The 225152-nt window shown below is 70.7% G+C and carries 200 protein-coding genes and 7 pseudogenes (1 of these 207 running past the window's edge); 115 read left to right on the top strand and 92 right to left on the bottom strand.

The window, feature by feature from the left end; all coding sequences use genetic code 11:
- Positions 1-346: the 5' portion of a nuclear transport factor 2 family protein gene (locus ACYVO6_RS19790; RefSeq protein WP_461062798.1), read on the bottom strand. Its footprint begins 71 nt before the window's first position; 346 of the gene's 417 nt are visible here — the first part of the coding sequence; it begins with the start codon at positions 344-346; its stop codon lies beyond the left edge, outside the window.
- 293 nt (positions 347-639) lie between these two features.
- Positions 640-840, bottom strand: a pseudogene (locus tag ACYVO6_RS19785) (DNA-binding protein); the annotation flags it as partial.
- A 49-nt stretch (positions 841-889) separates the two neighbouring features.
- Between ACYVO6_RS19785 and ACYVO6_RS19780 the strand changes: the two are divergent.
- On the top strand, positions 890-1096 hold the full coding sequence (locus tag ACYVO6_RS19780; RefSeq protein ID WP_461062796.1) for a hypothetical protein: 207 nt from the start codon (positions 890-892) through the stop codon (positions 1094-1096).
- A 145-nt stretch (positions 1097-1241) separates the two neighbouring features.
- Here ACYVO6_RS19780 and ACYVO6_RS19775 read toward each other — a convergent pair whose 3' ends face one another.
- Complete coding sequence (locus tag ACYVO6_RS19775) at positions 1242-1472, bottom strand: hypothetical protein (RefSeq protein ID WP_461062794.1); 231 nt, start codon at positions 1470-1472, stop codon at positions 1242-1244.
- Positions 1473-2473: 1001 nt separating this feature from the next.
- Between ACYVO6_RS19775 and ACYVO6_RS19770 the strand changes: the two genes are divergently transcribed.
- Complete coding sequence (locus ACYVO6_RS19770; RefSeq protein ID WP_461062999.1) at positions 2474-2779, top strand: DUF2637 domain-containing protein; 306 nt, start codon at positions 2474-2476, stop codon at positions 2777-2779.
- 99 nt (positions 2780-2878) lie between these two features.
- Here the strand turns inward: ACYVO6_RS19770 and ACYVO6_RS19765 are convergent, their stop codons facing one another.
- Entirely contained in the window at positions 2879-3970 is a 1092-nt protein-coding gene (locus ACYVO6_RS19765; protein ID WP_461062792.1) for an ArsR/SmtB family transcription factor, read from the bottom strand.
- 22 nt (positions 3971-3992) lie between these two features.
- A complete protein-coding gene (locus tag ACYVO6_RS19760; RefSeq protein WP_461062790.1) occupies positions 3993-5567 on the bottom strand; it encodes an AbgT family transporter in 1575 nt (524 codons plus the stop codon).
- 262 nt (positions 5568-5829) lie between these two features.
- Between ACYVO6_RS19760 and ACYVO6_RS19755 the strand changes: the two genes are divergently transcribed.
- The gene (locus tag ACYVO6_RS19755) at positions 5830-7755 is read left to right on the top strand and encodes a CocE/NonD family hydrolase (protein WP_461062788.1); all 1926 of its coding nucleotides are present in this window, start codon (positions 5830-5832) and stop codon (positions 7753-7755) included.
- Positions 7756-8595: 840 nt separating this feature from the next.
- On the opposite strand, the pseudogene ACYVO6_RS19750 reads toward ACYVO6_RS19755, so the two are convergent.
- A pseudogene (locus tag ACYVO6_RS19750) lies at positions 8596-8823 on the bottom strand (uracil-DNA glycosylase); the annotation flags it as partial.
- A gap of 147 nt (positions 8824-8970) precedes the next feature.
- Positions 8971-10056 (bottom strand): WD40/YVTN/BNR-like repeat-containing protein, encoded by a 1086-nt coding sequence (locus tag ACYVO6_RS19745; RefSeq protein ID WP_461062786.1) that lies wholly within the window; start codon positions 10054-10056, stop codon positions 8971-8973.
- 211 nt (positions 10057-10267) lie between these two features.
- Here ACYVO6_RS19745 and ACYVO6_RS19740 point away from each other — a divergent pair, with 211 nt between their 5' ends.
- A complete protein-coding gene (locus tag ACYVO6_RS19740) occupies positions 10268-10846 on the top strand; it encodes an Rv1733c family protein (RefSeq protein WP_461062784.1) in 579 nt (192 codons plus the stop codon).
- A gap of 79 nt (positions 10847-10925) precedes the next feature.
- Here the strand turns inward: ACYVO6_RS19740 and ACYVO6_RS19735 are convergent, their stop codons facing one another.
- Positions 10926-12005: an NADH:flavin oxidoreductase/NADH oxidase gene (locus ACYVO6_RS19735; protein ID WP_461062782.1), complete on the bottom strand. Its 1080-nt coding sequence runs from the start codon at positions 12003-12005 to the stop codon at positions 10926-10928.
- A gap of 183 nt (positions 12006-12188) precedes the next feature.
- On the opposite strand from ACYVO6_RS19735, the gene ACYVO6_RS19730 reads away from it, so the two are divergent.
- Positions 12189-12548, top strand: a complete 360-nt coding sequence (locus ACYVO6_RS19730; RefSeq protein ID WP_461062780.1) for an ArsR/SmtB family transcription factor — start codon at positions 12189-12191, stop codon at positions 12546-12548.
- On the opposite strand, the gene ACYVO6_RS19725 is transcribed toward ACYVO6_RS19730, so the two are convergent.
- The 3 genes from ACYVO6_RS19725 to ACYVO6_RS19715 form a co-directional block, all read right to left on the bottom strand.
- A complete protein-coding gene (locus ACYVO6_RS19725) occupies positions 12468-13877 on the bottom strand; it encodes a nucleobase:cation symporter-2 family protein (RefSeq protein ID WP_461062778.1) in 1410 nt (469 codons plus the stop codon). The two genes, ACYVO6_RS19730 and ACYVO6_RS19725, sit on opposite strands and share 81 nt — an antisense overlap.
- A 126-nt stretch (positions 13878-14003) precedes the next feature.
- Entirely contained in the window at positions 14004-15353 is a 1350-nt protein-coding gene (locus tag ACYVO6_RS19720) for an FAD-dependent oxidoreductase (RefSeq protein ID WP_461062776.1), read from the bottom strand.
- 226 nt (positions 15354-15579) lie between these two features.
- On the bottom strand, positions 15580-16230 hold the full coding sequence (locus ACYVO6_RS19715; protein WP_461062774.1) for a DUF305 domain-containing protein: 651 nt from the start codon (positions 16228-16230) through the stop codon (positions 15580-15582).
- A gap of 214 nt (positions 16231-16444) precedes the next feature.
- Between ACYVO6_RS19715 and ACYVO6_RS19710 the strand changes: the two genes are divergently transcribed.
- Positions 16445-17956, top strand: coding sequence for an LVIVD repeat-containing protein (locus ACYVO6_RS19710; protein ID WP_461062772.1), 1512 nt, complete (start codon positions 16445-16447; stop codon positions 17954-17956).
- Here the strand turns inward: ACYVO6_RS19710 and ACYVO6_RS19705 are convergent.
- The 5 genes from ACYVO6_RS19705 to ACYVO6_RS19685 form a co-directional block, all read right to left on the bottom strand.
- On the bottom strand, positions 17935-18645 hold the full coding sequence (locus tag ACYVO6_RS19705) for a TetR/AcrR family transcriptional regulator (protein WP_461062770.1): 711 nt from the start codon (positions 18643-18645) through the stop codon (positions 17935-17937). The two genes, ACYVO6_RS19710 and ACYVO6_RS19705, sit on opposite strands and share 22 nt — an antisense overlap.
- Before the next feature lie 132 nt (positions 18646-18777).
- Positions 18778-19470, bottom strand: a complete 693-nt coding sequence (locus tag ACYVO6_RS19700) for an HAD family hydrolase (protein WP_461062768.1) — start codon at positions 19468-19470, stop codon at positions 18778-18780.
- 10 nt (positions 19471-19480) lie between these two features.
- Positions 19481-20200: a phosphatase PAP2 family protein gene (locus ACYVO6_RS19695; protein ID WP_461062766.1), complete on the bottom strand. Its 720-nt coding sequence runs from the start codon at positions 20198-20200 to the stop codon at positions 19481-19483.
- Between the two features lie 68 nt (positions 20201-20268).
- Entirely contained in the window at positions 20269-21204 is a 936-nt protein-coding gene (locus ACYVO6_RS19690) for a M56 family metallopeptidase (RefSeq protein WP_461062764.1), read from the bottom strand.
- Positions 21205-21288: 84 nt separating this feature from the next.
- Complete coding sequence (locus ACYVO6_RS19685; protein WP_461062762.1) at positions 21289-21822, bottom strand: DUF5134 domain-containing protein; 534 nt, start codon at positions 21820-21822, stop codon at positions 21289-21291.
- Between the two features lie 216 nt (positions 21823-22038).
- On the opposite strand from ACYVO6_RS19685, the gene ACYVO6_RS19680 reads away from it, so the two are divergent.
- From ACYVO6_RS19680 to ACYVO6_RS19660, 5 genes are all read left to right on the top strand, one after another.
- On the top strand, positions 22039-22569 hold the full coding sequence (locus ACYVO6_RS19680) for a MarR family winged helix-turn-helix transcriptional regulator (protein ID WP_461062760.1): 531 nt from the start codon (positions 22039-22041) through the stop codon (positions 22567-22569).
- 145 nt (positions 22570-22714) lie between these two features.
- Positions 22715-23848: a LacI family DNA-binding transcriptional regulator gene (locus ACYVO6_RS19675; RefSeq protein ID WP_461062758.1), complete on the top strand. Its 1134-nt coding sequence runs from the start codon at positions 22715-22717 to the stop codon at positions 23846-23848.
- Between the two features lie 25 nt (positions 23849-23873).
- On the top strand, positions 23874-25118 hold the full coding sequence (locus ACYVO6_RS19670) for a sugar ABC transporter substrate-binding protein (protein WP_461062756.1): 1245 nt from the start codon (positions 23874-23876) through the stop codon (positions 25116-25118).
- A gap of 8 nt (positions 25119-25126) precedes the next feature.
- Positions 25127-26089 carry a carbohydrate ABC transporter permease gene (locus ACYVO6_RS19665; protein ID WP_461062754.1) on the top strand — a complete coding sequence of 321 codons (963 nt, stop codon included), beginning with the start codon at positions 25127-25129 and terminating at the stop codon, positions 26087-26089.
- Positions 26086-26913, top strand: a complete 828-nt coding sequence (locus tag ACYVO6_RS19660; protein ID WP_461062752.1) for a carbohydrate ABC transporter permease — start codon at positions 26086-26088, stop codon at positions 26911-26913. The genes ACYVO6_RS19665 and ACYVO6_RS19660 overlap by 4 nt, the downstream gene beginning before the upstream one ends.
- 300 nt (positions 26914-27213) lie before the next feature.
- Here the strand turns inward: ACYVO6_RS19660 and ACYVO6_RS19655 are convergent, their stop codons facing one another.
- Complete coding sequence (locus tag ACYVO6_RS19655) at positions 27214-27978, bottom strand: VOC family protein (protein ID WP_461062750.1); 765 nt, start codon at positions 27976-27978, stop codon at positions 27214-27216.
- Positions 27979-28145: 167 nt separating this feature from the next.
- Between ACYVO6_RS19655 and ACYVO6_RS19650 the strand changes: the two genes are divergently transcribed.
- Positions 28146-29072, top strand: coding sequence for a GNAT family N-acetyltransferase (locus ACYVO6_RS19650; protein ID WP_461062748.1), 927 nt, complete (start codon positions 28146-28148; stop codon positions 29070-29072).
- A 50-nt stretch (positions 29073-29122) separates the two neighbouring features.
- Here the strand turns inward: ACYVO6_RS19650 and ACYVO6_RS19645 are convergent, their stop codons facing one another.
- The gene (locus ACYVO6_RS19645; RefSeq protein WP_461062746.1) at positions 29123-30172 is read right to left on the bottom strand and encodes a Ppx/GppA family phosphatase; all 1050 of its coding nucleotides are present in this window, start codon (positions 30170-30172) and stop codon (positions 29123-29125) included.
- 121 nt (positions 30173-30293) lie between these two features.
- On the opposite strand from ACYVO6_RS19645, the gene ACYVO6_RS19640 reads away from it, so the two are divergent.
- Together ACYVO6_RS19640 and ACYVO6_RS19635 are read left to right on the top strand one after the other, a co-directional pair.
- Positions 30294-30656, top strand: coding sequence for a DUF6479 family protein (locus ACYVO6_RS19640; protein ID WP_461062744.1), 363 nt, complete (start codon positions 30294-30296; stop codon positions 30654-30656).
- Between the two features lie 128 nt (positions 30657-30784).
- Positions 30785-31273: a flavin reductase family protein gene (locus tag ACYVO6_RS19635; RefSeq protein WP_461062742.1), complete on the top strand. Its 489-nt coding sequence runs from the start codon at positions 30785-30787 to the stop codon at positions 31271-31273.
- A gap of 26 nt (positions 31274-31299) precedes the next feature.
- Here ACYVO6_RS19635 and ACYVO6_RS19630 read toward each other — a convergent pair whose 3' ends face one another.
- On the bottom strand, positions 31300-31542 hold the full coding sequence (locus ACYVO6_RS19630) for a DUF7218 family protein (RefSeq protein WP_461062740.1): 243 nt from the start codon (positions 31540-31542) through the stop codon (positions 31300-31302).
- A 61-nt stretch (positions 31543-31603) separates the two neighbouring features.
- Between ACYVO6_RS19630 and ACYVO6_RS19625 the strand changes: the two genes are divergently transcribed.
- Both ACYVO6_RS19625 and ACYVO6_RS19620 read left to right on the top strand, forming a co-directional pair.
- A complete protein-coding gene (locus ACYVO6_RS19625) occupies positions 31604-32569 on the top strand; it encodes an LLM class F420-dependent oxidoreductase (RefSeq protein WP_461062738.1) in 966 nt (321 codons plus the stop codon).
- A gap of 31 nt (positions 32570-32600) precedes the next feature.
- Positions 32601-32972: a VOC family protein gene (locus tag ACYVO6_RS19620; RefSeq protein ID WP_461062736.1), complete on the top strand. Its 372-nt coding sequence runs from the start codon at positions 32601-32603 to the stop codon at positions 32970-32972.
- Positions 32973-32982: 10 nt separating this feature from the next.
- Here the strand turns inward: ACYVO6_RS19620 and ACYVO6_RS19615 are convergent, their stop codons facing one another.
- On the bottom strand, positions 32983-33369 hold the full coding sequence (locus ACYVO6_RS19615) for a VOC family protein (RefSeq protein ID WP_461062734.1): 387 nt from the start codon (positions 33367-33369) through the stop codon (positions 32983-32985).
- A 72-nt stretch (positions 33370-33441) separates the two neighbouring features.
- Between ACYVO6_RS19615 and ACYVO6_RS19610 the strand changes: the two genes are divergently transcribed.
- Positions 33442-33984 (top strand): GNAT family N-acetyltransferase, encoded by a 543-nt coding sequence (locus tag ACYVO6_RS19610; RefSeq protein WP_461062732.1) that lies wholly within the window; start codon positions 33442-33444, stop codon positions 33982-33984.
- Between the two features lie 6 nt (positions 33985-33990).
- Here the strand turns inward: ACYVO6_RS19610 and ACYVO6_RS19605 are convergent, their stop codons facing one another.
- On the bottom strand, positions 33991-34674 hold the full coding sequence (locus ACYVO6_RS19605) for a glycerophosphodiester phosphodiesterase (RefSeq protein ID WP_461062730.1): 684 nt from the start codon (positions 34672-34674) through the stop codon (positions 33991-33993).
- 413 nt (positions 34675-35087) lie between these two features.
- Between ACYVO6_RS19605 and ACYVO6_RS19600 the strand changes: the two genes are divergently transcribed.
- The 4 genes from ACYVO6_RS19600 (at position 35088) to ACYVO6_RS19585 (ending at position 39005) form a co-directional block, all read left to right on the top strand.
- The gene (locus ACYVO6_RS19600) at positions 35088-36485 is read left to right on the top strand and encodes a DUF6421 family protein (RefSeq protein ID WP_461062728.1); all 1398 of its coding nucleotides are present in this window, start codon (positions 35088-35090) and stop codon (positions 36483-36485) included.
- A 38-nt stretch (positions 36486-36523) separates the two neighbouring features.
- Positions 36524-37270, top strand: a complete 747-nt coding sequence (locus ACYVO6_RS19595) for an SDR family NAD(P)-dependent oxidoreductase (protein ID WP_461062726.1) — start codon at positions 36524-36526, stop codon at positions 37268-37270.
- On the top strand, positions 37267-38337 hold the full coding sequence (locus tag ACYVO6_RS19590) for a threonine aldolase family protein (RefSeq protein ID WP_461062724.1): 1071 nt from the start codon (positions 37267-37269) through the stop codon (positions 38335-38337). The genes ACYVO6_RS19595 and ACYVO6_RS19590 overlap by 4 nt, the downstream gene beginning before the upstream one ends.
- 74 nt (positions 38338-38411) lie before the next feature.
- A complete protein-coding gene (locus ACYVO6_RS19585) occupies positions 38412-39005 on the top strand; it encodes a transglutaminase domain-containing protein (RefSeq protein ID WP_461062722.1) in 594 nt (197 codons plus the stop codon).
- Between the two features lie 27 nt (positions 39006-39032).
- Here ACYVO6_RS19585 and ACYVO6_RS19580 read toward each other — a convergent pair whose 3' ends face one another.
- Entirely contained in the window at positions 39033-39761 is a 729-nt protein-coding gene (locus ACYVO6_RS19580; RefSeq protein WP_461062720.1) for a lysophospholipid acyltransferase family protein, read from the bottom strand.
- Positions 39762-39974: 213 nt separating this feature from the next.
- Between ACYVO6_RS19580 and ACYVO6_RS19575 the strand changes: the two are divergent.
- From ACYVO6_RS19575 to ACYVO6_RS19560, 4 genes and pseudogenes are all read left to right on the top strand, one after another.
- Positions 39975-40372 (top strand): annotated as a pseudogene (locus tag ACYVO6_RS19575) (TlpA family protein disulfide reductase).
- Positions 40373-40591: 219 nt separating this feature from the next.
- A complete protein-coding gene (locus ACYVO6_RS19570; RefSeq protein ID WP_461062718.1) occupies positions 40592-41101 on the top strand; it encodes a flavin reductase family protein in 510 nt (169 codons plus the stop codon).
- A gap of 216 nt (positions 41102-41317) precedes the next feature.
- Positions 41318-42103 carry an electron transfer flavoprotein subunit beta/FixA family protein gene (locus ACYVO6_RS19565; RefSeq protein ID WP_461062716.1) on the top strand — a complete coding sequence of 262 codons (786 nt, stop codon included), beginning with the start codon at positions 41318-41320 and terminating at the stop codon, positions 42101-42103.
- 90 nt (positions 42104-42193) lie between these two features.
- On the top strand, positions 42194-43156 hold the full coding sequence (locus ACYVO6_RS19560) for an electron transfer flavoprotein subunit alpha/FixB family protein (protein ID WP_461062714.1): 963 nt from the start codon (positions 42194-42196) through the stop codon (positions 43154-43156).
- 81 nt (positions 43157-43237) lie between these two features.
- Here ACYVO6_RS19560 and ACYVO6_RS19555 read toward each other — a convergent pair whose 3' ends face one another.
- A complete protein-coding gene (locus tag ACYVO6_RS19555; protein WP_461062712.1) occupies positions 43238-44146 on the bottom strand; it encodes an endonuclease/exonuclease/phosphatase family protein in 909 nt (302 codons plus the stop codon).
- Positions 44147-44357: 211 nt separating this feature from the next.
- Between ACYVO6_RS19555 and ACYVO6_RS19550 the strand changes: the two genes are divergently transcribed.
- Together ACYVO6_RS19550 and ACYVO6_RS19545 are read left to right on the top strand one after the other, a co-directional pair.
- Entirely contained in the window at positions 44358-45662 is a 1305-nt protein-coding gene (locus tag ACYVO6_RS19550; RefSeq protein ID WP_461062710.1) for a DUF6986 family protein, read from the top strand.
- Between the two features lie 119 nt (positions 45663-45781).
- A complete protein-coding gene (locus tag ACYVO6_RS19545) occupies positions 45782-47485 on the top strand; it encodes a serine/threonine-protein kinase (protein ID WP_461062708.1) in 1704 nt (567 codons plus the stop codon).
- Here the strand turns inward: ACYVO6_RS19545 and ACYVO6_RS19540 are convergent.
- Together ACYVO6_RS19540 and ACYVO6_RS19535 are read right to left on the bottom strand one after the other, a co-directional pair.
- The gene (locus tag ACYVO6_RS19540) at positions 47431-48234 is read right to left on the bottom strand and encodes a hypothetical protein (protein ID WP_461062706.1); all 804 of its coding nucleotides are present in this window, start codon (positions 48232-48234) and stop codon (positions 47431-47433) included. The genes ACYVO6_RS19545 and ACYVO6_RS19540 overlap by 55 nt on opposite strands.
- Positions 48235-48237: 3 nt before the next feature.
- On the bottom strand, positions 48238-49302 hold the full coding sequence (locus tag ACYVO6_RS19535; protein ID WP_461062704.1) for a LacI family DNA-binding transcriptional regulator: 1065 nt from the start codon (positions 49300-49302) through the stop codon (positions 48238-48240).
- 272 nt (positions 49303-49574) lie between these two features.
- Between ACYVO6_RS19535 and ACYVO6_RS19530 the strand changes: the two genes are divergently transcribed.
- From ACYVO6_RS19530 to ACYVO6_RS19520, 3 genes are all read left to right on the top strand, one after another.
- Complete coding sequence (locus ACYVO6_RS19530) at positions 49575-50534, top strand: ROK family protein (protein ID WP_461062702.1); 960 nt, start codon at positions 49575-49577, stop codon at positions 50532-50534.
- Positions 50535-50570: 36 nt separating this feature from the next.
- Complete coding sequence (locus ACYVO6_RS19525) at positions 50571-50771, top strand: hypothetical protein (RefSeq protein ID WP_461062700.1); 201 nt, start codon at positions 50571-50573, stop codon at positions 50769-50771.
- A gap of 246 nt (positions 50772-51017) precedes the next feature.
- The gene (locus ACYVO6_RS19520; protein WP_461062698.1) at positions 51018-52058 is read left to right on the top strand and encodes an NUDIX hydrolase; all 1041 of its coding nucleotides are present in this window, start codon (positions 51018-51020) and stop codon (positions 52056-52058) included.
- Positions 52059-52101: 43 nt separating this feature from the next.
- On the opposite strand, the gene ACYVO6_RS19515 is transcribed toward ACYVO6_RS19520, so the two are convergent.
- Positions 52102-53457 (bottom strand): M20/M25/M40 family metallo-hydrolase, encoded by a 1356-nt coding sequence (locus ACYVO6_RS19515; RefSeq protein WP_461062696.1) that lies wholly within the window; start codon positions 53455-53457, stop codon positions 52102-52104.
- Positions 53458-53658: 201 nt separating this feature from the next.
- On the opposite strand from ACYVO6_RS19515, the gene ACYVO6_RS19510 reads away from it, so the two are divergent.
- Entirely contained in the window at positions 53659-54861 is a 1203-nt protein-coding gene (locus ACYVO6_RS19510) for a geranylgeranyl reductase family protein (RefSeq protein ID WP_461062694.1), read from the top strand.
- A gap of 18 nt (positions 54862-54879) precedes the next feature.
- Here ACYVO6_RS19510 and ACYVO6_RS19505 read toward each other — a convergent pair whose 3' ends face one another.
- Positions 54880-55329 (bottom strand): nitroreductase family deazaflavin-dependent oxidoreductase, encoded by a 450-nt coding sequence (locus tag ACYVO6_RS19505; RefSeq protein WP_461062692.1) that lies wholly within the window; start codon positions 55327-55329, stop codon positions 54880-54882.
- 215 nt (positions 55330-55544) lie between these two features.
- Here ACYVO6_RS19505 and ACYVO6_RS19500 point away from each other — a divergent pair, with 215 nt between their 5' ends.
- On the top strand, positions 55545-56288 hold the full coding sequence (locus ACYVO6_RS19500; protein WP_461062690.1) for a TetR/AcrR family transcriptional regulator: 744 nt from the start codon (positions 55545-55547) through the stop codon (positions 56286-56288).
- On the opposite strand, the gene ACYVO6_RS19495 is transcribed toward ACYVO6_RS19500, so the two are convergent.
- Positions 56234-57079 carry an AfsR/SARP family transcriptional regulator gene (locus tag ACYVO6_RS19495; protein WP_461062688.1) on the bottom strand — a complete coding sequence of 282 codons (846 nt, stop codon included), beginning with the start codon at positions 57077-57079 and terminating at the stop codon, positions 56234-56236. The two genes, ACYVO6_RS19500 and ACYVO6_RS19495, sit on opposite strands and share 55 nt — an antisense overlap.
- A 106-nt stretch (positions 57080-57185) precedes the next feature.
- Here ACYVO6_RS19495 and ACYVO6_RS19490 point away from each other — a divergent pair, with 106 nt between their 5' ends.
- Genes ACYVO6_RS19490 through ACYVO6_RS19480 form a run of 3 tightly spaced genes read left to right on the top strand, consistent with a single transcriptional unit; the run spans position 57186 to position 61343 of the window.
- On the top strand, positions 57186-59345 hold the full coding sequence (locus ACYVO6_RS19490) for an MMPL family transporter (protein ID WP_461062686.1): 2160 nt from the start codon (positions 57186-57188) through the stop codon (positions 59343-59345).
- Positions 59346-59397: 52 nt separating this feature from the next.
- Positions 59398-60681: a sensor histidine kinase gene (locus tag ACYVO6_RS19485; RefSeq protein ID WP_461062684.1), complete on the top strand. Its 1284-nt coding sequence runs from the start codon at positions 59398-59400 to the stop codon at positions 60679-60681.
- Complete coding sequence (locus ACYVO6_RS19480) at positions 60678-61343, top strand: response regulator transcription factor (RefSeq protein WP_461062682.1); 666 nt, start codon at positions 60678-60680, stop codon at positions 61341-61343. The genes ACYVO6_RS19485 and ACYVO6_RS19480 overlap by 4 nt, the downstream gene beginning before the upstream one ends.
- On the opposite strand, the gene ACYVO6_RS19475 is transcribed toward ACYVO6_RS19480, so the two are convergent.
- Complete coding sequence (locus ACYVO6_RS19475) at positions 61304-61588, bottom strand: DUF6332 family protein (protein WP_461062680.1); 285 nt, start codon at positions 61586-61588, stop codon at positions 61304-61306. The two genes, ACYVO6_RS19480 and ACYVO6_RS19475, sit on opposite strands and share 40 nt — an antisense overlap.
- Before the next feature lie 73 nt (positions 61589-61661).
- Positions 61662-63146, bottom strand: coding sequence for an MFS transporter (locus ACYVO6_RS19470; RefSeq protein ID WP_461062678.1), 1485 nt, complete (start codon positions 63144-63146; stop codon positions 61662-61664).
- An 87-nt stretch (positions 63147-63233) separates the two neighbouring features.
- Here ACYVO6_RS19470 and ACYVO6_RS19465 point away from each other — a divergent pair, with 87 nt between their 5' ends.
- The gene (locus ACYVO6_RS19465) at positions 63234-63641 is read left to right on the top strand and encodes a MarR family winged helix-turn-helix transcriptional regulator (RefSeq protein WP_461062676.1); all 408 of its coding nucleotides are present in this window, start codon (positions 63234-63236) and stop codon (positions 63639-63641) included.
- A 43-nt stretch (positions 63642-63684) separates the two neighbouring features.
- On the opposite strand, the gene ACYVO6_RS19460 is transcribed toward ACYVO6_RS19465, so the two are convergent.
- Positions 63685-64416, bottom strand: a complete 732-nt coding sequence (locus ACYVO6_RS19460; protein ID WP_461062674.1) for a maleylpyruvate isomerase family mycothiol-dependent enzyme — start codon at positions 64414-64416, stop codon at positions 63685-63687.
- Positions 64417-64601: 185 nt separating this feature from the next.
- Here ACYVO6_RS19460 and ACYVO6_RS19455 point away from each other — a divergent pair, with 185 nt between their 5' ends.
- From ACYVO6_RS19455 to ACYVO6_RS19420, 8 genes are all read left to right on the top strand, one after another.
- Positions 64602-66167 (top strand): ABC transporter substrate-binding protein, encoded by a 1566-nt coding sequence (locus ACYVO6_RS19455; protein WP_461062672.1) that lies wholly within the window; start codon positions 64602-64604, stop codon positions 66165-66167.
- Complete coding sequence (locus ACYVO6_RS19450; RefSeq protein ID WP_461062670.1) at positions 66164-67141, top strand: ABC transporter permease; 978 nt, start codon at positions 66164-66166, stop codon at positions 67139-67141. The genes ACYVO6_RS19455 and ACYVO6_RS19450 overlap by 4 nt, the downstream gene beginning before the upstream one ends.
- Complete coding sequence (locus ACYVO6_RS19445) at positions 67138-69663, top strand: ABC transporter ATP-binding protein/permease (protein ID WP_461062668.1); 2526 nt, start codon at positions 67138-67140, stop codon at positions 69661-69663. The genes ACYVO6_RS19450 and ACYVO6_RS19445 overlap by 4 nt, the downstream gene beginning before the upstream one ends.
- Positions 69664-69678: 15 nt before the next feature.
- Positions 69679-70344 (top strand): TetR/AcrR family transcriptional regulator, encoded by a 666-nt coding sequence (locus ACYVO6_RS19440; RefSeq protein WP_461062665.1) that lies wholly within the window; start codon positions 69679-69681, stop codon positions 70342-70344.
- Positions 70345-70474: 130 nt separating this feature from the next.
- Positions 70475-72073: an MFS transporter gene (locus tag ACYVO6_RS19435; RefSeq protein ID WP_461062663.1), complete on the top strand. Its 1599-nt coding sequence runs from the start codon at positions 70475-70477 to the stop codon at positions 72071-72073.
- The gene (locus ACYVO6_RS19430) at positions 72060-72815 is read left to right on the top strand and encodes a class I SAM-dependent methyltransferase (RefSeq protein WP_461062661.1); all 756 of its coding nucleotides are present in this window, start codon (positions 72060-72062) and stop codon (positions 72813-72815) included. Before ACYVO6_RS19435 ends, ACYVO6_RS19430 begins: the two co-directional genes overlap by 14 nt.
- Before the next feature lie 220 nt (positions 72816-73035).
- The gene (locus ACYVO6_RS19425; RefSeq protein ID WP_461062658.1) at positions 73036-74850 is read left to right on the top strand and encodes an ABC transporter ATP-binding protein; all 1815 of its coding nucleotides are present in this window, start codon (positions 73036-73038) and stop codon (positions 74848-74850) included.
- Positions 74847-76583, top strand: a complete 1737-nt coding sequence (locus tag ACYVO6_RS19420) for an ABC transporter ATP-binding protein (RefSeq protein ID WP_461062656.1) — start codon at positions 74847-74849, stop codon at positions 76581-76583. Before ACYVO6_RS19425 ends, ACYVO6_RS19420 begins: the two co-directional genes overlap by 4 nt.
- A 70-nt stretch (positions 76584-76653) precedes the next feature.
- Here the strand turns inward: ACYVO6_RS19420 and ACYVO6_RS19415 are convergent, their stop codons facing one another.
- The 7 genes from ACYVO6_RS19415 to ACYVO6_RS19385 are packed head-to-tail and all read right to left on the bottom strand — an operon-like array spanning position 76654 to position 96431.
- Positions 76654-77682: a methyltransferase gene (locus tag ACYVO6_RS19415; protein WP_461062654.1), complete on the bottom strand. Its 1029-nt coding sequence runs from the start codon at positions 77680-77682 to the stop codon at positions 76654-76656.
- A 14-nt stretch (positions 77683-77696) separates the two neighbouring features.
- On the bottom strand, positions 77697-78476 hold the full coding sequence (locus tag ACYVO6_RS19410) for a thioesterase II family protein (protein ID WP_461062652.1): 780 nt from the start codon (positions 78474-78476) through the stop codon (positions 77697-77699).
- 7 nt (positions 78477-78483) lie between these two features.
- A complete protein-coding gene (locus ACYVO6_RS19405) occupies positions 78484-79596 on the bottom strand; it encodes a cytochrome P450 (RefSeq protein ID WP_461062650.1) in 1113 nt (370 codons plus the stop codon).
- Positions 79593-80699: a Gfo/Idh/MocA family oxidoreductase gene (locus ACYVO6_RS19400; protein ID WP_461062648.1), complete on the bottom strand. Its 1107-nt coding sequence runs from the start codon at positions 80697-80699 to the stop codon at positions 79593-79595. The genes ACYVO6_RS19405 and ACYVO6_RS19400 overlap by 4 nt, the downstream gene beginning before the upstream one ends.
- Positions 80696-81868 carry a saccharopine dehydrogenase NADP-binding domain-containing protein gene (locus ACYVO6_RS19395; protein WP_461062646.1) on the bottom strand — a complete coding sequence of 391 codons (1173 nt, stop codon included), beginning with the start codon at positions 81866-81868 and terminating at the stop codon, positions 80696-80698. The genes ACYVO6_RS19400 and ACYVO6_RS19395 overlap by 4 nt, the downstream gene beginning before the upstream one ends.
- Positions 81865-87288 carry a non-ribosomal peptide synthetase gene (locus ACYVO6_RS19390; protein WP_461062644.1) on the bottom strand — a complete coding sequence of 1808 codons (5424 nt, stop codon included), beginning with the start codon at positions 87286-87288 and terminating at the stop codon, positions 81865-81867. The genes ACYVO6_RS19395 and ACYVO6_RS19390 overlap by 4 nt, the downstream gene beginning before the upstream one ends.
- On the bottom strand, positions 87285-96431 hold the full coding sequence (locus ACYVO6_RS19385; protein ID WP_461062643.1) for a non-ribosomal peptide synthetase: 9147 nt from the start codon (positions 96429-96431) through the stop codon (positions 87285-87287). The genes ACYVO6_RS19390 and ACYVO6_RS19385 overlap by 4 nt, the downstream gene beginning before the upstream one ends.
- Positions 96432-96603: 172 nt before the next feature.
- Between ACYVO6_RS19385 and ACYVO6_RS19380 the strand changes: the two genes are divergently transcribed.
- The 3 genes from ACYVO6_RS19380 (at position 96604) to ACYVO6_RS19370 (ending at position 101053) form a co-directional block, all read left to right on the top strand.
- Positions 96604-98313, top strand: a complete 1710-nt coding sequence (locus ACYVO6_RS19380) for a (2,3-dihydroxybenzoyl)adenylate synthase (protein WP_461062642.1) — start codon at positions 96604-96606, stop codon at positions 98311-98313.
- Positions 98310-99752 (top strand): salicylate synthase, encoded by a 1443-nt coding sequence (locus ACYVO6_RS19375; RefSeq protein ID WP_461062641.1) that lies wholly within the window; start codon positions 98310-98312, stop codon positions 99750-99752. The genes ACYVO6_RS19380 and ACYVO6_RS19375 overlap by 4 nt, the downstream gene beginning before the upstream one ends.
- A 74-nt stretch (positions 99753-99826) precedes the next feature.
- Complete coding sequence (locus ACYVO6_RS19370) at positions 99827-101053, top strand: cytochrome P450 (protein ID WP_461062640.1); 1227 nt, start codon at positions 99827-99829, stop codon at positions 101051-101053.
- Between the two features lie 21 nt (positions 101054-101074).
- Here ACYVO6_RS19370 and ACYVO6_RS19365 read toward each other — a convergent pair whose 3' ends face one another.
- The 6 genes from ACYVO6_RS19365 to ACYVO6_RS19340 form a co-directional block, all read right to left on the bottom strand.
- Positions 101075-102358: a cytochrome P450 gene (locus ACYVO6_RS19365; protein WP_461062639.1), complete on the bottom strand. Its 1284-nt coding sequence runs from the start codon at positions 102356-102358 to the stop codon at positions 101075-101077.
- Entirely contained in the window at positions 102355-102987 is a 633-nt protein-coding gene (locus tag ACYVO6_RS19360) for a GTP-binding protein (RefSeq protein ID WP_461062638.1), read from the bottom strand. Before ACYVO6_RS19360 ends, ACYVO6_RS19365 begins: the two co-directional genes overlap by 4 nt.
- Complete coding sequence (locus ACYVO6_RS19355) at positions 102968-103324, bottom strand: DUF742 domain-containing protein (protein ID WP_461062637.1); 357 nt, start codon at positions 103322-103324, stop codon at positions 102968-102970. The genes ACYVO6_RS19360 and ACYVO6_RS19355 overlap by 20 nt, the downstream gene beginning before the upstream one ends.
- A 4-nt stretch (positions 103325-103328) precedes the next feature.
- Entirely contained in the window at positions 103329-103739 is a 411-nt protein-coding gene (locus tag ACYVO6_RS19350) for a roadblock/LC7 domain-containing protein (RefSeq protein ID WP_461062636.1), read from the bottom strand.
- A gap of 118 nt (positions 103740-103857) precedes the next feature.
- Positions 103858-105666 carry a sensor histidine kinase gene (locus ACYVO6_RS19345; RefSeq protein ID WP_461062635.1) on the bottom strand — a complete coding sequence of 603 codons (1809 nt, stop codon included), beginning with the start codon at positions 105664-105666 and terminating at the stop codon, positions 103858-103860.
- A 416-nt stretch (positions 105667-106082) separates the two neighbouring features.
- A complete protein-coding gene (locus tag ACYVO6_RS19340; RefSeq protein ID WP_461062634.1) occupies positions 106083-107591 on the bottom strand; it encodes a purple acid phosphatase family protein in 1509 nt (502 codons plus the stop codon).
- A gap of 471 nt (positions 107592-108062) precedes the next feature.
- On the opposite strand from ACYVO6_RS19340, the gene ACYVO6_RS19335 reads away from it, so the two are divergent.
- Positions 108063-108530 (top strand): phospholipase, encoded by a 468-nt coding sequence (locus tag ACYVO6_RS19335; RefSeq protein WP_461062633.1) that lies wholly within the window; start codon positions 108063-108065, stop codon positions 108528-108530.
- Positions 108531-108794: 264 nt separating this feature from the next.
- On the opposite strand, the pseudogene ACYVO6_RS19330 reads toward ACYVO6_RS19335, so the two are convergent.
- Positions 108795-108942 (bottom strand): annotated as a pseudogene (locus ACYVO6_RS19330) (glycerophosphodiester phosphodiesterase); the annotation flags it as partial.
- A 90-nt stretch (positions 108943-109032) separates the two neighbouring features.
- Entirely contained in the window at positions 109033-109929 is an 897-nt protein-coding gene (locus ACYVO6_RS19325) for a helix-turn-helix transcriptional regulator (protein WP_461062632.1), read from the bottom strand.
- 231 nt (positions 109930-110160) lie between these two features.
- Here ACYVO6_RS19325 and ACYVO6_RS19320 point away from each other — a divergent pair, with 231 nt between their 5' ends.
- From ACYVO6_RS19320 to ACYVO6_RS19310, 3 genes are all read left to right on the top strand, one after another.
- Entirely contained in the window at positions 110161-110568 is a 408-nt protein-coding gene (locus ACYVO6_RS19320) for a (R)-mandelonitrile lyase (RefSeq protein ID WP_461062631.1), read from the top strand.
- 184 nt (positions 110569-110752) lie between these two features.
- Positions 110753-111079, top strand: a complete 327-nt coding sequence (locus ACYVO6_RS19315; protein WP_461062630.1) for a carboxymuconolactone decarboxylase family protein — start codon at positions 110753-110755, stop codon at positions 111077-111079.
- A gap of 173 nt (positions 111080-111252) precedes the next feature.
- The gene (locus ACYVO6_RS19310; RefSeq protein WP_461062629.1) at positions 111253-111978 is read left to right on the top strand and encodes an SDR family NAD(P)-dependent oxidoreductase; all 726 of its coding nucleotides are present in this window, start codon (positions 111253-111255) and stop codon (positions 111976-111978) included.
- Between the two features lie 78 nt (positions 111979-112056).
- Here ACYVO6_RS19310 and ACYVO6_RS19305 read toward each other — a convergent pair whose 3' ends face one another.
- Both ACYVO6_RS19305 and ACYVO6_RS19300 read right to left on the bottom strand, forming a co-directional pair.
- A complete protein-coding gene (locus ACYVO6_RS19305) occupies positions 112057-112221 on the bottom strand; it encodes a hypothetical protein (RefSeq protein WP_461062628.1) in 165 nt (54 codons plus the stop codon).
- A gap of 92 nt (positions 112222-112313) precedes the next feature.
- Positions 112314-113534 (bottom strand): acyl-CoA dehydrogenase family protein, encoded by a 1221-nt coding sequence (locus ACYVO6_RS19300; RefSeq protein WP_461062627.1) that lies wholly within the window; start codon positions 113532-113534, stop codon positions 112314-112316.
- A 173-nt stretch (positions 113535-113707) separates the two neighbouring features.
- Between ACYVO6_RS19300 and ACYVO6_RS19295 the strand changes: the two genes are divergently transcribed.
- The 7 genes from ACYVO6_RS19295 to ACYVO6_RS19265 all read left to right on the top strand — a co-directional run bounded on the left by ACYVO6_RS19295 (position 113708) and on the right by ACYVO6_RS19265 (position 121293).
- The gene (locus ACYVO6_RS19295) at positions 113708-114532 is read left to right on the top strand and encodes an enoyl-CoA hydratase/isomerase family protein (protein WP_461062626.1); all 825 of its coding nucleotides are present in this window, start codon (positions 113708-113710) and stop codon (positions 114530-114532) included.
- Between the two features lie 92 nt (positions 114533-114624).
- Complete coding sequence (locus ACYVO6_RS19290) at positions 114625-115257, top strand: hypothetical protein (protein WP_461062625.1); 633 nt, start codon at positions 114625-114627, stop codon at positions 115255-115257.
- Positions 115254-117827, top strand: coding sequence for a putative PEP-binding protein (locus ACYVO6_RS19285; protein ID WP_461062624.1), 2574 nt, complete (start codon positions 115254-115256; stop codon positions 117825-117827). The genes ACYVO6_RS19290 and ACYVO6_RS19285 overlap by 4 nt, the downstream gene beginning before the upstream one ends.
- A complete protein-coding gene (locus ACYVO6_RS19280) occupies positions 117824-118942 on the top strand; it encodes an acyl-CoA dehydrogenase family protein (protein ID WP_461062623.1) in 1119 nt (372 codons plus the stop codon). The genes ACYVO6_RS19285 and ACYVO6_RS19280 overlap by 4 nt, the downstream gene beginning before the upstream one ends.
- A 58-nt stretch (positions 118943-119000) precedes the next feature.
- The gene (locus tag ACYVO6_RS19275; RefSeq protein ID WP_461062622.1) at positions 119001-119420 is read left to right on the top strand and encodes a Zn-ribbon domain-containing OB-fold protein; all 420 of its coding nucleotides are present in this window, start codon (positions 119001-119003) and stop codon (positions 119418-119420) included.
- Positions 119417-120571, top strand: coding sequence for a thiolase family protein (locus ACYVO6_RS19270; protein ID WP_461062621.1), 1155 nt, complete (start codon positions 119417-119419; stop codon positions 120569-120571). The genes ACYVO6_RS19275 and ACYVO6_RS19270 overlap by 4 nt, the downstream gene beginning before the upstream one ends.
- Before the next feature lie 17 nt (positions 120572-120588).
- On the top strand, positions 120589-121293 hold the full coding sequence (locus ACYVO6_RS19265; protein ID WP_461062620.1) for an SDR family NAD(P)-dependent oxidoreductase: 705 nt from the start codon (positions 120589-120591) through the stop codon (positions 121291-121293).
- A gap of 20 nt (positions 121294-121313) precedes the next feature.
- Here ACYVO6_RS19265 and ACYVO6_RS19260 read toward each other — a convergent pair whose 3' ends face one another.
- Positions 121314-121967: a TetR/AcrR family transcriptional regulator gene (locus ACYVO6_RS19260; protein ID WP_461062619.1), complete on the bottom strand. Its 654-nt coding sequence runs from the start codon at positions 121965-121967 to the stop codon at positions 121314-121316.
- A 143-nt stretch (positions 121968-122110) separates the two neighbouring features.
- Between ACYVO6_RS19260 and ACYVO6_RS19255 the strand changes: the two are divergent.
- Positions 122111-122284: pseudogene (locus ACYVO6_RS19255) on the top strand (helix-turn-helix domain-containing protein); the annotation flags it as partial.
- A gap of 470 nt (positions 122285-122754) precedes the next feature.
- On the opposite strand, the gene ACYVO6_RS19250 reads toward ACYVO6_RS19255, so the two are convergent.
- From ACYVO6_RS19250 to ACYVO6_RS19235, 4 genes are all read right to left on the bottom strand, one after another.
- Positions 122755-124251 (bottom strand): 2-oxo acid dehydrogenase subunit E2, encoded by a 1497-nt coding sequence (locus ACYVO6_RS19250; protein WP_461062618.1) that lies wholly within the window; start codon positions 124249-124251, stop codon positions 122755-122757.
- A gap of 4 nt (positions 124252-124255) precedes the next feature.
- Entirely contained in the window at positions 124256-125281 is a 1026-nt protein-coding gene (locus ACYVO6_RS19245) for an alpha-ketoacid dehydrogenase subunit beta (RefSeq protein WP_461062617.1), read from the bottom strand.
- 5 nt (positions 125282-125286) lie between these two features.
- Entirely contained in the window at positions 125287-126297 is a 1011-nt protein-coding gene (locus ACYVO6_RS19240) for a thiamine pyrophosphate-dependent dehydrogenase E1 component subunit alpha (RefSeq protein ID WP_461062616.1), read from the bottom strand.
- A 118-nt stretch (positions 126298-126415) separates the two neighbouring features.
- On the bottom strand, positions 126416-126922 hold the full coding sequence (locus tag ACYVO6_RS19235; protein ID WP_461062615.1) for a VOC family protein: 507 nt from the start codon (positions 126920-126922) through the stop codon (positions 126416-126418).
- A 246-nt stretch (positions 126923-127168) separates the two neighbouring features.
- Here ACYVO6_RS19235 and ACYVO6_RS19230 point away from each other — a divergent pair, with 246 nt between their 5' ends.
- The 4 genes from ACYVO6_RS19230 (at position 127169) to ACYVO6_RS19215 (ending at position 131427) form a co-directional block, all read left to right on the top strand.
- On the top strand, positions 127169-128434 hold the full coding sequence (locus ACYVO6_RS19230) for an aromatic ring-hydroxylating oxygenase subunit alpha (RefSeq protein WP_461062614.1): 1266 nt from the start codon (positions 127169-127171) through the stop codon (positions 128432-128434).
- The gene (locus tag ACYVO6_RS19225; RefSeq protein ID WP_461062613.1) at positions 128431-129255 is read left to right on the top strand and encodes an SDR family NAD(P)-dependent oxidoreductase; all 825 of its coding nucleotides are present in this window, start codon (positions 128431-128433) and stop codon (positions 129253-129255) included. The genes ACYVO6_RS19230 and ACYVO6_RS19225 overlap by 4 nt, the downstream gene beginning before the upstream one ends.
- Entirely contained in the window at positions 129252-131024 is a 1773-nt protein-coding gene (locus ACYVO6_RS19220; RefSeq protein ID WP_461062612.1) for a PEP-utilizing enzyme, read from the top strand. The genes ACYVO6_RS19225 and ACYVO6_RS19220 overlap by 4 nt, the downstream gene beginning before the upstream one ends.
- Positions 131025-131112: 88 nt before the next feature.
- Positions 131113-131427 carry a putative quinol monooxygenase gene (locus tag ACYVO6_RS19215; RefSeq protein ID WP_461062611.1) on the top strand — a complete coding sequence of 105 codons (315 nt, stop codon included), beginning with the start codon at positions 131113-131115 and terminating at the stop codon, positions 131425-131427.
- Positions 131428-131526: 99 nt separating this feature from the next.
- On the opposite strand, the gene ACYVO6_RS19210 is transcribed toward ACYVO6_RS19215, so the two are convergent.
- From ACYVO6_RS19210 to ACYVO6_RS19195, 4 genes are read right to left on the bottom strand one after another with little or no spacing between them, the layout of a single operon-like run.
- Entirely contained in the window at positions 131527-132591 is a 1065-nt protein-coding gene (locus tag ACYVO6_RS19210) for an NADP-dependent oxidoreductase (RefSeq protein ID WP_461062610.1), read from the bottom strand.
- A 4-nt stretch (positions 132592-132595) separates the two neighbouring features.
- The gene (locus ACYVO6_RS19205) at positions 132596-132811 is read right to left on the bottom strand and encodes a transposase (RefSeq protein WP_461062609.1); all 216 of its coding nucleotides are present in this window, start codon (positions 132809-132811) and stop codon (positions 132596-132598) included.
- A 5-nt stretch (positions 132812-132816) separates the two neighbouring features.
- A complete protein-coding gene (locus ACYVO6_RS19200; protein WP_386348497.1) occupies positions 132817-133143 on the bottom strand; it encodes a 2Fe-2S iron-sulfur cluster-binding protein in 327 nt (108 codons plus the stop codon).
- Positions 133128-134537, bottom strand: coding sequence for an aromatic ring-hydroxylating oxygenase subunit alpha (locus ACYVO6_RS19195; protein ID WP_461062608.1), 1410 nt, complete (start codon positions 134535-134537; stop codon positions 133128-133130). Before ACYVO6_RS19195 ends, ACYVO6_RS19200 begins: the two co-directional genes overlap by 16 nt.
- Before the next feature lie 334 nt (positions 134538-134871).
- On the opposite strand from ACYVO6_RS19195, the gene ACYVO6_RS19190 reads away from it, so the two are divergent.
- The 4 genes from ACYVO6_RS19190 to ACYVO6_RS19175 are packed head-to-tail and all read left to right on the top strand — an operon-like array spanning position 134872 to position 139839.
- Positions 134872-136014, top strand: coding sequence for a sugar ABC transporter substrate-binding protein (locus ACYVO6_RS19190; RefSeq protein ID WP_461062607.1), 1143 nt, complete (start codon positions 134872-134874; stop codon positions 136012-136014).
- 60 nt (positions 136015-136074) lie between these two features.
- Positions 136075-137664 carry a sugar ABC transporter ATP-binding protein gene (locus ACYVO6_RS19185; RefSeq protein WP_461062606.1) on the top strand — a complete coding sequence of 530 codons (1590 nt, stop codon included), beginning with the start codon at positions 136075-136077 and terminating at the stop codon, positions 137662-137664.
- Positions 137665-137680: 16 nt separating this feature from the next.
- On the top strand, positions 137681-138793 hold the full coding sequence (locus tag ACYVO6_RS19180; protein WP_461062605.1) for an ABC transporter permease: 1113 nt from the start codon (positions 137681-137683) through the stop codon (positions 138791-138793).
- Between the two features lie 2 nt (positions 138794-138795).
- A complete protein-coding gene (locus tag ACYVO6_RS19175; protein ID WP_461062997.1) occupies positions 138796-139839 on the top strand; it encodes an NAD(P)-dependent alcohol dehydrogenase in 1044 nt (347 codons plus the stop codon).
- On the opposite strand, the gene ACYVO6_RS19170 is transcribed toward ACYVO6_RS19175, so the two are convergent.
- Genes ACYVO6_RS19170 through ACYVO6_RS19160 form a run of 3 tightly spaced genes read right to left on the bottom strand, consistent with a single transcriptional unit; the run spans position 139805 to position 142673 of the window.
- On the bottom strand, positions 139805-140620 hold the full coding sequence (locus ACYVO6_RS19170; RefSeq protein WP_461062604.1) for a ThuA domain-containing protein: 816 nt from the start codon (positions 140618-140620) through the stop codon (positions 139805-139807). The genes ACYVO6_RS19175 and ACYVO6_RS19170 overlap by 35 nt on opposite strands.
- A gap of 3 nt (positions 140621-140623) precedes the next feature.
- On the bottom strand, positions 140624-141388 hold the full coding sequence (locus ACYVO6_RS19165; RefSeq protein ID WP_461062603.1) for an SDR family NAD(P)-dependent oxidoreductase: 765 nt from the start codon (positions 141386-141388) through the stop codon (positions 140624-140626).
- 55 nt (positions 141389-141443) lie between these two features.
- Positions 141444-142673 carry an acyl-CoA dehydrogenase family protein gene (locus tag ACYVO6_RS19160; protein ID WP_461062602.1) on the bottom strand — a complete coding sequence of 410 codons (1230 nt, stop codon included), beginning with the start codon at positions 142671-142673 and terminating at the stop codon, positions 141444-141446.
- Between the two features lie 196 nt (positions 142674-142869).
- Between ACYVO6_RS19160 and ACYVO6_RS19155 the strand changes: the two genes are divergently transcribed.
- From ACYVO6_RS19155 to ACYVO6_RS19135, 5 genes are all read left to right on the top strand, one after another.
- Positions 142870-144408, top strand: a complete 1539-nt coding sequence (locus ACYVO6_RS19155) for an AMP-binding protein (protein ID WP_461062601.1) — start codon at positions 142870-142872, stop codon at positions 144406-144408.
- A gap of 48 nt (positions 144409-144456) precedes the next feature.
- On the top strand, positions 144457-145062 hold the full coding sequence (locus ACYVO6_RS19150) for a histidine phosphatase family protein (protein ID WP_461062600.1): 606 nt from the start codon (positions 144457-144459) through the stop codon (positions 145060-145062).
- Between the two features lie 32 nt (positions 145063-145094).
- A complete protein-coding gene (locus ACYVO6_RS19145) occupies positions 145095-146288 on the top strand; it encodes an acetyl-CoA C-acyltransferase (RefSeq protein WP_461062599.1) in 1194 nt (397 codons plus the stop codon).
- Between the two features lie 58 nt (positions 146289-146346).
- Complete coding sequence (locus tag ACYVO6_RS19140; protein ID WP_461062598.1) at positions 146347-147306, top strand: PDR/VanB family oxidoreductase; 960 nt, start codon at positions 146347-146349, stop codon at positions 147304-147306.
- Between the two features lie 133 nt (positions 147307-147439).
- Positions 147440-148918 carry a glutamate--cysteine ligase gene (locus ACYVO6_RS19135; RefSeq protein WP_461062597.1) on the top strand — a complete coding sequence of 493 codons (1479 nt, stop codon included), beginning with the start codon at positions 147440-147442 and terminating at the stop codon, positions 148916-148918.
- Positions 148919-148930: 12 nt separating this feature from the next.
- Here ACYVO6_RS19135 and ACYVO6_RS19130 read toward each other — a convergent pair whose 3' ends face one another.
- The gene (locus ACYVO6_RS19130; RefSeq protein WP_461062596.1) at positions 148931-150043 is read right to left on the bottom strand and encodes a Gfo/Idh/MocA family protein; all 1113 of its coding nucleotides are present in this window, start codon (positions 150041-150043) and stop codon (positions 148931-148933) included.
- Positions 150013-150723, bottom strand: a complete 711-nt coding sequence (locus ACYVO6_RS19125; RefSeq protein WP_461062595.1) for a ThuA domain-containing protein — start codon at positions 150721-150723, stop codon at positions 150013-150015. The genes ACYVO6_RS19130 and ACYVO6_RS19125 overlap by 31 nt, the downstream gene beginning before the upstream one ends.
- A 260-nt stretch (positions 150724-150983) precedes the next feature.
- On the opposite strand from ACYVO6_RS19125, the gene ACYVO6_RS19120 reads away from it, so the two are divergent.
- From ACYVO6_RS19120 to ACYVO6_RS19110, 3 genes are all read left to right on the top strand, one after another.
- Positions 150984-151898 carry an expansin EXLX1 family cellulose-binding protein gene (locus tag ACYVO6_RS19120; protein WP_461062594.1) on the top strand — a complete coding sequence of 305 codons (915 nt, stop codon included), beginning with the start codon at positions 150984-150986 and terminating at the stop codon, positions 151896-151898.
- Positions 151899-152192: 294 nt separating this feature from the next.
- Positions 152193-153134 carry a pectate lyase family protein gene (locus tag ACYVO6_RS19115; RefSeq protein WP_461062995.1) on the top strand — a complete coding sequence of 314 codons (942 nt, stop codon included), beginning with the start codon at positions 152193-152195 and terminating at the stop codon, positions 153132-153134.
- A gap of 105 nt (positions 153135-153239) precedes the next feature.
- The gene (locus ACYVO6_RS19110) at positions 153240-153902 is read left to right on the top strand and encodes a hypothetical protein (protein WP_461062593.1); all 663 of its coding nucleotides are present in this window, start codon (positions 153240-153242) and stop codon (positions 153900-153902) included.
- 63 nt (positions 153903-153965) lie between these two features.
- Here ACYVO6_RS19110 and ACYVO6_RS19105 read toward each other — a convergent pair whose 3' ends face one another.
- The 4 genes from ACYVO6_RS19105 to ACYVO6_RS19090 form a co-directional block, all read right to left on the bottom strand.
- Positions 153966-154283, bottom strand: a complete 318-nt coding sequence (locus ACYVO6_RS19105; RefSeq protein WP_461062592.1) for an antibiotic biosynthesis monooxygenase family protein — start codon at positions 154281-154283, stop codon at positions 153966-153968.
- A 69-nt stretch (positions 154284-154352) separates the two neighbouring features.
- Positions 154353-155696 (bottom strand): D-arabinono-1,4-lactone oxidase, encoded by a 1344-nt coding sequence (locus tag ACYVO6_RS19100; RefSeq protein WP_461062591.1) that lies wholly within the window; start codon positions 155694-155696, stop codon positions 154353-154355.
- 55 nt (positions 155697-155751) lie between these two features.
- Entirely contained in the window at positions 155752-156984 is a 1233-nt protein-coding gene (locus ACYVO6_RS19095; RefSeq protein WP_461062590.1) for an amino acid deaminase/aldolase, read from the bottom strand.
- A 239-nt stretch (positions 156985-157223) separates the two neighbouring features.
- On the bottom strand, positions 157224-157826 hold the full coding sequence (locus ACYVO6_RS19090; RefSeq protein ID WP_461062589.1) for a TetR/AcrR family transcriptional regulator: 603 nt from the start codon (positions 157824-157826) through the stop codon (positions 157224-157226).
- Between the two features lie 224 nt (positions 157827-158050).
- On the opposite strand from ACYVO6_RS19090, the gene ACYVO6_RS19085 reads away from it, so the two are divergent.
- The 3 genes from ACYVO6_RS19085 to ACYVO6_RS19075 all read left to right on the top strand — a co-directional run bounded on the left by ACYVO6_RS19085 (position 158051) and on the right by ACYVO6_RS19075 (position 160684).
- Positions 158051-158935 carry an SIS domain-containing protein gene (locus tag ACYVO6_RS19085; RefSeq protein WP_461062993.1) on the top strand — a complete coding sequence of 295 codons (885 nt, stop codon included), beginning with the start codon at positions 158051-158053 and terminating at the stop codon, positions 158933-158935.
- Positions 158936-158968: 33 nt separating this feature from the next.
- Complete coding sequence (locus ACYVO6_RS19080) at positions 158969-159820, top strand: class II fructose-bisphosphate aldolase (RefSeq protein WP_461062588.1); 852 nt, start codon at positions 158969-158971, stop codon at positions 159818-159820.
- 72 nt (positions 159821-159892) lie between these two features.
- The gene (locus ACYVO6_RS19075; protein ID WP_461062587.1) at positions 159893-160684 is read left to right on the top strand and encodes a helix-turn-helix domain-containing protein; all 792 of its coding nucleotides are present in this window, start codon (positions 159893-159895) and stop codon (positions 160682-160684) included.
- Here the strand turns inward: ACYVO6_RS19075 and ACYVO6_RS19070 are convergent.
- The gene (locus ACYVO6_RS19070) at positions 160674-161834 is read right to left on the bottom strand and encodes a methyltransferase (RefSeq protein ID WP_461062586.1); all 1161 of its coding nucleotides are present in this window, start codon (positions 161832-161834) and stop codon (positions 160674-160676) included. The two genes, ACYVO6_RS19075 and ACYVO6_RS19070, sit on opposite strands and share 11 nt — an antisense overlap.
- 79 nt (positions 161835-161913) lie before the next feature.
- Between ACYVO6_RS19070 and ACYVO6_RS19065 the strand changes: the two genes are divergently transcribed.
- Positions 161914-162576, top strand: coding sequence for an alpha-ketoglutarate-dependent dioxygenase AlkB family protein (locus ACYVO6_RS19065; protein ID WP_461062585.1), 663 nt, complete (start codon positions 161914-161916; stop codon positions 162574-162576).
- Between the two features lie 66 nt (positions 162577-162642).
- Positions 162643-163884: an ROK family protein gene (locus ACYVO6_RS19060; protein WP_461062584.1), complete on the top strand. Its 1242-nt coding sequence runs from the start codon at positions 162643-162645 to the stop codon at positions 163882-163884.
- On the opposite strand, the gene ilvY is transcribed toward ACYVO6_RS19060, so the two are convergent.
- Positions 163871-164722: an HTH-type transcriptional activator IlvY gene (gene ilvY, locus ACYVO6_RS19055; RefSeq protein WP_461062583.1), complete on the bottom strand. Its 852-nt coding sequence runs from the start codon at positions 164720-164722 to the stop codon at positions 163871-163873. The two genes, ACYVO6_RS19060 and ilvY, sit on opposite strands and share 14 nt — an antisense overlap.
- A gap of 88 nt (positions 164723-164810) precedes the next feature.
- Here ilvY and ACYVO6_RS19050 point away from each other — a divergent pair, with 88 nt between their 5' ends.
- The gene (locus tag ACYVO6_RS19050) at positions 164811-166289 is read left to right on the top strand and encodes a ketol-acid reductoisomerase (RefSeq protein WP_461062582.1); all 1479 of its coding nucleotides are present in this window, start codon (positions 164811-164813) and stop codon (positions 166287-166289) included.
- Here ACYVO6_RS19050 and ACYVO6_RS19045 read toward each other — a convergent pair.
- From ACYVO6_RS19045 to ACYVO6_RS19035, 3 genes are read right to left on the bottom strand one after another with little or no spacing between them, the layout of a single operon-like run.
- On the bottom strand, positions 166286-166699 hold the full coding sequence (locus ACYVO6_RS19045) for a tautomerase family protein (protein ID WP_461062581.1): 414 nt from the start codon (positions 166697-166699) through the stop codon (positions 166286-166288). The genes ACYVO6_RS19050 and ACYVO6_RS19045 overlap by 4 nt on opposite strands.
- A gap of 25 nt (positions 166700-166724) precedes the next feature.
- On the bottom strand, positions 166725-167303 hold the full coding sequence (locus tag ACYVO6_RS19040; RefSeq protein WP_461062580.1) for a DUF4865 family protein: 579 nt from the start codon (positions 167301-167303) through the stop codon (positions 166725-166727).
- Between the two features lie 11 nt (positions 167304-167314).
- Entirely contained in the window at positions 167315-167890 is a 576-nt protein-coding gene (locus tag ACYVO6_RS19035) for a TetR/AcrR family transcriptional regulator (RefSeq protein ID WP_461062579.1), read from the bottom strand.
- A gap of 194 nt (positions 167891-168084) precedes the next feature.
- On the opposite strand from ACYVO6_RS19035, the gene ACYVO6_RS19030 reads away from it, so the two are divergent.
- The 3 genes from ACYVO6_RS19030 to ACYVO6_RS19020 are packed head-to-tail and all read left to right on the top strand — an operon-like array spanning position 168085 to position 171682.
- The gene (locus ACYVO6_RS19030; RefSeq protein WP_033318566.1) at positions 168085-168366 is read left to right on the top strand and encodes an SHOCT domain-containing protein; all 282 of its coding nucleotides are present in this window, start codon (positions 168085-168087) and stop codon (positions 168364-168366) included.
- On the top strand, positions 168363-169124 hold the full coding sequence (locus ACYVO6_RS19025) for an ABC transporter ATP-binding protein (RefSeq protein WP_461062578.1): 762 nt from the start codon (positions 168363-168365) through the stop codon (positions 169122-169124). Before ACYVO6_RS19030 ends, ACYVO6_RS19025 begins: the two co-directional genes overlap by 4 nt.
- Complete coding sequence (locus ACYVO6_RS19020; RefSeq protein WP_461062577.1) at positions 169121-171682, top strand: ABC transporter permease; 2562 nt, start codon at positions 169121-169123, stop codon at positions 171680-171682. The genes ACYVO6_RS19025 and ACYVO6_RS19020 overlap by 4 nt, the downstream gene beginning before the upstream one ends.
- Positions 171683-171708: 26 nt before the next feature.
- On the opposite strand, the gene ACYVO6_RS19015 is transcribed toward ACYVO6_RS19020, so the two are convergent.
- Positions 171709-172251, bottom strand: a complete 543-nt coding sequence (locus ACYVO6_RS19015) for an ATP-binding protein (protein ID WP_461062576.1) — start codon at positions 172249-172251, stop codon at positions 171709-171711.
- A 185-nt stretch (positions 172252-172436) separates the two neighbouring features.
- Positions 172437-172760, bottom strand: coding sequence for a hypothetical protein (locus ACYVO6_RS19010; RefSeq protein WP_461062575.1), 324 nt, complete (start codon positions 172758-172760; stop codon positions 172437-172439).
- 368 nt (positions 172761-173128) lie between these two features.
- On the opposite strand from ACYVO6_RS19010, the gene cds1 reads away from it, so the two are divergent.
- Positions 173129-174226, top strand: a complete 1098-nt coding sequence (cds1, locus tag ACYVO6_RS19005) for an L-cysteine desulfhydrase Cds1 (protein WP_461062991.1) — start codon at positions 173129-173131, stop codon at positions 174224-174226.
- A 45-nt stretch (positions 174227-174271) separates the two neighbouring features.
- Here the strand turns inward: cds1 and ACYVO6_RS19000 are convergent, their stop codons facing one another.
- The gene (locus tag ACYVO6_RS19000) at positions 174272-174751 is read right to left on the bottom strand and encodes an SRPBCC family protein (protein WP_461062574.1); all 480 of its coding nucleotides are present in this window, start codon (positions 174749-174751) and stop codon (positions 174272-174274) included.
- A 97-nt stretch (positions 174752-174848) separates the two neighbouring features.
- On the bottom strand, positions 174849-175679 hold the full coding sequence (locus tag ACYVO6_RS18995; RefSeq protein WP_033318559.1) for a DeoR/GlpR family DNA-binding transcription regulator: 831 nt from the start codon (positions 175677-175679) through the stop codon (positions 174849-174851).
- Between the two features lie 309 nt (positions 175680-175988).
- On the opposite strand from ACYVO6_RS18995, the gene ACYVO6_RS18990 reads away from it, so the two are divergent.
- Positions 175989-178430 carry a hypothetical protein gene (locus tag ACYVO6_RS18990; protein WP_461062573.1) on the top strand — a complete coding sequence of 814 codons (2442 nt, stop codon included), beginning with the start codon at positions 175989-175991 and terminating at the stop codon, positions 178428-178430.
- Here ACYVO6_RS18990 and ACYVO6_RS18985 read toward each other — a convergent pair.
- The 4 genes from ACYVO6_RS18985 to ACYVO6_RS18970 all read right to left on the bottom strand — a co-directional run bounded on the left by ACYVO6_RS18985 (position 178400) and on the right by ACYVO6_RS18970 (position 183149).
- Positions 178400-180844 carry a right-handed parallel beta-helix repeat-containing protein gene (locus ACYVO6_RS18985; protein WP_461062572.1) on the bottom strand — a complete coding sequence of 815 codons (2445 nt, stop codon included), beginning with the start codon at positions 180842-180844 and terminating at the stop codon, positions 178400-178402. The two genes, ACYVO6_RS18990 and ACYVO6_RS18985, sit on opposite strands and share 31 nt — an antisense overlap.
- Positions 180845-181024: 180 nt before the next feature.
- Positions 181025-181630 (bottom strand): Rv1733c family protein, encoded by a 606-nt coding sequence (locus ACYVO6_RS18980; protein WP_461062571.1) that lies wholly within the window; start codon positions 181628-181630, stop codon positions 181025-181027.
- A gap of 161 nt (positions 181631-181791) precedes the next feature.
- Complete coding sequence (locus ACYVO6_RS18975; protein ID WP_461062570.1) at positions 181792-182616, bottom strand: MOSC domain-containing protein; 825 nt, start codon at positions 182614-182616, stop codon at positions 181792-181794.
- Positions 182617-182681: 65 nt separating this feature from the next.
- Entirely contained in the window at positions 182682-183149 is a 468-nt protein-coding gene (locus ACYVO6_RS18970; RefSeq protein ID WP_461062569.1) for a DUF6643 family protein, read from the bottom strand.
- A gap of 299 nt (positions 183150-183448) precedes the next feature.
- Here ACYVO6_RS18970 and ACYVO6_RS18965 point away from each other — a divergent pair, with 299 nt between their 5' ends.
- Entirely contained in the window at positions 183449-184738 is a 1290-nt protein-coding gene (locus ACYVO6_RS18965; RefSeq protein WP_461062568.1) for a TerD family protein, read from the top strand.
- 16 nt (positions 184739-184754) lie between these two features.
- Here ACYVO6_RS18965 and ACYVO6_RS18960 read toward each other — a convergent pair whose 3' ends face one another.
- Positions 184755-185930 (bottom strand): glycosyltransferase, encoded by a 1176-nt coding sequence (locus ACYVO6_RS18960; protein WP_461062567.1) that lies wholly within the window; start codon positions 185928-185930, stop codon positions 184755-184757.
- A gap of 59 nt (positions 185931-185989) precedes the next feature.
- On the opposite strand from ACYVO6_RS18960, the gene ACYVO6_RS18955 reads away from it, so the two are divergent.
- Both ACYVO6_RS18955 and ACYVO6_RS18950 read left to right on the top strand, forming a co-directional pair.
- Positions 185990-186775 carry a glutamate racemase gene (locus ACYVO6_RS18955; protein WP_461062566.1) on the top strand — a complete coding sequence of 262 codons (786 nt, stop codon included), beginning with the start codon at positions 185990-185992 and terminating at the stop codon, positions 186773-186775.
- A gap of 96 nt (positions 186776-186871) precedes the next feature.
- The gene (locus ACYVO6_RS18950) at positions 186872-187426 is read left to right on the top strand and encodes a hypothetical protein (protein ID WP_461062565.1); all 555 of its coding nucleotides are present in this window, start codon (positions 186872-186874) and stop codon (positions 187424-187426) included.
- A 10-nt stretch (positions 187427-187436) separates the two neighbouring features.
- Here the strand turns inward: ACYVO6_RS18950 and ACYVO6_RS18945 are convergent, their stop codons facing one another.
- Entirely contained in the window at positions 187437-188501 is a 1065-nt protein-coding gene (locus ACYVO6_RS18945; RefSeq protein WP_461062989.1) for an O-antigen ligase family protein, read from the bottom strand.
- Between the two features lie 218 nt (positions 188502-188719).
- On the opposite strand from ACYVO6_RS18945, the gene lnt reads away from it, so the two are divergent.
- The 4 genes from lnt to ACYVO6_RS18925 all read left to right on the top strand — a co-directional run bounded on the left by lnt (position 188720) and on the right by ACYVO6_RS18925 (position 193663).
- Entirely contained in the window at positions 188720-190333 is a 1614-nt protein-coding gene (lnt, locus tag ACYVO6_RS18940; protein ID WP_461062564.1) for an apolipoprotein N-acyltransferase, read from the top strand.
- Between the two features lie 67 nt (positions 190334-190400).
- Positions 190401-190874 (top strand): NUDIX hydrolase, encoded by a 474-nt coding sequence (locus ACYVO6_RS18935; RefSeq protein ID WP_461062563.1) that lies wholly within the window; start codon positions 190401-190403, stop codon positions 190872-190874.
- Positions 190875-190984: 110 nt separating this feature from the next.
- A complete protein-coding gene (locus ACYVO6_RS18930) occupies positions 190985-193204 on the top strand; it encodes an NADP-dependent isocitrate dehydrogenase (RefSeq protein ID WP_461062562.1) in 2220 nt (739 codons plus the stop codon).
- Between the two features lie 177 nt (positions 193205-193381).
- Positions 193382-193663 (top strand): metal-sensitive transcriptional regulator, encoded by a 282-nt coding sequence (locus ACYVO6_RS18925; protein ID WP_033318546.1) that lies wholly within the window; start codon positions 193382-193384, stop codon positions 193661-193663.
- A gap of 33 nt (positions 193664-193696) precedes the next feature.
- On the opposite strand, the gene ACYVO6_RS18920 is transcribed toward ACYVO6_RS18925, so the two are convergent.
- Together ACYVO6_RS18920 and ACYVO6_RS18915 are read right to left on the bottom strand one after the other, a co-directional pair.
- Positions 193697-194962 (bottom strand): alpha-L-fucosidase, encoded by a 1266-nt coding sequence (locus tag ACYVO6_RS18920; protein ID WP_461062561.1) that lies wholly within the window; start codon positions 194960-194962, stop codon positions 193697-193699.
- A 161-nt stretch (positions 194963-195123) separates the two neighbouring features.
- Positions 195124-195234, bottom strand: a pseudogene (locus tag ACYVO6_RS18915) (SAM-dependent methyltransferase); the annotation flags it as partial.
- A gap of 183 nt (positions 195235-195417) precedes the next feature.
- Here ACYVO6_RS18915 and ACYVO6_RS18910 point away from each other — a divergent pair.
- Positions 195418-196659 (top strand): acyl-CoA dehydrogenase family protein, encoded by a 1242-nt coding sequence (locus ACYVO6_RS18910; RefSeq protein ID WP_461062560.1) that lies wholly within the window; start codon positions 195418-195420, stop codon positions 196657-196659.
- Between the two features lie 116 nt (positions 196660-196775).
- Entirely contained in the window at positions 196776-197174 is a 399-nt protein-coding gene (locus ACYVO6_RS18905) for an SseB family protein (RefSeq protein ID WP_461062559.1), read from the top strand.
- A 13-nt stretch (positions 197175-197187) separates the two neighbouring features.
- Here ACYVO6_RS18905 and ACYVO6_RS18900 read toward each other — a convergent pair whose 3' ends face one another.
- Both ACYVO6_RS18900 and ACYVO6_RS18895 read right to left on the bottom strand, forming a co-directional pair.
- Positions 197188-197583, bottom strand: a complete 396-nt coding sequence (locus ACYVO6_RS18900; protein WP_461062558.1) for a MarR family winged helix-turn-helix transcriptional regulator — start codon at positions 197581-197583, stop codon at positions 197188-197190.
- A 97-nt stretch (positions 197584-197680) separates the two neighbouring features.
- Entirely contained in the window at positions 197681-198283 is a 603-nt protein-coding gene (locus ACYVO6_RS18895) for a TMEM165/GDT1 family protein (RefSeq protein WP_461062557.1), read from the bottom strand.
- A 367-nt stretch (positions 198284-198650) separates the two neighbouring features.
- Here ACYVO6_RS18895 and ACYVO6_RS18890 point away from each other — a divergent pair, with 367 nt between their 5' ends.
- Both ACYVO6_RS18890 and ACYVO6_RS18885 read left to right on the top strand, forming a co-directional pair.
- Positions 198651-198806: a hypothetical protein gene (locus ACYVO6_RS18890; protein WP_461062556.1), complete on the top strand. Its 156-nt coding sequence runs from the start codon at positions 198651-198653 to the stop codon at positions 198804-198806.
- Positions 198807-198829: 23 nt separating this feature from the next.
- Positions 198830-199021, top strand: coding sequence for an SseB family protein (locus ACYVO6_RS18885; RefSeq protein ID WP_461062555.1), 192 nt, complete (start codon positions 198830-198832; stop codon positions 199019-199021).
- 13 nt (positions 199022-199034) lie between these two features.
- Here ACYVO6_RS18885 and ACYVO6_RS18880 read toward each other — a convergent pair whose 3' ends face one another.
- From ACYVO6_RS18880 to ACYVO6_RS18865, 4 genes are read right to left on the bottom strand one after another with little or no spacing between them, the layout of a single operon-like run.
- Positions 199035-200066, bottom strand: a complete 1032-nt coding sequence (locus ACYVO6_RS18880; protein WP_461062554.1) for a LacI family DNA-binding transcriptional regulator — start codon at positions 200064-200066, stop codon at positions 199035-199037.
- Positions 200063-200968, bottom strand: a complete 906-nt coding sequence (locus ACYVO6_RS18875) for a carbohydrate ABC transporter permease (RefSeq protein ID WP_461062553.1) — start codon at positions 200966-200968, stop codon at positions 200063-200065. The genes ACYVO6_RS18880 and ACYVO6_RS18875 overlap by 4 nt, the downstream gene beginning before the upstream one ends.
- Entirely contained in the window at positions 200965-201891 is a 927-nt protein-coding gene (locus ACYVO6_RS18870) for a carbohydrate ABC transporter permease (protein WP_461062552.1), read from the bottom strand. Before ACYVO6_RS18870 ends, ACYVO6_RS18875 begins: the two co-directional genes overlap by 4 nt.
- Positions 201888-203207, bottom strand: a complete 1320-nt coding sequence (locus ACYVO6_RS18865) for an ABC transporter substrate-binding protein (protein WP_461062551.1) — start codon at positions 203205-203207, stop codon at positions 201888-201890. The genes ACYVO6_RS18870 and ACYVO6_RS18865 overlap by 4 nt, the downstream gene beginning before the upstream one ends.
- 309 nt (positions 203208-203516) lie before the next feature.
- Here ACYVO6_RS18865 and ACYVO6_RS18860 point away from each other — a divergent pair, with 309 nt between their 5' ends.
- The 12 genes from ACYVO6_RS18860 (at position 203517) to ACYVO6_RS18805 (ending at position 217603) form a co-directional block, all read left to right on the top strand.
- Positions 203517-205538 (top strand): beta-galactosidase, encoded by a 2022-nt coding sequence (locus ACYVO6_RS18860; RefSeq protein ID WP_461062550.1) that lies wholly within the window; start codon positions 203517-203519, stop codon positions 205536-205538.
- A gap of 111 nt (positions 205539-205649) precedes the next feature.
- Positions 205650-207212 carry a glycoside hydrolase family 53 protein gene (locus ACYVO6_RS18855; RefSeq protein ID WP_461062549.1) on the top strand — a complete coding sequence of 521 codons (1563 nt, stop codon included), beginning with the start codon at positions 205650-205652 and terminating at the stop codon, positions 207210-207212.
- A 159-nt stretch (positions 207213-207371) separates the two neighbouring features.
- Entirely contained in the window at positions 207372-207845 is a 474-nt protein-coding gene (gene crcB / locus ACYVO6_RS18850; RefSeq protein ID WP_461062548.1) for a fluoride efflux transporter CrcB, read from the top strand.
- Positions 207845-208225 (top strand): DUF190 domain-containing protein, encoded by a 381-nt coding sequence (locus ACYVO6_RS18845; RefSeq protein ID WP_461062987.1) that lies wholly within the window; start codon positions 207845-207847, stop codon positions 208223-208225. Before crcB (ACYVO6_RS18850) ends, ACYVO6_RS18845 begins: the two co-directional genes overlap by 1 nt.
- Positions 208222-208596, top strand: coding sequence for a fluoride efflux transporter CrcB (gene crcB, locus ACYVO6_RS18840; RefSeq protein WP_461062547.1), 375 nt, complete (start codon positions 208222-208224; stop codon positions 208594-208596). Before ACYVO6_RS18845 ends, crcB (ACYVO6_RS18840) begins: the two co-directional genes overlap by 4 nt.
- A 71-nt stretch (positions 208597-208667) precedes the next feature.
- Positions 208668-209429: a FadR/GntR family transcriptional regulator gene (locus tag ACYVO6_RS18835; RefSeq protein WP_461062546.1), complete on the top strand. Its 762-nt coding sequence runs from the start codon at positions 208668-208670 to the stop codon at positions 209427-209429.
- Entirely contained in the window at positions 209426-210868 is a 1443-nt protein-coding gene (locus ACYVO6_RS18830) for an amino acid permease (RefSeq protein WP_461062545.1), read from the top strand. Before ACYVO6_RS18835 ends, ACYVO6_RS18830 begins: the two co-directional genes overlap by 4 nt.
- Positions 210865-211893, top strand: coding sequence for an asparaginase (locus ACYVO6_RS18825; RefSeq protein WP_461062544.1), 1029 nt, complete (start codon positions 210865-210867; stop codon positions 211891-211893). Before ACYVO6_RS18830 ends, ACYVO6_RS18825 begins: the two co-directional genes overlap by 4 nt.
- Positions 211894-211944: 51 nt before the next feature.
- Positions 211945-213342, top strand: a complete 1398-nt coding sequence (gene aspA, locus ACYVO6_RS18820) for an aspartate ammonia-lyase (protein WP_461062543.1) — start codon at positions 211945-211947, stop codon at positions 213340-213342.
- A 424-nt stretch (positions 213343-213766) separates the two neighbouring features.
- Positions 213767-214708, top strand: a complete 942-nt coding sequence (locus ACYVO6_RS18815; protein WP_461062542.1) for a glutaminase — start codon at positions 213767-213769, stop codon at positions 214706-214708.
- A 133-nt stretch (positions 214709-214841) separates the two neighbouring features.
- Entirely contained in the window at positions 214842-216239 is a 1398-nt protein-coding gene (gene mptB, locus ACYVO6_RS18810) for a polyprenol phosphomannose-dependent alpha 1,6 mannosyltransferase MptB (protein WP_461062985.1), read from the top strand.
- Positions 216236-217603 (top strand): glycosyltransferase 87 family protein, encoded by a 1368-nt coding sequence (locus ACYVO6_RS18805; RefSeq protein ID WP_461062541.1) that lies wholly within the window; start codon positions 216236-216238, stop codon positions 217601-217603. The genes mptB and ACYVO6_RS18805 overlap by 4 nt, the downstream gene beginning before the upstream one ends.
- A 38-nt stretch (positions 217604-217641) precedes the next feature.
- Here the strand turns inward: ACYVO6_RS18805 and ACYVO6_RS18800 are convergent.
- The 3 genes and pseudogenes from ACYVO6_RS18800 to ACYVO6_RS18790 form a co-directional block, all read right to left on the bottom strand.
- Positions 217642-218532, bottom strand: a pseudogene (locus ACYVO6_RS18800) (D-alanyl-D-alanine carboxypeptidase family protein); the annotation flags it as partial.
- A 118-nt stretch (positions 218533-218650) separates the two neighbouring features.
- Entirely contained in the window at positions 218651-219823 is a 1173-nt protein-coding gene (rho, locus tag ACYVO6_RS18795; protein ID WP_461062540.1) for a transcription termination factor Rho, read from the bottom strand.
- A 249-nt stretch (positions 219824-220072) separates the two neighbouring features.
- Positions 220073-220903, bottom strand: a complete 831-nt coding sequence (locus ACYVO6_RS18790; RefSeq protein ID WP_461062539.1) for a class I SAM-dependent methyltransferase — start codon at positions 220901-220903, stop codon at positions 220073-220075.
- Positions 220904-221051: 148 nt separating this feature from the next.
- Here ACYVO6_RS18790 and ACYVO6_RS18785 point away from each other — a divergent pair, with 148 nt between their 5' ends.
- The 6 genes from ACYVO6_RS18785 to ACYVO6_RS18760 all read left to right on the top strand — a co-directional run.
- The gene (locus tag ACYVO6_RS18785) at positions 221052-221789 is read left to right on the top strand and encodes an SgcJ/EcaC family oxidoreductase (protein ID WP_461062538.1); all 738 of its coding nucleotides are present in this window, start codon (positions 221052-221054) and stop codon (positions 221787-221789) included.
- Positions 221786-222127 (top strand): YciI family protein, encoded by a 342-nt coding sequence (locus ACYVO6_RS18780; RefSeq protein ID WP_352369364.1) that lies wholly within the window; start codon positions 221786-221788, stop codon positions 222125-222127. The genes ACYVO6_RS18785 and ACYVO6_RS18780 overlap by 4 nt, the downstream gene beginning before the upstream one ends.
- A 1-nt stretch (position 222128) precedes the next feature.
- Positions 222129-223376, top strand: a complete 1248-nt coding sequence (locus tag ACYVO6_RS18775) for an RNA polymerase sigma factor (RefSeq protein ID WP_461062537.1) — start codon at positions 222129-222131, stop codon at positions 223374-223376.
- 50 nt (positions 223377-223426) lie between these two features.
- Positions 223427-223573: a hypothetical protein gene (locus ACYVO6_RS18770; protein ID WP_461062536.1), complete on the top strand. Its 147-nt coding sequence runs from the start codon at positions 223427-223429 to the stop codon at positions 223571-223573.
- An 89-nt stretch (positions 223574-223662) separates the two neighbouring features.
- Positions 223663-224388, top strand: coding sequence for a class I SAM-dependent methyltransferase (locus ACYVO6_RS18765; RefSeq protein WP_461062535.1), 726 nt, complete (start codon positions 223663-223665; stop codon positions 224386-224388).
- A 43-nt stretch (positions 224389-224431) separates the two neighbouring features.
- On the top strand, positions 224432-225152 hold a 721-nt coding region (locus ACYVO6_RS18760; protein WP_461062534.1), incomplete at its 3' end, for a lysostaphin resistance A-like protein.

Here is a 225152-nt window from a genome sequence, read left to right as displayed (position 1 = left end):
CAGTCGTCCACTCGTCCGCGTCGTAGCGCTTGCCCTGGTAGTGGGCGGTGTTCGTCACCCGCCCGGTGAGAACGGCCGTATCGCCGTAGACGCGAACCCTGAGTTGAGTCATGAGGTCCATCGCCGAGTGGGTCAGTTCCCCGGACTCAACGAGGGAAAGGAACTGCTCCTTCGAGGCGATCCCCGACGGGGAGACGATCACCCACTCGTCGGCCATGAAGCCGGCGACACGCACGGGGTCATTGGCGACGAGCGCATCAGCCCAGTCCTTCACGAGGCCGACGAATCGAGCGTCTGCTGCATCTTCGCATGGTGACTGAGGGCTCGAATTCGGTCTTTCATCCACATCCCGACCGTAACCGTGTCAAGCCGGCCTGGCGAGCACGGCCAAGGCAACACCCGCTGGGCACTACCCCAGTGGCAGGCCGATCTCGTGGAGCGGATCGGCGACCTCCTGCACAAACACGCGAACCACATCTTCGTTCCCATGGTTCATGGGCGGGACGCCCAGAGTCCGCCTCCTCGGCCGCCGGAGACATTCGGCGCTGTTCATGGAGAGCCCAGAGGCCACGGCTCTGTCTCTTCGACCCTCCGACGCAGACGGTACCGGCCGCGTCCGGCCAGGCCCTGACGGCCACCTGCGGCGGCGCACCCGGCGATCGGCTCGGTAACCGGTTCAACGACGAGGCGGGAAAGGGTCCACTCCAGCGCCGGGCGACTGATCCGCGGGTGGACCACCTCCACCAGGGTGGCCGCAGACGTGATCACCCGTAAATCATCGGCGCGGGCCAGAGCGAGCCAGGCGGTGACCGCGCGGTCGCGCAGCACGACCTTGGCCATGACGGGTGGCGGCGCCCGGGTTCCAGGCAGCGAGGGAGGCCGTCGCCCTATGGCTGATCTTCTCCTTGTGCCCGGTCGCTCCTGGCCCGGCGCCGAACTCACCTCCGCCGTCGCCGAGGTGACAGGCGGCGAGCTGGACCTGTTCGACCTGTCGCACACCTGCCCCGCATCGGCGTCGGTTCCCACCGAGCCTGGTTATCCACAGGATCTCGCGATTCTATGGATAACGCGTTCCGAGGCCCTTGTTCTGCTATGACGGCGGTCGGAGCACCTGGGCCTTCGCGACGGGCGGGGCAGCAGGCAGCCTCTGCAAGCTGACGCAGCTCGCCGGGGGCAGTGGCGGCGACGGGCCGGGAAACCGGACATTCCGTGAGTGCGAAGTGGCAGTCCGGGGGAGGGGCTCAGCGTCCGCCGTCGATATCGTCTGCGCGCTCGAAGCGCTCCAGCTGGCCCACGTCACTGATCACTGCTGCCAGGTCGGCGCCAGCCAGCCGTGCGCGCGGGATGCCCGTTTCTGCGACGAGCCGGGCCACCGGAACGCGCTCCGGATCGTCGGGTCCGCGGTGCTCGGTCGTCAACTCCGCCTCGTCGCCGATCAGAAGCAGAATCCTGGCCTTGATCTTGTCGCCCAACCGTTTGTTCCCTCCCACCGGGCCGTCGGCGCGGGGATCGGACAGCCGATCAACCAGAACAAGAATCCCGGTCTCTGGAGACGGGCCGGGCCGACAGGAGCGGCGCGCTTGTACAGAACGGTGGTAGGGGGCTGCTGGGCTGGTCGGTTCTCCTCGTCAGCAGGGGGCATAGGCCGGTGACCCGCTGGCGTGCGTGGGCGTGCCCGGCAAACTCTCGCGCCCTCTTTTGTCGTCCTCAGGGTTGCCGCCGACAGGCCGGCGATGCTGGATGGCCAAGCGGGTGACAGGCAGGCAGCGGACGGCGCCGTCAAGGCACCAGCCACCCGATACGGAGACGCCGACCACAAATCCGTGACCGCACCTGCCGCGGGTGTTCTTTCCGCGTGGCGGCACAACCCTCACGAAGGGTCAGCTGTCTTCCCTGCTGACACCAGGTGTCCCAGGGAAAGACGGCAACCTCCCATTCGAGCGCGCTGGACATCGCGAGACCCCGGTTGGCGGTAGCTATGAGCATCTGTTCTGCGAGAAGGCATGTGGGATGGCTATACGTGATGAGGAGTCAGACGGCATCCCAGAGTGCTCGCAGAGGCGCGGGGATGCGGCCGTCGGGAGCCTGCAGTCCGCTGCGGAACGTGTAAGCGTCGTGGGCGAGGTGGTGGAACTGCTGCTGAGCCGAGCCGACCTGGTGTCCCAGCTCCTAGTGATCGGGTACGCGCGTGATCCGCAGGAGCAGGGGGCGTAGTCAGTCACCAGGATCACCTGAGGCCGCGCAGGAGACTGAGAGCGCCTGCGGTGGCATCGGAAACGGTGCCAAAAGACCGTGTGTGTTTTGGCATGCACGCAAAAACCCCCGACCTGTATTTCTGCAGGTCAGGAGCTTTTCCCGGAGTGCCCCCGGCGGGGCCACACGCAGATGGTTGCAGGGCTGACCAGCGGTTTCTTGTGGGGCGGCTGGTGGTGGAGGGGCGGTTCCGTCCTGCGGCGTGGGATGGGTCGGTGTGATGGGCGACTCGGACGTGGGGTCTGTCCCGAGCGAAGGTCCGCGCCGGACGGTCAGGGGCGAGTCGCCTGATCTTGACACCTGGCTGCGATGTGGCTGTGCGCTGGTGGTCGCGGGGATCGCGGCGTATGCCTCGTACGTCCATCAGCGGGATTTCGCCCTGCAGGGAGGTGCGGATGAGGTGAGCGCGTCGTTGTGGCCGCTGTCGGTTGACGGGTTGCTGCTGGCGACGGTCGGTCTGCTGAAGCCGTCCGGGGGTGGTGGCCGCCGGGCACGATACGCCGTGTGGATGGCCTCGGTGACGTAGGGCTCCAGGCCGTACAGATCGAAGAGGCCGGTGCCCAGTACGGTGTGGAATTTCTTGGGGCCGGGGGGCCTTCTGCAGCCCCGAGCTTCCCTCGTCGGTTCACCGTGCCACGGTGGCGAGGACATCGTGGCCCAGCCGCTGGACGACGTCCGTGGCGAGCCGGTGCCGCACCAGCTTGCCGTCTCGGGCGGAGCGCACCAGGCCCGCGTCGCGCAGGGTGCGCAGGGCGCGGGAGACCTGTGGTTCGCTGGAGCCGAGTCGGGCGGCGAGTTCCGAGGTGGTGATGGGCTCGCCCAGCAGATGGCGGCACAGCTCCATCCGGGCGGGCGAGGTCAGCGCCATCAGCCGGTGGTGCAGATCCCGCAGGGTCAGCTGTCCGGCCGGGGCGGTGCCGCGCGCCGCGTACTGCACCACCACGCACGACGGGTGCTCGTTCTTGACCGTCAGATGTGGCCACACCCGGGCGGACGGGACGAGGACGAGGGGGCGCGGGGCCACCTTCACCTCGTCGATCTGCAGCTTGTCCAGCCGTATCCGTTCCCCCGGCCCGACCCGGTCCGCGGTCGGCAGCAGCTCGGTGAGCACCTCTGTGGGCGACCGGGCCGCCAGCCGGCGACGTACCTCCCGGGCGTGCTCCTCCAGGGCCGGCCGCAGGGTGCGCCAGTCCTCGGCGAAGAACGCGGTGTCGGCGGCCCGCAGCACCGCCAGCAGCCGGTCCCGCAGCTCCAGCGGTGCTGCCACCAGCTGTCGCGCCAGCTCACCGCGGGCGTAGGAGCGGCGCAGGCAGCGGCGTGCGTAGTCCTCCGCGGCGGCGGTGCCGGCACGCAGCTCGCGGGCCGGCGGCACCGGCTGCGCGTTGGTGCCGAGGACCCCGGGCGCCACCAGTTCGAGGAAGTCCTGGGCCGACAGCGCCGCGATCGCCGCCAGCTCCTCGTGAAGGCTCGCCGCGAGCGGCAGCGCACGGGGAAAGAACAGGCGGCAGCGGTAGCGGGCCCACAGAGGAGCGAACACGGTCAACTCGTCGTGCAGCTCGGGTCCGGCCGCGGCGGCGCGGGCCGCCCAGCCGGCGGCCTCCGGGTGGTGCTCGGGTTCGGCGAGCACGTGCAGGCTCGCCATCAGTTCCGACAGCGCGGAGGGCCCGGCCGCGAGGTCCGCGGGGCCGAGCCCTCCGAGGTCGAGGACGATGCTCACGCCGTCAGCGTACGGCGGGGGTTCACCGTACGGGCGCGCCCGGGCCGAGCGGGATGCCCAGCAGGTACCAGGCGAAGAACAGCAGCACCCAGACCACCAGCATGATCATGGCGACAGGCAGGGTGAAGGAGACCAGGGTGCCGATGCCGGCCTTGCGGCGGAGGGTCTGCAGGTAGCCGACACAGAGCATGAACGAGGTGCTCATCGGGGTGATGGAGTTCGTACAGGAGTCGGCGATGCGGTAGAGCGCCATGGTGGTGGCCGGGCTGGTGCCGAGCAGCATCAGCATCGGCACCAGTGCCGGGGCGACCAGCGTCCACAGGGCGGAGCCGGAGGTGATGAGGAGGTTCATCAGCGCGACCGCGACGATCAGCAGGGAGAACAGCGCCAGTGTGGGCGCGCCCAACTCCCGTAGGAAGTCCGCGCCTTCGACCGCGACGACCGTGGCGATGTTGGTCCACTTGAACAGGGCGAGGAACTGCGACACGGCGAAGAAGAGCACCAGCAGCGGCGCGATGGAGCGCACTCCCTCCGCCATGAACTCCGGAATCGCGCGGCTCCCCCTGATCCGCCCGGTGAGCCGCCCGTACACGGCGCCGATCAGCAGGAAGAAGACGGTGAGGAAGACGGCGATGGCGTTCATGAAGGTGGACTCCACGATGGCGCCCCCCTCACCGCGGAGCGGCGACGAGGCGGGCAGCATCGCGAGCACGATCAGCGCGGCGTAGCCGAGCACGGCCAGCCCGGTCAGCTTCAGGGCACGCAGCTCGGTCGCGTCGTCGACCTCCGCGGCGACGACCCGCTGTGCCGCGGCGGCCTCCAGGTCCGCGTCCGGGGTCAGGTGGTGCTCGCGCTTGGCGAGGATCTTGTCCACGACCAGGGCGATGGTGCCGGCCAGCACGAAAGCCGAGACCGTGGTGAAGTACATGTTGTCCGTCGCGCGGACCACCGCGTCCTTGTCGACGAGCTGCGCGGCCTCGGTGGCCACGGAGGCGAACAGCGCGTCACCCGGGGCGATCAGCGGGTTGGCGTCACCCGCGGCATTGATGGAGACGAACGCGACGATCATGCCGAGCATCGGCGAGCGGCCCACGGCGCGGAAGGCCACCGCCCCGAGCGGGATGAGCACCACGTACGCGGAGTCGGACAGGAACTTCCCCAGCACACCGCCCAGAGCCACGCCCAGGACGACCGTGCGCGGAGACAGGCCCGACAGCATGCGGCGGGCCAGTGCTTCGAAGAGCCCCGACCGCTCGGCGACCGCGACGCCGAGCATCACCATCAGCACGGTGCCGAGCGGGCCGAAGGTGACGAAGGACTCCTCGGCGCCGGTGACCAGGTCCCGTACGGCGTCCGCCGACACGGCGCTGCGTACGCCGACCTGGTCACCCGAGGAGGGGTCCTCCACCCGCAGCCCGGAGGCGTTCAGCGCCCAACTGACGAGGGCGACGACCCCGCACAGGATCCAGAACAGCCAGAACGGATGCGGCAGCGCGTTTCCCGCGCGCTCGACCAGGTCGAGGAGCCGGGAGCCACGGCCCCCCTCGCCGGGCTCGGTGGCCTGCACCTCCTCGGTGCGGCTGTCGGGTGTGCTCATGGCGGCCTCCTGTGAGGACTGGGAGAGAACGGGGGAGACGGGGGAAAGTGGAAACGAGGGCATGGCGCGGCCGCGCCGCGAGAGTTACGAAACGGGACCCAGAGCCGCGCACGATCACGATCCGTCGCGATGGGGAGCGGGGCGTTCCCGGGTTGCGCCGACAGTAAGACCCGCATCCGGTCCCGTCACCGTCCGGCGGAACAGTTGACCTGATGACGTCAAGTGATCGCCATGATCCGGGCTGTTGCTTAGCGTCACGGGAGTGACCTCGTACGACACCCCCCACAGCTGCCGGCCCGAACCCCTCCAGGGCGGTGCCCTGTGGCGCCGTACCCTTCGCATCCCCATGCGGGACGGCATCCGCCTCGCCGCCGACCTGTACTCCACCTCACCCGAACCGGAGGCGACCGCGCTTCCCGTGCTCCTCGAGCGCACCCCGTACGGCCGGCGCGCGCAGCGCGGTTCGGACCAGGACCGCAGCGACGCGCCGCTCCCGCGGCCCGAGGACATCGCCCGGCACTTCACCGAAGCCCGCTACCACGTCGTACGGCAGGACTGCCGGGGCCGCGGCGACTCCGAGGGGACGTTCGTGAAGTACCTCGGCGAGGGCCCGGACGGGGCGGACACGATCGCCTGGCTCCGGAACCAGCCGTGGTGCGACGGCAGGGTCGTGATGACCGGGGTGTCCTACTCCGCCCACGTCCAGGCAGCCGCAGCCGCCGAAGGGGCGACCGGGCTGGCCGCCATGTTCCAGGACTCGGGCGGTTTCTCCTCCGCGTACGACGCGGGGATGCGGATGGGCGGGGCCTTCGAGTTGAAGCAGGTGACCTGGGCACTGCAGCATGCGGTGCAGAGCCCCGAGGCGGCGGCGGATCCGGTCCTGGCCGAGGAACTGCGGCGAGTGGACCTGACGGGCTGGTTCGGTGCGATGCCGTGGCGACCGGGCTGCACGCCGCTGCGGCACCTGTCGGCGTACGAGGACTTCCTGCTGGAGCAGTGGCGACAGGACACCTTCGGGGACTACTACCGCAACTCGGCGCTCTACGGGCGAGGCTTCTACGAACGCTTCCCGGACGCGCCGAGCCTGCACATGGGCAGCTGGTACGACCCCTACGTCCGCTCCACCATCGAGAACTTCACCGCCCTGCGGGAGCTGAAGTCGGCACCCTCCTACCTGGTCATGGGCCCGTGGACGCACGGACACCGCTGCGAGACGTACGCCGGAGACGTGGACTTCGGTCCACGGGCGACCCTGGACGGCAACCTCGCCCCGTCGTACCTGGAGTTCCGCCGCCGCTGGTTCGACCGGGCGCTGGGCCGGGAGGACGAGGAGAATCACGAAGGGAATCCGGAGGACGGAGACCTCCCCGCCGTCCAGTACTTCCTGATGGGCGGCGGCGACGGCCGACGGAATGCGGCAGGGCGGATGCGGCACGGCGGCGCATGGCGCACAGACACCCGGTGGCCGCCGGCGTCGACGGCCGCCGTCGCCCTCTACCTCACCACCGACGGTGCCCTCACCCTCGCCCCGCCCACCGCAGCCGTCGCGTCGGTGACCTACGACTTCGATCCGCGCCACCCGGTCCCCACCATGGGAGGCCAAGTCACCTCGGGCGAACCAGTGATGACCGGCGGGGCCTACGACCAGAACGCCCCGGACGCCCGGGTGTACGGGGCGCGCGAGCCGTACCTGCCGCTGGACTCCCGCCCCGACGTGATCAGCCTGACCACACCGCCACTCGAGCGGGACGTGGTGCTGGCCGGCCCGGTGTCGGCAAGGCTCCACATCTCCACCACGGCCCCGGACACCGACTTCACCATCAAGCTGATCGACGTCCATCCGCCCAACGCCAACTATCCGCACGGCTTCGCCATGAACCTCACCGACGGCATCGTCCGCTGCCGCTTCCACCGCTCCTACGAGAAGCCGGAGTTGCTCATTCCGGGCGAGGTGTACGAGATCGAGGTCACCGCCCCCGACACGGCAAACCGCTTCGCCGCCGGCCACCGCATCCGGCTTGACATCTCCTCCAGCAACTTCCCCCGCTTCGACGTCAACACCAACACCGGCGAACCGGAGGCCGCCGCCCGCCGCACCGCCATAGCCGTGAACACCGTGCACATGGATGCCGAGCACCCCTCCCACCTGCAAGTGTGGCTGGAAGGAGGAGCGGACGCGCTCGCGTAGCCGGACAGGCGGGCACGGCCTGGCCGCCGTGGCGCTGGCGGCGCTGGCGGCCTTCAGCCTGTACCAGGCGGTCGCCGGCTGACCGCCAGTGCGCGGGGCGGGCGCCGCACCGCCTCCCTCACCGCAGACCTGGACGACCGGGCGTACGCCACGGCTGCCCCGCCGGGTGCGACGCGGCAGCACGCAATCTCGGAAACCACCGGGCGAGCGTCGGGATCTCGGTCATGCCTCTCAGGTCCCCGTCGCCCGGGACGAGCCTGCGCAGCTTGTCCCGTCAGCCGCAACATCCTCACCGAGCCCGAGCCCGGCGGCTTCACTATGCCGCGATCAGAGTTCTCGTCTCCCCAAAAGCCTGACGCAAGCTCGTAGTACGCCCTCTGACAACGTCGTACTACACAATGTGACTGAAGTGTTTGCTATTGGAAGTCCCCCTATGGTTCGAACCTGCGACAGTCGCCCAGCGCGGCTCAGACCACCGTGGTGGCGCCTCCCACCTGCGGCAATGACGTGTGAGGGCATGCTGTGGACGCGTCTGATCGTCCTGCGTGGCCGATTGCGTATGAACCATAGGTAGTCTCGCAGGTAGGATCATTGCTGGCCCTGACCTGCGAAAATACAGAGTGTGACTGGTGCCCCGGCAGGATTCGAATCTGCGCACACGGCTCCGCAGGCTTGCGCTGGCGGTGTTGTTTGGCGGGAGTTCTCCGAGCTGCTGGAGGCCCCGATCATCAATCGCTGTCACGGCTGGTGAGTGCTCGGAAGATGGTCGGTCCTGCGGGCCCCAGGCGTCCGGGCGAGTCGAAGAAGAAGACTCCCGACCCGTATCCGACATCCGATTTCCGCATGTCCCGGTGTCGGATACGGATCCTGGCCGACGATGAGGACCCGGACGTCGTCGAAGGGCTGCTGGAAGGCGCGGAGCACATTCGGTCCGGCCGGGAGATAGGTACGTCCCGCGGCGATCTCCGCGCGCAGGAAGTCACCCATCTCGGCGATCCGTCCGGCCACGGGTTCCAGGGCCTTGGCCCAGCCCGGTTCGACGATTTCATGCAAGGGTCGTGGTGCCACGGCGTCACCCTACTGCCGTGCGGGCATGGGCGATCAACCGGTGGTCGTGGCACGACTGAACGTGATACGTCCGGTGACGGCGAGGGGCGCAGAGGGTCCGCCCGATGCCCAATGCCCGACGACTCATGAACTGACGACTGCTGGGAGTCAATCGATCACCGCCGCGCGTACGCAGAGCACATCCGGCAGATGCGACGCCAACTGCCGCCAGCTGTCCCCGTCGTCGGCCGATGCGAACACCTCTCCATTGCGGTTGCCGAAGTACACGCCCGCCGGGTCTGCGCCGTCCGTGCACATCGCGTCGCGCAGCACCGTGCCGTAGTGGTCCTCCTGCGGCAGTCCCGCCGAGAGCGCCTCCCAGGTCTTGCCCGCGTCCGCCGTGCGGAAGACCCGGCATCGGCGCTCGGCCGGGATCCGGTCCGCGTCGGCGTTGATCGGGAACAGGTACGCCGTGTCCCCGCGGTGCGGGTGGGCGGCCGCGGCGAAGCCGAACGTGGACGGCAGGCCCTCGCCGATGTCCGTCCAGTGCGCGCCCGCGTCGTCGCTTCTGTAGACACCCCAGTGGTTCTGCAGATACAGCCGGTCCGGGGTCGCCGCGTCCTGTGCGATCTTGTGCACGCACTGGCCGAACTCCGGGTTCGGATCGGGCAGGAACACCGCGGAGACACCGGAGTTGGAGGGCGCCCAGCTTTCGCCGCCGTCCTTCGTACGGAAGACACCGGCCGTGGAGACGGCGACCGTCACCGCGCTCGGATCGCGCTCGTCCGTGATGACCGTGTGCAGGCCCTCTCCGCCGCCGCCGGGCACCCACTGCGAGCGCGTCGGGTGCTCCCACAGGGGCCGGACGAGTTCGAAGGTCTCGCCGCGGTCCTCGGAGCGGTACAACGCGGCTGGTTCCGTGCCCGCGTACACCACGTCCGGCTCGGCCGCCGCCGGGTGCAGTTGCCACACCCGCTCCAGCGAAGCACCAGTGTCCTGGGGGAACTTGACCGCGGGCTTGGCCGGTTCGGTCCAGGTGCGGCCCAGGTCGTCGGAGTGGAACACGGACGGGCCCCAGTGCGCGCTGTCCCCGCCGACGAGGAGCCGTGGCACATCACCGCGGGTGTCGATGGCGACCGAGTAGACGGCCTGCGCGTTGAAGTACGGACTGTCGTCGAACTCCCAGGCGCCGCCGCGCCGTCGCCCGATGAACAGGCCTTTCCGCGTGCCTACGGTGAGCAGTACGTCGGCCATGCCGACCACCTCCGGACGTCGTTGTCAGCAGACATGGGTCAGTCTGCACCCGGGCACTGACAATCACCCCTGGACGCGGCATCTGAGCAGGTCAGAGCCCATTTCGGCGTCCGATGGCGATGTGGGGTCCGTCTCCCTGTGAGCACCGGGGCGATCGCTCGCGTATGGGAGGGCGGGGACTGGTGCGTCGGTGAGGAGATTGGGGCGTTCGATGGCGGCATTCCGTGGTCCGAGGGTGTGGCTGTGGCGATGGCGGCGGAACCCGCTGCGGCGCCGCAGCGACGAACTGGAGTCCTGGCTCCTGCTCGCCACCTGGACCCTGATGCTGGTCACCGGGCTGCTCGCCGGACTGGCGACGGCACACGCGGTCGAGAGCAGCCTGGCCAAGCAGCGTGCCGAGTGGCATCCCGTCCTCGCGCTGACCAGTAAGAACACGCCCGTTGCGAGCACGTCCGCGGCCAGCCACGAACGGGTGTGGGCCGAGGTGCGCTGGACCGCGGCGGACGGTTCGCCGCACACCGGCCAGGCCCGTGTCGAGCCCGGCAGCACGGCCGGTACCCCGGTCGTCGTGTGGACGGACCGCGACGGCCGCCTCGTCACCAAGCCCGCCAGCGCGTCCCAGGCAGGACTGCGGGCCGGTCTGTCCGGGGTGCTGGTGGGGGCGAGCGCCGCCGCCGTGCCCCTCGGCGGCGGGCGGCTGTTGCGCAGGCGTCTGGAGCGGCAGCGCATGGAGCAGTGGGACGCGGAGTGGGAGCGGTTCGGCCCTCAGTGGGGGTGGAAGACGGGCTGAGGGGCGGGCCGAGCCGACTCGGTGCCGCCCGGAGCCGTACGGCCGATGGTCGTGCCGCCCGGAGCCCTGCGCCCGGTGGTCAGACGGACCGGTGGTACTGATCCGGTACGTGCACCTCGCCCCCGAGTTCGCGCGCCGCATGCCGGGCCCATGAAGGGTTGCGCAGCAGCTCCCGGCCCAGCAGCACGGCATCCGCCTCACCGTTGGCGAGGATCTTCTCGGCCTGTTCGGCATCGGTGATGAGGCCGACGGCTGCGACGGGCATGGACGTCTCGCTCTTCACCCGGGCCGCGAAGGGGACCTGATAGCCCGGGCCGACGGGGATGCGGACACCGGAGGCGTTACCGCCGCTGGAGACGTCGAGCAGATCGACGCCATGGGTGGTCAGTTCGTCGGCGAAGCGGACCGTGTCGTCGGCCGTCCAGCCGTTCTCCTCCAGCCAGTCGGTGGCCGAGATACGGAAGAACAGGGGCTTGTCGTCCGGCCATACGGCTCGTACAGCGTCGACGACTTCAAGGGCGAGGCGCGTGCGGTTCTCGTACGAGCCGCCGTACGCGTCCGTGCGCCGGTTGGAGTGCGGGGAGAGGAACTCACCGATCAAGTAGCCGTGCGCACCGTGGATTTCGACGATCTCGAAGCCGGCGGCGAGGGCGCGACGCGCGGCGTCGGCGAACTGGCCGACGACCTCCCGGATCCCCTCGACCGTGAGCTCGGCCGGCACCGGGTGGTTCGCGTCGAAGGCGAGCGGGCTGGGTCCGAGCGGCTGCCAGCCGTGGGCGTCGGGACCGACGGGAGCGCCGCCCTTCCAGGGACGATCGGTTGAGGCCTTGCGGCCGGCGTGCGCGAGCTGCACGGCCGGAACGGTGCCCTGTCCCTTGAGGAAGCGGGTGATCCGGCGGAAGGCCTCGGTCTGCGTGCCGTTCCAGATGCCGAGGTCGTACGGCGAGATCCGGCCCTCGGCGCTGACGGCCGTGGCCTCGACGACGATCAGGCCCGTGCCGCCGGTGGCGCGCGCCGCGTAATGGGCGAAGTGCCAGTCGTTCGGGGCGCCCATATCCGGGCCCTCGGGCGCTGCCGAGTACTGGCACATCGGGGGCATCCAGACCCGGTTCGGGATGGTCAGATCGCGCAGGGTGTAGGGCTCGAAGAGCGCGCTCACGGCGGACTCCATTCGTTACGGGGCCGGGTTTCGACTCGTACGATAGGCATCGTAGTACGGGAGATGTCAAACTACGAGAGGTCTCGTACAATGAAATCCTCCGGAGCGATGGAGTCCCCGGAGACTTCGGAGTCCGCCAGAACCTCCGGACCAGAAGGCCCGAGTACAAGGACTGGAGCTGCCGTGACGACCGCCGCCCCCACCAGCAGCAGCCGTGAACTCCCGCACCCCACGCGCGAGGAGATCCGGCTGGAATCCGTGCTGCACGCGCTCTCCGACCCGATGCGGCTCCAGGTCGTACGAGAGCTCGCCGCCGACGGCGACGAGCTCTCCTGTTCGCACTTCGATCTGCCCGTCACCAAGTCCACGACCACGCACCACTTCCGGGTGCTGCGCGAGAGCGGAGTGATCCGGCAGGTCTACCGGGGCACCGCCAAGATGAACGGACTGCGCCGGGACGACCTAGACGATCTCTTCCCGGGACTTCTCGACAGCGTCCTCGCCGCCGCCGCTCGCCAGGCCGTCCGCCTCGGGGGCAGCTGAACCACCCTTTGAACTGCCCTTCGAGGGAAGGTGGTTGAAGAGCAGGTTCAGAACGATCGCGGTCAGGCACCCCGCGCTGATCCCGCTGTTCATCACCGTCTGGAACCAGTCCGGGAACTTCTCGTAGACCGTCGGCACCCCGACCGGCAGCATCCCGACGGCGACCGAGACGGCCACGACCGTCAGGTTGTCGTTGCCCTTGAAATCCACCTGCGCCAGCGTCCGCAGCCCGCTCGCGGCGACCGTCCCGAACATCACCAGACCCGCGCCGCCGAGCACCGGCGCCGGGATCGCCGCGACCACCGCACCCAGCTTGGGCAGCAGGCCGAGCAGGACGAGGATGCCACCGGCCGCCGCCACGACCCAGCGGCTGCGGACCCGCGTCATGCCGACGAGGCCGACGTTCTGCGCGTACGCCGTGTACGGGAAGGTGTTGAAGACGCCGCCGAGGACCGTGGACAGGCCGTCGGCGCGCAGGCCGTCGGCGAGCGGGCGTGGCTCGACCTTGCGTCCGGTCATCTCGCCGACCGCGATGAAGTCACCCGTCGTCTCGGTCATCGTCACCAGCGCCACGACCAGCATCGACGCGATCGCCGACGCCTCGAAGGTGGGGGCGCCGAAGTGGAACGGCGTGCTGATCCCCAGCCAGTCCGCGTCCCCGACCCCGCCGAAGTCCGTGAAGCCGAAGGGCACCGCGACCGCGAGGCCCACGGCGATGCCGATCAGCACCGCGATGCGGCTCAGGAACACCGGGGCGAATCGCTGCACGCCGAGTACCACCGCGAGCACGAAGGCGGCCAGCGCCACGTTCTTCGGCTCGCCGAAGCCCTCCGCGCCCACGCCGCCGGCCGCCCAGTTGCCCGCCACCGGCAGCAGCGAGAGCCCGATGATCAGGATCACCGTGCCGGTGACCAGCGGCGGGAAGAACCGCAGCAGTTTCCCGAAGACCGGCGCCAGCAGAATGATCGCGAGCCCGGCGACGATCACCGACCCGTAGATCGCGGGCAGCCCGCCGCCGCCCGTACCGATCAGCACCATCGGCGACACGGCCGCGAAGGTGCAGCCCTGCATGATCGGCAGCCGCACCCCGAAGCGCCAGAAACCGACGCACTGGATGAGCGTCGCGATACCGCACAGCAGCAGATCGGCCGTGATCAGATACGCCATGTCCGCGGGCGACAGCTTCATCGCACTGCCCACGATCAGCGGGACCGCCACGGCGCCCGCGTACATCGCGAGCACGTGCTGCAGCCCGAAGGCGGCCAACTGGCGGACGGGTGGGACCTCGTCCACGGGGTGCACAGGACGTGCGGGTGTGGTGGTTGCCATGGGCACTCCAGGAGCGGCGGGGGAGCGGAGCGGGGACTGCACGTGACCGTAAGGGGCTTGAACAGTTTGTTGATTTCCGCGTTGTTGCCGTCAGATGTCATGCCCTCCGAGGCCCGCTCGACCCTGCTACGGCCCCGCCGTCCGCGCCGCTTCCATCAGTGACGACCAGTCGGGCAGCTTGACCACGCTCCGCTCGAGCGAGGCCCCGAGCTCCGCCTCGGCCCGCTCGATCGCCAGCCAGCCGGACCACTCGACCGGCCGCAGGCCCTCCGCGTGCAGCACCGCGAGGGGATCGTCCGGCACCTCACGGTGTACGAGTACGGGGGCGTCCTCCAGCAGCGAGGTCACCGTCTCCTTCGCGCAGGGCCGGTTGGTGCCGATGACGCCCGTCGGCCCCCGCTTGATCCACCCCGCCACGTACTCGCCCGGCGACACTGAGCCGTCGCGCAGAACCCGTCCCGCGAGATGCGGCACCGTGCCGTGCTCCGCGTCGAACGGCAGGCCCTCCAGCGGCACCCCGCGATAGCCGACCGAGCGCAGGACCAGCTGCGCCTGGATGTCCTCGTACCGTCCGGTGCCCGTCACACCGCCGTGCCCGTCCGGCGCCGTCCGCTCGAAGCGCACGGCGCCCACGCGTCCTCCGTCGGGGAGCAGCTCGACCGGGCGGAGGAAGAAGCGCAGCCGGATCCGCCGGGAGGCGCCCTGCGGTGGCCGCGTGGCCCAGCCGCGCAGCACCTCCACGTTGCGGCGCCGGGCGGCGGGGAGCGCGGAGGGGTCGGCGTACGCCGGATCGAGCGCCAACTCCTCGGGGTCCACGATCACTTCGGTGTCGGGCAGTGCGCCCAGCTCCCGTAGCTCCTTGGTGGTGAAACGGGCCTGGGAGGGGCCGCGCCGGCCCACCATCTGGATGTCCCGCACCTGGCTGTGGGCCAGCGCGGCGAGTGCTCCCTGCGGCATGTCGGTGGGGCTCAGCTCCGCGGCGCCGCGGGCCAGCATCCGGGTCACGTCCACCGCCACGTTCCCGACGCCGATGACGACGGCCGCCCGCGCGCCGAGGACGAAGCCGTCGGCCGTGGCGTCCGGGTGCGCGCTGTACCAGGACACGAACTCGGTCGCCGACCAGCTGCCCGGCAGCTCCTCGCCGGGCACTCCGAGACGCCGGTCGGTGGCGGCTCCCACGCAGTACACGACCGCGTGGTACAGCTCCCGCAGCCGGGTGGCCGGCAGCCCGTCCGGGCCGACCTGGACGCCGCCAAGGAACCGCACCCGCTCGTGCTCCAGGACCGTACGCAGATTGTTCTGCAGCGACTTGATCTTCTCGTGGTCGGGCGCCACGCCGTACCGCACCAGTCCGTACGGGCACGGCAGCCGGTCCAGGACGTCCACGTGGACCTCCGGCACCTGGCTCTGCTGGACGAGACTCTGCGCGGCGTAGACCCCACTCGGCCCCGAACCGACCACGGCGACGTGCAGCACGGCGGAACTCCTTCCCGTAGGAGAACGAGGAGATCGCTGCTACCTCCACAATCGCACCGAGCCGCCCCTCACGGGAGGGCCACGAACGCGTCACTGCGCCGCCAGAGTGCACCACCGCGCGCCCTGCCCGGCCCACTCCGAAGGCGCGCGCCACCGGCACCCTCCACCCGACGCGCGCCGCCCGCGCCGGGCCGCCCCCCCCCAGAAGCGGCATGCACGCCCCGGGTCAGGGCATGTCCCTCATCTTGTTGATCTCTGTCGTCTGCTGGGCGATCACGTCGTCGGCCATTTCGCCGATCTGGATGTTGTTGCCCTGCGCGAGCACATCCGTGGCCATGGTGATGGCGCCGTCATGATGGGTGATCATCAGCTTGAGGAACAGTTCGTCGAAGGCTTTGCCCTTCGCCGCGCGCAACTTCTTCAGCTGGGCCTCGGTCGCCATGCCCGGCATCGCCTCATGGTCGTGCGCCTGGCCGCCCTTCTTGTCGCCGCCGTGGGCCTGCTGCCAGCCCTTCATGGCGTCGATTTCCGGCCCCTGCGCGGCGGCGATCCGCTCGGCGAGGCGCTTCACCTGGGTCGACTCGGCGCGTTTCGGGGCGAGTTCGGTCATGTCCAGGGCCTGGGTGTGATGCTCGATCATCATCCGCGCGTAGTCGAAGTCCGCCGAGTTGGGGGAGTCGTCAGGCCGCCGCTTCTCGGCGTCCTCGGCGGAGAGCGTCTCGGCCGCCTCGCCTGGCTTCCCCGGAGCGATCACCGAAGGGCCCTTGCCCGACGCGGACTTGGGCTCGTCGTCCGAACCGGTGCAGCCTGCGAGCGCGAGAACGACGACCGTCACGGAGGCGGTGACCACGTGACGGTACGTACGACGAATGAGCACAGCGGCCTCCTGTGGCACACGAAATGGCGGACACCTTGTGGGTGTTGGGAACCGTCCTACCCCGTTGCCGATCGTCAATGACACGTTGCCGTTCGTAAATGATCAGAAGGATTCGTTACGACTGCATTGCGCCCTGTTGTTCTGAGCATGATGAAGACGATACTGCGGTGGTGCCTTAACCGTTCAACTGCGAACGGCTACAAGGGAGGACGCAGTGACCCTGTTGAACAACCACCGAACACGGCGCAGACGACTGGGAGTTGTCGCGACCGCGGTCGGACTCCTGGCCGCGCTGCTCACGGCCGGTCCGGCGGTCGCGACCCCCGACCCCGGGGACACACCGGCCACCCCGGACAAGGTCTCCAAGAGCAAGGCGGCCGAGGTCAGGGAAGCGATCGAGAGCGGCGACATACCCGGCAAGGACGAGATCGTCCACTCGGACAACATCACCCACCTCGCCAACATCCCCAAGGACGCGCTGCCGGGCACCAATTCGGACCTGGCCTTCCAGGGGAAGTACGCGTACTCCGGCAACTACGACGGCTTCCGCGTCTTGGACATCAGCAACCCGAAGGCCCCGAAGACGGTCTCCCAGGTCCTCTGCCCCGGCTCGCAGAACGACATCTCCGTCTCCGGCGACCTGCTCTTCCTCTCCACCGACTCCTCGCGCAGCGACAACTCCTGCAACAGCACCACGCAGCCCGCGACCGAGAAGTCCTCGTGGGAGGGCATGAAGATCTTCGACATCAGCGACAAGCGGAACCCCAAGTACGTCGCCGCCGTCGAGACCGCCTGCGGCTCGCACACCCACACGCTGGTGCCCGAGCGCCGGAACGTCTACGTGTACGTCTCCTCGTACTCGCCCAGCGCCACCTTCCCGGACTGCCAGCCGCCGCACGACGGCATCTCGGTCATCAAGGTGCCCCGCAAGGCGCCCCAGAAGGCGGCGGTCGTCGGCTTCCCGGTGATCTTCCCCGGTGAGGGCCCCGACGGCGGCGGCAACCCCGGCGCGCCGACCAATCCGGGCGTCTCCAAGACCACCGGCTGCCACGACATCACCGTGCTGCCCTCCAAGGACCTCGCGGCGGGCGCCTGTATGGGCGACGGCATCCTGTTCTCCATCGAGGATCCGGAGAACCCGAAGGTCATCGACCAGGTCCAGGACAACGTGAACTTCGCGTTCTGGCACTCGGCGACCTTTAACCAGAAGGCCAACAAGGTCGTCTTCACCGACGAGCTGGGCGGCGGCGGCGCGGCCACCTGCAACGCGGAGATCGGCCCGAACAGGGGCGCCGACGGCATCTACGACATCGTCGGCAAGGGCGACAAGCGCAAGCTCGTCTTCCGCAGCTACTTCAAGATCGACCGCCACCAGGCGCCCACCGAGGTCTGCGTGGCCCACAACGGCTCGCTGATCCCGGTCAAGGGCAGGGACATCATGGTCCAGGCCTGGTACCAGGGCGGCGTCTCCGTCTGGGACTTCACCAACTCCTCGAAGCCCAAGGAGATCGCCTACTTCGAGCGCGGCCCGGTGGACACCGAGCGGCTCACGACCGCCGGCCCGTGGTCGGCGTACTACTACAACGGCTACATCTACTCGAACGACATCGCCAAGGGCTTCGACGTCCTGAAGATCAGCGACCGGCGCACGGACCCGGCGAGGTGGATCCGCATGTCCGAGCTGAACGTGCAGACCCAGCCGGACTACTTCGACTGGCGAGGCTGACCGGCGCGTCCGGCCCGGCCTGCCGCGTCGGCTTCGGGGTCCTGGGGCGAGAAGAACCGTGACAGGTCCCCGCCATTGGTCCCGCCGGGCGCCTCGGCGTCCGGCGGGACACCCAGCTCCCAGTCGAGCCGGTAGCGCTTGAACAGCTCGGCCCGCAGGGTCGGCAGCGGCATCGGGACGCCCGGCACCAGGGCCGCGTACACCGCGCCCATCAGCAGCGCCCGCAGCATCGGATAGTCGACGGCGGCGTCCCGCGTTCCGTACCGGGCGACGGTGTCCCTGAGCAGTTCCGCCAGGCGCTGCTGCTCCGCGCACTGCACGAACCCCTCGGCCTGCAGGATGCCCGCCATGTGCTGGCGCATCAGCACGGGATGGTCCCGGGCCAGGCCCAGGATCGCGTCGATGGCGCGCGCCATGCGCTCCCGGCCGTCCTCGGTGCGCGGCTCGCGCTCCAGCGCCTCCTGGAGCGTGCAGTGCATCAGCCGGTGGACAGCCGACTGCACGAGCTGCCGCTTGCCCGGGAAGTAATACGAGACGAGTCCGCGCGCGGAGCCCGCACGGTCCGCGATGTCGCCAAGTGTTGTCGCCTCGTAACCATGCTCGCTGACCAGCTCAAGGGCCGCCTGCAGCAGCTTTTCCCGGGATCGCCGCCGCAACTCTTCATTGACCGAGCGGCTGCGGGGGGACATCCTGTAACTCCTGTGTTGACTGGCTGCCAGCCAACTATACTCAGCGGGTCCATGGCGGCCCCTTCCCCGGGGTCCCCTTCGGGCTGCCGTCCGCCTGGGCGACGCGGGGGATCGTCCAGGCGGACGCGAAGCTCAGCCGATCAGGTCCAAGACCGGGCGGAGCCCGTCCGGACGCTGGGTCACCGGCAGATGGTCGACGAAGTGCACCGCGCAGCCCAGGGTCGCCGCGCCGCCGTCCGCGCGGCGGTCGTCGCCCACCATCAGCGCGTCCCGCGGATCGACACCGAGCGCGTCGCAGGCGGTCGCGAACAGGCGTGGGTCCGGCTTCTGGATGCCGTGTTCGTACGACAGGACGTACGCGTCGACGTACGGGTCGAGGCCGTGCTCGCGGAAGACGGGCCGCAGATCCCAGCCGATGTTGCTGACCACACCGACCGCCACACCGCGCTCACGCAGCGCGCCCAGCACCTCGGCCGTGTCGGGGTACGGGCGCCACGCGGCCGGTGTCATATGGCGGTCGTACAGCGCGTCGTGCAGGGCGGGATCAGGCAGCGGCACCTGACGGGAGACGCCGGTGTACGCGGCCCGGTGCAGCTCGGCGCTCTTGTCGCGGATCTCCCACACGGGGGCGAGCTCATCGGGGACCCGCCCCGACGGGACGGCCCCGCCCGGCAGCGCGCCCACCATGTCCAGGTCCCGGGCCGCCCGGAGCAACTCCGGCTCGGGGAGTGAGACTTCGGCCTCGGCCAGCACCGCGCGCAGCCAGCACTCGGCGGATTCGATACGGAAGAGCGTTCCGGAGAAGTCGAATAAGACAGCAGCCACGCGCTGGACCTTACCGGTGTTCCTGTTCGGCGAGTGGCCGCTGTGGCGCATCGGCCGAAGGCGCCGGCCACCGCTCGTACGCCACCACCGTGAGCGCGACGGTCAGCGCGCCGAGCAGCCAGCCGCCGAGCACGTCCGTCGGCCAGTGCACGCCTGTCCAGACCCGGGTGAGGCCCACGCCGACGACGGAGAGCGCCGCGAGGGTCACGGCGATACGCCACAGGACGCGTCCGGCGCCGTACAGGTGCAGGAGCCAGAGCAGCAGGCCGCAGACCACCGCCGCCGTCATGGCGTGGCCGGACGGGAAGGCCGCGTAATGGGCCGAGTCCACGGGGTCGGGCCACACGGGGCGCTCCCGGCCGACCGCGGCCTTCATGCCCTGCTGAAGCAGAGTGCCGAGGAGCGTGACGGCTCCCAACCAGAGGGCGGGCCGCCAGGCCGAGCGGCGGATGATCAGCCAGAGCACGGTCGCGGTGGCCAGGGCACGCATGGTCCAGGGGTCCCACACCCAGTCCGTCAGGATGCGGGCCGTCTGCGTGACATCGGGCTCGTCCACCGCCCACTCGTGCGTCGTACGCGCGATATCGCCGTCCAGGTCCATCAGCGGGTCCCAGGACAGGGCGACCAGCGCGAGCAGCAGCACGGAGGGAACGGCGAGGGCCACCGCGGCCCGGACGGCGGCTGTGGGGGCCGGTGTGCGGGGCGGCGAGTCGACGGTGGGGGAGTGCATGAAACGATTCTCGCGGACCGCTGGGGCCGAAGGCCAACTCCGGGGCGTACGTCGACTTGTGCGCTTGGTTACCCCAGCGCCCGCAGCCCCGGCACGAACGCCACCAGCAGCGGAACCACCGGCACCAGCGCCGCGGACGCCGTGAGCCGCAGCCGACGGGCGGGCGGCAGGCGGTCCGGGGGAGTGAGCAGACGGTTCACGCGCTGCGGGACATGGGCCTGCGGGGTGGGGCAGGGGCCGAACACGCCCCGGTCCTCGTTGAGTTCCACCAACGCGAGAGCGGTCGTCAGTCGGCCGAAGCGGCGGGACGCCATGTCGTCGGCGGCGAGCTCGACCAGACGGTGCATCTCGTCGCGGAACGCCGCGAACACGGGGACCTGTGGAAAGCCGTTGGCCAGCGCCGCCGAGGAGTGCAGCAGCCAGTCGTGCCGGGCCCGCGCGTGCCCCTGCTCATGGGCGAGCACGGCGTCCAGCTGGCTCCCCTTGAGGCGGCGCAACGCGGCGGTGGTGATGACCAGTTGGGGCGCCGCTCCGGGCAGCCACCAGGCGTCCGGACGCTCGCCCTCCAGGACGACGAGCCGGTCGCTTCCCGGCTCCTCGCCGGGCAACAGCGGGGCACGCACGCGGAGTTCGGCCCGCTCGCGGCGGCGTCGCGCACGGGCTCGTACGATCTCGCGGACCAGCATCGCCGCGCTCCACACGCCGCCGCAGGCGAGCGTCACCGCGGTCGCCGCGGCCCACGGGCCCGCTCCGGCGAGCGCGTAGGCGTCCACGACGGAGTGCGGCGCGGGAGCGAACACATGGCCGCGCACCGCCTGCCAGGCGGCGGCCGCGCTGAGCGTCATCGACAGCACGCAGCACAGCAGAACGGCCACCACCACGCACTGCCACACCCACAGGGCGACCACCGGTTCGCGGTCCGGCCAGTCCGTTCGGGCGAGCAGCCGCGGAGCGAGAACGGCGGCCAGGGCGCCGAGCAGCAGCAGTGCCGCGGGGACCATCATGAGGGCAGCCTATGAGCGGGGCGGCGCCAGGGGATACGGGCTGCCGCGGCAAAGTGACGCAGACCACGGTTTCGTACAGTCGGGTCACAGTGTGAGAAGCATCGCGAGCATCCCGATGCCCATCGAGAACCGGGATGCCAGCGCCAGCTCCGGACGGTCCCCCCAGCCGACCGTGCGGGTGCCCCCTTCGGGTGCGTCGACGACGGCCGGCACCAGGCGCGTCCCGGTCCACAGCACGTATCCGGTGAAGTACGCGAAGAGTGCCCCGGTGAGCACGGGCAGCCCTGAGTGTGTCCCGCCTGCCATCACCACCGCCATGTAGAACATCGCGGCCGCGCCCACCAGATGGTGCAGATGATGGCGGCAGGTCCGCGCCGCCCACAGGGCGCGCAGCGCGGCCGCGCCGAACACTGCCGCGCAGACGAGCCAGGCCCATCTCGGCGGCGTCAGCACCGCGGCGGGCACGGCCATCGCGGCCATACCGAATCCCATGAGTGCCTCATCACCCGCCGTGCGGCGCTGTTCCTCGACGGAACTGCGCATGCGCACGACGCAGTAGGCCCCGGTCGTCGTGCACAGCGCGACGAGCAGCCAGTCCGACGGCGCCGGTCCGTGCACCGCGCACCTCCCCGATCGACGGTGATTCGGACAGTCCGGTCGAAAAGATGCCCTGGCCTGCCGGAGGACACACGAGCGCAGGGGTGTACGCGGGGAGCGCGCAGGGGTGCACCTGCCTCGGGAGCGGGTGCTGCGCGCCGGGCAGGCCGGACGCCGTACGCTCGCTCGTGGCGACGGTACGACGACAGGGACTGCACGCACTCGGGGGCGCACAGCATGACGACAGCGAACGGGCGGGCGACTGCGGGGGACACCGTCGGGGCGGTGGTACGGCAGTGGCGGACGGTCCACCCCGACCTCGACACCGGACCCATCGAGATCATCGGCCGCATCAACCGCTGCGCCGCCCTGCTTCAGCAGGCCGAGGACGCCCCGCTGCGTCATGCCGGGCTCACCCGTCCCGAGTTCGAGCTGCTGGCCGCTCTGCGCCGCACCGGCCGTGAGCTGACCCCCGGTGAGCTGGCCCGGGAGACCTTCTCCTCCGGCGCCGCCGTCACCAAGCGGCTCAAGCAGTTGACCGCGCGCGGCCTCGTCGAGCGCCGCGGTGACAGCCGTGACCGGCGCGTCGCCCATCTGCGTCTCACGGACGCCGGACGCGAGCTCGTCGACGAAATCGTCCCCGAGCAACTCGCGTACGAGACGGCCGTCCTGTCCGGGCTCGGCACCGCGACGCAGGGCGAACTCAGTTCTCTTCTCGGGGAGTTGCTGGTCCAGCTGGAAGCACGGCTGGGCGTGCAGCGGGCCTGAGCGGCTTCCCTCACGTCGGAAACTTTTTGGTTACCGACCGTTGACATGAGACCTGCGTCACTCCTAGGTTCGGCACGCCGGTTCGACAAACCGGCTGACGTGCGAAATGTCGAACGACTGTGAGTGTGGGGGAGGTGTGTCCGCGATGTCGAACCGGTTCGACGAGATGGCCGAAAGTAGCCGCGCCCCCGTGCAAGGCGACCGCACCCCCGCGATCAAAGGCAGCCGCATTCCCGTGAACAGCGGCAGCCCCACCCCCGTCAACATCGGCGAGATCGCCCGGCTCGCCGGTGTCTCGCGCAGCACGGTCTCGTACGCCCTGAGTGGCAAGCGGCCGATCTCGGAGCGGACCCGGCTGCGCATCCAGCAGGTCATCGACGAGCACGGCTTCCAGCCCAACGCCAGCGCCCGCGCCCTGGCCCACGGCCGCACCCAGACCATCGGCGTGGTGTTCCCGCCGGCCGGCAGGCGCTACACCGACATGCAGCTCGACTTCCTCAGCGCGGTGATCGACGCCGCCGCCGTGCACGACCACGACGTACTGCTGTCCCGCAGCGGTGAGGGCTCGGACGAGGCATTCGACCGGCTGGTGGGCCAACGCCGCGTCGACGGCGCGATCCTGATGGAGATACGCGTCCAGGACTCGCGGGTGGACCGGCTCCTCGGCACCGGGTTCCCCTTCGTCACCATGGGGCGGACCGCGGACCCCGACGCCCTGTCCTGGGTCGACATGGACTGGACGGAGCTCACCGCACGCTGCGTACGGCATCTCGCCGAGCTCGGTCACCGGCGGCTCGCCCTGGTGAACCGGCCGCGGAAGCTGTTCGCCGTGGGGTACGAGGCCGCGCACCGAGCCGTCGACGGCTTCCGGACGGCCGTCGCCGAACTGGGGCTGACCGGCGAGATCCACCACTGCGGGGACGACGCGGCCTCCGGCGAGGCGGTCGTCCAAGAACTCCTCGACCACGACCCGCTGACAACCGGGATCGTGGTCCTCAACGAGGCGGCGCTCGTGGGCCTGTACCGCGGGCTCGACCGGGCGGGCCTTTCCGTGCCCGGCGATGTCTCGGTGACCGGCGTCGTCGGCGCCCGCTGGGCCGAGACGGTCACCCCGATGATGACCGGCTTCGACAACTCGTCGGACGTCATGGGCCGGCTCGCCGTGGACCTGCTGCTGGAACGGCTGGCGGGCTCCTCGACGGCAAGGCCCCGGCAGCACCTGCTCACCCCCGAACTCACGGTCCGCGCGAGCACTGGCCCCGCGCAGACGCGCAGTTGATCCACGCACCCCCTGGGAGACGCACATGTCGAACCGGTTCGACCGCCGCTCGTTCATGCGGATATCGGGCTCCGGAGTTCTCGCCGCGGGCCTGGCGGGCCCGCTCACCGCCTGCGGCGGCTCGGAGAGCGGCTCGTCCGGCTCCAACGAGCTCGTCTGGTGGGACTACCTCGTCGAGGAGGCCCGCCAGCCCGGGATGAAGGCCCTCATCGCCGACATCGAGAAGCAGGTCGGTGTGAAGATCACCCGGCGGACCTTCCCCTTCGCCGAGCTGGAGCCCGCGATCATCAAGGGCGCCGCCTCCGGGGACCTGCCGGACATCGCGATCGTCGACAACACCTCGATGAACTCCTTCGTCCCGCAGGGACTCCTCACCGATCTCACCGACCGCGTGAAGGAGTGGGGCCAGTCGAAGGCGTACTACGAGGGCCCGTGGAACAGCGGCGTCATCGACGGCAAGACGTACTCCGTGCCGAACAACTCCAACTGCCTCTGCCTGTACTACAACACCGAGATGCTCGAGGCCGCGGGCGTCGAGCCCCCGAAGACCTGGGACGAGCTCGCGGAGGCGGCGAAGAAGCTCACCAAGGGCGACACGTTCGGTTTCGCCATGAGCGCGATCAAGACCGAGGAGGGCGTCTTCCAGTTCGAGCCCTTCCTGTGGTCCACCGGCGGCGACCTGGACACCTTCGGCACCGACGGCGCCAAGGCGCTCGGGTTCCTCAAGGAGATGGTGGACGCGGGTTCGCTGTCGAAGCAGTGCGTCGGCTGGACGCAGCAGGACGCCAACAACCAGTTCGTGTCGGGCCGTGCGGCCATGCAGATCAACGGGCCCTGGCAACTGCCCGCCCTGCAGGAGCAGACGAAGGTCAAGTGGGGCGTCGTCCCGATTCCGGTCGACAAGGAGCCGGCGAGCTGCCTTGGCGGTGAGAACTGGGTGATCCTCAAGACCAGCGGCAAGGCCGACCAGTGCTGGGAGGCCATCGTGCGCAGCCAGGAGAAGACGGTCCTGGCCAAGTACCTCGACGGGCTCGGCCTGTTGCCCGCCCGCTCCGACATGGCCGACGCGGGCAAGTGGGCCACCGACCCCACCCTGAAGGTCTTCGTGCAGGAATTCGCCAACGCCCGCCCCCGCTCCTACGGCCCGAACTACCCGCAGTTGTCGCAGGCGATGGCCGAGGCCCTCCAGGCGTCCCTCACGGGCAGCTCCAGCCCGCAGGCCGCCGCACGGAAGGCCGCGTCCGCGATCACGCCCAAGCTGCAGAAGTAAGGCAGGGAATGAGCCTTCAGGTGAAAGCCCGCGAGCCGCTGAAGGCGGTGGAGAAGACCCAGACCGTGCGGCGTGGCCGTTCCCTCGCGGTGCGCCGCACGCGGGCCGGGTACGTCATGTCGGCGCCGGCCCTGCTGTTCCTCGGCGCGACCATGCTCTTCCCGCTCGCCTACAACTTCTGGACATCCGTCCACGACGTCGCCATCGGTGATCTCCTCACCGGGGATTGGCAGTTCAGCGGCGTCGACAACTACGACAGCGTCGTCTCCGAAGGCGCCTTCTGGCACGCGATGCGCATCTCGCTGGTGTTCACGGCCGGCTCGCTGTTCTTCCAGTTCACCATCGGCTTCGCGCTGGCGCTGCTGTTCGCGAAGACGTTCCCGCTCGCGGGCCTGTTCCGCTCGCTGATGCTGGTGGCCTGGCTGCTGCCGCCGATCGTCAGCGGCACCCTGTTCCGCTGGATGCTCGACGCCGACGCGGGCGCGTACAACGAACTCCTGCGCCTCATCGGCCTCGACTCCCTCGCCCACAACTGGCTGACCGACCCCAGCACCGCCCTGCCCGGCGTCATCGCCGCCAACATCTGGGTGGGCGTGCCCTTCAACATGCTGCTGCTCCTGGTCGGCCTGCAGTCCATCGACCCGACGCTCTACGAGGCGGCCGAAATCGACGGCGCCGGACCCTGGCAGCGGTTGCGGCACATCACCGTCCCGATGATGAAGCCGGTCTCGGCGGCCGTGCTGCTGCTCGGCCTGATCTACACCTTCAAGGTCTTCGACCTGGTCTTCGTCCTGACCGGCGGCGGGCCCGTCGACAGCACGAGAGTCCTGCCGCTGTACGTGTACGAGGTCGCGTTCAAGCTCTTCCAGCTCGGCCGGGGCGCGGCGGCGGGCGCGCTCCTGCTGGTCATCCCGCTGATCGTCGCGATCGTTTACGTACGACGCCTGCGCAAGGAAGGAGCCGCCTCATGACTCGTACCAAACGGCCCTGGCTGCTCACGCTCGTCGCGGGCGTCATCACGGCCTTCTTCCTGCTGCCGTTGTACTGGATGATCGCCACCTCGCTGAAGAAGCCCGACCAGGTGCTCGTCTCGCCACCGCAGTGGATCCCCTCGCCGTTCACCGGCGAAAGCTATTCGCGGGCCCTCGACAAGCCGATGCTCGGCCAGGCGCTGCTCAACAGCGTCGTCATCTCGCTCGGCGTCGTGGCGCTGACGCTGCTGCTCGCGGTGCCCCTGACGTACGCGGTCGCCCGGATCCGGATGCGGGGCTCCGGCGCGATGGTCCTGTCGCTGCTGGTGGCGCAGTTGCTGCCGAGCATCGTGCTGGCCGCGCCGCTGTTCATCGTGCTGCGGCAGGTGGAGCTGACCAACACCCTCATCGGCCTCGTGATCGCCGATACGACGCTGACGTTGCCCTTCGCGGTCATCGTGCTGCGGCCACTGGTGCGGGCCATGCCCGTGGAGGTGGAGGAGGCGGCGCTGGTGGACGGCTGTGGTCTGCCGGGGGTGCTGTGGCGGGTCGTGCTGCCCGTGATGCGGCCGGGACTGATCGCGATCGGTGGCTTCTCGTTCCTGCTCGGCTGGGGCGAGTTCGTCTTCGGGATCACGCTGAACAGCGATCCGAAGGTGCAGCCGGTGACCGTCCTGCTCAACACCTTCGTCGGCCAGACAGGTACCGACTGGGGGCCGCTCATGGCGGTCGCCACGCTCGTCAGCATCCCCGTGGTATGCGTCTTCGCGATGCTCCAGCGCTACATCGTGGGCGGGCTGACCGCCGGAAGCGTCAAGTCCTGAGACCCAACGCGACTTCCGCAGCAACTGCGTAACTCCGTTTGTACGCAAGGAGGTGCATGCCCGTCTTCACCACTCTGGGAGCCGATCTGTCCCTCAAAGAGAGCGAGTGATTCCCCGGTAGAGGGGCCTAAGCGGACTTGCTGAAGTCCGATGCGGTACCGCGCCCCTCCAGGGGCGCGGGGCTGTGTCAATGTGCGGCTCCGCCGCGATGGGGGTCCCCCCGCTCGAGCGAAGCCGAGAGTGGGGAAGCGACCAACCACGACGGACCCGCAGCTTCGAACCGCACTTCCAGCGGAGCGCTTAGCCTTCTTCGCCCGCGGTGTAGAGACCGAACATCGCCCCTTGCGGATCCCGCGGTACGGCGATGCGCCAGCCGTCCGAGATCGAGGTGGGTTCCATGAGGAGGGTGCCGCCGGCGTCGGTGCAGTCCTGCGCGGTCCTGTCGACGTTCTCGACGGCGAAGTAGGGCAGCCAGTGGGACGGCACCTCGTGCGGGAACTTGTCGCCCATCTCCACCATGCCGCCGAAGTCGGATCCCTCGATGCCCCATTGCGTGTACGACTCCGAGGCGTTGACCGTCCAGCCGAACACCGTCGTGTAGAAGGCGGTCACCGCCACGGGGTCGCGCGTCATCAACTCGACCCAGCCGAGCGAACCCGGCGCGTTGAACACCCCCGCGCCGGGGAAGGACCGTGCCTGCCACAGCTGGAAGGCCGCGCCGCCCGGATCGGTCACCACGGCGAAGCGGCCCAGCTCGAACACGTCCATCGGCTCCAGGAGGACTTCACCGCCCGCGGCCCGTACCGCCGCCACGGACGCGTCCGCGTCGGGCACCGCGAACGCCACGTTCCAGGCGACCGGCTGCGACTCCTGGAACAGCGGGGTCAACGCCGCGACCGGCGATTCGCCGAGGCGCTCGAGGGTGTAGCCGTCGGCCTCCTGACGCGGGTCCGTCTCCGGGCGCCAGCCGAAGACGTACGTGTAGAACCGCTTGGCCGCGTCCAGATCACTGGTCCCCAGCTCGGTCCAGCAGGGCCCGCCGGGCACCGGCTTGTCCAACTTCATGGTCGTCCCTTCGCCGGAAGCGCTCCTCCCAGCACGCTAAACCCGGCCTCCGGGTCCCGGCCATCCGTCGAAAACTCCATGGCGCGACCACCCCGAGCGGCGTACCCTCGGCCCCATACCGCACCTCATGGCGGCCTCCTCACGCTCATCGACCCGGAGGTCCCCGCATGTCCGCGCTCAAGGTGCGCCCCTTCCACCGCGACGACCGCGACCAGCTCACCGAGCTTGTGAACACACATGTGGCCGCCGTCGTCCCCGGTGTCTCCGTCTCCGTGAACACCGTGCTCAGCGAACTCCAGCGCCAGCCCGACGAGTTCATCACCGACCCCTGGGTGGCCGAACGGGTCACCCTCGTCGCAGAGCAGCGCCAGTACGTGGTGGCTGGCGCGCATCTGCTGCGCTACCGCGGCGACGCCGAGGTCGGCGAGGACTACCGGGACGCGGGCGAGATCAACTGGTTCGTCTGCCATCCGACCGCCTCATTCTGGCCGGACTCCGGGGACGCCGCCGATCTGCTGATGACGGCATGCCTGGCACAGCTCGCCCGCTGGAACGTCCGCGTCCGGTACGCCGACGGCGCGCTCCCGGCGCCCGCCGTGTACGGCCTGCCCCGACCCTGGCCGCACATCCGGACAGCGTACGAACGGGCCGGCTTCCGGCACAGGGGCCACACGGAGATCATTCTGATCGCCGAGGTGGCCGATCTGCCGTCGCCGGCGCCGCTGCCCGGTGTCTGTGTCGACCGCACCCTCGGCGAGTGCGGCACCCGCTTCACGGCACGGGCCGACGGGCTGGTCCTCGGCTTCATCGAGATCGACACCGCCCTGGGCCGCCCCGAGCGGCATGCCCGCAGCGGTGGTCTCGCCGACATCGGCAACTTCCACATCGCGCGCCCGATGGAAGGCCTGGACAACTGGCTCCTCGCCCAGGCCGCCCACTGGCTGCGCCTCTGTGGAGTGAAGCGTCTCCTCGCGTACGAGACCTCCGAGGACACGGAAGCGATCAGCTCCCTGACCGCCGCGGGCTTCCACGAGCTGACGCGCACGGACCGTGGCTGGGTGCACCGGCCCGAAGGGGCCTGCACCGTGCAGTGACGCGCGTGGGTCGGCGGCACCGTCCGCCGACCCACGTTCTGTACGGGCAACTACCCGGCCCCGCCCGGCAGTTGAGCGCCCGTCGCCGCGGCGTCGTCCCCGCTCACGGGGTGCAGCACCTGTGGCTGCGCGGCCTCGTGTCCGCGAAGGGAGGGGGCCGTGCCGTCCCACCAGTCGGCGTTGCCGTCCTCGATGCAGCGGAGCAGGACTCCTTCGCGCAGCGCCCAGGGGCAGATGGTGACCTCGTCGATGCCCATCAGCTTCATGGTGGTGTGCGCGACGATCGCCCCGGCGAGGGACTGTCCGGCACGGGCGGCGGAGATGCCCGGCAGGGCGGCGCGTTCCGCGGCCGGCAGCTCGGCGAGCCGACGTGTGGCCCGGCGGAGGTCGGCGCGGGTCATGCCGCGCGGCGTGAAGGGCCCCGACCGGCCGGGCGGCGCCCCGCACAGCCGGCCGAGCTGCTGGAACGTACGCGAGGTGGCGACGGTCGTACGTGGCGCCTCCCAGCGTATGCGGGCCGCGACATCGCGCAGCTGGTGGCGGACATGGCGGCGCAGCGCCCTGACCCTGCGCTCCGAGGGCGGGTCCTGGCCGCGGAAGTGCTCGCGGGTCAGACGGTTGGCGCCCAGCGGCAGCGAGATGGCGAAGTCGGGCAGCTTGCTGCGGCCGAAGGCCACTTCCAGCGAACCGCCCCCGATGTCCAGCATGGCCAGCGGCCCCGCACGCCACCCCATCCACCGCCGCGCGGCCAGGAACGTCAGCTCGGCCTCGACCTCACCGGGCAGGATGTGCAGCGGCACCCCGGTCTCCGTGGCGACCTTCCGCAGGATCTCCGTGCGGTTCGGGGCGTCCCGCACGATCGCCGTGGCGAAGGCGAAGGGCGCCGTCACACCCCAGCGCATGCCCTCGTCCCGGGCGGCCGTGACGGCATCGACAAGCCGGGCCACCTGCTCATCCGGCAGGCGGCCGCCCCGCTCGACGTACTCCGACAGTCTCAGCCGCCGTTTCGCGGTGTGCACGGGCAGTGGAACAGCGCCGTCCGTCTCGGCGATGACCAGCCGTACCGTGTTCGAGCCGACATCAAGCACTCCCATACGCATCCCTTCCCAGTACCCGAGGCGGTGTCCGCCATGCGGTGGCCCGGCGCGCGCCCGCGTGCGCGCCCCCCAGAAGGGCCCGCGGGGCACCGTTTCAGCTGGTACTCCGGGGTACACGAAGGGTATGGACACCAGAGGTTTGGCCATCCCTCACGAGATCGCGGCAGGGGCCATCCCCTTCGCGATGGGGGTGGTGATCGCGTCGATACTGATCCTCGCGGTGTGGTGGGGCATGCGCGTGCGTGACCGGGAACCCGGGCCGCCGGACCCCGAGGACCAGCCCCATCTCCCCGAATCCGGCCCCGTCCACGAGATCCGCGAGATGCGCGAGCCCGACGAGGTGCCGCACGACGGAGGGGTGCTCCTCCCGCACGAGCTGCGGGGCTTCGGCAACATCCGCTCGCACACCGCGAAGGACCAGACACCGCCGGTCTGGAGTCCGAACAGCAGCGGCGGTTTCGGCAGCGGCTCGCCCGGACACCACTGAGGGTCGCCGGCCGGTCTCCGAAGGGGCGGGGCTTGTGACGGAGCCCCGTCCCGTCGAGGGCTGCCCGTGTGACCGGACAGGTCCGGGCTGCGGCGCCGGCCGGGGCTCGGGGTCAGGGAGGAGCGGCCGTGAGCGCCATGCAGCCGTTCGTCGACCGGCTCGACCACCCCGTGTACGTGGTGACCGTCGCCGCCGACGGAGAACGAGCCGGCTGCCTGGTGACCTTCGCCTCGCCGTGCTCGATCAAGCCCGCCCGTTTCATGGTCTGGCTGTCGACGCTGAACCGGACCTACCGGGTGGCACGGTCCGCCGAACAGCTCGCGGTGCATCTGCTCGGCCGCGACCAGCACGCGCTCGCGGAACTGTTCGGCGGCGAGACCGGCGACCGCGCGGACAAGTTCGCCCGCACTGCCTGGACACCGGGCCCCGGCGGCGTTCCCGTGCTGGACGACACGCTCGCCTGGTTCGTCGGCCGGGTCGAAGAGCACGTCGACACGGGCGATCACATCGGCTTCCTCCTCAGCCCTGTCGCGGGCGAGGCACAGGAACGAACACGGCGGGAGCCGCTGTGCCTGAGCGATGTCGTCGACATCACCGCTGGGCACCCCGTCAGCTGAACCTGGGCAGTTGCACACGCTCGACGTCAGCGGTTCCGCAGCGCCTTGATCAGCTCCTCCTTCGACATCGAGGAACGGCCCTTGATGCCGACCTTCTTCGCTTCCTCGTAGACGTCCGACTTCGACTGTTCCTCGTACTTGCCGCGCTTGCCGCCCTTGCGGGAGGAGGACGTCGGGCTGTTGGCGATCCGCGCCGCCTTCTCCTTGCCCGCGCCCTCACGGCGCATCGACTGATACGTCTTCTCGTCCTTGATCTGCGGCCTGGGCATGGAGATCCCTTCCTTCCTCGAAGGCAGGTTTCGGGTACCCCCGACCGGCCACCCGGAACACATGGTGCGAATCGGATACACGATGATGACCGAGCAGGCCGGTCCACGTGAGCTCGTACGGCACGTGGTGGCCGCGGAGCAGGCCGGATTCGACTTCTCCGTCACCTCGGACCACTACTTCCCGTGGCTCGAGGAACAGGGCCACGCCCCCTACGCGTGGAGCGTGCTCGGCGCCGCGGCGCAGGCCACCTCCACGATTCCCCTCATGACGTACGTGACCTGCCCGACGACCCGCTATCACCCGGCGGTCGTCGCGCAGAAGGCCGCCACGACGCAGCTGCTCGCCGAAGGCCGCTTCCGGCTCGGGCTCGGCTCCGGCGAGAACCTCAACGAACATGTGGTGGGCGGCGGTTGGCCCGCCGCGCACATCCGCCTCGACATGCTGGAAGAGGCCGTGGAGATTATCCGGGTGCTGTTCGCCGGCAAGAACGTGAACCACCACGGCGCTCATTACGACGTGGAGAACGCCCGGCTGTACGACCTCCCCGACGAGCCGCCCCCGATCGGCATCGCCGTCTCGGGCGAGCACTCCTGCAGGGTCGCCGGCCGGCTGGCCGACCTGTTGATCGCCACGGAGCCCAGTTCCGAACTGCTGGACTCCTTCGACCGCCACGGCGGAACCGGCAAGCCCAGGGTGGGCCAACTCCCCGTCTGCTACGACCCCGACAAGGACGCCGCCGTCGCGCGGGCCCACGAGCAGTTCCGCTGGGCACTCGGCGGCTGGCCGGTCAACGCCGAACTCCCGGGCCCCGTGAACTTCGACGCGGCCACGCAGCACGTACGCCCCGAGGACGTCGCACAGACCATCCCGTGCGGCGACGACGTCGACACCTTCGTCGAGGCCATACGCCCCTACGTCACCGCGGGCTTCACCGAGATAGCCCTCGTCCAGGTCGGCGGCGACCACCAACTCCCGTTCCTGGACTGGGCGGAGAAGAAGCTGCTACCGGCACTGAAGGACCTGTGAACGAGACCCGAGCGAAAGGACTTTCCGCACCATGGCCATCGCCCAGTACCGCCTGGTAGCCCTGGACTGCCCGGATCCCCCGGCGCTCGCCACCTTCTACGCGGGCGTACTCGGCGGTGACATCAAGCAGTACAACGACGACTGGTACGACCTCTACGTGCCCGGCGGCCACCACATCGCCTTCCAGCGCGCTCCCGGTTACCGCCCGCCCGACTGGCCGCGCGCCGACGACAACTCCCAGCAGATGCATCTGGACTTCACCGTCCCGGACATCGACACCGCCGAGACCCAGGTACTGGCCCTCGGCGCCACCCCACTCGACCTGGACGACGAGAACGGCCGCCGCAGGTTTCGCGTGTACGCGGATCCGGTGGGCCATCCGTTCTGCCTGTGCTGGGAGTGACGGGGGAGCCTCACGGCCTATAGCGCAGCGGATGGTCCGCGGGTACCTCCACCACCGCGATCTCGGTTCCGTCCGGATCGGTGAGCCACATTTCGATCAGGCCCCACGGCTCCTTGACCGGGGGCCGCAGGATCTCGACGCCCCGAGCCGTCAGCTCCTCGTACGCGGCTGTCGCGTCCGCCACCTGGAGCCACAGCTTGAGCGCGGGGGAGGGGGATTCGGCGGAGCGTCCGGCGACTTCCAGGAAGCCGCCGCCGAGGAAGTAGACGGTGCCGCGTTCGGGGCCAGTGCCGAACTCGCGGTAGACGGCGAGGCCCAGTTGCTCGCCGTAGAAGGCGCGGGAGCGCTCGGGGTCGGTCGGGCGGAGCAAGGTCCGGCTGCTCAGTACATGCACCATGGAGCCGCACCTTAGTGGGAGGGTTACGCTCGTCGGTGCCCGAGCCGCGCCGAGATCGGAGACTCGTTCCCCATGGACACCGCCGCCACCGGCCTGACCTTCCAAGACGCCACCGAAACCGACGTCGACGCCCTTGTCGCGCTGATCGAGTCGGCCTACCGCGGGGACTCCAGCCGGACCGGCTGGACCACCGAGGCGGACATCCTGGAGGGGCAGCGGACGGACCCGGAGGGCGTGCTCGAGGTCATCAAGTCGCCCGACAGCCGACTGCGTACCGTCGAGCGCGACGGCACCCTGATCGCCTGCTGCCAGCTCGAACACCGCGGTGACCACGCCTACTTCGGCATGTTCGCGGTCAGCCCGGCGCACCAGGGCGGGGGCCTCGGCAAGGTGATCCTCGCCGAGGCCGAGCGGTACGCACACGAGATCTGGGGCGTCGCGGAGATGCACATGACCGTGATCTCCGTACGAGAAGACCTCATCGCCTGGTACGAGCGGCGCGGCTACCGCCGTACGGGAAAGATGACACCCTTCCCGTACGGCGACGAGCGGTTCGGCATCCCGCAGCGCGACGACCTGCAGTTCGAGCTGCTGGTGAAGCCGCTCACTGCGTGAACCGGCCTATGCCGTGAAGCGCCCGGTGCGCTTGATCTCCGGGTAGTCGGTGGTCGCGCCGTCCAGCTCCAGGGCGCGTACCAGCCGCAGATGGTCCTGCGTGTTCACCACCCAGCCGATGATCCGCAGGTCCGCCTTGCGCGCGCACTCGACGATCTCGAGGGTGAGCCGCCGGATGTTCAGTACGACACTGGTGGCGCCGACCGCGGTGGCGCGCTCGACGACATCGGTGCCGTACCGACTGGCGACCAGCCCGGTGCGTACGCCCGGGACGAGCCGCGCGATCTCGGCGATCGCCTCGTCGTGGAACGACAGCACCTCGACCCGGCCGGCCAGATCCCGCCGGTGAATGACCTCGGCGAGCGCCTGAGCCGCCGCGACGTCCTTGATCTCGGCCTGGAGCGGCGCCGTGACGGCGTCCAGGACCTCTTCGAAGACCGGGATGCGCTCACCGCGGCCCGCGTCCAGCGCGCGCAGCTCGGCGAGGGTCTGCTCGGCGATCGGCCCCGAACCGTCGGTCGTCCGGTCCACCTCGGCGTCGTGCATGACGACGAGCGCGCCGTCCTTGCTCAGATGCAGATCGAGTTCGATCACGTCGAGGCCGGCCTGCTCGGCGGCGACGAAGGAACGGAGGGTGTTCTCGGGTTCGACACCCATGATTCCGCGATGACCGATGGTGAGGAAGTTCAAGGCTGACTCCGCTTCCGTCGACGGCGGCTCCTGCCGCGCGCAACGGTCCCGTGCCCACGCGGCCAGCCCGCAGCCTAATCGCCCGGCTCGGCGATGAACCCGGTCCGACCGCGAGGAATCACACCTTCCAGCTGCCTGTCAGTCGCCGCCCAGCCGCCCGGACGCAGCCTGCCGCGGCGCCCCGGCTCACCCCTGGGTGGGCGAGTCCCCGGGCGGGTTGACCGACCACACGTCGACCGCCCGTACCGCTACCCGGGTGGTGGTGAAAGTAATCGCCGAAACGGTATCTGGCAGGAAAAAGAGCGGTGAAGGTAGGGGTAATGCAGGACGATTTCCCGAACCTCCACTTGTGGGGGAGAACCTCGCATGCATACGGTGTGTGTACGCGAGGTTCTCCCGTGGAGGATGGGGTCATGACGGAAATTCTTGTGCAGGTGGGTGCGGAGGAGCAGGTTCCTCCCAGTGGCAGGGTGGTGGAGCACCCGGCTTGGCCCGTGCTCAAGGATGCCGTGGAGCGGATCCGGCCATGGCAGTCCAAGGACGGCTCGATCGACTTCGAAGCCGAGGGCGCCCCCGATCCCGGCGACGCCGAACTCGCCGTACGCCGTGTCGTGGACGCCGTCGAGGCGCTCGCCCCCCTGCTGCCGCACGACGCCGCGTACCACAAGGCGCTGGTCGACGATCTGCGCCGGTGGGCCGACGACGGCTTCAAGGTGCCCGACTTCCTCGACTCGCTGCTGGCCTTCCAGCCCGCCGCCAACCGCCGGGACGGCCTCCAGCACCTGGTCGTCTTCCCGATGTACACGCAGAACGGCAATCCGAACCGCAACCTCGAAGCTCTCGTGCTGCGCATGGTCTGGCCGGACTGGCTCGCCGAGCTGGAGCGCACCCGCTACGACAACCCGCTGTTCTGCGGCATCACCTTCGAGGACTTCACCTCGGGCTACGACACCAACTCGGCCGTCCTCTTCCCGGAGACCATCGCCGTGCGCGAGGCCCCCGAGCGGTTCAGCTGGGGCGGCATCTTCTGTGACCGTGAGGCCGCCCGGTTCCGCCGGGTCACCGAGGCCGCCGTCGACATCCTCGGGCTCGAACTTCCCGATGACGTCCGCGAGATGGTCGCCGACCAGGACCGCTGTCAGCAGGCCTTCGTTCTGTGGGACATGGTCCACGACCGCACCCACAGCCATGGCGACCTGCCCTTCGACCCGTTCATGATCAAGCAGCGCCAGCCCTTCTGGATGTACGGCCTGGAGGAGCTGCGCTGCGACCTCACTGCCTTCAAGGAGGCCGTGAAGCTGGCGGACGACGGTGTCCCGCAGGGCCGTGACGTCCAGTACGCGGTGCTGTTCGACCGGATGTTCCGCTTCCCGGTCACCGGAGAGCGCGTCCGCAACTACGACGGCCTCGGTGGCCAGCTGCTCTTTGCGTACCTGCACAAGCACGATGTCGTCCGCTGGACTGACAACAAGCTGTCCATCGACTGGCGGCGCGCCCCGCAGGTCACCAACGAGCTGTGCGCCGAGATCGAGAAGCTGTACCGCGAGGGCATCGACCGCCCGAAGCTGGTCCACTGGTTCGCCGGATACGAACTGGTCTCCACCTACCTCGCCCCGCACCCGGGATCCAAGTGGGCCAAGGGCCCGGACGCCCTGGATCTGAGCCAGCCGCCGCGAAAACTCGTCGATGACGTGCTTCCGGACGAGTTTCCGCTGAGCATGTTCTATGAAGCACTCTCCAAGAAGCTCAAGAACGTGATCGCCTCCACCAAGGGGATCGTCGCGGAGAGCGCCGAGCGGGTCGCCGCGTGAGCGACCTCGCTACGAACACTGCTCAGGAGGCGAGGACCATGGGGAACGGGGCGCTCAACGGCGCGGTGATCGCGGTGGCCGGTGCGGGTGGTCCCGCCGGCCGGGCCGCGTTGCTGCGGCTCGCCGAGGCGGGAGCTGTCGTCATCGGCTCGGACAACGATCCGGAGCGGCTGGCCGAGGCCGTGGACGCGGCGAGCTACGCACACGGCGGCGCCACCGTCGTCGGCGACACGGTCGACCTGCTCGACCGGCAGTCGGCCCAGGAGTGGGCCACCCGCATCGAGAAGGACTTCGGCCGCGTCGACGGCCTGGTCCACCTCGTCGGCGGCTGGCGCGGCAGCGAGACCTTCACCAGGACGAGCCTCGACGACTGGGACTTCCTCGAGATGCTGCTCATCCGTACCGTGGCGCACACCTCCCTCGCCTTCCACGAGGCTTTGCAGCGCAGCGATCGCGGCCGCTACGTCCTGATCAGTGCCGCGGGGGCGAGCAAGCCCACCGCGGGCAACGCCGCCTACGCCGCCGCGAAGGCCGCGGCCGAGGCCTGGACGCTGGCCCTGGCCGACTACTTCCGCAAGGCCGGGGGCGAGTCCGGGCCCACGTCGGCGGCTGCGATCCTGGTCGTGAAGGCGTTGGTGCACGACGCGATGCGCGCCGAGCGCCCCAACGCGAAGTTCGCGGGCTTCACGGACGTCAAGGACCTGGCCGAGGTCATCGCCGATGTCTGGGAGCGGCCCGCCACCGAAGTGAACGGAAAGCGCCTGTGGCTGACCGAGAAGCCGTGAACCCTCCGAAGACCGACGCGCGGCGTCATCACGACCCGGAGATCCGTGGCTTCGCCAGCGACAACTACGCGGGAGCCCATCCCGAGGTGCTCGCCGCCCTGGCCCTGGCCAACGGCGGTCACCAGATCTCGTACGGCGAGGACGCGTACACCGACCACCTCCAGCAGGTGATGCGCAGTCACTTCGGTGCGACGGCCGAGGCGTTCCCCGTCTTCAACGGGACGGGCGCCAACGTCGTGGCACTCCAGGCGCTCACGGACCGCTGGGGCGCGGTGATCTGCGCGGAGGGCGCGCACATCAACGTCGACGAGGGCGGCGCCCCCGAGCGCATGGGCGGCCTCAAGCTGCTGACGGTGCCCACCCCCGACGGCAAGCTCACCCCCGAGCTGATCGACCGGCAGGCGTACGGCTGGGAGGACGAACACCGCGCGATGCCGCAGGTCGTCTCGATCACCCAGAACACCGAACTCGGCACCGTCTACACGCCCGAGGAGATCCGCGCGATCTGCGAGCACGCCCACGCCCGCGGCATGAAGGTGCACCTCGATGGCGCCCGGATCGCCAACGCCGCCGCCTCGCTGAACGTGCCGATGCGGGCGTTCACCAACGCGGTCGGCGTGGACGTCCTGTCCTTCGGCGGCACCAAGAACGGCGCACTGTTCGGCGAGGCCGTCGTCGTCCTCAACCAGGACGCCGTCAGCCACATGAAGCACCTGCGCAAGCTGTCGATGCAGCTCGCCTCCAAGATGCGCTTCGTCTCCGTGCAGTTGGAGGCCCTGCTCGCCAAGGACCTGTGGCTGCGCAACGCCCGCCACTCCAATGAGATGGCCCAGCGCCTCGCCGAGGGCGTGCGCGCGGTGCACGGCGTCGAGATCCTCCACCCGGTGCAGGCCAACGCGGTCTTCGCCCGGCTGCCCCGCGACGTGAGCGAACGCCTCCAGAAGCGCTACCGCTTCTACTTCTGGGACGAGGCGGCAGGGGACGTCCGCTGGATGTGCTCCTTCGACACGACGGAGGACGACGTGGACGGCTTCGTGGCGGCGCTCAAGGAGGAGATGGCGCGCTAGCGCAATCTGCATAAGTATGCGAATGAAAGAAAAATCATTGACTCTAGGTCTGTCGCGTTCCTATGCTCTGCGGCATGGAGTTGATCCAGGAAAACCCTGACTTGTCTGCCTACTTGGCCGCCGACGAGGTCATCGACCATCATCATCCGCTCGTACGGGAGACGGCGGCGCGTCTCGCTTCGACGGCCGCCGACTCGTATGCCTATGCGCGAGCGGCGTACGAATTCGTCAGGGACGCCATCCCGCACTCGGCCGACAGCGGCGACATGCGCGTCACCTGGCGTGCCTCGGATGTCCTGGAGCAGCGCACGGGCATCTGTCACGCCAAGGCTCACGCGCTGGCCGCACTGCTGCGGGCCGAGGACATCCCCACGGCGCTGTGTTACCAGTCGCTGATGCACGACGACGGCAGCGCGCTCTGCGTGCACGGTCTGGTCGCCGTGCGGTTCAACGGAGCATGGCACCGCCAGGACTGCCGCGGCAACAAACCGGGTGTCGACGCGCAGTTCTCGCTCGAGGGCGAACGCCTGGCCTGGACAGCCGACCTGAAGTCCCATGAGGTGGACTATCCGGGTCTGTATGCCCAACCTCACCCGGCCGTGCTGCACGTCCTCAAAACCGCCCCCGACCGTGAGTACCTGTGGAAGGCGCTCCCCACCGCACTCTGAGCTGTGCCCGCCCCGGGGTGACTTGTGTCAGCGCGCTTCGGCTGCCTTCACTTCTTCGGGTGTCGGGGCCGTGCCGCCGAGATGGGCCGGCATCCACCAGGTGTCGTTCGGGTCCTTGGGGCGTACGGGGTAGGCGCGCTGGGCTGCTTCCAGGAGTTCCTGGACTCGCTCGCGGAGTTGGCGGGTGATCGCGCCCGCGTACTTGTCGCGGGAGGCCTCGATCGCCTCGCCCACGCGGATGGTGATCGGGATGTGGCTGCGCTTGAAGTTCTTCGGATGGCCCTTCGTCCACAGTCGCTGCGTACCCCACAGGGCCATCGGGATCAGCGGGACGCCGGCTTCCTGGGCCATGCGCGCGGCGCCCGACTTGAAGCTCTTCAGCGTGAACGACTGGGAGATCGTGGCCTCGGGGAAAACCCCGACGATTTCACCGGAACGCAGCGAGTCCAGCGCGTGCGCGTACGCAGCCTCACCGTTCTTGCGGTCCACGGGGATGTGCTTCATGTTGCGCATCAGCGGGCCGGAGATCTTGTGCCGGAACACCGACTCCTTCGCCATGAAACGGACCAGGCGCTTCTGCGGCAGGGCGGCGAGACCGTCGAAGATGAAGTCGAGGTAGCTGATGTGATTGCTCACCAGCACCGCACCGCCCGAGCGCGGGATGTTCTCCGATCCCTTGCAGTCGATCTTCAGGTCCCAGGCCTTGAACAGCGTGCGGGCGAGACCGATGGCGGGACGGTAGGCAAGCTCAGCCATGAACGGAGTGGACCCTTCTCTCTGCCTGGGAAGGGGGCTCCCGGCGGGAAAGTTACGCAGCCGTAGGTTTACGGCATTGCGCAGATCGTGCCCGAAGAACGGACGAGTAGCCAGTCCTGGTTCCTTCGAACGGCGAGATTCTCGTCACTTCGGGGGACGGCCTTGCTCCTATGGAACCGGGAATCTTCGGATCCTCATATGTGCTGAAGCAGCATGGTGCTCGCGGTGGCGAGCGACTACGAAGTGCCGCATCGGCAGCGGAGCAGGAGGTGAACGTGCGCGAGCGCGACGGCGAAAGGCGGCTCGGTACGGCCGAGTTGGGCGAGAACCTCGGTGAACGGGCCACATTGGTCCAGTTTTCCAGCGTCTTCTGCGCGCCCTGCCGCGCGACCCGCAGGGTGCTTGCCGAAGTGGCCGGAATGGTCCCGGGCGTGACGCACATCGAGATCGACGCCGAGGACCACCTGAATCTCGTACGCGAACTCGACATCCTCAAGACCCCCACCGTACTTGTGCTCGACGCGAACGGATCCGTTGTGCGCCGCGCAACCGGGCAGCCGCGCAAGGCGGACGTGATTGCCGCGCTCGGCGACGCTGTTGGAAGGTCCTGACGGCAGGGGCATGTGCCCCGTGCCGCTGCCGGTGACGCATCTCCCAGATGTCGGAACGCGCTTGACTGTGCGCACCACCTATCGTCAGCCTGGCCGTGTGCCCCCGGAACTCCTTCTCTACGAGCGCGTCTACGTGGACCTCGCCCGCAATGCGAGCGCGCGCTGTCCGGTCTGTTGAGCAGTCCAGGACCTCGTCGCCTCCCGCAGAAGGACAACTCCATGACGGCCCTGCCCGGCCTCAGCACCCCCCAACTCGCCTCTCCCGACCTGCTCCGCTCCGTCTTCCGGCGGCACGCGGCCGGAGTCGCCGTGATCACCGCCCAGCGCGGCGGCAGCCCGGTCGGCTTCACCGCCACCTCGCTCACCTCCGTCTCCACCGAGCCGCCGATGATCTCCTTCGGCATCGGCACGCGCGCCTCGAGCTGGCCGGTGATCTCCGAGACGGAGCACGTCGGCGTCCACATACTCGGCGAGCACCAGCGGGAGCTGGCCGCCACCTTCGCCCGCAGCGGCGCCGACCGCTTCGGCGCGCCCACCGGCTGGCGCGAGGGTCCGGAGGGTGTGCCCGTACTCGACGACGTCCTGGCCTGGCTCGTGTGCCGGATCGTCGCGCGCGTACCCGCGGGGGACCATCGCGTCGTGCTCGCCGAGGTCGTCCTCGGGGATCCAGCCGGCGCCGGGCGCCCGCTGCTCTACCACCAGGGGCGCTTCCATGGTCTGCGCGACTGAGAGGCCCCGGCCTGTGCATGAGCGTCGGGTTCCGATTACGCTGCGTTGCAAAGGTCACAGTTCAAAGCGCTTGCTTAGCGGGCAAGAACTGGGTGTACTGGCGAGTAATATTTGGTTCGGAGCGCAGGCCGCCCCAACCGGGACGGGCCGCTTGAGGCGCCTATGCTGCCTGAAACAAGGCAGCTCGGAAATGACGATTGCAGTAGGAGAGCCGGCGTGAGCTTGAGGATCGTTGTCACTGTGAAGTACGTGCCCGACGCCACTGGCGACCGGCACTTCGCCGATGACCTGACCGTCGACCGGGACGACGTGGACGGCCTGCTCTCGGAGCTCGACGAGTACGCGGTCGAGCAGGCACTGCAGATCGCCGAGGACGCCGACGACGCCGAGATCACGGTGCTGACCGTCGGCCCGGAGGACGCCAAGGACGCGCTCCGCAAGGCCCTGTCCATGGGCGCCGACAAGGCCATCCACGTCGAGGACGACGACCTGCACGGCACCGACGCCATCGGCACCTCGCTGGTGCTGGCCAAGGCGATCGAGAAGGCCGGCTACGACCTGGTGATCTCCGGCATGGCGTCCACCGACGGCACCATGGGCGTCGTCCCCGCGCTGCTGGCCGAGCGCCTGGGCGTCCCGCAGGTCACCCTGCTCTCCGAGGTCTCCGTCGAGGACGGCACGGTCACCGGCCGCCGTGACGGCGACTCCGCCTCCGAGCAGCTGGAGGCCTCCCTTCCGGCGGTCGTGTCGGTCACCGACCAGTCGGGCGAGGCGCGCTACCCGTCCTTCAAGGGCATCATGGCCGCCAAGAAGAAGCCGGTGACCTCCTGGGACCTGTCCGACCTCGACATCGAGGCCGAGGAGGTCGGTCTGGAGGGCGCCTACACGGTCGTCGACTCCGCCACGGAGCGCCCGGCGCGCACGGCCGGCACGATCGTCAAGGACGAGGGCGAGGGCGGCAAGCAGCTCGCTGAGTTCCTCGCGGGCCAGAAGTTCATTTAGCGGCTGGGGGTTACCCCCGGGCAGACACAGCATCTGAGCCCAACCCGCTTACCGCCCCTCATCTTTCGCAAGCAGGAGAGAAGAAGTCCCATGGCTGAAGTCCTCGTCTACGTCGACCACGTGGACGGCGCCGTCCGCAAGCCCACCCTGGAGCTGCTGACGCTGGCCCGCCGCATCGGCGAGCCGGTCGCCGTCGCCCTCGGCGCGGGCGCCGCCGACACCGCCGCCGCACTCGCCGAGCACGGCGCGACCCGCGTCCTGACCGCCGACGCCCCCGAGTTCGCCGACTACCTGGTCGTACCGAAGGTGGACGCCCTCCAGGCCGCGTACGAGCAGGTCTCCCCGGCCGCCGTCCTCGTTCCCTCCTCGGCCGAGGGCAAGGAGATCGCCGCGCGTCTCGCGGTCCGCATCGGCTCGGGCATCATCACCGACGCCGTCGATCTCGAGGGCGGCGACGAGGGCCCGGTGGCCACGCAGTCGGTGTTCGCCGCCGCGTTCTCCACCAAGTCCCGCATCTCCAAGGGCACTCCGGTCATCACGGTCAAGCCGAACAGCGCGGCCGTGGAGCCCGCTCCGGCCGCGGGCGCGGTCGAGGCCCTGTCCGTCACCTTCTCGGACAAGGCGACCGGCACCAAGATCACGTCCCGTACGCCGCGTGAGTCGACCGGCCGCCCGGAGCTGACCGAGGCCGCGATCGTGGTGTCCGGCGGCCGTGGCGTCAACGGCGCGGAGAACTTCGCGATCATCGAGGCGCTCGCCGACTCCCTCGGCGCGGCCGTCGGCGCCTCGCGCGCCGCGGTGGACGCGGGCTGGTACCCGCACTCCAACCAGGTCGGCCAGACCGGCAAGTCCGTCTCCCCGCAGCTGTACATCGCCTCCGGCATCTCCGGCGCGATCCAGCACCGGGCCGGCATGCAGACCTCGAAGACCATCGTGGCGATCAACAAGGACGCCGAGGCCCCGATCTTCGACCTGGTCGACTACGGCGTGGTCGGCGACCTCTTCGAGGTCGTCCCGCAGCTCACCGAGGAGATCAACACCCGCAAGGGCTGAGCGTCTCTGAGCGTTACGAGGCCCCTGTGACCGTCGGCACGGTCACAGGGGCCTCGCCTCATCCCGGGCTCATGCCAGGACTCATCCCAGAGTCAGCGACGCCTGTACGGGCAGATGGTCGCTCGGGAACTGGCCGTTCGCGGAGAAGGTGTTGATCGAGGCCCGGTGCGCGGTCACGCCGGGAGTGGTGAGGACCCAGTCGATACGGTCGCCGTCCGGGATCAGCGGCCGGTAACCGTGGAAGGTCGCGTACAGCTTGCTCCGCTCGGCCGCCGTGTCCCAGGTGTCGACGAGACCGGCGCCCAGCATCGTGTCGTAGACGGGGTTCTTGTGCGCGGCGACGTTGAAGTCGCCGGTCACGACGAGCGGCAGTGACCGGTCGAGGCCCGCGATGCGCTGGGCGATCAGCTGGGCGGCACGCGCGCGTGCGTTCTGGCTCGCGTTGTCGAGGTGGGTGTTGAGGACGTAGAACTCCCGCTCCCCGTCGCGCAGATCGCGGAACCGCACCCAGGTCACCATGCGGATGGAGCCGCCGCCCCAGGTGTTCGAGCCGATCACGTCGGGCGTGTCGGAGAGCCAGAAGTGGTCGTACTCCACGGGGGCGAGCCGGCGGGTGTCGTAGAAGATCGCCATGAACTCGTCGCGGCTGCCGCCTGCGCGGCCCGTGCCGATCCAGTCGTAGTGCCCGCCGAGGTCGGCCTCGATGTCGCGCACCTGCTGGTAGAGGCCCTCCTGGGTGCCGATGACGTGGAGGCTTTCGCGGCGCAGCAGTTCGCGGGTCACGGGGCGGCGGGCGGCCCAGCTGTTGGGTTCGGCGGTGCTCGCGTACCGCAGGTTGAACGACATGACTTCCAGGCGGCGGCTGGATCTGTCCGGCGCCGCGGCGGTCGCGGTGAGGGGTGCTGTACTGGACAGAGGCAGGGCGACCGCGGCGGCGATGGCGGTCTTCAGGCCCAGACGACGCGTGACTCGGCTGTGCTTGATGGGCACGGGAGGGCTCCTTCGGTGGCGGATGCCGGGCGAGTCGTGCGCATCGCAGTGTCGGAGTTGGGCGTGAACATGTCGAGATCCCGCGATGACCACAGAAGGAAGTCCCGGGTGGACCTGGGCGGAGGAGGGTGTTGACCAGCGGGAAGGTCCGCGGATAACTTCGCTCTACGGATTGTTGATTCCGGTCAGCGGAAATCAGAGGGGTGTCGGGATGGGCCAGGGCGCACAGGAGAAGGTGGCGACGAGCCTCGCGGGCGCCGTCAGTGAGGAGATCAGCGCCTCCCTCGTCCCGGTCGACGCCGAACTGGAGCGCCGCTACCCCGGAGACCCCGGCACCCGCCAGCCCGTCCACACCGTCTACGTACCCGGGGACGTGTTCGCCGCCGACACCATCCGCTCCTGGGGCGACCAGGCCCTCGCCGCCCTCGACGAACACGCCCCGGACGCCGCCTCGTTCGCCGCTGTCCTCGGCCTCGCCGACGAACTCGCGGAGCCCGTCCACACCCGCGTACGCGCCAAACTGGAGCGCGAGCCCATCGAGGACCTGCGCGTCGACTTCGAGGACGGCTACGGCCCGCGCCCCGACGCCGAGGAGGACGAGGCCGCCGCTTGTGCGGCACGGCTGGTGTCGGAGGCGTACGAGAAGGGCACGGCAGCCCCGTACATGGGCATCCGTATGAAGTGCATGGAGGCGCCGGTACGCGACCGGGGCATCCGGACCCTCGACATCTTCCTGACCGGGCTGATGGCAGCGGGCGGACTGCCCGACGGGCTCGTCCTGACGCTGCCGAAAGTGACGTACGCCGAGCAGGTCACCGCGATGGTGCGGCTGCTGGAGGCCTTCGAGAAGGCGCACGGGCTGGAGCCCGGGCGCATCGGCTTCGAGATCCAGATCGAGACCAGCCAGGCCATCCTCGCCACCGACGGCACCGCAACCGTCGCGCGGATGATCCAGGCCGCCGAGGGCCGCGCCACCGGGCTGCACTACGGCACCTTCGACTACAGCGCCTGCCTCGGCGTCAGCGCCGCCCATCAGGCCAGCGACCACCCGGCAGCCGACCATGCGAAGGCGATCATGCAGGTCGCGGCGGCGGGCACCGGCGTACGGGTCTCGGACGGCTCCACCAACGTCCTTCCCGTCGGCCCGACTTCGAAGGTCCACGACGCCTGGCGACTGCACTACGGCCTCACCCGCCGTGCTCTGGCCCGCGCCTACTACCAGGGCTGGGACATGCACCCGGGCCACATCCCGACCCGGTACGCGGCCGTGTTCGCGTTCTACCGCGAGGGCTTCGAGCAGGCCGCGGCGCGCCTCGCCCGGTACGTCAACCGCGCGGGCGGCGATGTGATGGACGAGCCCGCGACCGCCAAGGCGCTCAGCGGCTACCTGCTGCGGGGCCTGGACTGCGGGGCCCTCGACATCGCGGAGGTGGCGCGTGTGACGGGTCTGACCCGCGCGGACCTGGAGAGTTACGCGGCGCCCAGGCGGGGCGATCTGACGGTTTCCGCCAAGTGACCGAGAACGTCCTCGTCAAGTAGCGGGCCTGTCACAGGAGTTGCCACTGGCGCGCGCTGTCACCCCTGGCCCCTAGGCTGTACGGGAGTTGATGGGTGTGTCACAGGAACGGGGCAGCGGTGTCTTCGGGGGAGAACGAACACACGGACGGGATCGGCCGGCTGCTCGCCGGGCGCTATCGGGTCGTGGCCCAGCTCGGACGCGGCGGTATGGGCGTCGTCTGGCGGGCCCTTGACGAGGTCCTGGGCCGTGAGGTCGCGGTCAAGGAACTACGGACGTACACCGACGCCGCCGCGCCCGAACTGGCCGACCTGGGGCGCAGGATGCAGCGCGAGGCGCGCGCGGCGGCCCGCGTGCGCCACCCCGGAGTCATCGCCGTGCACGACGTGGCTGAGGTCGACGGGCGTCCGCTGATCGTCATGGAGCTGGTCGACGGACCCTCCCTGGACGACGTCCTACGTGAACAGGGCCCCCGCGAACCGCGCGAGGCCGCCGAGATCGGCGCGAAGGTCATGGACGCGCTGGCCGCGGCCCACCGCGCCGGAGTCCTGCACCGCGATGTGAAGCCCGGCAACATCCTGCTCGACCGCTCCGGCCGCGTGGTCCTCACCGACTTCGGCATCGCGACGATGGAGGATCCGGGTGACGGGTCCACCACGCATCTCACCCGCAGCGGTGAACTGGTCGGCTCCCTGGACTACTTGGCGCCCGAGCGCGCCCAGGGCCACGACCCCGGGCCCGCCTCCGACGTATGGGCCCTGGGCGCCACGCTGTACGCGGCCGTCGAGGGCACCTCACCGTTCCGCCGTACGTCGACATGGTCCACGCTCACCGCGATCGTGGCCGACCCGCTGCCGGAGCCACGGGCCTCCGGTTCGCTGAGCCCCGTACTGCAGGAACTGATGCAGAAGCAGCCGCAGGACCGGCCGGACGCCGACCGGGCGCGCGAGCTGCTGGAAGAGGTGGCGCAGGCGGCCGGCCAGGACGCCGCGACCACCAACCTGCGCGGATCCACACCGAAGCAACGCGAGGCCACCGAGCGGAGCGTCGCGGCGGTACCGCCCGGTTTCGGGGCTCCGGGCTCGGCCGGACCGGGCCTCGGAGCGCCGCAGCCCGAGGACCGGGCGACCGCCTCCGACGGCGGCCCCCGGCGTCGTAAGGCCCGAGTCCTTCTCGCCGCCGCTGCTGTCACCGTCGTCCTGGCCGCGACCGGCGTCTCCGTGGCCCTGTTGACCGACTCCGACGACTCCAAGACGAGCGGGCAGCCTTCGGCCTCCCGGGAAGCCGGCGAATCCCCGTCCTCGGCGGGCCCCAGTCGTGGCACGGTGGACACGTCGGACGAACCCGAGTCCGACCCCACCCAGCAGGGCGACAAGCAGTCCTCGCCCACGCCCGCGCCCGGGAAGTCGGAGCGCCCGGAGGCCGCCGAGTCGACGACGAAGGGCCCCGCCCCCTCGCCGGGCCCCACCGACGGCGGCGGTGCCACAAGCGGCGGCAACTCAGGCGGCACGAGCGGCGGCGGAGGCGGCTCCAGCCCCGCTCCCGTCTGCAATCCCATCGGCGGCGGCAAGTACAACTGCGAGGTCTGGCGCGCCGCCGCGTCCTACACCGCGGACGGAGCCGAGGTCGGCACCCTCAAGGCGGGCACCAACTACTTCTACTGCCAGCAGAATCTGGGCCGCCGCGAGACCTACGGCGAGTGGACGAACATCTGGTGGGCGAAGACGGACGACGACAACGGCAACACGAACGTCTTCATCAGCGACGTCTACATCAAGGGTGGCGACAACGACGCACCGGTGCCGGGACTGCCGGTCTGCTGAGCGCGTACGTACTTCTCCAGGCCGGAGGCCGTCGTCCACCCCTCCTCGGCGAACAGCCGGGTGCCGCGCATGCACAGTGCCTGGTCGCCGCGCGCCCGGGTGCAGAACTCCTCGGGTGTGGAGCCGAACAGCTCCCTCAACCGCGGTGACTCGGCGAGGAGTTCGGTGAGCAGCGCATGCTCGCCGGGATGCCTGCGCGGGGTACCGGAACCGTTGTGGAGGACGCCGCGGCGGTTGACGTAGAGATGGGCGCCGTCGAGCAGCTCGCCCGACTCCAGCTCGACCGGAACGTCGCGAGCGGGCAGCAGGACACGGTCGTACGCACCGGACGGCGCGGTGACTCCCTCGCTCCTGTCGATCGCGTCGAGCTGCGCCGGGTTCAGCCAGGTGAGGAACAGCTTCCGGGTGAGTCCGGGAGCGCGGAAGGGGGAGGCGGACACGTAACCGAGCCCGGTGATATGCGCGGAGACGCCGATCTCGATGCCCGTGACCTTCGCCTTCACCAGGGGGATGGGGGCGGTGACTCCGTACTCCCGCATCTTGTGCCGGAGTTGGGCGGGGCAGGCGTTGGAGCCGATCGCCAGGACCGGGACGCGATCCTCGAAGGTGAGGCGGGTCAGCGGCAACAGCCGGTCGCCGTCCAGGAGTCCGGACTCCTCGGGCCAGGCGCCCGGATAGGTCAAGGGGTGGTCGCGCGGGGCTTCGGCGAGGCCGAGTGCCGCGAGGGTGCGGTGATCCGGGTGCGTCATGAGTCAGCTCACCGGCGGCAGCTCGCCGGAGCCGCGGGTGATCAGCCTGGTGGGGAGTTCGATGCGCTCCGGGAGGGCGAGCGTGCCGTCGAGCTGGCGGAAAAGACGGTCGGCCGCGGTGCGGCCGAGCTGGGCGGAGTCCTGGGCGACGACGGTGACGCCGGGCTGGAGGAGATCGGCGAGTTCGATGTCGTCGAAACCGACGAGGGCGACGGGCCGGGAGCGTTCGGCGAGGACGCGTACGACGGTGACCGTCACGCGGTTGTTGCCCGTGAAGATCGCGGTGACGGGCGAGGGCCCCGACAGCATGGCCTCGGCGGCCCGGCGGACCCGCTGCGGATCGGTGACGCCCAGGGACGTCCAGGCCTCCTCGACCGGGACGCCCGCGGCCTCCATGGCGGTGCGATAGCCGCGCAGCCGCTCGGCGGCGGTGTGGATGCGGGGCATGTCGCCGATGAAGCCGATACGGCGATGCCCGTGGGCGATGAGATGGGCGACGCCGTCGCGCGCACCGCCGAAGTTGTCGGACAGGACGACGTCCGCGTCGATCTGACCGGCCGGGCGGTCCACGAAGACCGTGGCGACGCCCGCCTTTATCTCCGGTTCCAGATAGCGGTGGTCGTCACCGGCCGGGATGACGACGAGCCCGTCCACGCGGCGCGCGCACAGCGCCAGTACCAGCTCCTGCTCGCGGTCCGGGTCCTCGGCGCTGGAGCCGTTGATCAGCAGGGCGCCGTGCGCGCGGGCCACTTCCTCGACCGCGCGGCTGAGCGGGCCGTAGAAGGGGTCGGAGAGATCCTCCAGGACCAGGCCGATGCTCGCGGTGCGCCCCTTGCGCAGCACCCGCGCGCTGTCATTGCGGCGAAAGCCCAGCGCGTCGATCGCCTCCTGCACCCGGCGCTCGGTGTCCGGGGTGACCCCCGGCTCACCGTTGACTACGCGCGACACCGTCTTGAGACCGACTCCGGCACGCGCCGCGACGTCTTTCATGGTCGGACGGTTGCCGTAGCGGTTGTCGGTTCGGCGGGCGGTCTCGGCCACGATGCGTTGTCCTGTCCTGTAGTCCACGGCGACACGTCGTTCCTGCTTTGTACGTGACGTGCTCAGTACGTGCTCAATGGGGATGTGGCGTCGAGCATAGAGCCTGGACAACGTTGTCAGATGCGGGGGACACTATCCCTCGTATTCTCCGGCCTGCCCCGCTCTGGGACCAGTCGTGCTGCCTGACTTCGAGGCAAGTCGTGCTGCCTGTGCGTCCGGCCGGGGGTCCGGGGGCATCCCTGGTAAGACCTCGGGGGCCGCCCCTGGGGAAGACACCGCACCGGGAGATTCAGACACAGATGCACACCGACCTCGTGGCCGCGCTCGACATCGGCGGCACCAAGATCGCCGGGGCGCTGGTGGACGGCCATGGCCGGATCCTCCTGCGTACGCAGCGCGCGACGCCCGCGCAGGAGGACGGCGACACCATCATGCGGGCCGTCGAGGCCGTGCTCGGCGAGCTGACCGGTTCGCCGCTGTGGAGCCGCGCCACGGCCCTCGGTATCGGCAGCGCGGGCCCGGTGGATGCCTCTACGGGCACGGTGAGCCCCGTGAACATCCCGGGCTGGCGCGACTACCCGCTGGTCGAGCGGGTCCGCGCCGCCACCGAAGGGCTGCCCGTGGAGCTGATCGGCGACGGCGTGGCGATCACGGCGGCCGAGCACTGGCAGGGTGCGGCCCGCGGGCACGACAACGCGCTGTGCATGGTCGTCTCCACGGGCGTCGGCGGCGGCCTGGTCCTGGGCGGCCGACTGCATCCCGGACCCACGGGCAACGCCGGCCACATCGGTCACATCAGCGTGGACCTCGACGGCGACCTCTGCCCGTGCGGGTCTCGCGGCTGCGTCGAGCGCATCGCGAGCGGTCCGAATATCGCGCGCCGCGCCATCGAGGGCGGCTGGCAGCCCGGCCCCGACGGCGACGCTTCGGCCGCCGCGGTGGCCGCCGCCGCCCGCGCGGGCGACTCCGTCGCTCTGGCGTCCTTCGAGCGCGCCGCCCAGGCCCTGGCCGCGGGCATCGCGGCGACCGCGACCCTGGTGGAGATCGACATCGCGGTGATCGGCGGGGGAGTGGGCAAGGCCGGCGACCTCCTGTTCACGCCCCTGCGTGCCGCCCTGCGCGACTACGCGACGCTGTCGTTCGTCCAGCGCCTCACTGTGGCGCCCGCCCAGATGGGGACGGACGCGGGGCTGGTCGGCGCGGCGGCGGCAGCGCTCAGCCAGCAGCCGAGCGCGACGGCGGCGGGGGTGGGGGGCTGACCGTGACTCATGCCGGGTTTTGCAGTTGAGTCGGGCATGAAGAAGCGAAGCATGCTCGCCGTCGCGTCCCTCGCCGCCGGATTCGTGGTGGCGGCGGTCACCCCGTCCCACTCACTCGAAGGCGACGCCTTCGGCAAGCCCGACGTACAGGACACGCTCGGCACGCTGGACAAGACGGTCAGCGATGGCAAGGCGGCCGTCAATCCCGTGGTCGAGAACACGCAGCGGAAGGGCTGACCGAACTCCGGCCCCGCGGGGCTGTATCTCGACATCTCGATATACCCACGTCTCGACGTCCCGACAAGAAGCCCGGCCCGCCCACGGCCGGGCTTCCGCATGTGTCCGACTCTGTGTCCAATCTTGTGCCCGGCCCTGTGTCCGGCCGCTGTCTCCAGGGCGGCGGAAGGCGGCCTAATCAGGACCTGGTTTCCGTGGCAGGGTGGAGGGGGCAAGCCTCAGGGGGCCAACAGAAGAGGGGGAACCGTGATCGTCTGGATCAACGGTGCGTTCGGTGCGGGGAAGACCACCACCGCACGGGAACTGATCGACCTGATCCCGAACAGCACACTCTTCGACCCCGAGCTCATCGGAGCCGAGCTGACGCATCTGCTGCCGCCCAAGCACCTCGCCGAGGTCGGTGACTATCAGGACCTGCCCATCTGGCGCCGGCTCGTGGTCGACACCGCGGCCGCGCTGCTCGCCGAACTCGGCGGCGTCTTGGTGATCCCCATGACCCTGCTCCGCCAGGACTACCGCGACGAGATCTTCGGCGGGCTCGCCTCCCGAAGGATTCCGGTACGGCATGTGCTCCTCGCCCCGGCGGAAACGATCCTGCGGGAACGAATAGCCGGCCGCGAGGTGCCACCCGACCTGCCCGACGGGGAGATACGGGTGCGCCAGTGGTCGTACGACCACATCGAGCCCTACCGCGCCGCCCTCGCCGGCTGGCTCACCGCCGACGCCCACCTCGTGGACACCGGCGCGCTCACCCCGTACGAGTCCGCGGAGCGCATCGCCGACGCAGTGCGCACCGGTGCCGTCCCCGTCTGTGACATCGTGCAGACTCCGGAGCCCACCGCGGAGACCGTTGCCGCCGGGGTGCTCCTCTTCGACGAGCAGAACCGTGTACTCCTCGTCGACCCCACATACAAGGCCGGCTGGGAGTTCCCCGGCGGTGTCGTCGAACGCGGCGAGGCACCCGCGCGCGCGGGCATGCGCGAGGTCGCCGAGGAGACCGGCATCCAACTCGACGATGTACCAAGCCTGTTGGTCGTCGACTGGGAACCGCCCGCGCCCCCCGGCTACGGCGGACTGCGCCTCCTCTTCGACGGCGGACAACTCGACGGCGCCGAGGCCCGGCGGATGCTGCTGCCGGGCCCCGAACTGCGCGACTGGTGCTTCGCCAGCGAAGAGGAGGCCGCCACCCTGCTGCCACCGGTCCGCTACGAGCGGCTGCGCTGGGCACTGCGGGCGCGGGAGCGGGGAGCGGCGCTGTATCTGGAGGCCGGCGTACCCGTGGGATAGGCGCCCCGGCCTCACCCGTCCGTCGGGGGCTGCCCGAACTCGCTCAGCCCACCGCGTAGTTGCGCAGGAACAGCGCCTCGGCGACCGACAGGCGTTCCAACTCCTCAGGAGACACGCTCTCGTTCACCGCGTGGATCTGCGCCTCCGGCTCGCTCAGGCCGATCAGGAGGATCTCCGCGCTCGGGTAGAGGGACGCGAGGGTGTTGCACAGCGGGATGGAGCCACCCTGCCCGGCGTACTGCATCTCCTCCCCGTCGTACGCGACGCGCATCGCCTCGGCCATCGCGGCGTACGCCGGGCTGGAGGTGTCGGCGCGGAACGCCTGGCCCTGGCCGATCTGTTCGGTGCTCACCCGCGCGCCCCACGGCGTGTGCGCCTCGAGGTGGGCCTGGAGCAGCTTGGTCGCCTCGGCCGCGTCCACGCCCGGCGGCACGCGCAGGCTGACCAGGGCGCGGGCGCCCGCCTGTACGGACGGGGTGGCGCCGACCACCGGCGGACAGTCGATGCCGAGCACGGTCACGGCAGGACGCGCCCAGATACGGTCGGCGACCGTGCCGGAGCCGATCAGCTCCACACCGTCGAGCACCTTGGCGTCCTCGCGGAACTGGCCCTCCTCGTACTGCAGTCCGTCCCAGCGCGCTTCGCCAGTCAGCCCGTCGACCGTCGTCGAACCGTCCTCGGCGCGCAGCGAGTCCAGTACCCGGATCAACGCGGCCAGCGCGTCGGGCGCCGCACCGCCGAACTGCCCCGAGTGCAGGTTGCCGCCGAGGGTGTCGATCCGGACGCGTACGAGGGTCATGCCGCGCAGCGCCGTGGTGACCGTCGGTACACCGACCCGGAAGTTGCCGGCGTCACCGATGACGATCGTGTCGGCGGTGAGGAGCTCCGGGTGGTCCTCGGCGTACCGCTCCAGACCGCCTGTGCCCTGCTCCTCCGAACCCTCCGCGATCACCTTGACGTTGACCGGGACGCCGCCGTTCGCCTTGAGCGCGTGCAGCGCGAGGAGGTGCATGATGACGCCGCCCTTGCAGTCGGCGGCGCCCCGCCCGTACCAGCGGCCGTCGCGCTCCGTCAGCGCGAACGGCGGTGTCACCCATGCCGTTTCGTCGAGCGGCGGCTGTACGTCGTAGTGCGCATACAGCAGCACCGTCTTCGCGCCCTCGGGGCCGGGCAGGAAGCCGTACACCGACTGCGTGCCGTCCGGGGTGTCCAGCAGCGCCACGTCCTGGAAGCCCTCGGTGCGCAGCGCCTCGGCCACCCAGTTCGCGGCGCCCTCGCTCTCGCTGCGGGGGAACTGGCCGAAGTCCGCCACCGACTTGAAGGCCACCAGCTCGGTGAGCTCCGCCTTCGCCCTGGGCATCAACGAGGCGACGGTCTCGGCGACCGGGTTCGACGACATGGGCACGCTCCTCGTAGGTGCGACGTTGTACGGATGGGTACGTGTGGGATGCACGCGCGTACGGGTGCGCGGCGTGCATACGCTGCCGATACTCCCACAGTGGTCTTCGGCCAGGGGGTGATCCAAACGACACCCCCTGGGCCCACCGTAGGATGCGGGAGGCAGGAGCGGCAGGCGGCTGGATCGGAGCAGCAGACCATCGTGAGCAGCGAGAACTCTTCGGGCGACGCACAGCGGGTATGGGACGTCGTCGTGGTCGGTGCGGGGCCCGCGGGTGCCTCGGCGGCCTATGCGGCAGCGGTCGCGGGGCGTCGCGTCCTGGTGCTGGAGAAAGCGGAGCTGCCCCGCTACAAGACGTGCGGCGGCGGCATCATCGGCCCCTCGCGCGACGCTCTGCCGCCCGGCTTCGAGCTCCCGCTGCGGGACCGGGTGCACGCGGTCACGTTCTCGCTCGACGGCAGGTTCACGCGTACCCGGCGCTCCAAGCAGATGCTTTTCGGGCTCATCAACCGGCCCGAGTTCGACCAGCGGCTCGTCGAGCACGCACAGAAGGCGGGTGCCGAACTGCGCACCGGCGTCACGGTCGTGCGCGTGGAACAGCACGGCTCGGCCGTACCGGACCGGCGCACCGTGGCCGTCGTACTGCAGGACGGCGAGACCGTGTTGGCGCGGGCCGTGGTCGGCGCGGACGGCAGCGCCAGCCGGATAGGAGCGCACGTCGGGGTGAAGCTCGACCAGGTCGACCTCGGCCTGGAGGCGGAGATCCCCGTTCCGGAGACCGTCGCCGAGGACTGGAAGGGGCGCGTCCTCATCGACTGGGGCCCCATGCCCGGCAGTTACGGGTGGGTCTTCCCCAAGGGCGACACCCTCACCGTCGGTGTGATCTCGGCGCGCGGTGAAGGAGCCGCCACCAAGCGGTACTTGGAGGACTTCATCGCCCGGCTCGGGCTCGCCGGCTTCGAACCGAGCATCTCGTCGGGGCATCTGACGCGCTGCCGTGCCGACGACTCGCCGCTCTCGCGTGGGCGGGTGCTGGTGTGCGGGGACGCGGCGGGGCTGCTCGAGCCGTGGACCCGCGAGGGCATCTCGTTCGCGCTGCGGTCGGGGCGGCTCGCGGGGGAGTGGGCGGTACGGATCGCCGAGGCGCACGACGCCGTGGACACCCGGCGCCAGGCCCTGAACTACGCCTTCGCCATCAAGGCGGGCCTGGGCGTCGAGATGAGCGTGGGCAAGCGCCTGTTCCTGGTCTTCGCACGCCGGCCCGGTATGTTCCACGCGGCGCTCACCGGCTTCCGGCCCGCCTGGAAGGCGTTCACGGGGATCACCCGCGGGGCGACCTCCCTGGGCGAGATCGTCCGTACGCATCCCCTGGCCGGGCGCGCCCTGACCGCGCTCGACCGCTGACACACAGGGGGGCGTGGTTCAGCCCTTGACGGTGATCCGGAAGACGGGGTGGTTGTGCGCGGCGGCGAGCAGCTCCTCGTCGCTGGATTTGGCCGTGACGTCACCGAAGAAACGGCCGACCTCCCAGCCCCACTTCTTGAGGTAGGTGCGCAGGACGACGGGCTTCTCCTCGTCGGGCAGCTCCACCGCCGTGAACTCCTGTGTCTTACGGCCCACTTGGAGCCGCCCGCCGCCGGCCGCCCGCAGATTGCGCACCCACTCGGAGTGGCCGCGCGCCGAGACGAGGTACGGGCCGCCTTCGTAGGGGAGCGGGTTGACCGGCACGCGCCGCCACTCGCCGCTCTTGCGGCCGCGGATGGAGAGCTCGGCGTTGCCGACGAGGCTGAGGCCGCGGCGGGCGAGCCAGCCGATGAAGCGGTTCATGCCGGCCTCGAAGCCGCCGGGCTTGATGTAGCGCTGCTGTGCCATCGCGGGACCCCCACTGGTGATGTCGGTTGCGAGAGCATTGCTCTCGCTTGAGAGCAGTGTGCACGAGATCGGCGATCCAAAGCAAGAGCAGTGCTCTCGAATGTGTGCACCGCTCTCTAGTGTGAGCGTTACGATGATGCGAGAGCGTCGATCCAACTTCAGAGCACCGCTCACGTTTGTGTGCAGTGCTCCGATTTCATGGGACACTGCCTGGCATGAGTACCGCCCGAGGAGCCCGCGCCCGAGCCAGGACCGAAGTCACCGCGGCCATCAAGGACGAGGCGCGCAGACAGCTCGCGAAGGAAGGCGCCGCCAAGCTCTCGTTGCGGGCCGTGGCCCGCGAACTCGGCATGGTCTCCTCCGCGTTGTACCGCTACTTCCCCAGCCGCGACGACCTGCTGACCGCCCTCATCATCGACGCCTACGACTCGCTTGGCGAGAGTGCGGAGGCCGCGCACGAGAAGGTCGCCGACGCCGGCCCGATCCGGCGCTGGGCCGTGGTGTGCGAGGCGGTGCGCGGCTGGGCGCTCGCGCATCCGCACGAGTACGCGCTGATCTACGGTTCGCCGGTGCCTGGATACGCCGCCCCCGACTCGACCGTGCCGGCGGCGTCCCGGGTCGGGCTGCTACTCATCGGCATCGTCCGCGACGCACACCGGGGCGTGGGCGTCGCCCTGCCACGCCTGCCCGCCGAACTCAAGCCGGAGGCGTGGCGGTTGGGCCAGGACCTCGCACCCGATCTGCCGCCGGAGGTGGTGACGGCGCTTGTCGCGGCATGGGCGCAGCTGTTCGGGCTGATCGGCTTCGAGCTGTTCGGCCAGTTCAACCGCGTGGTTGAGGACCGTGAGGCGTTCTTCCGGCACGCGGCCGCCCAACTCGGCCATGGCGTGGGGCTGGTGTTCCCTCAGGACACCGGCACGGGAGGAACGGGAGACAGCGGCAGCAGGTCGGGGTCCTGACGCAGGATCCGCGTGTGCAGTGACCGCAGCGGCGGCCCCGGATCCGCGCCCATCGCCTCCGCCAGCCGCTGCCGCGCCGCTTCGTAGGCGGCCAGCGCGTCCGAGGAGCGGCCCGTCCGGTACAGGGCGAGCATCAGCAGCTCGACGAGCCGCTCCCGCAAGGGGTACGCGGCGACGAGCCGGACGAGCTCGTGGACGTACTCGAAGGACCGGCCGAGTTCGATCTCACCGGCCAGCCGCGCCTCCAGCACGGTGAGCCGTTTCTCGGCCCAGCGCAGCCGCTCCGCCGCCAAGTAGGGCGCCTGCAGGCCCTCCGCGAAGTCGCCGCGCCAGAACTCCTCGGCGCGCGTGGCCAGTTCACCCGCGCGTCGCAGGTCACCCGTGTCCCGCGCGGCGAGCGCCTCGTCGATCAACTTCCGCCGCTCGCGCAGGTCGTCGATGTCCGCGCCGGTGAGCCGGTATCCGCTGCCCGTCCACAACAGCTCCGCGGCGTCACCCAGGGCCCGGCGCAGCCCGGAGACGTACTTCTGCACGAGGTTGCGTACATGCAGAGGCGGGGTGCCGCCCCACACCGCCTCGACCAGAGCCTCGTACGAGAGGGAGCGGCCTTCCTGGAGGAGCAGTACGGCGAGTACGGCGCGCTGCTTCGGCGGGCCCAGCGGCACCTCGGCGCCGTCGCGCAACGCCCTGAGCGGACCGAGCAGTTCGAAGCGCAGACCGCCGCTGTCTGCGGCCTCGCGCGACCCGCCCGGCGTCCCCTCGCCCAAGCCCTTCCGCGTCCCCTCACCCATGCGTCGAGGGTAGCCCGACCCCCGCGTTCCAGTGGATCTTCCAGCGGACGGTCAGCGACCGGAGCGACCGTGTCGGGCACGGATCCCCGGCGAAAGGCCCACCAAGATGCTCACCCGGCTCGGCCGCCTGGCGGTGCGGCGCAGCCGCGCCGTCCTGATCGGCGTACTCCTCGCGTTTCTCGGCCTCGGCGCGTACGGCGCGGGCGCCCAGAGCGACCTGGACCTCTCGCGCTGGAGCGCGCCCGACACCGAGTCGGTGCGCGCGGGCGACGTGCTCCGTGAGGAGTTCGGCACCGGCAACCCCAACCTCGCGCTCCTCGTCACTGCACGCGACGGCGACGTGGACAGCGAACGTACGGAGAGGGCGGCCCGTGCGTTCGCCAGAGAGGTCGAGAGGCTGCCTCTGGTCACAGACGTCACGTCGTACTGGGACGCGGAGAGCCCGGCCCTGCGCAGCACCAATGGCGATCGCGCCCTCGTGCTGGCCCGCCTCGAAGCTGGCGCCACAGAGGCACGCGAGGAACTCGCCACGCTCTCCCCACAGTTGACGCGTACCACCCCCGAACTCACCGTTCAGGTGGGCGGACAGGAGGAGATCTCACGGCAGGTCGGCGAGCAGGCCCGCACGGACTTCCTCCGCGCGGAGCTCTTCGCGCTGCCCGCCGTCGTACTCCTGCTGATCCTCGTCTACCGGCGCACCACGGCCGCCCTGCTGACCGTCGGGGTCGGTCTGCTGTCCGTGCTCGGGACGCTCGCCGGGCTGCGGGCGATCGCGCAGTTCACCGAGGTGTCGACGTTCGCGGCCAACCTCGCGCTCGTCCTGGGCCTCGGACTCGGCGTCGACTACAGCCTGTTCGTGATCAGCCGCTATCGCGAGGAGCGCGCCGCCGGGCATGCCCAGCCCGACGCCGTGGTGCGGGCGACGGCGGTCGCCGGGCGCACGGTGGTCTTCAGCGCGGTGACGGTGGCGGTGTCGCTGTGCGCGTTGCTGGTGTTCCCGTTCTTCTTCCTCAGCTCGTTCGCGTACGCGGGTGTGCTGGTCGTGGTGACCGCGGTGACCGGAGCGGTGCTCTTCCTGCCGGCGGCCCTGGCCCGCTGGGGCCACCGCGTCGAACGCGACACCGCTCCCGCGTCCGGCTTCTGGCACCGCACGGCCCTCACGGCGATGCGTCGCCCTCTGATCGCAGGCGCCGGAGTCCTCACGGTCCTGCTGCTCGCCGCCTCACCCCTTCTGGGGCTGCGCTTCGGCCTGCCCGACGAGCGGACGCTCCCCGAAGGCACCTCCTCGCGCACCACGTCCGAGATCGTGCACAGGGAGTTTCCCGCCGAGCCCACGGACACCATCCAGGTCGTCCTCGCGGAAAGGGCCGACACGCGCGCGTACGCCGCCCAACTCTCCCGTATCCCGGGCGTGTTCCAGGTCGACGCACCCTCCGGTGCCTACCGTGAGGGCGAGCGGGCGGGAGCGGCGGGGCAGGACCGGCTCACGGCGCCCGACGGCCGCGTACGACTGGCTCTCGTCCCGACGCAGCAGGCGATGTACGGTGACGTACCCGCGCTGGTCGAGCGCGTCAGGGAGACTCCCGCGCCTGCCCCGGTGCTCGTCGGCGGTTACCCCGGAGAGACCACCGACTTCCGGTCCACGCTCCTCGACCGGCTCCCGCTCGCCGCCGGGATCGTGCTTGTGGCGACGTACCTGATCCTCTTCCTCATGACCGGCAGTGTGCTGCTGCCCGCCAAGGCGACCGTGCTGAACCTGCTCAGCCTCTCGGTGATGTTCGGCTGCCTCGTGTGGGTGTTCCAGGACGGGCATCTGTCCGGGCTGCTCGGGTTCACGCCGACCGGCTCGATCGAGCCGAGCATTCCGGTGCTGATGTTCTGTGTGGCGTACGGCCTGTCGATGGACTACGAGGTGTTCCTGCTGTCGCGCATCAAGGAGGAGCACGACCGGACCGGCGACACCGAGCGCGCGGTCGGCGAGGGGATTCGGCGGAGCGCGCCGCTGATCACCGCGGCGGCCGGGATCCTCGCGCTGTCCTTCCTGTCGTACGTCACGGGCGGCGTCGTCTTCCTCAAGGAGCTCGGTCTCGGCACGGCCCTGACGATCCTCGTCGACGCGACCCTGATCCGGGTGGTGCTGCTGCCCGTGACGATGCGGCTCGCGGGGCGCGCGAACTGGTGGGCGCCGAAACTCCTGCGCCGCTTCCGCATCAGGGAGGGGGAGCAGCCGCGAACAGAGGCGGTACTTCCCCGGGAGTACGTGTGATCACCACGCTCGGCGGACGCCCGGTGCGGCCGTGGCGTCTAGCGTGGTTGGCATGGAAGAGCAGCGCACACGCCTGAGCGGTGGTCCGCCCTGGGCGCGGGGCGGACCACCGTGGCGATGGCGGCACGGGCCGCCGTGGTGGAACCAGGGCGACGACGAGGCAGAGGAGAGCCGGCCGCGCCTGCCCTGGCGTTCGACGCTGCTGCTCACCGTGTTCGTGCAGGTCGGCAGTAACTTCGCCGCACAGGCCCAGGAGGGTGCCCGCGAGTCCCTGGGCCTTTTCGCCCGGGCCCTGCTGCTCGTGGGCACCCTCCTGCTTCTGTGGCGGCATCGGTATCCGGTGTTCGTGGTGTTCGGCGTCGTGGCGTCGGCGCTGGTCTACTTCGGTGCCGGATATCCGTACGGCCCGATCTTCCTGACCATCGCCCTCGCCTGCTTCAGCGCCGTCGTCGCCGGGCACAGGCGGGCGGCCTGGGCGGCGCTCGGCATGCTGTGGGTGGCCCATCTGCTGGAGGGGCACTGGCTCTACCAGTGGCTGCCGCCGAACGACGACACGGTGGGCGACTGGGGCGAGGACATCTCAGTGGCCACCTGGATGGTGGCCATCGCCGCGGTCTCCGAACTCGTCCGCGTACGCCGTGAGCAGTGGGACCGGGACCGGGCGGAGCGCCGGCAGGCGGCCCAGCGGCGGGCCGACGAGGAGCGGCTGCGGATCGCCCGCGAGCTGCACGACGTCCTGGCGCACAGCATCTCGGTCATCAACGTCCAGGCGGGCGTGGGCCTCGCGCTGCTCGACTCCGACCCGGATCAAGCACGTACCGCGCTCACCACCATCAAGGCGGCGAGCAAGGAGGCCCTCGGGGAGGTCCGCCAGGTGCTCGACACGTTGCGTACGCCTGGCGACGCGCCGCGCGCGCCAGCGCCCGGCCTCGACCGGCTGCCCGAGCTCGTCGAGCAGGCGGCGAGCGCCGGACTGACCGTCGGCGTCGAGACCCAGGGGAAGCGCAGAGCCCTGCCGCCGGGCGCCGATCTCGCCGCCTTCCGCATCGTCCAGGAGGCCCTGACCAACGTCGTACGGCACTCCGGTTCGCGGCACGCGCGCGTGCTGGTCGATTACGAGGACGACGCCCTGAAGCTCCGTATCGACGACGACGGCCCGGCGACCGGCGCGGACGCGGGCGGCAGCGGCAACGGACTGGCCGGAATGCGGGAGCGCGCTGCGGCCCTGGGTGGCACGATCGAGGCCGGGCCGCGCGAGGACGGCGGTTTCCGGGTACTGGCCGTACTGCCGCTCGAGCACAAGGCCAAGCCCGCCGAGCTCAAGGAGGACCGGTGATCCGCGTACTGCTCGCCGACGACCAGTCACTGGTCCGCGCAGGCTTCAAGGCGCTCCTCGACGCACAGAAGGACATCGAGGTGGTCGGAGAGGCCGCCGACGGCGAGGAGGCGCTGCGCAAGGTGCGCGAACTGCGCCCCGACGTCGTCCTGATGGACATCCGTATGCCCCGGCTCGACGGTCTCGAAGCGACCCGCCGCATCACGGAGGACGCCGGCCTGCAGGACGTCAAGGTGGTCATGCTCACCACCTTCGAGCTCGACGAGTACGTCTTCGAGGCCATCCGTTCCGGGGCCTCCGGCTTCCTCGTCAAGGACACCGAACCGGACGAACTGCTGCGCGCGGTCAGGGCCGTGGTCGAAGGCGACGCGCTGCTTTCGCCCGGCGTGACGCGGCGGCTGATCGCCGAGTTCGCTGCCCGGTCCAAGGAGCCGGCCGTCGCTCAGTCGCTCGTCGAGCTCACGGAGCGGGAGCGGGAGGTGATGGCCCTGGTCGGCATCGGGCTGTCCAACGACGAGATCGCCCGCCGTCTGGTCGTCAGCCCGCTCACGGCGAAGACGCATGTGAGCCGCACGATGGTGAAGCTGGGCGCGCGTGACCGGGCCCAACTGGTCGTACTGGCCTATGAGTCGGGGTTGGTACGGCCGGGCTGGCTGGGCTGAGGCCCGCGCTGGAAACGGACCAGCACACTGACGACACGTACGAAGAAGAGGATGACCGCGAGCCCGCTCCCGGCCATGAGCAGCAGGTCCTCGGCGCCGGGCGCCAGATCGAAGAGCAGCGCCGGACCGGACACGGCCCCGAACACGAGGGCGGCCAAGGCCGCCGCACTGGCCAGCGCGTAGCCGATCTCGACGGTCATCGCGTCCCGCTCGGCCTGAGTCCGCCGTCCCCCACTGTTCCCCATACGCCGAAGTCTCACAGCAGGGCGCCCGGCGGGCAAGAACAGCCCGCCGGGCGCACGTAGTTGCGTAGAGGGATCAGTCGCGGACCGGTACCCGCTCGTCCTGTACGGGCTCGGACTTGGCGACCAGGACTGTCCGCCCAGGCCCCTGCGTACGCTGCTTGCGCAGACCCGTGGCCGTGATGAGCAGCCCCGCCACCGCGATCGCCGTCACCACGATCAGCCCCGTGCGGTAGCTGTCGAGAACGGCCTGCGGAGAGGCGTCGTCGGAGGCGTTCGCGGTCACGACGGCCGTCACGACCGCCAGGAAGATCGCGCCGCCCACCTGCACCGAGGTGTTGAGCAGGCCCGAGACCATGCCCTGCTCGTGGTCGTCCACGCCGTTGGTGGCCTGGATGTTGAGCGAGGGGAAGACCAGCGCGCAGGCGGCACCGATGAACAGCATCGTCGGCAGGATCACCGCCGCGTACACGGGCTCGAGGTCGATGCGCAGGAACAGCACGTATCCGAGGGCCATCAGGGCGAAGCCGACCGGGATCAGCCGCCGGGTGCCGAACCGGTCGACGACGGCTCCCATCTTCGTGGCGGACAGCGCCACCAGCGCGCCCGCGGGCAGGAAGGCCAGCGCCGTCTCCAGGGCAGACCAGCCGAGCAGCGTCTGCAGGTAGAGGGTGGCCAGGAACTGGTAGCCGATGTACGAGCCGAAGAACGTCATCGCGCCGAGCTGGGCCCGGATCTGGTTGCCGGAGCGCAGCACCCCGAGCCGGATCAGCGGACCCGCCGAGCGCTGCTCGATCCGGACGAAGACCGTGAGCAGGACGGCGACCGCGAGGAACGAGAGCAGCGTACGGGCCGAGGCCCAGCCGACCTCCGGGGCCTGGACGACGGTGTAGACGAGCAGCAGCATCGAGGCCGTGCCGATGATGGCACCGGGGATGTCGTAGCCGTTGTGGTCCTTCTCCCGCTCGCTGCGCGGGAGCAGCTTGAGGCCGGCGATCAGGGCGATGATCGCGATGGGCGCGGGCAGCAGCATGGTCAGGCGCCAGCTTGCCTCGGTGAGCAGCCCGGACAGGACGAGGCCCATGGAGAAGCCGGTGGCGGCGCAGGTGGTGTAGATCGAGAGGGCGCGGTTGCGCAGCGGGCCCTCGGCGAAGGTCGTGGTGATGATCGACAGGCCCGCGGGCGCGGTGAAGGCCGCACTCAGGCCTTTGATGAAGCGGCTGGCGATCAGCAGCGGGCCGGAGTCGACGAGTCCGCCGAGCAGCGAGGCGAGCGCGAAGACGGCCAGGGCGACCAGGAAGACCTGGCGGCGGCCCAGCAGGTCGGCGGTCCGTCCGCCGAGGAGCAACAGGCCGCCGTAGCCCAGGATGTAGCCGCTGACGACCCATTGCAGGGCCGAGGTGGAGAGGTCGAGTTCGGATCCGATGGACGGCAGGGCGACGCCGACCATCGACACGTCCAACGCGTCCAGGAACATCGCGGCGCAGAGCACCAGGAGGGTGCCCCACAGGCGAGGTGTCCAGCGTTCCTGAGCCGCGGAGTTGGTGAGCGGAGAGGTCATGCGCCTCACAGTACATGCGCATGCATTGGATGCAAGCGCATTTAATTCGGATGCAACAAAGCCGGTTCTTTGCTACGGTGCGGCCTCATGGCGGCTGTGGAGAACGCCGAGCAGGGGCTCGTCGACCAGTGGCGCGACATCCTCGCGGTGCATGCGCGCACCGTGTCCGAGCTCGACCGCGCACTGCATCAACACGGCTTGTGCGCCAGCGATTTCGAGGTGCTCGACGTGCTGGCAGGATGCGCCGCGTCCGACGGCGCCGGTGCGTATCGCGTCCAGGAGATCGCCGATCGGGTCCATCTCAGTCAGAGCGCACTGTCCCGGCTGATCAGCCGGCTCGAGAAGGACGGCCTCGTGGAGCGCTGCATGTGCCCGCAGGACCGGCGGGGCGTACGTGTCTCCCTCACGTCGAAGGGGCGCGCGCTGCACGGCGACGTACTGCCGGTGCAGCGCGCGGTGCTGGGGCGGATGCTGGCGGACGGTTCGGCCGACTGACGGGGCTTGCCGCCTGGTCCCGCCGAGCAGTCAGGACTCAGTTTCAGGTGACCGCCGACGTCTCGCGCCACAGCGTCGCGATGGAGGAGTCTCCGGTCACCCTCGGGAACGGCCGACGGTTCCACAGCGACAGGTAGAGCTCGGTCGCCGGGCCCGTCAACTCGCAGTCGGCGTCGGCCAGTTCGCCCCGCTCGCTGACCAGCGGCTCGGCTGACAGCCGTACGGTCCACACCGCGTCGGTGTCCTCGGCCCGCACCCTCAGCACGCGCGGCACCTCCGTGCGCACCCTGCTCTTCTTGCGTGCGTGGAAGCCGAGGAGCAGCTCGTCGACGCCGTCGACCGCGAAGTCGACGGCGATCGGGCTCGGGGTTCCGCCGAGCGCGGACTCCGCATCGTACCGGTGCACCGTCGTCTCGTGCGCCTGTCTCCGTGCCCAGAAGGCGAGCGGCGAGGGTGCGGGCAGGAAGCTCCAACAGTCCACGTCGGCAGGGGCACCCGCGAGCGTGTCGACCAGCCGGCGGTGGCCCTCGCGGAACCAGGCCAGCAATTCCGTACCGTCCAGATCCGGCAGGCCCTCATCGGGGTGGTACGAGGTGTGTCTCTCGGCGACGAACGCCGTGGCCCAGCGGTGCACCATGCCCGTGTGCCGCACCAGGTCCCGCACCTGCCAGCCGGGGCAGGTGGGCACCTTGGCGTCGGTCCCGGCCTCTTCGGCGGCCGTCGCCAGCAACTGGCCCTCGGTATCCAGGGTTTCGATGAACTGCGCAGTCTCCATGCGGTGAGTCTGCCGGATGGAGTGCGGTCGAGGGGAAGGAATGTTCCCTGGTCGAGGCGGTGTCCGGACTGCCGCTGGCTATTGAAAACGATTGTCGATACGAGTACTGTCGTATACCGCGTATACCTCGGGTCGTCCTGGTCCGGGGAACTCTGGCGTGACCACAGGAAGATGAGGGCCACGGAGTGATAACTCGGCGTGCCGTGCTGCGCGGTGTTTCGGGAGGGGCGGCGACAGTTGTCGTCGGCGGGGCGCTCGCGGCCTGCGGGGACGGGAGCGAGGAGCCCGCCGGTGCGGAGGCGTCCGTCGCGCCGCGCAAGGGCGGGAAGCTGCGGGCGGCGTTCATCGGCGCGAGTGCGGAGTCCACCGACCCCACACTCGCCGCGGGCGTCGGCATCGATTACGTACGGGCCCGGGTCGTCTGGGACACCCTCGGTGAACTGGACGGCGGCAAGCCCGTGTGGCGGCTCGCGGAAACCGTCGAACCCAACGCCGACGCGACGCAGTGGACCGTACGCGTCAGGAAGGGCGTCACCTTCAGCGACGGGCGTCAACTCACCGCGGACGACGTGCTGTTCAGCCTGCGCACGCTGGTGGAGAAGCGGAGCCCGCAGGGCGGGTTCGTCGCCCACCTCGACCTCAAGAAGGCCCGCGCTCGCGATGCGCGGACCGTCGAGTTGCCGCTGACCATGGCCGACGGATTCTTCGATCTGGCCCTCGCGCACTCCATGTTCGTCTTTCCCGACGGCACCAAGAACCTCGCCAAGGCCCTGGGCAGCGGCCCGTATGTGCTGAAGAAGTGGCAGGCGGGGCGCAGCAGTGTGCTCGCACCGCGCGAGGACTACTGGGACGCCGACAACGGCGGCCCCTACCTCGACGAGCTGGAGCTGCTCTCCGTCACCGACGCGGCGGCCCGGCTCAGCGGGCTCAAGTCCGGCCAGTTCGACTACGCCGGCGGCCTCTCCCTCACCGCCGTGCGCACCGAACGCGGCAACAGCGCGCTGCGCATCGAGACACCGCCCAAGGACCTGTGGGTCGACCTCAACCTCCCCATGAACCTCGGCCTGAAGCCGTTCACGGACGCCCGCGTGATCCGCGCCGTGAAGCTCGCGCTCGACCGCGAGTCCCTGGTACGCACCGTGACCCTCGGCCAGGGCGAGACCGGCAACGACCTCGTGGGTGCGCACCAGCCGTACTACGACACCGGCATCGCACAGACCGAGCACGACCCCGAGCAGGCCCGCAAGCTCCTCAAGGAGGCCGGGCAGGAGGGGCTCGCGGTGCGGATCCGCACCTCCGACTACGACTACGGCACCGAGGAGAGTGCCACCGCGATGGTGCCGATGCTCGCGAAGGCCGGGATCAGGGCGAGCCTCGACAAGGTCCCCGCCGCGGACTACTACAGCGACTTCAAGACGATCCTCAGTACGCCGCTCCAGACCGCCGCCTACCACCCCAATCCGCTGCCTCTGATGATCCGGACGTACTACGGTTCGACGGCGTCCTTTCCGCTCACCGGAACCAAGGGCGCGGCCGAGCTCGATCCGCTGATCGCCGCCATGAACCGCGCCACGCGGGAGGAGCAACGCCGCTCGCGCGTGGCGGACGTACAGCGGCATCTGCACGAGCACGGCGGTGACGCGTTGTTCGCACGGGTGCCCACGGTGGCCGGGGCGGCGGCGAAGGCGCACGGAGTCAAGTCGCTCGGCTACGCCGACTATCCGAGTCTGCGGGACGCGTTCGTCGCATGAGGCGCCTGAGGTCGTCGCGGTCGCGGCTCTCGCGCTGGTGGCCGGCACGGGTGGCGGGGGCTGTGCTCGTGCTCCTGGCCGTGTCGGTGCTCGTGTTCGCCGCCACCGAGGCTGCCCCCGGCGACGCGGCCACGGCCCGGCTGGGCCCGCAGGCGTCGGCCGGTGCCGTTGACGCCCTGCGCGCGGAGCTGGGCCTGGACCGGCCCGCGCCGGTGCGTTACCTCGACTGGCTGGGGCACGTCGTGCGCGGTGACTTCGGCGCCAGTTACGCCAATGGGCGGCCGGTGGCCGAGCTGGTCGCCGACCGGTTCGGCAACTCCCTCGTGCTGGGGCTCGCCGCGACGGCCGTGCTGGTGCCGCTCGCCATCGGTCTCGGCCTGTGGGCGGGGCTGCGGGCCGGGCGGCGCGGCGACCGGATCGTCTCCGGTGGGGCGCTGGGGCTGGCCGCGGTCCCGGAGTTCGTCACCGGCGCTGTGCTGATGGCGGTATTCGCGGCCGGACTCGGCTGGCTGCCGGCGGTGTCGCTGCTCGGGGCCGGGCAGAGCCCGCTCGACGAGCCGGCCGTTCTCGTCCTGCCGGTGCTCACCCTGGTCTCGGTGTGTCTGGCGCAGAACCTGCGGCTGGTACGCACCGGGGTCGCCGAGGCCGCCCGGTCACCGGCGGTGGAGGCCGCGCGGCTGAACGGGGTGCCCGAGCGCCGGGTCGCCCTGCGATACGTCCTGCCCGCCGGGGTCGGCCCCGCCATTCCGATGTTCGCCCGGTCCATCACCTACCTGCTGGGCGGGGCACTGGTCGCGGAATCCCTGTTCGGCTACCCCGGGCTCGCCGCGCTCTTGGTGGACGCCACGGCCGCCCGGGACGCCCCGGTGGTGCAGGCGGTGGCGCTGCTCGGCGCGGCCGTCGCGGTGGCCGCGAACCTCGCCGCCGACCTGGCCGTACCGCTCCTCGAACCCGTGCAGAGGCACCAGCGATGACCGTCACTCCCGTACGTCTGCCGTCCGGCACCGCCGCCCCGGACGCCGGACGCCCCGCGGCCAACCCGGCCTGGCGACGGTGGCGCGGGCGCGTCGCCCTCGCCGTGTTGCTGCTGGTAGGTGCGGTCGCGCTGCTCGGGCCGCTGTTCGCGCCGCACGCCGTGACGGAGCCCGTGGACATCCCGTACGCGCCGGGCAGCGGCCAAGCCCCGCTGGGGACCGACCGGTTGGGCTCCGACGTACTCAGCCGGGTGCTGTCCGGCGGCCGTTCGCTGCTGCTGACCGGGCTCGCGGTCACGGCCGCGGTCTGCGTCCTGGGCGCGGTGGCGGGCATGGTCGCCGCCTACCGCAAGGGGTGGACCGACACGCTGGTCCTCCGCCTCGCCGACGTCTTGCTGGGGCTGCCCGCCTTCCTGCTGCTGAGCGTGGTGGTCGTGGCCACCGGGCGCGGCACGGCGGGCGTCGCGCTCGCGGCGGGGCTCGTACTTCTGCCCGAGAGCATCCGCGTGGTCAGGGCGGCGACGCTGCGCATCCTCGCCCAGGACTATGTGGAGGTCGCCGTCGCGCGGGGAGAGCGCACGGCGAGCGTGCTGGGGCGCGAGGTGCTGCCCAATCTCGCGCCGGTGCTGGCCGCCGACGCGGGGGTCCGGTTCCTCGGTGCGGTCACTGTCGTCGCCACCGCCGCCTTCCTCGGATACGGCGCCCAACCCCCCACCGCCGACTGGGGGTTGATGGTCCTGGAGAACCGCGACGGTCTGACCTTGCAACCGCTCGCTGTTCTTGCTCCGGCGGCTCTGCTGCTCGTACTCCTGCTCTCTACGAACCTGTTGCTCGACGTGGCCTTTCCTGGCTCTGATGCAAGGGCCGTCGGCCGTCGGCGCAATCCTGCGAAGAGCGTCGATGTGTCGGCGGGGACGCCCGGTGCTCTGCTTTCCGTGCGTGGGCTGAGCGTCGAGACCGACGACGGGCATGCGGTGCTGGAGGGCGTGGACCTCGACCTCGCTCCCGGTGAACTCCTCGCCGTGGTGGGAGAGTCGGGGAGCGGCAAGACCACCCTCGTGCTCGCAGGCCTGGGATATGTGGCGCCGGGGCTGCGGCATGCGGGCGGCGAGGTGCGGCTCGACGGTCACAGTCCGCTGGGGCTGGACGAGCGGCGGCTGAGGCGGCTGCGCGCGTCCGTGTGCGGATACGTCGCCCAGGATCCGCGTACCGCGCTGGCGTCACATCTTCGCGTCGGCGCCCAGATCTCCGAAGTACTGCGGGCACGGCAGACACCGAAGGACGAGTGGCCGGAGCGGATCGAGCGGGCGCTGCTGCTCGCGGGACTGGATCGGCCGGACGAGGTCGTGGACCGTCGGCCGCACCAGTTGTCGGGCGGGCAGCGTCAGCGGGTCGCGCTGGCGGTCGCCCTGTCCGCCGAACCGCGGCTGCTGGTTCTGGACGAGCCGACCAGCGCGCTCGACACCGTCACCGCCGCCGCCTTCCTCGCCGATCTGACCCGGCTGCGGCGTGAGACGGGCACGGCCGTCCTGCTCGTCTCGCACGACCTCGCCTCGGTCGCCTCCGTAGCTGACCGGGTGGCGGTCATGGACGCCGGGCGCATCGTCGAACAAGGGCCTGCCGAAGCCGTGTTGACCGAGCCGGCCAGTGTGCGGGGTCGGGCGCTGGTGGCTGCCGCCCGGCCCGCGGCCCTCGCGGCAGCGGACTCGGTGCAAGGGGCAGGCCCAGGGGCGCTGCTCCGCGCGTCGGACATCTCCCTCGTACGCGGAGTACGGGGAGTACACGGGCAACCGGTACTTGACGGGGTGTCCCTGGATCTCGAACCCGGCGACTGCCTGTCCGTCGTCGGCCCCTCGGGCAGCGGCAAGACGACCCTACTGCGCTGCCTCGCAGGTCTGGACACTCCGACGAGCGGCGAGATCCGCCTGCACGGGGCGGAACTGGCCCCCGCAGTGCGCGACCGCGACCCCCGGCAGCTCCGCAGGATGCAGCTCGTACCCCAGGATCCCTACGCGTCGCTCAACCCGCGGCACACGGTGGCCGCGATCGTCGGCCGTCCGCTCACGTTCCGGCAGGACATCCCGGCGGGACGTCAACCGGCCGAGGTGGAGCGGCTGTTGGCGCACGTCGGCCTGGACCCGGGGCTCGCCGAACGGCACCCGGGCGCGCTGTCGGGCGGCCAGCGGCAGCGAGTCGCGCTGGCGCGTGCGCTGGCCGCGGGCCCCGAGGTCCTGCTCTGCGACGAGGTGACCAGCGCGCTGGATCCGTCGGTGGCGGCCTCAGTCACCGATCTGATCGCCCGCCTGCGGGCGGAGTTGGGGCTCGCCGTCGTCATGGTCACCCACGATCTGTCGGTCGCCGCTCGTCTCGGCGGCCGGGTGGCGGTGCTCCACGACGGCCGGATCCGTGAGGCGGGCCCGGCGTCCCGGGTGCTGACCCGGCCCGAACACGACGTGACACGCGCCTTGGTGGCGGCCATGCCCCGCCCGGCGCGGGCCCATGGAGAGGACGTGACACGGTGACTTTAGGGTGGCGGTATGCCGAGCACGACGACCGACAGCAACGCGGGACGGCCCGGACCTGGGAAGCGGCGCACCCCGCTGAGCAAGGCGGCCGTCGTGGCCATCGGGCGGCGGGTGGCCCGCGAAGAGGGGCTGCCCGCGGTCACACTGCGCCGCGTGGCGGCCGAACTCGGCGTGACGGCCATGGCGTTGTACCGGCACGTGGGCGACAAACGCGAACTGCTGGTCGCGATGCTGGACGACGTGGCCGAGCAACTGGTGCTCCCGGACGGCGGCGGTTCGCCCTCGCGCCGCCTGGTCCTCGCTTTCAAGGCACTGCACGACCATCTGACGGCCGAGCCGTGGGTGGCCGAAGTACTCAAGGCCGGCGAGCTGTTCGGCCCGCGCGCCTCGCGGTTCGTCGAGCATGTGCTCACCCTGCTGGAGGAGGCCGGGCTCAGCGACGAGCAGGCGACCGACGCCTACTGGGCGCTGTGGTGGTACACCTTCGGGCACCTGTCGTATCTGCCCGCGCTGCGGCCCGAGGGCCGCCCCGCCCGTCATGAGCTGATGTCCCGGGTCCGGATGGACGAGCTTCCCCGGCTGGCCCGCATGGTGGCTCGGCCACCGCGCGCGGACGCTGAGGGGGACGCGTTCGGCCACGGCCTCGAGGCCCTCCTGCGGGGCCTTCTGACGGACTGACCCCGAGACCGGCTCAGGGGCGGAGTCTTCCGGATCGCACGCGGCACGTAGCTGTCGTCCGACCATGCGTATACGTTGTATACCCACTACCCACCAGTGCCAACTCCCAGATGTGCAAGGGGTTTTGCTCATGACCCAGGATGTAGGCCAAGAGCGGCAGGACGAGTCCGGTCCGGAGCCGGCGCCCGGCAACGGCTGGCTGCTCGCCACGACGTCACTGGCCGCCGTGCTGATGACACTCGACATCACCGTCGTCAATGTCGCCCTGCCCGAACTAGCCGCGGATCTCGACGCCGGACTGACCGGACTCCAGTGGGTGGTGAACGCCTACACCCTGGTCTTCGCCGCGCTCCTGCTGCCCGCCGGTTCGCTGTCCGACCGCATAGGCCGCCGCACCATGTTCCTCACCGGCGTCGCCGTCTTCACCGCCGCGTCGGCGGGCTGCGGCGCCGCACCCGGCGTCGGCACGCTGATCGCCTGCCGCGCCTTGCAGGGCCTCGGCGGCGCCATGGTGATGTCCACGGCCCTGGCCCTGATCGCCGGGGCCTACGAGGGCCGGCGCCGCCAGTCGGCCATCGGGATGTTCTCGGCCGCGGGCGGCGCCGCGGCGGCCCTCGGTCCCCTGGTCGGCGGCGCGGTCGTGGAAGGCCTCGACTGGCGCTGGATCTTCTACATCAACCTGCCCGTCGGCGCGCTGATCCTGATCGGCACCGCGCTGCGCGTGCCTCGGGACTCTGCGAGCGAACTGCCGCGTCCCGAGGGCCGGTTCGACTTCGCCGGGCTGCTGCTCGCCGCCGGGGCGCTGCTCGGCCTCAACTACGGCCTGGTGACCGGGCCGGAGGACGGCTGGACGTCGGCGTCCGCCCTGGTGCCGCTCGTCGGTGGGGTCGTGCTCGTCGCCGGGTTCGTGGCGTGGGAGACGCGGCGCAGGGACGCGGCGATGTTCGACGTACGGCTGTTGCGGGTGCCGTCGTTCAGCGGTGCGATCGTGCTCAGCTTCGTCTGCCGGGTCGTCAGTTTCGGCATACTGCCGTATCTGATCCTGTGGTTGTCGGGAATGCTCGGCTACAGCCCACTCGGCACGGGGCTGCGGCTGCTGGCGATGACGGCCTTCATCATGCTGGTCGCGCCGTTCAGCGGGCTGCTGCTCAAGGTGCTGCCGACGCGCGGTGTCATGGCGCTCGGCACCGCGGTCATCGCGGTGGGACTGCTCACCATGGTGCGGGTCGGCCCCGACGACTCCTGGCTGGTGATGCTGCCAGGCCTGGTACTCCTCGGCATCGGCGGGGCGATCGCCTTCCCGCCCCTGATGGGCATCGCTGTCGGGGTCGTGCCTCCTGAGCGGGCCGGGATGGCGTCCGGGATGACCAACACCTTCTTCCCGCTCGGTACGGCGGCCGGAGTCGCCGCCTTCGGCGCGGTGTTCAGCACCCGGATCGACAGCGACCTGGACGACGCACGGCTCGCCGCGCTCCAGGTTCCCGAGGGGATGCGGCAGCAGGTGCGGGACGCCGTCGCCGCCGGGCAGTTCGGCCAGCTCGAACGCGCCCTGCCCGCCGCCGCACGCGAACCGGTCATGGACGCCGCCCGTTCCGCGCTCACCGGCGGCCTCGCGACGATCTGCGCGGCGGCGGCCGTCGCCAGCCTGCTCGCCGCCCTCGCCTCGTGGACGCTCATACGTGACAGGGACCAGCTGACCGCGAAGGAGCCGGCCGATGTCCCTGCCTGACACCACCCACGATGTCTACGGCACGCACGACGTCTATGGTGCCGCCGCCGAGTTCTACGACCTCTTCGCCGGACCCGCCTGGGCACGGCTCGGCCCGCTCCTGCGCCGCGCCCTCGCCGGCGTCGACCCGGCCGACGGACCGCTGCTCGACCTCGGCGCCGGTACGGGCCTGTCCAGCGAGGCCGCGGCAGTGGCCGTACCCGGCGCGCAGGTACTGGCGGTGGAGCCGTCCGCCGGGATGCGTATCGCACTGGCCACCCGGCTCGCCTGCCGTCCAGGACTCGCCGAACACGTCACGGTCATCGCGGGCACCCTGGCTGACGTACCACTCCCGCCACGCCTGTGCGCGGCCGTCGCACTCGGAGTCGTCGGCCACCTCGAACCCGGCGAACGCGCCGCGCTCTGGCGGCTGTTGAGCGAGCGGCTGGCACCCGGCGCCCCCGCCGTCGTCGACGTCCTCGACCGCACCGCGCCCCCGACCCGGGCCCCGCTGCGGCTGTCGACCCGTCGCGTCGGCGCCCTGGACGCCGACTCGTGGAGCGAGGGCGCCGACGACGGCTGGACCCTCACCTACCGCGTACGCGACGGCGAGACGGTCGTACGGGAACACACCGTGCCGCTGCCCTGGTCCGGCATCGGCATCGAGGTCCTTGCCGAGGAGGCGGGGGCGGCGGGTTTCGTCTGCACGCCGCTCGCCCCCGACATCGCCGTATTCCGTCCCACCCGAGAGGAACACTCTTGACTTCTCCCCCCGTCGAAGCAGGGGGTTTCGACCCTCGCGGGTCGAAATTTCTGCTTCTCAGACAGCAGCTGCCCCGAACGAACGGCAAGGGACGTTGGTACGCCCAGCAGTCTTACGCCAGCTCCACAGACCTGACATCCCGCCAGCCCGGCGGTAGGTCCGGCCTGCTTGGTTGCCGCCGACCGGACGACGCACAAGCTACCACTTGGGAGGTACCCCGATGACCGGCGCGGCCCTCGCGGACACGCGAGAGGGCACCCCCGACACCGTCCCGGCACCCGAGGATCCCGGGAAGCCGCCGGGCCTCGGCGACCTGCTCGCACCCGTACGCGGGCGCCTGATCGCCGCCATCGTGGCCCAGGCCGCCGCCGCGGTCTGCTCGATGATCCCGTTCATCGCCGTCGCCGAACTGGCCGGTGCCCTGCTGGCATCCGGCGGCCCGGACGAGGGCCGCGCCTGGACCGCGGCCTGGATCGCCGTGGCCGCCCTGGTCGCGCGACTCGTGCTGTACGCGACCGCCGGCGTCCTCACCCACCACGCCGACGCCGACCTCCAGCTCGGGCTCCGGCGCCGACTGGCCCGGCACCTGGGACGGCTGCCGCTCGGCTGGTTCACCGAGAACAGCTCGGGCGAGGTGAAGAAGGCGGCGGGCGACGACATCTCCACGCTGCACCACCTCGTGGCGCACACCGCGCTGGAGGTCACCGCGGCGATCGTGGCCCCGCTGACCGCACTGGTGTATCTGTTCGCGGTGGACTGGCGGCTCGCCCTCGTCGCCCTGCTGCCGCTGCTGCTCGGCGGCTACTTCTTCAAGCAGGCCATGTCCGGCGGGGACGAGGTGACGGCACGGTTCTTCGGCTCGATGGGCCGCGTCAACGCCGCTGTCGTCGAGCTCGTGCACGGCATCACGGTGATCAAGGCGTACGGCCGTACCTCCCGCGCCCACCGCGCCTACGACGACGCTGCCGACGACTTCGCCGTGTTCTTCCGCGACTGGATCATGAGCACCACACGCGCCAGCACCTCTGCCGCGCTCGCCCTCTCCGGCCCGGCCGCCCTGCTCGTCGCGACCGCTGCCGGAACCCTCTTCGTCACCCAGGGGTGGACCGACGCGGTCGACCTCGTGCCGTTCGTCCTGCTGGGCCCGGCCCTCACCGGGTCCGTGATGGGGCTCGCCCAGTCCGGGCACGCCGTACAGGGCGGCCTGCAGAGCGCCCGTCAGATCCACGCGCTGCTGGCCACGCCCACCCTGCCCGAGGCGTCCGCGCCGAACCCGCCGGGACCGGACGGCCGGGTCGAGCTGACCGGCGTGAGCTTCAGCTACGACGGTGACACGGACGTCCTCAGCGGCATCGACCTCACCCTGCGACCCGGCACCGTCACCGCGCTGGTTGGCGCCTCCGGCTCGGGCAAGTCGACCCTCGCCCGCCTCGTGCCCCGCTTCTGGGACATCACGGCCGGCACGGTGAGTATCGGCGGCACGGACGTCCGGGAGCTCGCACCGGCCGATCTGTACCGCCAGGTGTCCTTCGTCTTCCAGGAACCCCATCTGCTGCGCACCAGCGTCCGCGACAACATCCGGCTCGGCCGGCCGGACGCCGACGACACGGCCGTCGAGCGCGCCGCCCGTGCCGCGCACATCCACGAGCGGATCACCGCACTGCCACGCGGCTACGACGCGGTGATCGGCGAGGACGCCATGCTCTCCGGCGGCGAGGCCCAACGCCTCTCCGTGGCACGGGCGTTGCTCGCCGACGCACCCGTCCTCGTCCTCGACGAGGCGACCTCCTTCGCCGACCCCGAGTCCGAGGACGCCGTCCAGCGAGCCCTGTCCGCGCTCGCCGCCGGCCGCACCCTGCTGGTCATCGCCCACCGGCTCGCGACCGTCCGGGACGCCGACCACATCGTCGTCCTGGACGGCGGACGCATCGCCGAACAGGGCACGCACGACCAACTGCTGGCGCTGGACGGCCCGTACGCACGCATGTGGGCCCTTCAGACGTCGGCCCAGCACGAGAGGGGAGAGGCGCGATGACGGCGCTGCTGATACGGATCCTGGGCCGAGAGCAGACGGGGGGACTGCGCCGCGTGGTCCTCTGGGCGGCGCTCGCGGCGGCGCTCCAGGGTGTGGCGTACGCGCTCCTGGTGCCGCTGCTAACCCGGCTCCTCGGTGACGATCCGAAGGAGGCCTGGCCGTGGGTCGCCGCCCTTGCCGCGGCCACAGTCGCCTACGGGGCCGTCGCGTTCACCGCCGCCGTACGCGGCAACCGCTTCTGCGCGGAACTCGGGCGCGCGCTGCACCGCCGCATCGGTGACCATGTCGTCGCGCTGCCCCTCGGCTGGTTCGGCGGCGAACGCACCGGCGCGCTGGGCCAGTTGGCGGGCCAGGGCGTGGTGGGGGTGATGAACGCTGCCGCCAACCTGGTGCGCCCGCTGTGCACCGCCTTCGTCGCCCCCGCTGTCGTCGTCCTGGCCACCTTCGCCTTCGACTGGCGGCTCGCCCTGGCCATGCTGGTGGGAGCGCCGGTCGCGGCTGCCGCGTACCGCTGGTCCGGGCGGCTGATGGCCCACGTCGACCGGCAGACCCATGCCGCGTCCGTCGAAACCGCGGACCGGCTGGTGGAGTTCGCCCGCCACCAGCCCGCGCTCCGTGCCTTCGGACGGACGGCCGAGGATCACGAACTCCTCGACGCCGCCCTGCGGGAGCAGCACGCGAAGTCCCGTGCCGCCGTACGCATCGGGGTGCCTGGTATCGCGGGATTCGCGCTCGCCGTGCAGCTCTGCTTCACCTGCGTCCTGCTGCTCGGTACGGTCCTGGCGGTCGACGGTTCGGTCCCCGCGGGCGAGCTGATCGCGGTGCTCGTGCTCGCCGTGCGGTTCGTCGAACCCATGGGCGCCGCCGCCGAGTTGGGCGGATCCCTGCGGCTCACTCGCGGCACGTTGGAGCGCCTGGACGAGGTGCTCGCCGCCACCCCGCTGACGCAGCCTGAGACTCCGGCGCCGCTCCCGGACACGTACGGCATCGAACTCGACGGCGTCTCCTTCGGCTACGGCGACGACCGGACCGTCCTCGACGGACTCGACCTGCGCGTCCCGTCCGGGCAGACCATGGCGCTGGTCGGGCCCTCCGGCTCCGGCAAGACCACCGTGACGCGGCTCATCGCCCGCTTCTGGGACGTGACCGCGGGCACGGTCCGCGTCGGCGGCACGGACGTCCGCGACCTGACGACCGAGCAGCTGATGTCCAGGCTCGCCATGGTCTTCCAGGACGTGTACCTCTTCGCCGGCTCCATCGAGGACAACATCCGTGCGGGACGGGAGGACGCCACGGACGAGGAGGTGCGGGCCGCCGGGCGGCAAGCCCGCGTCGACGAGATCACCGAGCGGCTGCCGGACGGCTGGGCCGCCCGCGTCGGCGAGGGCGGCACGGCCCTGTCCGGCGGCGAGCGCCAGCGGATCTCCCTCGCCCGCGCCCTGCTCAAGCAGGCCCCGGTCGTCCTGCTCGACGAGGCGACCTCGGCGCTCGACGCCGAGAACGAGGCCGCGGTCCAGCAGGCCCTGGCCGCGCTCACCGCGGACCGTACAGTGCTGGTCGTGGCCCACCGCCTCGACACCATCCGCGGCGCCGACCTGATCGCGTTCCTGGACGGCGGACGGATCGTGGAGCAAGGCACGCACGAGGAGTTGCTGGCGCTCGGCGGTCGCTACGCGGACTTCTGGGGCGAGCGGGAACGGGCGCGGGGGTGGCGCCTGGCGGCGCGTTCCTGAACACCGGGACGGAGCGCACGGAACACACAGACGGGCGGCACGGTGATGACCCGTGCCGCCCGTCCGCGTGTCAACTGGCGGGCGCGCAGGTCACCAGATGGATGCCGGTGCCGGTGACGCGGCGGCCGGTCGCGCGCAGTCCGGCGCGGGACATCAGGTCGTCCAGCTGCCGGGGCGTACGTTCACGGCCGCCGAACAGCACCAGAAGCCTCAGGTCCATGGCGGCGGCCACGTCGGCGCGGCGCCCGTCGGTGACCAGGTTCTCGACGATCAGGATCTCGCCGCTTCCGTCGGCCGTCGCTTCGGCGCAGCGGCGCAGGATGCGTACCGCGTCGTCGTCGTTCCAGTCGTGCAGCACCCAGGTGAGCAGATAGAGGTCGGCGCCCGTCGGCAGCGGGTCGAAGAAGCTGCCGGGGTGCACGGACGCGCGCTCCCCGAGCCCGGCCGCCGCCAGCGCGCTCCGGGCTTCCTCCGCCGCCTCCGGCAGGTCGAGCAGCGTGCCGCGCAGCCCCGGGCGGGCTTTCAGCAGCCGCATGAGGAGGGACCCCGAGCCACCGCCGACGTCGACCACATGCCCGTGCTCCGGCCACGGATGGGCCGTGACGACCTCCGGAGCCGCGAACGTGGTGTGCGCGGCCATCAACTCGGCGTAGGAACGGGCGAGTTCAGGGTCCTCAATGGTGTCCTGCCACAGCGACCGCCCGTGCACGAGGGGATACGCGGGCTGTCCGGTGCGCACAGTGTCCAGCAGGCCCCCGAAGGCCTGGTCCATACGCCCACCCATGCCCTCCAGATCGAACCAGGCGCGCAGCCCGAACGCCCCGTCTCCCTTGAGGAGTTCCGCCGCGGGCGTCAGGGCGTACGTGTCCTCCCGCGGTTCGGCGAAGACGCCGCGGCCGGTGAGCACGCGCAGCATGCGGCGCAGCGCGTCCGCGTCGGCGCCCGCGGCCCGGGCGAGGTCGGTCAGTTCCGTGTGGCCCGCGGCGATGTGGTCGGCAAGACGCAGGGTCGCCGCGACCCTGATCGCCCAGGGCGTGATGAGGTCGGCGAGGGCGTTCAGGTCGACGCGAGCGGGGGCGGTGTCCGGGACGGTGGTCATGGTGCTCCTGGGGTTCAGGGGAGGACGGGGTGGTGAGCCACGGACTGTGTGGGACCGCAGGTTTCGAGGACGGCGGTGACGACCTGCTGCGCCTGCGCGACGAGGTAGAAGTGGCCGCCGGGCAGCACCCGGCTGCTGAAACCGGCCTCGGTGGCCGCACTCCACACCGCCGCGTCCACCTCCGAGGCCTCCTCGTCACGGTCGCCGGTCAGGGCGCTCAGCGGGCAGCGCACCCGGGCCGCGGTGTCCGGGCGGTAGGTCTCGATGAGCCGGTAGTCGGCCCGTACCGCGGGCAGCAGCAGCGCGCGTATCTCGGGGTCGTCGAGAAGGTCGGCGTGGGTGCCGCCGAGGCGGCGCAGCTCGGCCGCGAGTCCGTCGTCGTCGCGCAGGTGGACCTCGCCGGGGCGCTGGCGGCGCGGCCCCGGGCGCCCGGAGACGAAGAGGTGCCGGGGTGCACGGCCGGGGCCGGCCTCCAGCCGGAGCGCGACTTCCCAGGCGACCGAAGCGCCCATGCTGTGCCCGAACAGCACCAGCTCACGGTCCGTACGGTCGGCTCGCAGCGCCTCGGCGACCGCCCCCGCGAGCTCGTCCATGTCCTCGGCGGCGGGCTCGGCGAGCCGGTCTTGTCGGCCCGGGTACTGCACGGCGACGAGTTCCACGTGGGGCGGCAGCAACCGGGCCCACGCGCTGTAGAACGCGGCGCTGCCGCCTGCGTGCGGAAAGCACACCAGCGACAACCGTGCCGCCGGGCGGGGCAGCGGGCGACGCAGCCAGAGAGAAGCGGTACTGGTCACAGGGGGATCACTCCACTTGGACGGGAAGCGCGGCAGGACCGCGGCTCATGAAGTCGCCGGCTCGGCGGAAACGGAAGCCGGGGGCGAGCCGCAGCCCCGGCCGCCGCTCGATCAACACCTCGGCGGCGACGCGCAGTTGAAGCCGGGTGAGCGAGGCGCCGAGGCAGGCGTGCGGGCCCTTGCCGAAGGCCAGATGGGCGCGCAGGCCCGGCCTGCCGGGCCGGAAGGTGTCGGCGTCCTCGCCCCAGCGCGCCGGGTCACGGTTGGCGGAGGCGACGACGGCGATCACTCGTTCCCCGGCCCGGACCGGGGTGTCTGCGAGGGTGTCGTCGCGGGTGGCGGTGCGCATCTGCCACAGCGCGGGCGGGTCGAGGCGCAGCGACTCCTCGACCGCCTCCGGCAGGCCCTCGGTCCGCCAGTGGTCCTCGCGCAGCAGCCGCAGCACCAGATTCCCCAGCGCATGGCGGAGGTTGGGCACCCCGGCCACGATCAGGAAGTGCAGGAAGGTCACGGCCTCGGCGGGGTCCAGGCGTCCCAGCACGCCTCCCAGGGCGGGGCCCTCGGCGGCCCGTAGCGCCCATCGTTCGAAGGCGGGCCATTCGGGACGGGCCCGATGCCCCAGCAGATCCGTGAACCCGGCGGCCCACCGGTCGTACTCCGCCGCGTCGGCGTCGGCCACCCCGCAGAAGGCCGCCAGGACGGTGCGCGGCAGCGGCGCGGTGAACGCGGCGACGAGATCTGTCTCCTCGCCCTTCCGCACGTGCTCTGCCAGCGCCTCGGCCCGCTCCCGTACGACGGGCTCGAGTGCAGCCACCACGGTCCGCGCGAAGGCGGGGGAGAGGAGGCGGCGCAGCCGTGTGTGGGCAGGCGGGTCGAGCTGGGACAGGGCCAACTCCCGCTCCGCCTCCGGAGATTCGGGTACGGAGGTGTTGTTGCGGCGGCTCGACCACGCCACCGGATCCGCCAGCACCGTCCGTACGTCGGTGTCGCGGACGACCACGTGCCAGCCGGGCAGCGGAGTGGACACCGGCCGGTCGCGGCGCAGCGCGGCCAGCCGCGGATACGGGTCGTCGGTATGGCTCAGGTCGAGCGGGTTGAAGGACGCCACCGCGCTGGTCACAGGCCCTCCTGCTGCCGCACGGCGGCGACGAGGTCGGGCGCGGTGACCGGGTGGGGCGCGGGACGGCGTACGAGCTCCGGGTAGCCGAGCCGGGTCGTCAGGTCCTGCCAGATCTGGCTGAGCGTGAGGTGGTACTGGCCCGCGCGCATCGGGTCCTCGCCCGTCTCGGCCGCGTTCACCATCGCCCACAGCGCGCGCCGTACGCCGTCCGGCCACACCTCGGAGTACACCTCCCGGTGGGTCGGGGCTTCGGCAGGCCCTACCGGCTGGACGCTCGGCAGGTGCACCAGGCGGTGGGCCTCGGCGTCGAAGTCCAGTTCGCCGTCGTCGCCGCGGGGTGCGGGCAGTGCTGGGCTCCACAGCACCGGGCCGTGTGTGCCGGCCAGGATCAGTGTGCCGCCGGTGAAGCCGAGCGCCGCACGGTGCAGCAGGTGTGTGTGGTTGTCCGGGTCCTCCGGGTCGAGCTGGTTCAGGACGCGCAGGGTCACGGGGACTCCGGCGAGGCGCCCCTCCAGCGTGCGGAACGGTCCGCCGCCGGGCGCGGGGTCGGCCAGCTGCCAGGGGCGCAGCCCGCCGAGCGCCTGGCCGAGGATGTCGATGAGGTCGTACGAGACATGGATGGCGCACGCGCCCTCCGCGTACAGCAGTTCCTGCTGCTCGGCCAGGTGACGGGCCGCGGCGAGGAAACGGCGCACCGGGGTCAGTTGAGGATAGAAGGTGTTGAGCCGGTACTGGACGCCGTGCCGGCGTGCGGTGCGCAGGCAGGCGGCCAGCTCCACCTGGTGGATCGGATGCTCGTGCAGCACATGCACTCCGTGTTCCATCAGGCGCCGGGCGAGGGCGGCGCCGTCCCCGCCGCCGACGCCGTTGGGCACCACCACGCAGGCCAGATCGGCGAGTTCGGGCACGTCGTCGGGATCGGTGAGCAGCGGGACGCCGTAGCGCTCGGCACACGCCTTGGAACGCGGGCTGCCCCGGCCGAGGACTCCGGTCAGCCGGAGCGGCGTCTCGGGTCCGGTGCCCGGATCCAGAGATGAGCGCTCCCGGAAGGCACTGAGGTACACGCGGCCGAAACCGGTACCGCAGACGACGACTCGGGTCACAGGATTCCTTCTTCCACGGGGAGATCGGCCAATGGACCGTCCAGCAGACGCAGTTCGCCCACGGCCGGGGCTTCGGCGATACGGTCGGCCAGGCGGCCGGGGTCGGGGAGTTCGGCGAAGTGGAGCTGACCGGGCGGGAGTTCACGGTTCAGCACGGCGAGCGCCGCGTGGGCGGCGGCGGTTCCGGTCAGGGCCGAGGAGTCGGTGCCGGTGAGCACGAGGCTGTGCCCGTCCAGCTCGCACGTCATGATCTGGTGTGCCGCGCGCCCGGCGAGGTCGGTGAGCGTGGCCCGCGACAACTCGGCCGCCGCGTCCGCCACGGCCCGGCCCGGCGCGATCCCCGCCCGGTACCGGTCGAGAACCGCGCGGGTGCGCTCACCGCCGAACACCGTGTACCAGCGCACTTCCACGAGCTCGTACCGTCGGGCGACGGCCACGGCCTCCTCGGTCAGATACGGAATCGCCGTCACGGTTCCGGGAAAGTACGGAAGCCTGACGCCACGCTCCACCGCCAGCGCCCCCGGCACCCGGCGCCCACCACGCCAGACGGCCGTCACCTCACCGCCCGGCCGCGCAAGCCGGTCCATGAAGTCTCGGGCGGCGGCGGGCGGGAAGTGGGGGAGACCGCCGACACGTACGGTCAGCGCCCCGCGAACAACTTCGCTGCGGCCCTCGGAGACGCCAGGCGCGGGACGCCCGCCGCCGGTCACGGAATCCGCGGCGCTCCGTGCCCGCACCAGCAATCCCGGCAGCAGCCCCGCAAGCCCTGGCATCAGCCCCGCCCCGATCACCATCGTCCGCCACCGCAACAGCCGGGCGTACGGCGGCGGTTCGGGCAGCTCGGTCGTGTCGTTGACGTCGATGCAGTCCGCGCCCGCCGCGAGGGCGGCGGCTGCCACCCGGTGGCCGACGGCCCGGACGGGCCCGGTGGTGTTGACGACGACACGGCACTCGGCGCAGAAGGCGGCCAGGGCGCGCGCGTCGGTCACGTCGACCGGGTCGGGCCACAGCCGTACAGCCGCCGGCAAGGGCCGGTCGGGCGGGTGGCGGACCGCCGCCCGCAGCGGGCCGACCCCGAGTCGCAGCAACTCGTCGAGCACGGCCCGGCCCACCTCCCCGCCCGCGCCGACCACGCCCACCGCGACCGGGGCCGTACGCCCGCGGGTCACGGCGTGCCTCCGGTCGCGGCGGCAGCCACCTGCTGCACGTGCGGCGCGCGCAGGCAGCTGAAGTGGTCGCCGTCGACGTCGACCACCGTCAGGTCGCCGAGGCACACCTCGCGCCACAGCTCGTCCGCCTCCTGCCCGAACCCGGCCAGGAACCGCAGCCGCCCCCGCGGCTGTACGAGCGTGATGTCCCCCGCGTACGGCTGGGTCGTGTGCAGGGAGGCGGCGGCGAACGCGTGCCGGAACACCTGGTACAGGCCCGGCACATGGGCCGCCTCGCCCTCTGAACCGAGGGTGCGGGCGATCGCCGCCAGCCGTTCCCGCTGCGGGAGTTCGGCAAGCGACCGCATCCGTCGGGCCACCGCCTCCAGGCGCGCCTCACCGCACAGGGCGGCGAAGGCACCGGCCGGGACCAGGCCCGGCGTGGCGTCGAGTACGGCCCGCAGCGCGGCCCCCAACTCCTCCTCGTCGTCCGGGTATCCGGCCGCCGCGGGGTCCGCGCCGAGCACCCGGGCGAAGGCATGCTCGATCAGCAGCTCGTCCTCGCACGCGAACGCCGGCGGGCTGCTGCTGACCACCGTCAGCTGCTCGACGTGCGCACCGCCCTCGGTGAGCTGCCGGGCCACCTCGGTGGCGAGCTGCCCACCCAGGCAGTACCCCGTGAGCCGGAACCGGTCGGCTCCGGTCGCCGCCAGTCGCCGTACGTGCTCGGCCGCCAGCAGCTCCACGAACCGCTCCGCCGGAATGTCCGCGCACGCCTCGACGTCGCCGACGGCCAGCCCGACGAGGGGCCCGTACGCGGAGAGCTGCGTGGCGAGTTCGCGGTACGGAGCCATGGTGCCGATGCCCTCGTGCACCAGCACCTGCAGCACTCCGCCGTCCGGCGCGTCACCGAGAGTCAGCAGTGCGCTCGCCGCCCCGGTCGCGGAGTCACCGGCCTCCTCCGTACCGCGCAGATGGCGTGCCAGGTCGGCCACCGTCGGCCGGTTCAGCAACTCCCGCAGCAGCGTGTCGAACTGCTGGTCCGCCGCCTCCGGAACCTCCTCGATCAACCGCGCCGCCACCTGCGCGAGGATCAGCGAGTCCGCACCCAGGTCGAACAGGCTGCGCTCCCTGGGAACAGCCGCCGCTCCGAGTGCCCGGGCGACCACCTCGGCGAGCCGCTGCTCCAACTCGTCGGCGGGTTCGGCCACTTGATCCGCACGGGCTGTCTCCTGCCCTTCGTCCTCTACGGCGGTCGCCCAGGCGGCCAGGGCCTTGCGATCCACCTTGCCGTTGGACGTCAGCGGCAGTTCGTCGACGACGTGCAGCGCGGCGGGCAGCATGTAGACCGGCAGCCGGGCCGCGAGGTGATCGCCGACATCGGCCGGATCGACGGGAGAGCGGTCGGTCTTGAAACGTACGGCGAAGACGTGCTGGCCCAACGGCTCCAGCGGATGCCCCTGCTGCGGAAGGCACAGCTCGTTGCGCCCGCCCGCCTCCGCGAAGAGCCGCAGCCACTGTTCACGCGTGACGAAGGTGGAGTCCCTGGTGTCCGTGCGCCGCAGGTCCTGCGCCTCGGTCATCATGAACGCCTGCGAGATCAGGATCTCGTAGTGCTCCCGGGTCGGTTCGGTGACCAGCAGCAGACCGCCGGGGGCGAGCAGCGAACGCAGGGCGGTGAGTGAGGCCGCGGCGTCCCGGGCGTTGTTCAGGACGCCCGCGCACACCACCACGTCGAAGGAGTTGAGGGTCAGCCCCTGCTCGATCGGGTCGCCGTCCACGTCGTACAGCCCGAAACGCAGCCTCGGATCGGGCCCGAACCGCTCCCGCGCCTTGTCCAGGAAGAAGGGGCTGACATCGGTGAACAGCCAGTCCACGGGGAGGCCTTCGAGCGCGGCCAGCGCGCCCGCCGTGCTCGCCCCGGTCCCGGCGCCCACCTCCAGCACGCGCAGCGGCCGGCCGGGAGCCTGTGCCTCGGCCGTCGTGCGCAGGGCCTCGGCGAGTACACGGTTGAGGTAGGCGGACATGACGTTCTCGCGGTAGGCCGCGTCGGCGGTCTCCATGCGGGCCGCGGGGAAGAGCAGGTCGACGGCGGCGACCCGGTCGTCCATCAGCTCGCCCAACTGGTCGGCGTGGGCCCGCAGATAGGCCAGCAGCTCGGTCGGGCCGAGCGCGTCGCTCCATACGGCGGCGACCCGGTCCCACGCCGACGCCGCCGACGGAGACTCGCCGGCGAGCCGATAGCGGCCGGTGACCAGATCGCGGTCCAGGAGGCCTTCGTCGTGCAGCACGGACAGCCAGCGCCGGATCACGCGGTGGTGGCGCGGTACGGCTGCCGCGGCCGTCACCTCGTCCGCCGTGTGGGCGGCATCGGGCCGGGCGAACAGGCCGCGGGCGCGCAGCGCATCGAGCATCGACGCCAACGACGCCTCGTCCAGGAGCCGGGCGAACTCGGCGATCCGCTCCGGCTCACTGACCTCGATCGCGTCGGCCGTCTCCCGGGCCCGCCGCACCAGGGCGTCGTCCGACTCGCCGGCGCGGGCGTCCGCGACCCGCGCAGATTCCGCGAACGCGACCAGCCGACGCTGCAGCGGATCGTCGCCGACGGCGAGGACGGCAGCCGCGCCCACCGCCTGGTGGTCCGCCAACACGGCCTCGATCTCCGCGAGTTCGATGCGATGCCCGCGTATCTTGACCTGCCCGTCCTCGCGCCCCAGGAACTCGATGTCCCCGCTCGGCAGCCACCGTCCCAGGTCGCCGGTGCGATACAGCCGCTCCTCGGTGACGGGGTGGGTGACGAAACGCCGGGCCGTGGTCTCCGGATCGCCGTGGTAGCCGAGCGCCAGACCGCTGCCGCCGATGCACAGCTCGCCCGGCACCCAGTCCGGGCGGGGCCGCAGCGTGTCGTCCAGGACGTGGAAGGTCTGGTTGGCGAGCGGCCTGCCGTACAGGATGCTCGGCCGGTCCGGGGCTACGGGCTCCTCGATGGGGTGGTGGATGGACCAGACCGCCGCCTCCGTGGCACCACCGAGACTGATCAGCCGCAGTCCCGGCAGCAGCGCCCGTACCCGGTCCGGCAGCCGTACGGGGATCCAGTCGCCGGACAGCAGCCCGAGCCGCAGTCCCGCCAGCCCCGCCACGTCCACCGCACCGGCGCCGGAGGCCAGGTAGTCGTACAGCATCTGCAACTGCGCCGGCACCGAGTTCCACAGCGTCACCCGGTGGCGGGCCGCCAGCCGCGCCCAGTGCGAGGGATCGCCGCGGCGCTCCGCGTCCGGCAGCACCAGCGCGCCGCCATGGGCCAGTGGGCCGAACAGGTCGTAGACGGACAGGTCGAAGCCGAGCTGGGCGAGTCCGAGGACGCGGTCGTCCGGGCCCACGCCGAAGCGGTCGTCGATGTCGGCCACCGTGTTGAGCGCGGCCCGGTGGGAGACCTCGACACCCTTGGGCTCACCGGTCGACCCGGAGGTGTAGATGATGTACGCCGCCTCACCGGGGTCGACGCGACGGGGCTCGACCGCGTCCGACGGCTCCAGTGTGTCGACGGCGACCGACGGCAGCTCGTACGAGTACGAGTCGTCGAGACGCGCCTGCGTGAGGACGGCGGTCGCCCCGCTGGAGGCCAGGACCTTCGCCCGGCGCGCCGGCGGGTGGACGGTGTCGACCGGCACGTACACGCAGCCCGCGTGCAACACGCCGAGCACAGCCGGGACTTGTTCCCAGCCCTTGTCCATCACGATCGCGACCCGGTCGCCCGGCGCGACCCCCGCCTTCCGCAGCTCCACGGCCACCGCATGGGCATACCCGACGAGTTCGGCGTACGTGAGCGTGCGATCGGGCGCGATGACGGCCGTCCGGTCGGCGTGTGCGGCGGCAGCGGCGAACACCCGGTCGTGCAGCAGCCCTTCGGGCAACGGCCGCTCGGTGGCGTTGACTTCCTCGTGCCGCGTGGCCTGCGCCTCGGGCAGCCGCACCGGATCGGCGCTGTCCCACGGAGCGTCGGAGACGGCCAACTCCCGTACCAGAGCGGCGAACGCGGCGAACGCGTCGTCCGCCAGCCCCTCCGGCAGAACGCCCTCTCGAACGTCCCATCCCAGCAGCACCTCGCCACCGGACTCCATCACCTGACAGTCGATCCACACCTGCGGTGTCTGCGTCACGCCGTACACGACCCGCCCCGCGCCGGTCCGGGGTGCCTCCGTGCCCTGAAGCGTGCTGGTGAACACCACCGGCATCAGCGCGGGCCGCGAGCGGCGGGCTGCCTCGCGGAGCACCTCGACGCCCGAGTAGAGCCCGTGGTCGAGGTCCTCGAAGAGCCGGCCGCCGAGCGCGCGGGCACGCTCCGTGAAGGCCTCCCGCGCGTCGGGTTCGACCGCCAGGAGGGTCACGGACGTGAAGTCGCCGACCACCCGGCCGATGTCGGGATGCACCGGGCGTTTGGCGAATACGGGCAGGTTGAGCGTGAAGCGCGGCTTGGAGCTCCACCGGCCGATCACCTCGGCGTAGGCGCCGAGCAGCACCGTGGACACGGTCAGATCGCGTGCGGCTGCTCGCTGTCGCAGGGCCGCCGACTCGTCCGCCGTCAGCCGGTCGGCCAGCCGCCGGAACCGCACATCCTGCCCCGAATCCTCGGCCAGGACGGGGAGTTCGGGCGCGGGCGGCAGCGTGTCGAGACGGTCCAGCCAGTAGGCACGGTCGCGGGCCCAGCGGGCGCTGTCGCGCAACCGCCGCTCGGCGAGCACGTGATCGCGGAAGGAGACGGGCACAGGTGCGAGCGGCCGGTCCGGCTCGACACACAACTGCTCCAGCTCGCCCAGCAGTTGCTGCACGCCGGAGAAGTCGGTGACGAGCAGGTCCACGGAGAGGTGCACGAGCAGCCGCTCGGGGGAGCGCGTGAGCCGTACGTCGAACAGTGGCCACACGGCCGGGTCGTACGTACGCTGCGCCAGCTCGCCGCGGATCCGCTCCGCCTGCTCGGCCTCGGCCACCTCTACGGCCACGGGAATCTCGTACGGCGGCAGGTCCTTGAGTACCTGCTGCCCGTCCGGGTGGTACACCGTGCGCAGCGCCTCATGCCGCTCGACGAGTGCCCGCCAGGCCTCCGCGGCCCGCTCGGGAGCGACGGTGCCCGGCAGTTCGTACTCCAGGTAGGCGTGGCAGCCGATCCCGCCGTAGGAGAAGGCGTCCGTGCGGCCCAGCAGATACGAGGACTGCACTTCGGTCAGCGGGAACGGCAGGTGCCGCCCGTCCGGGTCGGGCACGAGGGGCTCGGCGAACGGGTCGCGCAGATACGCGAGTACGGCGTCCCGGTCGGCCCCCAGCCGCTCACGCAGGTCCTCGGTGAGGGCGCCCTGCGGCGCCCGGAAGCGGATACGGCCGTCCTCCTCCCACAACTCGACTCCAGCGGCTGCCAGTTCGGACACCAGCTCGGCGGCGCTCACAGTTCCCCCTCTTCCCAGTTCTCATCGGTGCTGCGGTTGATGGTGTGGTCGTTGATGTCGTCGACGGCTGCGGCAACCGCGGCCACGGTCGGGGACGCGAAGAAAGCCCGCAGCGGGACCTCGACGCCGGTGCGCTCCCGCAGCCGCGCGATGAGACGCGTGGCCAGGAGACTGTCGCCGCCTGCCGCGAAGAAGCCCTGCTCACGGCCTGCGGGCGGCGCGTCGGGCAGCAGCTCGGACCAGAGAGCGGCGACGATTTCCTCGGTGGCGCCGCGCGGCGGGCCACCCACGTCGGTCGTTGCGGTGGCCGTGGTCACCACGGACCGGTCTCCGTCCTCTGAGGCCTTCAAGCCCGTGGCGAGGATCATCGCGTCCCAGTCGTCAGCCGTGGACAGCTCGTCCAGCAGGGCGAGTTGGCGATCCCTCAGGGCTTCGGGCAACTCATCGGGTAGCAGCCCGGTCACCGCGTCCCAGGTGAGCCGGAGCCCTTCGGCGTCCTCCAACACCTGGTGGTCCAGCCAGACCTGCGGTGTCTGGGACACGGACCAGTACGGCGGGGTCAGCAGCCGGCCCCGGTCGTCGTCGATGCCGAGCGCGCTGGTGAACACCACCGGCATGGCCGCCTGCTCGGGACCGCGCTGCTCGGCGAGCTCCCGCATCACCCGGACCGCCGACACGCCACGATGGTCCAGGTCGGTCCACAGCCGTGCCTGCAAGCCGCGCAGCCGCGCGAGCCAGGACTCGCCCGACCGCGGATGATGGGCGGCGAGCAGTAGCGAGGTGAAGTCGCCGGCGATCCGGTTGATGTGCGGATGGATCTCCTGGCGGTCGAACAGGGTGAGATTGACGGTGAGTTCTGGGCTGGCCGCTTGCTCGCCCAGTGCCTCGGCGTAGACACCGAGCAGCAGCACGGACGGGGTGATGCCGTAGACCCGGGCCCGTTCCCGCAGCCGTTCCCAGGTGTCCTGCGGCAGATGGGTGGCGTGGCGGGCGAAGCGCGGGCGCTCGACCGTCGACGGCTCGCGCAGAATCGGCAGTCGAGGTGCCGGGGGCAGCCCGGGCAGCCGCTCGCGCCAGTACTTCTGGTCGTCGGCCACCGTCTCGGGTGCGGGCCGGACCGAGGCGAGATAGTCGCGGAACGTCGGCTCCACGGGCGGGAGTTCGACGTCCGGAGCGTCCCGCAGCTGCCGCAGCTCGGTGAAGACGATCATCATGCTGAGGCCGTCGAGGATCAGGTTGTCGAGGCTGACCCCGATCCGGGTACGGCGCTCGCCGTCCGATGTCGTGTAGTGCACGGCGCGTACGTCGAACAGCGGCCAGCGGGAGGGATCGAGGACCTGGTGGGACATCTCCTCACGCAGGACCGCCAGGTGTTCCTCGCCTTCCGCGACCGGGATGGTGAACTCAGGTACGTCGGCGAGGACTTGCTGTCGTCCGTCCTCATCGAAGACGGCCCGCAGCATCGGATGCCGCTCGATCAGCCGCCGCCAGGCCCGCTCCAGCGCCCCGGCGTCGGCGTACTCCTCGTCCGTCTCGCTGTAGTAGTGCGAGCCGACTCCGCCCAGATCGAGCTGGGTGGTCCGCCCGATCCAGTACGCCCGCTGCACATCGGTCGCCGGGAACGGCTCATGCGCGTGCTCCGGGTCCGCGACCAGCACAGGTGCGGTGGGTCGCTCGGAGTCCAGGGCGAGCGTGGCGGCGTAGTCCTTCAGGACGGGACGGGTGAACAGTCCGGCGATACGCGCACCGCGCACCCCCGCCTCGCGCAGCCGCGCCACCACCCGCGTGGCGAGCAGGCTGTCCCCGCCGAGGGCGAAGAAGTCGTCGTCCCTGCCGATTTGTTCCGACCTCAGCAGATCCCGCCAGGCGGCTGCGACCAGCTCTTCCACCGGGCCCTTCGGCTCCTGAGCACCACCGGACGGTGCGCCGAGATCCGCCGCCCGCTGCGCGAGCGCGGCCCGGTCCACCTTGCCGTTGGCGGTCAGCGGCAGCCCGCCGGGCAGCGGGACGAGCGCGGAGGGCACGGCGTGCGCGGGCAGATGGTCCACGAGCCGTCGCTCCACCTCGGCCGGATCCAGCGAGGCCTCGGGAACCACGAACGCGGTCAGCCGTTGCTGCTCGCGCGGTCCGGTCGCGACGGTGACCGCCCGGGAGATCCCCGGCTGCGCGAGCAGCGCCGCGTCGACTTCGCCCAACTCGGTGCGATGCCCGCGGATCTTCAGCTGGTGGTCGCGCCGCCCCAGGAACTCCAGCAGCCCGTCGGGGCGGTAGCGGCCCAGGTCGCCGGTGCGGTACCAGCGCTCGCCACCGGCCGTCACGAACCGGTCGGCCGTGCGCTCCGGGTCGCCCCGGTAGCCGGTGGCGACTCCGGCTCCGCCGATCCACAGCTCGCCGGCCACCCAGTCGGGACAGTCCGCGCCGAGCGGACCCACGACCCGGAACCGCTGGCCGCGCAGCGGTGTCCCGTACGGCACCGAGGGCCAGCCCTCCGGTGCGCCACCCGTCGTGTCGTACGCGTTGGACCAGATCGCCGCCTCGGTGGCGCCGCCCATGGCGATCAGCCGGCAACCACCTTGTGACGCCTCGGCCAGGCGCGCGGGCAGGTCGAGTGGCACCCAGTCGCCGGAGACCAGGGCGAGCCGGAGACTCGGCGGCACCTGCCCCGCGGAGGCGGTGACCAGCATGTCCAGCAGCATCGGCACGGAGTTCCAGACGGTGACGCCGTGCCATGCGGCCAGGTCGCGCCACCGCTGGGCGTCCCGGCGCTCGTCCTCATGCACCAGCACGAGGGCGCCGCCCGCGCCGAGCAGCCCGAAGATGTCGTACACGGACAGGTCGAAGTCGAGCGCGGAGACCGCCAGCACCCGGTCGTCGGGGCCGATCCCGTGCCGCTCGTTGATGTCCTCGACGGTGTTGGCCGCCGCCCGGTGGGTCAGCTCGACACCCTTGGGCTCACCGGTCGAACCCGACGTGAAGATCACATACGCGCAGGAGTCCGGATCGGCGGCCACGGGCGCCTCCAGCGGGGCGGGCAGCGGTCCGGCGAGGAACTCCGCGTCGAGCACGCAGCGGGCCCGCGAGGCCCGGAGCATCCTCTCGCGCCGCACGGGCGGCTGGTCGGCGCCGACGGGCACGTACGCGGCCCCGGTGGCGGCCACCCCGAGCACGGCGGCGATCTGCTCCGGCCCCTTGGGCAGTGAGACGGCGACCGTGTCGCCGGGCACGACTCCGCGCGTCCGCAGCGCGGCGGCGATACGCAGTGCACGCTCGCGCAGCTCGCCCCGGGACATGCCTCCGTCCTCGCCCCACAGCAGGGCCGGGGAAGCGGGATCGGCGGCGGCCCGCTCGAAGAACGGTGTGTGCAGGGCGAGTTCACCCCCCGGCCGTCCCGTCGCGTTGACCCGCTCACGCACCGCGCGCTGTCCCTCGGGCAGCAGCGCGGGCCGGGGCAACTTCCAGTCGCCGTCGCACAGTTGGTGCAGCAGCCGATCGAAGGCGGCGGACATCGTCTCCACCAGGCCGTCGGGGAACAGCTCCCGCACCGCGTCCCACTGGTGGCGCAACGCCCCGTCCCGGCCCTCGTAGACCTGGAGGTCCAGCCACACCTGCGGGGTCTGGCTGACACCCCACACCCGCGGCGGGAACCCGTCGGGCGCGTCCATCGACACGCCGTCGTCGACGCCGAGCGCGCTGGTGAACACCACCGGCACAGCCGCATCCCGCTCCCCGCGGGCCCGGGCCAGTTCGCGCATCACCCACACCGCCGAGACCGAACGGTGATCGAGATCGCGCCACAGTTGCTCCTGCAGTCCGCGCACCCGGGTCAGCCAGTCCTCCCCGGGCCGCGGACGATGCGCGGCGAGCAGCAGGGAGGTGAAGTCGCCCAGGACCCGGTTGATGTCCGGATGGATCTCCTGACGGTCGAACAGGGTGAGGTTCACGGTCAGTTCGGGACTCTCGCTCCACGTGCCGAGCACCTCCCCGTACGCGGCCAGCAGCAGCGTGGACGGGGTGACGCCGTGTTCACGTGCACGCTCCTTGAGCCGCCGCCACCGGTCGGCGGCGAGCTCCCCGGACGTGCGCACGAAGCGGGGGTGTCCCAGCGTGGCGGGGTCGCGCAGGAGCGGCAGCCGGGGAGCCGGGGGCAGTTCCGGCAGGCGGTCGCGCCAGTACGTCTCGTCGGCCGCCACCGTCTCGGGCGCTGGTCGTACCGAGGTGAGGTAGTCCCGGAACGTCAGCTCCACAGGCGGGAGTTGGGCGTCCGGATCGGCGTACAGTGCACCCAGCTCGGTGAAGACGGTCATCATGCTCAGACCGTCGAGGACGAGATTGTCGAGGCTGACTCCGATCCGCGTCCGCCCGTCGCCGTATCGCACGGCGCGCACGTCGAACAGCGGCCAGCGGGACGGATCGAGGACCTGATGAGACATCTCCTCGCGCAGCGCCGCGAGGTGTTCCTCGCCCTTCGCGACCGGAATGGCGAACTCCGGTACGTCGGCGAGGACTTGCTGTCGTCCGTCATCGTCGAAGACGGCCCGCAGCATCGGATGCCGCTCGATCAGCCGGCGCCAGGCTCCTTCCAGACGAGGCAGGTCGACCGAGACGCCGTCGAACTCGGAGTAGTAGTGCGCCCCGACCCCGCCGAGCCGCATGTCCTCCGCCCGGCCCAGCCAGTAGGCCCGCTGCACATCGGTCACCGGGAACGGCTCGTGCGCGTGCTCCGGGGCCAACACCAGTTCAGGCGAGGCGAGTTGCTCGGCGTCGAGGCTGAGCGTGGCGGCGTAGTCCTTGAGTACGGGAGCGGTGAACAGCCCGGCGATCCGGGCCCCGCGCACCCCGCGCTCGCCGAGCCGGTGCAGCATCCGGGTGGCCAGCAGGCTGTCGCCGCCGAGCGCGAAGAAGTCGTCCTCCCGGTGGACCGCGCGGGCCCCGAGCAGTTCCCCCCACACCTCGGCGACCAGCTCCTCGGCACCGGGACGGGGCGGCGTGCCGTGGCCCGACCGCTCCTGCGCGGATGAGCTGTGCCGGTCGAGGAGTTCGCGTACCGCGCGCCGGTCGATCTTGCCGTTCGCGGTGAGCGGCATGACCGGCAGCAGGACCAGCCGGTCGGGGACCATGTACGAGGGCAACTGGCCGGTGGCGGACGCGCGGACGGTGTCCGTGTCGTACGGCAGGGCCTCCGGGTCGCGCACCGCGCGGATGAGCAGCGCGGGTTCCTGACCGCGCACCGCCGTCTCGACGCGGGTGAAACCGTGGGCGCGCAGCACCTGCTCCCACGCGGAGGGCGGCAGCAGGGGGCTGCCAGCCGCGCGACGCGACGGATCCGCGTTCGCGAACCCGCGGGTGGGCAGTGCGGCGCAGATCAGCCCGAGCGGCGGCAGACTGCCCTGCTCCAGCGCGAGCAGTACGCCACCGGGGGCCAGCAGAGCCGCGGCCTGAGCAACCCCTGCCGCCGGGTCGTCGAAGGCGTGCAGCGCACCGAGGGCGAGCACGGCGTCGAACGTGCCCGGCAGCCCGTCGAGCAGCACACCGTCCGGCAGCGCCTGATACCGCACGTCGTGCGGCAACGCGGCACACCGCTCGCGAGCCCGGCCCAGAAGCCCGGCGGAGGCATCGAGAAGCGTCAACTGCACGGAATCCGGCGGCAGTTGCTCCGCCACACGCAGTACGCCGAGTCCACCCCGCGCACCGACGACCGCGACCCGCAGCATGCGGCCGCCCGACTCCGCGGCGAGCGCGCGCAACGCGTCGGCGCAGTCCGCGGCGGCAGCCCCGCTGGCGGGCAGCGCGTCGAGCGCCGCCTCGGGAGCGAGGACGGGATCGTCGAGAAGCTCCAGGGGATCGCGTTCGCCCGTGACCATGGCACGCAGTTCCGGCAGTCGCTCGGTGAGGCGGGCGTGTACGGGTTCGAGACGGGTTCCGGCGACGCGCCGAGCCAGACGCTCGCCGGCGACCGGCATTGCCTGGCGGTGCAACCAGTCCCGCCACAGGTGCACGAGTCCGCGCATGTCCTCGGCCGGGCGCTGCCCGCCGTCCAGGATGCGGCCGAGGACGTACGCGACGACCTCGGTCTCCAGCGGATCGGGCCGTGCGGCCATGACCCGCGGACTGACCCCGTCGTTCCGGTCCGCTCCAGGATGAGGCGTGGGCGTGTACGCCGCGACGAGCGAGCGGGACGCGCCGTCCGCGCCCCCGGTGACCGCCGCGACCGCGCGCCCGACCCCCGGCGCCCGCTCCAGGGCCGCCTCCACCTCGCCCAGCTCGACCCGGTGTCCGCGCAGCTTGACCTGGGAGTCGGCGCGGCCGAGGAACTCGACGGTGCCGCCCGGCCGGTAGCGTGCGAGGTCGCCCGTGCGGTACCAGCGCACGCCGTCGTGCCGCACGAACCGGTCGGCGGTGCGTTCCGGATCGCCGAGGTAGCCGTCGGCGACCCCGGCCCCGCCGATCCACAGCTCGCCCGGCACCCAGTCCGGGCAGTCCCGGCCGCGAGGATCGACGACCCGGCACCGCACATTGCGCAGCGGAGTGCCGTACGGAATCGCCGCCCAGTCCTCCGGCACCGGCCCGCCGACCTCGCACACCGTGGAATGGATCGCGGTCTCCGTGGTGCCGCCGAGGGCCACGAACCGGCAGTCGGGCGAGCGTTCCGTCAGCCGTCCGGGCAGGTCGACGCCCACCCAGTCGCCGCCGAGCAGCACCAGCCGCAGCCCGGCGGGACCGTCCCCGGCGGTGCTCAGCAGCATGTCCAGCACAGAGGGCACACAGTTGAGGACGGTGACACCGTGCCGGGCCATCAACGTGTGCCAGCCCGCCGCGTCCCGCCGGTCCTCCTCCCGGACGAGCACCACCGCGCCGCCCACCGTGAGCGGCCCGAACAGGTCGTACACCGACAGGTCGAAGTCGAGGGCGGACAACGCCAGCGTCCGGTCCTCGCCGCCCACGCCGAACCGCTCGTCCAGGTCGTCGACCGTGTTCCGTGCCGCGCGGTGCGGCACGACGACACCCTTGGGCTCACCGGTGGAGCCGGAGGTGAACAGGATGTACGCCGGATCCCCGTCCGGCACCGCCACCGGCTCCTTGACCGGTGCGTGCGCCACCGCGTCCGGCACGGTCAACGCCACCACGCCCTCGGGCAGCGGCACGCCCGGCACCTCGGTGACGAAGGTCGCCCGCGCGCCCGCACGGGCCAGGATGCGATCGCGGCGGGCCGGCGGATGATCACGCCCGACGGGCACATAGGCCGCACCCGCGGTCAGGATGCCGAGCACGGCCGCGATCTGGTCGGGCCCCTTGGGCAGACAGACGGCGACCCGGTCACCGGGACCGACGGCGTGCGCGGCGAGCGCGGCGGCTATCCGCCGCGCCCGGTCGGCGAGTTCGCCGTACGTGAGGACTCCGCCCGTCTCGTCGTCGGTGCCCCACAGCAGGGCGGGCCGGTCCGGTGCGCGCTCCGCGCGGCGCAGGAAGTCCTCGTGCAGCAGCAGCCCACTGGGCGGCCCGTCGGTGGAGTTGGCACGCGCACGTGCCTCCCGCTGCGCCTCGGGCAGCAGGTCCGGTACAGGTGCACGCCAAGGGGCGTCGGATCCGGCGAGTTGGTCCACCAGCGTGCGGTACGCGGCGAACATGGCGTCCAGCATCCCGTCGGGGAACGCCTGCTCCAGCGCGTCCCAGTTGACCAGCAGCCCGCCGTCGAGCTCGGTGACCTGGGCGTCCAGCCACACCTGCGGCCCCTGCGAAATGATCCACACGGGCTGCCCGAAGCAGGTGCGTACGTCCTCGGAGAACAGCTCGCCCAGATTGAGCGCGCTGGTGAACACCACCGGCGCGAGCACCCGCCCGCCGCCCCGCTGGGCACGGTTGAGATCGCGCAGCACCTCGACACCGGAGTACGAGGCATGCGCGGCGTCTTCGAGAAAGCGCTCCTGCACGGCCTGCGCCCGCTCCTGGAAGGCATCCGCGCCGGACATGTCGGCGGTGAGCAGCACGGACCCGGTGAAGTCACCCACAAGCAGGGGCACATCGGGATGCAGCGGCTCCCGGTCGAACAGCGGCACGTTCAGCAGAAAACGATGCTCGGCACTCCAGGCGGCGAGCACCTCGCAGTACGCGGTCGCCAGGGCCATCGCCGGGGTGACGCCATGCCGGTGCGCGCGGGCGAACAGGGCGTCGCGCGCCTCGGGCGGCAGCCAGTGGTGACGTCGCGTCACCCGCGGCCGTACCGCTCCCTGGGCCACGGGCAGCGCGGGTGCGCCGGGCAATTCCGGCAGCCGCCCAGCCCACCAGGCCGCGTCCCTCGCGCGGTCGCGCTCCCGCTCGGCCGAGGCGGCACGGTCGGCGAGATAGCGGCGGTAGCTGTAGCCGATGGAAGGCAGTTGCTCCGCACCTCGGTAGAGAGCCGCCAGGTCGGCGAGGAGGACGCGCAGACTGAGCGCGTCGGCGGCCAGCATGTCGAGGTTGAGGTGCGTACGGGTACGGCCGCCCGGCAGCAGCGACAGCTGTACGTCGAAGACCTCGCCCGCACCCACCCGCAGCATGCGGTGCGACAGCTCGTCCCGCAGCTCCTCCAGACGGTGCTCCGCCTCGTCCTCGGGCAGGGCGCGCAGATCGTGCACGCGCAGTCCCGGCCAGGCGGAGGTGGCAGGAGTGTGCTGGCGGCCGTCGTCGCCGAACACGGCGCGCAGCTGCGCGTGCCGGGCGAGCAGGGTGCGTACGGCACGCTCCAGGCGCTGCGGGTCGACGTCCTCGCCGTCGAACTCGTTGTAGAAGTGCGCGGCCACACCGCCGAGTTCGTGTTCCTTGCCGCGGCCGATCCAGTAGGCGTGCTGCATCAGGGCGAGGTCGAAAGGGGAGGCCTCGTCGCCGGTCTCGCCGGGTTCTCCGGGGGAGCCGGTGACGGGCGGGGCGGCCTCAGGACATCGCTCGGCCGCCAGAGCGGCCCAGGCGTGCAGGGTTGGCGTGCGGGCGAGATCAGCGAAGGTCAGACGTATGCCGTCACGGCGCAGCGCCGCGGACACGGCCATCAGGCGGATGGAGTCCAGGCCCTGCTCGATGAGGTTGTCGTGGGGACCGACCCGGTCCGTGTCGGGGCCGAGCCAGTCCGCCAGCAGGGGACGGATCGTCCGCAGGAAATCGGGTTCTGACACTACGTCACCAACCTTGCTCTGTGGGGTCTTCGGAAGCGCTGGCAGGGATGCGGGGGGAGCCGGATGCGACGTGATGGCATCGAGTTATTGAAAATGGTATTCATTTCCTACAGTATTACCGGCGGGCTGGACAAGCCCCTGCCGAGCAGGACACGAACAGAGGGGGAGCCACATGCTCGACGGCTGCACGCCCTGGCCCGAGGAACTCGCCACGCACTACGGGGAGTCCGGCTACTGGCGAGGTGAAACGTTCGACCGACTGCTGCGGACCTGGACCCGCGTCCACCCGCACCGCACCGCCCTCGTGCACGGCGAACGACGCCTGGACCGGGCGGAGTTGGAGAGAGGGGCCGAGCGTGTCGCGCGCCGACTGGCCGGGCTCGGCGTCCGGGCGGGGGACCGGGTGGTGCTCCAGCTCCCGAACATCCCCGAGTTCTTCACCGTCTTCTTCGGACTCCAGCGGCTCGGCGCGATCCCTGTCCTCGCCCTGCCGCTGCACCGCCGCAGCGAGATCGTCCACCTGTGCCGGCTCTCCCAAGCGGTGGCGTACGTCGTCCCGGACGCCCACCAGGGCTTCGACCACCGCGACCTGGCAGCCGAGGTCCTCAAAGAGAGCCCCGCGCTCCGGCACGTCCTGGTGGTCGGTGACCCAGGCGCGCACACCCCGCTCGAAGGCCCCGGCACCGACGACCTGCCCCCTGCCCCCGACGACGCCTCCGAGGTGGCGCTGCTCCTGGTTTCCGGGGGCACCACCGGGCTGCCCAAGCTGATCCCGCGCACCCACGACGACTACGCGTACAACGTGCGGGCCAGTGCCGATCTGTGCGGCTTCGGACCCGACACCGTCTATCTCGCTGCCCTGCCCGTCGCCCACAACTTCGCCCTCGGCTGCCCGGGCGTGCTCGGCGCCCTGCACGCGGGCGGCACGGCGGTGCTCACCGACGAACCCGACCCGGACGCCGCCTTCGCCCTCATCGAGCGTGAGCGCGTCACCGCGACCGCGCTGGTGCCGCCCACCGCCCGTATGTGGACGGCGGCGACCGCCTGGAACGGGGCCGACCTGACGTCGCTGCGGCTGCTCCAGGTCGGCGGAGCCCGGCTGCTGCCCGAGCACGCCGCCGACGTACGGGACGCCTTCGGGCCTGTACTGCAACAGGTCTTCGGGATGGCGGAGGGCCTGCTCAACTACACCGAGCCGGACGCCCCCGAGGACGTCGTCCTGCACACGCAGGGACGGCCGCTGTCACCCGACGACGAGATCCGCATCGTCGACGAGGACGACCGCGACGTCCCGCCCGGCGCCACCGGGCGCCTGCTCACCCGCGGCCCGTACACCCTGCGCGGCTACTACCGGGCCGCCGACCACAACGCCACCGCCTTCACCGCCGACGGCTACTACCGCACCGGCGACCTCGTCCGGCGTACCCCGACCGGCCATCTGGTCGTGGAGGGCCGGGTGAAGGAGCAGATCAACCGGGGCGGGGACAAGGTGGCCGCCGCCGAGGTCGAGGAGCAGCTCGTCCACCATCCCGGGGTCCTGGACACGGCCGTCGTACCCGTCCCGGACGACCTGCTCGGCGAGCGCACCTGCGCCTTCGTCGTCCCCACGCCCGGCGCCCGCGCCCCCAGCCGGAACGAGGTGGCCGCCTTCCTCCGGGAACGCGGGCTTGCCCCGTACAAGATCCCCGACCGCGTCGAGACCCTCGACACCCTCCCGGTGACGGCCGTCGGCAAGACCGACAAGAAGGCGCTGACGGCGTTGGCCGGGCGGCTGGTGGTCGGGGGTTCGAAGCGGGCGGGCGGTACGGGGGCCGACGGACTCGCGGGCCCTGACCACACCGGACATCCGGCTGACGGCCGGGAAGGGAACCCTCGTTCATGACCACCACTCGACAGGCCATCCCGACCACCGGGACCACCCGGGCCACCTGGACCTCTTGGGCTGATGCTCTGCCTGTCCCAGGCACCGCGCAGCTCGTCGAGTCGTCCGAGGATCCGGCTGAGGCGGCGGTCCGGCTCGCCCGCGCGGGTCTCGGCGGGGAGTACGTCGTCTACGAGCGCGCCGGGACCTGGGTGTACGCCGCCGGGCTCGCCGCGACCGTCACCCTGGACGCCGACGGGATCACCGCGCGCTGCGGGAGCCGGTCGGTGACCCAACCCCTGGATACCAAGGCGCCTTTGGAGCAGGTCGCCGCGGCTCTCGCGCACCTGCCGCACCGCCACTGGCGGGTGTACGGCTGGGCCGCCTTCGAGCTGGCCCACCTGCTGCACGCGGACCCGGCGGACATGGGACCCGAGCCGGTGCTCCACCTCATGCTGCCGACCACCGAGATCGAACTCACCCCGGGCAAGGCACGCATACGGACGGCCGACGCCGCACACGTGCCCCTCGTCGCCAAGGCCCTGTCCTGTCCCGCGGAACAGGTGGGCGACGGCCCCGCCGACGCGGAGGAGCTGCTGCGGTCCGGATCCGGCCCGTACCAACACGCCGTCGCCCACACCGTGGCCGACATCCGGGCGGGACGCCTGCAAAAGGCCGTGCTCTCCCGCCCGTTGCCGCTGCCCGCGCACCTGGCTCCCGACCTGGCCGCCACCTTCCTGGCGGGCCGACGGGCCAACACCCCTGCCCGGTCCTTTCTGTTGGACCTGGGCGGCTGGCGGGCGGCGGGCTTCAGCCCCGAAACCGTCGTCGAGGTCGAGGCGGGCACCCGACGCGTCTCCACCCAGCCGCTCGCCGGCACCCGCGCCCTCGGTACGGGGCCGGGGGAGACCGAGCAACTGCGTGCCGACCTGCTCAGCGACTCCAAGGAGATCCACGAGCACGCCATCTCCGTACGCCTCGCCGTCGACGAACTGACCGAAGTCTGCCACCCCGGCACGGTCGCGGTCGCGGAGTTCATGGCGGTCCGGGAACGCGGTTCCGTGCAGCACCTCGCCTCGCGCGTCGCGGGACGTCTGGCCGAGGGCCACGGTCCCTGGGACGCCTTCGCGGCCCTCTTCCCCGCGATCACCGCCACCGGCTGCCCGAAACCGGGGGCATTGCGCGCCATCAGCCAGTACGAGAGCGAGCCGCGAGGCCTGTACGCGGGCGCCGTGTTCACCGCCGACGCCGACGGCGGGCTCGACGCGGCGCTCGTGCTGCGCACGGTCTTCCAGCGGGACGGGCGCAGTTGGCTGCGCGCGGGCGCCGGAATCATGGGGCAGTCGACACCGGAACGCGAATGGGAGGAGACCTGCGAGAAGCTCCGCAGCGTGGCCCCGCATCTGCGCCTCGCCCCGGCGGCCGGAGTGGCCCAAGTGGCAGGCGGGGTCGGCCAGTAATCGGCTGTGCCCGGCCTCACATGATCAATAGCCTTGAACGGTCTGCCGGTTGACGCTTCAAGGAGTCCCCCCACGTGACCACCGCACCGGACCTGCCCGACATCCTGTCGACCGAGTTCGCCGAGGATCCCTATCCCGCCTACCGGGTCATGCGCGAGCGCGCCCCGCTGATCTGGCACGAGGCCACCCAGAGCTACATCGTGTCGCGCTACGAAGACGTCGAACGGATCTTCAAGGACCGCGACGGACAGTTCACCACCGACAACTACGTATGGCAGATCGAGCCGGTGCACGGCCGGACGATCCTGACGCTCAGCGGGCGCGAGCACGCGGTGCGCCGGGCCCTCGTGGCCCCGGCCTTCCGCGGCCGTGACCTGCAGGAGAAGTTCCTGCCGGTCATCGAGGCCAACGCCCGGGCGCTCATCGACCGTTTCCGTCACTCGGGAAGCGCCGACCTCGTCGCGGATTTCGCGACGCGTTTTCCCGTCAACGTCATCGCCGACATGCTGGGCCTGGACAAGGCCGACCATGACCGCTTCCACCGCTGGTACACATCGGTGATCGCCTTCCTCGGCAATCTCGCGGGCGATCCGGAGGTCGCCGCGGCCGGTGAGCGCACCCGCGTGGAGTTCGCCGAGTACATGATCCCGATCATCCGGCACCGCCGCGACCACCTGGGCGACGACCTGCTGTCCACGCTGTGCGCCGCCGAAGTGGAAGGTGTGCGCATGAGCGACGAGGACATCAAGGCGTTCTGCAGTCTGCTGCTCGCGGCGGGCGGGGAGACCACGGACAAGGCACTCGCGAGCATCTTCGCCAACCTGCTGGCGCATCCCGAACAGCTCCAGGCCGTACGGGAGGACCGCTCACTGATCGACCGGGCCTTCGCGGAGACCCTGCGGTACACCCCGCCGGTCCACATGATCATGCGTCAGTCGGCTGTGGAGGTGGAGCTGAGCGGCGGCACCGTTCCGGCGGGGGCCACGGTGACCTGCCTGATCGGGGCGGCGAACCGGGACCCCGCCCGCTACCGGGAGCCGGACCGCTTCGACATCTTCCGCGACGATCTGACGACCACGACCGCCTTCTCCGCCGCGGCCGACCATCTGGCGTTCGCCCTGGGCCGCCACTTCTGCGTGGGCGCCCTGCTGGCCCGCGCCGAGGTCGAGATCGGCGTCGGCCAACTCCTCGACGCCATGCCCGACATACGGCTCGCCGATGGTTTCCGGCCAGCCGAGCAGGGCGTGTTCACGCGGGGACCGCAGGCGCTGCCGGTGCGCTTCACACCGGCCGGTCTCTGACGGCGTTGCCCGGGGCGGGCCTCACCGCAGTGTGGGCGTGAACTCCACCGGCAGTGAGGTCAGCCCCCGCATCCAGATGGACGGCCGCCACACGAGCTCCTCCGGATCGACCGACAGGACGACGTCGGGCAGACGCTCCAGCAGCGTCTCGACAGCCGTACGCGCGATGACGTCGGCGAGCAGCGGAGCCGGATAGGGGCAGCGGTGCTCGCCGTTGCTGAAGGACAGGTGGGCGCCGTTGCCCTCGGCGCCGACATGGCCCTCGGGCCAGATCTGCGGGTCGGTGTTGGCCGCCGCGAGCCCGAGGACCAGGCAGTCGCCCGCCTTGATCCGGCGTCCGCCGAGCAGGGTGTCGCGCACCGCCCAGCGGCCGATGAAGTTCTGGGTGGGCGTGTCCAGCCACAGCACCTCGGTGAGGGCCTCGCCGACGCTGACCCGGCCGCCGGAGACGTTGAGCGCGAAGCGGTCGTCGGTGAGCAGCAGCCGCAGCGTGTTGCAGATCCAGTTGGCGGTGGGCTGCTGGGCCGCCGCGACGACCGAGATCAGGTCCTGGACGATCGCGTCGTCGCTCAGCCCTTCGGGGTGGGCCAGCATGCGGGAGACCACGTCCGCGCCGGGCTCCGCGCGCTTGTCCTTCACCAGTTGCTGAATGCGTTCCTGTACGCGGACGTAGGCGGCGACCGGATCCTCGCCCTCGCCCGTGTCCAGGGAGATCCGCAGGTCCCGTACAAGGTCGTCGGTGTCGGTGCTGTGGGCCGCCATGCCGCACATCTCCACCGCGGCCCGCATGGCCAGGGGGTGTGCGTACGTGCTCATCAGTTCGGTCTCGCCGCTGCCCGCGAAGGCGTCGATGAGCTGGTCGGCGATCCGCGCGCAGTTGACGCCGAGCTCGAACTGGTCGACGCCCTCCAGGGCCTCGGTGATGACCCCGGCCCGCCGCTGGTGCTCGGCGCCCTCGGTGAACAGCACCGAGGGCTGATAGCCGACGAAGGGGAGCAGCGGCCAGTCCGCGGGGATGTTCTCCCACTGGTTCCAGCGCCGCGAGTCGCGCGCGAAGAGTTCGTCGTGGGCGGTGACGAACGAGACCTCCGGGTAGCCGAGGACCAGCCAGGCAGGTACGTCCCCGTCCAGCAGTACGGGCGCCACGGAGCCGTGGGAGCGGCGCAGTTCCTGGTACAGCGCGGCGGGAGTCTGCTGGTACTCCAGGCCGCTCAGCGGAACCGCGTCCGCGTGCACCGGGCAGCCCGAGGTGCTCTGCTTCGGGTCGGCGGGGCGCGGGTCGGGGCCGGTCGCGTCGTCGTTCATGGGGTCATCTCCCGGGCCATGGCCAGTTCGTAGAGGTGGTCGACAAGAGTGATCAGGACGTTCTTGCCGGACGAGCGGACCCGCGCGTCGCAGTCGATCAGCGGTACGTGCTCGGGCAGCGCGAGCGCCTGGCGGATCTCGCTCAGGGAGAAGGCGTTGGTGTCGTGCTCGAACCGGTTGACCGCGACGACAAAGGGCGTCTTGTGGTGCTCCAGGCGGTCGATGGCGTACCAGCAGTCGCTCATCCGCCGGGTGTCCACCAGCACGACGGCGCCCAGGGTCCCCGCGAAGAGCCGGTCCCACAGGAACCAGAAGCGCTCCTGGCCCGGAGCTCCGAACAGATACAGGACCGTGCGCTCCGTCAGGCTGATCCGGCCGAAGTCGAAGGCGACGGTCGTCGTGGACTTGTCGGCCAGACCCGCCGTCCGGTCGATGCCTACACCGGCCTCGGTCATGACCTCCTCGGTGTTCAGGGGCCGGATCTCGCTGACCGAGCGGACCAGAGTGGTCTTGCCGACACCGAAGCCGCCCACCACGACGATCTTGAGTCCGGTCTCGGCCGTGGCGCTGAGCGGCGTACGGGCGGAGTGCTCAGAGCTTGTGGAGGGCTCAAAGCTTACGGAGTCCATCGAGAACCTCCAGCAGGAGAGCGGATTCGGGCAGGGCGGCCACCGCCGGGGCGGACCGGGGATGGCGAGCGGTGACCTTCGCCATCGCCAGCAGGTCGCCCACCAGGATCCGGACGACCGTCACCGGGAGCCGCAGTTCGGCGGCGATCTCGACCACGGCGGCCGGGCGACGGCACAGCTCCAGGATCCGGACGTGCTCGGACTGCATGCCACGAGCGGGCTCGCACTCGCTGACGATCAGTGAGACGAGGTCGAGATCGTCGGGGGCCTCGCTACGGCCCCCGGTGATGGTGTACAGCCGGTCCGGGTCCCCGGTGTCGACCGGACGTCGGCTCATGGGATCAGCTCTCCTCTATCGGGGCGCGGGCCTCGGCACGCAGGTGCTCGCCGATCCGCTCCACCAGGTCGGTCATGTGGTGCCCCACCACACCCGGGTCGGCGCCGTCGTCCGCGACGACCGCGAGGTGCGTGCCCTGACCGGCCTCGACGATGAACAGGAGGCCGCCGTAGAACTCCGTCATCGAGTGCCGTACGCCGCCGCTGCCGTCGCCGAACTCGACCGAGGCGCCCTGTGCCAGGGCCTGCATCCCGGAGGCGATGGCCGAGAGCTGGTCCGCCTGGTCGACGCCCAACCGCTCGGTCCAGCACAGTTTCAGCCCGTCGCGGGAGAGCACGAGGGCGTGCCGGGTACCGGGGGCGCGCTCGAGAAGACCTTCCAGGAGCCAGGTCAGTGTGGTGTCAGTGGTCTGCATGGGTGGGTGAAGAGCTGGTGATCCGTTCAAGCCCGGCCACCGGCCCTTTCCTCCAATCTCCGGTCTGTGGCGGGTCGGGGCGCCCGGTCGAGGCGTCCCGCGAGAAGAAGGGCCGGGCTCAGTCGGCGTCGTGCGGGTCGGCCGGTTCGGCGGCCTCCGCGGCTGCTGCGGCCTCGCCGGCCGCCGCGGCGAGGCGCGCGCGGTGGAAGGCGCCGAAGCTCTTCCCGGCGTCACGGGCGGGGGGCCTGTCGTCCGTGGGTCGCTCGGCAGGGGTACGTACGCGGTCGGCGGCGGCCATGGTGCGGCCCGGGGGACGTACCGGCAGGCCGTTGGCGGTCACCGAACCGCTGTCGCCGGTCGGGGCGGAAGCGGCCCGCGAGGAGACGGCGGGTGCGGGGGCCGGTGTGTCCGGCATCCGCGAACCGGCGGTCGGGGCGTCGGGCATCCGCGAACCGTCCGGCGTTCGCGAACGGGCGGCCGGTGCCGCCTGCCTCCTGTCAGCCACCTGCGCCTCGGTGCGCTCGGCGGCGGCCACCGCACGCTCGCGCGGTCGCGCCGACGGGTCGTGCAGCGAGGGCTGAGCAAGTGCCGTGCGCTGCTGGGCGAGGAGTTGGGCCGGCAGGTGTACGACGACGCCGGTGCCGCCCCGGGAGGAGGGGCGGTAGCTGACGGAGATGCCGTACTTGACGGCGAGCCGTCCGACGACCGCGAGACCCAGCCGGGTCCCCTGGAGGGAGGCGAGGTCGCTCATCGCGCCCGACACCGCCTCCTCGGCGCGTCGCAGGGCGGCGTCGGCCATCTTCAGACCGCTGTCCTCGATGGTGACGACGATGCCGGCGGAGCGTTCCTCCACATAGACGTGGACCTGGTCGATCGGCGCGGAGAAGCTGGTCGCGTTGTCCATCAGTTCGGCCAGGAGGTGCATCACGCCCTCCGCCGCGAACCCGGCCACCGCCGTCTTGCTGGCACAGTTGAGGCTGACCCTGCGGTACGCGGCGATCCGCCCCACGGCGCCGCGCAGGATGCTCTCCATCGGGATCGGCTTGTTCCAGGACCGGCTCGCGCGCCCGCCCATGAGCAGCGCCAACCGGTCGGTGAGAAGGCCGAGTTGGGAGGTGCTGTGGTCCAGCTCGAGCAGATCGCCGAGGACCGCCTCGCCGTGCCGGTCCTGCATCTCCCGCAGATCCGCCAGGATGCCCACGGCCTGGGCCTGCACCCGGCTCAGCGCCTTCGCGCTGGCGGCCCGGGCAGCCGCGGAACGCCGCTCGCTGACCGCGAGTTCGCGTATGCCGGCCTCCACCAGGTCGCGCACAACGGCGTTGGAGAACTCGGACAGCCGTAACTCCGCTCGGACCGTGTCCAGCGAGGCCCCCTCGCCCAGTCTCCGTACCGCCGTGGGCAGGATCTGCGCCCTCGCCTTCAGCAGATCGTCGGTGATGCCCTCCAGGGCCCGCACCGCCTGCTCGCGTTCGCCGTCCGCGGTGGCCACGCGCCGCTGCGCCGTGCTCAGTGTCTCCTCCACCGCGCGCTGCACAGCCCTGAGTTGAGGCTCCGTCGGATGCCAGGCACCGGCCGGTCCCGTCGCGGCGGATACGGGATCTCTCACGGGGGCGTCCTTCATCGCCGCGGTCAGCTCCGGGAGCACCGTGCCGGCGAGATACGACGCCTCCGAGCGATGCCGTGCCGACTCCGCCACGGACCTGTCCACCTGAGTGGTGAGCCTGCGGTGCAGCCGTACGGTCGCCGAGGCGAGCAGGACGAGGCAGCTCCCCGCCCCCGCGACCGTGCCCGCGACCCAGTCGCGTGCGGCGTCCGGTGCGGCGAGCACGAGGGGAGTGCCGACAGCCGCGGTCACCACCAGTGAGGCGACCGGCAGAAGCCGCCATGCCGACCTCTGGCGTGGGCTGGACGCGTCGGGATGTGCCATGCCGCGATCCTCGATGCTTGTCGGGGGTGGTGTGCTTGCCGCGCACGTGTGGGACGCCAAGTCGCCTATGTGCAACGGCGGTTGATGTGTGAACCATGCTAACCACGCATTCCTGGCCGGAACCCGGAACTCCACATCGCCCACACATGCCAAAAACAGGTCGACGCATACTCAGCCACGGCGGCCGTACCTGTGATACGCCCCAACCGATGCCGCATCGCCTTCGAATCACGCCGAACACCCCCCAGCCAGGGGCGGAGCAGACGTTTTCGGCATTCATCGATACACGCGACCATTACGCGGAATTCCCGGCGGAAGAATGCCTCCCGAGGGTGCCGAATTCACGCGACGACAATCGAAGTTCAGCCATTTCGGCCGACTGGGACAGTGGGTGACATAGGCGGGGCAAGGGCATGTCAGAGGCCCGCCGGCCTTGTGGCCGCAAGCCGAACAGGGCTGATGCCGGACAGGTCGTGGGCCGTCATGCTGTTGCGGTCGGTGACCGAGCGGCCGAGGGCGTGGTGCGGCCACAGACCTCCGGCCACCCGGCGGCTGCGCTCGCCCCATTCGCGGGCCGCGGCGCTGCTGGTCTTGTAATGGTTGAGGGCGTAGCCGCCGGAGTGGATCCGGAGCAGACAGAAGCCGCCGGGATAGTCCTTGACGGCGCTGACCTCCTGCAGGGTGACGTGCGGGGCCTGTGGCAGGACGGTGCGCTTGTTGCGGTGGGTGTGGCCCGCGTGGTGGAGGAAGACGCCGGGCGCGGCGGCATAGGCCTCGAGGATGGAGCGGGCCTGGCGGCGGCCCAGGCGCTGCCCCCGGGACACGGGGAAGAGGGAGTCCCGTACGGTCAGCGGATGGTGGCCGAACACGATGGTGGGCTGCTCCCTGTGCTCCTTCAACCGGGCCCGGAACCAGGAAAGTTGCTCGGCACCGAGCCCACCCGCGTCTGCGCCGTTGCCGTCCTTCTCGTATGTGTCGAGCCCGATGATCCGCAGCCCGCCGAGGTCACGGGCGAAGTAAGCGGGCCCCTCGCCGCCGAGGAACCCGTCACGGAAGGCGTCATCATCGCCGCGGCGACGGGGCCGGTCGTGGTTCCCGCGTACGACGAAGTAGTCCTGCCCGTGGGGGCCGAAGCCGTCCAGGATGCGCTTGGCCTCGGCCAGGTCCCGCGGCGCACCACCGGCCGAGATGTCCCCCGCCGCCAGCAGCAGGTCCGCTCCGCGCCGCCGGGCCTCCTCCACCAGGGCCCGGCTCATGAGCTCCGGATACGGCGCGAGCCCCGGCTCCTGCGTCACCCCGCGCAGCAGGGGTACGCCGGCCATGAGACCGGCGGTGGTCTCCCCGACGTGGAGGTCGTTGCAGAGCGCGATCGACAGCAGATGCCGTCCCGGCGGGGGCTGCGGTGTGGTGAAGGAGTACGGACCCCCGCTCGAGCCGAGCCCGTAGAGGTTGGTGCCGACGGCGTTGCCGCGGATGAGGTGCAGCGGTGTGGGCGTGGCGGCCCTGCCCCGTGAGCGGGCCTGGTAGTAGTACGTCTGCCCCGGCTCCAGGCCCGTGAGCTCCACCTGGTGGTGCGCGGTGGGCCGGTCTTCGGCCGCGCTGCGGTCCAGCCGGGCGGGGTGAGTGCCGTAGACGACCTCGCCCTCCGTGACGGCGGGGAGCATGTGGCCCAGCCCGTCGTCGGTGCCGGGTACCCCCGTGTACCAGGTGATGACGGCTCTGTCCTCGGTCAGGGTGACCAGTTCCAGGTGGACGGCGGCCAGGGTGTCGGGATGACGGTGGTGGCTTTTGCGTGCGGGGCTGTGCAGGGCGGCGGCAGCGGCCCGCAGCAGAGTGGGGGCGAGGAGGGCGCCGGACCGTACGACCTCGCAGGGCGAGGGCAGGGCCGACAGGGCCGCGAGGGGGGCGGAGAAGCAGCAGCGCATGCCTGAGTATGTGCCCGCGTGCAGTGAACGCCGGCGATGGTGTCGGCGGCGGTGCCGGGTACGGGATGCGACATCTCCGCCCTGTTGCCGACTTTTCGATCTTTCTCCGTGCTTCGCGCTCTCGTCCACGCAGGCTCAACAGCGTTGTACCGCAAGGGGTTTGGCGGGGCCTTGAGGGAGCGTCCCGCACGCTGCATTGGAGCGGCACACCGGCAAGTCGGCCGCGCCTCTCACCCCGACGTGTTTTTCGCCACCCTCTTCACGCGGTTGCTCTGGGCCATAGCTGGGTTGAGCGCGACGAGACGTTTCCATGTCCGGATCTCCCGTCCGGTTCATGCTCCGCTCGCCTTTTATGTCCGAGAGTTAACAGGCCATTAGGGCACATGAGGCGTGAAGCACTCTTTTGGTGCCGAGCATCTTGTCATGAACCTGCGATCCGATGGGCGGATCGCAGCCTCATGGAGGTGTGGGATGCACCGCAGACTCGCTACCGGTCTTGCCGCTTCAACCCTGGCCCTCATCACCGTCGTCGGCACCGCCACAGCCGCCGACGCCGCTCCCGCCGACAAGCCCCAGGTCCTCGCGAGCTGGACCCAGACCAGCGCGTCGAGCTACCGCCTCTGGGCCGCCGCCCGCGCGAACCAGACGGCCTGGGCCGCGTACGGGTTCAACTGGTCCACCGACTACTGCTCCTCCTCGCCGGACAACCCGTTCGGCTTCCCCTTCGCCGTCTCCTGCGCCCGACACGACTTCGGCTACCGCAACTACAAGGCCGCGGGCACCTTCAACGCCAACAAGTCGCGCCTCGACAGCGCCTTCTACGAAGACCTCAAGCGCGTCTGCGCCAACTACAGCGGCGGGACGAAGACCGCCTGCAACAGCACGGCGTGGACCTACTACCAGGCCGTCAAGGCCTTTGGCGTCAGGGCCTTCGGCTGAGAGGCCGTCGACCGAGTCGGGTGTACGGCGCCGCTCGTGCGGCGTCGTACACCGGGTGCCCCGGGACGGCGCGCGGCCGTTCCGGGGTGCGCCGGAGTCACGTGCCGGGAGACGGCCGTGCTGAGTGAGGCGGGCTCACTGCCTCGATACGGCTGAGCAACCTCGTACTGCCTGCGCGGACTCACGCCTCTCGGCGTCGGCCTGCTCGCGAAGATCCATGGGTCGAGCGCCTGCCCCGCAGGCCTCGCGCCTTGGGAAAATCAGCGGCTGGTAGGCCTTGGGCAGGCGCTTGCCTTGGTCGGCCATGATCTGCCGGACGCGGGTGGGGTAGTTGATGATGTCGCCGCCCCATGTCCATGAGGGCATCCACCGTGGCCGGGTCGTCGCAGGTCCAAGGGACGACCTTCAGCCCCGGTTATGGGCAGAGTTGATGTCCGTTGTCCGGGACGGATGGTCCTGTCGTAGGACGACCGGGCCGGTTCGTGGTGGAGGCAGGCACGGGTTAGCTGTCCGGCGTGGTCTCGCGGGTGCTGTGGTCGGCGGGCAGGGGCTGGTCGAGGGTGGCGGCCCAGGAGGCGAGGAGTTGCAGGGCGTCGTGCTCGGGTGTGCCGGGAGCGGCGCTGTAGGCGGTGAGGGTCAGGCCGGGCTGGGCGGGCAGTTCCATGGCGTCGAAGTCGAGGGTGAGGACGCCGACGGCGGGGTGGTGGAAGGATTTACGGCCGGTGTGGTGCAGGCGCACGTTGTGCCTGGCCCAGGCGGTACGGAACTCCTCGCTGCGGGTGACGAGTTCACCGATGAGTCCGGTCAGCCCGCTGTCGTGCGGGGCGCGTCCTGCCTCGGTGCGCAGCAGCGAGACGGTGGTGTTCACGGACTCCTCCCAGTTGGGGAAGAAGTCGCGGCCGCGCGGGTTGAGGAACTGGAAGCGGGCGATGTTGACCGTCTTCGTGGCGTGGTCGGGGAAAAGGGGCGAGTACAGGGCGCGGCCGAGGCGGTTGGCGGCCAGGATGTCCAGGCGGCCGTTGCGTATGAAGGCGGGGGAGTCGGTCATGGACTCCAGGACGCGCAGGACGCTGTCGGGCAGAGGGCCGCGGCGTTTGGCCCGGCGGGCGGGACGTTTGGCGGCGGCGCGCGCCAGGTCGTAGAGGTGGGCGCGTTCGGCGTCGTCGAGCTGGAGGGCGTTCGCCACCGCGTCGAGGACTTCCTCTGAGGCTCCGGCGAGGTGTCCGCGCTCCAGGCGGACGTAGTAGTCGATGCTGACGCCGGCGAGGAGGGCGACTTCTTCGCGGCGCAGGCCTGGCACGCGCCGGTTGCCGCCGTAGGCGGGCAGGCCGGCCTGCTGGGGTGTGATCTTGGCGCGGCGGGAGGCCAGGAACTCGCGGATGTCGCCCTCGGTACTCACGCATTCAAGGCTAGATCGGGCGGCGTACGCGTGGGGGGTTCTGTCAGTACCGGTAACGGCAGACCCTTCTCCAGCTCGTTGGCCTGCGTTTTCCTCGATAACGAAGCGGTCGAGGCCGAGGCCGAGGACCTCCTCGCCCAGGTCGACGCCTCCCGCGCGCTGGGCTCGGGCCTCGCCCACACCGACGCCGCCTGATCCATCCCCCAACCCCGCCCATCTGAGAGAGACATCATGGAATTCGTCGAGCAGCAGGCCACTGTCAAGGCTCCCGCGGACTGGTTCACCGGCGACGTCTGGTTCGACGTGATCTACGCGGGCCAGGAGCCGTCCCGGATGCGCGCCAACATGGTCCGCTTCTCCCCGGGCGCCCGTACCAACTGGCACTCGCACGTGCTGGGCCAGACCCTGCACGTCGTCTCCGGCATCGCCCTGATCGGCACCCGTGACGGCACCGTCTTCGAAGCCCATCCCGGCCAGACCGTCACCTGCCCCCCGAACGAGGAGCACTGGCACGGCGCCACCCCCGACCGCTTCATGGAGCACATCGCCATGTGGGAGGGCAAGGGCGACGGCAGCGAGGAAACCACCTGGAACGAGCCGGTCACCGACGAGCAGTACAACCGCCCCCGCAGCCGCTGACCGGCCCGCGCCGGGAGGCGGCGGACCGGCTCCCGCTCTGTCACCCGGCCGACGTACGAGCCGGCGGCCCGAGCATCTGCGGCAGCCGGGGCGGCGCCACGCCACCGACGAGGAAAGCAACGGTCCGTACGTGAGCACGGGCTCCCTGGGCCTGTGACCTGCGGATCAGACGAGAGGAACTTCGATGACCGACCAACAGAAGCAGATCGGCGGCGGACGCCGCACGATCGGTGATTTCGCTCCGAAGCTCGCCGAGCTCACCGACGACGTCCTGTTCGAGGACGTGTGGAATCGCACCGAGCTGGCCGCCCGCGACCGCAGCCTGATCACCGTGGCCGTCCTCGTCGCGGGCGGCGACGCCGACCAGCTCCGCTTCCACCTCGGACGAGCCAAGGAGAACGGCGTCACCGAGACCGAACTCATCGAGGCCATCATCCACCTCGCCTTCTACGCCGGCTGGCCCAAGGCCATGACGGCGATCACGACCGCGAAGCAGGTCTTCTCAGCCTGAACGCCAGGGTAGGAGCTGCCAGGGCGCCTCCCCGGAGGCGAGCCCGTACAGCGGCTTGGAACGGAAGGAGGCGCTCCCATGCGAGGAGCAGGCATGCACGTTGCCGGTGAGGCTCTCGGGATCCCAGTGGCGGAGCCAGGCCGGACCTCTCGGGTGCGAGGGGCGGTGCGATCGTGAGTCGGATCCTGGTGACCGGTTCCGCTGACGGCCTGGGACGTGCCGCGGCGGATTCGCTGCTGTCCGCGGGACACGACGTGGTGGTGCACGCCCGGAACCGGGAGCGCGCGGCGGGCCTCGACGCGCTGGTCGACCGTGGGGCGCACATCGTGGTGGGCGACTTCATAGAGCGTGACGCCGTGCGGGGAGTCGCCGCCGAGCTGAACGACGCCGGGCCGCTCGACGCGGTCATCCACAACGCCGGTGTGTGGAGCGGGCCGGCGGTCATGCCGGTCAACATCGTCGCACCGTACCTGCTCACGGCCCTGCTCCGCGCCCCGCGCCGGCTGGTGTACCTGAGCAGCGGCTCGCATTTCGGTGGGCGTCCCTCGCTCGACGGCGTGGACTGGCGGGGCGAGAGCGCGGGCTCGTACTCCGACAGCAAGCTGTTCGTCACGACGCTCGCCGCTGCGGTGGCTCGTCTGCGCCCCGGGGTGCTGAGCAACGCCGTGGATCCGGGCTGGGTGCCGACGAAGATGGGCGGACCGGGCGCACCGGACGATCTGGAACTTGGCCATCGCACGCAGGAGTGGCTCGCCGCCAGCGACGAACCCGAGGCCCTGACGACCGGCGGGTACTGGTACCACCGCCAGCGGCAGCAGCCGCACCGCGCAGTAAACGACGAGACGTTCCAGGACCGCCTCCTGGAGGCGTTGGCCGAGGAGACGGGCGCCGCACTTTAAGCGATCACCGCCGACAGCGTTGAGGGGCTCCACGTCGGCGACGTGGAGCCCCTCGGTGCAGAGCGAACCCTTGGAGGTTCAGTCGCGCAGCAACTCGCGCTGCCATTCGACCTCGCCCGCGCCGGCCAGCAGCCCGCCCCGTCCCGCTCCCGCCGTACCCCGCCCGCGGCGATCGCCCCGCAACTCCAGACGGTCCTCGACGCCCTCCTCGGCAGTGCGACGAGGCCCGCTGCTGCCGAGCAATTCGGCGGGCCTCGTGGCGTGTAGTTCATGCCGTGCACGTGGCCTCGGTGGTGCCGGCACGTCGAACCTGGCAGGCGCCGAGGCGGACCCGGTTACGAGCCGGCAGCGGCCTCTGGGCGTGGTTGCCGGTAGGGCTTCACCGCGCGGCGTGCGATGGCGAAGCGGTGCGTCTCCGACGGGCCGTCGTAGATCCGGAACGGCCGAACCTCCCTGAGCAGGCGCGCCAGTGGGGCGTCGGCGGCCGAGATGCCGAGTGCTCCGCAGATCTGCACCGCCCGGTCGACGACCCGGTTCACCGCCTCCGCCACGAAGGTCTTCGACACCGACGTGAGTTGCGAGGCGGCGGCCGACCCAGTGTCCAACTCCCAGGCGGTGCGCAGGATCAGGGCGCGGCTCGCCTCGATGTCGATCTCGGAGTCGGCCAGCATCTGCTGCACCATGCCGAGGTCGCCCAGTACGGAGCCGAACGCCGTCCGGCTGCCCGCCCGCTCCAGTGCGACGTCCTGGGCGCGACGGGCGGCTCCCAGCCAGCGCATGCAGTGGGTCATACGGGCGGGGCCGAGCCGGACCTGGGCGTTCTCGAAGCCGCGGTCCACGGCTCCGAGCACCCGGTCCTCGCCCACCACGCACTCCTCGAAGACGAGTTCGCTGTGCCCCGCGAAGATGCTCTCGTCCAGGGTCTCGATGTTCCGGACGACGCGCATGCCCGGGGTGTCGGCGTCGACCAGGAACATGGTGGCGCCGCCCGGGTCGCCGGGACTGCCGGAGGTGCGGGCCATGACGATCGCGAAGCCGGCGCCATGGGCCCCGCTGATGAACCACTTGCGGCCGTCGATGCGCCACCCGCCCGCGACCCGGGTCGCGGTGGTCCGCAGGGAACGGGGGTCGGCGCCCGCCCCCGGAGCCGGTTCGGTCATCGCGAAGCAGGACCGCACCTCGCCCGAGGCGAGTGGCCGCAGGAAGCGGGCCTTCTGCTCCTCCGTGGCCACCTTCTCCAGCAGATGCATATTGCCCTCGTCCGGAGCCGCGCAGTTCAGCGCCAGGGGGCCCAGCAGCGAGTACCCGGCGGCTTCGAACACCACCGCCTGTCCGCGCAGGTCGAGCCCGTGCCCGCCCCACCGCGTCGGCACATGCGGCGCGAACACGCCTGCCTCGCGGGCACCTTTCTGCAGGGTGTCGCGCAGGGCCTCCGGAGCGTCGTGCACCGACCCGCCGCACTCGCGTTCCGCCGGGATCACCACCTCGCGTACGAACTCCGCGGTGGCCGCGGCGAGTCGGGCGACAGGTGGATCGACATCGAACTGGATGGGCACGGTTCCTCCCGCCGGCGGGCCACGGGCATCTGTGCCCGTCGCGTCCTAGAAACTGTACAGCGTCTTCAGTATCTTGCTGCGTGGCGCTCGACGTGAGGAGCGTTGGATCTGAGGAGCGCTTGATCTGGGGAGCACTCGGCCCGGCGGTCCTCGACGACGGAAGAAGACCCCCTATGAGCACCCAGCCGGTCCGTGTCGTCCGTCAGCCCGACGGAGTCGTCGAGCTGAGGCTGGAGGATCCCGGAAGAGGCAACGCCCTGGACCTCCCGACGGCCGAGGCGCTGCGGGACGCGACCGCCGAAGTGGCCGCCGATCCGGGCGGCGCGGTTCTGCTGCGGGCGGCCGGCGCCGCCTTCTGCGTGGGCGGTGACCTGCGAGCCTTCGCCGGCCGGGGCGAAGACACGGGCGCCTATGTGCACGCCGTGGCGACCGCCGCACACGCGGCGGTGCGGACTCTGTACGAGCTGCCCGTGCCCGTGGTGACCGCCGTGCGCGGCGCCGCCGCGGGTGGCGGGATCGGCCTCGCCCTGGTCGGCGACATCGTCCTGGTCGCACGGTCGGCACGTTTCCGGCTGGCGTACACGGCGATGGGGCTCACCCCGGACTGCGGGGCCACCTGGCTCCTGCCGCGCCTGGTGGGCCCCCGTCTGGCGACTGATCTGGTCCTCACCAACCGGGTTCTCGCAGGCGACGAGGCCGAGCGGCTCGGTCTGGTCTCCCGGGTCGTCGAGGACGACGAAGTGGACGAGGTCGCGTACCGGACCGCCGCCGAACTGGCAGGTGGGGCGGGTGAGGCGCTGCGTGCCGCGAAGCGGCTGCTGCGTGACGGTGCCGAGGGCGGGCTGAGCCGTCACCTCGACGAGGAGGCGCGGCTGATCGCCGGCCTGGCCGGGAGCGACGAGGCGCAGGCGCGGATGACGTCGTTCCTGGCCCTGCGGGTTCGTGCACGGGTGGGCAGTGGCCAGTCCGCGCCAAGCAGTCCGGAAAGTGTTTCTTGATTACCTCTTCACTAACACCTCCGCCGGAGCGTAACCTCCGGGCAACACAGAACTGAGGAACCGGGCGACAGCACCGGGGAAATGGTGTGGCGATGCAATCTGCTGCCGTGGGCCGGACGGACGCTCTCGACGAGAACCTCACCGAAGCCGTTGTCGATCTCGTTCTGCGTGGGATGTGGCGCGGCAGGCCCGAGTCGGACCATCGCCCTCTGGTCGACGCCGGGCTGGCCATGGTGAAGGGCCCGATGGTGCTGCCGACCGAGCCCGCCAGGGCAGCCGCGGCGGGGATCCTGCGGGTTTCCGCCGGTTCCGAACTGGAACAGCAGATCACCACCGCCTACGAGGCCTTCCTGCCTGTCAACAGGAAACTGCGCGAGGTGTGCACGGCCTGGCAGTGCCGGCCCGACGGCACGGTCAACGACCACAGCGACAGTGTCTACGACGCCGGGGTGCGCGAGTCACTGGAAGACGTGCACGAGGCCATCCAGCCCGTACTGCGCAGGCTGGACGGGTTGCCGTCGGGCAGCGGGCGGTATGTCACGGCCCTGGAGGAAGCCCTCGACCGTTTCGACGACGGCGCGGTGGAGTGGCTGGCCTCGCCCCTGTGCGACTCGTACCACACCGTGTGGATGCGGCTGCACCAGGAGCTGCTGCTGGTCCTGGGGATCAGCCGGGCGCAGGACGAGGCGCTCGAAGAGGAACTGGTCACCAGGAGCCGGGGTTGAGCATCACCGACCGCCACTCCGACACACTGGCACAGACGCACACCCCCAGCCACGCCCTGGTGCCCTACGGCCAGGGACGGATCCGAGGGCTGGACGCCGGTGAACTGGGCACGCACGGCATCGCCATGGACCGGCTGGTGGCTCTCGGGCTCCCAGTGGTGCCCGGACTGACGGTGCCGGCGGGCTCGGCCGCGTCGCTGTGCGAGCCGGGTACCGCCCGCGCCGCCCTGGACCTTGTGGAGCAACTGTCGGGACGGCGGATCGGCGACAGGAGCAGGCCGCTGCTGCTACGTCTGTCGGCGAGCGCGTCGACCGAGGTCGCCGGGCTGCCGCCGGAACTCGCCTGCATCGGTATCACCCCGGCCGACGCCGATGGCATCCGTGCCGTCATCGGCCGCGACGATGTGCTGTACGAGGTATGGGCGGCCACCGTCCGGATGATCGCAGAGTACGCCCTTGACGTGCCCGCACCGGAGCTCGACGACGCATCGCTCGACGCACCTGATCCCAGGGCCCGCGTCGACGCACTGCTCTCGACGGTCGCCCGGCATGCCGAGCGGCAGTACCCCGACGACCCGGCCGAGCAGCTCGCGCTGGCCGCTCGGGCGGTGCTGGGGCGGTGGGCCTCACCCCGGGCCAGGCGATCCCGCAAAGCCCAGCGGCTCCCCGCGGAGCTGGGCATCGCACTGCATGTCCAGGCCGTGCGCATCGGGCCATGGGACCACTCCGGCTTCGGCACGGCGGTCAGCCGGCACCCCGACAGCGGCCGCTTCTCGCCGCAGGGCTCCTTCTTCCGGGGCGTACGCCGCAGCGCGCCGCCCCCGCGCACGGGCGAGCCGCTGGAGAAGCTGGGCGGGAGTTCCGCGCTGCTTGAGCACTCGCTGCTCACCCTCGAACGTCATCTGCACGCCCCGGTCACGGTCGACTTCGAGGTGCGTGACGGCGAGATCTCGCTGCTGGCCGCCTCGGCGCAGAGCCGCCCGCCGCTACGTGCGGCGGTGTGCCTCGCCGCGGACCTGGCCGGGGACGGAGCACTCGACCGGGAAGAAGCCGTACGCCGGATCAGCCCCGCGCAGGTGCAGGAACTGCTGCATCCCCAGCTCCGGCTGACCGGCGGCGAGCAGCTCCTGGTGAAGGGACTGCCCGCCTCCCCGGGGGCGGCGACCGGCGCGATCGTCCTGTCCAGCGAACGTGCCCTCGAACTGGCCGCGGACGGCACGCAGGTCGTGCTCGTGGCGCATGAGACGACTCCGGCCGACGTCCCCGGCATGCTGGCCGCCGTCGCCGTACTCACCGGCAGCGGCGGCATCGCCTCGCACGCCGCCGTGGTGGCGCGAGGTGCGGGCAAACCCGCCGTGTGCGGCGCCGAGGGACTGCGCGCCGACCGGGCCGCCGGCACCGTACGGATCGGCGACCGGGTACTGCGCGAGGGCGACGCCGTCTCGCTGGACGGCCGTACCGGAGCCGTCTACGAGGGGACGCTGAGCGTCAGTGTCGCCGGACCGCCGCCCGAACTGTCCACCCTGCTGGAGTGGGCGGACGGCATGCGTCGGCTGGGCGTACGGGCCAACGCCGACACCGCCGCGGAGGTGAGCACCGCCGTCGCCCTGGGCGCGGAGGGTGTGGGGCTGTGCCGTACGGAGCACCAGTTCCTCGGCGACCGGCTGCCGCTGATCCGCCGGGTGATCCTGGCCGCCGACGCCGAGGCCCGCGACGAGGCGCTGTCGGCACTGGAACAGGCCCAGCACGAGGACTTCAAGGCCCTGCTGGCCGCGGTGGGGGACCGGCCGGTGACCGTACGCCTGCTGGACGCTCCGCTGCACGAGTTCCTGCCCGCCGCCGGAGAGGCCCAGGACGCCGCCGAGGAGCAGCGGGCCGCCGCACTGCGCGAGGCGAATCCGATGCTCGGGCTGCGCGGCGTACGCCTGGCGCTGCTGCACGAGAGGCTCTACCCGGCACAGGCCGAGGCGCTTTTCACCGCCTGGGCCGATGTCGCCGCCACCGGCGTCCGGCCCGAGCTGGAGGTGATGATCCCGCTCGTCAGCCTGCCGGAGGAACTGGCCGCCGCGGCCGCGTACGTGCGGGGCGCCGCCGAGGCGGTCGCCGCCCGCACCGGCGTGGAGGTCCCGTACCGGCTCGGCACGATGATCGAGACACCGCGGGCCGCGCTGCTGGCCGGCGAACTCGCCGAACACGCCGAGTTCTTCTCCTTCGGCACCAACGACCTCACCCAGCTCACCTACGGATTCTCCCGGGACGACGTCGAGCGCCAGGTGCTCGCCTCGTACCAGGAACGCGGGTTCCTGACGGCCAGCCCGTTCGCCCGGCTCGACCCGCACGGGGTGGGCGCGCTGATCGCCCTGGCGGTGGAGCGGGCACGGAGCGTACGCCCCGACATCAAGCTGGGCGTGTGCGGTGAGCACGGCGGAGACCCGGAGTCCATCGCCTTCTGCGACGAGCTGGGCCTCGACTACGTCTCCTGCTCCGCGCACCGCGTGCCGGTCGCCCGGATGGCGGCCGCGCACAGTGCCCTGAGCGAGCGGCGTGACGACAGCGGGAGCGCACGATGACGAGCACTGCGACCGACAGCACGGCGCTGTCCGACGCCGAACTGGACGACCTCCGCGAGACTGTACGGTCGGTGTGCGCCGATGCCGGCGGCACCGCCGCGGTGCGCCGGCTGTCCGAGCAATCTCCGGGTATCGACGCCAAGTTGTGGGACACCCTCGGCCGGCAGGTCGGCCTCGCGGCCCTCGGTCTGCCAGAGGCGGCCGGAGGCATCGGCGGCCTCGCCGAGATCGCCGCGGTCTGCGAGGAGTTGGGCCGGACACTGGCGCCGGTGCCTCTGCTGTCGTCCACCGTGCTGGCCGGGCAGGTCCTGGCAGGCTGCGGCACGGCCGACCGGGCACTGGCGGAGCTGGCCGAGGGCAAGGTGCACGCCCTGGCGGTGGCGGCGCCCGACGGGGTGTGGCGGCCGGATGCCGTGCCGGTGGCCGTCACCTGGCGGGGCGGCGTCCCGCTCCTCGACGGCACCGCTCCCTTCGTACTGGACGGTGCCGACGCCGAACGTCTGGTGGTCGCCGCCGACGGCGCCGACGGCCTGGACCTCTTCCTCGCCGACCCGAGCGGACCCGGGGTGACGGTCCGCCGGGTGCCCACCCTGGACCTCAGCCGCGGACAGGCGGTGGTCTCCTTCTCCGGCGCCCGTGCCCGGCCCCTGACCGCCGGGGGCGAGGGAGCGGACATCGTGAGCCGCGCCCTGGACGTGGCCCTGGTGGCCCTGGCCGCCGAGCAACTCGGCGGCGCGCAGGCCGCGTTGGACATGACGGTGGCCCATGTACGCGACCGCACCCAGTTCGGCAGGGCCATCGGCGGCTTCCAGGCGATCAAGCACACCTGTGCCGACATGCTGCTCCAGGTCGAAGCCGCGCGGTCCGCGGTGGTGCGCGCCGTCCGGGCGGCCGACTCGCCCGAGGCGCTGGCCGAAGCGGCGGCGGTGGCGCAGGCATGGTGCGGCGAGGCGTTCGTGTTCGTCGCCGCCGAGTGCGTCCAACTGCACGGCGGCATGGGCTTCACCTGGGAGCACGACGCGCACCTGTACTTCCGGCGCGCACAGTCCGACGCCGTCCTGCTGGGCGGCGCCGCACACCATCGGGAACGGCTGGCCGGACTGCTGGGCTGGTGACTTCACCCGCGGTCACAGCACCACCGCACGACGACCGTGCAGAAAAGGGCAGGACGGCATGATCAGCAGACTCATCGACGAGGGACTGTTCGGGAGCGCGAATCCACCGCGCCTCACGGGCGCGCGCTGCTCCGGCTGCGCCACCGTGGTCTTCCCCCGGCAGAACTCGTGCCCCAAGTGCTCGGACGGAGCCATGTCCGCGCATGTGCTGCCGGTGAGCGGGCGGGTGTGGTCGTGGACGCTGCAGGCGTTCCAGCCCAAGCCGCCGTATCGGCCGCCGACCGGGGGCTACCGGCCGTATCACGTGGGCTATGTCGACCTCGGCGAGGTGCTGGTCGAGGCGCGGCTGGAGGTTCCCCGCGCCGAGATACGGATCGGGCTGCCGGTCCGGCTCACCACGGTGACCGCCTACCACGACGAGGACGGGACCGAGGTGCTGACCTTCGCGTTCCGCACAGACGGGGATGGGGAGCGATGAGCCGGAGCGACGAGGTCTATGTCGTCGGCTGCGGCATGCATCCCTTCGGCCGCGACGAGACCGTCACCGGGATGGACATGGCGGAGCGTGCGGTACGCGAGGCCCTGGCCGACGCCGGGACAGCATGGGACGACATCGGTTACGCGGCGGGCGGCTCCGACGTGTCCGGCAAGCCCGACACCCTGGTCGGCCGTCTGGGCCTGACCGGTGTGCCGTTCGCCAACGTGCAGAACGGCTGCGCCACCGGTGCCTCGACGGTGCTCGCCGTGGCCAACGCACTGCGCGCCGGCGAGGCCTCGCTCGGACTGGCCGTGGGCTTCGACAAGCACGAGCGGGGCGCCTTCAACGTCTCCGCGGCACGCTACGGACTGCCCGACTGGTACGCCGAGACCGGCATGATGCTGACCACCCAGTTCTTCGCCCTCAAGACCCAGCGGTACCTGCACGAGCACGGGATCTCGGAGCGGACGCTGGCGAGAGTGGCCGCGCGGGCCTTCCGCAACGGCTCCCAGCATCCCCTGGCCTGGCGGCGCAAGGAGCTGACGGAGGAGGAGATCCTCAACTCCGCCGAGGTCAGTCCGCCCCTCACCCAGTACATGTTCTGCTCGCCGGGGCAGGGCGCGGCGGCTCTGGTGCTGGCGCTCGGCGACCGTGCCTTCGATTTGTGCGAACGCCCCGTAAAACTGGCGTCGTTGGCCTTCAGGACCAGACGGTTCGGCTCGTTCGAGGTGTTCTCGCCCTGGCTGCCGCCCGGACCGCACCGCAGCCCGAGCGTCGACGCCGCGGAGGCTGCCTTCCGCACCGCGGGGCTACGGCCCGCGGACGTACAGGTCGCCCAGTTGCAGGACACCGACAGCGGATCGGAACTGATCCACCTGGCCGAGACCGGACTGTGCGGCCACGGCGAGCAGCAGGAACTCCTCGCCGGCGGGGACACCGATCCCACGGGCCGGATCCCGGTCAACACCGACGGCGGCTGCCTGGCCGGTGGCGAGCCCGTCGGCGCCTCCGGGCTGCGCCAGTTCCACGAGGTCGTACGGCAGTTGCAGGGCCGGGCGCCGGGTGTGCAGGTGCCGGGCGCTCCCCGGGTGGGCTTCACCCATGTGTACGGCGCGCCCGGGATCAGCGCCTGCTCGGTACTGACGGTCTGAAAGGCGGCAAGCACACCATGTGGCACGGCGACAGAACCGCACTGGTCACCGGCGGAGCGCGCGGCATCGGCCTGGAGATATGCCGGCAGCTCGCGGACCGGGGGCTACGGGTCCTGGTCGGGGCGCGAAGATGGGAGGCGGCCGAGGAGGCGTGCCACGTCATCGGTCCGGCGGCACTCCCGCTGGCCCTGGACGTGGCTTCGGCGAAGAGCGTCGCCGAAGCGGTCCGGGAAGCCGGGGAGTTGACTGGCGGGATCGACGTCCTGGTGAACAATGCGGGAGTGTCCCTGGACGGAGATCTACGGCCCCCGTACCTCGACGAGGAGATTCTGCGCACGACCCTGGACACGAACCTCACGGGTGCCTGGCGCCTGGCGGAAGCCGTCGTGCCAGGCATGGTGGAGGTCGGCTACGGACGGGTCGTCAATGTCACCAGCTCGTACGGCTCGCTGGCGCTGATGGACTCCGGCCGCCACCCGGCCTACCGGATCTCCAAGACCGCCCTCAACGCCCTGACCCGTATGCTCGCGGCCGAACTGGCGGGCACAGGCGTCCTGGTCAACGCCGCCGACCCCGGCTGGACCCGCAGCGGCATGGGCGGTTCCGCTGCCCCGCGCGGTCCGGAGGAGGGCGCGGACACCCCGGTCTGGCTGGCCACCCTCCCCGACGGCGACGGGACGACGGGCGGGCTGTTCGCCGAACGTAAGCCCCTGCCCTGGTGAACTGGCCCTGGTGAACCGCCTCAGGCGGATGCGGAGGCCGGCTTCTGCTCGGCGGTGACGATCCGCAGCGCCAGCGACCTGACCGCCTCCTGTACGGAACGGGAGGGCAGCTGGGACAACGGCCCGCCTTCCGCTCGCAGCGCGGTGACCAGCATGGTCGTACTGATCAGCGTGCGGACTGCGAGTGCCTGCGCCGCGTGCCGTGACTTGGCCGCCCGGGGACTGCGCGTGGTGCCCTCCGGCAGATAGTCGTACGCCCGCTGGATGTGCCGCTGCTCGAACTCGTCCCGCAGCACCTTGACGTTGCCGTTGGCGGAGGCGATCTGCACCTGGTACAGCCGGGCCTCCTCGGGGTTCTGCTCCACCCAGTCCCACACCGCGTCGATGACTCGCAGCAGCCCCTCCGCACTCCCCGGCTCGGACTCCGGGCGGGCCGCCTCCACCACCGCGTTCAGCTGGTCGAAGACCCGCCGCATGGCGAGTTCGAGCAGCTCCTCCTTGCCGTCGAAGTGGTAGTAGACGGCCGTGGGCACCACCTGGGCCTCGTCCGCGATGTCCTGGATGCTGGTCTCCGCGACTCCGTTACGCCCGAATACCCGTACGGCGGCGGTGATGATGTGCTGTCGTCGCGAGGGTCGGTGGGCGGGCTGCTTGCCGTTCTGCGTGGTGGCCATCATGCTCCCTGGCGGCTGCCGCGAACCCGCGTCTGTGGGCCCTGTTCACTGACCATGCTATCCAGTAACTCTGCCAGGTCGATGGCGTAATTCCTGCTACGCGTGTGCCGTCGGAGTACGAAGATCGCGGCATACTTGACACCATGACGATATCCGGAGCCCGCGCCGCGCACCGTCCTTCGCGCAAGCAGTGGGTGATCGAAGCGGCCACGGAGCTGTTCGCCACCCAGTCGCCGGACGAGGTGACGGTGGCCGACATCGCCGCTCGTGCGGAGATGACCTCGGCAGCGGTCTACTACCACTTTTCCTCCAAGGACAAGGTCCTGGTGGAGGGGATGCGGGTGTTCGCCACCGCGCTGCGCGAAGAGCTGCATGCGCTTGCGGAGGCCCACATGCCCGGTTCGCCCGTCGGCCCTGCCCTCACCGCGCTGGTGGCCTGGCTGGGCGAACACCGGTCCGCCGCCACCGTGTTCTTCACGTCCTCGGCCGGCATGAGCCAGGAGGCGGAGGCGCTGCGCCACGAGAGCCGTACGCAGTTGCTGGAGGAACTGGTACGGCTGACCCGCAAGGCCCGTGAGTCGGTCTCCGACGCCGAGGCCGCCGTCATCGCCCTGGGCCTGCTGTCGCTGCTGGAGACCTCGGCGATCTCGCAGGTCCGCGGGGACGACGTCTACCGCTCGCTCGGACACCGCTCCTTCGTCCGCGAGGTCGGCCGCCTCGCCGAGCGGATCGCCGACCCGGCGGCGGCCGAATAGCCCTCGGACCAGGAGCGGATCTCCGCCCAGGATCAGACCAGCAGCCGGAGCGGCTTTCGCAGCAACTCACCGACCGTGCGCAGATACTCGGCTGCCGGTGCCCCGTCGACGGCACGGTGGTCGAAGGTGAGGCTCAGGGTGAGTACCTGCGTCCGCAGTGGCCGGTCGTCCACCCACTCGACACCGTCCCTGAGCCTGCCCACGCCGAGGATGGCGACATTGCCGGGGTTGATCACGGGGGTGAAGAAGTCGACGCCGTATCCGCCCAGCGAGGTGACGGTGAATGTGGCGCCTTCCAGCTGGGCTGGAGAGATCCGTCCCTCGCGTGCGGCCTCGGCCAGGGCCTTCGACCGGCGGGCGATCTCGGGCAGCGGCATCAGCACCGCGTCCTCGATCACGGGGACCATCAGGCCGCCCGGAACGGCCACCGCGAAGCCGAGGTGGATGTCGCCGAGCAGATGGATGCCGTCCTCCCGCACCGTCGCGTTGAGCAGCGAGTGCTCGTGCAGGGCCAGTGCGGCGGCCTTGAGCAGGAAGTCGTTGAGGCTGGGGACGGGCAAGTCGCTGTCGGCCCATTCCTCCTTGAGCCGGGCCCGCAACGACACGACGGCGTCCATCCGCACTTCGTAACCGTGCGTCAGCTGTGCCATCTCCTGGAGGCTGGCGTGCATCCGGCGGGCGATGGTGCCGCGCATTCCGGTCAGGGGGAGGACGTCTCCCGGCTGGGGTACGGCACTGCGGCGGACGGCCGCTGTCGCGGGCGCCGGTTCGGTCGCCGTGGTGACGGCGTCGAGGTCGGACCTGCGGATCCGGCCGCCGGGACCGGTGCCGTTCACCCCGGAGAGATCGATGCCCCGCTCCTTCGCCAGCTTGCGGACCAGCGGCGAGACGGATGTGCCGGGCGAGACCGGAGTGACGGGGGTGGCGGACTGGGCGGCGAGAAAGTCCTCCACGTCCTCGGAGACGATCCGGCCGCCGGGTCCTGTGCCGCGTAGGGCGGTGAGGTCGACGTCGGTCTCGGCCGCCACCCGTCGGGCGTTCGGCGAGGCGAGGAGTCGGCCCCCGTGACCGACGGAGGCCGCGCTGCCGTTGAGGGAGGGCGTCGCGGAGCCGTTGCCGCCGTGACCGGACGGTGCCGTGCCGTTGCCAATGGGTGCCGGGGCCGCGGAAGTCCCGCCGGCATCGAATGCCGACGCCGCGGAGACAGCGCCCACGGCCACGGGCTGCGCAGCCGTACCGCTGGCCCCGGGTCCTGAAGCCATCGGCGTACCCCCCGGCTCCGGCGGCTGCTCGCCCTCGGCCAGCAGCCAGCCGATGAGAGCCCCTGCCGGGACCGTGGTCCCGGCAGGAACCACGGGGTGGAACAGTCCACCGGCCTCCGCCTCGACGTCCACGTCGACCTTGTCGGTGGCCAGCCGCAGCAGGGCGTCGCCCTCCGAGACAGCGGTGCCGGTGGGCACGAGCCACTCGTCGATCGTGCCTTCCTGCATGGTCAGGCCGATCTTCGGCAGCAGAACCTCGACCGCCACTTCGTCACGACCTTTCGAGGAGACGGCGGCACCCCTGGGCGATGCGGGCGCGATCGGGTACGTATGCCTTCTCCAGCACTGGGGAGAACGGCACGGGGGAGAAGGGAGCGCCGATGCGCAGGATCGGCGCGTCCAGATAATCGAAGGCCGCGTCCTGGATCTGGGCGGCGATCTCCGCGCCGAGTCCGCCGAAGGTGACGGCCTCGTGGACCACGAGGGCCCGGTTGGTGCGGCGGACAGAGGCGATCATGGTCTCGGTGTCCAAGGGCTGGACGGTCCGGGGGTCGATCACCTCGATCTCGATGCCCTCGGCGGCGAGTTCGTCGGCTGCCGCGAGTGCCTCGCCCACCATGCGGCCCAGTGCGATGACGGTGACGTCGGAGCCCTGACGCGCAGTGTGGGCCTGCCCGAGCGGGATCCCGTAGATCGGTTCGGGTACTTCGCCCTTGCTGCCGAGCAGGACCTTGTTGAGCATGACGACGACCGGGTTGTCGTCCCGGATCGCCGAGACCGTCAGGCCCTTGGCGGTGTACACGTCGGACGGCATGACGACCTTGAGGCCGGGCACGTGGGCGAGCCAGGCCTCCAGGCTCTGGCTGTGCTGGGCGGCGGCGCCTAGGCCGGCGCCGGAGGCGGTGGTGATGGTGAGCGGCACGGAGAGGCCGCCGCCGAACATGTACTTCATCTTGGCGGCCTGGTTGACGATCTGGTCCAGGCAGACGCCGATGAAGTCCATGAACATCAGGTCGACGACGGGGCGCAGACCCCGGGCGGCGGCGCCCACGCCCAGGCCGACCAGCGCGGCCTCGGAGATCGGCGTGTCGATCATGCGGCGCGGGCCGAACTCGTCGAGCAGGTTGTCGAACATGCGGAAGACGCCGCCGTATCCGGCCACGTCCTCGCCGGCGACGAAGACGTTCTCGTCCTCGCGCATGGCCTGCGCCAGTCCTTCGTTGAAGGCCTTGACGTAGGTCAGTTTGCGGTCCGTGGCGTCCGGGGCGGCGGTGGGTGTTTCGGTGATGGTGGTCATGGCGGTCACCCCGAGTAGACGTTGAGCAGCAGGTCGGCGGTGTCGGGCAGCGGGCTGGCCTCGGCGTACGCGATGGCCTCGGCGATCGCGTCGCGGGTGCGCTGCCAGGTGTCGTCCAGCTCCGCCCGGGTGGCGGTGCCGTCGGCGAGGGCGCGGGCCTCCAGCAGGTCGATCGCGTCGCGGGCCTTCCACTCGTCGACCTCCTCCTGGGAGCGGTAAGGGTGACGCAGTCCCTTGACGCCCTGGTGGTCGTAATAGCGGTAGGTCTTGGCCTCGATCATCATGGGGCCCTCACCCGCCCGGGCCCGTTCGACCGCCTCGGCGGCCGCGCGGTGAACGGCGACAGCATCCATGCCGTCGACGATCACACTGGGCATGCCGTAGGCCGCGGCGCGGTCGGCGACATCGGTGATCAGCATGTGCTTCGACTGAGGCGTGAACTCGGCGTAGCCGTTGTTTTCGCAGATGAACAGCACCGGCAGGCGCAGGATGGCGGCCATGTTGGCGGCCTCGTGGAAGCTGCCGATGTTCGTGGCGCCGTCGCCGAAGAAGGTGACGGCGACGCTGTCCTCGCCCTTGTACTGGGCGGCGAAGGCGGCGCCGACGGCGATCGGGATGCCGGCGCCGACGATGCCGTTCGCGCCGAGCATGCCGAGGCTGAGGTCGTTGATGTGCATGCTTCCGCCACGGCCCAGGCAGGCTCCGGTGACCCGGCCGTACAGCTCGGCGTACATGTGCCGGAAGCTGACGCCCTTGGCCACGGCGTGTCCGTGTCCGCGGTGGGTGGAGGTGATCTGGTCGTCGTCGCGCAGTGCCGCCATCACTCCCGCGGCCACGGCTTCCTGGCCGACGTACAGGTGCAGGAAGCCGGGCAGTTTGCCGGCCTCCATGAGCTTGCCCGCCTCGGTCTCGAACAGCCGGATGCGCACCATGCGCTCGTGCAGGTCCCTGACGACCTGCGCGGATGCCTGGTGTGTGGTCTTCGCGGCCGACTTCCGCGGTGCCTTTTGAACCATCGTCCGCCCCTTCGCCCCGTTGCGAGGTTTCCAACCGATCGGACTTTCTATTGCTGGTCTACAGTAACCAGCAGGGCGCACCTTACTGAAGAGGTTCTCTAATTACTATGGGCCGGGCTCAACCGGTCTCGTGGTCACCGCCGCGCTGGTCCACCAGTTCGAGGGCATTGCCTTCCGGATCCGCCCAGAAGCTGATTCGCCGGTCCCGTGCCACTACGACGGTCGGGGACGACAGCGGCCGGGCGCCGGCGGCCGGCAGTGCGGCGACGACCGGCACTATGTCGTCGAAGTGGAAGGTGACATAGGACAAGCCGCGGCGTGCGGCCAGCGGTACGGCCGACGGCCTCGCAGCCGCGCCCGCATCCGTATCCGCCTGAAGCCGTATCAGCTTGATCCGGCCCCCGGACGGCACCTGAAGCCAGACGACCAACAGGGGCCCGCCCAATCCGGCCGGGCCGCCGATCGCGTGTGGGATGTGCGAGTGGTGCACCGGGACGCAGCCGAGCGCCTCGCGATAGAAGTGCTCCAACGCCTCCAGGTCGCGCACCACGACACCGACTTCGAAGGGCTGGGTCATCGCCACCCCTCGGGACACCTGAGCCGGCTCGGCCATCTCGTCGGCCACTGGACTCCCTTCCGTCTACTTGCTACCCGCACCCGTTCCCTCAGCTGGAGCCGATCCCTAGAAAGATCGAGTCGAGCCAGGGTTACTCTCGCAGCAGAAAGCGAAGGTGACCTGGGGAATGTCGCACAACCAACTTCGGTACTTTCTATTGACACGCAACACTAACTCCTGTTGTTGTGGCGGTCGCAGCGGAGCTGTAGCACAGGAAACCTTCACCAGCTCGCGGCTGGGAGGATTGAGGACATCGTGGTCCAGATCTCACCGGAGACCCGAGCGGCAGGCGACGAGCGCCCCATGCCGCCCCCCGCCCCGGAATACCACTCATGGATCGGCCAGGACCGCTCCAGCGATGCCGCGGGCGTGGCGATGCGGCAGGATGCTGCCGACCTCGCCGAGCGTGTCATCGAGCACTACCGCAACAACACGACACACGAGGCCGAGGAGCAGTGGACGGAACCCGTCGACAACTACCTCGACGCCGACCGCTGGCTGCGGGAGATGGACGCCGTCCACCGGAGCGTCCCGCTGCCACTCGCCATGTCGTCCGAGCTCCCCAAGCCCGGGACCTACAAGGCACTGGACGTGCTCGGCGTCCCCATCCTGATCACCCGGGACCGCCAAGGCGCGGTCCACGCGATGATCAACGCCTGCCGGCACCGTGGCGCCGAGCTCGTCGAGCCGGGCTGCGGCGTGGCGAAGCGGATCACCTGCCCGTACCACGCCTGGTCCTACGACCTGTCGGGGGAACTGCGCGGCGTGTACGCCGAGAAGACCTTCGGCGACGTACCTCGCGAGAAGCGCAGCCTGATCCAGCTCCCCGTCGGTGAGCGCGCCGGCATCGTCTTCGTATCGCTCGATCCGAACGCCGAGCACGACCTGGACGCCTGGCTGGGAGATCTACAGCCACTGCTGGAGGGGCTCCGCTTCGCGGACTGCCACCACTACGCGACCCGAGAGCTGACCAGCCCGAACTGGAAGGTCACCCTCGACGGGTATCTGGAGACGTACCACTTCGCCTCGCTGCACACGAAGACGGTCTTCGAGACGAACTTCTCCAACATGATGGCCCACGACACGTGGGGCCCCCACCAGCGCCTCGGGGCGGCACTGCGGCCCGTCGTCGACGTGGTGGACCTGCCGCCGGACAAGCGTGACCCGGGCGACGTGGTCGGCGCCATCTACTGGCTCTTCCCCGGCCTGGCCATCGCCGGTACGTGGCGCAACAAGATCGCCGTCTCCATCGTCATCCCCCGGACGGCCACCGAATCCGTGACCCAGCAGATCATCCTGCTGCGCGAGCCGGCCGTCACCGAGGAGGAGCGGCACGCCGCCGACCAGTTCGGCGAGTGGTTCTACGAGGTGGTCCGCGACGAGGACTACGCGACCACCTACGGAGTGCAGCGGGGCCTGAAGGCCCTCGCCGGGACCGACTTCGTCTTCGGACGCAACGAACCCGGACTGCAGCACTTCCACCGCACCATCCACCGCCTCCTGGACGAAGCGTCCAGATGACGAACCCTCAGAAACCGCAGGAGAACAACATGGTGGCTACGGGCAGCCTCGACGGACGTGTCGCGGTGATCACGGGCAGTACGCGCAGTATCGGCCGCGCCATCGCCGAGGCTTTCCTGGCCGACGGAGCCACGGTCGTGCTCAGCGGCCGCTCCGAGATCAAGGGCAAGCAGGCCCTGGAAGAACTCCAGGCCGGCGACAAGGCCGTCTTCCACACCTGTGACTCGAGCCGCCAGTCGGACATCGAGGCACTGGTCGACTGGACGGTCGAGCGCTTCGGCCGACTGGACGTCATGGTCAACAACGTCGGAGGCACCGAGGGCTTCGCGCCGGTCCACCAGCTGAGCGACGAGGCGTGGCACAAAGCGCTCGACCTCAACCTCAACGCCTACTTCTACGGCACCCGCCGTGCGCTGAAGCCCATGCTGGACGGTGGCTGGGGTCGGGTCATCAACATCTCCTCGGTCGAGGGCAAGCAGGCCAACAAGCCCGCGATCAGCCACTACATCACCAACAAGCACGCCATCCACGGTCTGACCAAGGCGACCGCCTTCGAGTACGGCACCATGGGCATCACCTGCAACGCGATCTGCCCCGGCGCCGTCGACACCGACCTGATGCGGGCCGCCGGGCCGGCCGCGGCCGAGGCCGAGGGCATCTCGTACGAGGAGTGGCTGGGCCGGTTCGCCGAGCACGCCGCCACCAAGAAGATCACCACCGTGGAGCAGATCGCGAGCGTCGCCTCGCTGCTCGCGAGCGACGTCGGCGCCGGCATCACGGGCACGATGATCAGCGTCGACGGCGGAACGTCCCAGTGGTGAGCGGAGGAACGGACGGCGGGAGCCCCATCGCCATGAAGCACTGGATCACCGACTGGCAGCGCAGCGAGCGCCTGCCCCACTACACCCGGGCCAACGCGGGCGAAACCCTGCCGGAGCCGGCCAGCCCGCTGGGCTGGAGCCTGGTCTGGGGGCGCGGCCTGCAGGGCTGGCGCCGCGGTTTCGTCGAGTTCGGCATCTACCGCGGGGACGAGATCAGCGGCCCCCGCCCTCCGTTCGTCGGAATCTTCGGCGGTTACTTCTACCTCAACCTGTCGCACCTGCGACTGTTCGGCATCCGCATGGGGCAGACCGCGGACCAGATCGACACCGCCTTCGTGGGCCAGCGCTCCGACACGCCGGTGTACGTGCCGCACCCCGACGACCAGGATGCGGAACTGACGGCCAAGGCCACAGCGACGCTGCAGGGGATGCTCGGCCAGGCCGGCTACCCGGAAGGCGATGCCGACCATGAGCGGCTGCGCCGGATCAGGCGCGAGCGGCCCGACCTGGCGCCCCTGTCCGACATCGAGTTGGTGGCGTACGCCCGCTCGCTGCTGGACGACGTGGAGACGACCTTCCAACGGCATGTCGAGTCCTCGCTGCCCGCGTCCGTCGGACCGGCGATCCTCGGACCGCTGTGCGCGAGCGTCGACCGTCCCGGCGCGATGCTCGACCTCATCGGCGGGCTGGGAGACGTCGACTCTGCCTCTCCGTCAACCGGCCTGTGGACGCTGTCCCGCCAGGTGGCGGCCTCGGCGGAGCTGACGGCTCTGTTCGACCGGGGACCGGCCGCGGTGCAGCAGGCCCTCGAAGGGGCGACCGGCGACGTCAAGGCGTTCCGTGACTCCTTCGACGAGTTCCTGGCCGAGTCCGGCGACCGCGGCCCCAACGAATGGGACATCCACGCGCTGTCCTGGGAGGCGGCGCCGGTCCAGGCGCTGGCCCTGGTCGACCGGATCCGGCACAGCTCCGACGACAACTCCCCGGCCGCGCGTCACCGCAGGCTGACCGAGCGCCGCGAACAACTCGCGACGGAGATCCGAGCGGCCCTCCCCGAGGACACGCGGCCGATGTTTGACGCCGGCATGCACGCTTCCCAGGTGTGGATCCCGGCACGTGAGCGGACCAAGGCCAACTGTGTGACCGTCATCAACGAAGTCCGCATGACGGTAAGGGAGTTGGGTCGTCGCGGGGTCGAGGCGGGACGCTTCGCCGAGCCCGAGGACGTGATGATGCTGCTGGACACGGAGCTCGACGACTATGTCGCCGACCCGGGCGGCTTCGGGCCCGTCATCGCCCAGCGGCTTAAGGAGTACGCCGGGCTGCGCGAGCTGGAACCGCCGTTCTTCGTCGCTCAGGACGCGCAGACCGAGATCGACGGCTGGCCGCGGCGCAGCGATGAGGGCGTCGCGACCGCCGGCGAGGGCGATGTGCTGACGGGCGTCGGCGGAAGCCACGGCACGTACACCGGCAGGGTGCGGGTGGTCACCGACCCGGCCTCGTGCGAGGCGCTGGAGCCGGGCGAGGTGCTGGTGGCGCCGATCACGGACGCGGCCTGGACCCCGCTGTTCCTCGTGGCAGGAGCAGCTGTCGTGGACGTGGGCGCGCTCAACAGCCACGCCGTCGTGGTCTGTCGCGAACTCGGCATCCCGGCCGTCATCTCCGTCGAGGGCGGTACGCGGCGGCTGCGGGACGGCATGGTGATCACGGTCGACGGCGAGAAGGGCACGGTCACCGTGGACGGCGTCCCGGCGGCACTCGGCATCTGAGCAACCATGGGCCCGTCGCTCCTTCCTGACAGAGGGGCGGCGGGCCCACGGTCATGAGCTCATGACCGTGGAAGTGGAAAGGACCACCGTGTCAGAGGAAATCATCGTCGCCGGCTGGATGGACTACGAGCCCGCGGATCGCGACACGATGCTCGGGCACCTCGTCGAAGTCGGGAAGCGCACCCGTGAGGAAGAGCCCGGCTGCCTGGACTACGCCATCACCGCGGACCCCACGGACGGCCGCAGAATCCGGGTGTTCGAGCGGTGGGTGTCCCAGCAGGCCCTCGACGAACACTTCACCACCGCGCACATCAAGGACTTCCGGGCGGCGGTGACCGGGTTGACCCGGTTGGGGGTCTCCATGGAGATCTTCAGCATCGGGGCGTCACGTTCCATGCGATAGGCGTACGCGTACGGGAGAGGGGCGTCAGCCGCGGATGTCGCGGCCGGCGCCCCTTGAACCACGTACGCGTCGAACTCCGTACGAGCCGTACGCGTCGAACTACGCGCGGCCGTACGGATCATCGCCCAGCCGTACCAGCATCTTGCCGGTGTTGCCGCCGCCCAGCAGGGACAGCAGGGCACCCGCGGCGTTGTCCAGGCCGTCCACCACCGTCTCGTGGGCGGTGATCCGGCCCGAACGGAGCCAGTCGGCCACACGATGCTCGAACTCCGGCCGCAGGTCCTCGTGGTCGCGGACGATGAAACCGCGCAGGGTCAGCCGCTTGAGGACCGCCTGGATCAACTGGTTGATGTCGGCCGACCGCTGGTTGGTGTCGGCGGCCCGCCGCTCCCCGCCGAACTGCGACATCATGCCGCACAGGGCGACCCGGCCACCGGTCCGCAACGCGTGCAGGGCGGCGGCCAGTTGCTCCCCGCCCACGTTGTCGAAGTAGACGTCGACGCCGTCGGGCGCCATCCGGGCCAGCGCCTCGCGCACCGGCTCGGCGCGGTAGTCCGCGGCGTCGTCGTAGCCGAACTCCTTCACCAGCAGGGCGCACTTGTCCGGCCCGCCGGCGGTCCCGACGACCCGCTCCGCACCCAGCAGCCGGGCGAACTGCCCGGCGGCACTGCCCACGGCCCCGGCCGCCGCCGACACGAAGACGGTGTCTCCGGGGCGTATCTCGGCGATCCGTGCCAGCCCGACGTACGCGGTGAAGCCGGTCTGCCCGAGCAGCCCCAACCAGGTGGGCAGCGGCGCGAGTTCAGGGTCGATACGACCGGCACCGTCGGTGTCCGCGGCGTCGAGCACGGCCCACTCCCGCCAGCCCAGCTGGTGACGTACATACGCTCCCGCCAGCACGTCGGCGCAGCGGCTCTCCTCCACGACGCCCAGCGCCCGGCCGTCGAGCGGCGATCCGGGCGTGAAGTTGTGCGTGTAGTGCTTCTCGGTGCTCTCCAGCCGCCCGCGCATGGACGGGTCGACGCTCATGTAGAGGTTGCGGACGAGCAGTTGACCCTCATCGAGGGAGGGGAGCGGGCGTTCCTCGACGGCGAAGTCACCAGGGACCGGTTCTCCGTCGGGTCGGCGCAAGAGACAGACCACGCGGGTCGTACGGGGCGTCACGGGGTCACTCCTCCGGCTGCTCGGCGACGCGCCGTCGGGCGAGGCGGCCCACCCAGCCGGCCATCTGGAGGTCGGCGTGGCGCAGCTCGCCCGACTGCCAACGGGCCTGGAAGTCGAAGATGCCCCATGCTCCGGACTTCGGGTCGGTCACCTCGACCAGACCGTCCTCGGTGAGCCGGTACACATGCCCGGTCAGCGGATGGATCACTTGCTTGGACATGGGGCTCACTCCTGCACTCGGCGGCGCACGCCGCGCTTGGTCACGGTCACCGGGCCCTCGACCCGGAGCCGGCAGGCGAGCCGGGTCAGGCCGTCCACGGGTTTGCGCAGGGCCTCGATGCCCTCGCGTTCCAGCGGGTCCACGGGTGAACAGTTCTCGGTGCCCTCCTCGACCGCCACGAAGCAGGTACGGCAGGTGCCCTTGCCACCGCAGACGGTGGGCCAGCGGTATCCGAGCCGCTGGGCGGCGCTGAACAGGTCTTCGCCGTCGAGCACCTCGAGTTCGACGCCGGAGGGCCGGACCGCCACGCGGTGGGTCACGTGTTCATCCACCGGTCGAGCGTCTGGTTGAAGTGGCGGATGCGGCTCTCCTGGTAGTTGGCCAGGGTGATGCCCGGCTTGCGCATCGCCTTCAGGCCCTGCTGGACGTAGGGAAGGTTCTCGCAGTCCTGGTCGAAGACGGGCCCGAGGACACCGAGTTCGGGGATGTCCGCGAAGAGCATGTCCTCCGGCACCCAGCGGATCTTGGCCGGGGGCGGCATCTCGCCGGGCTTCTTCGGGGCCGACATGAAGATGATCTCGGCGGTGCAGGAGTCGGGGTCGAGGCCGTTGGGCCGGAACCGGTAGATGATGTTGGACTTGGCGCCGCCCCAGGGGTTGAAGTTGGGGAACAGCAAGTAGTTGATGGCGTCCAGCAGTTCGGTGTCGGCGGTCTGCGAGAAGTCCTGGGTCGAGGTGGCCGCCAGTTGTGCGCGCATCCGCTCGGCGAGGACCTGGCGGGCGGTGCCGCCGGCCGGGATCGCCGGCATTTCGTCCCCCTCCTGCATCACCAGGTCACGGCCCTGGGCCGCCGCGTAGAACGCACGCGAGTCGTAGAACGTCTCCAGTACGTCCTCCTCCGTGACGGAGTCCGCCACGTGGGGGCTGGGGGCGCCCTGGATGTTGATCATCCGGTTCCAGTTGGGCTGGTCCGCCATGACGTCGTACTGGGAGTTGGCGTCCGCCAGCCACGGCAGCATCTGCGGGTGGGTGGCGATCACATGGAAGGACTCGATGAACGCGTCCTGGGCCACCTTCCAGTTGCAGGGCAGCACCTTGGCGATGTGCAGCGACTTGTAGCGGTCCTCCAGCGGCCAGATGTAGTACTCGTCGAAGGTGCCGCGGTAGCTCTCGAAGGACTCCGCGTACGGGTCCATGTTGATGAAGACGAAGCCGCGCCAGGTCGCCACCTGGGCCTCGGGGAGCGCGAACTTCTCCGGCGTGACATGCGGGAAGTCCCAGGAGCAGGGCGGGGTCTGCATGGTGCCGTCGAGATTCCAGGCGAAACCGTGGAACGAGCAGCGGAACTCGCCGACGTTGCCGCCACTGGTCCGCAGTTTGCGGCCGCGGTGCAGGCAGACGTTGACGTATGCGCGGATCTCGTCGGGGGCCGTCCGTACGACGATCAGCGAGTCGTCGCCGATCTCGTAGACCTCGTGGTCGCCGACCTCCGGAATCTCGCTCTCCAGGCAGGCGAACTGCCACACCCGCCGCCACACCTGCCGCATCTCGCGCTCCGCCCATTCGCGGGAGACGAAGCGCGCGGAGTCGATGTCCTCGCTGCCGATGTAGTCGTTCCTGTCGTGCCTCAGGGCGGCGGGAACGGGGCGGCTGTCCTGGTCGAGGTAGTCCTGGACGCTGGGTCCGGGGCACCGCGCGGTGGCCGACTCCGACGTTTCGTCCATCATCTCTCCTCTGGCAGAAACTTTAGAGTGAGTGTAGTTAGCAGGCGCGGCCGGGAGCAACACTCGCGACGGTGTCCGGATCTCGGATCGGCCGAGGTTGTCGAGGGAAAGTGGTGTCAGGGTGCGAATTTATGGTGACGAACCTCTCCCCAAGCCTGCCGGGGCGTGTCACACTCCGACGCACTTGAGGCTGTAGTGCCTCATAAGTTTCTTGGCCTGGGCGGAGTTTCGCCGCCCAGGCCGCAGTGCCGCGCGGTCACCCCGGCGGCCCGCGCCGTACCCCACGACGGCGGTTCACGCAGCCCTCTCGACCCTCCATGCGTGGGAGTACTCAACGATGAGTTCCAGACCCCGTAGCGCGGTCCGCCGCGCCCTCACCGCGATCGTCCCCGTCACCGCTCTGCTGACGCTCTCCGCGTGCGGCGGCGGTGCCACTCCGGCCGCCGAATCGAAGCCGGAGGCGGCGTCCGACTCCCCCGGCCTGGCCGCAGCCTCGAAGGCCATGGAGCAGTACACCCAGCGCCCGGCCAAGATCCCCGTCACCGAGCCGGTGGGCAAGAAGATCCCCAAGGGCAAGAAGATCGATTTCATCCTGTGCGGCGTCCAGTCCTGCAAGGACCTGGCCGACCACTTCACCGCCGGAGCGAAGGAGCTCGGCTGGGAGGTCAAGCAGATTGCCACCCAGGGCACTCCGGAGTCCGTGCAGGCCGCCTACGAGCAGGCGGTGCGTGACAAGCCGGACGCCGTCGTCGCCTCCGGGTTCCCGCGCGCGGTGTACGCCAAGCAGCTGGCGCAACTGAAGAAGGCCGGCATTCCCGTCTTCCAGTCGAATGCCGACGACGTGGTGGGCGACGGCATCTCCCTGCTGAAGAACGGGCCGGCGGACGTCGACGTCCAGGGCACGATGATCGCCTCGTGGGTCGTGTCGAACAGCGGCGCGAAGGCCGACACCGTCTACTTCGACCTGCCCGCGTACACGATCCTCAAGCCCGTCAGGGACGGGTTCGAGACGAAGTACCGCGAGTGGTGCGAGGGCTGCGGGCTGGACACCGTCGATGTGCCGATCACCGCGATCGGCAAGGACATGCCGGACCGGGTGGTGTCGTACCTCCGCTCGCACCCGAAGGTGACCCACGTCGTCTTCTCACTGGGCCTGCTCAACGTGGGCGTCCCGGCCGCGCTGAAGACAGCCGGCATCAACGGCAAGCGCATCATCGTCAACGTCGGCGACGCACAGAGCTACCAGTACATCGAGGGCGGGCTCACCGACGCCGCCATGGCCCTGAACCAGTACGAGACCGCCTGGATCCAGGTCGACGCGCTGGCCCGCCACTTCACCGGCCAGTCCATGAAGGTGGACCAGAACGCGGATCTGCCCAACATGCTGGTCACCAAGGAGAACCTGCCGTCCGCCGACGGCGACTTCCCGCTCGTCGAGGACTACGAGCAGCAGTTCAAGGCGCTCTGGGGCCTGAGTTGACCGGCACGGCCCGCCGCCGGCTCCGTGCCGGCGGCGGCGCCATCCACGGATGGAGGAGCGGTGCACGCTGACACCTCGACGCAGACGTCGCACGGGCGGCACGCCGGGACGGCGGAGGTGGACCGCCCGGTACTACGGGTGGAGGGGCTGTCGAAGCGATTCGGCGGAACCCAGGCGCTGAAGGACGTGAACCTCGAGATCGCCCACGGCGAGATCCACGCGCTGATCGGGCCCAACGGTTCCGGCAAGTCCACCCTCATCAAGATCCTCGCCGGATATCACCACGCCGAGCCCGGAGCGGTCGCCGAACTCGACGGCGAGCCGTTCGACCTGGGCCATGTCACCGGTTCGCGGCACGACCGGCTCCGCTTCGTCCACCAGGAACTGGGACTGGTGGAGGAGCTGAGCGCCACGGACAATCTCGCGCTCAGCCGCGGCTTCGCCCGTACGGCGTTCGGCAACATCCGCTGGCCGGAGATGGAACGGCGAACGACCGCACTGGTCGAGCGATTCGGCCTCGGCATCGACGTACGCCGGCCGCTGTCCACGGCCACCCCCGTCCAGCGCGCGGTGGTGGCCATCGCCGCCGCGCTGCAGGGCTGGGAGGGCCGGCGCGGCGTGCTGGTGCTCGACGAGCCGACCGCCGTGCTGCCGCCGGGCGAGGTGGCCCGCCTCTTCCAGATCGTGCGGGAGATCCGCGACGCGGGTGCCGGCGTGCTGTACGTCTCGCACCGCATGGACGAGATCTTCGCGCTCGCCGACCGGGTCACCGTGATCCGTGGCGGACGCCGGATCGCCACCCGCCGGGTCGCTGAGCTCACTCCCCGGTCACTGGCGGAGCTGATGGCAGGTCAGGAGGTGGAGACTGCCCACCGGCCGCAGCCGCCCTCCGGCGCTGTCGGCAGGGTCGGCGAGACGGGCGAGGCCGCGCTGGAGGTCAGAGATCTATGGGTCGGCCCGCTGCGCGGCGTCGGCTTCGACCTGGCCAGGGGCGAGCGGCTGGGCATCACGGGCCTGGTCGGCTCCGGCCACGAGGCAGTGCCGTACGCGGTGTGCGGGGCCTGGACCGGACCGGTGCGCGGCCGGGTGCGGATACCGGAACGCTCCCCACGGTGGGTCGACGCGCGGGACGCTGGCGGACTCGGCATCCCTTTGGTGCCCGCCGACCGGGCGACCGAGGGGGTGGTCGGCGACTTCTCGGTCGCGGAGAACCTGACCCTCCCCCTGCTCGACCGGCTCCGCGCCCGCTTGGGCCGACTGCACCGGGGGCGGGAGGGCGCCCTCGTCGAGGAGTGGATCCGGCGCGTGGAAGTGCGTACGGCCGGACGCGGGGCCCCGATCACCACGCTCAGCGGCGGCAACCAGCAGAAGGTCGTCATGGCCCGCTGCCTGGCCCAGCGGCCGCCGGTGCTGGTGCTGTGCGAACCGACGGCGGGCGTCGACGTCGCGACCCGGCAGCAGCTGTACGAGCTGATCGAACGTCAGGCGGGCGACGGCATGGGGGTGATCGTGTCCTCGTCCGACACGGAGGACCTGCTCACGCTGTGCACCCGCGTCCTGGTGGTACGGGACGGCCGGATCGTGCGGGAGATCAGCGGCCGGGACGTCACCGAGCCCGCGCTCGTCCACGCCATGGAAGGAACCGAGTGAGAAGGAACCGAGTGACATGACATCCACCCCGACCCGGCCGGCGGAACACCGGCCGGTCACCGACCCGGACGCCCCCGCGGTGTTCACCGCGGGGACGCCCGTCGCGCTGGGCCGGCGGGCGGCGGCCGCCCTGTCGTTCCGGAACATCGGCGCCGTCTACGTGTGGCTGCTCATCGCCGTGATCTTCTCCGTGTGGGCGCCGGAGACGTTCCCGACCGCCACCACGGTCAAGCAGGTACTGAACGGCAACGCCGTGGCCGGTCTGGTGGCGCTCAGCGTTGTCGCTCCGCTGGCCGCACGCGTCTTCGACCTCTCCGTCGCCTTCACCATGTCGCTGACCAGCGTGCTGACCGCCCGCTTCCTGGTCTCCGCGGGCCTCGGCCCCGGCACCGCGATCACCCTGGCGATGACGGCCGCCCTGCTGGTCGGGGTGATCAACGGAATTGTGGTGGTGGTGCTGCGGGTCGACTCGTTCATCGCCACGCTCGCCACCGGCGCGCTGATCCAGTCCCTGATCACCATGGTGACCAACGACAGCTCGATCACCGGCCTCCAACTGCTGGCCAAGCCGTTCTCGAGCATCGCCCAGCTGGACGCCGGCGGCATCACGCTGCCCGTGCTGTATCTGCTCCTCGCCGCGATGGCCATCTGGTTCATGCTGGAACACACCGCCACCGGCCGCCGGCTGTACGCGACCGGCTTCAACGAGAACGCCGCACGTCTGCAAGGAGTACGCACCGGCCGACTGCGCTTTATGACCCTGGTGACGTCCGCGCTGCTCTCCGGTTTCGCCGGGGTCGTGTTCGCGTCCTCCGTCGGATCCGGATCGCCGACCGCCGGCACGCCGTACCTGCTGTCGGCCTACGCGGCGGCCTTCGTCGGAGCGACCCAGCTGCGTGCGGGGCGCTTCAACGCCTGGGGCACAGTGATCGCCGTACTCCTGCTCGGCACCGGAATCACCGGGCTCGGCCTCGCCACCAGCGCGCAGTGGGCCACGAGCCTGTTCACCGGCTCGGTCCTCATCGTCGCGCTGGTCCTCACGGGTGGGCGGATCACGCTACCGGCGGTTCTGCGCCGCCGGAAGTCGCCGCCCGCCGAGCCTGTCACCACCCCTGACAAGGAGATCTGATGATGAAAGCGGTTCAGTACCGGACGGTGGGTGCCGGGCCCGAGGTGGTCGAGGTTCCGGTGCCCGAACCGGGCCCGGGCCAGGTGCTGCTGAAGGTGACGGCCGCCGGGCTGTGCCACTCCGACCTGGCCGTTATGAGCTGGCCCGCGGAACAGTTCCCCTACCCGCTACCGATGACGCTCGGCCACGAGGGTGTCGGCACCGTCGCGGCTCTGGGCAGCGGTGTCACCGAGGTCGCGGAGGGCGACGAAGTGGCGGTGTACGGCCCGTGGGGCTGCGGCCGCTGCCGCACCTGCGCCGAGGGCAGGGAGAACTACTGCCCGCACGCCGCCGGGCTCGGCATCATGCCGCCCGGCCTTGGCTCTCCCGGCGCCCTCGCCGAGTACATGGTCGTGGACTCCCCCCGCCACCTGGTGCCGTTGGGCGGACTGGACCCGGTGCAGGCGGCACCGCTCACCGACGCCGGGCTGACGCCGTATCACGCGATCATGACGTCCCTGCCGAAGCTGGTGCCCGGCAGTACGGCGGTGGTGATCGGTGTCGGCGGCCTTGGGCATCTCGCCGTACAGCTGCTGCGTGCGCTGACGTCGGCCCGGGTGGTCGCTCTCGATGTGAGCAAGGAGAAGCTGGAGCTGGCGCGCGCGGTGGGCGCCCATGAGACGCTGCTCTCCGACGGCGAGGCGGCGGCACGGGTACGGGAGCTGACCGGCGGCGCCGGGGCGGAGGTCGTGCTGGACTTCGTGGGGGCCGAGGCGACGTTGGCGGTGGCCGCCGCGGCGGTGGCGGTGGCGGGTGATGTGACCGTCGTCGGTATCGGCGGCGGGACTCTGGCGGTCGGCTTCGGCGGCGGTCTGCCGTTCGGGGTGTCCGCGTCGGCGCCCTACTGGGGCAGCCGCGTGGAACTCATCGACGTCGTCGGGCTCGCGCGGCAGGGGCTCGTCTCCTCCCACGTGGAGACGTTCTCGATCGAGGACGCCCCGTCGGCGTACGAGCGCCTGCATGCCGGGGAGATCAACGGCCGAGCGGTGGTGCTGCCGCACGGGTGAGGTGGGGCGGGCGTGGGGGCGAAACCACCCTCTCCACACACCGCCCCAACACCGTCACGAACTCCGGCGTCTCCCACGGTCCCCGGTCCACCCGCCCGGTGTCATCCACACCGAGGTCCTGCACGTCGTAGCGCCCCCGGCAGTGCCCGAGGGTGAAGCAGCACACCTCCCCGTAGCCGTGCCGCTTCAGATACAGCACCGGCCGCGGCGCGTCGTCGAGCGCCGCCGTGTCGCCCTCGGCGAAACCGCGGCACGGCCCCGTGTACTCGGCGTGCAGCAGCACCTCCAGCTCCCCGTGCAGCTCACAGACGTACAACTCGTCGGTGACCGTGAACGGCTCGATCCCGGCGACCAGCGGATGGCCGGGCCGGGTGACCTGGACCTCGTACGGCTCGATCGGCGGATGGGCGACAAACTGGCTGCCGAGCACCTCGGCGAGCTCCCCGAGGAGCCGCGGAGTGGTGAACACCCGCGGTCCACCGGGGGCCGGCGCCTCGATCACCGCGTTGGTGCCGTGCAGGGCGAGCCAGCGCCCGCCCCGCTCGACGAACCGCGCCAGCGCGGCCCGCTCGGCCGGGCGGGGCCGGACGTCACAGGTGTAGGTGACCAGCAGGTCGGCCTGCTCCAGCGCGGCGATGCAGTCGTAGTCCTGGTGGACGGTGGTGCGCACCCGCGGGTGATCACCGAGCAGTTCCAGCAGCCGGAGCCGCGCATAGTCGAAGTCGTGCCATTTGCCGCCGCAGACCAGCACGGCGTCCAGGCGGCCGGCCGGGCCCGCCACGGCTCAGTACTGGACGCGGGTCAACAGCCCGCCGTCCACCACGAGGTTGACGCCGACGCAGAAGGAGCCGGTCCGCCCGAGCAGGAACGCCACCGCCGCGGCCACGTCCTCGGCGGTGCCATAGCGGCCGATGGGCAGCTTGGCGAGGACCTCCTCGTAGACCTCCGGGCGGCTGGTGCGGATGGTCTCCCAGGCGCCACCGGGGAAGTCGATCGGGCCGGGGGAGACCGTGTTGACGCGGATGCCCTTCGGAGCGAGGGCGTGCGCCAGAGCCGAAGCGTGCTGGACGACCGCGGCCTTCATGGCGGAGTACGAGTTGGCTCCGGCCGGGCGGGCGGTGTCGGAGGCGTTGGTGGTGCCGATGGCGACCACGGCGGCCCGGTCGGAGGCCTCCAGGTAGGGCATGGCCGTCTCGACGAGTCCGGCGAACGGGACCAGGTCGCCGCGCAGGCTGGCCTCCCACGACTCGGGGCCCTTGACGTTGCCCGCCGAGACGTTGGACACCAGCAGGTCCAGGCCGCCGAGTTCGCCGGCCGCCCGCTCCACGAAGCCCGCGAGTGCGGCCGGGTCGGTGACATCGACCGGCTCGGCGAACACCGTCGCCCCTTCGCCGCGCAACTCGGCGGCGGCCTTCGCGAGGGCCTCCTCGCCCCGGGCGCACAGCGCCAGCGCGCAGCCCTCCGCGGCCAGGGTTCCCGCGATCGCCCGCCCGATGCCGCGGCTCGCACCGGTCACCAGTGCCTTCGCACCCGTCAGTCCCAGATCCATTGAGGTCACTCCTTTGTGATGACGTGATGACGTGATGGCCGTAGCGGCCGGTGTGTCAGTTGCCGGGGAGCTGTGAGAACGGCACCCGGTCCACCCGCGGTTCCGGCGGCAGTTTCAGTACGCGCTCGCCGATGAGGTTGCGCTGGATCTGGTCGGTGCCACCGGCCAGCCGGTAGCCGGGGGCGCCGAGCAGGTGCTGGGTCCAGGCGAACGTGCCCGGTTCCCCGGTGTCGGCGCTGATCCGGGCGCCCATCAGCTCGGCGGCGACCTGCCCGGTGCGGCTCAGCAGGTCGGAGGCCATGAGTTTTGTCAGGGACGCCTCGGGGCCTGGTCGGCCGCCGGTGGCGCTCGTCCTGGCGACGCGGTCCACGGTGGCGGCACGGAGCGCGGTACGTACGTACAAGTCGGCGAGGCGCTGGCGGACCAGCGGGTCCCCCGTGCGGTCGAGCGAGCGCGCGAGGGCGAGAAGGTCTTCGAAAGTGCCGCCCTTGCGCCGGTTGCCGCTGCCGGAGGCGGTCCGTTCGAAGGCGAGGGTGGTGGTGGCGACCTCCCAGCCCTGTCCCGGGCGCCCGATCCGCAGCCGGTCCGGAACTCGTACGCCGCTGAGGAAGACCTCGTTGAACGAGGCACCGCCGCTCATCTGGCGGATGGGGCACACCTCCACGCCGGACGCGTCCATCGGGACCAGGAACGCGGTGATTCCTGCCTGCTTCACGACGTCCGGATCGGTGCGGGCGAGCAGCAGACCGTAGTCGGCGAACTGGGCTCCCGAGGTCCACACCTTCTGACCGTCGATCACCCACTCGTCGCCCTCCTGCCGGGCGCGCGTACGCACCGCGGCGAGGTCGGATCCGGCGCCGGGCTCACTGAAGAGCTGGCAGGCCAGCAGGTCCGTACGCAGAAACGCCCGTGCGTACTCGTCGCGTTGCTCGGCCGTCCCGAACAGGGAGACCGACATCCCGACCAGGCGCACGGTGACGCTGATCAACTCGGTGGAGGACGGCACCTCGAAGGCCGACTCCTCCTGGGCGAAGGCCGCCACATGGGCGGCGGTCAGGCCCGCGCCGCCCTTGTCCCCGGGGAGGGCCAGGGCCTGGTACCCGGCGTCGAAGCGGGCGCGCTGGTAGACGCGGCAGCGTTCCAGCAGCAGGCGTTCCTCGTCCTCGGGGAGGTTGTGGAAGACGGCGAGGTCACCGGTGGCCTCGGTTTCCCGGGCGGGTTCGAGCACGGTGGCCAGCCACTGCCGGACCTGTGTGCGCCATGCGTCCAGATCGGGCTGGGACATGGCTCCTCCTCAAGAGCAGTTACCAGATGGTGGGTTCAGTAACAGGGAGGGTACGTGCGACCCCTTGCCCGCCAGAGCCGTGGGCGGATGCTTCCGGCTCGGGTCAGAGTGTTCCGTACTTTCTTGATAAACGCTACAGTCTCGGCATCGACTCTCCCACGCACCGGGAGGGGCCCGAGGAGCCGCCGGAGGAGCCATGTCTCTGCTACCACTCGACCGTCGCGCCCAGGAGACACCCCACGAGCCCGCTCTCGTCGACGATCAGGACGTGCTGACCTGGTCGGAGCTCGCCGACCAGGTCGCGCGGGCGGCGGCACGGCTGCTGGAGATCGCACCCGGCCCCGACGACCGGGTCGCCGTCCTCGGCGACAACGCGATCCCCACCCCGGTGGCCCATCTGGCGGGCTTGCGCGCCGGAGTGGGAACCGTCGCCACCTCCCGGCATCTGATGGTGGGCGAACTCGTCGACCAGATCACCGACGCGGGCGCGACCGGGATCATCTCCGGACCCGCCGGTGCGGTCGCCGCCCTGGAAGCGGCCCGCGAACTGGGCCTGCCGCTCGTGACGCACGGAACCCCGGCCATCGGGCACGCCTTCGAGTGGGACCTGTGGCTGGCAGCGGCGCCCCCCGGGCAGACCTACCCCATGGGCCGCGCCGCCCGGCCGCCCCTCGTCTACACGTCCGGAACCACCGGCCGGGCGCGCGGCACCGAGGTGCGCTGGGTGAGCGGTCCGGTCGCCGACAGCTCCGCGTACCTGGCCGCGATGGCGGCCCGGCCCGGATTCCCGCCGGGACCGCACCTCGTGTGCGGCCCGCTGCAGCACAACGCGCCGCTGACGTCCCTGCGGCACCTGGCGGCCGGTCAGCAGGTGGTCGTACTCGGCGGATATGACGCGGAGGCGTTCCTGCGCCGCGTCGAGGAGTGGAAGGTCACCTCCACGGTCATGGTGCCCACCCACTTCCAACGCCTGCTCGCCCTGCCGGAAGAGGTGCGCAGCCGGTACGACGTCTCCAGCCTCCTCCAGGTCTCCCACACCGGATCTGCCTGCCCGCCGGACGTGAAGCGGGCCATGATCGAGTGGTTCGGTCCGGTGCTGACCGAGTCGTACGGCGCCAGCGAGGCGGGCACCGTGGCCCGCATCAGCAGCACCGAGTGGCTGGAGCATCCCGGTTCGGTCGGGCGCGTCCAGCCCCCGTACGAAGTCCTGGTGACCGACGACGACGGCCATCCGCTGCCGCCCGGCGAACTCGGACTACTGGCGTTCCAGGCGCCCGAGGGCAGGGGAGTGCGCTATCACGCGGACCCGGACAAGACCAAGGCCGCCTATCTCGCGCCGGGCGTCTTCACACTCGGCGACATCGGCTACGTCGACGCGAGCGGCTACATCTTCATTACCGACCGGGCCGCCGACGTCGTGGTCTCCGGCGGGGTCAATCTGTACCCGGCCGAGAGCGAGGCGGTGCTGCGCCGACACCCCGCGGTCGCCGAAGTCGCGGTCATCGGCGTACCCCACCCCGACTTCGGCGAGTCACTGCGCGCGCTGATCGTGGCCGCCGCGGACGAGCCGTCCGCCGAGGAACTGGACCGGTTCTGCCGCGACCGGCTGGCCGCCTACAAGTGCCCCAAGTCGTACGAGTTCGTACCGCGACTCCTGCGCAACGCGATGGGCAAGCTCGACAAACGCGCGATGCGCCGCCCCTACTGGCGCTCCGAGCGGACCATCGCCGGCTGAGCCACGACAAGCACCTGTGCCCGCCCCACGTACGTACGAAGGATCCCCATGACTGAACTCCTCCTCATCCGGCACGGCCTTCCCGTGGCGGGCGTCTACGACCCGGGACTGTCGCCGGAGGGCACAGCCCAGGCCGAGCGCCTCGCGGCCTGGCTCGTGCACGAGGACGTCGACGCCCTCTACACCAGCCCCTTCCAGCGGGCCCGCGAAACGGTGGCCCCGCTCGAGCGGCTCACCGGCATGACCGCCACCGTCCTCGACGACCTGCGCGAGTGGGACACCGACGTCTCGCACCCCTACACGCCGCCCGAGCAGATCCGCGCCGACGACCCCCGGTCGGTGGCGCTCTCCGAGGGACGGTACGAGGACTTCGTGCCCGACCTGGACTGGGACGCCTTCCGGGAGCGGGCGGCGCGGGCCATGGGCACCATCCTGGACGCCCACCCCGGCGGGCGGGTCGCGGTCGTGTGCCACGGCGGCATCACCAACACCTATCTGGCGACGGTGCTCGGACTTTCCCGCATGTTCTGGTTCCACCCCGGCTACACCTCGGTCAGCCGGGTGCGACGGCTGCCGGGCGGACGCATCGTTCTGCACTCGGTGAACGAGACGGCCCACATGGTCGCCGAGCGCGCCGTCGACGCCGTCGCCTGACCTGTCCGCATCCCCTTCAGGAGGTCCCGGCCGTGCCCGGATCCGTCATCGTCGCCGGCGCCAGAACACCCATCGGCAAACTGATGGGCGCCCTGAGCCCGCTGTCCGCCGCCGACCTCGGCGCACACGCCATCAGCGCCGCCCTGGCCGCCGTACACCTGGACCCGGCCGCGGTGGAAGCCGTCGTCATGGGCCATGTCGTCCAGGCCGGAGCCGGTCCCAATCCCGCACGGCAGGCCGCCGTCAGCGCCGGCATTCCGTTCGCCGTACCGGCGAGCACCGTCAACAAGCTCTGCCTGTCGGGTCTGCATGCCATCGCCCTGGCCGACCTCATGATCGCCTCCGGCCGCCACGAGGTGGTCGTCGCGGGCGGGATGGAGTCCATGTCGGGGGCGCCGCACCTGCTGCGCGGAGCCCGTACCGGCTGGAAGTACGGCCCTGCCGCGGTCGAGGACGCCCTCGACCGGGATGCCCTCATCTGCGCCTTCGACGGGGTCTCCATGGGTGCGGCCACCGAGCGGTACCAGCAGCCGTTCGGCTTCACCCGCGAGGAGCAGGACGAATACAGCGCACGGTCGCACCAACTCGCCCTGCGCGCCAGGGAGTCCGGAGCGCTGGACGCGGAGATCGCCCCGGTCACGGTGGCCGGGCGCCGGGGCGAGGAGACAGTGGTGGCGGCCGACGAGGGGATACGGCCGGGGAGCACCGCGGAGAGCCTGGGGCGCCTGAAACCCGCCTTCTCCACCGGGGGCACGGTCACCGCGGGCAACTCCTCACAGCTCTCCGACGGCGGTGCGGCCGTCGTCGTGATGAGCGCGGAACGCGCCCGCCGGGACGGACTGACCCCGCTCGCGGAGATCGGCGCCTACGGCACCGTCGCGGGCCCCGACCCCTCCCTGCTGGTCCAGCCGGCCGGCGCGGTCCGTGACGCCCTGTCCCGGGACGGCCAGTTGAAGGCCGCAGACCTCGACCTGTTCGAGATCAACGAGGCGTTCGCCGGTGTGGCCCTGGCCTCCGTACGGGAGCTGGACATTCCGCTGGACAAGGTGAACGTCAACGGCGGCGCGATCGCCCTGGGACACCCGGTCGGCATGACCGGCACCCGGCTGGTGCTGACCCTCGCGACAGAACTGGGGCGGCGCGGAGGCGGTACCGGAGCGGCGGCCCTGTGCGGGGGCGGCGGCCAGGGCGACGCGCTGCTGCTGCACGTACCACCGCGAGCCTGACCCCGCACCTCCCGCCCGCGTCCATCCCCACATCCGTACGAGACCAGGTTGACCCACCATGACCGACCAGCTGCCCCTGGACGAGGAGACCCTCGTCGTGGCGACCCGTACCCACGTCGCCGACGGCGTCGTCTCCCTCACCCTGTGCCGCCCGGACGGCCGGCCGCTCCCGTCCTGGACGCCGGGAGCGCACATCGATCTGCTTCTGGACGGCGGCCTGATCCGCCAGTACTCGCTGTGCGGAGATCCCGCCGAACCGGACGCGTGGCGCATCGCCGTCCTGCGTGAGCCGCAGGGCCGCGGCGGCTCCGCGTACGTCCACGACCACCTGCCGGAAGGCACCGCCGTGCGCGTCCGCGGGCCGCGGAACAACTTCCCGCTGCGGCCGACCCCGCGCCATCTGTTCATCGCCGGCGGCGTCGGCATCACACCGATCCTGCCGATGGTCGAGGCCGCCGAGGCGGCCGAGGCCGACTGGCGTCTGATGTACGGCGGCCGCACCCGCACCTCCATGGCGTTCCTGGACCGACTCACGCCCTACGGGGACCGTGTGCTCGTCCGCCCACAGGACGAGTACGGCCTGCTGGACCTCGGGGCCTTCCTCGGCTCACCCGAGGAGGGCACCCTGGTGCACGCCTGCGGCCCCGAACCCCTGCTGCGCGCGGTGCAGGAGCAGTGCGCCGACTGGCCGGCCGGCACGCTGGGCATCGAGCGGTTCGCCCCGGCGCAGGCAGCCGAAGCCCGCCCCGCCGCGGCTTTCGAGGTGGTGCTCGCCCGCGCCGGGCTCACTCTCACCGTGCCGCCCGACCGCTCGGTGCTCGAATCCCTCGAGGAGGCAGGCGTCGACGTGGACTTCTCCTGCCGCGAAGGCACCTGCGGCACCTGCGAGACCGACGTCCTCGATGGCACGCCCGACCACCGGGACTCCCTGCTCAGTGAGGACGAGCGGGCCACCGGCGACACCATGCTCATCTGCGTCTCCCGCTCATGCGGGCCTCGCCTCGTCCTCGACCTGTGACCGGCCCGACACGGCACTGCCTGCACACTCCGTACTACGGAACCGCGACTGTGCACTGACTGTCCGGATTCCGCCCGAAGTGCCACGCTGGGGGCACGAGAGGTATCCGCCGAGGGAACTCGGGAGGGCCACGATGGGACGTGACGTGCCGGCCCTGGTGTTCACGCGGGAGGACCGCCGTCGGTACCGGGACAAGATGCACACCTGCCTCGATGTGCTGGCGCAGATGTTGCGCGAGTCGGCTTTCGAGAGCGAGCGCCCCCAGGTCGGGCTGGAGATCGAGCTCAATCTGGTGGACGCCGACGGGCTGCCGGTGATGCGGAACACCGAGGTTCTCCAGGCGATCGCCGACCCCGCCTGGGCGAGCGAACTGGGCCGCTTCAACCTGGAGATCAATATCCCGCCCCGGCAGCTCACCGCCGGGGGGCCAGGCGACTGGGAGCAGACGATCCGCGATGCGCTCAACCACGCCGAGGAACGCGCCTCGGCCGTGGGCGCACACCTGATCATGGTCGGCATTCTGCCGACCCTGGGGGAGGCGGACGTGGGGGAGACCGCCCTGTCCGGCGATCCGCGCTACCGGCTGCTCAACGAGCAGATCTTCGCGGCGCGGGGTGAGGACCTGCGGATCAGAGTGGACGGCGTGGAGCGCCTGTCGATGTACGCCGACGCCATCACGCCCGAGGCCGCCTGCACCAGCACCCAGTTCCATCTGCAGGTCGATCCGAAGCAGTTCGCGGACTACTGGAACGCGGCCCAGGCCATCGCGGGCGTACAGATCGCCCTGGCGGCGAACTCGCCCTTCCTCTTCGGCAGGGAGCTGTGGCGCGAGACCCGCATCCCCCTGTTCGAGCAGGCCACCGACACCCGCCCCGAGGAGATCAAGGCCCAGGGCGTACGACCCCGGGTGTGGTTCGGAGAGCGGTGGATCACCAGCGTCTTCGACCTCTTCGAGGAGAACGTACGGTACTACCCGGCACTGCTGCCCCTGTGCGACGACGAGGACCCGCAACAGGCGCTCGACCAAGGCAGCGTTCCGCAACTGGGGGAACTGACGCTGCACAACGGCACCATCTACCGGTGGAACCGCCCCGTCTACGCCGTCACCGACGGCCGACCACATCTGCGCATCGAGAACCGGGTCCTGCCCGCCGGCCCCACCGTGGCCGACATCATCGCCAACGGAGCCTTCTACTACGGCCTGACCCGTGCCCTCGTCGACGAGGACCGGCCGGTGTGGACACGGATGTCCTTCGCGGTCGCCGAGGAGAATCTGCACACCGCGGCCCGCGACGGCATCGACGCCCGCCTCTACTGGCCCGGCACGGGCGAAGTACCCGTCACGGAACTGGTGTTGCGCCGCCTGCTGCCCCTGGCCCACCGCGGCCTTGAGCTGACCGGCATGGACGCGGAGTGGCGCGAACCCCTGCTGGGGATCATCGAGCAGCGCTGCGTCACCGCCCGCAACGGCGCCCTGTGGCAGGCGGAGACGGTCCACCACCTCGAGAAAGCCGACACCTCCGACCGGTGGGAGGCGCTCAGGCAGATGACCACGACGTACATGGACTACATGCACATGAACGCACCCGCGCACACGTGGCCCGTGGACTGACACCCGTCGGCTTCACCAGGCGGCGTCTCCTCGCCACTCCTCGGCAGCCGTCAGCGGAACCGGAACGGGTGGCTCTGCCGACGTCGTCAGCTCGATCCGTCGCCCCTCGGCCGACGAGCGGAGGAGGACGCTCATCGTCTCCAGCACGTGCAGGGCGAGATCGCCGTTCGCGCGAGGCGCCCGCTGCCCGTCGGCGGCGATGAAGTCGAGCAGTCCGACGCCCCGTGCGCCTCCGGCGTAGCCCGCCGACGTCGGAAGCGTGCGCCACTGCGTGTCGCCGAGTTCGAAGAGCCGCACCTCGCCGTCGAAACCGTTCGGATCCGGAACCGTGAGGGTCCCCGTCTCGCCGTGGACCTCGATCGGCGCGGCCGTGGTGGCCACGCCGTCGAAGCTCGTCGTGATCGTCGTCAGAGTCCCGCCCACGTGCTCGAGCACACCGGAGACATGGCTGTCCACCTCGACCGGTATCCGCTCGCCCGCGCGCGGACCGGAGCCGATGACGCGCTCGCCGCGGAGCCGGCCGGCCGCCCCGATCACGGCACGCACCGGACCCAGCAGATGGACGAGCGATGCCAGGTAGTACGGGCCCATGTCCAGCAGGGGGCCACCCCCGGCGGTGTAGTAGAAGTCGGGGTGGGGGTGCCAGCGCTCGTGTCCCGGGGTGACCATGACGGCCGAGGCGAACAGAGGGCGTCCGATGCTTCCCGCCGTCACGGCCGCCCGTGCCGTCTGGATTCCGGTGCCCAGGACGGTGTCCGGCGCGCACCCCACACCGACGCCCGCCTTCGCGGCGGCCTCCATGACGGCGTGGGCGTCGGGGAGGGTCGCGGCCAGCGGCTTCTCTCCGTAGACGTTCTTGCCGTGGCCGATGGCGCCGAGGGCGATCTGGGCATGGGCCGCGGGAACGGTGAGGTTCAGCACCGTGTCCACGTCCGGGCTGCTCAGCAACTCCTCGACGGTCAGCGCCTCGACGCCGGGCAGTTCGGCGGCGACCGCCGCAGACCGGGAGGCGTCGAGGTCGGCGACCGCGGTGACGCGAACGGCGGGATGGCCGCGGAGCGTGTCCAGGTACGCGCGGGAGATGACTCCGAGACCTACGACGCCGATGCGGTGCGCGTCGCCCACAGCATGCCCCTCTCGATGATGGTGCGGATGTTGGGGTTCTCCAGCACGTCGAGGCTGTGCCCCGGTGTCGTCACCACGATGCGCCCGGCGCCCCACCGGCGGGTCCAGACCGCAGGCGAGCAGGCCGGTCGGTGCCAGGGCTGCCACGGCCGGGTGGGATGGGTGGTGGTGGCCAGCACATCGATCAAGTCGTCGTGAAGCACCCAGTACTGCTCGGTGTCCAGCTCGAAATCCTCGATGCCCGCGGTGATGGGGTGGTCGCGGCCGGGCTCGGTGATGTTGATGCTGTGCGGCAGGTAGTTGTCCTCCGCCTCACCCCGGCGCTCGCACGGTTCCTTGCCCGGGTGGGTCGCGAACTGGCCTCCCACCAGGTGGAGATAGTCGGAGGAGGCGCGGAACGAGTCGGCGATGCCGCCGTGCCAGCCAGTGAAGCCGGTGCCGGCCACGACCGCCGCGCTCAGTCCCGCCAGTTGCTCGGGGGCGATCTCCGACATGGTGATGCACTGCACGACCAGGTCGGTGGCGGCCATCTCGGCGGTGTCGGCGTAGACGTCGGTCGACTCCTCGACCCGCACGGTGTATCCGTTGCTCTGAAGGAAGGGCAGGAACAGCTTCGTGGCCTCGATCGGCTGGTGCCCCTCCCATCCGCCTCTGACCACCAGCGCTTTCTTCGGCGTCATCTTGTCCCTTCATGGGGCCCGTAGAACAGCGCCATCACTATGCGTCAGCCGCCCGCGCCCCCGAAAGGGGTGCCGGACATCGCGAAAGTTTCGCGAACCGGACGGACCGACAGAGTCCACCCGCCCGATCACGCGGCGCGAGTGACCGCTCTGCGTCCCAACTGCGCGCCGAGTTCGGGCTTGTCGCCGTACTCCCGGGTCTGGCACGATCGCTGCTCCCTGTCGCGAACGGCAACAGGTGGAGCCGTCCAGGAGGTCCGGTGCGTAGACGCTGGCTGTTGATATCGGCGGCCGCGGCACTCATCGTCGTCTCCTTGACCGTGGCGCTCCTCCCCGACAACAAGGCCGACGACGGACGAGCCGCGGCCAAGCCTTCGGCCCGTACTCAAGCGAACGTCCCGCCCGCGACGGGCTCCCCGACCGCGTCCCCCCGCGCCACCGCCGCGTCGCCGAAGCCGTCGGCCAAACGCACCCCGCCGAAAAAGTCCCCCCGCCCGACCGCCACGCCGACGAAGCCCCCGGCCGCGGACACCCCCCAAACGCCGTCCGGCGCCGCGCCGTTGGCGGGACGCATACGGCCAGGCGCCACCTACCGAGGCATCGCCACCTTCTACGACACGGACGGCACGGGCGCCTGCCTGTACGACGCGAGCGACGATGTCATGACCGCCGCGATGAACACCACGGACTACGAGACGGCGAAGGCGTGCGGCGCGTACGTACTCGTGCGGGCAGCCAACGGGACCTCCGTCACCGTCCGCATCACCAACGAATGCCCGGGGGCGTGCGCACCCGGCCAAATCGACCTCAGCGCCCAGGCCTTCGCCAAACTCGCCGACCCCACGCTCGGCCAGATCCCGATCACCTGGAAGCTGCTCAGCCCCAGCGCCGCCGACACGCTCTCGATCCGATACAAGACCGGGTCCACCCAATACTGGTGCGGCATCCAGGTCATCGGCCACCGTAATCCGGTAGCCCGGCTCGAGGTCCGCACGAGCAGTGGCTGGACTCGACTGCCGCGCACCGAATTCAACTACTTCATCTCCGACAACGGCACCGGGTGCGGCGGCGCGCTCAGGATCACCGACATCTACGGAGAGCAACTCACGGTCAACGGGACCACGATCCAGCCGGACGCCGTGCAGCCGACCCGGGTCCAGTTCGCCAAGCACTGACCCCGCTGGCGGCCGCGTGCCTGTTGCGGGGTTCCGCACTCCGATCCGTTGACATGCTCAAAACACCTGATTAGCATTCAGGAAATCTTGGAAAGCGCTTTCTCTCTGCTCGTGCCTCTGCATTCACACCTTCGTGCATCCGACGCGCGGGGGTGCATCTCCTGACGGGAGAGTGCCGACATGCACTCGAGGAACCGCAAGACGGCGTCGTTCCCGAAGACGTCCGCAAGGAAGCGTCCATTACGCACCGCACGCGGCGTTCCCGCTCTCGCGCTCGCCCTGCTGCTCGGCACGATGGTGGTGCCGGCAGGCAGCGGCAGTGCCACCGCGCAGACGTCTACGCCACAGGCCGAGACCTCGCCCACCGGCTTCGCCGCGGTCAACGCGCTCGGCCAGAACGGCACCACCGGTGGCGTCGGCGGCCCGACCGTCACCGCCACCAACACCGAGCAGTTCCTGGAGTACATCGACACGACCGGTCCGCTGGTCATCCAGGTTCAGGGCACCATCGACATCACCAGCAAGCAGGGCGTGCGCCCGAACAAGACCATCGTCGGAGTCGGTTCCTCGGCCGTCATCAACGGCGGCGGCCTGGACTTCTACCGCTCGTACAACGTCATCGTGCGGAACATCAAGTTCACCAATGCCGAGGACGACGCGGTCAACGTCGGCCAGGAGTCGCACCACATCTGGATCGACCACAACGAGTTCGTCGGGGCCGTCGACGGGGCGATCGACATCGTCCGCGGCTCCGAGTACGTCACCGTGTCCTGGAACTGGTTCAACAAGACCGACAAGAGCATGCTGCTCGGCCACTCCGACAGCAACAGCGGCCAGGACACCGGCAAGTTGAAGGTCTCCATCCACCACAACTTCTTCGACGGCTCACGGCAGCGGCATCCGCGCGTACGGTTCGGCGAACCGGTGCACGTCTACAACAACTACTACAAGGGGAACGCCCTTTACGGCGTCGCGTCGACCATGAACGCAGGTGTGCTCGTCGAGGGCAACCACTTCGAAGGCGTTGAGTACCCCTGCTACTCCGCCTCCGGGTACGACGAGTCGGGGCCGGGCCGACTGGTGCAGCGGGGCAACGTCTTCACCGGGTCCGGTACGTGCGAGACCAACGGCACCGTGACCGAGCCGCGCACCTACTACTCGTACACGCTGGACCCGGCTGCCGACGTGCCCTCGCTCGTACGGGCCGGGGCGGGCGTCGGAAAGATCGGCGGCTGAGCGCCTCCGGGCCAGGCCCACGACTTCCGTCCGCAGCACGACGGACGGACTGATCTGCCGTCGCCCCACACCCGACGGCCTCTACCCCCACAGGAGGACCCTCCCATGAGCCGACGACGACGGACGCCCGTGCCCACCGAGCGACCATCCATACCCTGGCGCAACAAGGCGGCCGTGGCCGTGGCCGTGCTCGCAGCCGCCGCGCTGGCCGGGCCTGGCGTTGCGCAGGCCACCCCGCAAGCCGCCCCGCACGTCGCCGCAGCATCGCAGGAACGGGTGGCGGCGGCCACCATCACCTGGAACCTCGAGCGCGCGAGCAACCCCACCTCGGACCAACAGGACGCCTACAACCGCATCACGGCGGCCATGAACGCCGCGGTGGCCCGCTACAACAACCTCAGCGACCTGGGCAAGTCCATCACCGTCCGCTACGACCCGGGCGTGCCCACCGCCGACGGCAACATCAACGGAACCATCCGCTTCGGCAGCAACCGCAGCTACATGACCGAGCGGACCGCACTGCACGAGATCGCCCACACCATCGGCGTGGGGACGAGCTCGGGCTGGTCCCGCCTCGGCGGCAGCGGCACCTGGACCGGCGCGCAGGCCACGGCACTGGTCAGGCAGTTCGACGGTTCGGGTGCCAAACTGTCCACGGGCGGTGGCCACTTCTGGCCGTACGGACTGAACTACGAGAACGAGTTCTCGAACGCGGCGGCCGATCGTCATGTCCAGATCGTCGCCGCCATGGTGCGCGACGGTATGTGACCCAAGGGGCCGGCCGGTGCTGGGGAGCGGCCGGCGCTCCCCAGTACGTCGGCGGGAGAACGGTCAGTCGGTCTTCGGTTCCGCCTGCTGCAGGACCTCCATGGTCCACACGGTCGACCCGGACGCAGCCGGCTTGGGGCGGTCGCTCCCGCCCTGGTGTGCTTCCTTCATCGAACCCTCCATCCAGGCCTGGAACGACTCCTCGTCACGCCACCGGGTGTAGACGAGGTAGTTGTCCGTGCCGTCGACCGGGCGGAGGAGTTCGAACCACTCGAAGCCGTCGGCACTCTCGACGAGTCCGGCTCGCGAGGCGAAGCGCTTCTCCAGCGTCTCGCGCTGCTCGGCCGGCACGGTGAGGATGTTGATCTTGACGATGCTCATGGGTTCATCCTGCCGCACAGAACGTCAGCGGTGGCGGGCGACCCCGCCCCGTCGACCCGTGTCACCGGATCAGTCGCCCAGCACCCGGCGCAGGTACGCGTTGCCGAAGCGCCGGTCGGGATCGAGGCGGTCGCGCAGAGCGGTGAACTCGGCGAAACGCGGATACGCCTTGGCGAAGTCGTCAGCGCCTCGCGTATGCAGCTTGCCCCAGTGTGGGCGGCCGTCGTGGGCGGTGAAGATGCGTTCCGCGGCCGAGAAGTACTGGTGGTACGGCGTGCCCCGGTACACGTGGACGGCGATGTAGGCGCTCTCGCGGGCCGACGCCGTGGAGAGCGTGATGTCGTCCGCGGGCGCGGTGCGCACCTCCACGGGGAAGCTGATCCGCAGCGGGGAGCGGTCGATCATGGCCTTCAGTTCGCGCAGCGTGTCGACGAGGGCCGCGCGTGGGACGGCGTACTCCATCTCTGTGAAGCGCACCCGGCGCGGGGAAGTGAAGACCTTGTAGGGAATGTCCGTGTAGGCGCGGGCGGAAAGGGCCCGGCTGGAGATCTTCGCGATCGTCGGGATGGTCGCGGGCACGGCACGGCCCAGTGAATTGGCTGCCTGGAAGAGGCCGTTGGAAAGGAACTCGTCCTCGAAGAGGCCACTGATTCTGCCGACCGGCTTCTCCGGGCCCGCGCTGCGGTTGTTGCGTTTGGTGTTGCAGTTGTCGGTGTGCGGGAACCAGTAGAACTCGAAGTGCTCGTTCTCCGCGTGGAGTTCGTCGAAAGTGCTGGTGACCTCGTCGAAGGTCATCGGCTCCTCGCGGGCCGTGAGCAGAAAAAGGGGCTCTACGGAGAAGGTGATCGCGGTGACGACACCCAGGGCGCCGAGTCCGATGCGGGCCGCCGCGAAGACATCCGGGTTCTCCTTCTCCGAGCAGGTGAGCAAGGAGCCGTCCGCCGTCACCAGTTCAAGGCCGCGGACCTGTGCCGCGATCGACGCCGACTCGCGGCCGGTGCCATGGGTGCCCGTACTGATCGCGCCCGAGACCGTCTGCTCCATGATGTCGCCCATGTTCGTGAGCGACAGGCCTTCCCGGGCCAGGACCAGGTTCAGGGTCCTGAGCCGCGTGCCCGCCTCCACGGTCACGGTCCTGGCCTCGCGGTCGATGGCGCGGATGCCGGTGAGGCGGTCGGGCCGTATCAGGATGCCGTCGGTCGCGGCGGCCGGTGTGAAGGAGTGGCCGCTGCCCACGGGCTTCACCGTCAGGTTGTCCTCGGCTGCCTGTCGCACGATGGCGCGGAGTTCCTCGACCGAGGCGGGAGTGACGTCGCGTGCCGGGTGGGCGGTGACGTTCCCGTCCCAGTTCCGCCACACGCTCCTGTGCTCGGACGCCTTGTCTCGGGGCGTACGGTAGCGGGTTGTCTCCACGACCTTCCTTCCTGCTCGTTGCGGAACTGGCTGCGAAACTTGATGAGTTGGCGGGTCAGAGGAAGGCGTGTCCCTCGCCGCGATACGTCGGGACCTGGTCGACGACCTCTCCGCCCGCCACCAGATGGAGTGTGTTCACGCGCTCGCACAGCTCGCCCGCCTTGGCGTGCCGGAACCACACGTGGTCACCGAGCCGCAGTCCATGCGCCGCCCTGCCGAGTACGGGTGTCTGGACTTCGCCCGCGCCCTCCATGGGGTTCATCCGCAGGCCCTGGGGCCAACTCAGGGTGGGCAGCCGGTCCTTGCCGTGCGGGCCGGAGGCGACCCAGCCGCCGCCGAGGACGGTGGCGATCCGGTCGGACGGGCGGCGTACGACCGACATGACGAAGTAGGCGGCGGGCCGCGGGCGGAAGTGCCGGTAGAAGTCGAACAGTCCCGGCCCGTAGAGCCCTGATCCCGCACCGACCTCGGTGATCACGTGCTCCGACGCGGTCTGCTCGATGGAGCCGGTGCCGCCGCCGTTGACGAACTCCAATGGCTGCACGGCCTCGACGGCGGCGATGGCCGCGGCGCGCCGTTCGGCCAGCTCCCGGGCGGAGAAGCGCTGCATGGCGCGGAGCGCGGCACGCTTGAGGGGAGACCCCGGCTGGTTGTCACCGAGGCCGGCGATCTGGCCCTCGTACGACATGACCCCGGCGAGGTGGAAACCGGGTCGGCCCACGATCGTCCTGGCGAGTTCCGCGGCCTGCCCCGGAGTGTGCACGGGAGAGCGGTACGGGCCCAGGTGGAGGCGTCCACCGGCCAGTTCCAGCGAGGCGTCCAGGTCGATGCAGAGGCGGAGGTCCGGTCGGCCCCCGCCCAACACGTCGTCCATGAAGTCGAGTTGGCCGATGGAGTCGACCATGAGCGTGATACGTGACGCCGCGCGCTCGTCCTTCGCCAGTTGCCGCAACGCGGTGCGGTCCGTGGTCGGATAGCCGATGACCACGTCTTCGTGCTCCTGAGCCAGCCACAGGGCTTCGGGCAGGGTGAAGGCGAGAATGCCGCGGTAGCCCTCCCGCTGGACCGCGCGCCGGATCAGATGGCGGCTGCGGACCGACTTGCTGGCCAGCCGGATGGTGGCGCGTGAGCCGGTCCGGTGTGCCAGATCGGCGGCGTTGGCGTCGAAGGCGTCCAGGTCCACCACGGCGAACGGCGGATCCAAGTGCTCGGTGGCCCGGTCGAGTTGAGCCATCCGGACCTCGCTGAGACCGACGAGGACGGAAGTGGCCGATGCCGTCTGTTGCATTCCAGAGGCTCCCTGCTGACGCGGGGCTTACGTTGCCCGGGCTGAGTTGGTCACTCGTACAAGACGCTTGACCCGTACGGATGACCGTCTCATTCCGAATGAACAGAAGTCAACGTTCTGGAGGCACGGAGACAGGAAGCCGCGGAGACAGGGAGGCACGGAGACGGGGAGGCACGGAGACGGGGAAGTGGGCATGGCGAAGCTCTTCGCCTCCGAAGCGGAGTATGAGCAGGGGAGTGTCAGTCGTCCTCGCCGACGAGGGTCATGAGGTGCTCGCCCGCCAGGCGGAGGACCTCACGGCTGTGCTCGCTGTTGCGGTCGGCCAGCCAGCACAGCGTCACGCCGTCCAGCACCGCGTTGAGGTAGCGGGCCAGGACGGGAAGGGGCACGGTCCACCGGATTCCCGCGCTTTCGGCGGCTTTCACGAGGAACTCCTGGTGGACTTCCAGGTAGTGGTCGTACTGCCGGCGAGCCAGTTCCTCGAATCCGGCCTGGCGCAGGGCGTAGTGGGTGAGTTCGTAGCCCACCTGGTGCTCTCCCGGGCTGAGTTCCACACCCTCCCAGAAGGTGAACAGGGTCTTGGTGACGCGCGCGCCGAGGTCGTCGCCCTCTGCCGCGAACACGTCCCTGGCCTTGGCGACGCTGCTGTCCGTGAGGCGGGTGATGACCTCTTGCAGAAGCTCCTCGCGCGAGTTGAAGCAGTAGTGGAAGACGCCGAGCGGCATGTTCGCCTCGCCCACGATGGCGCGTGTCGTGGCCTTGGTGACGCCGTCGCGGACCATGACGCGGATCGCCGCGGCGATCAGTTGTTCCCGTCGATCCTTCGCTGCCATGCGAGCCATCCGGCCGCCGCTCCTTCGAGAGTGAATGCGCAAGACTGATTGCGCACGAGCATGCTATCGCGGTGTCTTGGACGCTCGACCAACATAACGGCGCCGGCGCGCTCGCACAGCAGCCGGTCGACCGCGGTCTCTCTCGCAAGAACACTCAGCCAGCCCTTCCCCGAGCAGTGCGCGACGATGGAGCCATGTCAGCCATCCAGTCGGCCATCCGGGGAGAGCACGGCGTGAGCCATGTCGAGAACGAGCTGAACAGTCAGCCCGAGTGCTGGATCCGGGCGGCAGAGCAGGCCGCGGAGCACACGGCCGTGCTGCCCGCTGCGGGGGAGCGGGTCGCGATCGTGGGGTGCGGTACGTCGTGGTTCATGGCGCAGGCTGCCGCCGCGCTGCGCGAACAGGCGGGCCAGGGCGAGACGGACGCCTTCGCCGCCTCCGAGTTCCCGTACGGGCGGACGTACGACCGCGTCCTTGCCCTCACCCGCTCCGGCACCACCACCGAGGTGCTCGACCTCCTCGGCCGGCTGAAGGGCCGTACACGCACGGTCGCGATCACCGCGGATCCGCGAACTCCCGTGATGCAGGCGGCGGATGACGTGATCGTGCTCGACTTCGCCGACGAACGGTCCGTGGTGCAGACCCGGTTCGCGACCACCGCGCTCACGCTGCTGCGGGCCCACTTCGGCCTGCACACCGAGGCTGTCGTCGCCGATGCCCGCACCGCGCTGTCGGTGCCGCTGCCCGAAGGGCTGGTCGACTGCACGCAGTTCACGTTCCTGGGCCGCGGCTGGAGCGTGGGGCTCGGATACGAAGCCGGGCTCAAGATGCGCGAGGCCTCGCTGGCCTGGGCCGAGGCCTATCCGGCGATGGAGTACCGGCACGGCCCCATAAGCGTCACCTCCGCCGGAACCGCGACCTGGATGCTCGGCGAGGCGCCGGACGGTCTGGCCGGACAGGTGCGGGCCACGGGCGGGTTGTGGGTCGAGGGCAGGCTCGACCCGCTCGCCGAACTCGTCCGCGCCCAGCGACTCGCCGTGGCCGTAGCCGCGGCCCGTGGCCTCGACCCCGACCGGCCGCGCCACCTCACCCGCTCGGTCATCCTCACCGCACCCTGACCGGCGATCCCCGTCACGCCGAAAGGAGAGGCTGTGCCCCTCGCAGCAACCGGTGAGCTGGTCACCCGGGCGGCCACGGAACGCACCGCTGTCGTCGCGTTCAACATCATCACGCTGGAGCACATCGAAGCCGTCGTCGCCGGTGCCGAATCCGTGGACGCCCCCGTCATCCTCCAAGTCAGCGAGAACGCCGTGAAGTTCCGCCGCGGACGGCTGCTCCCGCTGGCCCGCGCCGCGACCGCGGCGGCGGAACAGGCCTCCGTGCCCGTCGCGTTGCACCTCGACCACGTGCAGAGCGATGGCCTGCTGCGACAGGCACCCGACGCCGGATTCAGCTCCGTGATGTACGACGCCTCGCGGCTGCCGTACGCCGAGAACCTCACCGCCACGCGGACCGCCGTCCACTGGGCTCATGACCAAGGGCTATGGATCGAGGCCGAGTTGGGGGAGGTCGGCGGCAAGAACGGTCGGCCACCGCTGGACGCCCACGCCCCCGCCGCTCGGACGGATCCCGCCGAGGCACGCGCCTTCGTCGCCGACTCCGGCGTGGACGCCCTCGCCGTGGCGATCGGCAGCGCCCACGCGATGACCACCCGCACCGCCGTCCTCGACCACGACCTCCTCAAACGACTCGCCGCCCTCGACGTACCGCTCGTCCTGCACGGCTCCTCCGGCCTCCCCGACACCGAGCTGACGGCGGCCGTCACCGGCGGCATCACCAAGGTCAACTTCGGAACAGCCCTGAACCTCGCGATGACCGGGGCGATCCGCGACTTCCTCACCGCACACCCCGACGCGGTCGACTCACGCGCGTACCTGACAGTGGCGCGCGAGGCGATGACGGAGGCGGTGGCGCGGATCATGAGGGTGGTACGAGCCCGCTGAGCTTCGCACAGAAGCACCACGAAGGCCCATCGAGTAGCTGGTAGTGCTCGGTGTCGCTGGTAGTTTTTCACTATGCGGGAGACGGAGGTCCACCTCGGGGAGCCGCCCGTCGTGGTGAACGCCGGAGTGGGCGTGCACGGCGTCGCGAGCCGTACCGATGTGTTCCGGCTGCCCGAGCTGTGGCAGCTGCACCTGTACCAGTACGACGCCGAGCTGATCGTCGACGGCACGTCGCACGCCGTCCGCCCCGGCCGGGTCAGTCTCATACCGCCCGGCACGACGGTCCGTTTCCGCTACCAGGGCCGCTCCGAACACCTCTACGCGCATCTGCGTATCGCCCCTGTCGGACCGCCGCGCACTCTCCCCGTCATGCAGGACGCAGGACCCGAACTCCCCACACTCACCGGCCTGTTGCTCCAGGCGATCGCCTCCGTGCCCGGCGCGCCCGAACACACCCGGGCCGAGATCTGGACGGCTCTGTGGCGCATCGCCCACCTCACACCGGACCCGGAGCGCCCCGGTCCGCACCCGGCCGTCACCGCCGCGATCGCGTACATCGAGGCGAACCTGGCCGCCCCGCTCACCGTGCCCGCCGTCGCCCGCGCCGCGGGCGTCTCGCACAACCACCTCACCCGGCTCTTCCGCACCACGACGGGCGGCACGGTCGTCGCCTACATCCGCCGCCGCAGACTGGACCGCGCCCACCACCTGCTGCGCGCCTCGACCCTCTCCATCCCGGCCGTCGCCGCGTCCGTCGGCATCCCCGACCTGCAGGCCTTCAACAAGGCGTGCCGACGCGAACTGGGAGCCTCGCCACGTGCCCTGCGCGGCGAGACCGGCCCGCTGTCTGGTGCTACTTCCTGACGGCCTTCAGGATCACGAACTTCGCATCGCTGGCGACGACTTGGCTGTTGCCGAAGAGGCGGCGCAGCTTCACGTGGTAGCCGAGGTGCCGGTTGCCGACCACCCATAGCTCGCCGCCCGGTCGCAGTGCCCGGCGCGCTCCGGTGAACATCCGCCAGGCCGTGGCGTCGGTCGTCGCCTGGTGCGAGTGGAAGGGCGGGTTGGTGAGCACGAGGTCGACGCTCGCGGGCGGGACGCCGGTCAGCCCGTCGCCGACGAGGAACTCCGCCTTGCCGACGGTCCCATCGGAGTTAGCGCGGTACGTCGCCTCCGCCGAGGCCACCGCCTGGTACGACTCGTCCACGAACAGCACGTCGGCTTCCGGGTCGGCCAGCGCCATCGCCGTACCGACCACGCCGTTGCCGCAGCCCAGGTCCACCACGCGCCCGGCCCCGGGCCCGTACGGCAGATGCTGGAGGAAGAACCGTGTGCCGATGTCGAGGCGCTCGGCGCAGAAGACGCCCGCGTGGTTGACGACGGTGCGGCCGGAGACGGGACCGATGCCGTCGGGCAGTGTGTAGGTGTGCGGCCAGGGGTTCTTCGGCCGGGTGAGCGCGGGGTCCGGTTCGCAGAAGATCAGCCGGGCCTTCTTCTCGGCCAGGGAGGTCCTGGTCGGGCCGAGGATCCGCTCGAACAGCCGCAGTGTCGAGGTGTGGATCTCCTTGACCATGCCGGTACCGACGACGACCGTCCCCTCGTGCACGCCGGGCGCCAGCCGCAGCAGCTGGTCCTCCAGGAGCGCGAGGCTCTTGGGTACGCGGATCAGGAGCACGTCGATGCGTACGGGCGGCGGGTCCTGGGTGGTGAGCAGGCGCACCGAGTCCGCGTCGACGCCGTTGCGTGCGAGGTTCGCGCGGGTCGCCTCCTGGGCGAGGAACGAGTCCGTGATCTGCACCGGCCGCAGCGAGTGAAGGGCGGTGACGAGAGCGCCCCAGCGGTCGCCCACCACGACGACGGTTCCGTCGAGCGGCTGTCCTCGCTCCGCGAGTTCCGCGAGATGACTCAGCAGATACGCGTCGGAGGCGTCCCAGGCGCGCAGCCGGTCACGGGGGTCTTCGGGGAAGCGGGCAAGCTCGGGCTCGCCCCATGGTGTCGTCATACGGTCGGTCATCGTGGGCCCCAGGCTAGCCGAGCCGCAGCTCATGGGGATTTCGGCGTGACATCCGGGGGCCCTGCGCGACGATGGAGCCATGGACAGCGAGCTGTTTCCCCGGAGCCGTACGGAGGTCGCGCCAGGCGCGGTGCACGTGCCGGACTGGGCCGATGCCGGGCGCCAGCGTGAACTGCTGGAAGCCTGCCGCGACTGGTCGCGCCCGCCCGCCGGCCTGCGCACGGTCCACACACCAGGCGGTGGCACGATGACGTCCCGGCAGGTCTGCCTCGGCTGGCACTGGTATCCGTACGGGTACGCGCGCACGGTCGTCGACGGCGACGGCGCACCCGTGAAGCCGTTCCCGGAATGGCTGGGCGAACTCGGCCGTCGCGCGGTGGCCGATGCCCTCGGGGGCGACGATGCCTTTGCGGGCGAGCCGACAGCCCCGTACGACATCGCCCTGATCAACTTCTACGACGCCGACGCCCGCATGGGCATGCACCGCGACAGCGACGAGAAGTCCGACGCCCCGGTGGTGTCGCTGAGTCTCGGCGACACGTGCGTCTTCCGCTTCGGCAACACGGAGTCGCGTACACGCCCGTACACGGACGTGGAGCTGCGCAGCGGCGACCTCTTCGTCTTCGGCGGCCCCGCCCGGCTCGCCTATCACGGCGTACCGCGCGTGCACCCGGGCACCGCGCCCCCGGAACTTGGCCTCACGGGCAGACTCAACATCACGCTGCGGGCCAGCGGCTTCTAGGCCACTTCCAGGCCCCGTACTTCCAGCCGGATCCCCATCAGAGCGGATCATGGGAGACTCCCCCTCATGAACGGCAAGCCGACCCCCCGAGCAGCGGGAGAAGGAACCACAAGGACCCGGCTGGACCGCGGACGCGGCGCGCTCGGGCCCGCGTTGGAGCTCGTGCACACGGGACGCGCGCCGACGCGGGCCGTGCTCACCGCCGAACTGGGGGTCACGCGGGCGACGGCGGGCGCGGTGGCCGCGGAGCTCGAAGCGCTCGGGCTGATCCGGGTCGACGCCCGCCCCGGCGCCGCCGCCGGCTCGCAGGGCCGACCCTCGCACCGGCTCCGACTCGCCGAGGACGGGCCCGTCGCCCTCGCCGCCCAGGTGCACGCCGACGGCTTCCGCGCGGCGCTGGTCGGGCTCGGCGGCCGTATCGTCGCGACCGCGCCCGGCTGCGAGATCGTCGACGCCGACCCGGCGAAGGTGCTCGGCTCGGTCGTCGACGCGGGCGCCCAGCTCCTCCAGCAGACGGGACGCCACTGCGTGGGCGCCGGACTCGCCGTGCCGTCCGCCGTCGCCGAACCCGAGGGCACGGCCCTCAACCCGCTCCATCTGGCCTGGCCGGCCGGCGCACCCGTACGGGAGATCTTCGCGGAGCGGATCCACGCGGCCGGGATCACCGGCCCCGCGTTCGCCGCCAACGACGTCAACCTCGCCGCACTCGCCGAGCACCGTCACGGCGCGGGCCGCGGCGCCCGCGACCTGCTGTGCGTGGCCACAGGACACCGCGGCGTCGGCGGCGCGCTCGTGCTCGACGGCCGACTGCACACGGGCAGTTCGGGCCTGGCACTCGAAGTCGGCCACCTCACGGTCAACCCCGAGGGCCGCCCCTGCCACTGCGGCAGCCGCGGCTGCCTGGACGTCGAGGCGGACCCGCTCGCCTTCCTCACCGCGGCGGGCCGCGACCCCGGCCCTGAGGTCTCGCTCCTCCAAGAGGCAGGCGACCTGATCCGCAACCAGTACGCCGACCCGGCCGTCCGCACCGCCGCCGAAGCACTGATCGACCGGCTCGGCCTCGGACTGGCGGGACTGGTCAACATCCTCAACCCGGACCGCATCATCCTCGGTGGACTCCACCGCACCCTCCTCGATGCCGACCCGGAACGTCTGCGCGCCGTCGTCGCCGATCGCAGCCTGTGGGGTCAGAGCGGCGGCGTACCGATCCTCGCCTGCACGCTCGACCACAACAGCCTGGTGGGAGCGGCCGAGTTGGCGTGGCAGCCGGTGCTCGACGATCCGCTCGCCGCGCTCACGGCCCGGTAAGGCTCCAGAGCGCCGACACCAACGGCCGCCGCAGATCGGCGCGTCGTACGCACAGGCCGATCGGGAACGGCTCCGGCCCCGGAGTGGCGGGCAGCACGGTCAGACGGTCGCGCACCGCGCTGTGCTCGAGCACGAGACGGGGTACGACGCCGGTGCCGCAGCCGAGCGCGACCAGCGTCAACAGCCCTTCGTGGCCGTCGGGTTCGGCCGCCACCTCGGGCGTGACGCCCCGCGCGCGGAACCATCGGTCGGCCGCCTCGCGCACCAGTCCGCGGTGCGGCAGCACGAACGGCCCGTCGAGCCCGTCGTCCGCGCGGTCGCGGGCCGTCACAATGACCAGCTCGGTCACCGCCACCGTCCGGCTGACCAACGGCCCCGGCAGCCTCGCCGGAATGCCCGCGACCGCCGCGTCGACCTCGCCCTCGTCGAGGCGGGCGAGCGCGGCTGCCGCGTCGCCGGTGCGCAGGTCGAGGCGTACCTGCGGATGGGCGGCGCGAAAGGGTGCGAGGAGGTCGGGCAGCAGCGCCTGACAGGCCGTCACTGTCGCGAACACGGCCAGCCTGCCGGTGAGTTCGGCCGGGTCCGGGTGCTCCTCGCGGTACGTGCGCCACAACTCCAGCGCCTCCATCGCGTACGCGCGGAAGCGGTGCCCCTCCGCCGTCAGCGACACCCCGCGCGGGCCACGGTCGAAGAGCCGGTGGCCGAGCCCCGCCTCAAGGCGCTGCACGGTGCGGGTGAGTGTCGCGGGGCTGACATGACAGTCCAGACTCGTCCGGCCGAAGTTCAGCGTCTGCGCCAGATGAAGAAACAGCCGCAGCTCGCGATAGTCATTGAGCATGCCTTCACCTGCATCTTTCATCTACCGCAACACTCCGCTGCACAAGTTGCGCTTGCCGCAACACACGGGCGGAGCCTACAACTCGACCATGGCCCCGACCGTGACTTCGACGTATGCCTCCACCGTCTTCCCCCTCGAAACCATGACCGTCCCCGGCGGCACCGAGACGATCCTGCGCGGTGGCCGCCACCTCTTCCCCCTGCTACCGAAGGCCTTCGCGGGCGTCCACCGCATCGGCGTCATCGGCTGGGGTCCTCAAGGCCGCGCCCAGGCAGGCAACTTGAGGGACTCCCTCGCCGGTACGGACATCCGCGTCGCCGTCGGACTGCGCCCCGGTTCCGCCTCGGCCGCCGACGCCCGCGCGCACGGGTTCACCGAGGCGGACGGCACGCTCGGCGACTGGCTCGCCGTCACCGCCGAGAGCGATCTGCTGATCCTGCTGATCGCGGACGCCGCGCTCGCCACCCACCACCGGGAGCTCTTCGCGGCGCTGAAGCCCGGGGCCACGATCGGCCTGTCGCACGGCTTTCTGCTCGGTCATCTCCGGGAAACCGGCGGCGAGTTCCCCGCCGGACACGGGGTGATCGCCGTCTGTCCCAAGGGCATGGGCGACTCGGTGCGACGGCTGTACCGGCAGGGCGCGGAGATCAACGGCGCCGGAATCAACAGCAGTTTCGCCGTGCACGCCGACCCCGACGGGCGCGCCGTCGACCGTGCGCTGGGCTGGTCGGTCGCGCTCGGCTCCCCGTACACTTTCCGCACCACACTGGACAGCGAGTACCGCTCCGACATCGTCGGCGAGCGCGCCATCCTGCTCGGCGCCGTCCACGGCATCGTCGAGAGCCTGTACGCGCGCTTCCGCCTCGCAGGAGACGACCCGGTGACCGCGTACGAACGGTCCTGCGAGAACGTCACCGGCCCGATCGCCCGCACCATCTCCCGCTCCGGCCTGCGGGCGGTACGCGAGAACCTCGACCCGGCGGGGCGGGACACCTTCGACCGCGCGTACGCGGCGACATACGGGCCCGCCCGCGATCTCGTCGCCGAGATCTACGACGAAGTCGCCGACGGCACCGAACTGCGCAGCGTGATCCTCGCCGAACAGCGCCTCGGCACCCGCCCGATGACCGAGATCGGCGGCTCGCCCATGTGGGCGGCAGGCGACGAGGCACGCGTCCGGCGAGCCGAACGCGCCCTGCCCGTCGACCCGTTCACGGCCGGAGTGTTCATCGCCACCATGACAGCCCAGATCGACGAGTTCGCCGAGCGCGGCCACCCCTGGTCAGAAATCGTCAACGAGTCGGTCATCGAAGCCGTCGACTCACTGCTGCCGTACATGCACGCCCGCGACGTCGCGTACATGGTCGACAACTGCTCCCGCACGGCCCGCCTGGGCGCCCGCCGCTGGGGCCCGCGCTTCCAGGCGGCCTATGAGCAGATCGCCTTCCCGGCCTCCGAAAACCCGGCGGACCAGGCCCTGTTGAACGCCTTCACCACGAACCCGGCGCACGAGGCGCTGGCTGCGGCGGCCAAACTCCGGCCGTCCGTGGACATCGCCGTGGTCTAGGACGAAGGTCCGGTCGCGGCGGAGGAAACGGCGTACTGTGCCACCCCTTCGCCGAACGACCAGTCGATCGGCTCGTTCTCGATCAGGTTGATGAACACGTTCCGCGGCTCGGTCCCCGCGTAGGCCCGGGCGAGTTCGGCGATCCGCTGGTACAGCGCCTGCTTCTGCGTGGGGGTCCGCCCGGAGCGCAGGGTGATCGTGACATACACGAGGCCGTCGTCCCGGTGGATGCCGAGGTAACCGTCGTCGTAGCGCAATGTGCTGCGGCTGCCGTCATGGCCGACCAGGACCTGGAACCGGTCGTCGGGCGGGATCCCGATGGCCTCCACCAGGGCGTCGTGCACGGCACGACCTAGGGCATCGAGCCGATCGGGGTCGACTCCGAGGGCGTCTATGCGGACGAAGGGCATGGCTCTCCTTGTCGAAAAGGGTGACTTACAGGGCTTGCGGCAGCCGGTCCCGTCCCGGCGCCGACATGTGCAGCACCTCGTACACGTCGCCGTCGGCCTTGGGCGTGTCGTGCTCCCAGAGGGAGAAGCGGACGAGCTCCCAGCGGCTGGTGTCCACGGCCGCCGCCGCGAGCAGCGCGCCGTCCTCGCCGGCCAGCCGACCGGTCTCGCGTACGGCCTCCTCCGCGATCTCGGTCAACGGCACGCCGTCCGTCAGATGTTGGCGCCGCAGCACCGCGACGCGTGCGGGGGAGTGGACGGCGCCACCCTCCTCGTACGCCAGGCCGGTCCACTGCCGGACCGACGGCCGCCCGAAGTCGTCGACGATGCCCTGGAAGGGGCCTCCCCAGAGGAAGGAGTTCATGCCGGCCGCGGTGTTCCACAGGTAGAACGGCGCGTACTGGTTGACCGGCGACCCGCGCACGTCGCGCTCGCGTATCAGGTACGTCTTGAAGCCGAGGCCCTCCCAGCCGTCGAGCAGGTGCCCCTTGCGTGCGACCCGGTCGCGGATGATGGCCATGTCGTAGTCGGCGGGCAGGGTGAGCGCGTACTGCATGGCGTGCAACGAATGCCTCCTCAGGGACGGTCTTCCGGGTTGGCGGGAGCGAGCAGGGACAGCAGCCCCCGTGCACCCGCGTCGAAGGCCGAGGATGAACCGGACGCACGGGCCAGGACATAACCGCCCTGGACGGTCGCGACGACGGCAGCCGCGATCTCCTCACCGTCCAGCGAGGGCGCGAACTCGCCCTGTTCCTGGCCCTCTTCAACGATCCCGGCGAGCCGTTCCCGCAGCCAGTCGAGCGTCTCGTCGACCGGCGCGCGCAGCTCGTCGCTGGCGATCACGTCGGGGTCCATCGTGAGCCGCCCTATCGGGCAGCCGCGCAGCACGTCGCGCTCGCGCCGTAGATACGCCTCGATGCGCTCGTGCGGCGTGCCCGGCCCGTCGAGTACTCCCGCGGCGGTAGCCCGCATCTCCTCGGCTGTCCGCCGGATCGCGGCCAGGGCGAGGTCCGGCTTCCCCTTGAAGTGGTGGTACATGCTGCCCTGCCCGGCACCCGCGCGCTCCAGGATGGCCTTGGGGCTGGTGCCCACATAACCGCGCTCCCACAGCAGCTCCCGGGTGGACTCGATCAAACGCTCCGACGTGCTCATACACGTACTGTACATACTAGTAGTTACAGAAGTCGAACCCCGTAAGGAGCAACGGTGAGCAGCCCGCGTACTCCCGCGGAGGTACGCGCACTGCCGCTGGCCGTACGACGACCCGGGACCCCCTGCGGGACGACTCTCGGAAGCGACACGCAAGGACATCGCACAGCACATCGCTACCGAGGAGTTGACCGATCATGCAGACTCTCGCGCACTTCGGCGACGGCGGGCCCGGCCCGTGGATCCTGTTCTTCCCGGTGATCTGGGCACTGGTCATCGGCGGCGGCATCGCACTGCTGCGCCGCACGGTGTGGCGCGGACGCCGCGGCCCCTGGCGACCGGCCGCCGAGGACAACTCGCCCATCACCGTGCTCGGCCACCGCTTCGCCTCCGGCGAGATCGACGAGGACGAGTACTGGCGCCGGTTGTCCGTCCTGGACGAGCAGTTCGGCCGGACCGGCAAGGGCGGTGCGACATGACCACGACGACCACCACCACGCGCACCGCCGCCCGCGTAGTCGACGCCGTGAAGGTGTACGGCAGCGGCGACACCAGCGTGAGGGCCCTGGACGGGGTGAGCGTCGACTTTCCGGCCGGCCGCTTCACCGCGATCATGGGGCCCTCGGGCTCCGGCAAGTCGACCCTGATGCACTGCGCGGCCGGACTCGACACGCTCACCTCGGGCACCGCCCACATCGGCGACACCGAGCTGAGCACCCTCGACGACCGCCGCCTCACCCTGCTGCGCCGCGACCGCGTCGGCTTCGTGTTCCAGGCGTACAACCTGGTGCCTACGCTGACCGTCGCGGAGAACATCACGCTGCCGCTGGACCTTGCGGGCGGCAAGGGCGACATCCGCGACAAGGAATGGATCGACGCGCTGATCGACGTCGTCGGCCTGCGCGGCCGGCTGCACCACCGGCCCTCCGAGCTCTCCGGCGGCCAGCAGCAACGCGTTGCCGTGGCCCGGGCGTTCGCCGGCCGGCCGGACGTCGTCTTCGCCGACGAGCCGACCGGCAACCTGGACTCCCGCTCCGGCGAGGAGGTCCTCGGCCTCCTCGGCCGCACGGTGCGTCAGACGGCCCGCACGGTCGTCATGGTCACCCACGACCCCGTGGCCGCCGCCCACGCCGACGAGGTCGTGTTTCTCGCGGACGGGCGCCTGGTCGACCGTATGACCTCCCCGACCGCCGACAAGGTCCTGGATCGCATGAAAGCCTTCGAGGTGCCGTCATGAACGCGTCCGTGCGCATCAGCGTGTCGTCCCTGCGCGCCCACAAACGGCGCTTCGCCGGTACGTTCCTGGCGGTGCTCCTCGGAGTCGCCTTCCTGGCCGGCACCCTCGTCATGGGCGACACCCTGCGCGCCAGCTTCGACACGATGTTCGGCAACGCGACGAGCGGCACCGACGCCGTCGTCCGCAGCGCCGACACCATCACCACGCCGGGCGAGAGCCAGGGCGTACGACAGCCCGTCGACACCGGCCTGGTGCAGAGGATCGAGGACACGCCCGGCGTCGCCGCCGCCGTGCCCAACATCGAGGGCGCGGGCCAGCTCATCGGCGCCGACGGCGACCCCATCGGCGGCGCAGGCCCGCCCACGCTCGCCGGCAACTGGATCGACGACCCGAAGCTCAACCCGTACCAACTCGCCGAAGGACGCACCCCGTCGAAGTCCGGCGAGGTCGTCGTCAACCGCGGCACCGCCGAGCGGGGCGACCTGAAGATCGGCGACACCACGACCTTGCGTACGCCCGACCCGGTCAAGGTGACGATCGTCGGTCTCGCGACCTTCGGCGGCGAGGACGGCATGGCTCAGGTGACCTTCACCGGTATGACGCAGGCCGACGCCGAGAAGTACCTCACCGCGAAGCCCGGCGAAGCCGCGACCATCCAGGTGCGGGCCGGTCCCGGCACCAGTCAGCAGGAGCTGGTGGACGCTCTGACTCCCGTACTGCCCAAGGGAATTGAGGCGATCACCGGTCAGGAGTCGGCCGCGGAGAACACGGACATGATCTCCGGCCAGTTCCTGAGCCTGTTCACCACCTTCCTGCTGGTGTTCTCGGGCGTGGCGCTGCTGGTCGCGACCTTCTCCATCCACAACACCTTCGCGATCGTCGTGGCCCAGCGCACCCGGGAAAACGCCCTGTTGCGTGCACTTGGCGCCTCGCGCAGGCAGGTCACCGTCTCGACACTCGTCGAGGCGAGTGCCGTCGCCGTGGTGGCGTCCGCGGCGGGGCTCGTGGGCGGTATCGGTATCGCGGCCGGGCTGCAGGCGCTGTTCCCGGCGATCGGATTCCCGTTCCCGGACGGCGACTTGGTGATCAGCGGCCTGTCGATGCTGCTGCCGCTGGTGGTCGGCATCGTGGTCTGCCTCGGCTCCGCGCTGCTGCCCGCCGTCCGCGCCGGACGCACCGCACCGCTCGCCGCACTGCGGGAGACGGCCGTCGACCAGTCCGGCGCGTCCCGCCCCCGCGCCGTCGTGGGCGGCGGACTCGGCGCGCTGGCCGTCGCGGTCGCGCTGACCGGGGTGTTCGTGAGCCCGTCCCTGTGGCTCGCGGGCTCCGGTGCCCTCCTGGCGCTCGCCGCCTTCGTGGTACTCGGTCCGGTCGCCTCCACCACGGCCGTACGTGTCCTCGGCAGCCCGCTCGACCGGCTGCGCGGTGTCACCGGCGGGCTGGCCCGGCGCAACGCCCTGCGCAGCCCGAAGCGGACCGCCGCCACCGCGAGCGCGCTGATGATCGGCGTGGCCGTCGTCTCGCTGTTCACGGTGTTCGGAGCCTCGCTGAAGGCCACCATGGACCAGACGGTGTCGCGGTCCTTCGCGGGCGATGTCGCCGTCAGTACCCCGTCGTTCGGTGCGGGCGGCAGCGGACTGAGCCCACGGCTCGCGGACGCCATAGGGGAGCGGCCCGAGGTGGACACGGCGGTCGGTCTGGGCCGCGGCGTGGCTGAAGTCGACGGCAAGGGGCGCGCGTTGACGGTCACCGACCCGGCCGCGCTGGAGCGAACCTTCGACCTCGGCACGGTCCAGGGCTCGATGCGGAACCTCGGCACGGACGGTATCGCCATCACCGAAAACGAGGCAGACGAGCAGGGCCTCAAGACCGGCGACACGGCCCAACTCGCCTTCACCGACGGCAATAAGGAGACCTTCACGGTCCGCGCGCTCTACGGTCAGTCGGAACTCGCGGGCGACTACGTCATCACCCGCGAGGCCTGGGCCCCACACCGCACCCAGGACTCCGACACCCTCGTCGCCGTCTCCTTCAAGGACGGCGTGAGCGCGGCCGACGGTAAGGCGGCGGTCGAGCAGGTCGCGGCGGCGTACGGCAACCCCGAGGTGCAGACCCGCGACGAGTACGCACAGTCCTCGGCCGGAGGCATCGACATGATGCTCACCCTGGTCTACGCACTGCTCGCGCTCGCGGTGCTGATCGCGCTGCTCGGCATCGCCAACACGCTGACCCTCGCGATCCACGAACGCACCCGCGAACTGGGCCTGTTGAGGGCGGTCGGGCAGACCCGGGCGCAGCTGCGCGCCATGGTCCGCTGGGAATCGGTCCTGGTCGCCGCGTTCGGCACAGTGGGCGGACTCGTCCTCGGCGGCTTCCTCGGCTGGGTACTCGTCAAGGCGTCCGACGGCGCCAGCGACAGTGCCTTCGCCTTCTCCCTGCCGCCCACCCAGCTCGCCCTGGTGGCGCTCGTGGGCCTCGCAGCCGGAGCCCTCGCGGGCCTGCGCCCGGCCCGGCGGGCCGCACGCCTGGATGTGCTGCGTGCCATCGCGACCGAATGAGGAGTGACGTCCTGGTCACCGCCCGGTCAGCCGGCAACGGCCGACCGGGCGGGAGCGTGCCCGGACCTGACCCCGCCCTCCGCGTGCTCCACCTCCGCGAAGCTGCGGGACACAGCAGACGCAGTCTCCGCGGCTGCCCGGTGCGACGGACAGGCGGGCAGTTCCACCGCGGGGCAGGGCGCCGCGAGCGTGAACCACACGACCTTGCCCGACTCGCCGTCCGGCCGAACCCCCCAGCTCTCGCTCAACGCGGCGACCATCGCGAGGCCGCGACCGCAGGTGGCGGTGACGTCGGCGTCCCGTACCTCGGGAAGTCGGGGATCGTGGTCACGCACCGAGACCGTGAGCCGGTCGAGCAGCAGCTCGATCTCCACGGTGCACAGCTTGTCGGGCTCGGCGTGCCGGTGAACGTTGGTCAACAGCTCGGTCACACCGAGCGCGGCCCGGTCTATCAAGGGGTCGAGATGCCAGTAGCGCAATTGCGCCGAGACGATCCTGCGGACCTGGCCGATCCGCGACGGCAGGGCTTGGAGCTCCACCGTGCAGTGCCTGCTTGGCTGACTGATCACGGCTGCGACTCCCCGAATTGAGGTCCGGAAGAAGACGAGTACGGATCCAGCAGGGTGCCTGCGTGCAACGGCCGCCTGCTGTTCATGACCGGCGCACGCTGCTTCACAGTGTTATCACCGGTAAACCCAGAGTGATGTGGGATCAGCGTGACTCAGGGGATGGGGTCCTGCAACTCGTGGCACTCTCAGTGACCGCGCCCCGCCGCACTGCGCACCGCCTCGATGAACCGGCGGGCGGCGGGCGCTCCGGGCTCCCCGGGAGCGGGGTCGTGTTCGCCCAGGGTGAGCGTGTAGCGGGTGCCGTTGACGTCCGCCAGTGCGCGGTCGTCATGGGCGAACCACGGCTTCGACGCGCGGACCGCCTGCACCGGCGCGCTGTCGATCTCGCTGCCGTAACTGGTGAGCAACTCCAGCCTGCCGTCGCTGATCCGGACCTGTCCGGCCCGGGTGAGCGAACGCAGCCTCTTCCCGATCCGCACGCCCGTGGCCGTGAACTCCGGCTCCGCCATGATGCTCCGCCCCCTTGTGCGCTACGGCTGTGCTCCGGTCCTGATCCAGTGTGCGTCGCGCTCGGGATCGCCGTCTCGTGCTCATGCGTCGGGTTCGCCGTCCCGTGCGGTGCAGTCTGCACGTCCCCCGCGTCGAGCACCAGTGCGCACGCGGGCGTCAGGCGCACGGTCCGGCGCACTCGGGCGGATGCGCCCCCACCGCTGTTGTGCCAGTGATTCCTTTGAGGTGCTCAAAGGTATGTTTATGCAGATGGGAAGCGTGCGGAAGCTGTCTATGATCGAGGCGTCCGACCCGCCGAACCGGCGTCGGCCCACCCTTAAGGAGCCCGGCCGTGATAACCCCACAGCAGGCCCGCACCCACGAGCCGATGGCCACACTCGACGTCGACCACAGCGACACGGAGTACCGGCGCTGGCTCAAGGAAGCCGTACGCAAGGTTCAGGCCGACGCCAACCGCTCCGCCGACACCCACCTGCTGCGCTTCCCGCTGCCCGAGGCGTGGGGCATCGACCTGTACCTCAAGGACGAGTCCACCCACATCACGGGCAGCCTCAAGCACCGCCTGGCCCGCTCGCTGTTCCTGTACGGCCTGTGCAATGGCTGGATCCGGCGCGGCCGACCCGTCATCGAGGCGTCCAGCGGCTCCACGGCTGTCTCCGAGGCGTACTTCGCGAAGCTGATCGGGGTCCCCTTCATCGCGGTCATGCCACGCACGACCAGCGCCGAGAAGTGCCGACTGATCGAATTCCACGGTGGGCAGTGCCACTTCGTGGACGACCCACGCAAGATGTACGAGGAGTCCGCCGCCCTCGCGGCCGAGACCGGCGGCCACTACATGGACCAGTTCACCTACGCGGAACGGGCCACGGACTGGCGCGGCAACAACAACATCGCCGAATCGATCTTCCGTCAGCTGAAGTTGGAGCGCTACCCCGAGCCCGCGTGGATCGTCGCCACGGCCGGCACCGGCGGTACGTCGGCGACCCTCGCGCGCTATGTGCACTACATGCAGTACGACACCCGTATCTGCGTGGCCGATCCGGAGAACTCCTGCTTCTTCGAGGGCTGGACGACGGGCAACGCGGACGTCACCACCGACTGCGGTTCACGCATCGAGGGCATCGGCCGGCCGCGCATGGAGCCGAGCTTCGTACCGGGCGCCGTCGACCGGATGATGAAGGTACCGGACGCGGCGACCGTGGCCGCCGTACGCGCACTGGAACAGTCCATCGGACGTAAGGCAGGCGGCTCGACCGGCACCGGTCTGTGGGGCGCCCTGAAGATCGTCGCCGAGATGGCGGCCACGGGCCGCACGGGAAGCGTCGTCACGCTGCTGTGCGACCCCGGGGACCGCTACCTGGACAAGTACTACTCGGACGAGTGGCTGGCCGGGCAGGGCCTGGACATCGCGCCGTACGCGAAGGCGATCGAGTCATTGCTGGCTACGGGGGTGTGGCCGGACTAGGGGCTGTCCAGGCGCTTTTCGGGGTGCACGCGCGCGTACGCCCCCTCATGCAGACGTTGAGGCAAGCCGCCGGTCCAGCTTCGCCACCGCGTTCCGGAACGCGCGCCCCAGGCCCGGCCGCCCCAGCTTCATGGCGAAGCGGAACGCCGCGGTCCCGTCGGCGGCCCAGGTCCACTGCACCCGCGTACCCGTCCCGTTCGGGGTCAGCCGCCACTCCTCGACGAGGGCACGGACCCCGGGGGCGTTCGTCTCGTCGACGCGGTACGTGTACACCTCGGCGGGTTCGGCCGCGAGCACCGTCTCCTGGAAGCGCGTACCGCCCTTGAGCCGGATCTGCCGCCCGGCGCCGCCCTCGGTCGACCGGGCCAGCGTCACCGCCGAGAACCACTCCGGCCAGCCCGCCACGTCCTCGGCCAGCGCGCGGAACACCGCCTCCGGAGGCGCACTCACCGCTCTCGCGAACACCAGACGCACAGGAGCGGCCTGGACGAAGTCGAGCCCCACCGGGCGCAGTTGGCGAGCCACGTACGAAAACCCCCTCGCGGGAACGGAATCCGGACAGTGTCAAACCCGAGGTGAAATGGTGGAACACGGGCGCACGGTCACGATAACTGGCGGCCCGTCAGATGTCTGTACCCTCCTCGGGCTCGCCCGCCACCACCAGGCGCCGCAGATGCTCGGAGACCTCCGCGCGTGCCTCGGCGGGCAGCCCGGCGTCCGTGACCAGCGTGTCGACTTGCTCCAGCGCGGCGAACGAACTCAGCCCCACCGTGCCCCACTTGGTGTGGTCCGCGACCACGACGACACGCCGCGCGGACTGCACGAGCCGCCGGTTCGTCTCGGCCTCCGCCAGGTTCGGCGTCGACAGGCCCGCCTCGACCGAGATGCCGTGCACACCCAGGAACAGCACATCGAAGTGCAGCGCCCCGATCGCCTGGTCGGCGACCGGTCCCACGAGCGAGTCCGAGGGCGTACGCACACCACCCGTCAGTACGACCGTGGCCGCACCCTGCCGCTGCCCGGAGGTGCGCTGCGCCGCGTGGAAGACGTCGGCCACGCGTACCGAGTTGGTCACCACGGTCAGGTCCGGCACATCGAGGAGCTGATGGGCGAGCGCGTACGTCGTCGTGCCGCCCGACAGGGCGATCGCCGTGCCCGGCGCGACCAGGCTCGCAGCGGCCCGCGCGATGTCCTCCTTGGCGGTCAGCTCCAGTCCCGACTTGGCCTCGAAGCCCGGCTCGTGGGTGCTCGCCTCGACCACCGGGACCGCGCCGCCGTGCACCTTCTCCACCACGCCCTGCCGGGACAGCGCGTCCAGATCGCGGCGGACCGTCATGTCGGAGACGCCGAGCTTCCTGGTGAGTTCGTTGACGCGGACGCCGCCGCGCCGCCGGACCTCGTCGAGGATCAGAGCGCGGCGCTGCTCCGCGAGGAGGTTCTGATTCTCACTCACGCCCGCTCCGGTCCCTTCGCCTCGTCCTGCCCGACACTGTCTCGAACCCCCTCCGGCCCCACCGACCCCCTCCGACGAGGACATTCTCCCCGCCTGAGGCCCCAAGGACGTCTCATCCTCGCATGGGTGACCACCGCCTGCGCCACTGCCTGTACCCACGCGCACACGTCACGCGGGCAACGCAGGGCCGTCACTGTCACACGGATCGGGGAGATTCGGTGACCAGGGGTGCGTACCGGCCCCGGAGCCGGGATTCTTGTACCTGCACATGACACATGCCCACAAGGCATCACGGGGGAAGCGAAGACAGTGGAGCGTTCACAGGAGCGTGCCTCGACGGGACCGGCGACCAGCCCCGAGCGGCGGCCCGAAACGGCCGACACCGCACTTGAACTTCTGGTCCACGGCGTGGGCGGCACCACGCCCGAGGAGATGCTGAACGATCCGCGCACCGTGCGGATCACCGGCGACGAGACGGCCGCCGTCTTTCGCCGTATCGACGACGCCGACGCGGAGAAGCGGCCGGACGACTACCGCGGCAAACCGGTGCCCGAGGCGTACGTATGGTGCAACCTCACCTCCGGAAACGGCGCCCGTGCTTTGTGGCTGCTGCTCCTTCCGTTCATGGTGGTCAATCTCGCCCACTGGATGCGGCCCACGGTGAGCGACAACCGGACGCGGACGGTACGCCTCTACGGCCTGCTCGTCCGGCTGGTGAGCCTCACCCTCACGGTGCTGCTGGTCGCCGCCGCCTGCGAGGTGGCCCTCGACCTGGCCGCCTGGCAGTGCGCGGGCACGCGCGCGTGCGCCGCGGACCACTCCTGGCTGGGCTTCCTGGCGCCCGTCGAGTCCGGCGACGGCTGGTGGAGCCAGCCCGGCCGCCGCCTCGCCCTCGCCTCCCTGGTGCCGGCCGCCCTCACCGGCCTGTTGTGGTACCTCTCCCACCGCACCTGGAGCGCGTACGAGTCCCAGCAGCCGATGACCGACGGGGCCGACCTGGACGAAGACACCAGCCGCCTGGGCCTGGGCCGTCCCGGCTTCTGGTACGGGCGCCGCCTGGTGGCCCGGCTGCGCGCCGCCCACACCGCCGCGGGCCTGCTGACGGTCACCGCCGGCGTCGGCACCTCCGCCGCCCGTCACGACCGCGGGGACGGCGGGCCGGTCGTCCTGGAGGCGCTGGGCTGGCTCCTGAACGCAACCCTCATGGTGGGTGCGGTCGTTGTGGTGTGGGTCGTCTGCCGCAGGGGCCGCAGCGAGCGCCGACTCGACCGGCAGCTCGACGAGGCCCTGGTGCGTTGGCTGCCCATCGGCTCGCTGCTCCTGCTCGCCCTCACCGTCGTGTACGCGGGCTGGTCGCGTCCTCAGTGGCGATCGGTCGAGCGGCTGCCGGGCGACGCAACCTTCGGCGGCATCGTCCTCGTCCAGGGCCTGCTCGTGATCGCGATCGGCGTGGTCGCCCACCTCCTCTACCGCGCCCACCCCGACACCCGCACCGCGATGCGCGGACTGGCCGGGCCCGCCGTCGCCATGCTGGCCTGCGCGCTCGGCGGCGTGTTCTCCGGTGGCGTGGCTCAGCGCGTCGCCGACTGGCTCGACGGCACCGGAGGCTCGATCAAGGGCCCGCCGGTGTTCCTGACCTGGCAGGCGTCCGTCATCCCGCCCCTCCTCGTCGTCCTCCTGGTGCTCTTCGCCTGGCTGGCCCGGCGCACGGTGCAACTGCGCCGCGCCGCGATGAGCGAGGTGGAACAGGACTACGCCTCGGAACCCAAGGACACCGAGCGCACCCGGCGCATCGCGCGCACACGCGCGATGGCCTCGCTCACCGACCGGGCCCCCCGCATCATCGGCATCACCTCCACGGTGACGCTCCTGTTGGGCATCGTGGCCCTCGTGGGCGCCATGACGGCCGACGAAGTACCGGGCGAGGCCGCGCAAGGGACGTACGCCTTCGTGGAGGGCGCGGCCGAGACCGCGCAGGCGCTCGGCTCCTGGCTGATCGGCGTCGGCTTCATACTGTTCGTCACCTGGGGCCGCCGTGCCTACAAGGACCCCTCGGCCCGGCGCACCATCGGCATCCTGTGGGACGTCGGTACCTTCTGGCCGCGCGCGGCGCATCCCTTCGCACCCCCTTGCTACGCCGAGCGCGCCGTGCCCGACCTGACCTGGCGCATGGCCACCTGGACGCGCACCACTGGCGGACGGCTCGTCATCTCCGGGCACTCCCAGGGCAGCGTCCTCGCCGCCGCCGCGGCCTGGCAGCTCACCCCGTCGGTCCGCAAGCGAGTCGCGCTGCTGACCTACGGCTCACCCCTGGAGCGGCTCTACGGGCGCTGGTTCCCGGCCCACTTCGGTCCCGACGCGCTCAGCGGCCTGCACCGCGAGATCGACTGCTGGCGCAATCTCCACCGGGCCACCGACCCCATCGGCGGCCCCGTCCGGCTGCCCGGCGACTGCGGCCCGAAGGTCGACCGCGAGCCGCTCAAGGACCCCCTCGCATACGGCCGCACCGCGGAGCACCCGCTGCCCGCGCCCATCCTCGGGCACTCCGACTACCAGGCGGACCCGGCGTTCGCCGAGGAGCGGCAGCGGCTGCTCACGCGGCTCAGGCCGGATGTGCCGGGACCGCGCCCGGAAGGCGGGTCCCCAGGACCTCATAAGCCTGATCCGGACACGCCGCCCGGCGACGAGCCGCAGCCCGGTCAGGGCGCGGACGGTGCGCCTCAGGGCAACTCGGGCAGGTCCTCGGCGTAAAGCAGGGTGAGGTCGTCCGTGCTCGGCTCGGCGAACTGGGCGACCCGCCCCGCATGCCGCTCCACCATCGCCTCGAACGTCTGCCGCGCGGTGCGGCCGTTGCCGAACGCGGGCCCCTTCGGGATCGCCGTGAAGTACTTCAGCAGCGCCTCGCCCGCGCCCGGCGCCAACCGGTACTCGTGCTCCTCGGCCTGCTGCTCCACGATCCGCAGCAGCTCCTCGGGAACATAGTCACTGAAGGTGATCGTCCGTGAAAAGCGGGATGCCACCCCGGGATTGACGCGAAGGAAGCGCTCCATCTCGGCCGTGTATCCCGCGACGATCACCACCACCGCCTCCCGGTGGTCCTCCATCAGCTTCACGAGCGTGTCAATGGCCTCGCGCCCGAAGTCGCGTCCCGAGTCCTCCGGCGACAGCGCGTACGCCTCGTCGATGAACAGCACGCCGCCGCGCGCCTTGTCGAAGGCCTCCTGCGTACGGATGGCCGTGGAGCCGATGTGCTCGCCGACCAGATCGACCCGGGACACCTCGACGAGATGGCCCTTCTCCAGGACGCCGAGCGAGGCCAGGATCTCGCCGTACAGCCGGGCGACGGTCGTCTTGCCCGTGCCGGGGGAGCCGGTGAAGACCAGATGGCGCCGCACGGAGGCCGCCTTGAGGCCCGCCTGCTGACGGCGGCGGCCCACCTCGATCATGTCGGTGAGGGCCCGCACCTCACGCTTGACGCTGTCGAGGCCCACCAGCGCGTCGAGTTCACCGAGCACGGCCTTCGACGTGCGTGCGGGCTGTTCGGGCTGCGCGGGCGTCTGGGCGGTGACGAGCGGCTCCTGCTCGGTCGTGCGCTGGCCCGGGATGGCGCCCAGCAGACCGGGGGACTGGCTCGTCGTCGCTACGGCCGTCTCCGCTGCCGGAGGCCGCACCCCGGCGCTCTCGTCGCTCGTGCAGTCCTCGACGATGGGCCCGCTGCCGGACGCCTGGTCGCCACCCGCGTCCGCGAACTCGTAACCCCCGCGCGCGCAGCGCTCCGTACGGCACTTCCTGAGCGTCGTACGGCAGCCGTCGATCACATGGAAGCCGTAACCCCCGCTGCCCGTGACCCGGCAGCCGTGGAAGCTGCCGCGGCCCCCGGCCGACACATAGAAACCGGCCTCCGCGGGCGAGTCGACCGTGCAGCGCTCGACGGTGGGGTCGGCGCCCTTGGTCACGATCACACCCGTCTGCGCACCGTCGATGGTGCAGCCCGACAACGTGCCGCCGCTGCCGTGGTCCCGGAACCAGGCGCCCGTCGCGGCGTCCCGGATCCGGCAGTCGTCGAGCTGTGCGGTGGCGCCGTCGCTCACCGACACCGCGGTGTTGCGCACCTGCCACAGATCGCTGTCGACGACATCGGCACGCGAGCCGCGGTCGAGCACGAAGAGGGCGTCCGGCACGTCGTGTACCCGGCACGAGTCGAGCACGACGGTCGCGCCGTCGCTGACCCAGACCGCGGGGTAGTCGCCCGTACTGTCATGGATCTCGCACTGGTTGGCGTCCACGCGGGTGCCGGGGTCCCACACCGAAAGGCCGTTGCGCCCGAACTGCCGCACCGTGGAACGGGTCATCGTGAGGACCGAGCGGGAGCGCAGATCGACCGCGTTCTCCGGGATGTCGTGGATCCGGCAGTCGGCGAGCGTCAGCACGGCGTCCGTGTCGAGCGTGACACCGTCCGCCGTGGTCCGGTGCACCACGCAGTCGGTGAGATGCGCCGTCGCCCGCGCGGTGACCTGGACGCCGCTGCCCCTGACCTCGTACACCTCGCAGCCGACGGCCTCCAGCGCGGAATGCTCACCGGTCACCGACAGGCCCGCCCCCGAGGCGTGGTGCACCCGGCAGCGCTCCAGGCGCGGGTGGGCGGCGCCGCGTACGGCGATGCCGGACTGGCCGGCCGCCACGACCTCGCAGTCCTCGAACACCCCGCCCCCGCCGTCCAGTACGGCGATGCCGACACCCGCCGGATTGTCGACCGTGCAGCGCCGTACGGTCGGACGCGCACCGCCGCGCACCTCGATCCCGGCCGCGGAACGTGTGACGATCCGGATGTCCGTGAGCTCCGGCGCGCCCTCCTCGACGAGCAGCGCGGGCGCCGCCGCGTCCTGGCCTTCCACGAGCAGGTCCTGGACGACGGCGGACGCGCGTACCGTGAGCGGCACACCGTCGACGGGCGCGATGCGCACGGAACCGGGGGAGCCCTCCGGGCCACGCAGGGTCACCGTCCGTTGGACGACGAGGTTCTCCCGGTACGTACCGGGCGCGACGGTGAGCACATCACCGTCGCCCGCGGCCTCCAGGGCGGCGGCGAGCGATGCGTACTCACCCGTGCGGCGTCGCCACCGAGACGTGCCGGTGTGCGTCACCTGGACCGTGCCCTGTGCCATGGCGCTGTTGTGCCCCCACCTCGTCGTACGCGGGTCCTGAGAGGCTCCTCGTCACTCCCCGTCGCCCCCGTCCGGTCAGCTCACGGGGGTTCGGGAACAGCCTCTCACGACGTGCCGAACAGTTCGGCCGGTCCACCGTAGCGTGCGCGGGGAGGGGGAGTTGACCGGAGCGGAAGGCTGTCAGCTGCCCGTGCCGGTCCTGCCCCAGTCCGGTCCGGCCTGCGACCACGCCCGGTCCAGGCGGGCGTACCGGCGCCGCACCATGCGCCACAGGACCAGCCTCCGGGAGCCCTCGACGAGTCCGGCGCAGACGGCTGTCGCGCCGAATCCGGCGAGGACGGCGTGCGTCGTCGCGGTGGCGGTGTCCAGGGGGCGGCCCACTATTCGGCCGTGCTCGTCGGTCCACAGCGTGAACCGGTCGCCGGCTTGCGGGGACTTGAGGGCGGCCATGACCGTGCCCTGCTGCTCGGTGCCGTCCGGGCCCTTCCAGTTGGCGAGCACACGGTTGTGGGAGTCGCGCGCCGAGGACGTCTCGGGGTCGGGGTCCAGCGGGGAGCTGTCCGCCTTCTTGACGACGGTCGCCTCCACCAGGTGACGGTCCAGCCGCTGCTGCCGTACGGACTCCCGCAGGGAGTCCTGGGCGACCGAGCCGACCCAGGCACCGACCACGGGCGCGGCGACGAGGATGAGCAGCAGAGCAGCCATGGCCACCCAGGCCTCGACGAGATCGGTCGTACGGCGCAGCGGATTGCGCCGCCAGCGCCAGAGTCCCCTGATGGCCCGCAATGCCCGCACCCCCTTCCGCGTCCGTGATAACCCTCGGCGGAGCCGTCCACGCATCAGGCCGGGGAAGAGAGAGCGAAAACACCTCTCGCACCGGCCCTTTCATGAACTTCTCACAAGGCCTCAACGGGCGTGCCCGGCGCTGTGGTTCCCCACGCGAGGGTCTATTCGAGGATTCTGACCGGATCTCCGACGCGCACGGTGCCGAGGGACTCCGGCACGAGGTTCTGCCCGAAGACCAGCTTGCCGCCGAAGCGGCGGTGGCGGCCGAGCGTGCGCAGAGGTTCCCCGCCGCGCTCGGCGGTTTCCTGGTCGGTGGTGGTCACGACGCAGCGCGCGCACGGCTTGGCGATCCGGAAGGTGGCCTCGCCGATGGCGATTCTCGCCCAGCCGTCCTCGGCCCAGGTGTTGGTGCCGTCGACGACCACGTTCGGCCGGAAGCGGTTCATGGGGAGCGGGCCCTCGTCGGGCCGGTCGCCCCGCGCTATCAGGGAGTTGAGGGCGTCGAGGGAGGCGAGGGTGGTGAGGAGGAGGGGATAGGCGTCGGCGAAGCTGACGGTCTCGCCCGGACGCGCGTACTCCGGATCGATGGGCCGGCGGGTGGCCGGGTCGTCGAGATGCACGAGACGCACGTCGAGTCCGAGATACTCGCTGAACCAGGCGTGCGCCGCGGCGCCGGCGGGAACCCCCTCCACCTTGTCGCGCGCCATCTCGACCGTCGTCGTGCCGATCGGCTCGGGCACGGGAACGGCCAGCGATTCACGACCGGGCCCGGACAGCAGAACACCGCCGCCGGGCTGTGGCTCGGCGGCGGCCAACGCCATGCGCGGATGCGCACGTTGGGTGATGACCTTACCCGTCTCGTCGATCAGCACCCAACGCCGGTCGCCCGCCAGGCCCCATGGCTCCACGACGGCCTCGCGCGGGGCATGACCCCTGGCCGCCTTGAGCGGATAGACGTGGATCGAGCGCAACACCACCATCGACATGAGGTCATCCTGCCAGCCGGCACTGACAACCTCCGCCGAGGGAGCTGGCAGATCGGAGCGAGACCTCAGTATCCGCCGCGGTATTGCTGCTGCTGTCCGTTGTACGGATCCTGATACGGCGCCGGAGCCGGACGGGGAGCCGCGGGGCGCATCGCCTCGTAGCCCGTACCGCCCGCCATGGGGCGCTGCGGCTGTACCGGACGCTGCGGCTGCTGGCCCTGGGCGCCCGGGTAGCCGCGCGGCCCGGCTGCCTGCTGCTGCGGGATGTACGGCGCGGCGGCCTGCTGCAGCGGCTGGGGTTGCTGGGCCTGCGGATAGCCGTATGTCGGCGTCTGCGGAGAAGGAGCGGCCGGCAGGGCGGGCAGCGCTGCCGGAAGCGCGGGCAGGTGGCTGCCCGTGTCATACGCCGAGGGGACCCGGATCGGCGCGATCTGCGGGGTACCCCGCTCTGCGACGAGCGAGTCGTAGATCGGAGTGTCCGGGAAGGAGGCGGAGTAGTAACCGCCGCCATAGGTGGAGCGGGGGGAGGTCATGGCACATAAGTTAAGCCCACGATGAGCTGGTTGGGGAGACCGATAAGAGGGTTGTTTTTCGTGTCGGCAGTGACAGGCCATCCCCAATGTGAACGAACTTGTCAAAAAGGGGCGGCGGTTGATGTTGAGATCCGGTAAAGGCCGAGTTCCGGGAGGGTTACCGGCGGGTCGGACGACGTTCCCGCGAACCGGGTCATGGGCGTTCGCCGTTCGCTGGAATAGGTTGGCGAAGAACGACTTCATGTACTGAACTGAAGCGCGGTCCGGCGCGGAGACACCCGATGGGGGCGGACATGTCAATGCCTAAAGGTTCGAATGTTCCGGTGCCGACGGCCGGACTTCGCGTCGAATTGGGGTGGGGTTCCGGCCCCGGCGTCCCCGACGCGGATGCCTCGGCGCTGTTGCTGGTCTCCGGAAAGGTCCGGTCGGACGACGACTTCGTCTTCTACAACCAGCCCGCGCACGCCTCCGGAGCTGTACGGCACGAGGGCAAGCGGGACGCCGGCGGGCAGGTGAGTGACACACTGGTCGTCGACCTCGCGCGCGTGGAGCCCGCAGTCGAGACCGTGGTGCTCGTCGCCTCCTCGGACGGCGGCACGTTCGGGCAGGTGCCCGGCCTGTACATCCGGGTCCTCGACGCACAACAGGGCACGGAGGTCGCCCGCTTCGACAGCGAGGGGGCGAGTGTCGAGACGGCCTTCGTGCTCGGGGAGTTCTACCGCCGTCAGGGCGCCTGGAAGTTCCGTGCCGTCGGCCAGGGCTACAGCAGCGGGCTGGAGGGGCTGGCCACGGACTTCGGGATCACGGTGGACGAACCGCAGCAGGCGGCGCCGCCCGCGTCCACGACGCCATCGCCCGTGCCCTCGACGCCACCGCCACCCGCGCCCGCCGCCCCGCCGGTCACGGCCGCGCCCCCGGTGACGCCGCCGCCCGCCCAGCCTGCCGCCCCGGTACGCCTGACCAAGGTCACGCTCACCAAGGAAGCCCCGTCGGTCTCGCTCACCAAGCAGGGCGGCACCTCCGGTGCCATGCGCGTGAACCTCAACTGGCAGGTGCGCAAGCAGTTCTCGGGGTGGCGCAGCAAGCTGGGCCAGGCCGTCGCCATGCACGCGGACCTCGACCTCGACCTGTGCGCCCTGTACGAGCTCTCCGACGGCAACAAGGGCGTCGTCCAGGCGCTGGGCAACGCCTTCGGAGCGCTGCACCAGCCGCCGTTCATCCATCTCGACGGCGACGACCGCACCGGGGCCTCGGCGAGTGGCGAGAACATGAGCATCAACCTCGACCACCAGCAGTACTTCCGCCGCATCCTCATCTTCGTCACCATCTACGAAGGAGCGCGATCCTTCGCCGACCTGGACGCCACGGTGACCCTCCAGCCGCTGCACGGCGCGCCCATCGACTTCTCGCTCGGCGAGTGCACCGTTCCCTCGACGGTGTGCGCGCTGGCTCTCATCACCAACACGGGCAGCGATCTCGTCGTCCAGCGCGAGGCCCGCTTCCTGGTTCCCGAGCGCGGCGTGAGCCCGCAGCGCACCGTCGACTACGCCTACGGGTGGGGCATGAACTGGACCCCAGGCAGGAAGTGACCCCGGAAGTGGCCCCTCACCGCTGCTCGGGCGCCGCATCGGGACGGGTGTAGGTGCGCCCTTTCCATGCGGCGCCGCGCCCCCTGTAGTGCTGCACCGCGGAATCCACCGTCATGAGGAGGTACAAAAACGCGGTGACCGGCAACAACAAGGCGAGCGAGAGCGGCTGTCGGTAGTAGCGGAGCATCGGCAGATACGTCGCTGTCATCAGCAGCCACGCGAGCCCGCCTGCCGTCGCCGCCCCGGCGCTCCCCGCGGTGAGACCCACGCAGAGCGCCACGGGCGGCACCAGGTACACCACCGTGAGGCCCACGACCGTGCCGATCAGCAGCAGCGGGCTGTGCCGCAGTTGGGCGTACGCGCTGCGCGAGACCATCCGCCACAGGTCGTGCAGTCGCGGATAGGGGCGCACGCTGTCGACCTTTTCTGCGAGCCCCAGCCAGATGTGGCCGCCGGAGCCCTTGACCGCCTTCGCGAGCGCCACGTCGTCGATGACGGCGTGCCGGATGGTGTCCGGAATCCGGGCCCGCTCGGCGGCGTCCGCGCGCAACAGGACGCAGCCGCCCGCGGCGGCGGCTGTCCGCGACCCCTTCACGGCGATCCGGCGGAACGGATACAGCTGCGCGAAGAAGTACACGAAGGCGGGCACCACGAGCCGCTCCCAGAGGCTCTCGACCCGCAGCCGCGCCATCTGCGAGACGAGATCGAAGCCTCCGGTGCGGGCCGCGGACACCAACTCCCGCAGGCTGTCCGGGGCGTGGGCGATGTCCGCGTCCGTCAGCAGCAGATATTCGGGTGCACGCGCGCGTGCCAGGCCGATTCCGTGCCGTACGGCCCAGAGCTTGCCCGTCCAGCCCGCGGGCGGCTCCCCGGGCGAGCCGACGGTCAGCGGCAGCCCGCCGTGCCGCTTGGCCAGTTCACGGGCCAGTTCACCGGTGCCGTCCGAACTCCCGTCGTCGACCAGGAACACCTCGGCCCGCCCCGGATAGTCCTGCGCGAGGAGCGACGGCAGGCTGCGCGGAAGTACGGCGGCCTCGTCCCGCGCCGGAACGACGACGCAGACGTACGGCCAGTCCTCCGGCTCCCGGCGCGGCGGCAACCGCAGATCCGTACGCCAGAAGAAGCCCTGACCCAGCAGCAGCCACAACCATGCGGCGAGCGATCCGGCGGCGGTCCACACAAGGGCGTTCACGGGCCGCAGTCTGCCCCACCCACGGGGGCCCGTTGGGGCGGATCGTCTATGGTGACCGGGTGAAGATCGCGCTCATGGACTCCGGAATCGGACTGCTTCCCGCTGCTGCCGCGGTACGCCAGCTGCGGCCCGACGCGGATCTCGTGCTCTCCTGGGACCCTGACGGGATGCCCTGGGGACCGCGCACTCCGGAGGACATCACGGCGCGCTCGCTGGCCGTTGCCGAGGCCGCCGCCAGGCATCGTCCCGATGTCCTGATTGTCGCCTGCAACACCGCATCGGTGCATTCTCTGCTGGCGCTGCGTGCCCGTTTCGAGCCGGACCTGCCGATCATCGGCACCGTTCCGGCGATCAAGCCGGCCGCCGCGGGTGGCGGACCCGTCGCGATCTGGGCGACGCCCGCCACCACCGGCAGCCCCTACCAGCGCGGTCTCATCCAGGAGTTCGCCGACGGTGTGGCCGTCACCGAGGTGCCGTGCCCCGGCCTCGCCGACGCCGTGCACCATGCGGACGAGTCGGCCATCGATGCCGCGATTGCCGCGGCTGCCGCGCTCACCCCTGACGACGTAACGACCGTTGTCCTGGGCTGCACCAATTACGAGCTGGTCGCCCAGCGCATCCGCGCGGCCGTGCAGAAGCCAGGCCTCCCGCCGCTCGTCCTGCACGGTTCCGCTGGTGCCGTCGCCGCCCAGGCGCTGCGCCGGATCGGCGAGCGCCCGGCTGCCGAGGCTGCCGCCGACCCTGCCCTCACGGTGATCCTCAGCGGACGCGAGGGCGCTCTGCCCGCGCCGGCTCTGACGTACGCGGAAGGCCTCCTCCTCCACGCCGTCAGCCCCGCGCGCTGAACGTCTCGCCACGAACCGGACACCTGACGTCCACCCGGACCAGTAACTGTCCGCAACCCGATGCCCGCGCTGCGGAATCTGAGTAGTCTCAAAGTCATGAGGTACCCCCACGGCGAGAAGGACGCTGACGACGTCCCGCCTCCCGAGGTCTGGCACGGCCGCGCGGCCAACCGCGTGCAGTGGCTGCTCGCGCTGGGCGGCGCCGGCTGCATGGCCCTGGGTATCGAGCTGGCCGTCGACTCGGCCTGGACGTCGGGCATCGTGCCGCTCCTCATGTCCGTGGTCGGCTGCATCGCCGGGGGACTCCTGGTCCTCTTCGGCACGCTCGCGTTCGTGCACGTCGCCGTGAAGGTCGACAAGGAGTGCTTCGAAGTGCGCTGCGGACACATGGGCCTGCCGCGCCGCCGGATCCCCCTCTCCCACATCATCGGCGCGGACTTCCTGCCCCGGGTCACCCCGCGCCAGTGGGGCGGCTGGGGCTACCGCTGGCGGCCCGAGAAGGGGACCGCTGTAGTCGTACGGCGCGGTGAGGGCCTGGTGCTGCGGCTCGGCGACGGCCATTCGTTCACGGTCACGGTGGACAACGCGGAGGCGGCCGTACGGGTCATCCGGGCCCGTCTCGCGGCGATGACTCGGGGCACCGCGCTCTGACGCCGCCCGGTCACGGGCCTGATCGGCCGCTGCGGGTGTGCCCGACCTCGTCCACCGCGCTCTGCGGCACCTCGGGCAGGGGACGGGCCGTGGCGAGCCCCGCGAGCAGTCCCGCGCCAGCCGTCACCGTGGGGAAGCTCAGTGCGTTGCCGATCGCGGCGATCGCGGCCAGCGCCGTGAGCGCGGCGCCTGCGGTGAGCGCGACCGACGTGGGGCGAGGCGTGCGCCACAGCGCGTACAGGACCCAGCAGAACACCGCCGCGAGCAGAACCACACCGATGAGCCCCTGCTCGGCCGCTTGCTGAAACGGCGCGGAGTACGGCTTGCCGTCCGTCGGCGGCGACTGCGTGACCGTCGGACTCAGCTCCGGGAACCGTCCCGGGCCGACGCCAAGGCCTGGCTCCTGGTGGGCCATGTCGAGCGCGTCGCGCCACAGCTGGACCCGCTGCTGCGTGAGCTGTCCTTCCAAGGCGGAGGTCAGGCCGTCCGGCAGCACGTTCTCGGCGACGGCCCAGGTCGCGCCGGTCACCAGGCCCGCGGCGAGGGCGAGGCCCGCGAGTCCCAGCGTGCGGCGCATGCGGTCGGCGGCGAGGGAGCACAGCAGTACGCCCGCACAGGCGATACAGCCCGCCGTCGAGCCCAGGACGGCCGAGGCCACTGCGATCCCGGCGGCCAGCAGCCGCAGCCCGAGCCGCAGTGCCGGCGGGCGTGCCGCCCAGGCCGCACAGCACGCGGCCCCCGCGGAGAGGGTCAGCAGAGCCGCGGTGGAGCCGGTCTGCCCGAGCGGCGAGATGACCTGCGGCCCTGGTGCCGTGTTCGGGGCGGCGATCGCGAGGCCAAGACCGGCAAGCGCACCCGCGCCAGGAGCGGCGACCGGCAGGTACGAACCACACATCCGCCCCGAGGCATAACCGGCGGCCACGGCGAGCACCGCGAGCAGCACCCCCTCGGGCCGGCCACCGTGCACCGAGGCGGTGATCACGGACCAGGTCGCGCAGGCCCCGAGCACGATCACGCCCGCCACGTCCGAAACGGTGCGTCTGCCGTGCGCCGGCACCGGCTCGGCCGACGCCATCCCCGTGGACCCCACCCGCCGCCCCCCGACCCATGACGGACCCCGACCGAATGGCCGGATACGGCCGTACGTGAGGGGCTTCGGCACACCGTAACGGGTGGTGCGCCGCTTTGTGGACGAGTTGCGCAGAAACGATGCAGCTGTCGGGTGGAGCCGCCTGGCCAGGGGCGGATGGGCCGCGCTGTCGGTGGCCAGGTCACGCGCCGTACACTCCCCGAGTGACCGCCACAGCAACATCCGTAGACCAGCCGGAACAGCTCGGACCGCAGGACCGGCCCGCATCGCGCGGGGCACGGCTGGTCCAGCGGTTCGGTCCGGCCGTCGTCGCGGCGCTCTCCGGAGTGCTCCTCTACGTCAGCTTTCCGCCGCGCACCCTGTGGTGGCTCGCCCTCCCCGCCTTCGCGGTCTTCGGCTGGTGCCTGCGCGGCCGCACCTGGAAGGCGGGCCTACGGCTCGGCTACTTCTTCGGTCTCGGCTTCCTGCTGCCCCTGCTCGTATGGACCGGGGTGGAAGTCGGGCCCGGGCCGTGGCTGGCCCTCGTCGTCATCGAGGCGGTGTTCGTCGCGCTCGTCGGCGCCGGCATCGCGGCGGTGTCGAAACTGCCCGGCTGGCCCGTGTGGGCGGCTGCCCTGTGGACCCTCGGCGAGGCGGCACGCGCGCGCGTGCCGTTCAGCGGCTTCCCCTGGGGCAAGATCGCCTTCGGCCAGGCGGACGGGATCTTTCTGCCGCTCGCGGCGGTCGGCGGCACTCCGGTGCTCGGCTTCGCGGTCGTCCTGTGCGGCTTCGGGCTGTACGAGATCGTCCGCCAGGTCATCGAAGTGCGGCGCACCCATGTCGTACGACGCGGGGCCGCCGCCGCGGCACTGCTCAGCTTCGTACTCCCCATAGGGGGCGCTTTCGCCGCACGCCCCCTGGTCAGCGACACGGCGGAGGACGGCACCGCGACCGTCGCCGTCATCCAGGGCAACGTCCCGCGCGCGGGCCTCGGCTTCAACGCCCAGCGGCGCGCCGTGCTCGACTACCACGCCCGGGAGACCGAGCGCCTGGCCGCGCAGGTCAAGGCAGGCGAGGTCCCCCAGCCGGACTTCGTACTGTGGCCGGAGAACTCCTCCGACATCGACCCGTTCAGCAACCCCGACGCGCACGACGTGATCGAAGCGGCCGTCAAGGCGATCGGCGCGCCCATCTCGGTCGGCGGCGTCGTCGAGAAGAACGGCAAGCTCTACAACGAGCAGATCCTGTGGAACCCCGACAAGGGGCCCGGCGACACCTACGACAAGCGGCAGATCCAGCCGTTCGGTGAGTACCTCCCGCTGCGCTCGCTCGTCGGCGCCATCAACGAGGACTGGACGTCCATGGTGCGCCAGAACTTCAGCCGGGGCAGCGAGCCGGGCGTGTTCACCATGGCGGGCACCAAGGTCGGGCTCGCGACCTGCTACGAGGCCGCCTTCGACTGGGCCGTGCGCGACACGGTCACCGACGGCGCCCAGATGATCTCCGTACCGAGCAACAACGCCACGTTCGGCCGCAGCGAGATGACCTACCAGCAGCTCGCCATGTCCCGGGTCCGCGCCGTCGAGCACAGCCGCACCGTCACCGTCCCGGTCACCAGCGGCGTCAGCGCCGTGATCATGCCCGACGGGAAGATCACGCAGCGGACCGGCATGTTCGTGGCGGACTCGCTGGTCCAGGAGGTGCCGCTGCGCTCTTCGCAGACTCCGGCCACGCGTCTCGGCGTACTCCCGGAGGCGTTGCTCGTGCTGGTCGCCGCCGGCGGCCTCGGCTGGGCGGTGACGGCGGGAGTCCGCGCCCGACGCGCCGGTGACGTGTAGCCGTACGCCGGTCGTACGCGCCCTGCACCTCGCCGGAGTGACGGAGCCAGGCCGTTAGGGTCGCTCCATGGCTACTCCTGACTTCATCACCGCCATCCGGGCCGCCGCCGGCCAGCAACTGCTCTGGCTCCCCGGAGTCACCGCCATCGTCCTCGACGACGAGGAGAGAGTGCTGCTGGGGCGTCGCTCCGACACCCGCAAGTGGTCGGTGATCGGCGGCATCCCGGACCCGGGCGAGCAGCCGGCGGCCTGTGCGGTACGGGAGGTCTACGAGGAGACGGCCGTGCGCTGCGTCGCCGAGCGGGTCGTCCTGGTACAGGCCCTGGAGCCGGTCACCTACACGAACGGTGACATCTGCCAGTACATGGACATCACCTTCCGCTGCCGGGCCGTCGGCGGCGAGGCACGCGTCAACGACGACGAGTCGCTGGAGGTCGGCTGGTTCCCGGTCGACGCCCTGCCGGAGCTGAACGAGTTCGGACTGTTCCGGATCAAGCAGGCACTGTCCGACGCACCCACCTGGTTCGACCCCATGACCTGAGCCCGACCTTCCCGGACAGGGACTCATTGGTACGGGCCCCTGTCCGGGGAGGGCCGATCACGAGATATCTTGATGTCGAGCAATGTTGCAGACGTGGAGCGGAGCACCCGGTGACTGACTCGACCATCATCTATACGCACACTGACGAGGCCCCGGCCCTGGCGACGCATTCGTTCCTGCCGGTGATCCAGGCCTACGCCTCGACGGCCGGGGTCACCGTGGAGACGCGGGACATCTCCCTGGCGGGGCGGATCATCGCTCTCTTCCCGGAGTACCTCGAAGAGGGGCAGCGCATCCCGGACGACCTGGCCGAGCTGGGCGATCTCGCCAAGACGCCCGAGGCGAACATCATCAAGCTACCGAACATCTCGGCGTCGATCCCGCAGCTCAAGGCCGCGATCGCCGAGCTGCAGGAGCAGGGCTACGCGCTGCCGGCGTACCCGGACGACCCGAAGACCGACGAGGAGCGCGACATCCGCGCCCGCTACGACAAGGTCAAGGGCTCCGCCGTCAACCCGGTCCTGCGCGAGGGCAACTCCGACCGCCGCGCCCCCGCCTCGGTGAAGAACTACGCGAAAGCCCACCCGCACCGCATGGGCGCCTGGACCTCCGAGTCGAAGACCAACGTCGCGACCATGGGCGTGGACGACTTCCGCTCCACGGAGAAGTCCGCGGTGATCTCCGAGGCCGGCGCGCTGCGCATTGAGCTGAAGGGCGACGACGGCTCCACCACCGTGCTGCGCGAGTCCGTACCCGTACTCGCCGGTGAGGTCGTCGACGCCTCCGTGATGCGGGTCGCCGCGCTGCGCGAGTTCCTGACCGCGCAGATCAACCGTGCCAAGTCCGAGGGCGTGCTGTTCTCCGTGCACCTGAAGGCGACGATGATGAAGGTCTCCGACCCGATCATCTTCGGTCACGTGGTGCGCGCCTTCTTCCCGAAGACGTTCGCGAAGTACGGCGAGAAGCTCGCCGCGGCCGGCCTCACCCCGAACGACGGACTCGGCGGCATCTACAAGGGCCTCGAGTCCCTGCCCGAGGGCGCCGAGATCAAGGCCTCCTTCGACGCGGAACTCGCCGAGGGTCCCGAGCTGGCGATGGTCGACTCGGACCGCGGCATCACGAACCTGCATGTCCCCTCCGATGTCATCGTCGACGCCTCCATGCCGGCCATGATCCGCACCTCCGGCCACATGTGGGGCCCGGACGGCGAGGAGGCCGACACGCTCGCCGTCCTGCCGGACAGCAGCTACTCGGGCGTCTACCAGGTCGTCGTCGACGACTGCCGCGCCAACGGCGCCTTCGACCCGTCGACCATGGGCTCCGTCCCGAACGTCGGCCTGATGGCACAGAAGGCCGAAGAGTACGGCAGCCACGACAAGACCTTCGAGATCCCCACCACCGGCACCGTCCGCCTCGTCGACCAGGCCGGGAACGTCGTCATCGAGCAGACCGTCTCCGCCGGCGACATCTTCCGCGCCTGCCAGACCAAGGACGCCCCGATCCGCGACTGGGTCAAGCTGGCCGTCACCCGCGCCCGCGCCACCGGCGACCCGGCCGTGTTCTGGCTGGACGAGACCCGCGCGCACGACGCGCAGCTGATCGAGAAGGTCAAGCAGTACCTGCCGGAGCACGACACCGAGGGCCTGGACATCCGGATCCTGAACCCGGTCGAGGCGACCAAGCTCTCCGTGGAGCGCATCCGCCGCGGCGAGAACACCATCTCGGTCACCGGCAACGTCCTGCGTGACTACCTGACCGACCTGTTCCCGATCCTGGAGCTGGGCACCAGCGCCAAGATGCTCTCGGTCGTCCCGCTGATGAACGGCGGCGGTCTCTTCGAGACGGGCGCCGGCGGTTCCGCGCCGAAGCACGTCCAGCAGCTCGTCAAGGAGAACTACCTGCGCTGGGACAGCCTGGGCGAGTTCCTCGCGCTGGCGTCCAGCTTCGAGCACCTCGCGCAGACCACGGACAACGCGCGCGCTCAGGTGCTCGCGGACACCCTTGACCGCGCGACTGCCACGTTCCTGGAGAACGACAAGTCGCCGAGCCGTCGCGTCGGCGGCATCGACAACCGCGGCAGCCACTTCTACCTGGCCCTCTACTGGGCCCAGGAGCTGGCGAAGCAGACCGACGACGCGGCGCTCGCCAAGGCGTTCGCCCCGCTGGCCGAGACGCTGACCACGCAGGAGCAGACCATCGTCGACGAGCTGATCGCAGTGCAGGGCTCGCCGGCCGACATCGGCGGCTACTACCGGCCTGACCCCGCCAAGGCCTCGGCCGTGATGCGCCCGTCGGCAACCCTCAACCAGGCGCTCGCCACGCTGGCCTGACGGCTCGGTTCGCGAACAGGCTGCGCGAGCAGAACGAACACGCCAGAAGGAACCCGTTCCGCCCCGGTCGGCAGTGAGCCGACCGGGGCGGTCCCGTCTTTGCACCGAGGGCCCGGCTGGTCCGAAGAGCGACGGCGTAGAGTACCGGGCGGGGTATACGACAAGGGAGCGCTTCGTATGGAACTGCAGATGGCGGCCGACGAGCTGAAGTCCGTGATCAACCGGCTCAAGCGAGCCCAGGGGCAGATAGCGGGCGTGATCAACATGATCGAGCAGGGCCGCTCCTGCGATGAGGTGGTGACTCAACTGGCCGCGGCCTCAAGGGCGTTGGACCGCGCCGGGTTCGCGATCATCGCGACAGGGCTGGAGCACTGCATGGCCCCTGAGAACGGCGAGCCGGACATGGACCGCGACCAGATGCGGGCCCGCCTCGAGAAGCTCTTCCTCTCCCTCGCCTGACCCGGGGTATACGAGCGCTACCGCGGCGGAGCCTCAGTCCCGCCCCGCCCCCCGGTACAGATCCAGCTCCCCCTCCAGCTCGACGGCCAGCACCGTGGCCTGATCGTCCAGATCGGTCGCAGCGGGCGCGTCGATCCAGGTCACGCCCGGTACGGCGTCCAGGCCGCCGGTGACATGGTGGCCCAGTTCGGTGCCCGTACCCAGGACCGTGGCCCGTAGGACGCGGTTGCGCAGTCCGCGTACGGAGACGGACTCGCGCGGCGCGTCGAAGCACACCAGGTACAGCGTTCGCCGGTCCGCGGACAGCGTGCTGGGACCGTAGTGGTGCCCGGCGGGCAGCCCGGCGACCGTGCCGTACACGGCGTCGGCATGGCGCGCGATCCACGCACCGAGGCCCTCCAGGCGTTCGACCTGCTCCTCGGGGATCGTGCCGTCCTCCCGAGGCCCTGCGCCGAGCAGCAGATTGCCGCCCATGCCGATCGTCTCCGCGAAATAACGCACCAACTGGCGTACCGACTTGAAGTCGCGGTCCTGCGGCCGGTAACTCCACGAGTCGTTGATCGTCAGGCACAGCTCCCACGGGCCGTCCGGGGCCTGGAGCGGAGCACCCTGTTCAGGGGTGGCGTAGTCGCCGTAGCCGAGCATGCGGCCGTTGAGGATGGTGTCGGGGTTGCCCGCGAGGATCAGTTCGGCGAGCTCCCGCATCCGCCACTGCTCCTCCGTGCGCTCCCACTCGCCGTCGAACCAGAGGATGTCGGGGCGGAAACGCTCGACGAGTTCGCGGACCTGGCCGTCGCGATACGCGAGATAGCGGGCCCAGGCCGCCGGGTCCTCCTTGCCGGGCTCGGCGTGCGAGTAGGCGTTGGGCGCCACGAGGTACGGTCCCGGGTGCCGCTCGCTCGGGTAGTCCGGGTGGTTCCAGTCGGAGTGCGAGTAGTAGAGGCCGACCTTGAGGTCCCTCGCGCGCAACGCGTCGACGAATCCGGTGACGAGATCGCGGCCGGCCGGTGTGTCCCGGACGACATCGAGATTGCGGTGGTCGGTGTCCCACAGGGCGACGCCGTCGTGGTGCCGGGTGGTGAGCACCGCGTACTTCGCGCCGATGCGGGCGAACAACTCGGCCCAGGCGTCCGGGTCGTAGCGCGACGCGGTGAAGCCGTCGAGCTGTTTCATGTACTGCTCGTGCGTCATCTCGCCCGTGTAGAAGGACCAGGACTCGGCCGCTCCGCCCACGGCGTAGACGCCGTAGTGGATGAAGACGCCCAGCTTGGCGTCGGGAAACCAGGGTTGCATCGGCATACGCCCACGCTATGCGCGACGCCGCGGACGGCGCGTGGGCGGCGGTCACCACTACTGGTCCGTTTTCACCATGGGCGGGCGCTCAGCGGCACGCCCCCGAAGCGGACGGGCGTCGGTTCCAGGCCAATGAAGGAGCCTGGAACCGACGCCCGTTGCCGTGTTCAGATGCGGTCGGCCGCAATCAGCAGGTAGTGGAAGCTGCCCTCCTTGTACGCCGTCAGGAACGGCTCCTCGATGCCCGTGGCGACCGAGGACTTGGCGCGCAGCTCCCAGTTAGTCATTGGTGGAGACGGCGCGCGGAAGCACACGCCGAGACGGTGCGTCCCCGTCGCGCCCCCGGATCACCCTCGATTGGACCTACTTGGCGCTATCCGATGGGTACAGGGGGTGCCGGTCACGTGTTCAATCACAGGTACCGCGCTACGTACGGACGGCCCCACACTTCAGGAGGCACCGTGATCGCCCCTCCCGAACCCGCCCTGACCGAAAGCGAACTGATCGATCGGGCCGTGGCCATGCGGCCCGCGCTGCTCGAACGGCAGCCGGAGACCGAGCGATTGACGCGCTACCCGAAGGAGACCCACGAGGATTTCTTACGCGCCGGCTTCTACCGGATCCTGCAACCGCACCGCTACGGCGGATACGAGTTCGGCCTGCCGGCCTTCTACCGTGTGGTCACCGAGATCGCCCGTGGCTGCCCCTCGACGGGCTGGGCCCTCTCGCTCACCGCCGCCCATGTCCTCCAAGTGGCCTCCGTGTTCGAGGAGAAGGCGCAGGACGAGATCTTCGGTGACGAGGGCGACTTCCGGGCCGCGTCCACCGTGATGCCCGTCGGCGTGGCGCAGTCGGACGGCCACAGCCATGTCGTCCTCGACGGCACCTGGCCGTACTCCTCGGGCTCCCCGTACTCCACGCACTACGTCGGCCAGACCCTGCGCGCCCCCGAGAAGCCGGGCGACCCGCCAGGACCGATGGTGCTGTTCGTCGCGCCGCGCGCGGTCTGGACGCTGCTCGACGACTGGCACGGTGTCCTGGGCCTGCGCGGCAGCGGCTCCAACAGCATCCGGATGGAACAGGCGCGCATCCCCGCGTACTTCACCGTGGAGGCGAGTCTGCTCGATCTGCCGGTCGAGGGCGGCTCCCTCGGGTCGGAGCTGCATGACAACCCGCTGTACGCGGGGCGCGCGCCCAGCTTCTTCCACGGCGAGCTGGCCGCCATCATGATCGGCACCGCGTACGCGGCCGCCGACGAGTACGCGCGGATCGTCGCCGAGCGCCCCCTGACCCTCGAACCCCACCGCACCCGGGCCGAACTCCACGACTATCAACGCCACTTGGGCGAAGCACTCGGCGTGATCCACACGGCGCACGCCGCTCTCCAGCGCACCGCCGAGGACTACATGGAGACCTGCCACCGCAACGTGACGGGCAAAGCCCCCTTCACCACCGCCGAGGACAACCGCCTCGCGATGGTCTTCCTGAACGCCGGCCGTATGGCCTGGGACGCGATGCAGAACACCCTCTTCCGTACGGCGGGCTCCCGGTACGCCCGCGACGGGGAGCGGATGCAGCGCTACTTCCGGGACGCGGCCACGTACTGGTCGCATATCGGCCCCAGCATGGCGGAGCCGCTTGCACGGCGGGTCGGCCGCGACCGGCTCGGGCTGCCCTCGGACGACATCCCCCTCATTCCGTGAGCCATCCGTGATGCGTGGGGCAGGAATGCCATGGCCCCGGGCGGGTACGTGAGTCACGCGCCCGGGGCGAATGGCGTCCCGGGTGGCCCGAGAACGCCACTATGTCGGGATGTGCCATGGAGATACCCTCGAACGACAGCGCCACGTCGGAGGCGGAGCGGGCGCTGAGTGTGCTGGCCGAGAACAGTGAGGACGACGCGGCGCTGGACACGCTGGCCGGCACGGACGTGCTGGTTCCGGTGCCCGATGACACCGGAGACGAGGCAGCGGCCGATCCCATGATGGTGGCGCTGCCCGTCCTGGAGCAGGACGGTGAGGAGCCGCTCGTGCCGGTGTTCACCTCGGAGGCGCGGATGGCCGAACTGCTGCCGTACGTCTCCCGCTACCGGCTGGTGCCGCTGGGCGCACTGGCCTCCCAGTGGCCCTCCGGGGATCTGTCGCTGACGATCGACGCCAGCTCCCCGCACGGCCTGACGCTCAACTCGGAGGGCGTACGCACGCTCCTCGTCCGTTAGCGGAGCGTGCGCCTCACTCGCCCTTCAGCATGCGCGCGAGCGCCGCGCGCTGCAGGGGGCGTACCTCGGTGTGCAGGTCGCGGCCCTTCTGGGTGAGCGCGACCCATACCCCGCGGCGGTCCTCCTGGCAGATGGAGCGCTCCACCAGGCCCTCCTTGTCCAGGCGGCCGATGAGGCGGGACAGGGCGCTCTGGCTCAGATGGACGCGCTCGGCGATGTCCTGCACACGGCACTGCTCGCCCGGATGCGTGGCCGCGCCCTCTACGAGGATGTCGAGGACCTCGAAGTCGCTGGCGCCCAGGCCATGCGGATGCAACTCGCGGTCGATCTCGCAGATCGTGCGCGCATGCACCGCCAAGATCTCCCGCCACTGCTCCTCGAGCCGGGAATCGGCCTTCTCCGCTGCCATATATGCACGGTAACAGAAAATGAACCTTTGTTGATTGCGCAACTAATTCGGGTGCATGTAAGCGTGTCAGGGGGCTCAGCTTCAGAGGGGCCGCAGGTCAGCCGGTGAAGATCTCGACCGCCGACCACACGGCCAGGCCCAGCATGCACAGTCCGCCGATGCGCTGGACGGTCTTCAGCGGCACATGCTTGGCGATGAAGCGGCCCGCCAGCAGTGCGAGGGCGGAGACCGACATGAGGGCCGCCGCGGAGCCGAGGGCCACGGACGCGATCCCGTTCGTGGTCGCGAGGTTGGCGGTCGTGATCTGCGTCAGGTCGCCCCACTCACTGATGAAGACGGCCATGAAGGCGGTCGTGTAGACCGGCCAGAAGCCGGTGACCGTCCGGCCGCCCGCGTCCGCCTCGTCGTCGTCCCCTTCGCCGCGCAGCAGCATGAAGGCGCCGAAGGCGAACAGCGCGGCCGAGACGGTCTTGACGGTCCAGTCGGGCAGCAGACCGATGAGGCTGCCGGCGCCGACGGCGATCGCGACATGCACGACGAACGCGGTCGACGTGCCGAACCACACGTACAAGGGCCGCATACGGGTGCCCATGGCCAGCGACGCGAACATCGTCTTGTCGGGCAGTTCGGCGAGGAAGATCAGCCCGAAGGCGGTGATGATCGCCAAGGGGTCGAAAGACGCCAGGGGGGCGAGAGACATCCGGGTGGCTTTCTGTACGGGCCGGGCCCTCCGGATCTTCGCGAAGCGCCCTCGGCTGGGGCGACGGGAGAACCGATCGGCCCGGCATGACGGGTGCACCGCACGGCGTGCGAGCACATCAATGCCTGGCCGAAGGTCTCGCCCACCCGCATGTTCACGCGGGCCCGGCCACCGGGAACCCGTGGGCTCCAGTGTGTCGACGACCGGTTCGCAGAGCTACTCCCCTTCGCGATCACCCAGTCTACCGGTCATTCGCGCGTGCTTCGCATGAGCGTGCGGACGGAGGGTAGGCGAGAGTTGTCCCACAAGGACGGTCCCACGCGGACGGAACACCTCGTCCGCGGGACACGAACGAAACGCCACCCCCATGACCAGCCCTCCTGACGAAGACACGTCCGCCGGTATCCTGCGCGCCCTGGGTGTCCTGGCATACGACGGACAAGACAGCGAGGCGCGGGCCCTGTTGGCCGGCAGCAAGGTGCTGGTGCCGACCCCCTCGACGACGCGGACACTCCGGTACTGAACCTCGCGCTGACGGGCCGTACCGTGCAGGTCTTCACCTCGGAGGAGCGGATGGCCCGGGCGCTGCCGGAGGTCCAGAGCTACCACCTCGTACCCCTGGGCCTGCTCCCGGCCCACTGGCCCGAGGGGGGCCGCTCGCTCACCATCGACCCCGGTTCGCCGGACAGCCTGACGCTGTCGGCGGACGGCGTACGGTTACTGCTCGGCGAACCCTGAAGCCGCCCGTGTCTCAGGTCGACCGGCGCTTCACCAGCTCCGTCGGCAGGATCACCGCCGCCGGGTCCTCGCCGCCGATCTGGGCGAGCAGTACGCGCACCATCTCCGCGCTGATGCGGTCCCAGGGCTGACGGATCGTGGTCAGCTCCGGGCTCGCGGCCGTCGCGGCGGGGGAGTCGTCGAAGCCGCCGACCGCGACATCGTCCGGTACCCGGCGACCGGACCGCTGAAGCACGGCCAGTACGCCCTGGGCCATCAGGTCGGAGGCGACGAAGACGGCGTCCATCTCGGGCACCTGGGCGAGGAGTCGCTCGGCGCCCGCCTCACCGCTGGAGCGGCTGTAGTCGCCGGAGACGATGAGCCGCTCGTCGATCTCGATGCCCGCCTCGGCGAGCACCTCCCGGTAGCCCGCGAGCCGTTCGACACCACCCGGTGTGTCCAGCGGACCAGTCACCACGCCGATGTGCCGACGGCCGAGCGACAGCAGATGACGCACCATGTCACGGGCGCCGTCCCGGTCGTCCGCGGCCACGTAACTCACCTTGGAACCCAGGCCGATGGGCTTGCCGCAGGCGACCAGCGGCACCCCCGCCTCCCGCAGCTGCTCGGCGACCGGGTCGCCGGAGTGGCTGGAGACCAGCAGCACCCCGTCTACGTGGCCCGCGGTGATGTACCGCGCTATGCGCCGCCGTTCGTCCTCCGTACCGGCCAGCATCAGCAGCAGCGGAATGTCGTGCGCGGCCAGCGCCTGTGTGCAACCCCGCAGCAGCACATTGAAGTTGGGGTCCTCGAAGAACCTCTCCTGCGGTTCGGTGAGCAGGAAACCGATCGAGTCCGAGCGTCCGGTGATCAGCGAGCGGGCGTGCCGGTTGACGACGTAACCCGTCCTGCGGATGGCCGCGTTGACCGCCTCCTGCGCTGCCGGGCTCACATAGTGCCCGCCGTTGAGTACGCGGGAGACGGTGCCGCGCGAGACTCCCGCCTCGCGCGCCACGTCATGGATCGTCGGCGGCTTCCGCCGGCCCCCCGTCGAGTGCATGGTCATGACTTTACGGCCCCGGACAGCAGGTCGAGGCTCCAGAACCGCTGGATGACCAGGAACAGCGCGATCAGCGGGATCACCGCGAGCAGAGCTCCCGTGATCACCAGCGTGTACAACGCCGGGGTGTTGGAGCCCTGTTCGAGGAGCGTGAACAGACCCAGCGTGATCGGGAACTTCTCGTCGTCGCTGAGCATGATGTACGGCAGCAGGAAGTTGTTCCACACCGCCACGAACTGGAACAGGAAGACGGTCACCAGACCCGGCACCATCATCGGCAGCGCGACCCGCGTGAAGATCCGCCACTCGCTCGCCCCGTCCATCCGCCCGGCCTCGACCACATCACTCGGCACGGCCGCGGTGGCGTAGATGCGAGCGAGGTAGACGCCGTACGGCGAGAGGATCAGCGGCAGCAGCACCGACGCGTACGAATCCGTCAAGTCGGCCTTGGCCAGCAGCAGATACTGCGGGATCGCCAGGATCACCGGCGGCATCAGCACACCCGCCAGCAGGATGTTGAACACCGTCTCGCGGCCACGGAAGCGGTAGATCGCGAGGGCGTAGCCGCTGAGCGCGGAGACGGCTGTCGACAGGAGGGCGCCCAGGCCCGCGTAGAGAGCGGAGTTGCCCATCCACTTCCAGTAGACGCCGTCACGATAGGCGTTGAGGTCCTTCACGTTCTCGGCGAAGCCCGTGCCCGGCAGGAACGTGAACGTCGAGAACAGCTCACGGCCCGACTTGGTCGCCGCGATCAGCACCCAGGCCACGGGCAGCAGGCAGTAGATCGCACCCAGCAGCAGCGTGACCGTCGGGACGAAGGCGATCCGGCGCCGCAGCGGCGGCCCCTGGGCGGTGCCGGGCGTCGTGCCCGCGGCCGGAGCGGCCTTATGGACGGCAAGAGAACTCATCGTGCTTCCCCCTGCTGCTTGGTACGGGAGTTCGAGGCTCGCAGGAAGCCGAAGGACAGGAGGAGCGTGACGAAGGCGATGATCACCGCGGTCGCGGCCGCCGAATAGATGTCGCCGTTCTGGAAGGCGTCCTGGTACACCTTCATCAGCGGACTCCAGGTCGTGGAGATGGAGTTGGTGAGTGGCTTGAGGGTTGTCGGCTCGCTGAACACCTGGAGCGTCGCGATGATCGAGAAGAAGAAGGTCAGCACCAGCGAGGGCGCCACCATCGGGATCTTGATCCGCAGCGCGATCTGCAGGGGAGTCGCACCGTCCAGCTTCGCCGCCTCGTACACCTCGGCCGGGATCGCCTGCAACGAGGTGTAGATGACGATCATGTTGAAGCCGGTGCCGCCCCACACCGCGATGTTCGACAGCGCGGCGTACAGCCCCCCGCCGTCCAGCAGGTCCGGCTGCGGCAGCCCCAGCTTGTCGAGGACGAAGTAGAAGGGGCTGACGTCCGGCAGGTACAGGAAGCCCCACAGCAGCGCCGCGACGACGCCGGGAATGGCGTACGGCAGGAAGATCGCGAGCCGGGTGAACGGCGCGAGGCGGACCCGGTCGGTGTCGAGCATCAGCGCGAAGAGCAGCGCGAGCCCGAGCATCACCGGGATCACGATGGCGCCGTACCCGAGCACGCGCAGCGCTCCGCCGAGCAGCTCGGAGTCGGTGAGGGCGTCGGTGTAGTTCTCCAGGCCCGCCCAGACCTCGCTGCGGGCGCCCGAGCCCAGGCCCAGGCCCTTGACCTGGACCTTGTGGAGGCTGAGCCAGACCGCGTAACCGATGGGCAGGGCGAAGAAGAGGGCGAAGAGAATCGTTGCGGGGAGGAGGAAGGCATACGGGGCCCCCTTGACCCCGTACGACTTCCGGCGTGCGCTGGTCACTCCGCGACCTCGAAGCCCTGCTTCTTCATGTCGGCGACCGTGTCGTCCTGCATCTTCGTGAGGGCGGTACCGAAGTCCGACTTGTCCTTGGCAGCCTTGCCGAACGCGTCCTTGAAGGTGGTGTACGCGACGTTCACGTTCGGACCCCATGCCGAGGGCGCCGTGGTCTTCGCGATCTCGGAGGCCTGGGTGTAGAAGTCCGGCTGGTTGGAGAAGAAGGCCGGTGGCTCGGTGAACGCGCCACTGGTCTGCGCGGTCGTGGCGGCCGGGTAGATGCCGCCTTCCTTCGCGAGCGCGGTCAGCGCTGCCGGGTCCGTGTTCAGCCAGGAGGCGAACTTCGCGGCGGCCGACTTGTTCTTGGAGTCCGTGGTGACGGCCGTGGAGGAGCCGCCCCAGCTGCCCGTCACGTTCTCCCCGGCCGACCACTGCGGCAGCGGGGCCATCGCCCACTTGCCCTTGGTGTCGGGCGCGGCGGTCGTCAGGGTGCCGGGTGCCCAGACCGCGCTCACCCAGGCGATCTGCTTGCCGGTGTTGAGCGCCTTGTTCCAGGCCGGCGTGTACATCGGCTGGTTGTCGATCGCGCCCTCCTTGACGAGACCGCCCCAGAAGTCGGCGACCTTCTGCGTCGCCGCGTCGTCGATGCCGACCTTCCACTGCTCGCCCTCGGTGGTCCACCACTTGGCGCCCGCCTGCTGCGCGAGACCCGCGAACTGCCCGGAGTCGTTGGCGGAGAACGTGGTGAGGTCCGTGTCCGGGGATTTCTTCTTCAGCGCTCGGGCGGTCTCCGCGAACTCCTCCCAGGTCTTGGGGACTTGGAGGCCGTACTGCTTGAAGAGGTCCTCGCGGTAGTAGAACATCATCGGCCCGGAGTCCTGCGGGATCGCGTACACCGCGTCCGAACCCAGCGTCGTCTGCTGCCAGACGCCCTCGGCGAACTTGTCCTTCACGCCGCCGACGTCACCGGCTATGTCGGCGAGCGCGTCATTGCTGACCAGCGTCGGCAGGGCCTGGTACTCGGCCTGCACCAGGTCCGGGGCCTTGTTGGCCTTGTGCGCGGTGAGGATCTTGGTGACGAGGGTGTCGCCGGACGCCTGCTTCTTCACCGTGACGGTGATCTGCTCGTCCTTGCCCGGGCCCTTGTTCCACAGGTCCGCGACCTTGTCCATGCCTGGCGTCCAGGACCAGTACGTCAGCGAGACCGGCCCCGAGTCGGCCTCGCTGTCGTCGTCGGAGGAGCCGCAGGCGGCAAGAGCGGTGGCGCCGAGCGTGACGGCGACCGAGATGGTCACGAGGCGACGCAGCTTCGTGTGTGGCATGGATGTATCTCCCTGACCGTGGTCTCCGCCTGCTGCGGAGGCCTGCCCCTTTTTCTTGCGCGGCTCGCCTCCGGGGCGCTTCAGCCGGTGTCGAGGGCACGACCGTGCTCAGCCCTTCGGGCCTCCGCGTGCTCGCACCCTCGACACCGGCGTGCCCCTTCGGTTCGCCCGTGCTGCTTCTGTGAGCGTTCACAGTAGAGAAACATCCAGGACACTTGTCAATGGTTGTTGCTGTGCGGTTATGTTGGGCTCGCGCCGACAGCGCTGTGTGTGCACGTTCCCAAATGATCGATAAACCGGGAGAGATCCATGCCGGAGACCACCCCCAAGGGCCTCACCAGGCTCGCCTTCGGTGGGGACTACAACCCCGAGCAGTGGCCGGAAAGCGTCTGGCACGAGGACGTCCGGCTGATGTGCGAAGCGGGCGTCACGATGGTGAGTGTCGGGATCTTCTCCTGGGCCCTGCTCGAACCCTCACCCGGGGTCCACGAGTTCGGCTGGCTCGACCGCCTCCTCGACCTGCTGCACGAGCACGGGATACGCGCCGACCTCGGTACGCCGACGGTGGCGCCGCCGGCCTGGTTCTACCGCGCACACCCCGAGGCGCTGCCGGTGGCCGCCGACGGGACGCGCTACGAGTTCGGCTCGCGCGGCGCCATCTGTCACAGCAACCGGCACTACCGCGAGGCCGCCGCTGCCATCACGACACAGCTCGGCGAGCGGTACGCCGACCATCCCGCGCTCGCGATGTGGCACGTGCACAACGAGTACGGCGTCCCCGTGTCGGCCTGCTACTGCGAGTCCTGCGCCGCGCACTTCCGCCGCTGGCTGGCCGCGACGTACGAGACGGTCGACGCGGTCAACGAGGCCTGGGGAACCGCCTTCTGGGGCCAGCGGTACGCGGACTTCGACCAGATCAACCCGCCCCGCGTGACCCCCACGGTCGGCAACCCGGCCCAGGCGCTCGACTACAAGCGCTTCGCCGACGCCACCATGCGCGAGAACTTCGTGACCGAGCGCGACATCCTGCACCGCCTCTCGCCCGGCATCCCGGTCACCACGAACTTCATGACCGCCCTCAGCCAGTGCGACTCCGTCGACTACTGGGCCTGGGGCCGCGAGGTCGACCTCGTCACCAACGACCACTACCTGATCACCGACGGCCGCCGTACCCATGTGAACCTCGCCATGGCGGCCGACCTCACCCGCTCCGTCGCGGGCGGCGCCCCCTGGCTGCTGCTCGAACACTCCACATCGGGCATCAACTGGCAGCCCCGCAACCCCGCCAAGGCCCCCGGCGAGATGGCCCGCAACTCCCTCGGCCATGTGGCCCGCGGCTCCGACGGTGCCCTGTTCTTCCAGTGGCGGCAGTCGCGGCGCGGCGCGGAGAAGTTCCACTCGGCGATGCTGCCGCATGCGGGCACGGACTCGCGGGTCTGGCGCGAGGTGGTCGAACTCGGCGCGTCCGTGGGCGCGTTGGCGCCGGTGCAGGGCACACGCACCGTCGCCGACGTGGCCGTTGTCTGGGACTGGCACTCCTGGTGGGCGCAGACCCTCCAGTGGCGCCCCAGCGAGGACCACGACCCGCGCGAGCGCGCCGACGCGTTCTACGAAGCCCTCTTCGACCGCCACCTCACCGTCGACTTCGCCCACCCGGAAGCCGACTTGTCGGCCTATCCCCTTGTCGTCGTGCCCGCTCTGTATCTGATGACGGAAGCCGCCGGGCGGAACCTCAAGGAGTACGTCGAGAACGGCGGCACCCTTGTCGTCTCGTACTTCTCCGGCATCGTCGACGAGCACGACGCCGTGCACGACGGCCCCTACCCGGGCCCGCTGCGGGACGTACTCGGCCTGACCGTCGAGGAGTTCTCGCCGCTGCTGGTGGGCGACCGGGTGCAGATCGCAGGGCCCGACGGCTCCGAGCTCACCGGTGACGTGTGGTCGGAGTTCGTGGTGCCGCGCGGCGCCGAGACCGTGTGGACGTACACCGACGGACTCACCGCCGGCCACCCCGCGGTCACCCGGCACCGGCTCGGCGAGGGCACGGCCTGGTACGTCTCCACGCGCCTCGGGTCCGACGGCCTCGACGCCCTCGTGGGCTGGGCCGCCGAGGACGCCCGCATCGCGCCGCGCGCCGACCTGCCGCGCGACGTCGAAGTGGTGCGCCGCACCGGCGAGTCCGGCACCTACCTCTTCGCGATCAACCACACCTCGTCGGACGCCAAGGTGCCGCTGGAGGCACACGGCACCGAGCTGCTGACGGGCGAACGCGCCGCGGGCCGCCTCGCGGTTCCCGCGGGAGCCGTCCGGGTCGTACGACTCGACGGCTGAGCCGACTCCCTCCACCCGTGTGAGCACACGAGCCGCGGGCGGAGGGGCTTCCCCTCGCCATCAGGAGGGGCACCCCCCATACCCATCACGTCGAAGGGACGACGGACGACGATGTTCCATCCCAGACGCACACTCAAGGCCCTGCTGCTGCCGCTCGCAGCCGGACTCGCCCTCACCGCCCTGCCCGCACAGTCGGCAGTGGCGGCGAGCACGCTCCAGAACGTCGGCTTCGAGTCCGACGGCTCCGGCGTCGCCGCACCCAGCGGCTGGTCGGAGTACGGTTCCACCGGCGCCTCGTTCGTGGAGTCCGGTGGCCGCAGCGGCAGTTACCGCCTGTCGCACTACGCCTCCGCCGCGTACAAGGTGGAGACCTACCAGTACCTCTCCGGGCTGACCAACGGGAACTACAAGCTCACCGCCTGGGTACGCTCGGGCGGCGGGCAGAAGTCCGCCTACATAGCCCTCAAGAACTGCGGAGGCGCCGAGCAGCGCACCGATCTGCCGGTCTCCGGCAGCGGCTGGATCCGTATCGTCGTCCCCGTCTCGGTGACGAACAACCAGTGCACGGTCAGCATCAACTCCGATGCAAACGCGGGCAACTGGATCAACGTCGACGACCTGACGTTCACCTCGGGCACGACAAACGGCCTGGCCATCAAGGGCTCTGACGTCTCGTCACTCGCCAAGAGCGAAGCCAAGGGCGGCGTCTACAGGACCAGCTCCGGCACCGCGGGTGACGCCCTCGCCATCCTCAAGTCGAACGGGCAGAACTACGCCCGCCTCAAGGTCTGGGTGAACCCGGCCGACGGCTACAACAACAAGGCCCGCGTCCTCGCGATGGCCAAGCGCGTCAAGGCGCAGGGCATGAAGCTGCTGGTCGATTTCCACTACTCGGACACCTGGGCCGACCCCGGCGCCCAGTCCAAGCCCGCCGCCTGGTCCGGCCACTCGTACAGCCAGTTGAAGACGGACGTCTACAACCACACGTACGACGTCCTGGGCGCCCTGAAGGCGCAGGGCACCACGGCCGACATGGTGCAGGTCGGCAACGAGATCAACGGTGGCATGCTCTGGAACGAGGGCTCCACCGACAACTGGGGCCAGCTCGCCGGGCTGCTCAACTCCGGCTACGACGCGGTCAAGGCGGTCAACTCGTCCACGACCGTGGCGCTGCACCTCGCCAAGGGCGGTGACCTCGCGGGCACCCGCTGGTGGTTCGACAGCGCGCGCTCCAACGGTGTGAAGTTCGACGTCATCGGCCTGTCGTACTACGGCTACTGGCACGGCACGCTCTACGACTTCCAGACCACCCTGGACGACGCGGCGACCCGCTACGGCAAGCCGGTCTACGTCGCCGAGACGGCCTACCCGTTCCGTCTTGGCAGCGAGGACGCGCACGAGGACATCATCAACACGACCGGTGAGCTGGTGTCCGGCTACCCGGCCACGACGGCCGGGCAGACGCAGTGGATGAAGGACATCGCGAGCATCGTGGAGGCCGTCCCGAACGGCCGCGGCCTCGGCATCTTCTACTGGGAGTCCACCTGGACCGCGGTGAACGGCAACGGCTGGGACCCGACCGACCCGTCCTCGGGCAACGGCTGGGAGAACCAGGCCCTGTTCGGCTACGACGACAGGGCGCTGCCTGCGATGTCGTGGTTCAGCCACCGGTGACGCACTGACTGACCCCGGCTGATCGAAAGCCCGCCCACGCTCCACGCGTGGGCGGGCCTTTCGTCATGTACCGAGAACATCGCAGCGGAGGCGGCAGACGTCTGCCAACCACGGAGCGTTAGCCTGATCTCCTGCCACGACCAGGAGACATACGTTCACATGACAGTGCCCCACTCCGAAAAGGTGGACGGACCCGCGGAATTCGGCGCGTCCGTCCCGCGGCCTTCGGTGTGGCACGGACAGGCACCGATCGTGGCGGTGGTCGCAGCCGGTGGCGCGCTCGGCGCGACCGCCCGCTACGGCGCCTCGCTGATCTGGCCCACGCAGACGGGCGCCTTCCCCTGGACCACTCTCTGGGTCAACGCCGTCGGGTGCGCCGTGATCGGCGTCTTCATGGTCGTGATCAGCGACGTGTGGGCGGCGCACCGGCTGGTCCGCCCCTTCTTCGGCACCGGAGTCCTCGGCGGCTTCACCACCTTCTCGACGTACGCCGTCGACATCCAGAAACTGGTCGACGAGGGCCGCCCCCGGACTGGCCTCGCCTACCTCGCCGCCACCCTGGTCGCGGCGCTGGTGGCGGTGTGGCTCGCGGTGGTGGCGGCCCGCAAGGTGCTGGCATGGAGGCGGCGATGATGACGAGACTGACCGGCGAGGCCCTACGGCTGACGATCTTCATCGGTGAGAACGACACCTGGCACCACAAACCGCTGTACTCGCAGATCGTGCACCGGGCGCGCGCGGCGGGACTCGCGGGCGCGAGCGTCTTCCGGGGCATCGAGGGCTTCGGCGCGTCCTCGCTGATCCACACCTCGCGGCTGCTGTCGCTGAGCGAGGACCTGCCGGTGGCCATCGTCATCGTGGACACCGAGGAGCGCGTACGCGCCTTTCTGCCGGAGCTCGACGAGCTGGTGGGGGAGGGCCTCGTCATCCTCGACGACTGCCAGGTCATCAGGTACGTCGGCCGCGAGGAAAACCCCGCCGTAGCGGGCGGGAAAGGTAAGAAGTCGTCGTGAACTGGCTGTTGGTGATCGCCGGCGGAATGGTCGGCGCGCCTCTGCGCTACCTCACCGACCGCGCGGTGCAGTCCCGGCACGACACGGTCTTCCCCTGGGGCACCTTCACCGTGAACGTCGTCGGCTGCCTGATCCTCGGCACACTCACAGGCGCGGCTGCGGCCGGCGCGGCCTCCTCACACGTCCAGCTGCTGCTCGGCACCGGCCTGTGCGGGGCGCTCACCACGTACTCGACATTCTCGTACGAGACCCTGCGGCTGGCCGAGGACGGGGCCCGGTTCTACGCCGCCGTCAATGTGATCGCGTCCGTGGTCGCCGGGCTCGGCGCGGCATTTGTCGGGATATCGGTCGCTGAGGCTCTGTGGGCGTAGCCGGCCGGCTCACCTGCGGGCCGGTCCCGGACCCTTGACAGTCACCTCTTGTTCCCCGCAGGATCACCCCCGTGAACCTGTCAGACAGCCAGACAGGTGGCCCGGTGCCGCGTCGCGTCAGCGCGATGGAAGCGGTGCTCAGTCATCTGCGGAGTGCGATCGAGCGCGGCGAGTACGCCGTCGGGGACAAGCTGCCGTCCGAGGCGGAGCTGTGCCGGAGTCTCGAGGTCAGCCGGCCCGTGCTGCGGGAGGCGCTGCGGGCCCTGCAGACGATGGGCCTGACCGTGTCCCGTACCGGCAAGGGCACGTTCGTCGTGTCGAACGGGCCGGTCGTCGACCCCACCTTCGGCGACTACGCGGCCAGCGATCTGATCGAGGTCCGGCGCCATGTCGAGATCCCCGTCGCGGGCTACGCGGCCGCGCGCCGTACGCCCGAGGACCTCGACCATCTCGCCCACCTGCTCGACCGGATGGAGCGCGAGACCGACACCACCGCCTGGGTGGCCATGGACACGCTCTTCCATCTCGCCGTCGCGCAGGCCGCGCAGAACCCGGTCTTCCGCCGCGTCATCGAGGAGATCCGTGACGCGCTGGCCCGCCAGTCGGCGTTCCTCAACGAACTCGGCGGCCGTCGCGAGCAGTCCAACCGCGAACACCGGGCGATCGTCGAGGCGTTGATCGACGGCAGCGAGCACGACGCCACCGAAGCCATGGCCCACCACCTCGACCGCGTCGAGACAACCCTCACCGCGATCGTGCGACCCGAGGGCACCCAAAGCCCCGATCGCCCCAAGAGCACCGACACCCCCACAGAAGGCGAGCCCCCGGCGTGAGCGAGCAGTCCCTCCACGACGAGATACGGAAACCGGCCGCTCACGTCGACGCCGGAGACGCGGGGTACAGCAAGTCCCTGAAGTCCCGGCACGTCAACATGATCGCCATCGGCGGCGCCATCGGTACCGGTCTCTTCCTCGGCGCCGGCGGACGGCTCGCCGACGCGGGCCCCTCCCTCTTCATCGCCTACGCGGTCTGCGGAATCTTCGCCTTCCTCGTCGTCCGTGCCCTCGGCGAACTCGTCCTGTACCGGCCCTCCTCCGGCGCCTTCGTGTCGTACGCCCGGGAGTTCATGGGTGAGAAGGGCGCGTACACGGCGGGCTGGATGTACTTCCTGAACTGGGCCACCACCGGCATCGCCGACATCACCGCGGTCGCCACCTACACCCACTACTGGGGCATGTTCTCCGACATCCCGCAGTGGGTGATCGCGCTCATCGCGCTCGCCGTCGTGCTCACCGTGAACCTGATCTCGGTGAAGATCTTCGGTGAGCTGGAGTTCTGGTTCGCGATCATCAAGGTGGGCGCGCTGGTCGCCTTCATGCTCATCGGCATCTTCCTGCTGGTCACCCAACAGCCTGTGGACGGCACCACCCCCGGCCCCTCGCTGATCAGCGACAACGGCGGCGTGTTCCCCAACGGCCTGCTGCCGATGCTGCTGATCGTCCAGGGTGTCGTCTTCGCGTACGCCTCCGTCGAGCTGGTCGGTGTCGCGGCGGGCGAGACGGAGAACCCGGAGAAGATCATGCCGAAGGCGATCAACTCCATCATGTGGCGCGTCGGTCTCTTCTACGTCGGCTCCGTGCTGCTCCTGTCGATGCTGCTGCCGTGGTCGTCGTACAGCGCCGGTGAGAGTCCCTTCGTGACCGTGCTCTCCAACATCGGCATCCCGGCCGCGGGCGGCGTGATGAACCTGGTCGTGATGACCGCCGCCATGTCCTCGCTGAACTCCGGCCTGTACTCCACCGGCCGCATCCTGCGCTCCATGTCGATGTCCGGCTCGGCCCCGAAGTTCACCTCGGTGATGAGCCGCAGCCAGGTCCCGTACGGCGGGATCATGCTCACCAGCGCTATCTGTGTACTCGGCGTCGGGCTCAACTTCGTCGTCCCCGCCGACGCGTTCGAGATCGTGCTGAACTTCGCGGCCATCGGCATCCTCGCCACCTGGGGCATGATCATGATCTGTCACCTGATGTTCTGGCGGAAGACCCAGGACGGCGAGCTGGAGCGCCCCAGCTACCGGCTGCCGGGCTCACCCTGGACCGAGCTCGTCACGCTGTTCTTCCTCGCCTCTGTGCTGGTGCTGATGTACGCCGACGGGGGAGCGGGACGTACGACGGTGCTATGTCTGCCGCTGATCGTGGCGGCTCTGGTGGCGGGATGGTACGGCGTACGGGGCCGGGTGGCCGCCGTACGGAAGTTCGGAGCCGACGCGTGAGCCTCAACACGCTTGCCCAACACGGCAGTTCGCTCGCCGAGGCGCCCGCGGTCCGGGAGCCGCTGCACGCGCCCGTCGCCCACCTCGTACGCGGCGGTGTCATCGAGGGCATCCACTACGGCTCGGTCGTCGTGCTAGGTGCCGACGGGCGCGTGGAACTGCAGATCGGCGACATCGAGGCGGCCTTCTATCCGCGCTCGGCACTCAAGCCCGTACAGGCGGTGGCGATGCTGCGGGCCGGGCTGCCGCTCGACGGGGAGCTGCTCGCGCTGACCGCGGCCAGTCACTCCGGGGAGGAGCGGCATCTCGCCGGAACGCGGCGGATCCTGGAGCAGGCCGGGCTCCCCGAGGACGCTCTGCGCAATGTGCCGGACCTGCCCTACGACCCGGTCGTACGGGAGGCCTGGGTGCGTGAGGGGCGGCTGCCGTCGCGGCTCGCGCAGAACTGTTCCGGGAAGCACGCGGCCATGCTGTACACGGCCCACCTCAGCGGCTGGTCGCTCGACGGCTACCTCGACCCCGCGCATCCGCTCCAGCAAGCGATCGCGGAGATCGTCGAGGACCTCACCGGGCAGGCCATCGCGCACGTGTCCGTCGACGGCTGCGGGGCGCCCTTGTTCTCCATTTCGCTGCACGGCCTCGCGCGCGCCGCCGCCCGGATCACCACCGCCCCGCCCGGCACCCCCGAGGCGCGGGTGGCCGACGCGATGCGCGAGCACGCCGAGATGGCGTCCGGCTCCGGCCGCGACGTCGCCGCGCTGATGCGGGCCGTGCCGGGGCTGCTCACCAAGGACGGCTTCGAGGGCGTACACGTCGCGGCGCTGCCCGACGGGCGGGCGGTCGCCGTGAAGATCGCGGACGGGGCGGACCGGGCCCGGCTGCCCGTGGTCGCCGCCGCCCTCGCACGCTGTGGCGTCGACCCGGCCGTGCTCGCCGAGTTCGCGTCGGCGCCGTTGTTCGGGGGCGGGGAGGTGGTCGGGAGCATCCGGCCCGCCCGCGCTCTGGAACCGCTCACGCAGGCCTGATCCGCCCTCTCCGGAATCTCCAGAATCTAGAGAAAGCAGAGCCGCACTCACATGACCGTCCGCAGCGAGCACGACCTGCTCGGCGACCGTGACGTCCCCGCCGAGGCGTACTGGGGCATCCACTCCCTGCGCGCCAGGGAGAACTTCCCCATCACGGGCACCGCGATCTCCGCCTACCCGCATCTGATCGACGCCCTGGCCGCCGTCAAGGAGGCCGCCGCCCGCGCCAACGAGGAGCTCGGACTGCTGGAGCCCCGCAAGGCGGCCGCCATCGTCGAGGCCTGCCAGGAGATCCGGGACGGGAAGCTGCACGACCAGTTCGTCGTCGACGTCATCCAGGGCGGCGCCGGGACCTCGACGAACATGAACGCCAACGAGGTCGTCGCCAACCGGGCGTTGGAGCTTCTCGGCCACCCCAAGGGCGCGTACGAGTTCCTGCACCCGAACGAGGACGTCAACCTCGGCCAGTCGACCAACGACGTCTACCCGACCGCCGTCAACATCGCCACCATCTTCGCGGTGCGCGGGCTGCTCCAGGCGATGGCGGTCCTGCAGGACACCTTCGCCGCCAAGGCCGTCGAGTTCCGTGACGTGCTGAAGATGGGGCGTACGCAGTTGCAGGACGCGGTGCCGATGACGCTCGGTCAGGAGTTCTCGGCGTACGCGGTGATGCTGGACGAGGACCGCAGCCGGCTCGCCGAGGCGGTCGAGCTGATCCACGAGATCAACCTGGGCGCGACCGCGATCGGCACCGGGCTCAATGCGCCCGCCGGATACGCCGAGGCCGCGCGCCGGCATCTCGCGGAGATCACCGGGCTGCCGCTGGTCACCGCCGCCAACCTGGTCGAGGCCACGCAGGACTGCGGGGCCTTCGTGCAGATGTCCGGGGTGCTGAAGCGGATCGCGGTGAAGCTGTCGAAGAGCTGCAACGACCTGCGGCTGCTGTCGTCCGGGCCGCGCGCGGGGCTGAACGAGATCAACCTGCCGCCGGTGCAGGCCGGTTCGAGCATCATGCCCGGCAAGGTCAACCCGGTGATCCCCGAGGTCGTCAACCAGGTCGCCTTCGAGGTGATCGGCAACGACGTCACCATCACGATGGCCGCGGAGGCGGGACAGCTTCAGCTCAACGCCTTCGAGCCGGTCATCCTGCACGCTCTGTCGGAGAGCATCACGCATCTGCGCGCCGCCTGCCTGACGCTCGCCGAGCGCTGCGTCGCCGGGATCACGGCCAACGAGGACGTGCTGCGCGAGGCCGTCGAGAACTCCATCGGCCTGGTCACCGCGCTCAACCCGTACATCGGGTACGAGGCGGCCACCGGCATTGCGAAGGAGGCCCTCGCCACGGGGCGCGGAGTTGCCGAACTCGTCCTGGAAAAGGGGCTGTTGCCCCCCGACCGGCTTGCCGCGCTGCTGCGGCCGGAGGTGCTGGCGGGGTCCCAGGCGGGCTGAAAGCGTGTGTGGTCGGGTGCGGGAGGGTTTCTTTCCCCAGCCCCGCCCCTTCCCGAAACTGGGGGCTGCGCCCCCAGGCCCCCCCGCAAGGGGGTGGGGGGTGACACGTCGTGTCGCGGCTGCGGGTCCGTCGTGGCTGGTCGCGCAGTTCCCCGCGCCCCTGAAGGGGCGCTCCCGGAACCGCCCGCCACCATGCTCACCAGCCACGACGAACCCCGCAGCCTCCCCCCGGCGGGAGGGGCCGTGGGCCGGTGCGTCGTATGCCCGTCGCGTAGGTTCGGTCTCGGAGAACCAGGGCCTTGTACCAGGCCAGGGTCGTACGCCCGGCCTGCGACGGGCTGACGCACCGGCCCACGGCCCCGACCCACCCACGCACCCCAAGGGGCGCGGGGGACGGCGCGAGCAACCACCCACAACCGGCAGAATGGTGATCATGGCAATGTCCACGTCGTCGCCGGCCTTCCAGCCGGTCCTCCACCGCATCGCCGCCGAGATCGAAAACATGCCCGCACGTGGTCGGCCCGCCGACTACATCCCGGCGCTCGCGGCATGCGACCCGCGTCGGTTCGGCATGGCCGTCGCGGAGTTGGACGGCACGGTGCACGGCGTGGGGGACTGGCGGCAGCCGTTCTCCGCGCAGTCCCTCACCAAGGTCTTCACCCTCGCCCTCGTCCTGGCGGGCGGAGGCGACGCCCTGTGGGAGCACGTCGGACGCGAGCCCTCCGGCAATCCCTTCAACTCGCTGGTGCAGCTGGAGTACGAGAACGGCATCCCGCGCAATCCCTTCATCAACGCGGGCGCCCTCGTCGTCACCGACCGCCTCCACACCCAGACCGACGACGCGGCCGGCACCCTCCTCGACTTCCTGCGCGCGGAGAGCGGCAACGCGCAGCTTGCCATCAACAAGGACGTCGCCGCCTCCGAGGCCGCCCACGGCGACCGCAACGCCGCGCTCGGCCACTTCATGGCGTCGTACGGAAACATCGGCAACCCGGTCCCGGTGCTCCTGGACCAGTACTTCCGGCAGTGCTCCATCGAGGCGTCCTGCGCCGACCTCGCCCTCGCCACCGGATTCCTCGCCCGCCCCGGCATACGCGCCGACGGCACACGCCTGCTGACTCGCAGTCAGGCCAAGCAGGTCAACGCGGTCATGCTGACCTGCGGCACGTATGACGCCGCGGGCGAGTTCGCGTACCGGGTCGGCCTGCCCGGCAAGAGCGGCGTCGGCGGCGGCATCATCGCCGTCGTCCCCGGCCGCTGCACGCTGTGCGTGTGGAGCCCGGGCCTGGACGAACGGGGGAACTCGGTGGCGGGCGTCGCGGCGCTTGAGCGTTTCACGACGCTGACGGGATTGTCCGTGTTCTGAGGCGGTTGTTCTCAGGTGGATTTGAGGGGTGGTTGCCGTTCGGTCAGACGGCGGTCACACGGCGGCTGCCGATCAGAGAGACGCGTGTCGCCTTCCGGCCACTCGGCGTTGACACGCTTCCCGAGTGTTGGCCATGGGTTTCTCCGTCGATCTGCGTCGCTGTCAGTTGCTCGGACTCGCGGGTTCGGGCTTTCTCGCGGCGGGGGGTGAGACGGCCGGGGCCCTGCCGGTGCGGGAGCTGCTGGCCCCGGCCTCGGCGCGGGCGGCGCTCGGCCTGGTCGGTGTGTACTTCGGGGTGGTGCTGCTGATCGCCGCCTGGGCCCTGCTGGGGCGGGTGATCCGGCGGCCCGAACCGCCGACTCCGCGCGCCCTGTTGGTGGTTCTGGGAGTGTGGGCGGCGCCGTTACTGCTCGCACCGCCGCTGTTCAGCCGGGACGTGTACAGCTACCTCGCGCAGGGCGCCATGGTCGACGCGCACATCGACGTCTACACCCACGGCCCCGCACGGCTCGGCGGGCCGCTCGCCGACGAGGTGGCGCCCGTGTGGCAGCACACCGCGACGCCGTACGGTCCCGCCTTTCTCGCCGTCGCCTCCGCGCTCTCCGGGCTGACGCGGGGCGAAGTACCGGCCGGGCTGTTCGGGATGCGGGTGGTCGCAGTGCTCGGCGTGGCGCTGATGGCCGCCGCCCTGCCGAGGCTCGCCCGGCACAGCGGCGCCGACCCGGCTGCCGCGCTGTGGCTCGGCGCGCTCAACCCGCTTGTGCTGCTGCATCTCGTCGCCGGCGCGCACAACGACGCCATCATGCTCGGGCTGCTCGGCATCGGGCTGGTGGCCGCGCTCGGCCGGTGGCCCGTCCTCGGCGCCGTGCTCGTCACGCTCGCCGCCCTGGTCAAGGTCCCCGCCGTACTGGGCCTCGCAGCCGTCGTAGCTCTCCAAGTACGCGCGGGGCGAAGCCTGTTGAAGGCCACGGTGACCACGGCGACCGCCGCGCTCGCCACCACCGTCGCCGCAACCGCCGTCGCCGGTACGGGATACGGCTGGATCAGCGCGCTCAAGACGCCCATCTCACCGCACAACTGGTCGCCCACCAGCGTCCTCGGCCGCGCGACAGGCTCCCTGCTGGAGGACCTGGGCAGCGACCTCGCGCCCCTCGCCCTGCCCGCCTGGCACGCCCTCGGACTCGTGGTCACCGTCGTCGTCATTCTCGCCATATGGCTGCGCCGCCCCCGGCTCAGTCCCGTCTACGCACTCGGCCTCAGCCTGGCGACGGTGGCCGTTCTCGGTCCGGCGATCCGGCCCTGGTACGCCCTGTGGGGCCTGTTCCTCATCGCCGCGGCGGCACCCAGCACGTCGGTACGCCACCGGGTCGCCGCCGTGACCGGAGTGCTCGCACTCGGCGTCCTGCCCAGCGGCAGCCCGCCGGACCTCGAACAGCTGGTCCTGGCCGTGTCGGGCGGCGTGCTCGCGGTGGTCGTGCTCTGGCAGGCCCACCAGACGGCGAACGCGCCGGTCCTGGAGCGGACCGCATGAGGCTTCCGCGTACGGAACGGGGGCGGCTCGCCTTCGTACTGGTCCTCGTCGCCGCCGTGACGCTGTTCACCGCGACCGTGCCGCTCCTGCGCGGCTGGTTCGACCTGCGGGTGTACCACGGGGCCATCGACGCCTGGATCCATCACGGCGGCCGTATCTACGACTACCACGTGCCGGGGACGACGTACGGCTTCACCTACCCGCCCTTCGCGGCGGTCAGCATGGTGCCGATGGCGCTCCTCGGACTGCACGCCGCGATCGCTGTCGGACTGCTCCTCAACCTCGCGGCGACGGCCGTGGTCCTCGGCATTCTGGCGCCGCGCGAGCTGCGCCGGCACGGCTGGTTCGGCTTCGCCCTGGTTCTCTGCGTGCTGGCCATGTTCGAACCCGCCCGTGACACCTTCAGCTTCGGCCAGGTCAACCTTCTGCTGCTGGCCCTTGTCCTCGGCGACGCCTGGCTGCTGTCCACGGGGCGGGGCCGCTGGGCGGGCGTGGGCATCGGACTCGCTGCCGCGATCAAGCTCACGCCCGCGATCTTCATCGTTCTGCTGCTGCTCGCCCGGCGCCCCCGCGCCGCCGCGGTCGCGGCGGCCGTCGCCGCGAGCGCCACCGCCCTCGCGGCCTGGGCGGCACCGGAGCCCTCCCGCTTCTACTGGACCGAGGCCGTCTGGGACACGACCCGCATCGGCCGCCTCGACTACGTGTCCAACCAGTCCCTGCAAGGCGTACTGGCCCGGCTCGCCGACCCCGCCGAACCGAGCCGCATCGCCTGGGCGTTGGCCGCTCTCGCCGTCCTCGGCGTCTGGGCCTGGCGCGCCCACCGGGCCATCGCCGCCGACGACCTGATGGGCGCCTTCGCCCTGACCGGGCTCGTCGCCTGCCTGGTCAGCCCGATCACCTGGGTGCACCATCTCGTGTGGCTGCTGCCGTCCTTCGCGATCCTCGTCGAGGCGGGGCTGAGGCGCCGGCGGCTGCTGTGGGCCGCGGGCGTGTCGTACATGCTGTTGTGCAGCAGCGTGGTGTGGCTGTGGTTCGACGACGCGTCCGGCGCCGACGGCTTCCTCGGCAGCAACATCTACGTGTGGATCACGCTCGGTCTGCTGCTCGGACTGCCCGTCGGTCAGACGCGCGTGAACCATCTGCCGCGCAGCACCACGGCCACGACTCCCGCACCCAGACAGGCCGCCCCCGAGATCGCCCCCGCATCCGCCCACCGGTCGGAGCCGCCGGCGACCACCATGGCCGCGGGCAACGGCGCAGGGCCCGCCTGCGGCACGGCACGCGAGGGCACCAGCGAGCCCACCGGCTCGACACGCCCGGCGGTTCCGAACCCCCAGTCGAGCAGCGAGCGAGCCTCTTCGTAGACGGCGAAAGGGCCGCCCGCCCGAGGATCCATCACCGTCACGACGAGGGTGCGCCCGCCCCGGCGCGCCGCGGCGACGAGTGTGTTGCCCGCCTTGGAGGTGTAACCGTTCTTGACGCCGACGAGCCCTCGGTAGGGCTCGACTCCGTCGGCTCCGGTCAGCAGCCGGTTGGTGTTCTGGATGTCGTACGACCAGCCCTTGCCCGGGAATCTGGCCGTCACCGTGGCGCAGTACCGCGCGAACTCCGCGTTGCGCAGCCCGGCCCGCCCGAAGACCGCCAGGTCGTACGCGGACGACACCTGGCCCGGCGTGTCGTACCCGTCGGGCGAGACAACCCGCGTGTCGCGGGCGCCGAGCGCGCGGGCCTTGGCCTGCATCTGGGCGGCCGTGGCACGCCAGCCGCCGTTCATCTCGGCCAGGACACGCACGGCGTCGTTGCCCGAGTTGAGGAAGACCCCGCGCCACAGGTCGGAGGCGCGGTAGGTGTGCCCCGGCTCGACGCCGACCAGGCTGCTGCCGTCCCCGACCCCCTTCAACTCCCGCTCCGTGACGGTGTGTTGGACCGCCGCGGGCAGCCCCGGCAGCACGGTCACCGCGAAGAGAGCCTTCAAGGTGCTCGCAGGCGGCAGCTTGAGGTGCGCGTTGTGTGCGGCCAGCACCTCACCGGTGCCCGCGTCGGCCACCAGCCACGACCGGGCGGAGAGGCCGTAGGGCACCTTGGGCGCTCCGCCCCTGAGCCGTACCTGCGTCCCGGACCGGTGCAGCCCTGTCGGCCGCGAGGCGACGGGGCTCGGCTCGACCCTGGTGGGTTTGGCGGAGACGTCGGCCCCTGTACGTGCCACGGCAGGGCTCGGCGCGCAGGTCAGCACGCCGACCACACAGGCAGCGGAGCAGCAAACGGCGACGCGGTAAGAGAATCCGATGGTCATTCCGCAAACGTAGGAACGCCCAGGTCGCATCCTCGGCTATCAGGGCCGAGCCACGGCATCGAGCACCCGGATGCCGCAGCGGCTCATCGAGCATCGGGCACTGCCATGCGGCAGAGGCTCACCGACCGCCGGGCACGGTTGGCTGGACCTGCCGCAGAAACGTGGCGTTGTCCGGTGTCTCCCGCATCCTCTCCAGCAGGGTTTCGAGCCCCGCCTGCGTGTCCCCGCGGGAGTGCAGGGCGCGCCGCAGCCCTCGTACCGCCGCCAACTCGCTTGCGGGAACCAGGAGTTCCTCACGGCGGGTACCGGACGGGGTGATGTCGACGGCCGGAAAGATCCGCCTGGACGCGAGCGTGCGGTCAAGGCGCAGCTCCATGTTGCCGGTGCCCTTGAGCTCCTCGAAGTAGAAGTCGTCGGCACGCGAGCCCGTCTCCACCAGGGCCGTGGCGAGGATCGTGAGCGAGCCGCCCTCCTCGGCGAGGCGCGCGGCGCCGAAGAGCCGCTTGGGTCCGTGGAGCGCGGCGGCGTCGACACCGCCGCTGAGGGTGCGGCCACCGGCGGCGGCAGCGTTGTTGTGCGCCCTGCACAGCCGGGTCAGCGAGTCCAGAAGGATCACGACGTCCTGGCCTGCCTCGACGAGCCGCTTGGCCCGCTCCACGGCCAGCTCAGCGAGCGCGATGTGCTGCTTCGGCCCCCGGTCGAAGGTCGAGGCCAGCACCTCACCGCGTACGGAACGCCGCATGTCGGTGACCTCCTCGGGGCGCTCGTCGAGCAGCACCACCATCAGATGGCACTCGGAATGGTTGCCGGCCACGGCGGCGGCCAGCTGCTGGAGCAGTACCGTCTTGCCGGTCTTCGGCGGGGCGACGATCAGGCCGCGCTGACCCTTGCCGACCGGCGAGACCAGGTCGATGACCCGGGTCGTCAGACCGCCCGCCGGGTGTTCGAGCCGCAGCCGCTCGCGCGGGTGCAGCGGGGTGAGGTCACGGAAATGCGGGCGAGAGCGTAGCTCTTCGGGCCTGCGGCCGTTGACCCGCTCGATCCCGGTGAGGGCGCGCTGCTTGCCGCGTACGCCTTCGACGAGGTCGCCCTTGCGCAGGCCGTACCGGCGGATCAGCGCGGGGGAGACCTGGAGGTCGGTGGACTCGGGCAGGCAGCTTGCGGTGCGCAGATGGCCCTGCCCGTTGGAGGTGATGTCGAGTACGCCGGTGGCCTGCTCCTGCGTGTGCGAAGTGGGCGGGCGTTCGAGTGTGGTGGTCATGTGGGTGGGTCCTTTCGCGGACGAATTCATGAGGTCATGAAGGGGGAGAGGCCGAATGACAGGGCGGCATGGTCACGCCCTGGTACGGCGGAGACATCACCTCTCGTGCGGTGGGCGGAACGCCCATGGCCGTACGTGAAGAAGAGAGGTGGTGCTGAGAAGCTGCTTCGCCGGTCGGGAAGAGACGGGCGGATCAGCTGACTGAGATGAGACCAGCACCGGCGCCCGAGAAGGGGCGTACACAGGTGCTAGAACAACCGTAGCACAGGGGGATTTTGATCAGCGGCGGGCGAGGAGCCCGTACAGGAGCGGGATGCGCGGGGAACTGTCCGGCAGGCGCCACCAGCCGGAGGGGGTACGGCTCATCTCGGGCCAGCGGGGCCACGGCAGTTCGTCGCTCTCCCGCAGCCGCTCGATCCGCAGACCGGCTCCGACCAGGGCGCCCACGACCTCGCCGAGGCCGTGCATCCACTCGTAGCTGTCGGTCGCGCCCTCCACGGGCGGGCCGTCCGTGTACGTGTACCTGCCGCTGCGGTGCACGGCCGTCCCGCGCCCCAAGTAGTCGTGACGCAGCAGGAGTTCGGAACCCTCGCCCTCGGCGGGCTTGGGGCCCAGGGAGTTGAGGAGGGGATGGAACTCGGCGATGTACAACCGGCCTTCCGGACGCAGGAGTTGGGCGACCGTCGCTGCCCAGCGGTCCAGGTCGGGCAGATAGCACAGAGCGCCCTTGCCGGTGTAGACGATGTCGAACCGCCGCCCGCCGAGGGCCTCGACGGCGTCGTACACATTGGCCCGTACGTACTCGACGTCGGCGCCCGCCCGCCCGGCGATGTCGGCCGCGGCCTTGACCGATGCCTCGGAGATGTCGAGGCCCACCGCCCGGGCGCCGCGCCCGGCGAAGGCGATCGTCTCGGTGCCGAGGTGGCACTGGAGGTGGAGCACGTCGCGGTCGGCGAGTTCGCCGAGGTCCTCCCACTCCCAGGCGGCGAACCAGCGCTCCGGGTCGAGGGAGGTGTCGAGGCCGTAGAACCGGCTGGCGAGGTGGACGGGGGTACGGGCGTCCCAGTTGGCCTGGTTGGCGCGCATCATCCGCTCGTGCTCGTCGGTCATGGTCCTATCCAACCGTGGACGGGCGCCGGGCGGGAAGGACTCTCGGATGTGGCTGCCGTCCGGCAAGGCAATCATGGGGAGGTGTCGATCCGGCGCCGGCCCGTTCGTCGGTGAGGTGTCAGAACCTCATGAATACCGGGGAGGAATCATGAAGTACATGCTGCTGGTCTGCGGTGACGACACCGCCGACGCCTCCGGCATGGCACCCGTCGAACCATGGGTCGAGGAGCTGAGCGCCCAGAAGGGCGTGCGGCTGCACGGCCACCGGCTGCGGCTTCCCGCCGAGGCGGTCACCGTACGGGTGCGCGGCGGTGAAGTGCTGCGCACGGACGGGCCGTTCGCGGAGACGAAGGAGTACGTCGCCGGGTACGACATCCTTGAGTGCGACACCATGGAGGAGGCCATCGAGGCGGCCGCGAAGCACCCCGTGGCGACCATCGGGGCCATGGAGGTGCGCGCGTTCTGGGAGGACGAGGACGCCGAAGGAGAGATCCGCCGCCTCGACAACGAGATGACGCGGGCCACGCGCGAGCGGGACATCGATCGGATGGCGGCCTTGTACGCGCCCGACGTCGAGGTCTTCCACCCCATGACCGGCCTGGAGCAGCGCGGGATCGACGCCTTCCGCAAGGCCCAGGAGTGGTGGTTCTCCACCGTGACCGGACCCGTGAGCCGTGATGTGCTCGACCTCCGTGTCCGGGTGGACGAGAGCGTCGCGTTCAGTCACGCGCTCGTCCGGATGCGCGCCACGCTGACCACAGGGGAGCCGCTGGACAGCACGGTACGGGTGACCACCGGCTACCGCGCCGCGGGCGACCGCTGGCTGATCGTCCACCAGCACCTGTCGGTCCCGTTCGACGCAGGCGTAGAGGAGACCCGGTCATGAAGTACGTGATGTTCATCTGCACCCCGGTCGGCGGCCCGGAGCTCAGTCCCGAGGAGCTCGCCGAGCACCCGGACTTCACCTCGTACATCGACGAGGTGCGCTCCAGTGGTGTGGTGAAGGGCGGCGCGCGGCTGCGACCGTCCACCGACGCCACCACCGTGCGCGTCCAGGGCGACGAAGTGCTGCTCAGCGACGGGCCGTTCGTGGAGTCCAAGGAGTACGTCGCGGGCTTCGACATCATCGAGGTCGCCGACCTCGACGAGGCCATCGCGCTCGCCTCCAAGCATCCCGCCGCACTCGGCGGCGGCTCCGTCGAGGTGCGGCCGGTCTGGGAGTGAAGTGAACGATGTCGAGGAGGCGGTGGCCGCCGCCTTCCGTGAGGAATGGGGCCAGGTCGTCGCCACCCTGATCAGGGTGACCGGTGACTGGGACCTCGCCGAGGAATGCGCGCAGGACGCCTTCGCGCAGGCCCTGGACCGGTGGCGGCGCGACGGAGTCCCGCGCCGCCCCGGCGCCTGGCTGACCACGACCGCCCGCAACCGCGCCCTGGACGTGCTGCGCCGGGAGGCGGTCGGAGCGGCGAAACTGCGGGAGGTGGCGGTGCTGGCGCGGGACGACGGGCCGTACGACCCGGACGACGAGGACGACAGCGGGGTGACGGACGACCGGCTGCGGCTGATCTTCACCTGCTGCCATCCCGCACTGCCCATCGAGGCCCGGGTCGCCCTGACCCTGCGTACCCTCGCGGGGTTGACCACCCCCGAGATCGCCCGGGCCTTCCTCGTACCCGAGGCGACCATGGCGCAACGCCTGGTGCGGGCCAAGCGGAAGATCCGTAACGCCGGAATTCCGTACCGCGTGCCGCCCGCCCACCTGCTGCCCGAGCGCACGACGGGTGTACTCGGCGTCGTGTACCTGCTGTTCAACGAGGGGTACGCCGCCACGTCCGGCGCCGATCTGGTGCGTACGAACCTGTGCGCGGAGGCCATCCGCCTCGCCCGCGTACTGGCCCGGCTCATGCCCGACGAGCCCGAGGCACTCGGCCTGCTCGCGCTGCTGCTCCTGCACGACGCCCGGCGCGGCACACGCGTGGACGCGGCGGGCGAACTGGTGACGCTGGAGGACCAGGACCGTACGGCATGGGACCGCGCCGCGATCGACGAGGGCGCCGCCCTGCTGGAGACCGCCCTGCGCCGCGGCCGGCCAGGGCCGTACCAGATCCAGGCCGCCATCGCCGCCTGCCACACCACCGCCGCCACGGCAGAGGAGACCGACTGGGCCGATATCGCCGCGCTGTACGGGGAGTTGAGGCGCTTCGTGCCCTCCGCGGTGGTGGAACTGAACCGTGCGGTGGCGGTCGGCATGGCCGAGGGACCGGAGACGGGGCTGGCCCTGCTGGCCGAACTGGAGAAGGCGGGCGACTTGGCCGGGTACCACCTGCTGCCCGCCACCCGTGCGGATCTCCTGCGGCGCATGGGGCGGACGGCGGAGGCGGCCGAGGCGTACGCGCGTGCGCTGGAACTGGTGGAGAACGACGCCGAGCGGCGATTTCTCGAGAAACGGCTCGCGGAGAGTCGATCGGCGTAGGGGGTGTTCGTCGGTGGGGTGAAAGCACCCACACGACACTGGAGGATCCCATGACCGCCACCGTTCCCACCCGCCGTACCAAGAAGATTCGCTCGCTCCTCCACCTGCGCCGTCGCCCCCTGCCGCCCGGTGCACCGGGCGGCAAAGGGCCGGTCGAGCCCGACATCTGGCTCGCGGGCCTCCGCCTGGGGAGCTGAGGGCTTCAGCCAAGCGCGCTGTGGTTCACAAAGGGGCGACAGGCCCTTTGTGAACCACAGCGCGCTCGTGCCTGGCTAAGCTGACCTCGATGTTCACCCCGCAGGGCCCCACGTTCCGCGAGCTCGCCGTTCAGGCGCTGTCGTCCGTCGAGCACGGCTACGACCTGCTCGCGCCGAAGTTCGACCACACCCCGTTCCGTACGCCGGACCCGGTCCTGCGCTCCGTCGCGCGGGCGCTGGAGCGGATAGGACCGTTCGACAGCGGGCTCGATCTGTGCTGCGGCACCGGCGCGGGCATCGACGTGCTGCGCACGGTGTGCCGGGAGCGGATCACCGGCGTCGACATCAGCGCGGGCATGCTCGCCGTGGCCCGCGAACGGACGCGTCCCGCCAGGCCTCCGGTCGCCTGGGTACGCGGCGACGCCCGCGCCCTGCCATTCGGCCCGGCCTTCGACCTGGTGGTGAGCTTCGGGGCATTCGGCCATTTCCTGCCGCGCGAACTGCCGGGCCTGTTCTCCCAGGTGCACTCGGTGCTCCGGCCCGGCGGACGGTTCGCCTTCCCCGTCGTGGCCCCGGCCCGCCCGAGCTCTCCCGGCTACTGGGCCCTGCTCGCCTTCGACACGGCGATGCGCGTACGCAACGCGGTGTGGCGCCCCCCGTTCGTCATGTACTACCGCGCCTTCCGCCTCAGCGACGTACGCCGCGAACTGATCCGCGCCGGCTTCGTCGTGGACCTGCACACACTCCCCGAGTTCGGCAGCAGGGACGACGGCAGCCCGCGCTGCCGGATGGTGGTGGCGACGCGTCAGGGGTAGCCGACGCCTTGAGGACCGATGCTTCACATCGAGGGCGACTGAGGTGACAGAGCTTTCGCAGCGCAGGCACAGCGGCCGGACGTCCACCGCGACAGCGCTCGTGGGCGCCGTCACGCTGCTGGTGCTCACAAACCTGGTCAACAACCGGTGGGCGCCGTCCTGGATCGTGCTCACCTCCGCGATCGCCTCCGCCGCGCTGATCGCGATCACGTTCCGGGCCGGTGGCGGCTGGGCCGACCTCGGACTCTCCCGGGACACGCTGGGCCGCGGACTGCGCTGGGCGCTCGCCCTGGTCGGGATCGTCGCGGCGGTGTACCTGTGTGCGGCGGCGCTGCCCGTCACCCGCGGGCTGTTCGAGGACGAGAGGGCAAGCGGACTGAGCGGCGCGGAGGTCGTCGCCCGGGTGCTGATCAAGGTGCCGATCGGCACGGTGCTGCTGGAAGAGGTCGCCTTCCGCGGGACGCTCTACGGACTCGTGCTGCGCGCCCGCGGCGCCGTCGCGGCCACCGTGTTCTCCTCCGTGCTGTTCGGTCTCTGGCACATCCTCCCGTCGCTCCATCTCACCGACTCCAACCAGGCCGTGGGCTCGCTCTTCGGGCATACGGCCCTCGGCACCGTCCTGGCCACCCTCGGCGCCGTACTCCTCACCGCCGCGGCAGGCTGCCTCTTCTGCTACCTGCGACACCGCACCGGCAGCCTGCTCGCCCCCATGGGACTCCACTGGGCGACCAACGCACTCGGCTACGTGTTCAGCTCCGCGCTGG

It is taken from the genome of Streptomyces pseudoechinosporeus, assembly GCF_054783935.1.
Note: the sequence above shows the minus strand (reverse complement) of the source record. Positions and strands in the feature narration are given on the sequence as shown.

What these genes read in the sequence shown, in the direction of transcription:
- ACYVO6_RS19225 (WP_461062613.1), top strand. Translation starts at nt 128,431, where the DNA reads ATGACGAACCCTCAGAAACCGCAGGAGAACAACATGGTGGCTACGGGC.
- ACYVO6_RS19760 (WP_461062790.1), bottom strand. Translation starts at nt 5,567, where the DNA reads ATGAGCACACCCGACAGCCGCACCGAGGAGGTGCAGGCCACCGAGCCC.
- ACYVO6_RS18865 (WP_461062551.1), bottom strand. Translation starts at nt 203,207, where the DNA reads ATGCCACACACGAAGCTGCGTCGCCTCGTGACCATCTCGGTCGCCGTC.
- ACYVO6_RS19445 (WP_461062668.1), top strand. Translation starts at nt 67,138, where the DNA reads ATGACCGTCACTCCCGTACGTCTGCCGTCCGGCACCGCCGCCCCGGAC.
- ACYVO6_RS19465 (WP_461062676.1), top strand. Translation starts at nt 63,234, where the DNA reads ATGGCGGCTGTGGAGAACGCCGAGCAGGGGCTCGTCGACCAGTGGCGC.
- ACYVO6_RS19260 (WP_461062619.1), bottom strand. Translation starts at nt 121,967, where the DNA reads ATGGCCACCACGCAGAACGGCAAGCAGCCCGCCCACCGACCCTCGCGA.
- ACYVO6_RS19450 (WP_461062670.1), top strand. Translation starts at nt 66,164, where the DNA reads ATGAGGCGCCTGAGGTCGTCGCGGTCGCGGCTCTCGCGCTGGTGGCCG.
- ACYVO6_RS19740 (WP_461062784.1), top strand. Translation starts at nt 10,268, where the DNA reads ATGGCGGCATTCCGTGGTCCGAGGGTGTGGCTGTGGCGATGGCGGCGG.
- ilvY (WP_461062583.1), bottom strand. Translation starts at nt 164,722, where the DNA reads ATGCTCAATGACTATCGCGAGCTGCGGCTGTTTCTTCATCTGGCGCAG.
- ACYVO6_RS19625 (WP_461062738.1), top strand. Translation starts at nt 31,604, where the DNA reads ATGGTGCGAATCGGATACACGATGATGACCGAGCAGGCCGGTCCACGT.
- ACYVO6_RS18805 (WP_461062541.1), top strand. Translation starts at nt 216,236, where the DNA reads ATGAGGCTTCCGCGTACGGAACGGGGGCGGCTCGCCTTCGTACTGGTC.
- ACYVO6_RS19780 (WP_461062796.1), top strand. Translation starts at nt 890, where the DNA reads ATGGCTGATCTTCTCCTTGTGCCCGGTCGCTCCTGGCCCGGCGCCGAA.
- ACYVO6_RS19485 (WP_461062684.1), top strand. Translation starts at nt 59,398, where the DNA reads ATGGAAGAGCAGCGCACACGCCTGAGCGGTGGTCCGCCCTGGGCGCGG.
- ACYVO6_RS19240 (WP_461062616.1), bottom strand. Translation starts at nt 126,297, where the DNA reads ATGGTTCAAAAGGCACCGCGGAAGTCGGCCGCGAAGACCACACACCAG.
- ACYVO6_RS19540 (WP_461062706.1), bottom strand. Translation starts at nt 48,234, where the DNA reads ATGACGCACCCGGATCACCGCACCCTCGCGGCACTCGGCCTCGCCGAA.
- ACYVO6_RS19415 (WP_461062654.1), bottom strand. Translation starts at nt 77,682, where the DNA reads ATGACCACCGTCCCGGACACCGCCCCCGCTCGCGTCGACCTGAACGCC.
- cds1 (WP_461062991.1), top strand. Translation starts at nt 173,129, where the DNA reads ATGGCCACACTCGACGTCGACCACAGCGACACGGAGTACCGGCGCTGG.
- ACYVO6_RS19135 (WP_461062597.1), top strand. Translation starts at nt 147,440, where the DNA reads ATGGGACGTGACGTGCCGGCCCTGGTGTTCACGCGGGAGGACCGCCGT.
- ACYVO6_RS19645 (WP_461062746.1), bottom strand. Translation starts at nt 30,172, where the DNA reads ATGCGTATGGGAGTGCTTGATGTCGGCTCGAACACGGTACGGCTGGTC.
- ACYVO6_RS18880 (WP_461062554.1), bottom strand. Translation starts at nt 200,066, where the DNA reads ATGACCATGCACTCGACGGGGGGCCGGCGGAAGCCGCCGACGATCCAT.
- ACYVO6_RS19435 (WP_461062663.1), top strand. Translation starts at nt 70,475, where the DNA reads ATGACCCAGGATGTAGGCCAAGAGCGGCAGGACGAGTCCGGTCCGGAG.
- ACYVO6_RS19630 (WP_461062740.1), bottom strand. Translation starts at nt 31,542, where the DNA reads ATGCCCAGGCCGCAGATCAAGGACGAGAAGACGTATCAGTCGATGCGC.
- ACYVO6_RS18765 (WP_461062535.1), top strand. Translation starts at nt 223,663, where the DNA reads ATGTTCACCCCGCAGGGCCCCACGTTCCGCGAGCTCGCCGTTCAGGCG.
- ACYVO6_RS19335 (WP_461062633.1), top strand. Translation starts at nt 108,063, where the DNA reads ATGCACCGCAGACTCGCTACCGGTCTTGCCGCTTCAACCCTGGCCCTC.
- ACYVO6_RS19470 (WP_461062678.1), bottom strand. Translation starts at nt 63,146, where the DNA reads ATGACCTCTCCGCTCACCAACTCCGCGGCTCAGGAACGCTGGACACCT.
- ACYVO6_RS19670 (WP_461062756.1), top strand. Translation starts at nt 23,874, where the DNA reads ATGTCGAACCGGTTCGACCGCCGCTCGTTCATGCGGATATCGGGCTCC.
- ACYVO6_RS19530 (WP_461062702.1), top strand. Translation starts at nt 49,575, where the DNA reads ATGCACACCGACCTCGTGGCCGCGCTCGACATCGGCGGCACCAAGATC.
- ACYVO6_RS19640 (WP_461062744.1), top strand. Translation starts at nt 30,294, where the DNA reads ATGGACACCAGAGGTTTGGCCATCCCTCACGAGATCGCGGCAGGGGCC.
- ACYVO6_RS18860 (WP_461062550.1), top strand. Translation starts at nt 203,517, where the DNA reads ATGCCGGAGACCACCCCCAAGGGCCTCACCAGGCTCGCCTTCGGTGGG.
- ACYVO6_RS19090 (WP_461062589.1), bottom strand. Translation starts at nt 157,826, where the DNA reads ATGGCTCGCATGGCAGCGAAGGATCGACGGGAACAACTGATCGCCGCG.
- ACYVO6_RS19095 (WP_461062590.1), bottom strand. Translation starts at nt 156,984, where the DNA reads ATGCAACAGACGGCATCGGCCACTTCCGTCCTCGTCGGTCTCAGCGAG.
- aspA (WP_461062543.1), top strand. Translation starts at nt 211,945, where the DNA reads ATGACCGTCCGCAGCGAGCACGACCTGCTCGGCGACCGTGACGTCCCC.
- ACYVO6_RS19680 (WP_461062760.1), top strand. Translation starts at nt 22,039, where the DNA reads ATGACGACAGCGAACGGGCGGGCGACTGCGGGGGACACCGTCGGGGCG.
- ACYVO6_RS19030 (WP_033318566.1), top strand. Translation starts at nt 168,085, where the DNA reads ATGCAGACTCTCGCGCACTTCGGCGACGGCGGGCCCGGCCCGTGGATC.
- ACYVO6_RS19420 (WP_461062656.1), top strand. Translation starts at nt 74,847, where the DNA reads ATGACGGCGCTGCTGATACGGATCCTGGGCCGAGAGCAGACGGGGGGA.
- ACYVO6_RS19355 (WP_461062637.1), bottom strand. Translation starts at nt 103,324, where the DNA reads ATGAGCCGACGTCCGGTCGACACCGGGGACCCGGACCGGCTGTACACC.
- ACYVO6_RS19350 (WP_461062636.1), bottom strand. Translation starts at nt 103,739, where the DNA reads ATGCAGACCACTGACACCACACTGACCTGGCTCCTGGAAGGTCTTCTC.
- ACYVO6_RS19125 (WP_461062595.1), bottom strand. Translation starts at nt 150,723, where the DNA reads ATGACGCCGAAGAAAGCGCTGGTGGTCAGAGGCGGATGGGAGGGGCAC.
- ACYVO6_RS19440 (WP_461062665.1), top strand. Translation starts at nt 69,679, where the DNA reads ATGCCGAGCACGACGACCGACAGCAACGCGGGACGGCCCGGACCTGGG.
- ACYVO6_RS19195 (WP_461062608.1), bottom strand. Translation starts at nt 134,537, where the DNA reads ATGATGGACGAAACGTCGGAGTCGGCCACCGCGCGGTGCCCCGGACCC.
- ACYVO6_RS19360 (WP_461062638.1), bottom strand. Translation starts at nt 102,987, where the DNA reads ATGGACTCCGTAAGCTTTGAGCCCTCCACAAGCTCTGAGCACTCCGCC.
- ACYVO6_RS18945 (WP_461062989.1), bottom strand. Translation starts at nt 188,501, where the DNA reads ATGGCGTCGGCCGAGCCGGTGCCGGCGCACGGCAGACGCACCGTTTCG.
- ACYVO6_RS19620 (WP_461062736.1), top strand. Translation starts at nt 32,601, where the DNA reads ATGGCCATCGCCCAGTACCGCCTGGTAGCCCTGGACTGCCCGGATCCC.
- ACYVO6_RS18790 (WP_461062539.1), bottom strand. Translation starts at nt 220,903, where the DNA reads ATGACCGACGAGCACGAGCGGATGATGCGCGCCAACCAGGCCAACTGG.
- ACYVO6_RS19770 (WP_461062999.1), top strand. Translation starts at nt 2,474, where the DNA reads ATGGGCGACTCGGACGTGGGGTCTGTCCCGAGCGAAGGTCCGCGCCGG.
- ACYVO6_RS19580 (WP_461062720.1), bottom strand. Translation starts at nt 39,761, where the DNA reads ATGGCTGAGCTTGCCTACCGTCCCGCCATCGGTCTCGCCCGCACGCTG.
- ACYVO6_RS19725 (WP_461062778.1), bottom strand. Translation starts at nt 13,877, where the DNA reads ATGGCAACCACCACACCCGCACGTCCTGTGCACCCCGTGGACGAGGTC.
- ACYVO6_RS19270 (WP_461062621.1), top strand. Translation starts at nt 119,417, where the DNA reads ATGAGCCGGAGCGACGAGGTCTATGTCGTCGGCTGCGGCATGCATCCC.
- ACYVO6_RS18785 (WP_461062538.1), top strand. Translation starts at nt 221,052, where the DNA reads ATGAAGTACATGCTGCTGGTCTGCGGTGACGACACCGCCGACGCCTCC.
- ACYVO6_RS19075 (WP_461062587.1), top strand. Translation starts at nt 159,893, where the DNA reads ATGCGGGAGACGGAGGTCCACCTCGGGGAGCCGCCCGTCGTGGTGAAC.
- ACYVO6_RS19745 (WP_461062786.1), bottom strand. Translation starts at nt 10,056, where the DNA reads ATGGCCGACGTACTGCTCACCGTAGGCACGCGGAAAGGCCTGTTCATC.
- ACYVO6_RS19695 (WP_461062766.1), bottom strand. Translation starts at nt 20,200, where the DNA reads ATGCACTCCCCCACCGTCGACTCGCCGCCCCGCACACCGGCCCCCACA.
- ACYVO6_RS18905 (WP_461062559.1), top strand. Translation starts at nt 196,776, where the DNA reads ATGGAGATACCCTCGAACGACAGCGCCACGTCGGAGGCGGAGCGGGCG.
- ACYVO6_RS19615 (WP_461062734.1), bottom strand. Translation starts at nt 33,369, where the DNA reads ATGGTGCATGTACTGAGCAGCCGGACCTTGCTCCGCCCGACCGACCCC.
- ACYVO6_RS19375 (WP_461062641.1), top strand. Translation starts at nt 98,310, where the DNA reads ATGACCACCACTCGACAGGCCATCCCGACCACCGGGACCACCCGGGCC.
- ACYVO6_RS18875 (WP_461062553.1), bottom strand. Translation starts at nt 200,968, where the DNA reads ATGAGTTCTCTTGCCGTCCATAAGGCCGCTCCGGCCGCGGGCACGACG.
- ACYVO6_RS19070 (WP_461062586.1), bottom strand. Translation starts at nt 161,834, where the DNA reads ATGACCGACCGTATGACGACACCATGGGGCGAGCCCGAGCTTGCCCGC.
- ACYVO6_RS19525 (WP_461062700.1), top strand. Translation starts at nt 50,571, where the DNA reads ATGAAGAAGCGAAGCATGCTCGCCGTCGCGTCCCTCGCCGCCGGATTC.
- ACYVO6_RS19280 (WP_461062623.1), top strand. Translation starts at nt 117,824, where the DNA reads ATGACGAGCACTGCGACCGACAGCACGGCGCTGTCCGACGCCGAACTG.
- ACYVO6_RS19295 (WP_461062626.1), top strand. Translation starts at nt 113,708, where the DNA reads ATGAGCACCCAGCCGGTCCGTGTCGTCCGTCAGCCCGACGGAGTCGTC.
- ACYVO6_RS19060 (WP_461062584.1), top strand. Translation starts at nt 162,643, where the DNA reads ATGAACGGCAAGCCGACCCCCCGAGCAGCGGGAGAAGGAACCACAAGG.
- ACYVO6_RS19705 (WP_461062770.1), bottom strand. Translation starts at nt 18,645, where the DNA reads ATGTCCCCCCGCAGCCGCTCGGTCAATGAAGAGTTGCGGCGGCGATCC.
- ACYVO6_RS19655 (WP_461062750.1), bottom strand. Translation starts at nt 27,978, where the DNA reads ATGAAGTTGGACAAGCCGGTGCCCGGCGGGCCCTGCTGGACCGAGCTG.
- ACYVO6_RS19560 (WP_461062714.1), top strand. Translation starts at nt 42,194, where the DNA reads ATGGCTGAAGTCCTCGTCTACGTCGACCACGTGGACGGCGCCGTCCGC.
- ACYVO6_RS19425 (WP_461062658.1), top strand. Translation starts at nt 73,036, where the DNA reads ATGACCGGCGCGGCCCTCGCGGACACGCGAGAGGGCACCCCCGACACC.
- ACYVO6_RS19320 (WP_461062631.1), top strand. Translation starts at nt 110,161, where the DNA reads ATGGAATTCGTCGAGCAGCAGGCCACTGTCAAGGCTCCCGCGGACTGG.
- ACYVO6_RS19025 (WP_461062578.1), top strand. Translation starts at nt 168,363, where the DNA reads ATGACCACGACGACCACCACCACGCGCACCGCCGCCCGCGTAGTCGAC.
- ACYVO6_RS18780 (WP_352369364.1), top strand. Translation starts at nt 221,786, where the DNA reads ATGAAGTACGTGATGTTCATCTGCACCCCGGTCGGCGGCCCGGAGCTC.
- ACYVO6_RS19600 (WP_461062728.1), top strand. Translation starts at nt 35,088, where the DNA reads ATGACGGAAATTCTTGTGCAGGTGGGTGCGGAGGAGCAGGTTCCTCCC.
- ACYVO6_RS19345 (WP_461062635.1), bottom strand. Translation starts at nt 105,666, where the DNA reads ATGGCACATCCCGACGCGTCCAGCCCACGCCAGAGGTCGGCATGGCGG.
- ACYVO6_RS19665 (WP_461062754.1), top strand. Translation starts at nt 25,127, where the DNA reads ATGAGCCTTCAGGTGAAAGCCCGCGAGCCGCTGAAGGCGGTGGAGAAG.
- ACYVO6_RS19265 (WP_461062620.1), top strand. Translation starts at nt 120,589, where the DNA reads ATGTGGCACGGCGACAGAACCGCACTGGTCACCGGCGGAGCGCGCGGC.
- ACYVO6_RS19190 (WP_461062607.1), top strand. Translation starts at nt 134,872, where the DNA reads ATGAGTTCCAGACCCCGTAGCGCGGTCCGCCGCGCCCTCACCGCGATC.
- ACYVO6_RS19500 (WP_461062690.1), top strand. Translation starts at nt 55,545, where the DNA reads ATGAGTACCGCCCGAGGAGCCCGCGCCCGAGCCAGGACCGAAGTCACC.
- ACYVO6_RS18770 (WP_461062536.1), top strand. Translation starts at nt 223,427, where the DNA reads ATGACCGCCACCGTTCCCACCCGCCGTACCAAGAAGATTCGCTCGCTC.
- ACYVO6_RS18975 (WP_461062570.1), bottom strand. Translation starts at nt 182,616, where the DNA reads ATGTCGATGGTGGTGTTGCGCTCGATCCACGTCTATCCGCTCAAGGCG.
- ACYVO6_RS19205 (WP_461062609.1), bottom strand. Translation starts at nt 132,811, where the DNA reads ATGTCCAAGCAAGTGATCCATCCGCTGACCGGGCATGTGTACCGGCTC.
- crcB (WP_461062548.1), top strand. Translation starts at nt 207,372, where the DNA reads ATGACAGTGCCCCACTCCGAAAAGGTGGACGGACCCGCGGAATTCGGC.
- ACYVO6_RS19045 (WP_461062581.1), bottom strand. Translation starts at nt 166,699, where the DNA reads ATGCCCTTCGTCCGCATAGACGCCCTCGGAGTCGACCCCGATCGGCTC.
- ACYVO6_RS19150 (WP_461062600.1), top strand. Translation starts at nt 144,457, where the DNA reads ATGACTGAACTCCTCCTCATCCGGCACGGCCTTCCCGTGGCGGGCGTC.
- ACYVO6_RS19610 (WP_461062732.1), top strand. Translation starts at nt 33,442, where the DNA reads ATGGACACCGCCGCCACCGGCCTGACCTTCCAAGACGCCACCGAAACC.
- ACYVO6_RS19460 (WP_461062674.1), bottom strand. Translation starts at nt 64,416, where the DNA reads ATGGAGACTGCGCAGTTCATCGAAACCCTGGATACCGAGGGCCAGTTG.
- ACYVO6_RS19490 (WP_461062686.1), top strand. Translation starts at nt 57,186, where the DNA reads ATGCTCACCCGGCTCGGCCGCCTGGCGGTGCGGCGCAGCCGCGCCGTC.
- ACYVO6_RS18920 (WP_461062561.1), bottom strand. Translation starts at nt 194,962, where the DNA reads ATGCCGATGCAACCCTGGTTTCCCGACGCCAAGCTGGGCGTCTTCATC.
- ACYVO6_RS19430 (WP_461062661.1), top strand. Translation starts at nt 72,060, where the DNA reads ATGTCCCTGCCTGACACCACCCACGATGTCTACGGCACGCACGACGTC.
- ACYVO6_RS18815 (WP_461062542.1), top strand. Translation starts at nt 213,767, where the DNA reads ATGGTGATCATGGCAATGTCCACGTCGTCGCCGGCCTTCCAGCCGGTC.
- ACYVO6_RS19650 (WP_461062748.1), top strand. Translation starts at nt 28,146, where the DNA reads ATGTCCGCGCTCAAGGTGCGCCCCTTCCACCGCGACGACCGCGACCAG.
- ACYVO6_RS19585 (WP_461062722.1), top strand. Translation starts at nt 38,412, where the DNA reads ATGGAGTTGATCCAGGAAAACCCTGACTTGTCTGCCTACTTGGCCGCC.
- ACYVO6_RS18950 (WP_461062565.1), top strand. Translation starts at nt 186,872, where the DNA reads ATGAGGTACCCCCACGGCGAGAAGGACGCTGACGACGTCCCGCCTCCC.
- ACYVO6_RS19115 (WP_461062995.1), top strand. Translation starts at nt 152,193, where the DNA reads ATGGTGGTGCCGGCAGGCAGCGGCAGTGCCACCGCGCAGACGTCTACG.
- ACYVO6_RS18890 (WP_461062556.1), top strand. Translation starts at nt 198,651, where the DNA reads ATGACCAGCCCTCCTGACGAAGACACGTCCGCCGGTATCCTGCGCGCC.
- ACYVO6_RS19365 (WP_461062639.1), bottom strand. Translation starts at nt 102,358, where the DNA reads ATGAACGACGACGCGACCGGCCCCGACCCGCGCCCCGCCGACCCGAAG.
- ACYVO6_RS19245 (WP_461062617.1), bottom strand. Translation starts at nt 125,281, where the DNA reads ATGACCACCATCACCGAAACACCCACCGCCGCCCCGGACGCCACGGAC.
- ACYVO6_RS19675 (WP_461062758.1), top strand. Translation starts at nt 22,715, where the DNA reads ATGTCGAACCGGTTCGACGAGATGGCCGAAAGTAGCCGCGCCCCCGTG.
- ACYVO6_RS19275 (WP_461062622.1), top strand. Translation starts at nt 119,001, where the DNA reads ATGATCAGCAGACTCATCGACGAGGGACTGTTCGGGAGCGCGAATCCA.
- ACYVO6_RS18855 (WP_461062549.1), top strand. Translation starts at nt 205,650, where the DNA reads ATGTTCCATCCCAGACGCACACTCAAGGCCCTGCTGCTGCCGCTCGCA.
- ACYVO6_RS18925 (WP_033318546.1), top strand. Translation starts at nt 193,382, where the DNA reads ATGGAACTGCAGATGGCGGCCGACGAGCTGAAGTCCGTGATCAACCGG.
- ACYVO6_RS19020 (WP_461062577.1), top strand. Translation starts at nt 169,121, where the DNA reads ATGAACGCGTCCGTGCGCATCAGCGTGTCGTCCCTGCGCGCCCACAAA.
- ACYVO6_RS19140 (WP_461062598.1), top strand. Translation starts at nt 146,347, where the DNA reads ATGACCGACCAGCTGCCCCTGGACGAGGAGACCCTCGTCGTGGCGACC.
- ACYVO6_RS18845 (WP_461062987.1), top strand. Translation starts at nt 207,845, where the DNA reads ATGACGAGACTGACCGGCGAGGCCCTACGGCTGACGATCTTCATCGGT.
- ACYVO6_RS19495 (WP_461062688.1), bottom strand. Translation starts at nt 57,079, where the DNA reads ATGGGTGAGGGGACGCGGAAGGGCTTGGGCGAGGGGACGCCGGGCGGG.
- ACYVO6_RS19315 (WP_461062630.1), top strand. Translation starts at nt 110,753, where the DNA reads ATGACCGACCAACAGAAGCAGATCGGCGGCGGACGCCGCACGATCGGT.
- ACYVO6_RS19475 (WP_461062680.1), bottom strand. Translation starts at nt 61,588, where the DNA reads ATGGGGAACAGTGGGGGACGGCGGACTCAGGCCGAGCGGGACGCGATG.
- ACYVO6_RS18985 (WP_461062572.1), bottom strand. Translation starts at nt 180,844, where the DNA reads ATGGCACAGGGCACGGTCCAGGTGACGCACACCGGCACGTCTCGGTGG.
- ACYVO6_RS19105 (WP_461062592.1), bottom strand. Translation starts at nt 154,283, where the DNA reads ATGAGCATCGTCAAGATCAACATCCTCACCGTGCCGGCCGAGCAGCGC.
- ACYVO6_RS19065 (WP_461062585.1), top strand. Translation starts at nt 161,914, where the DNA reads ATGGACAGCGAGCTGTTTCCCCGGAGCCGTACGGAGGTCGCGCCAGGC.
- ACYVO6_RS18900 (WP_461062558.1), bottom strand. Translation starts at nt 197,583, where the DNA reads ATGGCAGCGGAGAAGGCCGATTCCCGGCTCGAGGAGCAGTGGCGGGAG.
- ACYVO6_RS19515 (WP_461062696.1), bottom strand. Translation starts at nt 53,457, where the DNA reads ATGTCGTCGAACCCGGTCGCCGAGACCGTCGCCTCGTTGATGCCCAGG.
- mptB (WP_461062985.1), top strand. Translation starts at nt 214,842, where the DNA reads ATGGGTTTCTCCGTCGATCTGCGTCGCTGTCAGTTGCTCGGACTCGCG.
- ACYVO6_RS19690 (WP_461062764.1), bottom strand. Translation starts at nt 21,204, where the DNA reads ATGATGGTCCCCGCGGCACTGCTGCTGCTCGGCGCCCTGGCCGCCGTT.
- rho (WP_461062540.1), bottom strand. Translation starts at nt 219,823, where the DNA reads ATGAATTCGTCCGCGAAAGGACCCACCCACATGACCACCACACTCGAA.
- ACYVO6_RS19550 (WP_461062710.1), top strand. Translation starts at nt 44,358, where the DNA reads ATGGGCCAGGGCGCACAGGAGAAGGTGGCGACGAGCCTCGCGGGCGCC.
- ACYVO6_RS19165 (WP_461062603.1), bottom strand. Translation starts at nt 141,388, where the DNA reads ATGGATCTGGGACTGACGGGTGCGAAGGCACTGGTGACCGGTGCGAGC.
- ACYVO6_RS19660 (WP_461062752.1), top strand. Translation starts at nt 26,086, where the DNA reads ATGACTCGTACCAAACGGCCCTGGCTGCTCACGCTCGTCGCGGGCGTC.
- ACYVO6_RS18935 (WP_461062563.1), top strand. Translation starts at nt 190,401, where the DNA reads ATGGCTACTCCTGACTTCATCACCGCCATCCGGGCCGCCGCCGGCCAG.
- ACYVO6_RS19595 (WP_461062726.1), top strand. Translation starts at nt 36,524, where the DNA reads ATGGGGAACGGGGCGCTCAACGGCGCGGTGATCGCGGTGGCCGGTGCG.
- ACYVO6_RS19050 (WP_461062582.1), top strand. Translation starts at nt 164,811, where the DNA reads ATGGCCCCGACCGTGACTTCGACGTATGCCTCCACCGTCTTCCCCCTC.
- ACYVO6_RS19155 (WP_461062601.1), top strand. Translation starts at nt 142,870, where the DNA reads ATGTCTCTGCTACCACTCGACCGTCGCGCCCAGGAGACACCCCACGAG.
- ACYVO6_RS19180 (WP_461062605.1), top strand. Translation starts at nt 137,681, where the DNA reads ATGACATCCACCCCGACCCGGCCGGCGGAACACCGGCCGGTCACCGAC.
- ACYVO6_RS19505 (WP_461062692.1), bottom strand. Translation starts at nt 55,329, where the DNA reads ATGGCACAGCAGCGCTACATCAAGCCCGGCGGCTTCGAGGCCGGCATG.
- ACYVO6_RS18895 (WP_461062557.1), bottom strand. Translation starts at nt 198,283, where the DNA reads ATGTCTCTCGCCCCCCTGGCGTCTTTCGACCCCTTGGCGATCATCACC.
- ACYVO6_RS19340 (WP_461062634.1), bottom strand. Translation starts at nt 107,591, where the DNA reads ATGCGCTGCTGCTTCTCCGCCCCCCTCGCGGCCCTGTCGGCCCTGCCC.
- ACYVO6_RS19570 (WP_461062718.1), top strand. Translation starts at nt 40,592, where the DNA reads ATGACGGCCCTGCCCGGCCTCAGCACCCCCCAACTCGCCTCTCCCGAC.
- ACYVO6_RS19175 (WP_461062997.1), top strand. Translation starts at nt 138,796, where the DNA reads ATGAAAGCGGTTCAGTACCGGACGGTGGGTGCCGGGCCCGAGGTGGTC.
- ACYVO6_RS19380 (WP_461062642.1), top strand. Translation starts at nt 96,604, where the DNA reads ATGCTCGACGGCTGCACGCCCTGGCCCGAGGAACTCGCCACGCACTAC.
- ACYVO6_RS19035 (WP_461062579.1), bottom strand. Translation starts at nt 167,890, where the DNA reads ATGAGCACGTCGGAGCGTTTGATCGAGTCCACCCGGGAGCTGCTGTGG.
- ACYVO6_RS19160 (WP_461062602.1), bottom strand. Translation starts at nt 142,673, where the DNA reads ATGTCCCAGCCCGATCTGGACGCATGGCGCACACAGGTCCGGCAGTGG.
- ACYVO6_RS19110 (WP_461062593.1), top strand. Translation starts at nt 153,240, where the DNA reads ATGAGCCGACGACGACGGACGCCCGTGCCCACCGAGCGACCATCCATA.
- ACYVO6_RS18970 (WP_461062569.1), bottom strand. Translation starts at nt 183,149, where the DNA reads ATGACCTCCCCCCGCTCCACCTATGGCGGCGGTTACTACTCCGCCTCC.
- ACYVO6_RS19290 (WP_461062625.1), top strand. Translation starts at nt 114,625, where the DNA reads ATGCAATCTGCTGCCGTGGGCCGGACGGACGCTCTCGACGAGAACCTC.
- ACYVO6_RS19010 (WP_461062575.1), bottom strand. Translation starts at nt 172,760, where the DNA reads ATGGCGGAGCCGGAGTTCACGGCCACGGGCGTGCGGATCGGGAAGAGG.
- ACYVO6_RS18965 (WP_461062568.1), top strand. Translation starts at nt 183,449, where the DNA reads ATGCCTAAAGGTTCGAATGTTCCGGTGCCGACGGCCGGACTTCGCGTC.